Source organism: Thalassospira lohafexi, from assembly GCF_002844275.1.
GTDB classification, from domain to species: Bacteria; Pseudomonadota; Alphaproteobacteria; order Rhodospirillales; family Thalassospiraceae; genus Thalassospira; species Thalassospira lohafexi.
Genome location: NZ_NXGX01000007.1, coordinates 1 through 225,082, shown reverse-complemented (window position 1 = coordinate 225,082; position 225,082 = coordinate 1). Strand labels below are relative to the sequence as shown.

The 225,082-nt window shown below is 53.3% G+C and carries 204 protein-coding genes, 6 tRNA genes, 1 rRNA gene and 1 other RNA gene; 92 read left to right on the top strand and 120 right to left on the bottom strand.

Annotated elements, in window-relative coordinates:
• The 3 genes from COO92_RS17855 to COO92_RS17845 form a co-directional block, all read right to left on the bottom strand.
• Window positions 1–813, bottom strand: an 813-nt coding sequence (locus COO92_RS17855; protein WP_101304361.1) for an elongation factor Tu, incomplete at its 3' end; no start/stop codon positions are given.
• A 74-nt stretch (window positions 814–887) separates the two neighbouring features.
• Window positions 888–961: transfer RNA gene (locus tag COO92_RS17850), tRNA-Gly, on the bottom strand.
• Between the two features lie 37 nt (window positions 962–998).
• Window positions 999–1,083: transfer RNA gene (locus COO92_RS17845), tRNA-Tyr, on the bottom strand.
• Between the two features lie 193 nt (window positions 1,084–1,276).
• Here COO92_RS17845 and rlmB point away from each other — a divergent pair.
• The 4 genes from rlmB (at window position 1,277) to COO92_RS22430 (ending at window position 3,083) form a co-directional block, all read left to right on the top strand.
• Entirely contained in the window at window positions 1,277–2,149 is an 873-nt protein-coding gene (gene rlmB / locus COO92_RS17840; protein WP_101304360.1) for a 23S rRNA (guanosine(2251)-2'-O)-methyltransferase RlmB, read from the top strand.
• A 98-nt stretch (window positions 2,150–2,247) separates the two neighbouring features.
• Window positions 2,248–2,324: transfer RNA gene (locus tag COO92_RS17835), tRNA-Thr, on the top strand.
• A gap of 184 nt (window positions 2,325–2,508) precedes the next feature.
• Complete coding sequence (locus tag COO92_RS17830) at window positions 2,509–2,802, top strand: ribbon-helix-helix domain-containing protein (protein WP_101304358.1); 294 nt, start codon at window positions 2,509–2,511, stop codon at window positions 2,800–2,802.
• Window positions 2,778–3,083: a type II toxin-antitoxin system RelE/ParE family toxin gene (locus COO92_RS22430; protein WP_101304356.1), complete on the top strand. Its 306-nt coding sequence runs from the start codon at window positions 2,778–2,780 to the stop codon at window positions 3,081–3,083. Before COO92_RS17830 ends, COO92_RS22430 begins: the two co-directional genes overlap by 25 nt.
• Window positions 3,084–3,193: 110 nt before the next feature.
• Here the strand turns inward: COO92_RS22430 and COO92_RS17820 are convergent, their stop codons facing one another.
• From COO92_RS17820 to COO92_RS17790, 7 genes are all read right to left on the bottom strand, one after another.
• Window positions 3,194–4,078: an isocitrate lyase/PEP mutase family protein gene (locus tag COO92_RS17820; RefSeq protein WP_206186428.1), complete on the bottom strand. Its 885-nt coding sequence runs from the start codon at window positions 4,076–4,078 to the stop codon at window positions 3,194–3,196.
• A 5-nt stretch (window positions 4,079–4,083) separates the two neighbouring features.
• Window positions 4,084–5,352: a TRAP transporter large permease gene (locus COO92_RS17815; RefSeq protein WP_101304354.1), complete on the bottom strand. Its 1,269-nt coding sequence runs from the start codon at window positions 5,350–5,352 to the stop codon at window positions 4,084–4,086.
• Window positions 5,349–5,840, bottom strand: a complete 492-nt coding sequence (locus COO92_RS17810) for a TRAP transporter small permease (protein WP_022733146.1) — start codon at window positions 5,838–5,840, stop codon at window positions 5,349–5,351. Before COO92_RS17810 ends, COO92_RS17815 begins: the two co-directional genes overlap by 4 nt.
• 226 nt (window positions 5,841–6,066) lie before the next feature.
• On the bottom strand, window positions 6,067–7,056 hold the full coding sequence (locus COO92_RS17805) for a TRAP transporter substrate-binding protein (protein ID WP_101304352.1): 990 nt from the start codon (window positions 7,054–7,056) through the stop codon (window positions 6,067–6,069).
• A gap of 317 nt (window positions 7,057–7,373) precedes the next feature.
• Window positions 7,374–7,913, bottom strand: a complete 540-nt coding sequence (locus tag COO92_RS17800; protein ID WP_101304350.1) for a GNAT family N-acetyltransferase — start codon at window positions 7,911–7,913, stop codon at window positions 7,374–7,376.
• A 33-nt stretch (window positions 7,914–7,946) separates the two neighbouring features.
• Window positions 7,947–8,501, bottom strand: coding sequence for a helix-turn-helix domain-containing protein (locus COO92_RS17795; RefSeq protein ID WP_101304348.1), 555 nt, complete (start codon window positions 8,499–8,501; stop codon window positions 7,947–7,949).
• 147 nt (window positions 8,502–8,648) lie between these two features.
• Window positions 8,649–8,987: a rhodanese-like domain-containing protein gene (locus COO92_RS17790; protein ID WP_101304346.1), complete on the bottom strand. Its 339-nt coding sequence runs from the start codon at window positions 8,985–8,987 to the stop codon at window positions 8,649–8,651.
• Window positions 8,988–9,605: 618 nt separating this feature from the next.
• Between COO92_RS17790 and COO92_RS17785 the strand changes: the two genes are divergently transcribed.
• The 8 genes from COO92_RS17785 (at window position 9,606) to COO92_RS17750 (ending at window position 19,657) form a co-directional block, all read left to right on the top strand.
• The gene (locus COO92_RS17785) at window positions 9,606–11,552 is read left to right on the top strand and encodes a PrkA family serine protein kinase (RefSeq protein ID WP_101304344.1); all 1,947 of its coding nucleotides are present in this window, start codon (window positions 9,606–9,608) and stop codon (window positions 11,550–11,552) included.
• Window positions 11,553–11,721: 169 nt separating this feature from the next.
• Window positions 11,722–13,059 (top strand): YeaH/YhbH family protein, encoded by a 1,338-nt coding sequence (locus COO92_RS17780; protein WP_101304342.1) that lies wholly within the window; start codon window positions 11,722–11,724, stop codon window positions 13,057–13,059.
• The gene (locus COO92_RS17775) at window positions 13,056–14,660 is read left to right on the top strand and encodes a SpoVR family protein (RefSeq protein ID WP_101304340.1); all 1,605 of its coding nucleotides are present in this window, start codon (window positions 13,056–13,058) and stop codon (window positions 14,658–14,660) included. Before COO92_RS17780 ends, COO92_RS17775 begins: the two co-directional genes overlap by 4 nt.
• Before the next feature lie 384 nt (window positions 14,661–15,044).
• Complete coding sequence (locus COO92_RS17770) at window positions 15,045–15,983, top strand: ABC transporter permease (protein WP_101304338.1); 939 nt, start codon at window positions 15,045–15,047, stop codon at window positions 15,981–15,983.
• Window positions 15,983–16,834: an ABC transporter permease gene (locus COO92_RS17765; protein ID WP_101304336.1), complete on the top strand. Its 852-nt coding sequence runs from the start codon at window positions 15,983–15,985 to the stop codon at window positions 16,832–16,834. Before COO92_RS17770 ends, COO92_RS17765 begins: the two co-directional genes overlap by 1 nt.
• Before the next feature lie 14 nt (window positions 16,835–16,848).
• Window positions 16,849–18,384: an ABC transporter substrate-binding protein gene (locus COO92_RS17760; protein ID WP_101304334.1), complete on the top strand. Its 1,536-nt coding sequence runs from the start codon at window positions 16,849–16,851 to the stop codon at window positions 18,382–18,384.
• Between the two features lie 74 nt (window positions 18,385–18,458).
• Window positions 18,459–19,058, top strand: a complete 600-nt coding sequence (locus tag COO92_RS17755; protein WP_101304333.1) for a hypothetical protein — start codon at window positions 18,459–18,461, stop codon at window positions 19,056–19,058.
• Window positions 19,058–19,657 (top strand): hypothetical protein, encoded by a 600-nt coding sequence (locus COO92_RS17750; protein ID WP_165792396.1) that lies wholly within the window; start codon window positions 19,058–19,060, stop codon window positions 19,655–19,657. The genes COO92_RS17755 and COO92_RS17750 overlap by 1 nt, the downstream gene beginning before the upstream one ends.
• 114 nt (window positions 19,658–19,771) lie before the next feature.
• Here COO92_RS17750 and COO92_RS17745 read toward each other — a convergent pair whose 3' ends face one another.
• Entirely contained in the window at window positions 19,772–20,548 is a 777-nt protein-coding gene (locus tag COO92_RS17745) for a hypothetical protein (protein ID WP_133125083.1), read from the bottom strand.
• Window positions 20,549–20,814: 266 nt separating this feature from the next.
• On the opposite strand from COO92_RS17745, the gene COO92_RS17740 reads away from it, so the two are divergent.
• From COO92_RS17740 to COO92_RS17730, 3 genes are read left to right on the top strand one after another with little or no spacing between them, the layout of a single operon-like run.
• The gene (locus COO92_RS17740; protein ID WP_101304326.1) at window positions 20,815–21,921 is read left to right on the top strand and encodes a zinc ABC transporter substrate-binding protein; all 1,107 of its coding nucleotides are present in this window, start codon (window positions 20,815–20,817) and stop codon (window positions 21,919–21,921) included.
• A complete protein-coding gene (locus COO92_RS17735) occupies window positions 21,881–22,573 on the top strand; it encodes a DUF1007 family protein (RefSeq protein WP_101304324.1) in 693 nt (230 codons plus the stop codon). Before COO92_RS17740 ends, COO92_RS17735 begins: the two co-directional genes overlap by 41 nt.
• Window positions 22,515–23,591 carry a nickel/cobalt transporter gene (locus COO92_RS17730; RefSeq protein ID WP_101304322.1) on the top strand — a complete coding sequence of 359 codons (1,077 nt, stop codon included), beginning with the start codon at window positions 22,515–22,517 and terminating at the stop codon, window positions 23,589–23,591. Before COO92_RS17735 ends, COO92_RS17730 begins: the two co-directional genes overlap by 59 nt.
• 78 nt (window positions 23,592–23,669) lie before the next feature.
• Here the strand turns inward: COO92_RS17730 and COO92_RS17725 are convergent, their stop codons facing one another.
• From COO92_RS17725 to COO92_RS17710, 4 genes are all read right to left on the bottom strand, one after another.
• Window positions 23,670–24,104 (bottom strand): DUF7282 domain-containing protein, encoded by a 435-nt coding sequence (locus COO92_RS17725; protein WP_022733164.1) that lies wholly within the window; start codon window positions 24,102–24,104, stop codon window positions 23,670–23,672.
• 141 nt (window positions 24,105–24,245) lie between these two features.
• Window positions 24,246–24,974, bottom strand: coding sequence for an anti-sigma factor (locus COO92_RS17720; protein WP_101304320.1), 729 nt, complete (start codon window positions 24,972–24,974; stop codon window positions 24,246–24,248).
• Complete coding sequence (locus COO92_RS17715) at window positions 24,971–25,513, bottom strand: sigma-70 family RNA polymerase sigma factor (protein WP_101304318.1); 543 nt, start codon at window positions 25,511–25,513, stop codon at window positions 24,971–24,973. The genes COO92_RS17720 and COO92_RS17715 overlap by 4 nt, the downstream gene beginning before the upstream one ends.
• A gap of 178 nt (window positions 25,514–25,691) precedes the next feature.
• Window positions 25,692–26,561, bottom strand: a complete 870-nt coding sequence (locus COO92_RS17710; RefSeq protein ID WP_101304316.1) for a LysR family transcriptional regulator — start codon at window positions 26,559–26,561, stop codon at window positions 25,692–25,694.
• A gap of 126 nt (window positions 26,562–26,687) precedes the next feature.
• Here COO92_RS17710 and COO92_RS17705 point away from each other — a divergent pair, with 126 nt between their 5' ends.
• Window positions 26,688–26,978, top strand: a complete 291-nt coding sequence (locus COO92_RS17705; RefSeq protein WP_165792395.1) for a DUF1127 domain-containing protein — start codon at window positions 26,688–26,690, stop codon at window positions 26,976–26,978.
• A gap of 184 nt (window positions 26,979–27,162) precedes the next feature.
• Here the strand turns inward: COO92_RS17705 and COO92_RS17700 are convergent, their stop codons facing one another.
• Entirely contained in the window at window positions 27,163–28,032 is an 870-nt protein-coding gene (locus COO92_RS17700) for a LysR family transcriptional regulator (protein ID WP_101304312.1), read from the bottom strand.
• A 148-nt stretch (window positions 28,033–28,180) separates the two neighbouring features.
• Between COO92_RS17700 and COO92_RS17695 the strand changes: the two genes are divergently transcribed.
• Window positions 28,181–28,408, top strand: a complete 228-nt coding sequence (locus COO92_RS17695) for a hypothetical protein (RefSeq protein WP_101304309.1) — start codon at window positions 28,181–28,183, stop codon at window positions 28,406–28,408.
• 103 nt (window positions 28,409–28,511) lie between these two features.
• Here the strand turns inward: COO92_RS17695 and COO92_RS17690 are convergent, their stop codons facing one another.
• From COO92_RS17690 to zwf, 5 genes are all read right to left on the bottom strand, one after another.
• On the bottom strand, window positions 28,512–29,153 hold the full coding sequence (locus tag COO92_RS17690; protein WP_101304307.1) for a bifunctional 4-hydroxy-2-oxoglutarate aldolase/2-dehydro-3-deoxy-phosphogluconate aldolase: 642 nt from the start codon (window positions 29,151–29,153) through the stop codon (window positions 28,512–28,514).
• Between the two features lie 23 nt (window positions 29,154–29,176).
• Window positions 29,177–30,115 carry a glucokinase gene (glk, locus tag COO92_RS17685; RefSeq protein ID WP_101304305.1) on the bottom strand — a complete coding sequence of 313 codons (939 nt, stop codon included), beginning with the start codon at window positions 30,113–30,115 and terminating at the stop codon, window positions 29,177–29,179.
• Complete coding sequence (gene edd, locus COO92_RS17680; protein ID WP_101304303.1) at window positions 30,115–31,947, bottom strand: phosphogluconate dehydratase; 1,833 nt, start codon at window positions 31,945–31,947, stop codon at window positions 30,115–30,117. The genes glk and edd overlap by 1 nt, the downstream gene beginning before the upstream one ends.
• Before the next feature lie 5 nt (window positions 31,948–31,952).
• Window positions 31,953–32,672: a 6-phosphogluconolactonase gene (pgl, locus tag COO92_RS17675; protein ID WP_101304301.1), complete on the bottom strand. Its 720-nt coding sequence runs from the start codon at window positions 32,670–32,672 to the stop codon at window positions 31,953–31,955.
• Window positions 32,673–32,748: 76 nt separating this feature from the next.
• Complete coding sequence (zwf, locus tag COO92_RS17670) at window positions 32,749–34,236, bottom strand: glucose-6-phosphate dehydrogenase (protein ID WP_101304299.1); 1,488 nt, start codon at window positions 34,234–34,236, stop codon at window positions 32,749–32,751.
• A 963-nt stretch (window positions 34,237–35,199) separates the two neighbouring features.
• Here zwf and COO92_RS22360 point away from each other — a divergent pair.
• Both COO92_RS22360 and COO92_RS17665 read left to right on the top strand, forming a co-directional pair.
• Window positions 35,200–35,331 carry a hypothetical protein gene (locus COO92_RS22360; RefSeq protein ID WP_022733176.1) on the top strand — a complete coding sequence of 44 codons (132 nt, stop codon included), beginning with the start codon at window positions 35,200–35,202 and terminating at the stop codon, window positions 35,329–35,331.
• A 735-nt stretch (window positions 35,332–36,066) separates the two neighbouring features.
• Window positions 36,067–37,356 carry a polyhydroxyalkanoate depolymerase gene (locus COO92_RS17665; RefSeq protein ID WP_101304297.1) on the top strand — a complete coding sequence of 430 codons (1,290 nt, stop codon included), beginning with the start codon at window positions 36,067–36,069 and terminating at the stop codon, window positions 37,354–37,356.
• A gap of 82 nt (window positions 37,357–37,438) precedes the next feature.
• On the opposite strand, the gene COO92_RS17660 is transcribed toward COO92_RS17665, so the two are convergent.
• Complete coding sequence (locus COO92_RS17660) at window positions 37,439–37,825, bottom strand: hypothetical protein (protein WP_101304295.1); 387 nt, start codon at window positions 37,823–37,825, stop codon at window positions 37,439–37,441.
• Between the two features lie 176 nt (window positions 37,826–38,001).
• On the opposite strand from COO92_RS17660, the gene COO92_RS17655 reads away from it, so the two are divergent.
• From COO92_RS17655 to COO92_RS17645, 3 genes are all read left to right on the top strand, one after another.
• Window positions 38,002–38,616, top strand: coding sequence for an NAD(P)H-dependent oxidoreductase (locus COO92_RS17655; protein WP_101304293.1), 615 nt, complete (start codon window positions 38,002–38,004; stop codon window positions 38,614–38,616).
• Entirely contained in the window at window positions 38,616–40,484 is a 1,869-nt protein-coding gene (locus COO92_RS17650) for a monovalent cation:proton antiporter-2 (CPA2) family protein (RefSeq protein ID WP_101304291.1), read from the top strand. The genes COO92_RS17655 and COO92_RS17650 overlap by 1 nt, the downstream gene beginning before the upstream one ends.
• Before the next feature lie 72 nt (window positions 40,485–40,556).
• Window positions 40,557–41,279 carry an SDR family oxidoreductase gene (locus tag COO92_RS17645; protein WP_101304289.1) on the top strand — a complete coding sequence of 241 codons (723 nt, stop codon included), beginning with the start codon at window positions 40,557–40,559 and terminating at the stop codon, window positions 41,277–41,279.
• A 7-nt stretch (window positions 41,280–41,286) separates the two neighbouring features.
• On the opposite strand, the gene COO92_RS17640 is transcribed toward COO92_RS17645, so the two are convergent.
• The 5 genes from COO92_RS17640 to COO92_RS17625 all read right to left on the bottom strand — a co-directional run bounded on the left by COO92_RS17640 (window position 41,287) and on the right by COO92_RS17625 (window position 45,087).
• Window positions 41,287–41,901, bottom strand: coding sequence for an NUDIX domain-containing protein (locus COO92_RS17640; protein ID WP_101304287.1), 615 nt, complete (start codon window positions 41,899–41,901; stop codon window positions 41,287–41,289).
• Window positions 41,902–41,913: 12 nt separating this feature from the next.
• Entirely contained in the window at window positions 41,914–42,711 is a 798-nt protein-coding gene (locus COO92_RS17635) for an alpha/beta fold hydrolase (protein WP_101304285.1), read from the bottom strand.
• Between the two features lie 160 nt (window positions 42,712–42,871).
• Window positions 42,872–43,033, bottom strand: coding sequence for an RSP_7527 family protein (locus COO92_RS22120; protein WP_022733184.1), 162 nt, complete (start codon window positions 43,031–43,033; stop codon window positions 42,872–42,874).
• A gap of 113 nt (window positions 43,034–43,146) precedes the next feature.
• Window positions 43,147–43,554 (bottom strand): hypothetical protein, encoded by a 408-nt coding sequence (locus COO92_RS17630; protein ID WP_101304283.1) that lies wholly within the window; start codon window positions 43,552–43,554, stop codon window positions 43,147–43,149.
• Window positions 43,555–43,557: 3 nt separating this feature from the next.
• Entirely contained in the window at window positions 43,558–45,087 is a 1,530-nt protein-coding gene (locus tag COO92_RS17625) for an NAD-dependent succinate-semialdehyde dehydrogenase (RefSeq protein ID WP_101304281.1), read from the bottom strand.
• 197 nt (window positions 45,088–45,284) lie between these two features.
• On the opposite strand from COO92_RS17625, the gene COO92_RS17620 reads away from it, so the two are divergent.
• On the top strand, window positions 45,285–45,749 hold the full coding sequence (locus tag COO92_RS17620) for a c-type cytochrome (RefSeq protein ID WP_101304279.1): 465 nt from the start codon (window positions 45,285–45,287) through the stop codon (window positions 45,747–45,749).
• A gap of 144 nt (window positions 45,750–45,893) precedes the next feature.
• Here the strand turns inward: COO92_RS17620 and COO92_RS17615 are convergent, their stop codons facing one another.
• The 7 genes from COO92_RS17615 to COO92_RS17585 form a co-directional block, all read right to left on the bottom strand.
• Entirely contained in the window at window positions 45,894–46,817 is a 924-nt protein-coding gene (locus COO92_RS17615; protein WP_101304277.1) for an ArsR/SmtB family transcription factor, read from the bottom strand.
• A gap of 62 nt (window positions 46,818–46,879) precedes the next feature.
• Window positions 46,880–47,704: a carbohydrate ABC transporter permease gene (locus COO92_RS17610; RefSeq protein WP_101304275.1), complete on the bottom strand. Its 825-nt coding sequence runs from the start codon at window positions 47,702–47,704 to the stop codon at window positions 46,880–46,882.
• Window positions 47,704–48,600, bottom strand: coding sequence for a carbohydrate ABC transporter permease (locus COO92_RS17605; protein ID WP_240626497.1), 897 nt, complete (start codon window positions 48,598–48,600; stop codon window positions 47,704–47,706). The genes COO92_RS17610 and COO92_RS17605 overlap by 1 nt, the downstream gene beginning before the upstream one ends.
• An 89-nt stretch (window positions 48,601–48,689) precedes the next feature.
• A complete protein-coding gene (locus COO92_RS17600; protein ID WP_101304271.1) occupies window positions 48,690–49,961 on the bottom strand; it encodes an ABC transporter substrate-binding protein in 1,272 nt (423 codons plus the stop codon).
• A gap of 104 nt (window positions 49,962–50,065) precedes the next feature.
• Window positions 50,066–51,163: an ABC transporter ATP-binding protein gene (locus tag COO92_RS17595; RefSeq protein ID WP_101304269.1), complete on the bottom strand. Its 1,098-nt coding sequence runs from the start codon at window positions 51,161–51,163 to the stop codon at window positions 50,066–50,068.
• Window positions 51,164–51,238: 75 nt separating this feature from the next.
• The gene (gene arfA / locus COO92_RS17590) at window positions 51,239–52,759 is read right to left on the bottom strand and encodes an arabinosylfuranosidase ArfA (RefSeq protein WP_101304267.1); all 1,521 of its coding nucleotides are present in this window, start codon (window positions 52,757–52,759) and stop codon (window positions 51,239–51,241) included.
• Window positions 52,760–52,980: 221 nt separating this feature from the next.
• Entirely contained in the window at window positions 52,981–53,709 is a 729-nt protein-coding gene (locus tag COO92_RS17585; protein WP_101304265.1) for a cytochrome b/b6 domain-containing protein, read from the bottom strand.
• 302 nt (window positions 53,710–54,011) lie between these two features.
• Here COO92_RS17585 and COO92_RS17580 point away from each other — a divergent pair, with 302 nt between their 5' ends.
• The 4 genes from COO92_RS17580 (at window position 54,012) to COO92_RS17565 (ending at window position 59,227) form a co-directional block, all read left to right on the top strand.
• A complete protein-coding gene (locus COO92_RS17580; protein WP_101304263.1) occupies window positions 54,012–55,280 on the top strand; it encodes an imelysin family protein in 1,269 nt (422 codons plus the stop codon).
• Between the two features lie 100 nt (window positions 55,281–55,380).
• A complete protein-coding gene (locus COO92_RS17575; protein ID WP_101304261.1) occupies window positions 55,381–56,844 on the top strand; it encodes a di-heme oxidoreductase family protein in 1,464 nt (487 codons plus the stop codon).
• A gap of 56 nt (window positions 56,845–56,900) precedes the next feature.
• Window positions 56,901–58,031, top strand: coding sequence for an imelysin family protein (locus COO92_RS17570; protein ID WP_101304259.1), 1,131 nt, complete (start codon window positions 56,901–56,903; stop codon window positions 58,029–58,031).
• 59 nt (window positions 58,032–58,090) lie between these two features.
• Window positions 58,091–59,227 carry a DUF1513 domain-containing protein gene (locus COO92_RS17565; protein ID WP_101304257.1) on the top strand — a complete coding sequence of 379 codons (1,137 nt, stop codon included), beginning with the start codon at window positions 58,091–58,093 and terminating at the stop codon, window positions 59,225–59,227.
• Window positions 59,228–59,610: 383 nt separating this feature from the next.
• On the opposite strand, the gene COO92_RS17560 is transcribed toward COO92_RS17565, so the two are convergent.
• Together COO92_RS17560 and COO92_RS17555 are read right to left on the bottom strand one after the other, a co-directional pair.
• On the bottom strand, window positions 59,611–62,016 hold the full coding sequence (locus tag COO92_RS17560; protein WP_101304255.1) for a heavy metal translocating P-type ATPase: 2,406 nt from the start codon (window positions 62,014–62,016) through the stop codon (window positions 59,611–59,613).
• Between the two features lie 187 nt (window positions 62,017–62,203).
• Window positions 62,204–62,662, bottom strand: coding sequence for an ArsR/SmtB family transcription factor (locus COO92_RS17555; RefSeq protein WP_101304253.1), 459 nt, complete (start codon window positions 62,660–62,662; stop codon window positions 62,204–62,206).
• A 246-nt stretch (window positions 62,663–62,908) separates the two neighbouring features.
• Between COO92_RS17555 and COO92_RS17550 the strand changes: the two genes are divergently transcribed.
• The 6 genes from COO92_RS17550 to COO92_RS22115 all read left to right on the top strand — a co-directional run bounded on the left by COO92_RS17550 (window position 62,909) and on the right by COO92_RS22115 (window position 65,721).
• A complete protein-coding gene (locus COO92_RS17550; protein WP_101304251.1) occupies window positions 62,909–63,463 on the top strand; it encodes a DUF2975 domain-containing protein in 555 nt (184 codons plus the stop codon).
• Window positions 63,463–63,669, top strand: coding sequence for a helix-turn-helix domain-containing protein (locus tag COO92_RS17545; protein WP_101304249.1), 207 nt, complete (start codon window positions 63,463–63,465; stop codon window positions 63,667–63,669). Before COO92_RS17550 ends, COO92_RS17545 begins: the two co-directional genes overlap by 1 nt.
• A 134-nt stretch (window positions 63,670–63,803) precedes the next feature.
• On the top strand, window positions 63,804–64,079 hold the full coding sequence (locus COO92_RS17540; RefSeq protein WP_022733203.1) for a hypothetical protein: 276 nt from the start codon (window positions 63,804–63,806) through the stop codon (window positions 64,077–64,079).
• 140 nt (window positions 64,080–64,219) lie between these two features.
• Window positions 64,220–64,636, top strand: coding sequence for an MAPEG family protein (locus tag COO92_RS17535; protein ID WP_101304247.1), 417 nt, complete (start codon window positions 64,220–64,222; stop codon window positions 64,634–64,636).
• 172 nt (window positions 64,637–64,808) lie between these two features.
• A complete protein-coding gene (locus COO92_RS17530) occupies window positions 64,809–65,561 on the top strand; it encodes an SDR family NAD(P)-dependent oxidoreductase (protein WP_101304245.1) in 753 nt (250 codons plus the stop codon).
• A gap of 7 nt (window positions 65,562–65,568) precedes the next feature.
• Window positions 65,569–65,721 (top strand): hypothetical protein, encoded by a 153-nt coding sequence (locus COO92_RS22115; RefSeq protein WP_165792394.1) that lies wholly within the window; start codon window positions 65,569–65,571, stop codon window positions 65,719–65,721.
• Window positions 65,722–65,749: 28 nt separating this feature from the next.
• Here COO92_RS22115 and COO92_RS17525 read toward each other — a convergent pair whose 3' ends face one another.
• Window positions 65,750–66,640 (bottom strand): LysR family transcriptional regulator, encoded by an 891-nt coding sequence (locus tag COO92_RS17525; RefSeq protein WP_101304369.1) that lies wholly within the window; start codon window positions 66,638–66,640, stop codon window positions 65,750–65,752.
• Window positions 66,641–66,763: 123 nt separating this feature from the next.
• Between COO92_RS17525 and COO92_RS17520 the strand changes: the two genes are divergently transcribed.
• Entirely contained in the window at window positions 66,764–67,489 is a 726-nt protein-coding gene (locus COO92_RS17520; protein WP_101304243.1) for an NAD(P)H-dependent oxidoreductase, read from the top strand.
• A 102-nt stretch (window positions 67,490–67,591) separates the two neighbouring features.
• Here COO92_RS17520 and guaA read toward each other — a convergent pair whose 3' ends face one another.
• Window positions 67,592–69,145, bottom strand: coding sequence for a glutamine-hydrolyzing GMP synthase (guaA, locus tag COO92_RS17515; protein WP_101304241.1), 1,554 nt, complete (start codon window positions 69,143–69,145; stop codon window positions 67,592–67,594).
• A gap of 290 nt (window positions 69,146–69,435) precedes the next feature.
• Here guaA and COO92_RS17510 point away from each other — a divergent pair, with 290 nt between their 5' ends.
• On the top strand, window positions 69,436–69,792 hold the full coding sequence (locus COO92_RS17510; protein ID WP_101304239.1) for a hypothetical protein: 357 nt from the start codon (window positions 69,436–69,438) through the stop codon (window positions 69,790–69,792).
• Between the two features lie 233 nt (window positions 69,793–70,025).
• Here COO92_RS17510 and COO92_RS17505 read toward each other — a convergent pair whose 3' ends face one another.
• From COO92_RS17505 to COO92_RS17485, 5 genes are all read right to left on the bottom strand, one after another.
• Window positions 70,026–71,363, bottom strand: a complete 1,338-nt coding sequence (locus tag COO92_RS17505; protein WP_101304237.1) for an RsmB/NOP family class I SAM-dependent RNA methyltransferase — start codon at window positions 71,361–71,363, stop codon at window positions 70,026–70,028.
• A 201-nt stretch (window positions 71,364–71,564) separates the two neighbouring features.
• The gene (guaB, locus tag COO92_RS17500; protein ID WP_101304235.1) at window positions 71,565–73,031 is read right to left on the bottom strand and encodes an IMP dehydrogenase; all 1,467 of its coding nucleotides are present in this window, start codon (window positions 73,029–73,031) and stop codon (window positions 71,565–71,567) included.
• A 229-nt stretch (window positions 73,032–73,260) separates the two neighbouring features.
• Window positions 73,261–73,785, bottom strand: coding sequence for a PAS domain-containing protein (locus tag COO92_RS17495; protein WP_101304234.1), 525 nt, complete (start codon window positions 73,783–73,785; stop codon window positions 73,261–73,263).
• A gap of 207 nt (window positions 73,786–73,992) precedes the next feature.
• Window positions 73,993–74,799, bottom strand: a complete 807-nt coding sequence (locus tag COO92_RS17490; RefSeq protein WP_022733213.1) for an RlmE family RNA methyltransferase — start codon at window positions 74,797–74,799, stop codon at window positions 73,993–73,995.
• A gap of 72 nt (window positions 74,800–74,871) precedes the next feature.
• Window positions 74,872–76,062, bottom strand: coding sequence for a Ppx/GppA phosphatase family protein (locus tag COO92_RS17485; protein WP_240626496.1), 1,191 nt, complete (start codon window positions 76,060–76,062; stop codon window positions 74,872–74,874).
• Between the two features lie 247 nt (window positions 76,063–76,309).
• Here COO92_RS17485 and COO92_RS17480 point away from each other — a divergent pair.
• From COO92_RS17480 to COO92_RS17465, 4 genes are all read left to right on the top strand, one after another.
• Window positions 76,310–76,383, top strand: a tRNA-Gln gene (locus tag COO92_RS17480).
• Between the two features lie 118 nt (window positions 76,384–76,501).
• Window positions 76,502–76,741: a GIY-YIG nuclease family protein gene (locus COO92_RS17475; protein WP_101304232.1), complete on the top strand. Its 240-nt coding sequence runs from the start codon at window positions 76,502–76,504 to the stop codon at window positions 76,739–76,741.
• A 155-nt stretch (window positions 76,742–76,896) separates the two neighbouring features.
• A tRNA-Gln gene (locus COO92_RS17470) sits at window positions 76,897–76,970 on the top strand.
• 198 nt (window positions 76,971–77,168) lie between these two features.
• Window positions 77,169–77,561, top strand: coding sequence for a GFA family protein (locus COO92_RS17465; protein ID WP_101304230.1), 393 nt, complete (start codon window positions 77,169–77,171; stop codon window positions 77,559–77,561).
• A gap of 14 nt (window positions 77,562–77,575) precedes the next feature.
• Here COO92_RS17465 and COO92_RS17460 read toward each other — a convergent pair whose 3' ends face one another.
• The 4 genes from COO92_RS17460 to COO92_RS17445 form a co-directional block, all read right to left on the bottom strand.
• Complete coding sequence (locus tag COO92_RS17460) at window positions 77,576–78,247, bottom strand: 5-formyltetrahydrofolate cyclo-ligase (protein WP_101304228.1); 672 nt, start codon at window positions 78,245–78,247, stop codon at window positions 77,576–77,578.
• 127 nt (window positions 78,248–78,374) lie between these two features.
• A complete protein-coding gene (locus tag COO92_RS17455) occupies window positions 78,375–78,581 on the bottom strand; it encodes a cold-shock protein (protein ID WP_022733220.1) in 207 nt (68 codons plus the stop codon).
• A 201-nt stretch (window positions 78,582–78,782) separates the two neighbouring features.
• Window positions 78,783–79,301 (bottom strand): hypothetical protein, encoded by a 519-nt coding sequence (locus tag COO92_RS17450; protein WP_133125082.1) that lies wholly within the window; start codon window positions 79,299–79,301, stop codon window positions 78,783–78,785.
• A gap of 549 nt (window positions 79,302–79,850) precedes the next feature.
• Window positions 79,851–80,846 carry a hypothetical protein gene (locus COO92_RS17445; RefSeq protein ID WP_133125081.1) on the bottom strand — a complete coding sequence of 332 codons (996 nt, stop codon included), beginning with the start codon at window positions 80,844–80,846 and terminating at the stop codon, window positions 79,851–79,853.
• A 104-nt stretch (window positions 80,847–80,950) separates the two neighbouring features.
• Here COO92_RS17445 and COO92_RS17440 point away from each other — a divergent pair, with 104 nt between their 5' ends.
• Window positions 80,951–81,925: a GGDEF domain-containing protein gene (locus tag COO92_RS17440; protein ID WP_051146023.1), complete on the top strand. Its 975-nt coding sequence runs from the start codon at window positions 80,951–80,953 to the stop codon at window positions 81,923–81,925.
• Window positions 81,926–82,122: 197 nt separating this feature from the next.
• Window positions 82,123–83,157 carry a hypothetical protein gene (locus tag COO92_RS17435; RefSeq protein ID WP_101304223.1) on the top strand — a complete coding sequence of 345 codons (1,035 nt, stop codon included), beginning with the start codon at window positions 82,123–82,125 and terminating at the stop codon, window positions 83,155–83,157.
• A gap of 107 nt (window positions 83,158–83,264) precedes the next feature.
• Here the strand turns inward: COO92_RS17435 and COO92_RS17430 are convergent, their stop codons facing one another.
• Complete coding sequence (locus tag COO92_RS17430) at window positions 83,265–83,582, bottom strand: hypothetical protein (RefSeq protein ID WP_101304221.1); 318 nt, start codon at window positions 83,580–83,582, stop codon at window positions 83,265–83,267.
• Between the two features lie 131 nt (window positions 83,583–83,713).
• Window positions 83,714–84,337: a LysE family translocator gene (locus COO92_RS17425; RefSeq protein WP_101304219.1), complete on the bottom strand. Its 624-nt coding sequence runs from the start codon at window positions 84,335–84,337 to the stop codon at window positions 83,714–83,716.
• A 601-nt stretch (window positions 84,338–84,938) separates the two neighbouring features.
• On the opposite strand from COO92_RS17425, the gene COO92_RS17420 reads away from it, so the two are divergent.
• The 7 genes from COO92_RS17420 (at window position 84,939) to rodA (ending at window position 93,670) form a co-directional block, all read left to right on the top strand.
• A complete protein-coding gene (locus tag COO92_RS17420) occupies window positions 84,939–86,489 on the top strand; it encodes a 2-isopropylmalate synthase (RefSeq protein ID WP_101304217.1) in 1,551 nt (516 codons plus the stop codon).
• Between the two features lie 283 nt (window positions 86,490–86,772).
• Window positions 86,773–87,555: a dienelactone hydrolase family protein gene (locus COO92_RS17415; RefSeq protein WP_101304215.1), complete on the top strand. Its 783-nt coding sequence runs from the start codon at window positions 86,773–86,775 to the stop codon at window positions 87,553–87,555.
• A 182-nt stretch (window positions 87,556–87,737) separates the two neighbouring features.
• The gene (locus COO92_RS17410) at window positions 87,738–88,778 is read left to right on the top strand and encodes a rod shape-determining protein (protein WP_022733266.1); all 1,041 of its coding nucleotides are present in this window, start codon (window positions 87,738–87,740) and stop codon (window positions 88,776–88,778) included.
• 83 nt (window positions 88,779–88,861) lie between these two features.
• Complete coding sequence (gene mreC, locus COO92_RS17405; RefSeq protein ID WP_240626494.1) at window positions 88,862–89,905, top strand: rod shape-determining protein MreC; 1,044 nt, start codon at window positions 88,862–88,864, stop codon at window positions 89,903–89,905.
• Complete coding sequence (gene mreD, locus COO92_RS17400; protein WP_101304213.1) at window positions 89,902–90,417, top strand: rod shape-determining protein MreD; 516 nt, start codon at window positions 89,902–89,904, stop codon at window positions 90,415–90,417. The genes mreC and mreD overlap by 4 nt, the downstream gene beginning before the upstream one ends.
• Before the next feature lie 168 nt (window positions 90,418–90,585).
• Entirely contained in the window at window positions 90,586–92,502 is a 1,917-nt protein-coding gene (gene mrdA / locus COO92_RS17395; RefSeq protein ID WP_101304212.1) for a penicillin-binding protein 2, read from the top strand.
• 4 nt (window positions 92,503–92,506) lie between these two features.
• Window positions 92,507–93,670: a rod shape-determining protein RodA gene (rodA, locus tag COO92_RS17390; protein WP_022733270.1), complete on the top strand. Its 1,164-nt coding sequence runs from the start codon at window positions 92,507–92,509 to the stop codon at window positions 93,668–93,670.
• An 80-nt stretch (window positions 93,671–93,750) separates the two neighbouring features.
• Here rodA and COO92_RS17385 read toward each other — a convergent pair whose 3' ends face one another.
• The 4 genes from COO92_RS17385 to COO92_RS17370 form a co-directional block, all read right to left on the bottom strand.
• Window positions 93,751–95,208, bottom strand: coding sequence for a GGDEF domain-containing protein (locus COO92_RS17385; protein WP_101304210.1), 1,458 nt, complete (start codon window positions 95,206–95,208; stop codon window positions 93,751–93,753).
• Between the two features lie 45 nt (window positions 95,209–95,253).
• On the bottom strand, window positions 95,254–96,393 hold the full coding sequence (locus COO92_RS17380) for an ABC transporter substrate-binding protein (protein ID WP_240626493.1): 1,140 nt from the start codon (window positions 96,391–96,393) through the stop codon (window positions 95,254–95,256).
• Window positions 96,394–96,594: 201 nt separating this feature from the next.
• Complete coding sequence (locus COO92_RS17375; RefSeq protein ID WP_165792393.1) at window positions 96,595–97,320, bottom strand: glycerophosphodiester phosphodiesterase; 726 nt, start codon at window positions 97,318–97,320, stop codon at window positions 96,595–96,597.
• 127 nt (window positions 97,321–97,447) lie between these two features.
• Window positions 97,448–97,648 (bottom strand): hypothetical protein, encoded by a 201-nt coding sequence (locus COO92_RS17370; RefSeq protein WP_101304204.1) that lies wholly within the window; start codon window positions 97,646–97,648, stop codon window positions 97,448–97,450.
• Window positions 97,649–97,937: 289 nt separating this feature from the next.
• Between COO92_RS17370 and COO92_RS17365 the strand changes: the two genes are divergently transcribed.
• Window positions 97,938–99,089, top strand: a complete 1,152-nt coding sequence (locus COO92_RS17365; RefSeq protein ID WP_101304202.1) for a M24 family metallopeptidase — start codon at window positions 97,938–97,940, stop codon at window positions 99,087–99,089.
• A gap of 101 nt (window positions 99,090–99,190) precedes the next feature.
• On the opposite strand, the gene COO92_RS17360 is transcribed toward COO92_RS17365, so the two are convergent.
• Both COO92_RS17360 and COO92_RS17355 read right to left on the bottom strand, forming a co-directional pair.
• A complete protein-coding gene (locus tag COO92_RS17360; protein WP_101304200.1) occupies window positions 99,191–101,731 on the bottom strand; it encodes an ATP-binding protein in 2,541 nt (846 codons plus the stop codon).
• Between the two features lie 35 nt (window positions 101,732–101,766).
• Window positions 101,767–102,657: a phytanoyl-CoA dioxygenase family protein gene (locus COO92_RS17355; protein WP_101304198.1), complete on the bottom strand. Its 891-nt coding sequence runs from the start codon at window positions 102,655–102,657 to the stop codon at window positions 101,767–101,769.
• A 166-nt stretch (window positions 102,658–102,823) separates the two neighbouring features.
• Between COO92_RS17355 and cobD the strand changes: the two genes are divergently transcribed.
• The gene (gene cobD, locus COO92_RS17350) at window positions 102,824–103,921 is read left to right on the top strand and encodes a threonine-phosphate decarboxylase CobD (protein ID WP_101304196.1); all 1,098 of its coding nucleotides are present in this window, start codon (window positions 102,824–102,826) and stop codon (window positions 103,919–103,921) included.
• 11 nt (window positions 103,922–103,932) lie between these two features.
• On the opposite strand, the gene COO92_RS17345 is transcribed toward cobD, so the two are convergent.
• Window positions 103,933–105,540, bottom strand: coding sequence for a sigma-54-dependent transcriptional regulator (locus COO92_RS17345; RefSeq protein WP_101304194.1), 1,608 nt, complete (start codon window positions 105,538–105,540; stop codon window positions 103,933–103,935).
• Between the two features lie 169 nt (window positions 105,541–105,709).
• Between COO92_RS17345 and COO92_RS17340 the strand changes: the two genes are divergently transcribed.
• Together COO92_RS17340 and COO92_RS17335 are read left to right on the top strand one after the other, a co-directional pair.
• On the top strand, window positions 105,710–106,015 hold the full coding sequence (locus tag COO92_RS17340) for an STAS domain-containing protein (protein WP_022733280.1): 306 nt from the start codon (window positions 105,710–105,712) through the stop codon (window positions 106,013–106,015).
• Window positions 106,016–106,018: 3 nt separating this feature from the next.
• Complete coding sequence (locus COO92_RS17335) at window positions 106,019–108,088, top strand: SpoIIE family protein phosphatase (RefSeq protein WP_101304192.1); 2,070 nt, start codon at window positions 106,019–106,021, stop codon at window positions 108,086–108,088.
• 54 nt (window positions 108,089–108,142) lie between these two features.
• On the opposite strand, the gene COO92_RS17330 is transcribed toward COO92_RS17335, so the two are convergent.
• The 4 genes from COO92_RS17330 to COO92_RS17315 form a co-directional block, all read right to left on the bottom strand.
• Window positions 108,143–108,784, bottom strand: coding sequence for a tetratricopeptide repeat protein (locus COO92_RS17330; RefSeq protein WP_206186426.1), 642 nt, complete (start codon window positions 108,782–108,784; stop codon window positions 108,143–108,145).
• A 221-nt stretch (window positions 108,785–109,005) separates the two neighbouring features.
• Window positions 109,006–110,916, bottom strand: a complete 1,911-nt coding sequence (locus tag COO92_RS17325) for a putative bifunctional diguanylate cyclase/phosphodiesterase (RefSeq protein ID WP_240626492.1) — start codon at window positions 110,914–110,916, stop codon at window positions 109,006–109,008.
• Between the two features lie 230 nt (window positions 110,917–111,146).
• A complete protein-coding gene (locus COO92_RS17320; protein ID WP_101304188.1) occupies window positions 111,147–111,551 on the bottom strand; it encodes a TfoX/Sxy family protein in 405 nt (134 codons plus the stop codon).
• Window positions 111,535–112,239, bottom strand: a complete 705-nt coding sequence (locus tag COO92_RS17315; protein ID WP_101304187.1) for a helix-turn-helix transcriptional regulator — start codon at window positions 112,237–112,239, stop codon at window positions 111,535–111,537. Before COO92_RS17315 ends, COO92_RS17320 begins: the two co-directional genes overlap by 17 nt.
• 123 nt (window positions 112,240–112,362) lie before the next feature.
• Between COO92_RS17315 and COO92_RS17310 the strand changes: the two genes are divergently transcribed.
• The gene (locus tag COO92_RS17310; RefSeq protein ID WP_101304185.1) at window positions 112,363–112,800 is read left to right on the top strand and encodes a VOC family protein; all 438 of its coding nucleotides are present in this window, start codon (window positions 112,363–112,365) and stop codon (window positions 112,798–112,800) included.
• Between the two features lie 92 nt (window positions 112,801–112,892).
• Here the strand turns inward: COO92_RS17310 and COO92_RS17305 are convergent, their stop codons facing one another.
• Window positions 112,893–113,528, bottom strand: coding sequence for an alpha/beta family hydrolase (locus COO92_RS17305; RefSeq protein ID WP_101304183.1), 636 nt, complete (start codon window positions 113,526–113,528; stop codon window positions 112,893–112,895).
• Between the two features lie 320 nt (window positions 113,529–113,848).
• Between COO92_RS17305 and COO92_RS17300 the strand changes: the two genes are divergently transcribed.
• Window positions 113,849–114,994 (top strand): AbrB family transcriptional regulator, encoded by a 1,146-nt coding sequence (locus tag COO92_RS17300; RefSeq protein ID WP_240626491.1) that lies wholly within the window; start codon window positions 113,849–113,851, stop codon window positions 114,992–114,994.
• Between the two features lie 31 nt (window positions 114,995–115,025).
• Here COO92_RS17300 and COO92_RS17295 read toward each other — a convergent pair whose 3' ends face one another.
• The 5 genes from COO92_RS17295 to ssrA form a co-directional block, all read right to left on the bottom strand.
• Window positions 115,026–116,456: a methyl-accepting chemotaxis protein gene (locus COO92_RS17295; RefSeq protein ID WP_101304179.1), complete on the bottom strand. Its 1,431-nt coding sequence runs from the start codon at window positions 116,454–116,456 to the stop codon at window positions 115,026–115,028.
• A 243-nt stretch (window positions 116,457–116,699) separates the two neighbouring features.
• Complete coding sequence (locus tag COO92_RS17290; RefSeq protein WP_101304177.1) at window positions 116,700–117,620, bottom strand: DMT family transporter; 921 nt, start codon at window positions 117,618–117,620, stop codon at window positions 116,700–116,702.
• A gap of 157 nt (window positions 117,621–117,777) precedes the next feature.
• The gene (locus tag COO92_RS17285; RefSeq protein WP_101304175.1) at window positions 117,778–119,394 is read right to left on the bottom strand and encodes a fumarate hydratase; all 1,617 of its coding nucleotides are present in this window, start codon (window positions 119,392–119,394) and stop codon (window positions 117,778–117,780) included.
• A gap of 201 nt (window positions 119,395–119,595) precedes the next feature.
• On the bottom strand, window positions 119,596–120,135 hold the full coding sequence (locus COO92_RS17280; RefSeq protein ID WP_101304173.1) for an SspB family protein: 540 nt from the start codon (window positions 120,133–120,135) through the stop codon (window positions 119,596–119,598).
• Window positions 120,136–120,289: 154 nt separating this feature from the next.
• Window positions 120,290–120,665, bottom strand: a transfer-messenger RNA (tmRNA) gene (gene ssrA, locus COO92_RS17275).
• Window positions 120,666–120,794: 129 nt separating this feature from the next.
• Between ssrA and COO92_RS17270 the strand changes: the two genes are divergently transcribed.
• The 4 genes from COO92_RS17270 to COO92_RS17255 all read left to right on the top strand — a co-directional run bounded on the left by COO92_RS17270 (window position 120,795) and on the right by COO92_RS17255 (window position 123,632).
• A complete protein-coding gene (locus COO92_RS17270) occupies window positions 120,795–121,589 on the top strand; it encodes a thymidylate synthase (protein ID WP_101304171.1) in 795 nt (264 codons plus the stop codon).
• Entirely contained in the window at window positions 121,589–122,113 is a 525-nt protein-coding gene (locus COO92_RS17265) for a dihydrofolate reductase (protein WP_101304169.1), read from the top strand. The genes COO92_RS17270 and COO92_RS17265 overlap by 1 nt, the downstream gene beginning before the upstream one ends.
• Before the next feature lie 216 nt (window positions 122,114–122,329).
• On the top strand, window positions 122,330–122,911 hold the full coding sequence (locus COO92_RS17260) for a TetR/AcrR family transcriptional regulator (RefSeq protein WP_101304168.1): 582 nt from the start codon (window positions 122,330–122,332) through the stop codon (window positions 122,909–122,911).
• Between the two features lie 163 nt (window positions 122,912–123,074).
• Window positions 123,075–123,632: a peroxiredoxin-like family protein gene (locus tag COO92_RS17255; protein WP_101304166.1), complete on the top strand. Its 558-nt coding sequence runs from the start codon at window positions 123,075–123,077 to the stop codon at window positions 123,630–123,632.
• A 390-nt stretch (window positions 123,633–124,022) separates the two neighbouring features.
• On the opposite strand, the gene COO92_RS17250 is transcribed toward COO92_RS17255, so the two are convergent.
• The 5 genes from COO92_RS17250 to cyoA all read right to left on the bottom strand — a co-directional run bounded on the left by COO92_RS17250 (window position 124,023) and on the right by cyoA (window position 129,171).
• Entirely contained in the window at window positions 124,023–124,811 is a 789-nt protein-coding gene (locus COO92_RS17250; protein WP_101304164.1) for an SURF1 family protein, read from the bottom strand.
• 105 nt (window positions 124,812–124,916) lie between these two features.
• Window positions 124,917–125,300, bottom strand: a complete 384-nt coding sequence (cyoD, locus tag COO92_RS17245) for a cytochrome o ubiquinol oxidase subunit IV (protein ID WP_022733299.1) — start codon at window positions 125,298–125,300, stop codon at window positions 124,917–124,919.
• Complete coding sequence (cyoC, locus tag COO92_RS17240) at window positions 125,297–125,917, bottom strand: cytochrome o ubiquinol oxidase subunit III (RefSeq protein WP_022733300.1); 621 nt, start codon at window positions 125,915–125,917, stop codon at window positions 125,297–125,299. Before cyoC ends, cyoD begins: the two co-directional genes overlap by 4 nt.
• A 10-nt stretch (window positions 125,918–125,927) precedes the next feature.
• Complete coding sequence (gene cyoB, locus COO92_RS17235) at window positions 125,928–127,937, bottom strand: cytochrome o ubiquinol oxidase subunit I (protein WP_101304162.1); 2,010 nt, start codon at window positions 127,935–127,937, stop codon at window positions 125,928–125,930.
• 91 nt (window positions 127,938–128,028) lie between these two features.
• Window positions 128,029–129,171, bottom strand: a complete 1,143-nt coding sequence (gene cyoA, locus COO92_RS17230) for a ubiquinol oxidase subunit II (RefSeq protein WP_022733302.1) — start codon at window positions 129,169–129,171, stop codon at window positions 128,029–128,031.
• Window positions 129,172–129,611: 440 nt separating this feature from the next.
• On the opposite strand from cyoA, the gene COO92_RS17225 reads away from it, so the two are divergent.
• A complete protein-coding gene (locus COO92_RS17225; protein WP_101304160.1) occupies window positions 129,612–130,952 on the top strand; it encodes an MFS transporter in 1,341 nt (446 codons plus the stop codon).
• An 89-nt stretch (window positions 130,953–131,041) separates the two neighbouring features.
• Here the strand turns inward: COO92_RS17225 and COO92_RS17220 are convergent, their stop codons facing one another.
• Window positions 131,042–131,734, bottom strand: a complete 693-nt coding sequence (locus COO92_RS17220) for a glutathione S-transferase family protein (RefSeq protein ID WP_101304158.1) — start codon at window positions 131,732–131,734, stop codon at window positions 131,042–131,044.
• A gap of 154 nt (window positions 131,735–131,888) precedes the next feature.
• Here COO92_RS17220 and COO92_RS17215 point away from each other — a divergent pair, with 154 nt between their 5' ends.
• Both COO92_RS17215 and zigA read left to right on the top strand, forming a co-directional pair.
• On the top strand, window positions 131,889–132,581 hold the full coding sequence (locus tag COO92_RS17215) for a glutathione binding-like protein (protein ID WP_101304156.1): 693 nt from the start codon (window positions 131,889–131,891) through the stop codon (window positions 132,579–132,581).
• Window positions 132,582–132,720: 139 nt separating this feature from the next.
• Entirely contained in the window at window positions 132,721–133,941 is a 1,221-nt protein-coding gene (gene zigA / locus COO92_RS17210; protein WP_101304155.1) for a zinc metallochaperone GTPase ZigA, read from the top strand.
• A gap of 59 nt (window positions 133,942–134,000) precedes the next feature.
• On the opposite strand, the gene COO92_RS17205 is transcribed toward zigA, so the two are convergent.
• A complete protein-coding gene (locus COO92_RS17205) occupies window positions 134,001–135,674 on the bottom strand; it encodes a methyl-accepting chemotaxis protein (RefSeq protein ID WP_240626490.1) in 1,674 nt (557 codons plus the stop codon).
• Window positions 135,675–135,859: 185 nt separating this feature from the next.
• On the opposite strand from COO92_RS17205, the gene COO92_RS17200 reads away from it, so the two are divergent.
• Window positions 135,860–136,369, top strand: coding sequence for a TspO/MBR family protein (locus COO92_RS17200; RefSeq protein ID WP_101304151.1), 510 nt, complete (start codon window positions 135,860–135,862; stop codon window positions 136,367–136,369).
• 86 nt (window positions 136,370–136,455) lie between these two features.
• On the opposite strand, the gene COO92_RS17195 is transcribed toward COO92_RS17200, so the two are convergent.
• Complete coding sequence (locus COO92_RS17195; protein ID WP_101304367.1) at window positions 136,456–137,277, bottom strand: DUF3750 domain-containing protein; 822 nt, start codon at window positions 137,275–137,277, stop codon at window positions 136,456–136,458.
• 148 nt (window positions 137,278–137,425) lie between these two features.
• Complete coding sequence (locus COO92_RS17190) at window positions 137,426–138,403, bottom strand: helix-turn-helix domain-containing protein (RefSeq protein WP_101304149.1); 978 nt, start codon at window positions 138,401–138,403, stop codon at window positions 137,426–137,428.
• Between the two features lie 316 nt (window positions 138,404–138,719).
• Here COO92_RS17190 and COO92_RS17185 point away from each other — a divergent pair, with 316 nt between their 5' ends.
• Window positions 138,720–140,177, top strand: coding sequence for an aldehyde dehydrogenase (locus COO92_RS17185; protein WP_101304148.1), 1,458 nt, complete (start codon window positions 138,720–138,722; stop codon window positions 140,175–140,177).
• A gap of 169 nt (window positions 140,178–140,346) precedes the next feature.
• Here COO92_RS17185 and COO92_RS17180 read toward each other — a convergent pair whose 3' ends face one another.
• The 5 genes from COO92_RS17180 to COO92_RS17160 are packed head-to-tail and all read right to left on the bottom strand — an operon-like array spanning window position 140,347 to window position 143,711.
• Window positions 140,347–140,820, bottom strand: a complete 474-nt coding sequence (locus COO92_RS17180; RefSeq protein ID WP_101304146.1) for a YaiI/YqxD family protein — start codon at window positions 140,818–140,820, stop codon at window positions 140,347–140,349.
• 38 nt (window positions 140,821–140,858) lie between these two features.
• Window positions 140,859–141,587 carry an amino acid ABC transporter ATP-binding protein gene (locus tag COO92_RS17175; RefSeq protein WP_101304144.1) on the bottom strand — a complete coding sequence of 243 codons (729 nt, stop codon included), beginning with the start codon at window positions 141,585–141,587 and terminating at the stop codon, window positions 140,859–140,861.
• A complete protein-coding gene (locus tag COO92_RS17170; protein ID WP_101304142.1) occupies window positions 141,574–142,227 on the bottom strand; it encodes an amino acid ABC transporter permease in 654 nt (217 codons plus the stop codon). The genes COO92_RS17175 and COO92_RS17170 overlap by 14 nt, the downstream gene beginning before the upstream one ends.
• A complete protein-coding gene (locus COO92_RS17165) occupies window positions 142,220–142,891 on the bottom strand; it encodes an amino acid ABC transporter permease (RefSeq protein WP_101304140.1) in 672 nt (223 codons plus the stop codon). Before COO92_RS17165 ends, COO92_RS17170 begins: the two co-directional genes overlap by 8 nt.
• A 37-nt stretch (window positions 142,892–142,928) precedes the next feature.
• The gene (locus tag COO92_RS17160; RefSeq protein WP_101304138.1) at window positions 142,929–143,711 is read right to left on the bottom strand and encodes a transporter substrate-binding domain-containing protein; all 783 of its coding nucleotides are present in this window, start codon (window positions 143,709–143,711) and stop codon (window positions 142,929–142,931) included.
• Between the two features lie 200 nt (window positions 143,712–143,911).
• Between COO92_RS17160 and COO92_RS17155 the strand changes: the two genes are divergently transcribed.
• Window positions 143,912–144,589 carry a FadR/GntR family transcriptional regulator gene (locus COO92_RS17155; RefSeq protein ID WP_101304136.1) on the top strand — a complete coding sequence of 226 codons (678 nt, stop codon included), beginning with the start codon at window positions 143,912–143,914 and terminating at the stop codon, window positions 144,587–144,589.
• A gap of 86 nt (window positions 144,590–144,675) precedes the next feature.
• Here the strand turns inward: COO92_RS17155 and COO92_RS17150 are convergent, their stop codons facing one another.
• Window positions 144,676–144,885 (bottom strand): cold-shock protein, encoded by a 210-nt coding sequence (locus tag COO92_RS17150; protein ID WP_008892034.1) that lies wholly within the window; start codon window positions 144,883–144,885, stop codon window positions 144,676–144,678.
• Between the two features lie 80 nt (window positions 144,886–144,965).
• Complete coding sequence (locus tag COO92_RS17145) at window positions 144,966–146,783, bottom strand: DEAD/DEAH box helicase (protein ID WP_101304134.1); 1,818 nt, start codon at window positions 146,781–146,783, stop codon at window positions 144,966–144,968.
• 343 nt (window positions 146,784–147,126) lie between these two features.
• On the opposite strand from COO92_RS17145, the gene COO92_RS22110 reads away from it, so the two are divergent.
• Entirely contained in the window at window positions 147,127–147,513 is a 387-nt protein-coding gene (locus COO92_RS22110; protein ID WP_165792391.1) for a hypothetical protein, read from the top strand.
• A 150-nt stretch (window positions 147,514–147,663) separates the two neighbouring features.
• Here COO92_RS22110 and COO92_RS17135 read toward each other — a convergent pair whose 3' ends face one another.
• From COO92_RS17135 to COO92_RS17125, 3 genes are all read right to left on the bottom strand, one after another.
• Window positions 147,664–148,875, bottom strand: coding sequence for a YeeE/YedE family protein (locus COO92_RS17135; RefSeq protein ID WP_101304133.1), 1,212 nt, complete (start codon window positions 148,873–148,875; stop codon window positions 147,664–147,666).
• Window positions 148,876–148,983: 108 nt separating this feature from the next.
• Window positions 148,984–149,907 carry a sulfurtransferase gene (locus COO92_RS17130; RefSeq protein WP_101304131.1) on the bottom strand — a complete coding sequence of 308 codons (924 nt, stop codon included), beginning with the start codon at window positions 149,905–149,907 and terminating at the stop codon, window positions 148,984–148,986.
• A 155-nt stretch (window positions 149,908–150,062) separates the two neighbouring features.
• Complete coding sequence (locus COO92_RS17125) at window positions 150,063–150,785, bottom strand: TetR/AcrR family transcriptional regulator (RefSeq protein ID WP_022733327.1); 723 nt, start codon at window positions 150,783–150,785, stop codon at window positions 150,063–150,065.
• Between the two features lie 203 nt (window positions 150,786–150,988).
• Between COO92_RS17125 and COO92_RS17120 the strand changes: the two genes are divergently transcribed.
• Both COO92_RS17120 and argE read left to right on the top strand, forming a co-directional pair.
• Window positions 150,989–151,756 carry an NAD kinase gene (locus COO92_RS17120; RefSeq protein WP_101304129.1) on the top strand — a complete coding sequence of 256 codons (768 nt, stop codon included), beginning with the start codon at window positions 150,989–150,991 and terminating at the stop codon, window positions 151,754–151,756.
• Window positions 151,753–152,937: an acetylornithine deacetylase gene (gene argE, locus COO92_RS17115; RefSeq protein ID WP_101304128.1), complete on the top strand. Its 1,185-nt coding sequence runs from the start codon at window positions 151,753–151,755 to the stop codon at window positions 152,935–152,937. The genes COO92_RS17120 and argE overlap by 4 nt, the downstream gene beginning before the upstream one ends.
• Before the next feature lie 74 nt (window positions 152,938–153,011).
• Here the strand turns inward: argE and COO92_RS17110 are convergent, their stop codons facing one another.
• The gene (locus COO92_RS17110; protein WP_101304126.1) at window positions 153,012–153,704 is read right to left on the bottom strand and encodes a dienelactone hydrolase family protein; all 693 of its coding nucleotides are present in this window, start codon (window positions 153,702–153,704) and stop codon (window positions 153,012–153,014) included.
• 390 nt (window positions 153,705–154,094) lie between these two features.
• On the opposite strand from COO92_RS17110, the gene purU (COO92_RS17105) reads away from it, so the two are divergent.
• Window positions 154,095–154,979: a formyltetrahydrofolate deformylase gene (gene purU, locus COO92_RS17105; RefSeq protein ID WP_022733331.1), complete on the top strand. Its 885-nt coding sequence runs from the start codon at window positions 154,095–154,097 to the stop codon at window positions 154,977–154,979.
• A gap of 75 nt (window positions 154,980–155,054) precedes the next feature.
• On the opposite strand, the gene COO92_RS17100 is transcribed toward purU (COO92_RS17105), so the two are convergent.
• Entirely contained in the window at window positions 155,055–157,217 is a 2,163-nt protein-coding gene (locus COO92_RS17100; protein WP_101304123.1) for a dihydroxy-acid dehydratase domain-containing protein, read from the bottom strand.
• A 68-nt stretch (window positions 157,218–157,285) separates the two neighbouring features.
• A complete protein-coding gene (locus COO92_RS17095; RefSeq protein WP_101304121.1) occupies window positions 157,286–158,047 on the bottom strand; it encodes an SDR family NAD(P)-dependent oxidoreductase in 762 nt (253 codons plus the stop codon).
• Between the two features lie 241 nt (window positions 158,048–158,288).
• On the opposite strand from COO92_RS17095, the gene xylF reads away from it, so the two are divergent.
• From xylF to COO92_RS17070, 5 genes are all read left to right on the top strand, one after another.
• Entirely contained in the window at window positions 158,289–159,320 is a 1,032-nt protein-coding gene (gene xylF, locus COO92_RS17090) for a D-xylose ABC transporter substrate-binding protein (protein WP_101304119.1), read from the top strand.
• Between the two features lie 98 nt (window positions 159,321–159,418).
• Window positions 159,419–160,684 carry a sugar ABC transporter permease gene (locus tag COO92_RS17085; RefSeq protein ID WP_165792392.1) on the top strand — a complete coding sequence of 422 codons (1,266 nt, stop codon included), beginning with the start codon at window positions 159,419–159,421 and terminating at the stop codon, window positions 160,682–160,684.
• 11 nt (window positions 160,685–160,695) lie between these two features.
• Window positions 160,696–161,532: an ATP-binding cassette domain-containing protein gene (locus COO92_RS17080; RefSeq protein WP_420823348.1), complete on the top strand. Its 837-nt coding sequence runs from the start codon at window positions 160,696–160,698 to the stop codon at window positions 161,530–161,532.
• Complete coding sequence (locus COO92_RS17075; protein ID WP_022733337.1) at window positions 161,529–162,710, top strand: fumarylacetoacetate hydrolase family protein; 1,182 nt, start codon at window positions 161,529–161,531, stop codon at window positions 162,708–162,710. Before COO92_RS17080 ends, COO92_RS17075 begins: the two co-directional genes overlap by 4 nt.
• Window positions 162,711–162,852: 142 nt before the next feature.
• The gene (locus COO92_RS17070; RefSeq protein WP_101304117.1) at window positions 162,853–164,103 is read left to right on the top strand and encodes an ROK family transcriptional regulator; all 1,251 of its coding nucleotides are present in this window, start codon (window positions 162,853–162,855) and stop codon (window positions 164,101–164,103) included.
• A gap of 89 nt (window positions 164,104–164,192) precedes the next feature.
• Here the strand turns inward: COO92_RS17070 and COO92_RS17065 are convergent, their stop codons facing one another.
• From COO92_RS17065 to araD, 4 genes are all read right to left on the bottom strand, one after another.
• Window positions 164,193–164,918, bottom strand: a complete 726-nt coding sequence (locus COO92_RS17065; RefSeq protein WP_022733339.1) for a ribonuclease activity regulator RraA — start codon at window positions 164,916–164,918, stop codon at window positions 164,193–164,195.
• A gap of 63 nt (window positions 164,919–164,981) precedes the next feature.
• Entirely contained in the window at window positions 164,982–166,496 is a 1,515-nt protein-coding gene (locus COO92_RS17060; RefSeq protein WP_101304114.1) for an aldehyde dehydrogenase (NADP(+)), read from the bottom strand.
• 29 nt (window positions 166,497–166,525) lie between these two features.
• Window positions 166,526–167,437, bottom strand: a complete 912-nt coding sequence (locus tag COO92_RS17055; protein WP_101304112.1) for a dihydrodipicolinate synthase family protein — start codon at window positions 167,435–167,437, stop codon at window positions 166,526–166,528.
• 68 nt (window positions 167,438–167,505) lie between these two features.
• Window positions 167,506–169,251, bottom strand: coding sequence for an L-arabinonate dehydratase (gene araD, locus COO92_RS17050; protein ID WP_022733342.1), 1,746 nt, complete (start codon window positions 169,249–169,251; stop codon window positions 167,506–167,508).
• 351 nt (window positions 169,252–169,602) lie between these two features.
• Between araD and COO92_RS17045 the strand changes: the two genes are divergently transcribed.
• The 4 genes from COO92_RS17045 to COO92_RS17030 all read left to right on the top strand — a co-directional run bounded on the left by COO92_RS17045 (window position 169,603) and on the right by COO92_RS17030 (window position 174,017).
• Entirely contained in the window at window positions 169,603–170,649 is a 1,047-nt protein-coding gene (locus tag COO92_RS17045; RefSeq protein ID WP_101304110.1) for a type 2 periplasmic-binding domain-containing protein, read from the top strand.
• Window positions 170,650–170,814: 165 nt separating this feature from the next.
• A complete protein-coding gene (locus tag COO92_RS17040; protein WP_101304108.1) occupies window positions 170,815–171,240 on the top strand; it encodes a tripartite tricarboxylate transporter TctB family protein in 426 nt (141 codons plus the stop codon).
• A 38-nt stretch (window positions 171,241–171,278) separates the two neighbouring features.
• Window positions 171,279–172,772 (top strand): tripartite tricarboxylate transporter permease, encoded by a 1,494-nt coding sequence (locus COO92_RS17035; protein ID WP_101304106.1) that lies wholly within the window; start codon window positions 171,279–171,281, stop codon window positions 172,770–172,772.
• 204 nt (window positions 172,773–172,976) lie between these two features.
• Window positions 172,977–174,017: a LacI family DNA-binding transcriptional regulator gene (locus COO92_RS17030; RefSeq protein WP_240626488.1), complete on the top strand. Its 1,041-nt coding sequence runs from the start codon at window positions 172,977–172,979 to the stop codon at window positions 174,015–174,017.
• Window positions 174,018–174,019: 2 nt separating this feature from the next.
• Here the strand turns inward: COO92_RS17030 and fdhD are convergent, their stop codons facing one another.
• The 7 genes from fdhD to COO92_RS16995 form a co-directional block, all read right to left on the bottom strand.
• Window positions 174,020–174,829, bottom strand: coding sequence for a formate dehydrogenase accessory sulfurtransferase FdhD (gene fdhD, locus COO92_RS17025; protein WP_101304104.1), 810 nt, complete (start codon window positions 174,827–174,829; stop codon window positions 174,020–174,022).
• On the bottom strand, window positions 174,826–175,050 hold the full coding sequence (locus COO92_RS17020) for a formate dehydrogenase subunit delta (RefSeq protein WP_101304102.1): 225 nt from the start codon (window positions 175,048–175,050) through the stop codon (window positions 174,826–174,828). Before COO92_RS17020 ends, fdhD begins: the two co-directional genes overlap by 4 nt.
• A gap of 94 nt (window positions 175,051–175,144) precedes the next feature.
• Window positions 175,145–178,024, bottom strand: coding sequence for a formate dehydrogenase subunit alpha (fdhF, locus tag COO92_RS17015; RefSeq protein ID WP_101304100.1), 2,880 nt, complete (start codon window positions 178,022–178,024; stop codon window positions 175,145–175,147).
• Between the two features lie 5 nt (window positions 178,025–178,029).
• Window positions 178,030–179,586: a formate dehydrogenase beta subunit gene (locus tag COO92_RS17010; RefSeq protein WP_101304098.1), complete on the bottom strand. Its 1,557-nt coding sequence runs from the start codon at window positions 179,584–179,586 to the stop codon at window positions 178,030–178,032.
• Window positions 179,583–180,056, bottom strand: coding sequence for a formate dehydrogenase subunit gamma (locus tag COO92_RS17005; RefSeq protein ID WP_101304096.1), 474 nt, complete (start codon window positions 180,054–180,056; stop codon window positions 179,583–179,585). Before COO92_RS17005 ends, COO92_RS17010 begins: the two co-directional genes overlap by 4 nt.
• Before the next feature lie 123 nt (window positions 180,057–180,179).
• Window positions 180,180–181,073 (bottom strand): LysR family transcriptional regulator, encoded by an 894-nt coding sequence (locus COO92_RS17000; protein ID WP_101304094.1) that lies wholly within the window; start codon window positions 181,071–181,073, stop codon window positions 180,180–180,182.
• Window positions 181,074–181,322: 249 nt separating this feature from the next.
• On the bottom strand, window positions 181,323–183,050 hold the full coding sequence (locus COO92_RS16995; RefSeq protein ID WP_101304092.1) for an OFA family MFS transporter: 1,728 nt from the start codon (window positions 183,048–183,050) through the stop codon (window positions 181,323–181,325).
• A gap of 552 nt (window positions 183,051–183,602) precedes the next feature.
• Here COO92_RS16995 and COO92_RS16985 point away from each other — a divergent pair.
• Entirely contained in the window at window positions 183,603–184,025 is a 423-nt protein-coding gene (locus COO92_RS16985; protein WP_101304089.1) for a VOC family protein, read from the top strand.
• A 92-nt stretch (window positions 184,026–184,117) separates the two neighbouring features.
• On the opposite strand, the gene COO92_RS16980 is transcribed toward COO92_RS16985, so the two are convergent.
• The 17 genes from COO92_RS16980 to COO92_RS16900 form a co-directional block, all read right to left on the bottom strand.
• The gene (locus COO92_RS16980) at window positions 184,118–186,124 is read right to left on the bottom strand and encodes a sensor histidine kinase (RefSeq protein WP_101304087.1); all 2,007 of its coding nucleotides are present in this window, start codon (window positions 186,122–186,124) and stop codon (window positions 184,118–184,120) included.
• Window positions 186,124–187,554, bottom strand: a complete 1,431-nt coding sequence (locus COO92_RS16975) for a sigma-54-dependent transcriptional regulator (protein WP_101304085.1) — start codon at window positions 187,552–187,554, stop codon at window positions 186,124–186,126. The genes COO92_RS16980 and COO92_RS16975 overlap by 1 nt, the downstream gene beginning before the upstream one ends.
• 178 nt (window positions 187,555–187,732) lie before the next feature.
• Window positions 187,733–188,128 carry a RidA family protein gene (locus tag COO92_RS16970; RefSeq protein WP_101304083.1) on the bottom strand — a complete coding sequence of 132 codons (396 nt, stop codon included), beginning with the start codon at window positions 188,126–188,128 and terminating at the stop codon, window positions 187,733–187,735.
• The gene (locus COO92_RS16965) at window positions 188,121–188,552 is read right to left on the bottom strand and encodes an acyl-CoA thioesterase (protein WP_022733360.1); all 432 of its coding nucleotides are present in this window, start codon (window positions 188,550–188,552) and stop codon (window positions 188,121–188,123) included. Before COO92_RS16965 ends, COO92_RS16970 begins: the two co-directional genes overlap by 8 nt.
• Before the next feature lies 1 nt (window position 188,553).
• Entirely contained in the window at window positions 188,554–189,243 is a 690-nt protein-coding gene (locus COO92_RS16960) for an ABC transporter ATP-binding protein (RefSeq protein ID WP_101304081.1), read from the bottom strand.
• Window position 189,244: 1 nt separating this feature from the next.
• Window positions 189,245–189,994 carry an ABC transporter ATP-binding protein gene (locus COO92_RS16955; protein ID WP_101304079.1) on the bottom strand — a complete coding sequence of 250 codons (750 nt, stop codon included), beginning with the start codon at window positions 189,992–189,994 and terminating at the stop codon, window positions 189,245–189,247.
• Window positions 189,987–190,973, bottom strand: coding sequence for a branched-chain amino acid ABC transporter permease (locus tag COO92_RS16950; RefSeq protein WP_022733363.1), 987 nt, complete (start codon window positions 190,971–190,973; stop codon window positions 189,987–189,989). The genes COO92_RS16955 and COO92_RS16950 overlap by 8 nt, the downstream gene beginning before the upstream one ends.
• A gap of 1 nt (window position 190,974) precedes the next feature.
• The gene (locus COO92_RS16945; RefSeq protein ID WP_181951533.1) at window positions 190,975–191,892 is read right to left on the bottom strand and encodes a branched-chain amino acid ABC transporter permease; all 918 of its coding nucleotides are present in this window, start codon (window positions 191,890–191,892) and stop codon (window positions 190,975–190,977) included.
• Window positions 191,893–191,972: 80 nt separating this feature from the next.
• A complete protein-coding gene (locus COO92_RS16940; RefSeq protein WP_101304077.1) occupies window positions 191,973–193,112 on the bottom strand; it encodes an ABC transporter substrate-binding protein in 1,140 nt (379 codons plus the stop codon).
• A gap of 138 nt (window positions 193,113–193,250) precedes the next feature.
• Window positions 193,251–194,096 carry a tryptophan 2,3-dioxygenase gene (kynA, locus tag COO92_RS16935; protein WP_101304075.1) on the bottom strand — a complete coding sequence of 282 codons (846 nt, stop codon included), beginning with the start codon at window positions 194,094–194,096 and terminating at the stop codon, window positions 193,251–193,253.
• Window positions 194,097–194,098: 2 nt separating this feature from the next.
• The gene (gene kynU / locus COO92_RS16930; protein ID WP_101304073.1) at window positions 194,099–195,292 is read right to left on the bottom strand and encodes a kynureninase; all 1,194 of its coding nucleotides are present in this window, start codon (window positions 195,290–195,292) and stop codon (window positions 194,099–194,101) included.
• Window positions 195,289–196,914, bottom strand: coding sequence for an AMP-binding protein (locus COO92_RS16925; RefSeq protein WP_101304071.1), 1,626 nt, complete (start codon window positions 196,912–196,914; stop codon window positions 195,289–195,291). The genes kynU and COO92_RS16925 overlap by 4 nt, the downstream gene beginning before the upstream one ends.
• A 22-nt stretch (window positions 196,915–196,936) precedes the next feature.
• Entirely contained in the window at window positions 196,937–198,091 is a 1,155-nt protein-coding gene (locus COO92_RS16920; protein WP_101304069.1) for an acyl-CoA dehydrogenase family protein, read from the bottom strand.
• On the bottom strand, window positions 198,091–198,903 hold the full coding sequence (locus COO92_RS16915) for an enoyl-CoA hydratase family protein (RefSeq protein WP_101304067.1): 813 nt from the start codon (window positions 198,901–198,903) through the stop codon (window positions 198,091–198,093). Before COO92_RS16915 ends, COO92_RS16920 begins: the two co-directional genes overlap by 1 nt.
• Complete coding sequence (locus COO92_RS16910; protein ID WP_101304065.1) at window positions 198,896–199,393, bottom strand: MarR family winged helix-turn-helix transcriptional regulator; 498 nt, start codon at window positions 199,391–199,393, stop codon at window positions 198,896–198,898. The genes COO92_RS16915 and COO92_RS16910 overlap by 8 nt, the downstream gene beginning before the upstream one ends.
• Window positions 199,390–200,148, bottom strand: a complete 759-nt coding sequence (locus tag COO92_RS16905) for an SDR family NAD(P)-dependent oxidoreductase (RefSeq protein WP_101304362.1) — start codon at window positions 200,146–200,148, stop codon at window positions 199,390–199,392. Before COO92_RS16905 ends, COO92_RS16910 begins: the two co-directional genes overlap by 4 nt.
• A 6-nt stretch (window positions 200,149–200,154) precedes the next feature.
• Complete coding sequence (locus tag COO92_RS16900) at window positions 200,155–202,449, bottom strand: bifunctional salicylyl-CoA 5-hydroxylase/oxidoreductase (protein WP_101304063.1); 2,295 nt, start codon at window positions 202,447–202,449, stop codon at window positions 200,155–200,157.
• 213 nt (window positions 202,450–202,662) lie between these two features.
• On the opposite strand from COO92_RS16900, the gene COO92_RS16895 reads away from it, so the two are divergent.
• The 4 genes from COO92_RS16895 to COO92_RS16880 all read left to right on the top strand — a co-directional run bounded on the left by COO92_RS16895 (window position 202,663) and on the right by COO92_RS16880 (window position 208,529).
• On the top strand, window positions 202,663–203,499 hold the full coding sequence (locus COO92_RS16895; RefSeq protein ID WP_101304061.1) for an alpha/beta hydrolase: 837 nt from the start codon (window positions 202,663–202,665) through the stop codon (window positions 203,497–203,499).
• Between the two features lies 1 nt (window position 203,500).
• Complete coding sequence (locus tag COO92_RS16890) at window positions 203,501–205,456, top strand: 3-hydroxyacyl-CoA dehydrogenase NAD-binding domain-containing protein (RefSeq protein ID WP_101304059.1); 1,956 nt, start codon at window positions 203,501–203,503, stop codon at window positions 205,454–205,456.
• A 665-nt stretch (window positions 205,457–206,121) separates the two neighbouring features.
• Window positions 206,122–207,399: an aromatic ring-hydroxylating oxygenase subunit alpha gene (locus COO92_RS16885; RefSeq protein WP_101304057.1), complete on the top strand. Its 1,278-nt coding sequence runs from the start codon at window positions 206,122–206,124 to the stop codon at window positions 207,397–207,399.
• Window positions 207,396–208,529, top strand: a complete 1,134-nt coding sequence (locus COO92_RS16880; RefSeq protein ID WP_101304055.1) for an FAD-binding oxidoreductase — start codon at window positions 207,396–207,398, stop codon at window positions 208,527–208,529. The genes COO92_RS16885 and COO92_RS16880 overlap by 4 nt, the downstream gene beginning before the upstream one ends.
• Before the next feature lie 78 nt (window positions 208,530–208,607).
• Here COO92_RS16880 and COO92_RS16875 read toward each other — a convergent pair whose 3' ends face one another.
• Window positions 208,608–209,654: a GlxA family transcriptional regulator gene (locus tag COO92_RS16875; RefSeq protein ID WP_101304053.1), complete on the bottom strand. Its 1,047-nt coding sequence runs from the start codon at window positions 209,652–209,654 to the stop codon at window positions 208,608–208,610.
• Between the two features lie 408 nt (window positions 209,655–210,062).
• Between COO92_RS16875 and COO92_RS16870 the strand changes: the two genes are divergently transcribed.
• The 4 genes from COO92_RS16870 to COO92_RS16855 all read left to right on the top strand — a co-directional run bounded on the left by COO92_RS16870 (window position 210,063) and on the right by COO92_RS16855 (window position 215,317).
• Window positions 210,063–210,812, top strand: coding sequence for an electron transfer flavoprotein subunit beta/FixA family protein (locus COO92_RS16870; protein WP_101304051.1), 750 nt, complete (start codon window positions 210,063–210,065; stop codon window positions 210,810–210,812).
• A gap of 20 nt (window positions 210,813–210,832) precedes the next feature.
• Window positions 210,833–211,768 carry an electron transfer flavoprotein subunit alpha/FixB family protein gene (locus tag COO92_RS16865; RefSeq protein ID WP_101304049.1) on the top strand — a complete coding sequence of 312 codons (936 nt, stop codon included), beginning with the start codon at window positions 210,833–210,835 and terminating at the stop codon, window positions 211,766–211,768.
• Between the two features lie 36 nt (window positions 211,769–211,804).
• The gene (purU, locus tag COO92_RS16860) at window positions 211,805–212,662 is read left to right on the top strand and encodes a formyltetrahydrofolate deformylase (protein WP_101304047.1); all 858 of its coding nucleotides are present in this window, start codon (window positions 211,805–211,807) and stop codon (window positions 212,660–212,662) included.
• A gap of 93 nt (window positions 212,663–212,755) precedes the next feature.
• Window positions 212,756–215,317, top strand: a complete 2,562-nt coding sequence (locus COO92_RS16855; protein WP_101304046.1) for a GcvT family protein — start codon at window positions 212,756–212,758, stop codon at window positions 215,315–215,317.
• 126 nt (window positions 215,318–215,443) lie between these two features.
• On the opposite strand, the gene COO92_RS16850 is transcribed toward COO92_RS16855, so the two are convergent.
• Entirely contained in the window at window positions 215,444–216,436 is a 993-nt protein-coding gene (locus COO92_RS16850) for a GlxA family transcriptional regulator (RefSeq protein WP_101304044.1), read from the bottom strand.
• A gap of 121 nt (window positions 216,437–216,557) precedes the next feature.
• On the opposite strand from COO92_RS16850, the gene COO92_RS16845 reads away from it, so the two are divergent.
• Genes COO92_RS16845 through COO92_RS16820 form a run of 6 tightly spaced genes read left to right on the top strand, consistent with a single transcriptional unit; the run spans window position 216,558 to window position 224,468 of the window.
• Entirely contained in the window at window positions 216,558–217,811 is a 1,254-nt protein-coding gene (locus COO92_RS16845) for a sarcosine oxidase subunit beta family protein (protein WP_101304042.1), read from the top strand.
• An 11-nt stretch (window positions 217,812–217,822) separates the two neighbouring features.
• Entirely contained in the window at window positions 217,823–218,143 is a 321-nt protein-coding gene (locus COO92_RS16840) for a sarcosine oxidase subunit delta (RefSeq protein ID WP_022733386.1), read from the top strand.
• Window positions 218,140–221,133, top strand: a complete 2,994-nt coding sequence (locus COO92_RS16835) for a sarcosine oxidase subunit alpha (RefSeq protein ID WP_101304040.1) — start codon at window positions 218,140–218,142, stop codon at window positions 221,131–221,133. The genes COO92_RS16840 and COO92_RS16835 overlap by 4 nt, the downstream gene beginning before the upstream one ends.
• Before the next feature lie 43 nt (window positions 221,134–221,176).
• Window positions 221,177–221,728 carry a sarcosine oxidase subunit gamma gene (locus COO92_RS16830; RefSeq protein ID WP_101304038.1) on the top strand — a complete coding sequence of 184 codons (552 nt, stop codon included), beginning with the start codon at window positions 221,177–221,179 and terminating at the stop codon, window positions 221,726–221,728.
• A 53-nt stretch (window positions 221,729–221,781) separates the two neighbouring features.
• The gene (gene glyA, locus COO92_RS16825) at window positions 221,782–223,050 is read left to right on the top strand and encodes a serine hydroxymethyltransferase (protein WP_101304036.1); all 1,269 of its coding nucleotides are present in this window, start codon (window positions 221,782–221,784) and stop codon (window positions 223,048–223,050) included.
• A complete protein-coding gene (locus tag COO92_RS16820) occupies window positions 223,020–224,468 on the top strand; it encodes an L-serine ammonia-lyase (RefSeq protein ID WP_420823347.1) in 1,449 nt (482 codons plus the stop codon). The genes glyA and COO92_RS16820 overlap by 31 nt, the downstream gene beginning before the upstream one ends.
• A gap of 271 nt (window positions 224,469–224,739) precedes the next feature.
• On the opposite strand, the gene COO92_RS16815 is transcribed toward COO92_RS16820, so the two are convergent.
• Both COO92_RS16815 and rrf read right to left on the bottom strand, forming a co-directional pair.
• Window positions 224,740–224,816 (bottom strand) — tRNA-Met (locus COO92_RS16815).
• Window positions 224,817–224,921: 105 nt separating this feature from the next.
• Window positions 224,922–225,036: ribosomal RNA gene (gene rrf, locus COO92_RS16810) — 5S ribosomal RNA — on the bottom strand.
• Window positions 225,037–225,082: the final 46 nt, after the last annotated feature.

Genomic DNA, 225,082 nt, shown 5'->3' with positions numbered 1-225,082 from the left:
GCCCTGATCGAGCAGCTTGCGGAACATTTCAACGCCGGTAACGATGGTTTTAACGGTATCTTTAACGCCGACGATTTCAATCTCTTCGCCAACTTTAACGATACCGGTTTCAACACGACCGGTCACAACCGTACCACGACCCGAAATCGAGAACACGTCCTCGATCGGCATCAGGAACGGACGATCCTTCGGACGTTCCGGAGCAGGAATGTACTCATCAACAGCTGCCATCAGTTCGAGGATAGCATTCTTGCCGATTTCGTCATTCTTGCCTTCCAATGCAGCAAGAGCCGAGCCCTTGATGATCGGAATGTCGTCGCCCGGGAAGTCGTAGGACGACAGAAGCTCACGGATTTCCATTTCGACGAGCTCAAGGAGCTCTTCGTCATCGACCTGGTCAACTTTGTTCATGAAGACAACAAGTGCCGGGACACCAACCTGACGCGCAAGCAGGATGTGCTCACGGGTCTGCGGCATCGGGCCGTCTGCTGCCGAAACAACAAGAATACCACCGTCCATCTGTGCCGCACCGGTGATCATGTTTTTCACATAATCGGCGTGGCCCGGGCAATCGACGTGGGCATAGTGACGGTTTGCAGTTTCATATTCGACGTGCGCGGTCGAGATCGTGATACCACGAGCTTTCTCTTCCGGTGCTTTGTCGATCATGCTGTAATCCTGGAACGATGCGCCGCCGCTCTCTGCGAGAACTTTGGTGATCGCTGCGGTCAGCGTGGTTTTGCCGTGGTCAACGTGGCCGATGGTGCCGATGTTGACGTGCGGTTTTGTGCGCGCAAATTTTTCCTTGGCCATAGCCCTCAGATCCTATATCCGAACCAAAAAACAAGTAAAACCCACCGCACGAGCCGACGGGTACATTCTAAAATTGGAGCGGGTGAAGGGAATCGAACCCTCGTCGTAAGCTTGGAAGGCTTCTGCTCTACCATTGAGCTACACCCGCATATTTCTAGTGCGAGCCCTCGCGAGGGCGAGAGTTATGGTGGAGGGGGCAGGATTCGAACCTGCGTAGACTAAGTCGGCGGAGTTACAGTCCGCTGCATTTGACCGCTCTGCCACCCCTCCATCAGGGTCGTAACGCCATCCGGGTCACCCCGGCCTCGTTGCGGCGAGGGAGGGAATACGGCGGAGGCCCCTGTGTTGTCAACAGCAAAAAAAACACGAAATCGTATTTCCTTTCCTATATGTTCCCCAAGCTTTGCTCCTTGAGCGAAACAAAGTGCATTCAGTTCCTTACGGCCCGGAGGTTTCCGCCATTATGTCGCGACGCAACAAACCACGTTCAGGAAATCGTCATCAAGATGACGTCGGGCAGGATAACCTCCCGCAAAACGACGAAAACCGCGAAGGCAATTCGCGTCGCGGACGAAAACGCGGCCGCGATAGCGCCCCGTCAGGCGGAAATTCACGCCTGATTCTCTTTGGGCGTCATCCGGTTATGATGGCAATTGCCAATCCGCAGCGCACGATTCACAAAATCTGGGCCACCGAAACGGTCCGCGATGAAATTAATGCCGCTTTGGCCGATGCCGAACGCACCGACATCCCAGTAGATTCGGCCGGTCGCACCGATCTTGATGAAATGATGCCACCGGGCACCGTTCATCAGGGCATGGCCATGCATTGTGCCCCCCTGCCCCAGCTGTCGATCGAAGAATTCATCGCCGATCATCGGGATTCGGAACAATGCACCGTCATTGTGCTTGATCAGGTCACAGATCCCCACAACGTCGGTGCGATCCTGCGCAGTGCCGCGGCCTTTGGCGCATCTGCCGTCATTGTCCCCGACCGCCATGCTCCGCTTGAAACCGGTGTCTTGGCCAAATCGGCCAGTGGTGCGCTTGAAACCATTCCCTACATTCATGCGGGCAACCTCAATCAGACGATTGATAAGCTTAAAAATGCGCATTTCTGGCTGGCCGGGATGGATGGCTATGCCGAAAAGACACTTGCCGAGGCCGATCTCAAAGGTCGGGTGGGAATCGTCATGGGGTCCGAAGGCGAAGGCCTGCGTCGCCTGACCCGCGAGAATTGCGATTTTCTGGTCAAACTTCCGATGTCTGACCGCATCGAAAGCCTCAATGTGTCAAATGCGGCTGCGGTTGCGCTCTACGAGCTTTACCGCAAGTAGGAATGATGCGAATCTAAGGGGTGAGTCAAAGATGCAAAATTCTGCTAATCACCCTCTTGCATTCAGGAACGGTCCGGACTATGTTTCGCGCCGCCTGAGCCGGCATAGCTTTAATTGGTAGAGCAGCGGATTTGTAATTCGAAGGTTGGGAGTTCGAGTCTCTCTGCCGGCACCACTAAAAAGAAAACCCCGCACGCCTTTTGGCTGCGGGGTTTTCTTTTATAAACTTCAGCCTGCCCGACAACAAATGACACTGCGATGCCAAACTCAATGTGTTTAGCGGACTGCAATTTCCAATTTCAAAATGAAAATACCGAAAAGTATGATAAAGTCATACGATTGATGATTGGAGATACATCATGGGCACAAACAATACGATTGAACGCATGACCGTTACGGTGACGCAGGAAATGGCGCATACAATGCGCTCTGCAATGCGTGAAGGCGGCTACGCTTCGAGCAGCGAAATCATCCGTGAAGCCCTGCGCGATTGGCAGCATAAACGCAAACTCAAACAGAGCGAGCTTGATGCCCTGCGCGCAGATATCGCCGTTGCAGACCAAGACATCGCAGAAGATCGCGTAAGCAGCTTTAATGCTGAAACGATCCTCCAGAGAGGACAGGAAAAATTAAACGTCCGCTCCCGCTCTTAATTACCGAGACGGCTCAGAACGATCTTGCCGATATCTGGGCATTTATCGCCGAGGACAATCATGACGCGGCAACCCGCCTGATCCATGAGATTGGCGAACGGTTTGATCCCCTTTGTCAGAATCCGGAAATGGGCCCCAAACGCGACGAACTGTCGCCCGGCCTTCGCGTTTGCATCCATAGAAATTACGCCATCTACTACCGCATAATACCATCCGGGTTGGTCATTTTGCGTGTGCTGCATGGTGCGCGCGATACCACGGCACAGTTTGATCCGAAATAGGCGCGCCAATCTGTCCGTCAGCCAACGAAAATGGATTTATATCGGTATAAACATAACAGTCCCGCAAGATCGCGAAACCTTGCGGGACTGTTATCTGGAAAAGGCACTACTTAGCCGTCCCGGCGCGAAGACGCATAGCGCTCCGAGTCTTCGTAATAGGCATCAAACCCAATGCGTTTGCGTAAATCAGCCCAATCCATCAATTTGTCGTCGCGTGGAACGCCTGCTTTCATGGATTGGAGGGTTTCGACCATCGCCTTCATGGCTGCCGCCATCAGCGACAATGGATAGGCCGCAATCTGATAGCCGATCTCTTTAAGCTCATCAGGTGACAGATCGGGGGTCTCCCCGCCCTCGACGATGTTGGCCATCTTGGGCCCCGATAATTCGGCACAGACGGTGCGCATTTCCGCGACAGATTTGGGGGCTTCGACAAACAGGATATCGGCCCCAAGTTCCTTGAACTTGGCCGCCCGATCAATTGCCTCAGTCAGGCCGTGCTGATGGCGGGCGTCGGTGCGCGCCAGGATCAGGATATCGGCCCCCGCTTCGCGCGCATCCACCGCGGCCTTGATGCGGTCAAACGCCTCATCCCGACCGACAACTTCCTTGCCCTTGGTATGGCCACAGCGTTTGGGGGCTAGCTGATCTTCGATCATCACCGCCGCACAGCCCGCCTTGGCAAAGCCTGTCACAGTACGGCGAACATTCATCGCATTACCGTATCCGGTGTCGCCATCGCCAATCAGGGGTATGGAAATGGCATCGGTGATGTTGCGCGCCTGATCAAGCACTTCGCCATATGACATCAGCCCAAGATCAGGTTCCCCGATCCGGGCCGCTGACGTCGCAAAGCCTGACATAAACGTCAAACCAAAGCCTTCCTGTTCAATCAGCTTGGCCGAAAGCGCGTCAAAGCAGCACGGCATGGTAATCAGATCCCCCGTCGCCAGAAGATCACGGAGTTTGTCGGCAGGCGTCACAATTTTGGTCATACGCATCACAGTTTAAACGGAATATACAAGGCAAGATCATGCCAGACGTAAAGGATCGCGGCCGTTAAGAACATCAGCAGCAAGAACGGTAAAACCCCGCGTGCCACCTCGCCCAATCGGGTTTTGGCAACCGACTGAATGACATAAAGGTTCAACCCCACCGGCGGGGTAATCAGCGCACATTCAACCATGATCACCATGTAAACCCCAAACCACACCGGATCAAAACCAAGGGCCAAGGCCGCAGGCAACAAGACCGGCGTCATGATCAGGACCATGGACAGGGCTTCAAACACCAGCCCCATGATCAACAGCACCACCGTCACCACAAGGATAAAGCCAAGCTGGGTATCGATCCCCTGACTGATCATCACAGAGATGTCTTGGGGGATGCGATACAGCGTGATGGCTTTGCCAAATACCTTGGCCCCGGCAATGATCAGAATGATGGCGACCGTGGTGGCCATCGAGTCAAAGATTGCCAGTTTCAATTTTTCCCACGTCAGAACCCGCATCGCAGCCGTAATGGTCAGTGCGGCGGCAAACCCGATGGCCGCGGCCTCGGTCGGGGTAAAGGCCCCGGAATAAATTCCGCCAATAATCAAAACAGCAAGCAGAACAGACGGCAATGCCTTGAAGGTTGCGCGTTTGCGTTCAGCCCAATCACGTTTGGGTTCGCGTTCCTGTCCACCCAACCGGGCATAGACCATCGAAAAGATGATAAACAGCACCAAAAGCGCAATGCCCGGCCCAATCCCGGCCAAAAACAGTGCAATTACCGATTCTTCGGTGACAAAGCCGTAAATGATCATCGGGATCGATGGCGGGATCAAAATACCAAGCGTACCGCCTGCGGCCAGCAGGCCATAGACAAACCGCTTGTTGTAGCCGCGATTGATCATTTCGGGGATGGCAACCGTGCCAATGGTCGCAGCCGTTGCCACCGATGATCCCGAAATCGCGGCAAACACCCCGCAGGACAGGATGGTCGCCACCGCCAAGCCCCCGGGCCAATGGCCGACCCACGCACTCACCGCGGCAAAAAGGTCATTGCCGACCCCGGCACGCAACAGCGTATTGGACATCAGTAAAAACAGCGGCACCGCCAACAGGATAAACCCGTCCAGCGTTGATAAAATCGCCTGTGGCGCCATCAAGGGCGAAAACCCGCCAAGGATCAACATGCCAAGCCCAAGCCCCCCAAGGGCAAAGGCGACCGGCACACGAATAAGCAACAAGGCGAACATCGCCGCCAAGGTAAAGACGATGGTCATTCGTGCGCCCCTTTCGGAATTTCCTTGCCCCGCAAAAGGCCGACAATTTCAATCACGGCCTGAACGGCCAAAAGCGCAAATCCGATGGCCACCGGAAGTTCAGCAACCCACGACGGCAGATCAAGCATCGTGCCCGTCGTGCGCCCGCGTTCAAAGCTTTCAAAAAAGATGTCCCAGCCCTTGATCGTCACCATGACAGAAAACGCAAGGATCGCCGTCATCGCAATAACTTCAAGCCCGCGCTGAACCAACGGTGGACACAGCCGGGTGATCGCATCGACCGAAATATGGCGACGTGCGGCCAGGGCCCAGGGCATGCCCATCAAGGATCCCCAGATCAGGCAAAGTTGCGAAAGCTCGGCGGCCCAGATTGTGGGACGGATAAAGAAATACCGGGCAATGACTTCGTAGGTCAGCATGCAGCCCGCTGCAACAAACAGAAGGGCCGCAACCCACGCCAGCAAAAGCATCAATCGATCAAACATCATTTAAATAATGCCGTTCTGCGATGACAGCCTTCTGGGGCGTATCACAAGAACGGTTTGCTCCTGATCACGAAAAATACAAAAAATCACCACCGCGCGCGGTGCCGGGACAAAGCAGAACGGTGGCGTGGCCCCCGCAAGAGATGACATTAAGATTATAGAACCCCATCCGGTCAGAAAACCGACCGGATGGGGTTCTGAATGTATCGAGGCGTTCCGAAAACAGTTCCTAGAATTTTTCAGCAGCGTCAAAGACCTGCTTGCCAAGATCACCGGCATCTTCAAGGAACGCATCATATACCGGCTGGGAAACCGCGCGCCATTTGGCGAGTTCCGCGTCAGTCGGACGATAAACCGTCATGCCTGCTTCTTCGGCCGCACTGTAAGCAGCGGCTTCAATGTCGCTCATACGGTCGCGAACATCTGCCTCGGCATTCATCGCTGCGGCATTGATGATGTCGCGCTGTTCATCGCTAAGCCCATTCCAGAAATCGGTATTAACCACAACAATGAACTCGATATCGGCATGGTTGGTCACGGTGATATTGTCCATGACTTCCCAAAGCTGACGGGATTTGACGCCCGACACCCCGGTCATCCCAACGTCAACAGTGCCACGCTGATAGGCAATATACTGCTCGGAGCCCGAAACAAGCGTCGGCGCACCGCCCGCAGACGTTACAAAATCACCAAGCGTTTTGCCAAAGACACGGACTTTCTTGCCTTCAAGGTCTTCCGGACCATGCAGCGGTTCATCCTTGGACAGCATGATCGCCCCGCCGTACGCCTGCCACCACAAAACGGTCGCACCGGTATCGGCAATTGCCTCATCAAGCGGACCGCGCACCGGCGATCCTTTGGCAACGGCCTTACGGACCTTTTCCTCGGAATCAAACACAAATGGCTGATAGAAAATATCAACTGCAGGAACATCACCGACATAACGGGTCAGTGACGCAACGCCCATTTCAATCGCACCCGAGCCAACAGCAGCGGGAACTTCTTTGTCTTTATAAAGCTGGGCTGAATCGTAAATCTGAACTTCGATGTCACCGTTTGATTTTTCCTCGACCTCTTGTTTGAACATCAAAAGGTTCTGGCCAAGGTGGCTTTTCATCGGCAACTGCAAGGAGATGCGCAAGGTCAGGTCAGCGGCCTGAACCGCACCGGCAAAGCCAACAGACGCAATCAGCGCTGCGGCAAGGGCAAATTTCTTCATGATGGACGTCCTCCAAGTACTTTTATTTTAATTCTGTCGTCTCAAAGGAAAAGATGCGCCCATTTCGCGATAGGGTTCAACATGTTTTACCACGTTAAGGACATCCCCCAACAAACCCTTAGTGCGCCGCACAAGGCTTTGAACTCGCATGACAAAACGAAATTGTAGCCAAACCCGCCTCACATCGCGGCAGCGCAACACGACAATTGTCACTCACATGCCGGTCTGGATGGCAAATACTGGCATGCAAGAACGCCCGTTCTGAATACACTCTTCAGGAATCGCGTGATAAGCGTTGCGAAACCAAGGGGCTACATTCAAACCCGCTTAAACATAACCGTGGTTGCACTAAGGTGATCCGAAAAAGGATCACGGGCATAATCGGGGATCACCCCTGCGCACTGAAATCCAAGCGACAGATACAAAGTTTCCGCACTGTCACCCGTACGGGTATCAAGGGTCAGTAACGACCGCCCCATGTCCTGAGCACAATCTTCCGCCGCCATCATCAACAACCGGGCAATTCCGCGCCGACGGCAATCGGGTCGCACCATCAATTTACTGATGTCACCGCGATGGCGCTGATTTGGCATGGTATCAATATCAAGCTGCACCGTGCCCACCACACGCCCCTGATCCATTGCGGCAAACAATATCCGCTTCCCGCCACGAAGGGCCGGAACAATCCGTTCGCGCCAAAATGCAACCGCCTCCTCGACCGGGAACGGGTCGATAAAGCCGATGCTGGCCCCGTCATGGACACAGGCATGAAGCATCTCGCCAAATTGGTCGATCCGCGCGGTCAGGCCGTCGGCGTCAAGGTTGATTATCGTGGGGGCAGGTAAGGATGGGTTCATGATGGATTCTTTTCTGTGATCTAGGGTCAGGACCTAGTCGATAATGAACAGGTGATAGCGCGCACCCGCGTTTTTCGGGGTTTGAAACACGTTGCCACCGCGCAACTGATAGCGCAGGCAATCCCCCTGCCCCAGATGGTGGGTTGTGCCATCAATCTGCATGGACAGTTGCCCATCAAGCATCACCAGATGATGTTCCAGCCCGTCGCGCGGCGATCCGCCATATTCAATGCGTTGCCCCGGATCGATTTCGACTTCAATCACCTCACCCGAAAGCAATCGTGACGTCGGCGACACCAGTCGGCGACGATATCCAGTTTCCGGGTCGGTCCAGACTTCCTGCGATGCACGGGCAATCAGTGGGGTGAAATCATCCTCGACCATCTGCATCAGACGCGACAATGTCATGCCATATGCCACACACAGTTTGCCCAGCACACTGGCCGTCGGGCTGACATCGCCATTTTCAATCCGTGACAGGCTGGCACGGCTGACCGCACTGCGCTTTGCCAAGTCATCAAGCGACCACCCACGATCAGACCGCAACGCTGCCAACCGGTCGGCCAGTCTTGTTTCAATTTCGTCCATATCGCCCCTCGAGTCTCTTTAATGGGATATTTTTCCATTTTAGAGAAATCGTCAAGATAGAAAAACCGGCCATCACGCATGAGGCCGGTTTGAATAGCCAATTCGAATAGATCGTCCCTGACAAATGTCGATCAAACGCCCGTCGGGTTATTTGCCACCTTCAAGATCAAACCCACCGCGGGTCCAGCTTTGAATGCCGCCCTTAAGGTTGATCACCTTGCAATCAACATGCGGCAACACCGCATTGGCCGCGCCAAAGGATCGTTGCCCCACCGCACAGACAAACACAAGATCGGTGTCGTTTTCATCGGTCAGATCAATCAGGGCCGGGATATCAAAATTCGATGTTGGAATATTGATCGCCGTTTCGATGTGACCGGTGGCGAATTCGTCGGCTTCGCGGACATCAATCACCGTGACCGTTTCCTGCCCGATCAACTGATCAAGTTCATGGGGCTCTACAAATTCAACACTACCTTCGGTCATTCCGGCTTCCTTAATTCTTGCGCGTGCCCGGCGTTTAAAGCCGACTGCCTGTGATACCGTCTCAGGCCAACTTTGCGCAAATGCAAAATATTTTATCCCCGCACGACTTTTCCTGAGCCTAGGGCAACCGCCAAACCGGCTCACTCACACGTGATCGGATAGGCGGAAATTCCGTCGATAATACTTATGTCTTGCCTTGCGGATGGATACGCAACTTCCCACGTTTGAAGAGTAGGCTTTTGCACCGATGAAAATCGGGGGCGGAAATCAGGGTCGCACGACGGATGACCGCCAAGGCATTTTTAAAGTCGACTAATCGGTCGCTGCAACAGGGCCAAATATCGCAACCATTGGCTGCAAATACAGATACCCGCGATGGAAATACTGTAAAACTTCAATTCTTGTTAAGTCCCGGCGAATTCCGCCATTCATTAACCAGAACGTCAATATTTTCTTTTAATATATTTACGGTCCGACAAACTCATCAAGACGAGCTTTGCCGACGTACATAGACTAAGGCGGCCCAAAACGGGTCTGCCGCACCGCAAAAAAATTCAGGAACGACAGGAAACGCACATTTTGACACGCATGAGATAACGTTTGAAAGGAGACCGCGCCATGGCTGAAGGCAAGGATATCTTCGAGCTGTATGCGGAAGGCTATGACGGAAAACAAGAAACCGAACTAACCATTCGCGATTACCTCAATTTATGTCGTGAAGACCCAACAGCTTATGCGTCCGCCGCAGAACGCATGATTACCGCCATCGGTGACCCCGAACTGATCGATACATCGACAGATCCCCGACTGGCCCGCGTCTTCCTCAACCGCACCATCAAACGGTATCCGGCCTTTGTCGATTTTTACGGCATGGAAGAAACCATCGAACGTATCGTTGGCTTCTTTAAATATGCCGCACAGGGTCTGGAAGAACGCAAACAGGTTCTCTATCTGCTTGGTCCGGTAGGCGGGGGCAAAAGCTCCCTTGCTGAACGGCTCAAAGAACTGATGGAACAGGAACCGATTTATGTTCTCAAGGCGGGCGATGATATCAGCCCGGTTTTCGAAAGCCCGCTTGGCCTGTTTAATCCCGCCAAAATGGGTGACGCCATTCAGGACAAATACGGCATTCCCAAACGCCGCCTCACCGGCTTGATGTCGCCATGGGCGGTCAAACGCCTTGACGAGTTCGAAGGCGACCTTAGTAAATTCTCGGTCGTTAAACTGATCCCGTCTCGCTTGCGCCAGATCGGCATTGCCAAAACCGAACCCGGCGATGAAAACAATCAGGATATCTCGTCGCTTGTCGGTAAGGTCGATATCCGCAAACTTGAATATTACAGCCAGAACGACCCGGATGCCTACAGCTACTCCGGCGGGCTGAACCGGGCCAACCAGGGGCTTCTTGAATTTGTCGAAATGTTCAAGGCCCCGATCAAGATGCTCCATCCGTTGCTGACGGCAACGCAGGAAAGCAACTATATCGGCACCGAAAACTTGGGCGCCATCCCGTTTCAGGGCTTGATCCTTGCCCACTCGAACGAGTCAGAATGGCAAACATTTAAGGCCAACAAAAACAACGAAGCCTTCATCGATCGTATCAGCGTGATCAAGGTGCCCTATTGCCTGCGCGTCACCGAAGAAACCCAGATTTACGACAAGCTGCTTGAAGGATCGGAGCTTGAACAGGGCGCCTGTGCACCGGGCACGCTGAAAATGCTGGCGCAATTCTCGGTCCTGTCGCGCCTGCATGAACATGAAAACTCCAACCTGTATTCCAAAATGCGGGTCTATGACGGCGAAACGCTCAAAGACGTCGATCCCAAGGCCAAATCCATGCAGGAATACCGCGATACCGCTGGTGTTGACGAAGGCATGGACGGTATTTCAACCCGCTTTGCCTTTAAGGTGCTTTCGGAAACCTTCAACCATGACACCAACGAAGTTGCCGCCGATCCGGTGCATCTGATGTATGTGATGGAACAGGCAATCCGGCGCGAACAATACCCCGAAGAACGCGAAAAGGATTATATGGACTTCATCAAATCCGAACTGGCCCCGCGCTATGCCGAATTTATCGGGGCGGAAATCCAGAAGGCCTATCTCGAAAGCTATTCCGATTACGGGCAGAACCTGTTTGATCGTTATGTGTCGTATGCCGATGCATGGATCGAAGATCAGGACTTCAAGGACCCCGATACCGGGCAGTTGCTGGATCGCAAGATCATTGATCAGGAACTCTCAAAGATCGAGAAACCGGCTGGCATCGCCAATCCAAAGGACTTCCGTAACGAGGTCGTCAAATTTGCCCTGCGCACACGTGCCAATAACAAGGGCAAAAACCCGGCATGGACGTCCTATGAAAAACTGCGCGAAGTGATCGAAAAACGCATGTTTAGTCAGGTCGAAGACCTCTTGCCGGTGATTTCTTTTGGCTCGAAACAAGACAGCGAAACCGAAAAGAAACACAACGAGTTCGTCAAACGCATGATTGATCGATCCTATACCGAACGTCAGACCCGCCGTCTGGTCGAATGGTACATGCGTGTCAATAAGGCCGGTTAAGCCAAAACGTGGCTTACCGACCGCACCGGACGGTTTTCCCCTTGTCCGTCCGGTGCCCTTCTTCCGACCACCATGGATGCAGTCTGTTTGCTGTTTCCTGTGTGTGCCTTAAGCGGGCAAAAGCCCCCGCACACAACGCACATGACCCCGTGCAAGGATGTTACCGCCCATGCTTTACATCGTCGACCGCCGTAAAAATCCCACTGGCAAAAGCCTTGGCAACCGGCAACGCTTCATGCGCCGTGCAAAGGCCCAAATCAAAAAGGCCGTCGAAGAATCCATTCGCACCCGTGGCATTACCGACATCAACAACGGCGATCAGGTGATCATTCCGGGCAAGACGCTCAAAGAACCGGGATTTCATCATGCACGCCGAGGCGGCAACCGTGATTACGTTCTGCCGGGCAACAAGAAATTTGTTCAGGGCGACCGCGTCGCACGCCCCAACGAAGACGGTGGCGGCGCCGGTGGGTCAAAGGCAAGCCCGGACGGGGATGGCGAGGATGAATTTCAATTCACGCTCACCCGTGACGAGTTTCTCGATATCTTCTTTGAAGACCTCGAACTGCCTGATCTTTTGAAAAAAAGCCTCAAACAAACCACGGCATTTCGAAATGCGCGTGCCGGTTTTTCCGTGCAGGGCACCCCGGCCAATTTAAGTTTGGTGCGCACCATGCGCAATTCACTGGCCCGGCGCATTGGCTTGCGCCGCCCCAAAACCGATGAAATCCGCGACCTCGAAGACCAAATCACCGCCCTTCAGGAAAAGGCCGATAAACGCCCGTCGGGCAAATTGACCAAACCTGATGATGAAAAGCTCCATGCGCTTTTGGCTGATCTGGAAAACGCCAAACGCCGCATGAAGTCGATCCCGTTCATTGATCCGATCGACACCCGCTATAACCAGTTTCAACAAATTCCCGATCCGAATACTCAGGCCGTAATGTTCTGCCTTATGGATGTGTCGGGATCGATGTCCGAACAGATGAAAGAACTGGGCAAACGGTTCTTCATGCTGCTGCATTTGTTTTTGCATCGCCGCTACGAACATGTCGATGTGGTGTTTATCCGCCATACATCGCGCGCATCCGAGGTGGATGAGGAAACCTTTTTCTATTCGCGCGAAACCGGTGGCACAATTGTCTCCACCGCGCTTGAAGAAATGAAAAAGGTGCTCAAAGACCGCTATCCCACCGATCAGTGGAACATCTATGCCGCGCAAGCCTCCGATGGCGACAACTATTCAAATGACGGCGCAAAATGCACCGCCCTTCTGGCCGAAGACCTCCTGCCCAAATGCCAGTATTACGCCTATATCGAAATCACGGATGAGCGAGAGGCCGAAATCTTTGCCGCAGCCGAGGGGGAAACCGCCCTTTGGAAGTCCTATGCCCCACTTGCGGCCGTCAATCCCCGGTTTTCGCTTAAACGGGTGACCAAGGCTGCGGATATCTTTCCGGTATTTCGCGAACTCTTTGCCAAAAACCGCGCTGAGGCCAAGACATGAGCACATCATCGCACAGCAACACCACCACCGCCCCCGAAACGTCCGAACCGGCCAGCAAGCTTTTGTTCAACGGGGCGGATTGGGATTTTGATACGCTCAAAAACACCTATGACGCGATTGAAGACATCGCCCTGAATGAGCTGAAACTTGATGTCTATGCCAATCAGGTCGAGGTCATCACATCCGAACAGATGCTGGATGCCTATTCATCGATTGGCATGCCGCTCATGTATCACCACTGGTCGTTTGGCAAACGCTTCGTGCGCGATGATGTGATGTATCGCAAAGGCTATCAGGGGCTGGCCTATGAAATCGTGATCAACTCCAACCCGTGCATTTCCTACGTGATGGAGGAAAACACCATCGTCATGCAGGCACTGGTGATGGCCCATGCCGCCTTTGGTCATAATCACTTTTTCAAAAACAACTATCTGTTCAAACAATGGACCGATGCGGATGGCATTCTTGATTACCTGCAATTTGCCAAACGCTATATCGCCAAGTGCGAGGATCGCTATGGCTTTGATGCGGTTGAACGCGTCCTTGATGCCGCGCACGCCCTGATGGAACAGGGGGTTAACCGCTATTCCCACCCGGAAAAGCCCAATCTGGCGGTTGAGCTTGAACGCGAACGCGAACGCGCGAAATACGAAGACGAAACCTATAACGATCTGTGGCGCACTCTGCCCCAGACCGACACCGACGATCAGGACATTGACGAGATCCAACGCAAAATGCGGATCGAAGAACGCCGGGCGCAATTTGGCCTGCCCGAAGAAAACCTTCTGTACTTCCTGGAAAAAAACGCGCCTGCCATGCAGTTGTGGGAACGTGAAATCCTGCGCATCGTGCGCAATATCGGACAGTATTTCTATCCGCAAAAACAAACCAAAGTGATGAACGAAGGCTGTGCCTGTTACGTCCACTATTCCATCATGAACAGCCTCTATGACAAGGGACTGGTGTCCGAAGGGGCGATGATGGAATTCATCGATTCCCATTCACGGGTGGTTTTTCAGGCCGAATTTGATGACCAACGCTATTCGGGGTTCAACCCCTATGCACTGGGTTTTGCCATGATGCAGGACATCCACCGCATGTGCGTTGATCCCACCGACGAAGACCGCAAATGGTTCCCCGATATCGCGGGCAATAATGAACCGGTCGAAACACTCAAAGACGCCTGGGCCAATTACCGCGACGAAAGCTTCATCTTGCAGTTTCTGTCGCCCAAGGTCATGCGCGATATGCGTATGTTCATGATTGATGATCAAAGTGCATCGCCCCATCTTGAAGTCGCCGCCATCCATGATGATAACGGCTATCGCCGAGTGCGTCGGTCACTGGCACGCATGCATGATGTTTCGGTGCGTGAACCTGACATGCAGATCGTCGACGTTGATATTCGCGGCAACCGCCAACTGTATGTCCAGCACACCGAGCATGAAGGCATCCGCCTTGAAAAGGCCGAAGCCGAAATGACGCTGGGCTATATCGGGCAACTTTGGGGATATGGCGTCACGCTTCAGGCCATCGATTACAAAACCGGCGAAATCCTGCATGAAACAAACTACACACCCGATGACCTGAGTGCGGCCTGATCGCCCACCCTGTCCAAGGTGATCTGATTAAAGCCCATTGCATTTGAGGCAACCCAAATCGCGATAACCAACGCGGTCTTATATTTTCTTGCAAGACCGCGGCACGCCCGCACGACATTCTCACGTCCGGGACCGCAATATCCCCCATTGCGCAAATCACCATCTCAAGGTTTACATAAGTCAACTTATTCACTCATTGCGCGTTTCATTTGTGATCGTCGCGCGCTTAGTTAGCAGTGAGTTGCCAGTTTCAATCCAGATGAACCATTTTATCGAAATTAAGAATTAAAATCAGTTGCATCATATCTTTGAGAATGCTTATTAATTTCGAAGACCCATCGCCCCAAAATTTTGAACCCGCGTACCGGCTTGAAAGGTCGTTTGATGGCATCTCGCCTGATCGCCCGCATGACGCATGCCTTGATACTGCTGTTCGTCGTTTCTGTCGTCGGCTTTGCCTTGCTGCGTTTGATGCCCGGCGATTTTGCCGAAATCCTGCTGATGGCGCAGATGGATGGCACCCTGCCCGACGCATCGCAGGTCCAGCAGTTCGCCGCAAGCAACGGCCTTGATGATCCCCTGCCCCAGCAATATGCCCGATGGCTTTTTGCGTTACTGCAGGGCGATCTTGGCAAGTCCTTCATCACCGATGAACCGATCATAAATGATATCGCCCTGCGTCTGGGTCAGTCGTTGATACTCGCGGTCCTATCCCTCGTCACCGCCCTTGCGATTGCGATTCCGCTGGGTGTGCTCTGTGCGCGCTACCCCGGAAGCAAGATCGACCGGATCGCCGGCATGATCAGCGTTATCGGCATGTCGATCCCCAATTTCTGGTATGCGCTGTTACTCGCATTGCTGTTTTCGCTTGTCCTTGGCTGGTTGCCAACCGGCGGGCATGGCACGTGGGCGCATGCGGTTTTACCAACCCTTGTGATTGCGACCTCGGTTGCCGGTGTTTTGTCGCGTTATGTGCGGGGCAGCCTGCTTGAAGAACTGTCGAAACCCTATATCCGCACCGCCAAGGCCAAAGGTGCGAGCCGGTTACGCACTGTTTTACGCCACGCAATCCCGAACATTGCGCCGGGACTTCTGACGTTTTCAGGCATGCAGTTCGCGCGGATTTTTGATGGCATGATCATTGTCGAAACCCTGTTTGCCTGGCCGGGCATCGGGCGGTTTCTGGTGGAATCACTTTTGAACCGGGATTACCCCGCCATTCAGGCCTGTTTCCTGCTTGTCGCCGCATCCTACATTCTGGTCAATCTGGCGGTTGATATTGCCATTGCCCTATACGATCCGCGCACCCGGGAAATCGTGTAATGCAAAAAATGTCCTTTACCCGCGGCAAGCTATTGGGCACCTCCCATCATTGGCGGGGCTATGCCACCTTTATGATCGCTGTCATCCTTGCGGTTCTGATCCTGCCTTTTTTTGCCCCGCACGATCCCCACACGGTGCAATTCCTGTATCGGCTCAAGCCGCCCAGTTTTGACTATCCGCTTGGTACCGACGCCATGGGCCGCTGTGTTTTGTCGCGGTTACTTTATGGCGCGCGCCTGACCACCGCATCGGCGATGGCCGTTGTGGTCTGTGCATCCCTGATCGGCAGCCTGATCGGTGCGATTGCCGGTATGGTTGGCGGCGTTCTGGATCGCGCGATGATGCGGTTTTGCGAAGGCATGTCGGTTTTTCCGGCCCTTGCCATTTGTATGATTATTGCCGGGACGCTCGGATTGGGGCTTAAGGCCGTCATCATCGCCCTGATGTGTGTGCATTGGACCGATTACGCACGGGTTGTGCGCAACGCGGTGATCGTCGAACGATCCAAACCCTATGTCATGGCCGCCGTTGCTCTTGGCGCACGACGCCACCGCATCGCCGTCCGCCATATTCTTCCAAACATCATCGGGCCGCTTTTGACCTTAAGCGCCTATTCCATGTCATGGGCCATTCTGGCGTTCGCCGGGCTGAGCTTCCTTGGACTCGGGGTTGAGCCGGGCACACCGGAATGGGGTTTGATGATTGCCGAATCTCGCAATTACTTGCGTGACTATCCGCGTCTGGTGCTTGCACCGGGCCTGACCATCGCGGCCTTCGTCGTGGCGGTCAACCTGCTCGGAGACATGTTGGGAGACCGTTTCCGGGTGCGTCAGATCAACTACCTTCATTAAATAGAGACAGTAAGATGATCAAAAGAACACTTCTTGGGGTTGCCATCGCAGCACTTGCACTGGGCACTTTTGGCGCCACATCGCAAGATGCCAAGGCATCAGACGACAATACCCTTATCATTGGCACCATGTGGGAATCACAGCCCCTGGCGATGAAGCCGCGCCGCTCAAGGTTTTTCAATGAAAGCGAAATCCTCGATACGCTGGTAAAGCTTGATTACGACCTGAAACCAATCCCGGGGCTGGCAACGTCGTGGGAACGGGTTTCACCAACAGTCTGGCGTTTTAACCTGCGTGAAAATGTTGTTTTCCATGACGGCACCAAACTGGATGCCGAGGCGGTCAAATTCTCGCTCGAACGGGTGGTTGCATTGCTGCCCTATGCGGCCGATCTTTTGAACATCAAATCCATGACCGCCGTATCGCCGCTGGTTCTCGAAATTGAAAACACCGAACCCTATGCCGCCCTGCCCAATCAACTGACCGATGCGATCACCGTGGTTTACGCCAAATCGTCGTTTGATGAGGCCGGCGAATTCGTCAAACCAGTCGGCACCGGCCCGTGGAAATTCGAAGAGTACCGCAAACAGGACCGTACGATTGTCACCCGCTTTGACGGCTATTGGGGTGAAAAACCGGCCCTTGAAAAGATCGTCTATCGCTATATCCCCGATCATAATTCACGAACTCTGGCGCTTGAAGCAGGCGAAATTGATTTTGTCACCAACATGCTGCCATCCGATGTCAAACGTCTGTCGAAGGACGCGGATTTCAAGGTTTACGAACAACCAACATCCGGCCTGTATTACGGCGCATTCAATGCCGGTGACAAAAGCCCGCTTTCCGATGTGCGCATCCGCCGTGCGGTCAACGCGCTGGTGGACCGTAACCTGATTGTCGAAGGTGCCCTTGATGGCATAGGTGAACCGGCATGGGAATTCTTTGCGCCCGAATTTGACTGGGCCCCGCAGGCCGACAGCAAATACAGCCTCAACCCGGAACGGGCCGCCTCGCTTTTGACCGATGCCGGGTATGAAAAAACCGACGGCAAATGGACCAAGGATGGCGAGCAGCTGACCTTGCGGATTCTCAGCTATACCTCGCGCACCGAAATGCCAATGATCACCGAAGCAATGGCTGCCCTTTTAAACCAGCAAGGCATTGCCACCGATGTTCAGATGTATACGTGGGGCGGGATGCTTGATCTGGTCAAACGCGGCGAATATGACATTTCCGTCGTGTTCTGGACCCCGGAAATGACCGGCCACCCGGACCTGCACCTGAAATCACAATTCCATTCCAAAGCAGGCCTGAACTATCAATTCTGGGAAAACACCGAATTTGACGCCGCTGTGGATACGGGCCGCACCCTTGATGCGGGCACAGAGAAGGATGCGACCTATAAAAAGGCGATGAACATCCTGCATGACGATGCCCCGATTATTCCGCTGGTGCATAAGGTGTTTGTCGTGGCCGCGACCAAGGATGTTAAGGGCTATCGCATTCATCCGTCCGGCTTCTTCTTTGATTTCAAAAACGTTTCGAAGTAATCCGCACTGTTCCACCTCCGGCAACCGCCGGGGGTGGTTTTCGTCTTTCCCGCAACATCGCAATGAGCCAACCGATGGGAATTTGCCTTTTTATAAATCCGATCAAGGGGGCGGGTGATGATTTGCCCGATATCGGATCGCATGCCCCCAATACCGCCTTTGTCGATCAATATGATCTGGACAAGACCGATTTATCGCAATTTGCGGCCCTAATCTTGCCTGCGCATATAGATCAACGCTTTGTGGGCACCCGATCCGATCAGATCACAACATTTCTCGACCAGGGCGGAACGCTTGTTTTTAACGGACATGTTGCCTGGCCGATGCTGCCAGAACTAAAACCGTTCGTCCCCCTTGAACGTCAGTCGCTTGAAAATCTGATGATCTATCGCGTCAATCACCATCCGGTGTTTGACGGCGTTGATTGCAATGACCTCACCTTCAAACGCGGTGTCGCCGGATTTTATGCCCGTGGCAGCAACCCGCCCCCTGATGGCGCCATCCCTCTTCATGTTCTGGGCAAAGAACAACTGGTGTGTGACTGGCTATATGAACGCCCCAAGGGCGGGCGGATATTGATGCATTCGGGCAATGATCTTTGGATGTATATCGGTTCGCAAAACAGTACCTCGCGCATCGTCCCGCAACTCTGCGCTTGGGCAGGAGGGGAATGATGGGCAAAATAGCAATCATTGATACAGGGACCTATTACCATCACCGGGTTATCCACGAAGACCGCTTTGGTCATTTTTTTGATCAGGCAATCTATATCCGTGATCTGTGTAAGACGAATTTATCTGCCATCACCACCCTGATTGTGCCATGCCGGACCGACCCGGCCCATTTGGTCGCCCATCGCAAACTGTTTGCCGATTTCCTAAATGACGGCAAAACCGTTGTCGCGATGGGATCGACAGGACCAGACAAATGGCTTGATGATATCAATTGGCGTTTCACGCCGACCAATTTCTGGTGGTGGAAAGAAGGCGGGTCCCTGAACCTTGAGGTCGCCGAACCGGAGCATAGCCTGTTTGATTATGTCAAACTTGCCGATGCAACCTGGCATCACCACGGATTACTGACCCCACCCGCAGGAGCCACATCCCTGATCAATGCCAACAAGGCCGGATCGATTTTCTATGATGACCGGGTGACTTCGCCGGGGCGGAAAATCGTCACCACCCTTGATCCGATGTATCACCACGGCAACCATTTCATGCCCGCAACCAGCCGCTTTCTTGACGGGTTCCTGCCATGGCTTAAAAGCCAGTAACAGTCCCGAAAGCACTGTAAAACCTACAATCCGCACTCAGTAACTACGGGTGCGGATTTTTCGTTTCGCAGATGGAACATGCATATTACGGTCAAACAATAAGCCTTATTAAGGTCACTCAGTAAGCCAATATTGCTCTGCCGTTTGATCGTTTTTCGGACCAATACCCGGGTTATCAAGATCAATCACACGCCGGTCAGACTGGCGAATGTAATCCATTGCTGCGGCGATAGAAGGATCAGAACGGAAGTATTCGTTAAACGCCCCGCTGAAAAACGCGTTCTGAAAACCCTGTTCCAGCAAGGAATGCCGGATTTTATCATTCTTGCCGACATAGGTGAAAAAATCATACTGATATCGCAACAACAGTGTTTTCTCGACACGCAACCCGGCACGTTTGAGTTGCTGGATCCGGTCTCTTTTAAGCGCCTCATGCACCGCCAGATGCATCATGTCAAACCGGTCGTTTTCCAGCATTGAAACCAGGTTGTTTTGCGGTGCCTCTGTCACACACAGTCCGGCATCTTTCAGAATTGCCGTATCAACCCAGCCCTGCCCCGAACCGATGCAAAAAGCCTTAAGGTCCTCCAGCGATTTAACCCTCATCAGGGATGCCTGTGTGTCCGCCCGAATGACAAACAGGCGATACCCCTGCAAGCCACGGGTAATCGGAAAGTCGACCTGAAGGAACTCCTCGCTGAAATCAGGGTTATACCCGGCAAAGATGACATTGATCTCACCGCTGCCCAGCATCGTGAGTGCGCGCGTTTGGGTTAAACGCTCAACCGATAGAATTTCTAACTGATGATCCCCGGGGGCATTTGCGATGGCCAGCCGGATGGCACCGATCTGAAAGGCAAAGTTATCCTCAGAACCTCTTGGGACAGCCATGCGGAACGTCTCAGCAGATGCAAGGGGCACCATCGCAAAGCTAAGAAGAACCAATATAACAACGCCGCCGATGAGACGGTCGAAACCTTTTCGCATATTTTTCAAACACCAATACAGCCAAACAATCCTACGCAATAGGTTGTGCGGCGTTGGCAAAAGATAAGGCCCCCAGAACGGTAATGCTCATTTTTTTACTTGACCGTTTGTTATGATATAACATAACAAATAACCAACCTTATATGCTCCCCCATAACCGGACCGGATCAATGCAAAACTTTCCTTCCACTCTTCGCCGTCTCCTTCTCGCCTCTCCACTGCTTGTGGCACCCTTCGCGGCGCAGGCTGCCGATGCACCATCAGTTGTTGCCACCCTCAAACCGATCCACGGCATCACAAGCGCGTTGATGGATGGCGTTGGGGAACCCACTTTGCTGATCGATGGGGCAGCCTCCCCGCATGCCTATTCGCTGCGCCCCAGCGAAGCACGTGCTTTGCAAAATGCCGATCTGGTGATTTATGTGTCGCACAGCCTCGAAAGTTTTCTGGAAAAACCTTTGGCAACCTTGTCGGTTAACAGTCATCAGCTTGAACTGATTGATGCCCCCGGCCTGACCTTGCGCGACATGCGCGAAGGCGGCAGCTGGGAAGCCCATAGCCACGACCACGGCGCACATGAGGATCATGAGGAGCATGGTGAAAGTGACCATGACCATGATCATGAAGTCGATCACGAGCATGATCACGACGCGCACGACCATGAAGCCGATCACGAGCACGAACATGCCGACGGACACGATCACGATCATGACGCCGATGAACATCATCACGATGAACACGAACATGAACACGGCGGAATTAACCCGCACATCTGGCTTGACCCGGTCAATGGTGCGGCCATCGCCACCGCCATCGCCGATGAACTGATCGAAATTGATGCGGCCCACGCAGAAAATTATCGCGAAAACCTCAAAAAGCTGCTTGCCAGTCTCACCGTGCTTGGCAATGATCTGGGCGACAAGCTTGCGCCGGTCCGCAGCACGCCTTATGTGGTTTTCCATGATGCCTATCAGTATCTGGAAGCTGGCTTTGGCCTGAACGGGGTCGGCTCCGTGACCGTGTCGCCCGAACAGAAGCCCGGAGCCAAACGCCTCCATGAAATCGAAGAAAAAATCCGCGACACTGGTGCCGTCTGTGTCTTTGCCGAACCGCAATTCCGCCCCGCAATTGTTAAGGCGATTGTTGCCGATACCGGTGCACGCATTGGCACCCTTGATCCGCTGGGCGCAAACATCCCCAAAGGCCCGGACGCCTATCAGGCCATCCTTGCGCAAAATGTCGACGCCCTGGTCGACTGCCTTGGCAACGGTTCGTAATACGGGTTTTGCAATGCTGGTCGCGGGCTTTGTGCTTGCGACCAGCACGCCCGCCTCCGCCCATCCTCATATCTGGATTGATGCCAACGCCGAAATGGTGTTTGAAAGCGGCAAGCTGACCGCCATCAAAATGCACTGGGTGTTTGATGACCTGTTCAGCATGACGCTGATTGACGAGTTCGATAAAAATTTCGACACCCGGTTCTTTGGCGATGAAAACACCACATTGCGCGACAATGCCTTTGTCGCCCTTGGCGAAGTTTCATGGCTGGCACATTTACGTAAAAACGAAGTTCTTCTGCCCTTTACCCAAACGCGTGATTTTACCGCCGACATCACCGATGACAGGCGGGTGACTTATGATTTCACCCTCGTTCTAGACGAGCCGCTTGATCCGGTAAAAGATACCATCAGCCTTTCCGTCTATGACGCCGAGTATTATATCGACATCGCCTTCACACAGGTCGATCCGATCGTGTTTACCGGCAACACCGCAACCAGCTGTCACTTTGAAATGAGCGAAGATGAAAAAAACCGCATCTATTTTGATCTGGTGGCGCCAATACGTGCCGACCTTGTCTGCGCCGCACAACATGGCGATAGCGGGTCTTCTGGCGGTCTTGCTCCTGGCGATATGGTCCGGGTCGAGTAATCCGGCCGCGGCCAAGTCGGCCAATCTTCTGGGACGTGGTAACAGCGACGCGGCAACCACCGATACCGCCTCAGCCCCGCAAGATGGGGACAGCTTTATCACCCTGCCGGTCTGGTTATCCGATGTCGTCGGTCAGGTCATCATCATTCAAACAAAACTGAACCGCGAAATCACCGCAACACTTCGCGACGCCAAAAACGGCGACAGCTTCTGGCCCGGCCTGATGATCATTGGCCTGTCATTTCTCTATGGCGTTTTTCATGCCGCAGGCCCCGGTCACGGCAAGATGGTCACCACCACCTATTTCCTGTCGCGCGATGCGGGCTGGAAACAGGGGGTTGCCATGGGCACCCTGATTGCCGGGGTGCAGGCCATCACCGCCATTGTTCTGGTTGGGTCATTGACCCTGTTTTTAAACCTTGGCCCGGCGGCAATCACCCAAAACGGTCTGGTGCTGGAGGCGGTTTCATATGCACTGATCGTTGGTCTTGGTCTGGTGATGTGTCTGCGGATCATACAGGGCCGCGATGATTGCTGTGATCACGCCCATCATGAACATCATTCCCATGACCACACACATCATCACGATGATGGTCATGACCACCACCACAGCCACGCACATGATCATACCGACACGCATCGCCATAATGCCGCCCCCACCGCACAGTCCACGCCATCAACGGCGCGCAATCGCTGGCAAATGATTGCCAGTGGCATTGTGGTTGGGCTGCGCCCCTGCACCGGGTCTATTCTGGTGCTGCTGTTTACGCTGGCCAACGGGCTGTTTCTGATCGGGATTGCGGCCGCCTTTGCCATGGCAATCGGGGTTGCACTGACCATCAGCCTGATCGGGCTGGCCGCCATCGGCATTCGCACCGGAACCCAGCATCTGTTTAATGTCTCCGAAACCACATCGGGCATTTTACGTCGTACGATTGGCTTGACCGGGGCGGGATTGATTACCCTGTTTGGGGCAATGTTGTTACTGGCTTCTGCCCGTCAGTTGGGCTGGCTTTAACACCCACCACAAAAAACAGCCCGCAGGGCCAATGACCTTGCGGGCTGTTGAAATCTGGCGTCGAAAGGCTGTTTTGCCTTACTCGGCGTGAATGACTTTCATGACAAGTTTGCCATCCGGCTTGATCGGGCCGTCTTCTTTGGCACCAAGGGTGTATTCATACACACCGGTTTTCATGCCGCCTGCTTCGGAATGAACCATCAACATCAGCATCTCGCCCGATTTGACCGGTTCCTGAAGGATGGCGGCAACATCCATGTTTTCACCCTTTTTGATCGGCGCATAGCCAACCACCGGGCCCGGTTTCATGTCTTTGTCGGTGCGATGGACAACCAGCCAGCCGTTTTCACCGGCCATGATTTTTTCCGCCGTCACGGTCCCACCCGATACATCCTGATCCATGGCATCGACCATCGGGCCCATTGCCAACGCACCTGTGCTGCTGGCCAGAACGAAACCGGCACTCAGCATCATGGCACCAAGAAAGCCCGAAGTTTTATGTTTCAACGTCATGTGAAGTCTCCTTTGCTTTTGATCTGGAACACGCTTTTCGCGGTTCGCTCATGTCGCGCGTTTCATCGCATACACAGAAGCTACGCAGAGAATTCAAACGGGTTTCAGCAAAGAAGAAATTTTCTGCATTAGGCCCAGGACCTAATGTTCTACCGAAATCAACCGACCATGGATCGCCGGGCCGGTCGGCTGCCCGGTTGGTGAGCCGCCTTCTGGTTCAAGGCTAATACCAAAGGTCGCTGTGCGCAACATCGCCGGATCAAACTGGCCAAGGTTCTTGGTCGTCGAGACAGACGCATTCTGCAAAAGCCCCAAGGACTGTGGCACGGACCCGCTCTGGTCTGACTTGATCCAAAGTTGATAGGTTTTGCCTTCGGGCAACGATGCCTCAACCGGGCGAATGGTCACAGCACGGGTATCAAGATCAATCGTCATCACAAATGCGGGCTGGGTATCGTCGCGGTGAAAGACTGCCACAAGCGGACCATCCTGGACCGGCGCGGCAATATCGGTTGCCAGAACCGCAATGATCAGGCTTGCGGCAATCGCCCCGGCCCCAAGTGCCCCGGAACGCCACATCTTGACCTTGCGCTTCAGGCTGGCGACCTCTGACAAGCTGGCGATGTTAGCGCTAACATTTTGGCCAGCAGTTTCGATCCGGCTTCTGATACTGGCAAACAGATCACATGAGGGAGAAACGGCATCATATTGCGCATTAAGCGGTGACAGCCGCATTTCCCAATCGGTAATCGCCTTATCAATTTCCGGTTCCCGTTCCCGGCGGGCAACCACAGACTGACGCTGTGCGGGCTCAAGCGTGCCCAACACATATTCAGCGGCCAGCATATCAATGTCTTCCCGGTCGGTCATGATCCCAGGCATTCCTTTAACTGTCTTAAGCTGCGATGCAGCCACGTCTTGATCGTTCCAACCGGCTGGGCAAACCGTTCTGCCAACTCGGCCCGAGACCAGCCTTCAAGATATGCCAGTCGGACAATCTGTTGACGGTCGTCTTCCAAACCGTCCAGACAGTATTCCAGTTGGCGTACCTCGTCGGCAAGCACGACCTCATCGAAAACCGTGTCATGTGACACCAGAATTTCAATCTCGGCGTCTTCAATGTCGGATTCGGGCCGTTGGCGGCGCACGATATCAATTGCCCGGTTACGTGCAATCGTTGCCATCCAGGTAATAATCGATGCCCGTCCCGGTTCGAAATCACCGGCTTTCTGCCAGATGCGTACATAAATATCCTGTAACGCGTCCTCGCTTTGAGCACGGTTTTTCAAGATACGCAGCACAACGCCAAAAAGTTTCGCCGACGTAGCATGATACAGCCGCTCAAAGGCGTCCATGTCACCATTTATCGACTGACCAAGCAGCTTTTCCAAATCCCGGGTCGTTGTCATTTTCACCGCCAGCTTCGTGCAGAAAAGACCGAATTCCCTGCGCCGTAGAAGAACAAATACCGGATTGCAAACCCGAGCGACCTTATTCCTACGTTACAAACACCATACTTGATCAGTTCCAGCCCCAAGTCATATAGAGAATGCGTCCTGAGCCTAAGTATCTGAACAAAGAACACAATCAGGATTTAAACTCTGCCGGAATACTTTCGGTTGTTTTGATCAGCGCATCCATCACCATTCGCACACCGGGGGACCGGCGCATATCGGGGTGAACCACAAGCCAGACCGGCTTGCTGATCTCACCTGGCGCGTCGTCAAACACCCTTTCAAGCCGGTCATCAACGTCGGCCATATAGCGCGGTAAAAGCCCAAGCCCATGTCCGGCCGCAACAAATGCCCGAACCGTCTGGCTGTCATCGGCCCTGACCCGTACCGGCAATTGCCGGTTTAGCATCTTCCACACCCAGGCCTGTTGATAGTGGCCAAATGAGAAGCTGCCATCGGCACAGAATTCCCAATCGCCTTCAGGCACGCGCTCTGTATACCCCTTTGCCGCATACACGCCGTAGCGCAAATGCGTCAGTTTGCGCGCAATCAGCCCGCTTTGCGCCGGGGTTGCCATCCGCACCGCAACGTCTGCTTCGCGGCGCGCAAGATTGGCAACCACGCTTGATCCAATGATTTCATATTCAAGATGCCTTTGATCGCGGAGCAATTCGGCCAGCCGTGGCGCAAACAGCAATCGTCCGGCGGCGGGTGGCACGGAAATCCGCACCACGCCATGGGCGGTTTCATCGCCGCGTGCCTGTCGTTCGAACGCCAAAACGTCTTCTTCGATCCGGCCCGCCACCGGCACAAGGTTTTCGCCCGCATCGGTCAATTTCCACCCGGTTGCCAAACGGTCAAACAGATGCGCGCCCAGATGGGTTTCCAATGCTTCGATACGCCGCGCAACGGTTGTGTGGTCCTTGCTCAATCGCCGGGCGGCCCCGGAAAGCGTGCCTTCCTCGGCAACTGCGACAAAAAACCTAAGATCATTCCAGTTCATATCTGTACGTCCTACACTTGCGCAATTTTGCACAACTATAGCGCATTTTATCTAAGTTCCATTGTATTTCTGCGCATGTCAATCTTTGGTCATCGAAACGGCCCACCCCGATCAAGGAGCATGACAATGGCTGTATCACATCAGATCGACTGCAATACCCTCGTCGGGTGTGTGTCGACAAAAACATCGCACGGGAAGATGGCACAACGCCCAACCTCTCGCGCCACGCCCCCCGCTGTTACCAAGGGTGTTAGCGCTATCATCCCGGCGATCGTCAATGCCGCTTTACGGTCCTACAAACGCTATCAAAGCCGCATTGCCCTGAACCGGTTAAGTGATGACCAACTCTACGACATCGGTTTGGAACGTCACAACAACAGCTACGTGCCGCGCGACGAGTACCTCAACCGATTTTAACCAGATCAAAGCGACCTGCGGCCCTGAACCAATGGTAATCGACACGCTTTGATAAGAGCTATCTCCGCGATAGGGGTATTGCGGGGATGGCTAGGCTCAGGACCTAGAATGCCTTCCCTCAAGGCATGAAAAAGGCTCCCTTGAATTTTAAGGGAGCCTTTTTTCAGTCAATATCGGTCCATCGTCAGACCTGAAATTCTTCGGCAATGTTATCGGCAGCCTTGATCAAGGCATCCATCACCAACCGAACACCGGGGGATCGGCGCATGTCCGGGTGAACCACCATCCAGCCTGTTTCACGGCTTTGCCCTTCGACATCGGCATGGATCAGTTCAAGTTCGTCGTCCTTGTCCCCGAGATAGCGCGGCAAAACCCCGACCCCATGTCCCGCGGCAATGAACTGGCGGACGGTTTCGGTTTCATCGGCACGAAAACGGCATGGCAATTCCCGGCCCAGCACGTTGCGCACCCATTCCTTTTTTGATGCGCCGTAAGCGGTATCTTCATAGCCGCAAAATTCCCAGTCCATTTCCGGCACCCGGTCGCGGTAGCCAATCCCGCAATAAAGCCCAACACCCAGTTCGACCAGCTTACGCGTAATCAATCCCGGTTCACGCGGGGTGATCATGCGCACAGCAACATCGGCTTCGCGGCGTGCAAGATTGACCACATTGGCCGCCCCGATAATTTCAAACTCAAGCCCCTTGTGTGCCGTAAGCAATCTGGCCAGACGCGGCGCAAATAAAACACGCCCCGCCACTGGGGGGACAGAAATGCGCACAACCCCGTGGGCGGCTTCATCGCCCTTGGCCTGACGTTCAAAGGTAAGGGCTTCTTCCTCAACCCGTTCAGCCACCGGGACAAGATTATGTCCCGCCGTGGTCAGTTGCCAGCCGCGCGGCAGTCGGTCAAACAGCTTGGTGCCAACATCATCTTCAAGCGCCTCAATCCGGCGGGCGACTGTCGTATGTTCCTTGCGCAGGCGACGCGCGGCCCCCGAAAGGCTGCCTTCACCCGCCAGAACAAGGAAATATCGCAAATCGTTCCAGTTCATACCGACACTTCTATCCGTATTTTGTCGTGTTAATCCGATCATTCTTGCACATCAGATATGCAAAACAACCTTCTTCCTGTTTTATTTTGCATATGACATTGTCCGCCCATCAACGGATCAATTCAACCTGAGACTTCAGGAGGCCACCATGGCACATCAGATTTCTGGAAACGCACCTTTCGACGCTGCAAACGACCCCTTTACCAAACGCATGCCGTTTGGCGCGCTCATGAGCCGCATCGAAAAATATTTCGAAAACAAGCGCAAACGCAAGAACCACACCGATCTTATGAGCAACCTCAGCCATGCAGATCTCGCCGATCTTGGCCTGCAGCGCAAATTTAACGGCACGACCTGGTATCTCGACCGGATATAGGAAACGCTGCCGGTCCTTAAACCCCGGTAAGCCAGTTGCCTGCTCGCATTAAAAAAGGGACCCAAACGGGTCCCTTTTTATTTGTCATACAATTGCAGATATCTTAGCTGCGAATCTCACGAACCCGGTCGGTTGCTTCCTGCGCCAGCTTGGTGATGGTTGCCCAATCACCCGCCTTGACCGCATCCTTGGGTGCAACCCATGATCCGCCGACGGTGATAATATTCGATAATTTTAAATAATCAGCCAGATTATTCAATGAAACACCCCCAGTCGGACAGAAGCTGACATCGGGCAATGGCCCCGAAAGGGCTTTAAGCATCGACACCCCACCCTGCTGTTCAGCCGGGAAGAATTTCAAAATGTCATAGCCATGATCAATCAGGTTCATGATCTCCGACGGCGTTCCCGCACCGGGCAACAACGGCACACCGGTATCCTTGGCAGCCTTTAAAAGACCGTCGGTATGGCCCGGTGACACGGCAAAGGCACAGCCGATTTCAGCCATACGTTCCATTTGCTTGGCATTGATCACCGTCCCCGCACCGGTAATCGCACCGGGCACTTCGGCAATAATGCGTTTGATGCTTTCTTCGGCCGCCGCACTGCGCAACGTAATTTCCAGCACCGGCAAACCACCAGCGACCAGCGCCTTGGCCAGCGGCACGGCATCATTGGCATCTTCGATCACCAGAACCGGCACCACCGGGGCCTTTGACAGAATTTCACGCGATGAAAGGCTCATAAATTCTTCCTCCAGTTTGCCGGTCAGGCCGTTAAAATCTTGGCGCAACCGATCAGGGCCGGGTATTTCGCCGTCATCAGGCGCACCGGCACATCATTCATTAAATCATGGAAACGGCCCTTGGCGATCATCCGCTCTTTCAGGCCGCTTTGTTTCATATAATCGGCAATCCGCGGACCAATGCCGCCCCCGATAAACACACCGTCAAACGCACCAAGTGTCAGCACAAGGTCACCAGCAACCCCGCCCATAAACAGGCAGAACCGATCCAGCACCTTACGACACAGCGGGTCATTTTGCTGCAAGGCACCGTCAACCACCTCGGCGGCATTTTTCGGCGCCACATCAAGACCATCGATGGCGGCAAGTGCCCGGTACAGGTTTTCAATTCCCATGCCCGACAAAATACGTTCCGCCGATACGCGTCCCAATTCATGGGTCAGGAATTTGACGATTTCAAAGTCAAGCTCATCGACTGCCGGCAAGGACACATGCCCGCCTTCGCCCTGAATTGGCAACCAGTGCCCTTCGTGGGGCAACAAGCCCGAAACGCCAAGCCCGGTCCCCGCCCCGATCACCGCCAAGGGCAAGCCCGGACGTCCGGGACCATCAAACAGTGTAATCAGGTCTTCGCCGCCCAAATAAGGCACAGACATTGCCAAGCCGGTAAAATCATTGACCACCACAAGACGATCCAGATTGAACTCGGCCTTAAGCGCATCCTTGGAAAACACCCACGGATTGTTGGTGAATTTAATCTCATCGGCCATGGCGGGGCACGCCACCGCCACGGCAAATTCACGCAAATCCGAACAGTCGGTTTTGACCATGAAATCACGCATGGCATCGCCGATGGTCGCATATTCACGCACCGGCAATGTCATTGGCGTATGGGGATTGCCAGCATCATCAAGCCAAGCAAAGCGGGCATTGGTCCCGCCAATATCACCGACAAGCTGCATTACGCGACTTCAGCCTCCCCCGGGAGGACAGCACATGCGCCCATTTCAGCCAGGCCAACATGGTCGCGGAACACGCCAAACAACTCACGGCCAAAGCCATCCTGATGGGATGCCTTATCGTCAAAGGTGGCGAAGTCACGCTTGGCCAGTTCGGCGTCGGTCACATTGAGGATCAGGTCGCCGGTTTCCGCATCAAGACGGATGATGTCGCCATCCTGTACCTTGGCAATCGGGCCGTTCATCATGCCTTCTGGTGTGACGTGGATGGCAGCAGGCACCTTGCCCGACGCACCCGACATGCGGCCATCGGTGACAAGGGCAACCTTATACCCCAGATCCTGCAGCACACCCAACGGCGGGGTGAGTTTATGCAGTTCAGGCATGCCGTTGGCTTTGGGGCCCTGGAAGCGAACAACACAGATAACGTCACGATGGAGTTTACCTTCCTTGAAGGCCTCCATCATTTGTTCCTGCGATGTAAACACCGCAGCCGGGGCTTCGATGACGCGGTTTTCCGGCTTCACAGCAGACACCTTGATCACGCAACGGCCAAGGTTACCCGACAACATCCGCAAGCCACCATCGGCACTAAATGCCTTTTCCGCCGGACGCAGGATGTCTTCGTCCTGACTGTCGGCCGGGGCATCGCGCCATGCCAGTTTGCCCTCATCAAGATACGGTTCCGTGCCATAGGCCGCCATGCCACCAGTATGGATGGTTTCCAGATCAGGATGCAGAATACCGTTTTTCAAAAGGTCGGAAATAACAAAGCCCATACCGCCTGCGGCATGGAAGTGGTTCACATCGGCCTGCCCGTTCGGATAAACGCGGCACAGAAGCGGGACCAGACGCGACAATTCGTCAAAGTCATCCCAGCGCAGCTCAATCCCGGCGGCACGCGCCATCGCAGGCAAATGCAGCGTATGGTTGGTCGAGCCACCGGTCGCAAGCAACCCGACAATCCCGTTCACAAACGCCTTTTCATCAAGCACCTTACCAACCGGGCGATAATCATTGCCAAGTTTGGTAATCGCCAGTGCACGGCGGGCGGCTTCTTCGGTGAGCGCATCGCGCAGATCGGTGTTTGGGTTCACAAACGCCGCGCCGGGAAGATGCAAGCCCATGACTTCCATCAGCATCTGGTTGGAGTTTGCCGTGCCATAGAACGTGCAGGTGCCCGGGCTGTGGTAAGAGGCTGTTTCGGCCTCCAACAATTCCTTACGACCGACTTTGCCCTGCGCATACAGCTGACGAATGCGGGCCTTTTCATCATTGGGAAGGCCCGATGGCATTGGACCGGCAGGCACAAACACCGCCGGGATATGGCCATAGGACAAGGCCCCCATGACAAGACCCGGAACGATTTTGTCACACACACCAAGATAAAGGGCGGCGTCAAACACATCATGCGACAGTGACACAGCCGTCGACATGGCAATCACATCGCGTGAAAACAGCGAAAGCTCCATGCCCGGACGGCCTTGGGTCACGCCATCACACATGGCCGGAACGCCGCCGGCAACCTGTGCTGTGCCACCGGCTTCAAACACGGCCTTTTTGATACGGTCGGGATAAACGCCCAGTGGTTGGTGGGCCGACAGCATATCGTTATAGGACGTCACGATGCCAAGATTGGCACCCTCATCGCCATTGATGCGTTCCTTATCAGCCGCACTACAGCCCGCCGACGCATGGGCAAGGTTGCCGCATGACAGCGATGAGCGATGCGGGCGATCGGACGCGGCGGCCTCGATCTTGGCAAGATATGCTTCGCGGGTTGGTTTGGAACGCTCGATAATGCGTTTGGTAATCTGATCTATTTCACGTTTCATGGGGTTCAGCCTTTCGGGTTCTCGGCGCTCCACCACAGATCGACGGGGACGTCAGTCTGTTGCAAGATTGCGCGAACGGGCATCTCTTCGATTTCTGTGCCGTTTTTCGCGGTTTCAAAGGTCGACCATTTGGATTGTCCGGTAATATGAAGACCAATATACCGGGCGTTAAGGATGGCGGGCAACGTCATGCTGATGCGCGGGACCGAGGACACGGTCGGGCGCGCAGCGACAACAAGTTCGCCATGTTCGGGATAAAGCCCTTTGCGCAGGGCTTCGGGCGTTGAGGAAGGGAAAAGTGATGCGGTATGACCGTCATCGCCCATCCCCAGATACACAATATCAAGTGGCCAATGCAGTTCGGTCCGCAAACGCGCACTGACGGTATTGACCGCGTCTTCCGGACTGCCATCAGGTGTTTTAAGCGATACAAAGCGCGCGTGCTGGGCTTCGTTGATAAACAAATAATCGCGGACCAGTTTTTCATTCGACTGATCATCATCGAGCCCCACCCAGCGATCATCACCAAGAGTTACTGTGACTTTGGACCAGTCCAGACGGGCATGTGAAAGCGTTTCAAACAAGGGTTTGGGGAACCGCCCACCGGCAACTGCCATGCTGGCATGGCCGCGTGTCGCGATGGCAAATTCAAGCCGTTCGACGGTTTCCTTGATCATTGCCGCAAGCATTTCGTCGCCGCTTTGGAAAATGCGTTCGTTTGTCATGTCGTCATCCCGAAATTGGGGTGTCAGTGACAGCAAAGCAAGGCGCGTTGACGATCCAACGCGCCTTTGCCAATGCCTAGAACCCGGCTTCTTCGTTCCAGGTACGTCCATCGCGTTCAATCAACGCAATGGCGGCCGATGGCCCCCACGTACCCGACGTATAGCCCTTGGGCGTGATGTGATTGTTCTGCCACGCTTCCTGAATGGCATCGACCCATTGCCAGGCGATGTCCTGTTCATCACGGCGGACAAACAGGGTGTTATTGCCATCAATCGCATCGAGCAACAGACGCTCATAGGCATCCGGGCTACGCCCACCAAAGGCCTCGGCAAAGGACAGGTTCAAGGCGGTTGGACGCAGGCGCACAAGGCCCGGCCCCGGATTTTTGTTATTCAAAATAAGATGGATGCCGTCATCGGGTTGCAGACGCAAAACAAGGCGGTTGGCCTGATAATTGGTCATCGATTTTGCCAGCGGGAAAATCTGATGGGGCACATCGCGGAATTGTATGACAATTTCCGAATGGCGTTTTGGCAACCGTTTTCCGGTCCGCAAATAGAACGGAACCCCCGACCAGCGCCAGTTGTTGAGTTCCGCGCGGATCGCGACGAAGGTTTCTGTCGTACTGTCGACATTGGCCCCTTCTTCTTCCAGATAGCCCGGCACTTCTTTGCCGCCAACGGCCCCTTTACGGTACTGGCCGCGCACGGTGGATGTGTCGATGTTGCTGTCATTGATTGGCATCAGCGCCTTGAGCACTTTGACCTTTTCATCACGCACCGCGTCCTGATCAAGAACATAGGGTGGTTCCATCGCGACCAAGCACAGAAGCTGCAACATATGGTTTTGCACCATGTCGCGCATTGCACCGGCATCGTCATAATAGGACCAGCGGCCTTCGGCACCGACTTCTTCGCCGACCGTGATCTGCACGTGGTCAATATGCGCGCTGTTCCATAGTGGTTCAAACATCGCATTGGCAAAGCGCAGAATCATAAGGTTCTGCACCGTTTCCTTGCCAAGGTAATGGTCGATACGGAAAATCTGGTTTTCGTCGAAGACTTCACCAATCTGGCCGTTGATTTCACGGCAGCTATCCAGATCGTGGCCCAGCGGCTTTTCAAGCACAACGCGGGAATTTGGCGTTACCAGACCAACCTTTTTAAGGTTAAAGGCCATATCGGCAAACAGGGCCGGGCTGGTCGAGAAATAATAGACCCGGTCGCGGTCCGGCTGATCGGAAAGTTTTTCGTGAAGAACTTTAAAACCGGCTTCGTCGCCCGCTGAGACCTGAACATAGGAAATGCGCTTGGCGAATTTTTTCCAGGTTTTTGCCTCAAACTCGCCTTCGGGGACGAATTTTTTACCGGCTTCTTCAAGTTTGGCCCGGAAATCTTCGTCGCTATGTTCGCTGCGCGATGCGCCAAAGATACGGGTGTCATCATCAAAACGCCCGGTCCGTTCCATTTCGTAAAGTGCGGGGAAAAGTTTGCGTAGTGCCAGATCTCCGGTCCCACCGAATATCACGATATCAGCAATACGATGTTTAAGCCTTTGTCTCATTCTGCCCTTAGCCTTCCAACGTTTCCTCCCCGTCGTCTAGGTGGGATCCCGGACTTTTGACAATCCGGGCAGACGATCGGGACACGGTAGTTACCGTGAAAACAGCACCGGATTGCCGGTTCTGTGCGTGTATTTACCAACCTGACACCATAGGGAAATTTTCCACTGAATGGCGCATGGCCGGTTTTGTATGAGTAATCAAACACAGCAAACTTCTGACACTCTGGTTGGCAGTGTCAGGCGTCGCCAGAATGTTTGACCACCTTATTTAGGCCAACAGCCATGCTGCGTCCTGATCAGCAAGGGTGCGATGTTCCGGTCTTTGAGCCCACTGTTACACGATCTATGAGGGCAAGACCACTGCGTTCAAGCCCCCGAAAGACGGCTTTACCGAAATCCGGTTTAACCGTAACAGTTTGTTGCAAAACAATCCGAACATTCGCCGAAACACACCCCATTTTAGGCCAGTCTGAATATCCTGCAACAATTTGATTTTATACAAATTGAATCGGTTTAAATCAGCCCCTTTTTGATCCGTCAGGCGATCCTATAAAATCGACAACCGATTGATGATCCATCAGACGATATCGCAACTATGCGGGTATTTCATCCGTGTTAAATGTACGTTTTGATGACACCTTGCGATCTTCTCCGCGTGATCATGGATGGACATAGCAGGGCCGGAAATAGAGTGAGAACACCAGCAAGAACATCCTGCGTCTGATGTCTTTTATAAAGACTCGCGCAAACACGAGGTTTCCTGCGGGCCTTGTTCAACCCAACTCACTTGATCACCCTTGAATGTTCTCATTTCCCATTAAAAATGAGAACATTTGAGAACACTATTTTTTGATTATATTTCAAATACTTAAATAGATTAATCCGCATTTGTTCCAATTTTGTTCTTGCAGGAACAAAATCAGAACGCTATGGTCCTTGCAGACAGATTGAGGAGGACAAACCATGCTGAAACTGATCGAGAACCCGACCCGCTTGAACGAGCTTTGCAGCACTGTTGCTGTGGTTGGAAGTACAGGATTTTTTCTGTTCGTCATCGGGCTTGGCATGGCGCAAACCCTGCGCAGTCTGATCTGATAAAAAATCCCCATTGAAATTTACGAGGCCCGGACGATTGTCCACCAAGGGCACCTGACCGGCAGGCTACCCCGCACCCTGTCCCGCCTGCCGGTCAGACTTCCCCCATGCCCTTGCTCCCTTATGCATTCGTTCTTTTGGGCTTCGTTATCTCCGCACTTTAATCCGCACTGAACTATTATACTGGCGCTGCTGTTTTCCCTACGGCAGCGCCCTTTCTTTGTTTGGGCCCATGTCATCCCGAAATATGTGCAGCCTCATTGACTTAAGGCAGGGTGTCGGGCGTTTTGCACAGCCGGGCGACGATTCTAAGACGATTCTAAAACGTCTAACCTGCCCCGCCCCAAAAGCCATATCTCCCCATTTCCCTGCTAAAACTATTATTGCAACGCAACAGTTTACGCTGCATTGCAATATTTTACTCGACATCAGCGTGAATTTTCTGTTGAATCAGAACGTAAAAGCACTATTTGGAATATCATCATACTTTATGGCTATTGTGTAAAACCTGTACTGCCGTAGGCTACATCGCGATTTTAAGGTTTTCTGACGTCTGGGGATGAGCTGCTTTGGCGCTGCCCCGTTACCGCAAACGACAGATGCCATAGTACTTTGCCGCACGTGACTGCACGTCTTACAAAACGCCTGTGCGTGACAAAAAAACAGGACGAAAAGCCGTAACCAGGACGGTGACACCCGGGCCCTTGGGCCCCTGTCACCCGGGAGTGAGAATATATGCTGTACCACCTTTATGAATTGCAGCACGCCACGATAAGTCCGCTGCGTATGGCCGTCGATGCCAACAAAAAATGGCTGCGCAATCCGGCCAATCCGCTTTCCTATACCCAGCCGGGTCGGGCCGTAGCGGCAGCGTGCGACATGTTCACCCATATCACCCATCGTTACGGCAAACCGGAATTTGGTTTGGATACCACGACGATTGATGGTCAGACCGTGGCTGTCACCGAGGAAATCGTCCATAGCGAAGCTTTCTGTGATCTTTTGCATTTCAAACGCGAAACCGATCATTTGAAAACCCAGCCCGACGATCCGCGTTTGTTGATTGTCGCCCCGCTGTCAGGCCATTTTTCAACCTTGCTGCGTGGCACGGTTGAGGCATTGCTGCCTGATCATGATGTCTATATTACCGACTGGATTGATGCCCGCACGGTTGCGGTCCATCAGGGTCACTTTGATCTTGATACCTATATCGATTATCTTATGCGGTTCCTGCGCAAGCTTGGCCCGAACACACATATGATGGCAGTTTGTCAGCCATCAGTTCCGGTCATTGCCGCCGCCTCCTTGATGGCAGCAGGCAATGAAGAATGCCAACCCGCATCGATGACCTTGATGGGCGGCCCGGTTGATACGCGTGAAAACCCGACCGAGGTCAATAAATTTGCCAAGCAGCATGACCTTGAATGGTTTGAACGCCATGTGGTTTCCCACGTTCCCCTGCCAAACGCCGGGGTGATGCGCCGGGTGTATCCGGGCTTCATGCAGCTGGCAGGCTTCATGAGCATGAACTGGGACCGCCACGTTTCGGCCCACCACGACATGTTCATGCATCTGGTCGAAGGCGACGGCGAAAGTGCCGATGCCAAGCGGAATTTCTATCATGAATATCTTGCTGTCATGGATATGACAGCCGAGTTTTACCTCCAGACGCTTAAGGTTGTGTTCCATGAACATAACCTGCCCGAAGGTACCATGCGCTGGCAGGGCGTTCCGGTTGATCCATCCGCGATTACCAAGACCGCACTTTTGACGGTCGAGGGCGAACGCGATGACATTACCGGCATGGGCCAAACCCGTGCGGCGCATAAACTGTGCACCGGTCTGCCGGACAACATGCGCATGCATCACTTGCAGCAGGGTGTCGGCCATTACGGTGTGTTTAACGGTCGTCGCTGGCGCGAACAGATCAGCCCGCGGATCAAGGAATTCATCCGTCTTCACGATCATGAGGGCAAAGGTGCACGCAGTGCCCCCAACGTCACCCATATCAACGCCGCTGAATAAGTCCTTTAAGCGCGTTTAGAACCAATTGATAAAGCCGCCCGAACGCCTTACTGGCCGGGCGGCTTTTTCTGTTCCGGGGCCTTTAAGCAACATAGCGTGGCTGAATACGGCCATTGACGATTTCACCGCCAAACGTCCCGTCGCCATAGCCATATTGTTCGACCGGATGCAGCGTATCGACAAGGTGCTGATAAACAGCCGCAGCAGATGCTTCCCATGCACTGATCGCACCGATCACCACCGGGTATGCCCCACCGTCAAGCAATCCAATCGCGGTATCAATATCAGCATTGGTGACAGCATTTGTGTCATCGCGAAGCGTTAAGTGAACGCCGATCACCTGATCATCCTTGATCGCCATGATCCCGATACAGGATGTGAAGGCCGTAAACATGATCTCGTCGGCCTTGCCCCATTCACGTTCGGCAATGGCTTCGGTATCGGTGGCTTGGGTAAAGACATATGGCATTGGGATTTCCTTGATTTCAAATGAAACAAACACCCCGTTGAGACGCCATTTCACCTAGGATGTGAAAATTGCCGTTTTATTCTAAACGTGGTTCTAAACACTTCGTAAGCGGGCACTTTCACGTTAAAACCAAAAGATCGATCCACACAAAACACCACGGAACAACGGAGAAATCGATGGCGCGTGTGTTAACGCTGTTTGCCCATCCTCGGCAGGACCGCTCGGAAATCAATTGGCCCATGTTCGAAGCAGCCCAAACCGTTGAGGGGGTAACCTGCGTTGATCTCTATGCGCGCTATCCGAGCTTCGAGATTAACATCGCCCGCGAACAGTCCAGCCTTTTGGACCATGACGTCATCATCTTGCAGCATCCGCTTTATTGGTATTCCGCCCCGGCCATCATCAAGGAATGGATGGACCTTGTGCTCGAATATGATTTTGCCTATGGCGCCGAGGGGACCGCACTCAGCGGAAAAGTGATGTTCAATGCCGTTTCGTGCGGAACAGCGCGCAGTGCCTATACGGTCAAAGGTGGACATACTGCCGAACTTCGGACCTTGTTGATGCCGTTCGAGCGCACAGCAGATCTATGCAACATGCGGTATCTGGCCCCCTATGCCACCTTCAGTGCCGGGTCTTTGCGCGCAGAAAACCGTGTAAAGGAAACAGTGTCTCAGTGGCACAGTTTCCTGACCGCCTTGACACAGGATCGCATTGATCTTGATGCCGCGGCCAACGCATTAACCCTGACCGACCATCCCGACAGCTTTTTCATTGGGGAGAATGCGTGATGGAAATTCTTTCGCATGCTTTTGTCTATCTGGTCGCAGCCGTTGTTGCCGTGCCGCTTGCCCAGCGCCTTGGTCTGGGGTCGGTGCTTGGCTATTTGATTGCCGGGGTGGTGATTGGTCCGATCCTTGGCATTGTTGGTAATGAAACCGCCGACCTTCAGCATTTTGCCGAATTTGGCGTTGTCATGATGCTGTTTCTTGTCGGGCTGGAACTGCGCCCGGCGATGCTGTGGTCGATGCGCGGCCAGTTGATCGGGCTTGGTGGATTGCAGGTTACGCTGACCACCGCCGTTATTGCGGCGGGCTGCATGGCGTTTGGCCTTTCGTGGCAATCAGGCATTGCCATCGGCATGGTGCTTGCCCTGTCATCGACTGCCATTGTGCTGCAATCGCTTAATGAAAAGGGCTGGCTTGGCACGGTTGGCGGCAAAAGCGCCTTCTCGGTTCTGCTGACACAGGATGTCGCGGTGATCCCGATGCTGGCGTTGCTGCCGTTGCTCGCGGTTGAAACACTGAGCCCATCGGGCGATGATCCCACCGCGCATGGCGCGATGCTGCTTGACCTTGTGCCTGATTGGGCGCAACCGCTTGTGATTATTGCAGCAATTGCCACGATCATCATTGGCGGGCGGTATCTTATTCGCCCGATGTTTCGCTTTATCGCCCATTCGCGCCTGCGGGAGGTTTTTACTGCTGCGGCCCTTTTGCTGGTGATTGGCATTGCGCTGTTTATGACGGCCATCGGGCTGAGCCCGGCACTGGGGACGTTTCTGGCCGGTGTGGTTTTGTCCGACAGCGAATACCGCCACGAACTTGAAAACGATATCGAACCGTTCAAGGGCTTGCTACTCGGCCTGTTTTTCCTGACAGTCGGGGCCGGGATTGATTTTGGTTTGTTGTTTGATCAACCGATCATGCTGATCGGCTTGGCGTTTGGCGTCATGATCATCAAGGCCGGTATCCTGTTTGCCATTGCCAGCATCTTTGGCCTGCGCGGTGCGGACCGATTGTTGTTTGCCGTCGGGTTGGCACAGGCGGGTGAATTTGCCTTTGTGTTGTTTGGCATGGCATCGGGCATGGGCGTTTTGCCGGTTGATCTGATCGGGAAGATGACGCTGGTCGTGGCACTTACCATGATCCTGACCCCTGCGGCCTTTATCCTGTATGAGCGGGTTTTAGCCCCGCGCATGGTCAAAACCAACAGCCGGGAGGCCGATACCATTGAAACGCCGGGATCGGTTGTAATCGCGGGCCTTGGCCGGTTCGGGCAGATCGTCACCCGCCTTCTTGCCACCAATGGCCACGATGTGGTGGTGCTTGATCATGATCCTGAAGTGGTCGAAAACCTGAGCCGGGTCGGGTTTCGCGCCTATTACGGCGATGCCACCCGGCCTGATCTTTTGCACACCACCGGCATTGAAGATGCCCGATTGTTTGTTGCCGCGATTGATAACCGCGACAAACTGACCGCCTTGGTCGAACATGTTGCCAAACACTATCCCAAGGTCCGGATTTTGGCACGCGCACATGACCGACATCATGTCTATGAGCTTGAAAAGGCCGGGGCACATTGCGTGCAGCGCGAAACCTTTGACAGTGCGCTTAACCTTGGCCGTGATGCGTTGATTGAACTTGGCCTGCATCCGTTCCGGGCCGAACGTAAAAAACAGGCCTTCCGGGCACATGATTTTGAAACACTGGAAAAGCTGCGCGAACGTTGGAACGAACATGGGGTGGATAAGGGATATATCGACACCATGCGGTCCCAGAACGAAACCCTGTTTGAGCTTATGCGTGATGAACGCGATGAGAAAACCCACGGTGACCGGCATTGGACCCCGCCCCCCAGCGCCAGTCCCGATCCGTAAATCAGATTGGGCAAAACCAATAGTGCACCGCCTGCGTAAGATTCCAAGCACCATCACCGCAGGAGCCTGACCATGACTAACGTGCCAGAACTTGACAGCTTTGCCACCCCATCGATTGCCGTGGTAATTGGTGCCACCGGCGGGATCGGGCAGGCTTTTATGGCCCAGCTTACGCAAAGCGACCGATTTTCGCATGTTGTCGGTTTTTCGCGCACGACCGATCCGGCCCTTGATTTCACCAAGCCGGACGGCATTGCCGCGTGCGTTCAGCACCTTCGCGACCTTTCGGGGGATGTTCGGCTGATCATTGATGCCACGGGGTATCTGCATGATGACACCCATCAGCCGGAAAAATCACTGCGCCATATTGATGCGGACTATATGGCCAAGCAGTTTTTGATCAATGCGATTGGTCCGGCGTTGCTGATGAAGCATTTCTGCCCGCTTTTGCCCCGTGATGGCAAATCGGTGTTTGCCACCCTGTCGGCCAAGGTCGGCAGCATCAATGATAACCGCATGGGCGGCTGGTACGGCTATCGCGCAGCCAAGGCCGCCCTTAATCAACTGGTGAAATGCAGCGCGATTGAAATTGGTCGCAGCAAACATGATGCGGTCTGTGTTGCCCTGCATCCCGGCACGGTCGATACCGGGCTGTCCGGGCCGTTTGCCAAATCCGGACTGAAAGTACAGACACCGACTGAGGCGGCAACCAACATGTTGCGCGTGATTGACGGGCTGAGTGCCAAACAGTCAGGTGGCTTTTATGCCTATGACGGCGAAAACCTGCCGTGGTGATCAAGCGTTAGTCGAAGATTTTCGCCAATTGGGCATGCTGTAGCAGGATCACTGTTTTGGCGTCCCGAATGCGACCATCAGCCACCATGGCAAGGGCGTCTTCAAACGGGGTTTCGAGAACGTGGATATCCTCGCCCTCCTCATGAAGGCCGCCACCCTTGCTGGTTCGATGTTCCTTGGTGACTTCGGCCATAAACAGATGCAGGCGTTCGGTTACCGAGCCCGGGCTCATGAAAAGGTCAAACAGCTTTTGCGGCTTGCCGATTTTATAGCCGGTTTCTTCCTGCACTTCGGCAATCACCGCGGCCGCCGGATCGCGGTCATCAAGTAAACCTGCCGGGACTTCGATCAGCATGCCGTCTTGGGTGCCATTTACAAATGATGGCAGACGAAATTGCCGGGTCAGGATCACCGTGCGGTCCGCACGGTTATACAGCAAAATTCCCGCCCCATTGCCCCGGTCATAGGCTTCGCGTTGCTGTCGTTGCCATTCACCATTTTGGCGGCGCAGGTCAAACGTCACGCGATAAAGATGATACCAGTTATCCGACAGACATTCGATGTCCTCGACCCGGATCGCATCATGAGTGGGCAACTGCCATCCCTTGGGAACGTCAACCATCGCGACAGTCTCCTAGCGGTTTAAAAACGCCGATAACGTCAAAAGAACCGCATCGGGTTTTTCGGCATGGACCCAGTGGCCTGCGCCCTTGATGCTGGTAAAGGCTGCCTTGGGAAACAGCGATTTGATGTGATCCCGGTCCTTGGGATCGACATAATGCGAATTGACCCCGGAAATGAACAAGACATCCCCGTCATATTGATCAGAAAGATCGCTTTGCGGCCATCCGGTGATGTCGGATAAATGATCGGCCATCGCATCAATATTGACCTGCCACGCCATTTTGCCGGTTTCCTTGTCGGTCTTGACACTTTGGGCCAGGAACTGACGCACGCCTTTTTCGGAAATACCCGATGATAATGCGTCTTCGACCTCGGCCCGGCGTGACACGGTATTAAAATCAACGCCACGCATGGCAGTAATATAGTCGGTATAATCGTGGTCATAGACCACAGGGGCGATATCCACGACAACAAGGTCGGACACCAACCCGGCATCTTTGGCATTTTGCGATAACGCCAAAACCATGGAGGCCTTACCACCCATCGAATGGCCAACCAGATGCACCGGTTTGTCAGACACATCCTTGATCAGTGCGGCCAGATCGTCGGCCATGGCGGGGTATGTCATGTCCATATCCCAGCCCGACCGTCCGTGATTGCGCAAATCGGCCGTCACCACATGGTATTTTTCCGCCAGACGCCGGGCAATCGCCGTCCAGTTGCGCGCCTGACCGAACAGACCATGGACAATCACAATGGTTCCATTGTCGCGGTTTTCTTCGCCAAAGGCGTAATGGGCAAGCTGCATGGGCTGATGTCTCCGGGCTATGCGTGATCTGTCTCATTCATAACCGCAAGGTTCGCCAAGGTGAAGCCCACATACGAAAACACCCCCGCATGGGAGGAATGCGGGGGTGTTTTTCAAGGCACCGGATAAACCGGCACCGGAATTCTATGTCGCGCTTGAATTAAGCGCCGGCAGCAACGCCACCATGCGGTTTACGGTTTGCACCGAACAGCGCGCCGATCTTGCGTACAAGGGCAACAAACATCTGCTGCATCGCTTGTGCACGCAGACGTTCTGCTTCGCGTTCGATAGCAACCAGGTCATAATCACGATAGGCTTTCATGGCCGTATCCTTTCAAAAGCATCACGCGCTATTCGCGCTTGGGTTTCGCGTTTCATTTCGTTGAACCCGATGTACGCCTGTTTGTTGATCCCTACGAGAAGAGTTTTCTCAGCTCACCCATGCATTTGACGCATATCATGAAACATTATCGACACATTTTCATCATGCGCCTGACGCATGATTGTCTCATGACAAATAACATGCTCGATTTGCTGCATTTTTCCCATGCCATCCAGTAAAGGCTGGGGAACAAACTTGTTAAAGTTCCAAATTACCCCGGCCTTCAAAGGTCTCATGGCCTGTAAGCGCAGAAGAAAACGACAGGGATAGTGCTTTGCGGCATACGGTTTTTTGGCAACAGGTGCTAAAAACCACCCAGATATTCTACTGGAGTCCTTCTGCACAATTTTGCATGGCTTGGTTCGGGCATAAAAAACGGCAATAGCATCCTCTGCTATTGCCGTTTTGCGATCTTTAAAATCGATCCTGCTGGTCAACCCGACCGATATTGGGATATTCAATTCTCAACCGATGGCGTAGTTGAGATATTTGGGTTCCAGATATTCTTCGAGTCCCCAATGTCCACCCTCGCGGCCCTGTCCACTTTCCTTAACGCCGCCAAACGGCGCGCCTTCGTGGCTGGTGGTGCCGTCATTGATCCCGACGACGCCCGCTTCGAGACGATCAGCAATCCGTTGAATACGTCCGACGTCCCGGCTGTAGACATATGACGACAGTCCGGTACGCACCCGGTTCGCAAGGGTGATTGCCTCATCCTCGGTCTCAAACCGATAAATGGGCGCAACCGGCGCAAACAGTTCCTCGTCAAAGCAATCGGCATCAAGCGGCACGTCTGTCATCACCAAGGGCCGTGTGAAGTGACCATCCGCAGGAAGCTCTGCCCCGTAGTGCAGGGTCGCCCCGGCCTTTTGAGCATTTTGGACCAGTCGTTCGACCTTTGCCACCGCCTGACGGTTGATCAACGGGCCAAGCTCCATCCCCGGGATAAAGCCATTGCCGATGGTCTGGGTGTTGCTTGCGGCAATGAATTTTTCGACAAAGGCATCATAAACGCCATCCTGAACAAAGATGCGATTGGCACAGACACAGGTCTGGCCGCTGTTGCGGAATTTCGAAATCATTGCCCCGGCGACCGCGACATCAATGTCAGCATCATCCATCACGATGAACGGCGCATTGCCACCAAGTTCGAGCGACAGCTTTTTCATGGTGGGTGCACATTGCGCCATCAGGCGTTTGCCAACCTCGGTCGAGCCGGTAAAGGATAACATGCGCACCCGTTCATCGCCGGTCAGAGCCTCGCCAATCGGTTGGGGCAAGCCGGTCACAACGTTAAACACCCCGGGTGGGAATCCTGCCTGATGGGCAAGTTTGGCCGCGGCCAATGCTGAAAGCGGGGTATCTTCGGCCGGTTTGACAACGACGGTACATCCCGCGGCCAGTGCCGGGGCACATTTGCGCACCACCATGGTCAGCGGGAAATTCCACGGCGTGATGGCGGCAACGACCCCCACCGCATGTTTTTGAACCACAACCCGACGATCCCGCTGGGTGGCGGGCATGGTTTGGCCGTAGGCGCGCTTGGCTTCTTCGCTGTACCATTCGGCATAGGCGATGGCACCGACGACTTCGCGCATTGCCTGATCATAGGGTTTGCCTTGTTCAAGCGTAATCAGGGATGCCAGTTCTTCCTGATGGGTTTCGAGCAGGTCGCGCCAGCGGCGCAATATCGCCGCCCGGTCCTTTGCCAGCCGGGTTGACCATGCCGGAAACGCCTCAGACGCCGCATCAATTGCCCGGCGCGCCTCGGATGTGCGCATGAACGGAACACCGCCAATCACATCGCCCTTGGCCGGATCAATCACATCAAGCTTTTCACGGCTGTCTGCTTCGCGCCATTCCCCATTGATATAGGCGCGCGTCAAATCCCAATCACGAATGACAGCACGTGCGCGTGCGCGGCCTTCGCGAATGGCGGTTTCGTTGGCATTTGACGGGGTACCATCGGCAGATTTGGGGGCGACAGAAGACATTCGGGGCAGTTCCTTTGAACGCACGCGTTGAAAAAAGTCGTCGATTTCACGCGCTTGTGATTCCAGTTTTTGGGGCACAACTGGGACACTAAGCCGACCGGCAGTCCAGAAGCAACAAGATGCTTGCTTTATAGATAACAATAGAAGGCCTGTCTGGTGATCAGAGAGACATGCAAAACCAACGTAGAGAGAACCCCATGAAGCACCTTGTTACTGCAGGCCTGCTCGGCGCGATGATCGCGGCAGGGTCCGTTATGCCGATGGCAGCCAACGCTGACGAGATGATGGATAACGAAACCGTTGAAACCCGGCAAATGCTGATGGATGGCATTGGCGGTGCGATGGGCACACTTGGCTGCTATTTAAAGGGACAGTGCGACCTTCCCGATCCGGTCGTGCGCAACCTTGCAAATGGTATCGCCTTTGCCGCCACGGCAGCACCAAATGCGTTTGAGCCCAAAACCATGGATGCATCGGTCAAAACCACGGCAGATGAAAAAATCTGGTCTGACTGGGATGGCTTTGCCAACCGCTTCCCCGAGCTTAAGAAAGCTGCATTGGCAATGGCATCTGTTGCCGGTGACAAAGCGGCCATGGGGGCTGCTATGGGTGACCTTGGCAAAAACTGCAAAGGCTGCCACGACGAATATCGTACGAAGTAAGAAAAGTTAGGCTCCCCCTTCCTTGGGCGAGCACCCCGGTCAGTAATTTCATCTCCCTCTGCTGTCCCCCAACAGCATCAAGGAAATTCTGACCGGGGAATTTTTTCGATGGTGACCTTCGGACCAGCCAGATGCCTTGGATAATTAAAAATGCAAGGTCATGGTGATGTCCTGATCATGGTCGCCAAAACCGCGCCCAAAGATATTGACCCCACCGGGGTTCTCAGCATTTTCATCGACGCCAATCCTGAAGCGGACCGAGTGATGGTCCATAATTTCAAGTGTATTGATGGTCTGTGCGGAAATCTTTTTCCCATCGACCCAGGTGCCGTTTTCATCAATGACCCACGTTTTGAGCTGCCCGTACTGGGAGCCTTCAAGTTTCCACCAGCCAGGTGAATACAGGCCGCGTCGATCCCCAAAATCACCCGGTGATGTCCATGTGCCAACATTGAATCCGTTAATCCAGACGGAAATGTCCGATGGCCATTCGCTGTTGGTTTCAGGTGTTTCAGAACTCAGCTCGGCGGTAATTTCCAATCGTTTGGGTTGCCGTCCGGTCACCATCGCATTGTTGGGAAACTTGTATTCAACATGGCCGCGGGTAAACCAAAGAAGGGCTGCCTGCATGCGTTGGGGATCAAGGAAAACATTGGGCACATCAAGAACACCCACAACCCGTTCGACCGAACACATCCCGCAAGGTGCACCGACATCAAATTCGGTAAACAGACCAATCGGCATGCTGACAACAACCCGGTCATTATCCGAGGTGTTCTTGTCATCATCAAACCGAATATAGATTTCCCCATAGGCCGCCGAGCAAATTTTTTGATTGCCCTTTTTGGCCTTCATCGTCTGGGTTTCAACCAAGCCCGCCTTTTCAAGCGTCTTGATATTGGTTGCCACAGTAGATTGCGGCAAGCCCATCTTCTCGGCGATTTCATTAACGTTCTGCGGGCCGTTTTTGCGCAGCAGATACAGGATATCGATCCGTGTCTTGGACGCCAGCCCCTGAACGATATTTGCATCCTTGACCGGATCGACCGTCAGTAATTTTGTCTGCATGACTTTTTATTGTTCCCTGAAGGTTTCCCTAATCCCTGCCCTTAGAGCATCTTGACATAAACCTAGCCCTTGATACCAGATGACAACATGATTGCCTGTGTCACGCGGCGCTGAAAAACAAGATAGGCAATGGCAACCGGCATCGCCGCCATGACGGCGATTGCCATGTCACGCGCATATTTCACGCCAAAGGCATCACCGACCTGTGTGATACCAACCGTAATTGTCATCATTTCCTCGGACGTGATGACCAAAAACGGCCACAGGAAATTGTTCCAGGACATAATAAAGGTGATGATCGACAGAGCCGCGGTAATCCCCCAGTTCAAGGGTAGATAAAGCTTGAACAGGATCTGAAATTCGCTGCAACCGTCAAGCTTGGCTGCCTCGCGCAATTCACGCGGCACAGAGTCAAAGAACTGCTTATAGACAATCACCACCACGGGAATGATCACTTGGGGCAGGATAATCCCGGCCCAACTATCGACCATGCCGAACTTGTGCATCAGGATGAACTGTGACACGACAAGCGCTTGCGATGGCACCATGAAACTTGCCAGCACAATCAGGAACAAAGCCCGGCGTCCGGGAAACACAAGTTGTGACAAGGCATAGCCACACATCATGCTGATTACGATGACAATCAGGGTAATCAGAACAGACGTCCCGATCGAATTGATATACCAGCGGACGATATTTGTTTCGAGCAAGGCAAACACATATGCCGAAATATCAAGGGTTTCTGGCAAAAACGTCGTACCCGCCACAACTTCGGACTCAGGCTTGATTGATGTAACGATTGCCCAATAAAGTGGGAACGCCCACGCACATGCCGCAATCACAGTAAAGACAAGCAGCAAGACATTGCCGGTTTTGATCTGTCCCATCACGATTTCCCCCGCGCCTTAAGCAGTTGATACTGCAATATCGATACAGCAACGATCAGAACAAAAAGCGCCACCGCCACTGCGGACGCATAGCCCCCCTGATTACGGCCGAAGGCCTCGCGGTAGACAAGCTGCAGCAGCACATAAGTTGAATTGAACGGCCCGCCTTGCGTCATCAGATAAATCTGATCAAAGATCTTAAGTTGCATGATCAGCTGCAAGGTTAAAACAAGTGCCGTCACCGGCCACAGCAACGGCCAGGTAATCCGTCGAAATTGCTGCATGCGGGTGGCACCATCAAGGGATGCCGCCTCATAATAATCTGTCGGGATATTACGAAGGGCGGATATGAACAAAAGCACATTAAAGCCGTTGGTCCACCATATCGTAATCAGCGCAACCATTGGCATGGCCCAAAGCGGATCACGAAACACACTGATGCGTTTTCCCGTCACAGCTTCAATAAGCGGCTGTGCCACGCCAAATTGTTGATCAAGAACCCACTGCCAAATTTGGGTCACCACAGTCACCGGAAGGATATAGGGCATGAAAAACAAGATAAGGATACCGGCCTGAACCATGCCGTTCAGCCGCACAATCATCATCGCAATGCCAAGACCGATCAGGGTGTTGGGCACGACCGTCAACCCAACGAAATAAAGCGTGTTATACACCGACGTATAGAACAACTTGTGCTGGAACATCCGGACATAGTTTTCAAGTCCCACCCAATCGCCTTCTCCGATCAAAGGAGCATCGGTGAAACTCATCGCGAACATTTTATAGACCGGATAAGCAAACACCACGAGATAGCACACAATAAACGGTGCGATCAGCAGGATTGCCGTCAGTGTCTTGTTATTCTTGGACTTTGGCCGCATCGGTAGCCACCCCATCTCGAAACTTCTAGCATTACAGAAACTCATCGTTGAAAAACGATGGCCGGCAGTAGGGAGGCATGCCGACCATCGATCCTCACGCGTGATCAGTTCATATTCGCGTTTTTCAATTCATCGCGAACCATTTCAAGTGCCTCTTCTGGGTCAAGCTGCCCGTTCAATGCTGGTACAATGAAGTTCTGGGTCGCCTCATAGATCGGCCCTGCAACACCTGCGATGGGTGATTGCGGATCAAAGACCGCCGTATCAGCCAACGAGGAATAGGTCGCATTCGGCTCCATTTCCTTAAACTCCGTGCTTTGTGCGACGGGTTTGTATGCCGGAATGTGACCAGCTTCGGCCCATGCCAGACTATGGTCATTCAGCCATGCAATGATCTCAAGCACGGCTTTGACCTTTTCCGGGGAAACCGGGTTTTCTTCGCTGTTGGGAATGGCAAAGGCGTGTGAGTCAGCCCAGGTTGCCGGTTTGCCCATCAATACCGGGATTTGTACGGCACCCCATTCAAAGCCGAGATCACCGCTTGCGGCGAGATCCTTCATTGTCGGAACTTCCCATACACCATTGATGTGCATGGCAGCCCGCCCGGAGGTGAACAGCGCAATCGATGCTTCGTATGAAATCAGTTCCGGTGAATATCCCGACGAAACCCAGTTGGTCATGGCTTTGAGCGCCTTGAGGCCTTCGTCACCAGGCAGGATTTCATCGCCGTCCATGAACTTGCCGCCTTGCTGGGACAGCAGCGTGTAGAAGACGCGCCACATTGAACCGCCTTCATCGGTATGCAGCGACAGCGGAATTTCCGAACCGGATTCTTTGAGCTTTGCAAGGGCGGCGTTGAAGTTTTCAAGCCCTTCAAGTCCTTTGGGCTTGCCATCATCACCCAGCAACCCAGCCTTTGCCAGCGCATCCTTGTTGTAATAAAGGACGATGGAATGAATATCGAACGGGATGCCATAAAGCTTGTCATCGACTTTTGCCGCATCGAAACTTGATTCGAAATAATCATCTGCGGACAAACCGGCCTCGGACAGCTCAGCGTCGGTGATCGGGCGCAAGACACCTTGTGGCACCGCAAGCGGGAAGCGCGACAGGTGATAAGTCATGATATCGGGCTGTTGACCGACTGCTGTTGCGGTTTGAACTTTGGTATAGAACGGTGTGCCCCATTCCAGTGTCGTTGCATTGATCTGAATATCGGGGTGGGTTTCGTTGAATTCCTTGATCAGGGCCTTCATACGGACCCCGTCCCCGCCTGCAAGAAAGTCCCACCACGTAATATCGGTTTTGGCAGAGGCGCTAAAAGCACTGCCGAACAATACCGCAGCGGAAAGTGCTGCCTTGATAGCTGTTTTCACGACGTTTCCTCCTTGATAACCGGCATTTGGGCCGGTTGGTTTGAGCCCGTATCACGGTTGTATTTTTTTATGTTTCCGGACCGGGCAGACTCTTTCGGGGTGGCCTAACGCAGGCGTGCCCCATCGGCATCGAACAGGAAAAGATCACGCACAGGTAACGTGACCTGCAGGTCTTCCTGATCAATGCGGTTGCGTTCCGAACGACGTTCGATGGTGACGCGAACACCGTCCTTGGTCTGGGTATGGATGTAACTGACCCCACCCAGTTCTTCAGTAAATTCGGGTTTGAGCAATACGGTCGGTCCGACCGTCTCATCATGTTCAAGTCCGATGTTTTCGGGGCGAATGCCAACTGTGACCGCATCACCTGCGTTGAGTGTTGCCGATCCACTTGTGATATCGAATGTCGTGTTTGGGGCATCATCAAGCGTGATGGTGATCTTGCCATCTACGCGGGGTTCATTGACGATCCCCTTTAGGAAGTTCATTTTCGGCGAACCGATGAAGCCCGCGACGAACTGATTATCGGGATTGTCATAAAGATCGAGTGGCGAGCCGATCTGTTGCACTGAACCGGATTTAAGCACCACGATCTTATCGGCCAATGTCATGGCTTCGACCTGATCATGGGTCACATAGATCATCGTCGCCCCGATTTGATTGTGCAGACGTGCGATTTCCATACGCATCTGAACACGCAGTTCGGCATCCAGATTGGAAAGCGGTTCATCAAACAGGAAGACTTTTGGTTGCCGCACAATCGCCCGACCAATTGCAACACGCTGACGCTGCCCGCCCGAAAGCTGCGATGGTTTCCGGTCAAGATGGTCTTCAAGCTGAAGGATGCGTGCAGCCTCATCGACCTTTTGCTTTATTTCGTCTTTGGGGCGGCGCGCGATCTGCATGCTAAACGCCATGTTGTCAAAGACGCTCAGATGCGGATAAAGCGCATAAGACTGAAACACCATTGAAACGCCACGCTTGGCCGCTTCGAGATGGGTGACATCGACGCCTTCGATGTCGATTGTGCCCCCTGTGGTTTCCTCCAGCCCGGCAATCATTCGCAACAATGTGGATTTGCCACATCCCGACGGCCCGACAAAGACAACGAACTCACCCTGCTCGACCTTGATATTGACGTCATGAATGACATCGATCGGGCCATAGGCCTTTTTTATATTACTGAGCGAAACACCCGACATTTCCACTGTCCTCCCGGAAAACTGTTCCCAATGCAGTCTGGACCAGCCCGCATAAAGCGGGCCGGTCACAGCACATCAGGCCGATGCATCAACGGAAATGCGGATCAGGTGATAGGACAGTGGTTTGAGCGCTCCAACCAACTTGCCATCTTGAAGTGCAACTCCACTGCCTTTCTTGGGCGTCACGGTTGCGGGCGCATCAATCGTATTGCGGTCGTCAAGCTTAAAGCCCGACAGCTCGGAGTGTTCGATCACGGACGCTGCACCAAACCCTTCAAGGGCCATATCAAGCGTTAGGTCATCGTCCAAATGGCGGTTGATCAGGAAGATATTAAGCGATTTTCCGTCCTCTGCCAGCACAGCCGAGGTATCAAGATATGGCACATCCTGAGACACATCACAGTCATAGGTCGGTCCATCAACACTGACATTAAGTGCCGTTCCGCGACCGTATTTTGACGCAAATTGCAGTGGATAGTAGATCGTCTGTGCCCATGCCGGTCCGCCTTCGCGGGTCAGGATCGGGGCAATCACATTCACAAGTTGGGCCATGCAGGCAATCTTGACGCGATCGGCGCGACGGATAAAGACGTTGAGAAGGCTGGCAACCAAAAGAGCATCTTCAAAATTGTAGACTTCTTCCAGCAGTGCCGGGGCGACCGGCCAGTCCCATTCTTTGATGCGCTGATCATCTTCCTTGCGGTTGTGATACCAGACATTCCATTCATCAAAGCAGATTTTGACGTCCTTTTTCGACCGCTTCTTGGCCTTGATATAGTCAATCACGCCACCGATGGTCACGATGTAACGATCCAGCTCCATCGCGCGGCCGAAATAGTTCAACGTGTCCTGTTCCTCATTGCCAAAATACTTGTGCAACGAAATGTAATCGACACTGTCATAGCTTTCTTCAAGGACCGTTGCTTCCCATTCTGGATAGGTTTGCATCTTGTCGTTTGAGGACCCGCAAACGATGGTTTCAAGCGATTGGTCAAAATACTTAAACGCCTTGGAAACTTCGTTCGCCAAATGGCCGTAATCGCGCGCGGTCTTGTGACCAACCTGCCAAGGGCCATCCATTTCATTGCCCAGACACCAGATGCGTACATCATGTGGATCGGCATAGCCGTGCGACTTGCGCAAATCCGACCAATAGGTTCCGCCCGGATGGTTACAATATTCAAGGAAGTTGCGCGCATCTTCCAGCCCACGTGACCCAAGGTTCATCGCCAGCATCATCTCGGTATTGGCGAGCTTGGCCCAATCGGCGAATTCATTCACGCCCATCTGGTTGGTTTCACGGGTTCGCCATGCCAGATCAAGACGCGTAGGACGTTCGTCACGCGGACCAATGCCATCTTCCCAGTTATAGGCCGAAACAAAATTCCCGCCGGGATAACGTACAATCGGCACATCCAGACCGCGCACCAGTTCCAGCGTGTCCTGACGAAAGCCGTTTTTATCCGCCGTTTCATGACCGGGTTCGTAAACGCCCGTGTATACAGCACGCCCCATATGTTCGAGAAACGAGCCATATACCCGCTTATCGACCGTTGCGATTGTGAAGTCCTTATGGATTGTAGCGCGTGCCCGCATGGCTGTTTCCTCACCTGTGTTTTGTTCTTTGGTGAGGTCAGACTAGGAAAGTGATTTTTTCACATCAAGTATTTTGTTTTATATCACAATTATGGGCACAAAAAATCCGGTATATATCCGTTTTTTGGTTTTCTTTGGTTTGAAATATCCGTTCGGTAAGTCAGTAACTTACCGCATTGCAACACATTTTTCAGATTAGTATGATGATATGATAAAATATTTTACCCACTTCGGGCAAGGGTTACAATTCCCCAGACAATAACACCACAAATAGCAAGAATCGCGATTCCCAGAACTGGTGATTTAAACCGGATGGTCTGGAAAGACGTTGCCAGTTCTGCTGGAACTTTCCGCACGCCGGTCACCATGGCACCAATCAGATTTTCGCGTTTGACGACAAGATAGAACAGGGCGGCAAAAACATGCAGGCCAACGGCGACGTAAATCAGATTGATATTGGTGTGATGGATCCAGTTCATGATGCGTGCAACATCGGAACTGGCATAGGCCACAAGCGGCCCGTCAAAGAACAGGAAGGTATCCTCGCTGGCAAAAAGCCCGCTGACCGCCTGAATACCGACCAGCACCAACAAAACCACCACCATCCAGCCCCCGGCCGGATTGTGTCCGGCATAGGTTAATTCCGCGACAGAGCCCTTGGGCACCTTCGATGCATAACCCAGAACCCGTTTTGGTCCGGTCAAGAAAGATGAAAACCGTGCGTTCGAGCTGCCGACAAATCCCCAGATGATGCGAAACAGCACCAACGCAAGAATGGTGTATCCGGCAATCGCATGAAGATCGATCATCACCTGCTGATTGGTCCACCATGACGTTATGATGGCGGCGACAAGCGCCCAATGGAACAACCGTACCGGAAAGTCCCAAAGCTTGACCTTTTTCTCAGCTGGCGTTTCGCCAGACTTGTCATCGGTTATCGGCTCAGCCATACGACCCTCTTTCATATACCGGCATTGAATGCATCGCGCGTGGACACTGTAATCATAATGCCGCGTTCCACCTTGATGAACAGTTCAAATCGAGGATTTGCCTTCAAAAACATTAAAAAATTCGACCTAAAGTCATTCTTCAATTGAAAATCATTATCACAAGCAGTATCAATTGGATGGAAGCATAGGGATCGAAGCACATCTTTGGCCGTGTAATTTTTTTATTGTGCACGTCATATGTGTCTTTGCGGTCCCCGGGGCTTTGCCCTTGGCTCACCTTTCAGGGATAGATGGGAACTCCGATGAAAATCGCTAAAATTCTGGGGACGGCCGTACTGGTTTCGACCCTTGGTGCGCAGGCTTATGCCGCACCGGCCGCAAAAGACGTTTTGACCACTTATGCCGACATTGCACATGCCGGCTATGAAGACTCGGTCATCACCGCAAAGAAACTGCAAACCGCCGTTAACACATTGATTGCCGATCCGTCCGCAACCAGTTTTGATGCAGCAAAATCGGCCTGGTTGGCAGCACGCGCCCCTTACCAGCAGACCGAAGTGTATCGTTTTGGCAATGCCATCGTTGATGACTGGGAAGGTAAAGTAAACGCGTGGCCGCTTGACGAAGGTCTGATCGACTATGTCGAAACCGACCTTTACGGCGAAGAAAGCGAAGAAAACCCGGCCTATGCCGCCAATGTCATCGCCAATCCGAGCCTGTCGATTTCCGGCGAGACGATTGACGCATCGATCATTGATACCGGCCTGATCGAAAGCCTGCATGAGATTGACGACGTCGAAAGCAACGTTGCAACCGGCTATCACGCGATTGAATTCCTGCTTTGGGGTCAGGACCTTCATGGTACCGACGCCGGAAATGGCGACCGTGAATGGACCGATTATGCCAAGGGTGACGACTGCACCAATGGCAATTGCGATCGTCGTGGCGCGTACCTTAAAGCCGCAACCGACCTGATGGTGTCGGATCTTGAATGGATGACCGCACAGTGGGCCGATGGTGGCGAAGCACGCGCAACCGTTCTTGAAGGCGACGGCGTTCCGGGCCTGACCGCAATGGTCACCGGCATGGGGTCGCTGTCTTATGGCGAACTGGGCGGCGAGCGCACCAAACTTGGTCTGTTGCTCCACGACCCGGAAGAAGAGCATGATTGCTTTTCGGACAACACCCATAACAGCCACTATTACGACGCGCTGGGCATCCAGAACGTTTACCTTGGCCGTTACACCCGCGTTGACGGATCCGTTGTCGAAGGTGCATCGCTTTCCGATCTGGTCGCAGCCAATGACGCGGCACTTGATACCGAACTGCGCGGCAAACTCGCAAGCTCGGTTCTGGCGGGTAAAGCCATGGTCACCCGTGCAGAAGGCGGTGAAGCGTTTGATCAGCTGATCGCAATGGGCAATGATGATGGCAATGCTGTTGTTCAGACCTTTGTTGATGCATTGGTCGATCAGACCAAATCAATCGAACAGATCATTGCGGCAGTTGGCATTGATGGTATCGAATTCGAAGGCTCCGACAGCCTCGACAATCCGACGGCTGTCAACTAAGCCTGATGTCCTGATACCTGCCTTTTACGGCACCAAGCGGCGGGGGAATGGTTTCTCCCGCCGCTTTGCTTTGTATAAGAACAAGAATTAGAACAGATATATGAAACGTCCCGTTTTAAACCATGCCCTTGCAATACTTCTTGGTCTTGCCTGCGGTGCAGCCAGCACGATGCCCTGTGACGCATTGGCGCAGCAAACCGGCGAGGATACCTTTCCGGGTGGTGCGACCACATGGCTCAAACCCGATGGGCGCAATGCCTTTACCCATTACTCGGCCAATATGGCCTTTGAAAAGCGGCTTGATTTCAAGCTTGGCGAAGCCCTTTTTCAAAGGCTTTGGGTGACCGCACCGACCCGCACCAAGGCAGCAGACGGTCTTGGCCCACTGTTTAACTCGCGCGCCTGTAACGGATGCCATATCCGCAATGGCCGGGGCCATCCGGTTGATGAAAATGATCCCGGTTCGGGGGCGACATCGATGTTGCTGCGCCTCTCGATCCCGCCACAGACACCCGATCAGTTGCGTGACCATTTGAATGGCAAGGTCGCCACCATTCCCGACCCGGTTTACGGCGGACAGTTTCAGGACTTTTCCGTTCCCGGCATCCCGGCCGAGGGACGGGTTACGGTTACCTATGAACCTGTGCCGGTTGTCCTTGAGGGTGGAGAGACCGTCACGTTGCGAAAGCCAAGTTATGGCATGACCGATTTGGCCTATGGCCCACTGCACCCCGATATCATGGTCTCCGCGCGCCTTGCCCCGCCGATAATCGGGTTGGGGCTGCTTGAAGCCATTGCAGATGAATCCCTGCTTGCCAAGGCCGACCCGCAAGATGCCGACGGGGATGGCATTTCAGGTCGGGTCAATTACGTCTGGGACTTTGCCAAGGACGACCTGACGATTGGGCGGTTTGGCTGGAAGGCAGGCATGCCGACCCTTGATCAACAAAACCAGAATGCGTTTCAGTTTGATATCGGGCTTTCCACTCCGCTTTATCCCAACGGGGCGGGCGATTGCACCGAGGCACAAACACTTTGTCGCAATGCGCCAAACGGCAACAGCCCGGAATTTGAGAACCTTGAAGCGCACAGCCAGATCACCGATCTTGTGCTGTATTACGCGCGCAACATTGCCCCGCCTGTGCGGATAAATGCCGGTGATGCGGACGTAATTGCCGGAAAAGACATCTTTAACGCCATTGGGTGTGCCGCGTGCCACACGCCACGCTATGAATTGCCCGAACGCGCTGATTTACCGGAACAATCCGGGCAGGTGATCTGGCCGTATAGTGACCTATTGCTCCATGATATGGGGGATGGATTGGCTGACCATCGACCAGAATCACAAGCATCGGGCCGTGAATGGCGCACCCCACCGCTTTGGGGGATTGGTCGCGCAAAGGAAATTGATGATCGTGCGCAGTTCCTGCATGATGGACGGGCAACAACCATTCTTGAAGCGATCCTCTGGCACGGGGGTGAGGCCACTGCGGCCCGTGACACGGTCACAAAATTGCCACCATCTGACCGCAGCAAACTGCTGGCGTTTCTTAAGTCACTCTAGGCCTGTATAAGTTTGTATAAGCCATGGAAATCACGTGAATATTCGGAAAAAGACACATGTCCTTACAATTCTGTTGGCGCACCACATGTTTGCTGACGACAGCCGCCGCATTGTTCATCAGTATTGCGGCCCCAAAGGCGCATGCCGATATTCCCGATGAAAACTATCAACTGATCCTTGAACATTTGCTGACGACGGTGATGCCGCCCAAACTTGATGCCTTGCACGGGGCAACATCGGATTTGGCCGACACGCTTGAGGATTTCTGTTCTGATCCCGATGAAGATGGTCTTGCCGATGCCCGTGGTGATTTTCACACTGCCATGGACATCTGGCAGGAAATTCAGCCATGGCGCATGGGGCCACTGGTGGCCAATGGTCGGGACCAGCACATTGAATATTGGCCCGACAAACATGGAACAGCCACACGCCAGTTCCGCAAATTGATGTTTAACAAGCCCGCCGCCTTTACCGATCCGGTCAAACTTTCCGAAGCCAGTGCTGCGTTACAGGGGTTCCCGGCCCTTGAAGAAGTTCTGTTTGATGACGCGCATAGCAACGCATTGACCTCCGCCAGCGAAGACGGCATTTTCCTGTGCCAATACGGATCGGCGATTGCCACCAATCTTGTCACCATCACCGATGAGTTGCGCGACGAATGGCCGGGCTTTGCCGAGGCCATGCGTAATGCCGGGCCAGATAGCATGGACTACCCGACAGCAAAATTTGCTGCCACCGACCTTTATCGTGCCCTGCACGAAGGGCTTTTGATCATATCGACCCAGAAACTTGGCCGTCCGTTGGGAGACGGTGAAAAAGACGCCAAAGCCAGCCGGGGTGAGAGCGAAACATCCAAGCGGTCGCTTCGCAACATTCACCATAACCTGATCGGGCTTCTTGCGATTTATGACGGAAAGTGGGGAGATGCAGGCGAAGAAGGTAAAGGGTTGGCCGCCCTGATTGACAGCAGCCTGCTGGACCGGTCGTTTCGCCTGAACTGGCAAACCGTGCAAGACACGCTTGCCGACCTGCCGCCATCACTTGCAGAACTTCTTGATCAGCCAGATGGCTATCAGAAACTGGTCGACCTTCAGGGCCAGATCGATTTTCTGACAACCCTTGTTGAAAACGATGTTGGCGGCAACACCAATCTTGGCGGCGGATTTAACGCCCTTGATGGTGATTGACGCCCCGTTGGATTTAATACATCTGGCGAACAGGGCATTCTTGGATTGGAGACACTGACATGAGACATCAACGGCGCGAGTTCTTAAAGCTCATGGGGGTTGGCGGGGCCTTTACCCTGTTGCCGCTTGATCTGGCGCGTGCAGCGACACCCGCAGTACAAGACCGGGCGACGTATATTTCGGCCAGTGCCGGTGATCATGATGACTATTATGTCAGCGCGTTTAATGCTGCGGGCAAAATCCTGTTTGAACAGCCCCTCCCCGGCCGTGGTCATGACCTTGGCCTGCGCCCCAACCATGTTGATGTGGCCGCAGTTGAGCGCCGCCCGGGGCTTTATGCGCTGATCCTTGACCGTCATACCGGGGATGTGCGGGCCAAACTGCATTGCCCGGAAGACCGACGGTTTTATGGGCATTCAATCTATTCCAACGACGGCCGGTTTCTGTATGTCAGTGAAAACGATTTTGCGCATCAGCGGGGTGTGATTTCTGTCTGGGATGCCAATGACGGCTATCGCCGGGTTGCGGAATTTGACAGCTATGGCATGGGACCGCATGAACTGCATCTGATGCCCGGTGGTGATCAGATTGCGGTTGCCAATGGCGGGTTACACACCCATCCCGATCAAGATGGGCGCACGCCACTTAACATTGCCACCATGGAACCGAACCTGTCGGTGATTGATCGCAAAACCGGTGAGCTTGTCCATCAGGCGTCGCTAAAACAGGATTGGCACCAGCTTTCCATTCGTCACATTGATGTCGCAACGAACGGCACGATTGCAGTTGGCTTCCAGTATCATGGTGGGTTAACCGACGAGGTTCCACTTGTCGGCACCTATAATCCGGGTAAGGAAATCCGGGCGATGGAAGCCCCCGATACGGTTCAGGTCCGCATGCGCCAATATTGCGGGTCGGTCCGGTTTGATGCATCCGGTCAGGTGTTTGGCATTTCCTGCCCGCGCGGTGGGATTGTAACGTTCTGGGATGCAAAAACATCTGACTTCCTGACCCATATTGCCGCGCCAGATGGCTGTGGCCTGTCGGCGACCGACCGTGCGGGCGAGTTCGTCAACACCAGTGGCCTTGGCAATGGTTGGCGGATGGATGCGATTCGCCGCAAACGGGTTGAACTACCTGACGATTCGCATAAAAGCCTGCGCTGGGACAATCATTTGCAGCGTATCGCGATTTGATGTCGCCATATCTCGGCATAAGATAACATCATAAAAAGCCGCACAAAACATAAGGTTTTCCATCGTTTTTCAGGCTGCACGGCCCGGAAAACCTTATGTTTACCGACTGCTTTTGTCGGGATATTTACATCATCGAATACTCAACTAAAACTTTTATGCAATTGATAACGATTTTCACTTGCGTCATAATTTTTCCTGCCATATAACAGGTCTCGACACAGCCCGCGAATGCAACCCATTCGCATTTTGTCCCCAAAATGGCTTGTCTCTCACCTACGGGTCCTCTCTCCCCGTAGGCCTCTCAAGGTGGTAAGCGGTGGTTATCGATGCGGGAAACGATAACCGCCGCTTTCTCCTTTTAGGGACAGAACAAAACTTCCTGATTATTTAGACCCACGCAGCGCCATCAACAGCCGAAGGCTATTGATCGTCACCAGCACAGTCGCCCCCGTATCGGCCAGAACCGCCAGCCACAGGCCCGTCAGGCCGGTAATGGATGTCACCAAGAAGACTGCTTTAAGACCCAAGGCAATCGTGATGTTTTCACGAATGACACGCCGTGCGGCACGTGACAGTTTCACCAGATTAACCACATCGCCAAGACGATCACGCACCGCCACCGCATCGGCGGCTTCAAGCGCGATGTCCGCCCCGCCACCGATCGCAATCCCGACATCGGCCGATTTCAGGGCCGGGGCATCATTGATACCGTCGCCCACCATCGCCACCGGACCGGATCGTTTCGGGTCATCACGCAAGTCGGCCAGAACATTCAGCTTATCCTCTGGCAGCAACTCCGCACGGTAGTCGATGCCAAGATCTGCGGCCATGCGTTTGGCAACGCGGGTGGCATCCCCGGTTAACATCACCGGGGTAATGTTAAGACTGTTAAGTTCGGCCAAGGCGGATTTGGCGTCGCTGCGCGCCGTATCACGCAGCGCCAATGCGCCAATAATCTGATTTTCTTTTAGAACAATGACGGCGGTACTGCCGTCTTCTTCTTGATCCGACAGCCATTTGGCGGTTTCCCCATCCGGGGTGACATCCAAACGTTTGGCCGCACCAACCCGATACAGCACACCATCAATCCGGCCTTCGACCCCTGCACCCGCGATGGTGCGGGCGTCTTCAATCACCGGCAGATCAAGATTACGGCTTTTGGCGGCGGCAACCACAGCACGGGCCAGTGGGTGGGATGTGACCGTTTCAAGGGCGGCTGCAATTGTCAGAACGCCGTTTTCGCCGTATCCGTCGGCGGTCTTGATCGCGGCCAGTTTTGGTTTGCCTTCGGTCAAGGTGCCGGTTTTATCAAATGCCATGGTGCGCACGGCCCCAATCAGCTCAAGCGCAGCACCCCCCTTAACCAGCAAACCAATTTTGGTGGCACGCGCCAGTGCGGAAGTCACCGCAGCCGGGGTTGAAATCACCAGCGCACAGGGGCACCCGATCAAAAGCAACGCCAACCCGCGATAAATCCATTCTTCCCACGCTTGCCCAAACAGAACCGGCGGGATGATCACGGTCAATGCCGCCAGCGCCATAATGATCGGGGTATAAATGCGGGCGAATTTGGCAACGAAGCGTTCAACAGGTGCCTTGTGCTTTTCGCTTTGTTCGACCAGTTCAATCACCCGGTCCAGCATCGTCTGGCCCGCGGCACGGGTGACACGAATTTGCACCGGACGGTCAGTGACAATCGCCCCGGCAAAGACTTCCGCGCCAACTTCGCTATAGACCGGGACTGACTCGCCCGTCAGGTGGCTGTTATCAATCTCGGCCACACCGTTATCAACAACACCATCAGCCGGGACACGTTCGCCCGGACGGACTTCGACAATATCCTCAAGGGCAAGGTCGCCCGGTGTGATGTCTTCAAAGCCACCTTGAACCACACGGCGCGCCTGTTCGGGTGTCAGCTTCATCAGGGATTTCACGCCCTTGCGCGCCTGCCCGGCAGCAACACCTTCAAGCCGTTCACCAATGGCAAACAGCACGACCACCATTCCGGCCTCAAGACTTTCGCCAATGGCAACCGCACCAAGGACCGCGACTGACATCAAAAGCTCGATCGAGAAAACCGCACCGCTTTGCGCCAGACGGAAGGCCTTTTTCATCACCGGCACAGCCGCAAGCACAGAGGCCACCGATATGGCATAGGGTGCGGTTGCCGGGATCACGGCACCAATAAGCCCACCGATCACAAGACAAAGCACCGCAAAGGCAATTTCGTCATTTTCCGAGGACCAAGGTGCCAAACGGCGCAGCAGGCTTTGACCTGTTGCATCACCATACGCATCCACATTTGTCGGGGCATCCGTGTTTTCTTTCGCCGTGCAGCAGCTTTTGGCCGCCGAAGCCTTATCGCCCTTGGTCGATTTTTCCTGTGCCGGGTAGCCAAGCTTATTCAAGGTTTGGGTCACCGTGTTACGCGTTTCAGGCTCCCCGTCGTCAAGACCAAGTGTGACGGTTTCGCGCATCATCGAAACATCAACGCAGGTAACACCGGCGGTTTTACCCAAGGCAGTTTCGATCTTTGACACACAGGACCCGCAATCCATGCCCGATACCTGCCAGTGATAATGCGATACATGCTTGGTATGTGTGCTGAGAACATCGTTGGCAACGACCGACTCATCGGCATCAAGGGGATTCTGTGACTTTACGCCCTGCCCATCGCTTTCAAATTGTTGATTGGGCAAGGCCGTACGCAAGGCATCAACAAGTGCCGTTTGGCACTGTGCGCAATTTCCAATCGCCGGAACATCTTCCCATTTCGCGATGAAAGACATTTGTTACCTCACAAAGATCAAACTTTCATTCATATGTTATATTCAAAATATGATTCATATATTGATCTGTCAAGGACATTCAAACAGAAATTTGAATGTTCTGATCTGACACGCCAAACAGTGCCACCCACCGAAAGGGTGACAGGCAAAACAATCCTAAGATCAAACCAGAAGTCTGTGTCGCAGATCAGTCGTGGGTCACGTGCGCAAAAACATCGCGCACCACGCGCGAGATATGCTCATCATCGATCTGATAGAAAATATGCCGACCACGGCGCTCGGATGCGAGAACCCGTTGATCACGCAAATGGCGCAAATGATGGCTGCACAGCGATTGCGACATATTGGTTGCGTCGGCCAGTTCGCCAACGGTCTGGGGCTTTTCAATGCAGCGCAGAACAAGCTGCAAACGCCCGGCATCACCTAACAACGAAAAGATTTTCGCCGCCGCTTCAATATGCGGCAAGGATAAATCCGTTCCCATGGCCCGCGACGCATCGCGCGTGACAGCGGCCCCCTGCTCGGTACTCAGGCCAAGACGGGCAGCGGTATCGCATTCATCACAATTTACATCCGCGCCATCTTTTGTGGTCGCAGACGTAGGTGCAGCATCGGATTTACGGGGTGCGGCTTTGCTTTCTGACATACCCCTATTTTCCACGTCCATCCCCAGGTGGCAAGGGGAACGATACAGCAAGACAAAAAATTGCGGCCCAAGAATAGCCGATTTGAAATACCTGTTTTCCACGGCAGCACGCCATTCAACGAGTATTTCTTGGCATCTATAAATTGGTCTCCCAAGAATCCTGATTGACTCTTTTCGATAATTTATTCATGTTTTACATTAATTAAATCGTGATATTTCGAAATCATCCTATCAGGAGTCCCACATATGCCAACCCCGTCAACATCTAACACGTTTAAACGTGTCCGCATGGTCAGCACACTCCTGCACTGGACCTGTGCTGTAGCAATTCTTTTTCAGGTTTGCGTCGTTCCACTTATCTGGTACGCGCCGGGCTGGGCCGAGGTCAGCACCAGTCAGATGACGGTTAGCCTTGCCGAACTTCACGCCCTGTCGGGTTGGCAGAAATATGTCACGATGGTAGTGATGATGATCCCGTCGCTGGTGATGGCCTATGGGCTCTATCGCCTGCGCAAAATGTTTGTCGCCTTTGCCTGCGACGTCATCTTCAATCCTGAACCGATCCTGCACCTAAAGGCGTTTGGCATCGCGCTTTTGGCGCAAACCCTGATCAAACCCATGACCGGGGCACTAACATCGGTTCTTGCCACCTTCCACCGCCCGGAAGGCGAGCGCGTTTTATCCATCGGGCTTAGCAATGCCGAGGCCAGCACACTTTTCCTTGGCGGGCTGATCATCGTCATTGCCTGGGTCCTGGGCGAAGCGGTTCGCATTGATACTGAAAACCGGAGTTTTGTCTGATGACCATCATTGTCCGGCTGGATGTGATGCTGGCAACACGCAAAATGAAGTCCAAGGACCTTGCGGCAAAAATCGGCATTAGCGAACAGAACCTGTCGCTTTTGAAATCGGGGAAAGTGCGCGGTGTGCGGTTTGAAACGCTGGCCGCCATCTGCAAGGAACTTGACTGCCAGCCCGGTGATCTTCTTGAATTTGAGAAACCCTGATAAACGCCAAGCTCCTTCAAGCACTGAAGACGAGTGTGGCATCCCTCATGCCATGAAATTGCCTTTGATCCGACATTGGCTGTCATCATTGACTTCTATCTCATAGGTGACAGCCATTTTCAAAGGAGGCATCCATGACGCCGCGCCCGATCCCGGAGCACGCAAAACTGCAACAGACTTTCAAGGACTGGGAGTTTGGTCTGGCTGCACATTGCAAGAACTCGGAAACTGGTATTGAACCGCTGCCCAGCGAAGTGGTTCAGGCATGGGATGATATGGAAGTCGCGTGGAATGCAATAAAGGATCACGCCCCCAATCCGTCCGAGGCCGAAGTTACCCGGTTTCACGCGGCCAATCGTCGCCTGCAACAGGTTTGGGAAGACATGATCTCAAACAAACATCCGCGCTAACCAGTGTCTATATAACGCTTCTGATCCACTTATACCGGACGGAGCGTGCTCCAAGGCATGCGACTTAGATCCCCTAAAACTGATCCAGTTGCCGGGCATATTACGTAGGGCATTCATCACCCGTAAAATTTGGATTTCCAGTGACCTACGAACTTTCAATTCTTGTGCTCAATGCAATACTCTGCCTGACGTTTCCGTGGGTCTATAATTATGCCTATGCCAAGCAACCCGGTGTCGGCGGCAAACGCTTGATGGGCAATCGCGATAACCTGCCTGAACGCAGCGGTGTCGCCGCGCGCGGGTTGCGGGCACATCAAAACCATCTGGAAAACCTTTTACCCTTTGCGATCATTGTCCTGACCGCGCATGTCACAGGCACATCAAACACGGTAACGATTACCTGTGCAGTGGTTTTCCTGCTTTGCCGTCTGGCGCATGCCACTTTTTACATCGCAGGCATCAGCAGGCTTCCGGGCATCAACGGTGTGCGCTCGATTGTCTATTTCATCTGCGTGATTTCGATGCTGGTTTATGCGGCTCAGTTGTTCATTTACTAGAGCCCTCTTCGTTTAATAGCAGATTTACGCAACCACCCCCGATCTGATGCTTGCCGTGCCCTGTTTGATTTGACTAAATGGGGCAACAACAGGTGTGCACGAGATAACAGCACCGACACCGATGGCCAAATGCCGCGGTGATAAGGGAATGTTTCAGGAAAGGACGTTTGGAATGACGCAGAAAGTAGCCTTGGTCACGGGTTCCGCACGCGGGATCGGACTTGCAACTGCCAAACTGTTTATTGAACAGGGCTGGTGCGTGGCGATGATTGATCGTGACGGGGATGAGCTAAAATCTGCGTCTGCTGATATGTCCGGCGCCAAACCGTTCGTATGTGACGTTTCAGTCCCAAAGCAGGTTGACCAGATGGTTGATGCGGTGCTGTCCGCATTCGGGCGTATTGATGCGGTTGTTAACAACGCCGGGGTGGCCGACTTTCTGCCGATTGAGGAAACCGACTTTGCCGCATGGCGCCGGATTATGGACACCAACCTTGACGGGGTGTTTCTTGTCTCACAGGCGGCCATTCCGGCACTCAAGGAAACCAAGGGCGCGATTGTTAATATCGGCTCGATTTCCGGCCTTAGGGCATCAACCCTTCGTGTCGCCTATGGCACATCAAAGGCTGCGGTTATTCACATGACCAAGCAACAGGCGGCCGAGCTTGGTGAATATGGCATTCGTGCCAACTGCGTCTGCCCTGGCCCTGTGAAAACCAAACTGGCGATGGCGGTGCATTCACCGGAAATCATCTCGGCCTATCTCGATGCCATGCCGCTTAACCGCTATGGCAATGAAACCGAAATCGGCGAGGTGATTACGTTTCTGTGCTCGGACAAGGCAAGCTTTGTCACCGGACAGATCATTGCCGCAGATGGTGGATTCGAAAATGTTGGTGTCGGATTGCCTGCGCTGAGGAGCTAAGTTTTAAATGCGCCCGTTTCGCCTGATCATTCTGATCGTTGCAACAGTGTCGCTGTCATCGTGTCTGACCTTTAACTGGCAGCGCAGTGTGCAACAGGCGCTATCTAATGCGTGCAATTCGACGGATGATTGCGGGTCGGATGGGCCCCCGCCCAACTAAGGGCTTCGGCGGGCGAAACCATACCTGTCTATTGATCGGTTTCCACCGCCGTCCCGCCCAATTTCGGCGCCAAATGGCGCATCGCATCATGGATGAAATTCAGCACTGCACGGATACGCGCGGTTCGTTGTAAATCAGGATGGGTGAGAAGCCATAGGTCTGTGGCAAGCGGATCAATCGGATCACCAACACGAATTAGCTCTTGAGCCCCATCGCCAAGGTAACAGGGCAAAATGCCCTGCCCGGCTTTATTGCGAAGGGCTGCGAACATGCCCATGATCGTATCGCAGTGATAATCGCACTGTGCAAGAAACCCGTTTTGATCCATCCAGTTACGTAACGGTGGATACCCCATGGCGTCATCCGGGCCGACCCAGTTGGCATAATGATCAGGTGGTAAATCGCGATGGCGATAGATGGCCTGTGTGATCACGCCAACCTTTTTGCCGACAAGAATTTCTGGCGGGTTTGTCGCGGGACGAAGGGCGACATCGGCCTCGCGCCGCGACAAGTCAAAAAGATTATTCGATGCAATCACCTCAAGCGCGATATCGGGAAAAGTGCTTCGAAACCTTGACAGTATTGGGCTGAGGACACCCCAGAGCAACGTATCGGTTGTGGTCAGTCGAACTGTGCCCGATGGTTTCAGGTCCCGACCAATTACCCGGCGTTCGACTGCGGAAATTGCAGCGGCAATGTCGTGTGCGTTGTCGGCAACTTCCTGTCCGGCGGTCGTGACCTGATATCCGCGACGGTCACGAAGGAACAGCTCAACACCAAGATGGTCTTCAAGATCATTCAGGCGCCGAAACACCGTGGCATGGCTCACTCCCAACTGGCGTGCTGCCCCTGATAACGATCCCTTTTCGGCAATCGCCAGCACAATTTTCAGATCATCCCAGTTAAGGTCACTGTTCATTTTTGCAAACTCACTTGCCAAATTCATCGAATTTACCGACACAGATAAACAATCATAGGATGCCGCCAATTCGCCGTAAAGCCGGAAGAAAGCCAACAACGGCCTAACATCGAAAGGCGCATCATGAAAATCCTGATTGTTCATGCCCACCCGGAACCACACTCTTTTAACGCCAGCATGACGCACAAAGCCGGTGATGCCCTGCGCCGTGCCGGGCACCAGGTCACAGTGTCCGACCTTTATGCCGAGGGTTTCGATCCTGTCGAGGCTCCCCGCCATTACCAAGACCGTGAAAATCGGGATGTTTTCTCCCCGCTTGGTGAACAACGTCATGCCTATAAGGGCGGAACACTTGCCCCGGATGTAGCCCGAGAGATTGACCGTCTGGAGCAGGCCGATTTGCTTATTCTGCAATTCCCGCTTTGGTGGCATGGCATGCCCGCCATTTTGAAAGGATGGATGGACCGGGTGTTTGTCAGTGGTGGTCTTTACAGCAGCAAGATGCGCTATGACGCCGGTTATTTTCGGGGCAAGCGCGCCCTTGTTTCCATGACCAGTGGTGCACCGGCGCAGGCCTTTGGCCCCGGCGCACGGGGTGGCGATCCCGACACGTTGTTGTGGCCGGTGCATTATTCGCTGCATTATATGGGCTTTACGGTCCTGCCCCCCTTTACCGCTTACGGCGTGCAAGGCCATGGATACAGCTATCAATCGAACGATGCGCTTGGACGCCACCTTCAAGCTTTGCTTGATGGTTGGGTGGAACATGTGACGCAGATTGACAATGCAAAACCGCTAAGCTTTCCGGGGTGGCAGGACTGGGATGTTGATGGGCGAGCACTGCGTTAAGCCTTTCCGCCCCCATCGCCCACCGTGAGTGGGCTTAAAGTATCAAAACAAAACGGCGCGCCCCTTGGGACGCGCCGTTTGCAGTTTACGATTTCGGAAAACTTATTCCCACTCGATGGTTCCGGGTGGTTTGGAGGTAAAGTCGTAGGTGACACGGTTAATGCCGTTGACTTCATTGATGATCCGGTTGGCGATGCGGCCCAGAAGTTCTGGCGGGTACGGGAAGAAATCCGCCGTCATGCCATCGGTTGAGGTCACTGCGCGCAACGCGCAGGCATAGTCGTATGTCCGACCATCGCCCATCACGCCAACGGTACGGACCGGCAGCAGCACGGCAAAGGCCTGCCAAATCGCGTCATACAGGCCCGCGTTGCGGATTTCTTCGAGGTAAATCGCATCGGCCTTGCGAAGGATATCAAGCTTTTCACGCGTGATCGGCTGTCCGGGGATGCGGATCGCAAGCCCCGGTCCCGGGAACGGATGACGCCCGACGAAGCTATCGGGCAGGCCCAGTTCACGGCCAAGGTCACGGACTTCGTCCTTGAACAATTCACGGAGCGGCTCCACCAGTTGCATGTTCATGCGTTCTGGCAAACCACCGACATTGTGGTGTGATTTAATCGTGACGGACGGCCCGCCGGTGAATGACACGCTTTCGATCACGTCAGGATAGAGTGTGCCCTGTGCAAGGAAATCTGCACCGCCGATTTTCTTGGCTTCTTCTTCGAATGTTTCGATGAAGAGACGACCGATGGTTTTGCGTTTGGTTTCCGGATCAATTTCACCTTCGATGGCATCGATAAAGGTGTCAGTGGCATCCACATGGACCAACGGAATGTTGTAATGATCGCGGAACAGGGTAACGACCTGATCGGCCTCGCCCGAGCGCATGAAACCGTGATCGACAAACACACAGGTCAGTTGATCACCAATCGCTTCGTGGATCAGAACCGCGGTGACGGAGCTATCAACACCGCCCGACAGGCCACAAATGACTTTGCCATCACCGACCTGTTTGCGGATTTTTTCAATCGCATCGTCTTTATAGGCATTCATCGTCCAGTCGCCAGAACACCCGGCAACGCCGTGGGTGAAGTTTTTGAGCAACTGCGCACCATGCGGGGTATGGACCACTTCGGGGTGGAACTGCACGGCATAGAATTTCTTGTCATCATTGGCGATGGCGGCAAACGGGGCGCCATCGGATTTGCCAACAACCCGGAAGCCATCAGGCAGCGCATCAACGCGGTCGCCGTGGCTCATCCAGACCTGTTCGCGTGCACCTTCGGCCCAAGTGCCGGTAAACAGCGCGCAATCTTCGATCACATCAACAAAGGCGCGACCAAATTCACGGTGGTCAGATGTCGCGACCTTGCCGCCCAGCTGATTGACCATGGTTTGCTGACCATAGCAAATGCCCAGAACCGGCACACCAAGATCAAACACGCGGGCCGGGGCAGATGGTGCCTTGTCCCAATGGACAGACGCCGGACCACCCGAAAGGATGACCGCCTTGGGGGCATATTCATCCAGGAATTCATCCGAGATGTTATTAAAAGGGTGGATCTCGCTATAGACACCGCTTTCACGTACGCGACGTGCAATAAGCTGGGTGACCTGGGATCCGAAATCAATAATCAGCACGCGATCAGTCATCGGGCCGTATCTCCGTCGAAGATGGGGTTGCGCCGTACATACGCCAAACCATCGTTATGGGCAACCCGGCGCAAACCGTCACCCACCGATGCATTCAAAAAACTTTCACCCATAAACCGGGTGTTTGGGGATAATTGCGACCTTTTTGAGCACTTCGTCCCCTGAAAAATACACAATTGGTCCCTTTTTAAAGCGCAATGGGCAGGCACATTCACCTTTAACGGAACGCGGTCAAAAACGCGTCCACGCATGAGCACATCAACACTGATTAGAAATAGGGACACACAACCATGAGCAATTCCAAGGGTAGTAAAGTCGCACTTGCCGTCGCGGGTCTTATTCTTGTGGCCGGTGCCGCCACCGCCATTGCCATGACCCAGTCCAAAGGCGACAATCCGCTTGCGATTATCGGCGCCGAAGAAACCAGCAATGCGACCGGTGCGGTCAAAATCCCGAAAATCCCGGCACCGGATGCGGAAATCGGCGAAGCACAGCCCAAGTCCGATCCGATGGCAGACAGCAAGACTGAGGCCAGCCCAAAGACCGAAGAAGACGGTAGTGCGGTTCCGGGCATGAACAACTTGCTTAACAACGATGCCATGACCAAAGACGGCGCAACCAAAGAACCGGCCCAGAAGACAGAATAAGCTCTCTGTCTGATTTTCAGAGACGGGTTTGGTTTGGTGGCCCGAGCAGACTGTAGAAGATATCTTCAACGCAACTTTGCGTTCACGGTAAAATAAAACTGGCCCTGCAGCAGATGCGCGCAGGGCCTTTTTTATATGTGTCAGAGCCAAAGCCATAAGGCCGGGCAGAGCGGGCAGAGTAAGGGCGGTAGCGGGCAAGGATCGTTGGGGGTATGCCGCAACCACAAGCATCATTACTTTGCCTTGCCTTTTGCCGTGCGTTCAAACACCGCGACAAAGAAACCGTCAGTGCCGTGCACGTTGGGCGACAGGCGCAGCCATGGCTTGTCTTTACCGCCCGGTACCGGCACGGATTTTGGCGCATCGGGCCAGATGTCACTAATCGGAACCGGTTTGAAGTCCTTACGATCACGCATAAAGGTTTCGATCAGACGTTCGTTTTCCTCGGGCATGATCGAACAGGTCGCATAGATCAACCGACCACCACGTGTCACACGTGCGGCACCGGCTTTGAGGATTTTGCTTTGTTCGGCCATCATCGCACGGACATCGCGCTGGCCAATCCGCCAGCGCAGTGCCGGGTTACGGCGCAACGTGCCAAGGCCCGAACACGGAACGTCAAGCAAGACACGATCAAAGAACCCGGATTTGCTGCGCAACCATGTGTCGCGTTCATCAGAAATAATGCGTTGCTGGATGCAGTCGCCTGCCCCGGCACGGCGCGCACGCTTACGTGCATTATCAAGGCGCGCGGCATGGGTATCACAGGCAAGGATACGGCCCTTACCGCGCATATCAGCGGCAATACCAAGGGTTTTGCCGCCACCGCCTGCACACATATCAAGGATGGTCATGCCCGGCTTGGCATCAACAATATTGACGCAAATCTGGGATGCTTCGTCCTGAATTTCGATCAGGCCATCCTTATAGGCCGCCGTCACCAGCATGTTCAGTCCCAGCGGCAACCGAAGACCATTTGGCGCATACGGCGTTTTTTTGATGTTCTTGATGCCGTCCGCCTCAAGCGACTTGATGGCATCATCGACAGTCCCGCGTAAGCGGTTCACCCGCAGATCAAGCTTGGCAGGCTTATTATAAGCCGCCATTTCTTCGGGCAGGCTTTCATGATGGAGCTTGAGAAGTTCCGAATACAGCCATTTTGGCAGTTCGGTTTTCACAGCCCCGGGCTGCCCATCATGATCAAGCGTCTTGCCCGACAGTTTGTTGATCAGGTGCTTTTCATTGGGATGAAGCGGATCCGGGCAGAATTGTTCGCCGGTGAACCGGTCTTCGAGATCGGCGGGCTTCAAATTATCATGAAGCACCAGATCGGCAATCATGCGCGCCCGGCCGTCCTGGAATTCATAACCGCATTCTGCCAGCCACCAGCCCAGACGGGCCTGATGCCGGATCAGGTTATAAAAACGTTCGCTGATTTCACGGCGATCGCCACCGCCAATATAACGGCGTGATCCGAAATAGCCTGATACGACGCGATCTGCGTCGTCTCTGGTATGGGTCCAACCGTCATAAAGTTCAATGACGGCCGCGATACGAGCACCGGGTTTCAAAACGATTTTCCAACCTGTTTGCGAGGTGAGATCAACGATCCCTATATGGGACCGGAATGTTCACCTTACGATAAAAAAGCTGATGACGGCAGGAAAGCCTGCCGTCACCTAAAATTGTCTGCCGCTCATATCATGGCTTTAACCATTCGCCAACCACATCAAAATGCAGGGCAGACCAGCCAATCAAAAAGCAGCCCGCACTTAGCTGCCCGGACGGTAGTTCGGGGCTTCGCGGGTGATGGTCACATCGTGGGCATGGCTTTCGCGCAGGCCTGCATTGGTGATGCGAACAAACTCTGCACGTGCGCGGAAGTCGGCCAAGGTTGCCGAACCGGTATAACCCATTGATGCCTTAAGACCGCCCACCAGCTGATGGATGATCTGGCCTGCCGGGCCTTTGTACGGTACGCGACCTTCGATGCCTTCAGGCACCAGTTTCAGGTTGTCGCGAACGTCTTCCTGGAAATAGCGATCCGCTGAACCACGTGCCATCGCACCGACCGAGCCCATCCCGCGATAGGATTTATACGAACGGCCCTGATACAGGATAACTTCGCCCGGTGCCTCGTCGGTCCCAGCCAGAAGTGAGCCCACCATGCAGGTACTTGCACCTGCGGCCATCGCCTTGGCGATATCACCGGAAAACTTGATGCCACCATCGGCAATGATCGGGATATCAAGCTTGTGGGCCATCTCACCGCATTCCAAAACAGCGGTAAGCTGTGGAACGCCAACACCTGCAACAATACGGGTCGTACAAATCGACCCGGGGCCAATACCAACCTTCACCGCATCAGCACCGGCCTCAGACAGCGCCTTAACCGCATCGGCGGTGGCAACGTTACCGGCAATGATCTGGATATCGCCAAATTTTGCTTTGATCTGCTCAACAGCCTTGATCACACCAGAGGAATGACCGTGTGCGGTATCAATCACCAGAACATCAACGCCCGCTTCGATAAGGGCCGTTGCGCGCTCAAACCCGGCTTCGCCAACACCGGTTGCCGCTGCTGCGCGAAGACGACCACTTTCGTCCTTACAGGCGTTCGGGTGCAGTTTGGCTTTTTCGATGTCCTTGACCGTGATCAGGCCGGTACAGCGATAGGCATCATCAACCACCAGCAGCTTTTCAATGCGGTGTTGGTGCAAAAGCTTTTTGGCTTCTTCGGTATTTACGTTTTCGGTGACCGTGACCAGACCTTCAAAGGTCATCAGTTCGGAAACCGGCTGCGCGCGATTGGAGGCAAAACGCACATCGCGGTTGGTCAGGATGCCAACCAGCTTGTTTGTGCTGCGTTCGACAACCGGGATACCGGAAATGTGATTGATGTCCATAAGATCAAGCGCATCAGCCAGCGTCTGATCGGGATGAATGGTAATTGGGTTCACCACCATGCCCGATTCGAACTTCTTCACACGGCGAACTTCTTCGGCCTGCTGGACAATATCGAGGTTCTTGTGAATGACCCCCATGCCGCCATGCTGTGCCATCACAATCGCCATTGCACTTTCGGTTACGGTATCCATAGCCGAGGAAAGCAGCGGGATTTTCAGGTCAATCTTTTTGGTAATGCGGGTATTTGTCTGCACCTGAGCCGGCAACACTTCGGATGCGGCGGGCTTGATCAATACGTCGTCAAACGTCAGGGCTTCTGCTATGCGGGTCATCTGGCCACCTCGTTAATCTGAGTTGGCGCGGAACTTATACACGTTATGACCTATATGCCAAGTTTTCTGCGCCCATAACAGCCCTGCGAATTTATTGCTGCAATATTTTGTGCATTGCGTTAGAAACTGGTCGATGGGGCTGCCGTCAGGCAAGTCCCTTTTTTTGTTTTCCCAAACACTCGCAAACCGTCAAGCGTCTGGAAACCCCAAGCTGCTCGACACAAACGGCTTACAGGGTAAAAACAAACTGATCGTAATCAATTCCTGCATCCGCCAAAAGCGCCCCCAGCTTTGCCGTACTGCGCGCCATGCCTTCCTTACGGTTGCGTTCTTTTTCTTCTTCCTCGCACAGGGCTGCATACAGCGGGATGACCTGCTTTAGCGCATCACGACGCGGCACCCGGCGATTGGAATGATATCCGATGATCTTGCCATCCCGGCCGATAGTCGGCGTTACATTGGCCAGAACCCAGTAATGATCCCCGTTGGCACAGCGATTAATCACATAGGCAAAGATCTCGCGCCCCGCCGCAACCGTTTCCCACAGCAATGAAAAAACACATCGCGGCATATCGGGATGACGAATAATACTGTGGGGTTGGCCCAACAACTGCTTTTCGCTGTAGCCTGCGACACGCAGAAAAACATCGTTGGCGTAGGTGATACGCCCCTTGGTATCGGTTTTTGAGACGATGATTTCGGTATCATCGAAATAACGTTCGACACCCGTAAGAAACAACTGATCGTGCTTCATCCAATAGCCCCCGCGAATTCTGGTCAGATGGAACCAACCAAAACATCGTCAAAACGCTTGGACGTTCTGTGACCAAGCGTACCCACTTTGGAAGAAGTGTAACCCACAATCGACACGAAACTATTTGATATAGCGCAACGTCATTTGCGATTAATCACGATGTGCGTGACGAGGCCGCCACGCCGGAAACCGGTAAATTAGTCCGTGTTATTCAACCGGCGACCAATTGTCGTCTTCGGGGATTTCTGCGCTATTGATGTCGTTTTCGGCATTGTTCTGCCCACGGAAACCAGTCGCGATCAAATAGGCTTCCGGGCTTTCCGGGCGCGATGCCGGTGGTTTGGCGTGCTTGGAAACGCGGAAGTTCTTTTTCACCCGATTCAACAGATCGTTTTCCGTACCGCCCTTAAACACCTTGGCGATAAAAATACCGCCCGGTGCAAGAACTTCCTCGGCAAACAGCAATGCATGTTCGACCAGATCAATGATACGAATGTGATCAGTTTGACGGTGCCCGGTGGTTTCCGGAGACATATCGGAAATCACCGCATCAACCGGGCCCTGCAGGGCGTGTTTGATCATGTCGGGTGCTGCCGGATCAAGGAAATCGGCCTGAAGACAGGTCGCACCAGACAGACCTTCCCATTCAAGGATATCAAGGCCAACGACCTGACCTTTGCCTTGCTTTGAGCCGACCATATCGACCACAACCTGGGTCCAGCCACCCGGTGCAGCGCCCAAATCGACAATGCGCATTCCGGGGCGGAGCAAATCGAACTGGTTGTTGATTTCAATCAGCTTAAACGCCGCGCGCGACCGATAGCCAAGACGTTTTGCTTCTTGCACATAGGGGTCATTGAGCTGCCGGTCGAGCCAGCGGGTTGATGAAATCTTGCGCCCCTTGGCACTTTTGACACGTGTACGCAGGCCACGGCGTGCGCCGGTATCAATTGCGGCAATGGCCGAACCCTTGCGACGGCGTGAACCGCCTTTTCCGCTGCTATTGTCGCTCATGATATTTCCTGCACTGAATTCTGTGTTGACCAGCGTCCTGTCGGTTTCATCGAACCAATCGACGATGTCCGGTCAGGAGTTGGCTTTAATATGCGACACTGTATGACGGCGTGCATCGCACGGGTCAATAGCATGGCCGTCTGCACGCATCAAATCGACGAGAATTCCTTCTCGCAGGCCCCGATCGGCAACTTTAAGCGTCGCCAGCGGCCAGATATCCCGAATCGCAGCAAAGATCGCCGCCCCGGCATCCATCAGCTCGGCACGTTGATTGCCGATACAGGGATGGCCTTTGCGCTTGTCTGATTCCATGCGCAGCAACAATTCGGTCACGCGTTCAGCGTCATCAAATCGCAAATCTGATCCGTCAACCTTGTGACGTTCATAGCGTTCCAGACCAAGTGCAATGCCGCAGAAGGTCGTCACCGTGCCCGATGTGCCGACCATTTGTACCTTGTCGTCATCAAGCATATCCGAACAGCAATTGCGGCTGGCGAATTCTTCGAGCCGCTCGCGAATTTCGGTGCGCATTGCCTCAAACCGCTGGCGGCGTTCCTCGACCGAGGCATAACGTTCGGTCAGACACAACACTCCGCACGGCATCGACAATGTTTCAATACACTGGGTCTTGCCAGTGTTATCCACCTTGATCCAGCAAATCTCGGTACTGCCGCCGCCGATATCGAAGACCACGGCATAGGGACGTTCATCGAGAAGTGCCGAACAGGCCTGAAGCGCCAAACGGCTTTCTTCATCCGGATTGATGATATCAAGCGAAATGCCGGTTTCATCACGTACCCGTTGAATAAAATCGTCGCGATTGTTTGCCGAACGGCAGGCTTCTGTGGCAACGGCGCGCAAACTTGCGCCGGGGTGCTTGCGCAATTTTTTGGCGCACACGCGCAATGCATCAATCGCCCGATCCATTGCCGCCTCACAAAGATAGCCTTTTTCGCGCACCCCTTCGCCAAGGCGCACAACCCGCGAAAATGCATCAATGACCTTAAAACCATCATTGCACGGACGCGCAACCAAAAGCCGGCAGTTTGAACTGCCCAGATCAATGGCGGCATACAGCGGGGCGGTGATGCAATCGATCATGCGCGACGATGTTCCCACCGGTGTTCCGGTGTGAACCGTGGTGCCAGGTTTTGGCAACACAGGTTTTTCGCGCACTTCAAGCACGGCATGCTCGCCCATCGCAGCGCCGCCATCGGAGCTTACGGCCCCTTGCGAATTGCTATGAGGATGAACCTGCTTCACCTTTCCAAAACCTGCTTTCTATGACCAACGATCTATCTATGTCGCGCATCAACGCGTCAATTATATGACACGTTTGCGAATCAGCTATATGAGTGTAACGACAATCGCTGACAAGGCAAATGCCCTATGCAAGAAACACATGAATGAGCCTCTTCTGACAAAAAAGGGGTTGCCAAAGCCCACCCGGTTTTATAAATACCGCCCCACACCGAGGCGCATCACGCGTTGCAGTGCGGAAGACTTCTGCTGGGGAATAGGTTAACGGTAGACCTACGGACTCTGACTCCGTCAGTCCTGGTTCGAATCCAGGTTCCCCAGCCATCCGTCTTCGCTAATTTTGCCTGCGGCAAAATTTAGCTTCGACGAGATTTATTGAGGCGACGCGTGCGAAACGGAATGCCTCGCCATAGTTGAGTGAAGTGCAACGAAGGCGGGCTTTGTGTACTGCGTTTATATTTTACAAAGCATCAATCATCCTGAACATTTTTACGTCGGCTTAACGACGGACCTGAACAGACGTCTGGCGCAGCACAATAACGGTGCGTCCATACATACGAACAAGTTCAAGCCGTGGAAAGTCAGAACAACTGTAAACTTTGACGATCCCGCAAAAGCAGAAGATTTTGAAAAATATCTCAAATCCGGCTCAGGCCGCGCTTTTTGCAAAAAGCACTTCTGATTTAAGTGCCAAAACAGGCATACGAACGCGATAATTTATCAAAATCGGCATTTCCTGCTTACCCTGCCCACTCATTGCCTTGACAACCCATACCTGATCCATTAATTCACACGCCACCAACGGCCAAGGTCGTGTCGAACGTTTTGTTCGTCTGCTGGGGAATAGGTTAACGGTAGACCTACGGACTCTGACTCCGTCAGTCCTGGTTCGAATCCAGGTTCCCCAGCCAACTTTCTTGCCCCACCAACTCCCCTCATTATCAGTTTAAAGCAGCACTTTCCTTTGTTGCGTTGACGACTGCTTGTCTTAAAGCAATGATCGACAGACAACGACCAGATTGGAAATAGACCAAGGTTAGCGAAAAGCCATCTTGGCGGTTTTGTTGATCAAAATGGTACCGCTCGCTTGATCCAATAGGAGAACCCGCATGGACCGTTTCACCGGTGGTTGCCTGTGTGGCAAGGTGCAAATTGTGGCTATAGGTGCCCCATATCGGGTCGGGCTCTGTCACTGTATGGATTGTCGCAAGCATCATGGTGCGCTTTTCCATGCATCAGCGGTGTTTTCAGAGGATGCGGTGACGGTCGAAGGTGAAACACGCGATTACGAGGAGCGGCATTTCTGTCCAGCCTGCGGATCGTCCGTTTTTTCGCGCAGTGACGATGAGATCGAGGTCAACCTTGGATCGCTTGATGACCCGGACCTTTTAAAACCAACCTATGAACTCTGGACCATCCGCCGTGAGGCTTGGTTGCCAGCCTTTCCAATCCATCGGCACTATGACCGTGATCGCGACAACACAGACCGTTCAGAAGAGTAGAATCTGCCTGAGCGTCAGGTACTCAGATGACACGGTGGCGATGACTGATCAGCCTTGTCCTCGACCGGCAGTGCCTGATCGCTGACGGTCTGAACACCGCGGTCTGTAATTAAAACATCAACCGGCACGTCATATTGATGGGGCATGATATTGCCAAGTCTGGTGGCCTCAAACCCGATCCCGACCAACAAGGGACGGCGTTTCAGATCCGCAAGCGTGCGGTCAAAAAATCCACCGCCATAGCCCAACCGATACCCTGCCCCGTCAAAGCCCACCAAGGGTGCAAGCAAAACATGTACAGCAACCGCCTCAGTACCTTGCGGTTCGGGAATTCGGGCGAAACCGGGCGCCATTTTTGTTTTAGGAGTCCAATAGTGAAAGACCATGGGCTGGTCCCTGCCCGGCACAACTGGCAAGGCAGCCTTGCCGCCCGCCTCAAGATGACGCGCTATCACGGGACGCAGATCAATTTCGTTCTGGATCGGCCAGTAAAACCCGACAGTAGCCCCGGCCCGACTTTTCAGAAATTCGGAAAAATGCGCCTGAACCTGATGTGATAAATGCTGGTGTGTGGCCGCATCAAGCGCGGAGCGCCATCCCAGCAAAGCACGCCTGACGGCATGGCGCCATTCGGCCTGGCTATTGGCATCTTTTGCGACCGGTGCACTGGGAAGATCAAGGCTCATGAGAATGGGTACTTGCCGTGTGTTGTGTCTTTGGTCAGACACCCTACAACAAAACCCTTTAAACGCATAACGCGCCGGAAGCCCGGCGCGTTAACGGTTGTCAGCAAAAGCTGCAATCCAAAATCAATTACCCGATGGAGAGTTCTTCTGCCGACATGCGGCCGTTACGACCTTCAATCAGCTCGAATTCAACCTTTTGACCCTCATCAAGTCCCTGCAGACCAGCACGCTGAACAGCGGTGATATGCACGAATGCATCTTTGCCGCCTTCGTCAGGGGTGATGAAGCCATAACCCTTGGTCGCATTAAACCACTTAACCGTTCCGGTAGCCATATCCGTCGTCGTCCTTAGTTTAGTAAGCGCATTTCCCTTTTGAGGAAGTGCTAGAAAACAGTCCCTGCACCACACCCGGAAAGAGCATAACTTCCCCCAACCAGAAGGCAACCATGCCCCGACAAGATGTACTGCACTGTTTCAATAATTACCGAATTTTGGCCTTAGTGCAATGGATTCATGTATGAAGTTCTTTTTTCGCTACCAGGCATTCAAAACCGTATAACGGTTTTCATCTGACTGTGAATGCCGAAAACCTGACACACCCATAGATGAATCAAATTCGCCAACGAATTCACGCAAGGGTTCTGTATCTCGACAAATAAGAGCCAACTTTATGGTTATCACAGGGGGAAGGTCGGCCTGAACAATACTGATATTGTCATACATTCGAATATGGGCAATATCACCTACGATTGCATCAAGACGCCCCGCCGAGAGCAAATCCACAGATTGCTCAAGACTGCTCAGATCATGCCAAATAATCTCGGCCGTCAAAGGCACATCTGGCCGTGGCAAATTCGCTAAGATGCCAATTTCGACATTTGGCATAGATGTCAGATCAACACCAGCAAGATTAAACAGCCGCAATTCGAAGCGAACCCTACTGACAGCGGCGATGGTGCTGCCAAACGCCGCTGGCTGTGAACTCAACACACAGTCAATTTGTTCGTTGTCCATAAGCTGACGAAATCGATTGTAGGGGATGACCTCAAACACAACCGGGCGGCTTTGAGTGCCAAGTCGGGTCAGGAACTTTCGCTGCTCAAAAGGGGCAAGATCGACCCATTTCGCCGCGATCTCGATGTTACTGGCAATCCGAACAGGTTCTTGACCATATGCAGAAACCGATATGCAGAACAGGCAAAACAGCCCCCCAAAGAGATAAATCCCGCGCCGCCCAAACTGCATTTATTTCTGCCTTAAAAATTTCCATTACGATGAATGAAAACGGCCAACATGGCCCAAGCTTCTATCGTCAAACTGCCAAGTATTTAGTCCCACTTTGATGACCGGGATCCCATCAACCCATTCTACATTCGGGTCATAAATCAATGATCAGTAAAACGTGACGAAAACTTTGCGCAAACTATTATGTGGCGACGGCTTCAGGGCACTTCAATAATACAATCGTCCGACACCGGCTGAACGCGCTGAAGCGGGCAACAAAACACACTGGTCATGATGTCGAAGGTAGGCTTGTTTGTTTTACGGATAGATCCCTATATGCAGTTATTGAGCATAAGAAGACGAAACGAAGAACGAACGTTAAGAGACACCTACCCGGTTTGTCGGGATTGCGGTTCCTGTATTTCCAGAACCGTCGTGCACTGACCTCAGTCGGGCATCAAATGCCGCAATAAAGTCGCGATTTTTCAGGGTATCGTGGCATACCAAAGCCAGTTCAATGACGTGCACAGGTGGGAACGGTAGTCTCACAATAGATGGATCGTTATCAAACAGACTTGCATGCGCAATCAACACATCAATTCGCCCGGCACCGATCAGGTCGATCCCTTGCTTGATTGTCCGCAGACCATACCATTCAACGTCTTGCGCCAAGGGAAGTTTCATGCGTGGCAATGTCGCAAGATAGCCGACCGTCACGCTATCATTCCGCACCAAATTCTCACCCGTCCGGGCGAACATCACCATTTCAAACCTTACCTTGTGAACGGATGCAATCGTCTCAGCAGGCTCGACTGGAGCCTCGGCAACGATGCAATCAACTTGCCGACTTGCAAACAAACCATACAATCGGTCAAACGGAAGACCATCGGCCCATTGCCGTCCCGACATTGCCCGCAACGTTTTGTAGAAATTCTGTTGCCCCGATGTAAGTGATAAAAGCCACTGATCGGTGACCGTGACGACACTGCCAACCCGAACACTTTCCTCGCTGTCATCTTGCGCATGCGCCTCACTGAGCCAAACAACGCCCACCACAGCTATCAAGAAAAGCACACACCAATTTCCGACAGTCACCGCCCGTAACGTCATGTCGTCACCCTGATAGAAAAAAGTACTATTGTCAGGCATGTGGCGCTGCGACTTTAAGGGTTCAAGAAGCCGTTGTTTGCTGACCATCATATCGAAGGCAACCACAATGACTGAATTTGTCATGATTTGGTTGATAGTTTCTCGTGACTTTTGACTAGTATTCGAACGATGATGACCAAATATGTAAAACGCGCACAGCTTAAACGATGCGAAAAAACGAGCAAGGTCAGACGATACTGTCGCAGCGTGACCATGGTGGGACACAGGTAAAACAACGTGGGAATTTGGTTATCTGATCGGAAAAGCAGACCGTGACAGCAACAGCGACAACCAAGATCGCAAATCCTCGTGACATTGCGCAAAACGTGATGACGCTGATTAATGAACTGAACCTGCAGCCAACCCCGCAGGTCTATCATGTATTTTACAGCTATCTGACCGACGAAGTTCCCGAACTCAGCCAATTGATCAAGGTGCTGATCCGCAACACTCAGGAACTTGATGAAGAAACCGTCTTTCGGATTTATCACAAGTATCTTGGAAGCAACGCGCTTCAGCAGAAAATCGATCAGGGCGTCGAGGGATTGCAGGCAGCGGTAGAACGCGTTGAAGAGGCGGTTCATTCCGTTATCCGCGACACCGAAATATTCTGTGATGAAATTGACACCGCATCAAACCGGCTGACCGAAGACGGAATTTCGCCTGAAGATGTGCATTGCGTGACACAAAACCTGTCAAAGGCCACCCACACGGCGCGAAATCGTTATGGTGATTTCAACAGTAACCTTGGTGAGTACCATCAGGAAGTCCGTCGCGTGCGCAGCGAACTGGAACTGGTGCGTCGTGATGCCCTGACAGACACCCTAACCGGGATCGCCAACCGCAAGAACTTTGACACGTCGCTGCGCGATGCTGTTACCTCGACCATGGAAACTGGTGTCGAGCTGTCATTGCTAATGATCGACATTGATCACTTTAAGGCCTTCAACGATAATTTCGGTCACCGCACGGGCGATGGCGTCTTAAAAGCAGTGGCGCGGGTTCTGGTAAATTCGACCAAGGGTGCGGATACTGTTGCGCGTTATGGCGGCGAGGAATTTGCCATTATCTTGCCCGACACGTCGCTGGAAAATGCTAAAAAGCTGGCAGATAAACTTCGCAACAATGTTTCCATGCAACAGATTATCAATAAAAAAACAGGAAAGAGTTTCGGTAAGTTAACTGTTTCAATCGGCTTGACGTCCTATCGACTTGGCGAGAATATACTGGAATTTGTTGATCGTGCAGACAATGCCCTATACGAGGCAAAACAAGGTGGGCGAAATACCTGTATGTCTCAATAAAAAAACACATACCGGGTCTACCGGAAAATAAGACCATCTTTGGACCTATCTATGCCATAAGTGGTGTGATGCGAATTTGACTTCGAGCAAACCCGATTGTGTCTCGCCAAGCCAAAATGAACAGGCCGAACCTCTTATATTCGGTCTTGTGCCATACAACATAAGAATCCAATGGCTTTGCGGGGCGGAGCGACCATATGACGCGCAAGAAATCCGAACGTAAAATTGAACTTGAACACAAGATTTTCAAAACGTTCGAAGAATGCCACTTTCAAAAGTCTGATATTTCAGACGAAGCTCTGTTTGTGCTGCAAATGGCCGAGGGGTCGGTTGTTTCGCTGCCGTTGCGTGCTATCTGCCGTGAATTCGATATTGATGTGAATTCCAAGGATGGTGAGCTGATCAGTCTGATCGACAAAGCCCTTAATTTCATTAACATCTTGCGGCCGGGCGATGACCTTCCGCTTGAGGTTCTGACCGGTGAAGCATCGTGGGATGTCGACGAAGCACATCAGGCGATTGCCTATAACCGTATCACCATGCAGTTGGTGACTTGGATGTCGGGCAACGAAGAACTTATTACCGATCCTGACGAATTGATGCAGATTGCAGAAGATCCCGGCACCAAAAAGAAGATCAATCAGGCTTTTGACGAAGTCGCTGAGAAGCTTGGATTGGGAAAGGAAAACCGCGAAGAAGTCGTCAATCTGGTTCATCAGGTTGCAGACGAACTTTCCTATGTCGAGACCTTGCGCGAGAAATATCGAAGCATCAAGATGGTTGACCGCAAGATGCAGGAGCTTCGCCGCATTTACGCGCATGAAAAAGGCGTTCTGGAAACTGTTACCCAAGCCATTCGCCTGCTTGATGATGCCAAGAAGAAGTTCGAAACGACGTTTGAAGAGATTGACGCCAATACCGGCGAAATCATGTCCGTCCTGAAAAACTTTTCGTCCCAACGGCAATATATCCGCACCAAACGCGATGACCTGCATCGGCGCCTGCGCGCGTGGGAACCGCTTATTGTTCAGTGGGAAGATCTTGAGGTTGAGCGTGGCCCGGTGGCCGTTCGACTTGTGCGAGACACTTACCAGTTCCTTGCACCGCGCTTCATGAAGGTAAAACAGTGGCTTTTGATGACCAAGATGCAAGATGGCATTGCATCAGGGCAAACCTTCAAAAACGAAGACGAACGCATGGGTGCGCTTAAGGGCAAGATGATGCAGTGGTAATAAAGGCTTGCACAGAACAATTGCAGCTAAATCACAAACAAAAAAATCGCGGTTTACTCCGCGATTTTTTTGTTTCTAGGCCTCTATTCTGACCCGTTCAGAATACATCAGCTCAGCATAACTTTAAGGGCTATATGACCATCAATCGTCGTGATGGATTTGTTCGAGGATGCAGGCACAGGTACTCTTGTATCAATGCAATACGCGATCATTGCCGCAGCAAGTTCTGCCCCCGAGCTTGGCACGACGACCGTTTCGCCGGCATCCGATGTGATTGACATCCGCACGATGACTTCCGGCTTTTTTTCGATCTCAAGACCGCTGATCTGCCCAGACGGAAGAGGTTTGCCCGAACGACGGCGATACGCCATCAGCGCCTTGACCAGTTCACCATCTTCAAAAACGATACAGCGCATCTCGCGCATGACTGCTCACCCTGCAATTTTTCCTTAATTGCATATGGTAATGCCAAGTAACAAAACAAACATTAACGCACGAAAGAATAACGACTTAGGGCTTTTTCAAACGGGGTCGCATCCCGGTTCCGGCCACACACTCAGCTTGATGCCAACCAAATGCCAACAGCCACCATCAAGGTTCCTGCGATCCGGTTGAGTATCCGGACATTGCCACTTTTTTCAAGGAACCGACGCAACGAACGGCCACCTGTCGCATACAGCGTCATGCAAATCAGTTCGGTCATCAGGATGATTGCAACCAGCACCGAAAGCTGTGGCGCCATCGCATGTTCCAGACTGATAAAGGGGGGCAGCAATGAAATCATGAAAGCCCAGCCTTTTGGATTGGCAATGGCCGTCACGAACCCCTGGGTTATCAAGCCATAGGGGGTTGCCGTCTTGGCACCCTCGACTTCGGATGAAATTGCCATGCGTCCGCGCGATAGCCACAACTGAATGCCCAACCACGCAAGATATGCACCGCCAATATATTTAAAGACGGCGAATATCGCCGGGTACTGCAACATTACCGCCGCCACCCCCAGCGCCGACGCAACAACAACAATTCCCACACCGACCAGTTCGCCCATCATCATCCATAATGTCCGACGAAGCCCAATGGTCATGCCAAGTGTCAACGCAAGCGTCATGCACATGCCCGGCGTAATCGAGACAAAAAAGGCCGTCGGGATAAAGGCCCCGATCAAGGACAAACTGACCATAGAATATTCCTGTAACGGTGGGTGGCACGCAACTGTGATACGCAAATCTCGCAATTCGCAAAATCAGGGCAAAACCACTACCTGATAACGTGAAACCCAGCCAGCATCTTTTTCCAACTATGGCATGCCTGAACATTAAAATGCCCCGTCAAAGCCAAAGAATGAGCCTGCCGATTAGAGTGGCTCGCTAAATTCCACTCAAAAAAGCCGACAAAAGATACAAAAATTACTTGACCTTCGTGGACGCTCAAACGAAATTGGGGACGTCGCCAGCACCGTCTGGCCTAGCAAACCATTTGATGAAGACCGATGACCGCAGACAATTGCAACATTGATGCATTTGCCGATCGCGCCGAAGCCACCGCTTCGGGCGCCTTTGTGCTGTCTGCTCTCAACCTACTTTTCGGTCTACTTGGTCTCGCTGCCCTAGGCGCGCTACGACTTACACGCCCCTGAGCGAAAGACGACGGACCAGATCACGCAGACGATGTTGATCACGGTGCCGCAGCTCAGGGGAAAAAGCCGCGCCAGATGGCCCGCACTCCTTCCAGACAGAATTTATATATACCGGGCAAGGCCCGTTTGATCAGGAAACAAGACAATGGCTAGTGCAAACGACAATCGCGTCATCATTTTTGACACCACCCTGCGTGATGGGGAACAATCCCCGGGTGCGTCGATGACGCTCGATGAGAAACTGCGTGTGGCACATGCTCTGGCGGAACTGAAAGTTGACGTCATCGAAGCAGGCTTTGCCATCGCATCGAATGGCGACTTCAGATCCGTCAATGAAATCGCCAAGCAAATCAAGGGCCCGACCATCTGTTCGCTGTCCCGTGCGGCCAAGGGTGATATTGAACGCGCTGCCGAGGCGCTGGAACCTGCGGAAAACAAACGTATTCACACCTTTATCTCAACAAGCCCGCTGCACATGAAATACAAATTGCAGATGGAACCAGAACGCGTTCTGGAAAAGGTCATCGAAAGTGTGACGCTGGCGCGTAAATTCACCGATGATGTTGAATGGTCAGCAGAAGACGGCTCACGGACCGAGCACGACTTCCTGTGCCGCTGCGTTGAAGCGGCAATTGACGCCGGCGCAACCACAATCAACATCCCCGATACGGTTGGCTATACTACCCCGACCGAATATGCCGATCTGATGACCATGCTGTTTAACCGCGTGCCAAACATCGACAAGGCAATCCTGTCGGTTCATTGCCACAATGATCTGGGCATGGCGGTATCGAATTCGCTGGCAGCTGTTCATGCCGGTGCGCGTCAAATCGAATGCACCATCAATGGTTTGGGCGAACGTGCCGGGAATGCCGCACTCGAAGAAATCATTATGGCGCTGAAAACCCGCAATGATGCCTTTCCGTATGAAACCGGCATTGATTCAACCAAAATCATGAACGCATCGCGTTTGGTTTCGGCCGTTTCGGGCTTTGTTGTCCAGCCAAATAAGGCCATTGTTGGCGCGAACGCATTTGCCCATGAAAGCGGCATCCATCAGGACGGCTTCCTGAAAAATGCTGAAACCTATGAAATCATGAAGCCCGAAAGCATCGGCCTGAATAAATCCAGCCTGGTGATGGGCAAGCATTCCGGTCGCCACGCCTTTAAGGAAAAGCTCAAGGAACTGGGCTTTACCGAACTGGGCGACAATGCCATCGAAGATGCCTTTGCACGCTTCAAGGAACTGGCCGACAAGAAAAAAGAAGTTTACGACGACGATATTGTCGCTCTGGTCGATGACGGCATGCGTGACAACGAGCACATCAAGTTCGTTGGCCTGACCGTGACCTGTGGCTCACGCGGACCGCAGACGGCGGAACTCGAACTGACTGTGGATGGCGAAAGCCGCACGGCGAAAACCACCGGTGATGGCCCGATTGACGCGACGTTTAATGCGATCAAGGAAATCTATCCCCATGACTGGCGCCTGAAACTCTATCAGGTTCACGCCGTGACCGAGGGTACCGACGCACAAGGTACTGTGACAGTTAAACTCGACGGTGAAGACCGTACTGTGGTTGGTAATGCATCAGATACCGACACGGTTGTCGCGTCCTGTGTTGCCTATGTCACCGCCGTTAACAAGCTGATTGAAAAAAGCAAAAGAACTGCACCGGATGCCATGGCGTCCTGATCGGTACTTTTCACAAGTTTTGAAAAAGGTGGCGGTTTCGCCACCTTTTTTTGCGCGCTCTCTATCTCACGTCACCCGCTCTGTCTGATGTAAATATCGTGCGGTCGCACTTTGTGATATCATCTCGTGAAACCATGATCGGGGTGATGACATGCTTGGATTACATAGTTCCGGACACTGTCGCCTGGGATTTCTGCTGGCTGGTTGCCTGTTTTGCGTGAGCACCTTGTGTTTGATTGTAGCGGCCTCCCTAACCGCGAAGGCGGCCCCTGCGCAGTCGATTATGGTCCCCGCCCAGCCTTATCCGGTCAGCGGCCTGCGCCAACGTTTGATCGCCGAAGGGAAAACAATTCCCGGCGTTGACAACAGCAAGCAATCAGATATCCCTGCCCGTTATTTCCCACCAAAGAACTTTGACCCGACCCAAGGCCGCAAACATGCCGCAGTTGTCGCCCTGCCCGATTGCAATGACCAGTTTCCCGAAAACTGGATTGCCATTCTCCAAGATATCGGCCTTGGCGTTTTGCTGATTTCCCCTTATCAGGCCCATCCGTCGCAGGCCTATTGCACAGAAGGTTCACTAGATAAACCCAAACACGGCGTCACCTATTGGTCGTTTGATGCCCTAAGCGCACTTTCCTACCTTGCACAGCAACCAGACATCGACGCGAAACGAATTGCCGTGTTTGGCTATGGGTATGGTGCCGCCGCGGCCCAGTTCACCATTTACCGTCATGGACTTGCCAAACGCATTCCCGAACGGTTCCGTGCCCTGGTCGGGCTTCGTCCACAATGCATGTCAGAAATGGACAATTTTGTTCCAAGCTTATTGGTCGGGATCAGGAATGATCCATTCAATCCCCCTGCGTGGTGCCAATGGCGTATGGACCGCGACCTTGGACCCAACCGGAAACCGGTGCAGTTCGAACTGGTGAACAGTGGCGAAACAATTGAAAAACAAGCGACTCGGGAATGGCTTCCTGTTGAAAACAGTCCAGCAGTCGTATCCCTCATCACGAACTTCCTGTCTGATAACGAGATTGAAGACAAAAGCGATCAAAATTGAATTAAACCGCCAAGACCATATTCCTGATCATGTTTTTGTTGCTTTAATTCAAGAATTTGACGCGCCTTAATTATTCCTCAATCCCCTGAGCAGATTATTCGTGCATCGGCTTAATCCTTGCGCTATCAAAGCCGGTACATTCGTATTCAAGATTTTACTATTAACCGGGGCATAGGGCAGGAATGTTTTCCAAGCTTCTTGGGGTTTTATCCTCCGACATGGCGGTGGATTTGGGCACCGCTAACACACTGGTTTACGTCAAAGGGCGAGGCATTGTCCTTAACGAACCATCCGTGGTGGCCATTACCGACGAAAAAGGCAAGAAACAAGTTCTTGCGGTTGGTGAAGAAGCCAAACAAATGCTCGGTCGTACTCCGGGGTATATTCAGGCGATCCGTCCGCTACGTGACGGTGTCATCGCCGAGTTCCATATCGCTGAAGAAATGATCAAACACTTTATCCGCAAAGTGCATGGTCGTCGTAACTTCGCGAGCCCGGAAGTCATCATCTGCGTTCCATCCGGTTCGACCGCTGTTGAACGCCGTGCAATTCAGGAAAGTGCTGAAAGTGCTGGCGCGCGCAAGGTCTGGCTGATTGACGAACCGATGGCTGCTGCGATTGGTGCCGGTCTTCCGGTTACCGAACCGACTGGCTCAATGGTTGTTGATATCGGTGGTGGTACGACCGAAGTCGCCGTTCTGTCGCTTGGTGGCATTGTTTACGCCCGCTCAGTACGTGTTGGTGGTGACAAAATGGATGAGGCAATCATCGCCTATATCCGTCGCACCCATAACTTGCTGGTTGGCGAAAGCACGGCTGAGCGCATTAAAAAGGAAATCGGTTCTGCATGCGCACCCGATGACGGTGATGGTGCAACGGTTGAAATCCGTGGCCGTGACCTGATGAATGGTGTGCCAAAAGAACTGATGATTTCCGAACGTCAGATCGCTGAAAGCCTGGCCGAGCCGGTTTCTGCAATTATCGAGGCCGTCAAGGTCGCGCTTGAACAGACACCGCCGGAACTGGCTGCTGATATCGTTGACAAGGGCATCGTGCTTACCGGTGGTGGCGCAATGCTTGGCAATCTTGATTATGTCTTGCGTCATGCAACCGGACTTCCGGTTTCGATCGCGGATGATCCTCTTTCCTGTGTTGCGCTCGGTACCGGTCGCGCACTCGAAGAGAAAAAGATGCTGCGCAACGTTCTGCACACAGCGTACTAATCCGGATCTGATCGAAAAACTTTTCACCGGGTCGTATCCACACTGGACGCGACTCGGTGATTTCGTTAAGGTTGGATATCCTGATGGGATATTCGATAACCTTTCTCGAAATGCGGGGAATACTCTTGGCACAGCATGGCGGTCCGCAGCAGCGTATCTTTTCGCCGTTACGTACGGCGCTTCACCGCTTCGCTTTCATTCTGTTGATCTTTTCGGCCTTTGGACTAATGCTTTTGGGCAAGGCCGATACAGTCCTGATTGAACGCATTCGGGCCGCATCGGCCGACCTTGTGTCGCCGGTGATGAATATCGTGTCCCGTCCCGCATCCAGCATCAACGAACTCACCGAAAAAGCCTACAACCTCGCACATCTGTATGAGGAAAATGAACGCCTGCGCCGCGAAAACCAGCAATTGCTGGCATGGCAGCAAGCCGCACGTAATTTATCGCACGAAAATACCCGCCTGCGTGATCTGGCGCATTACACAACCCCACCCTCCCTGCATCTTGTGACCTCCCGTGTGATTGCGGATATGGGGGGTGCTTATGCACACAGCCTGATGATTTCGGCAGGATCGCGTGACGGGGTGATTAAGGGACAGGCGGTTATCGCCGACGAAGGTCTTGTCGGGCGCATTGCCGAAGCCGGGTATCAGGCTTCGCGTGTGCTTTTGATTACCGACATCAATTCGCGCGTTCCGGTCATTGTTGAGAATTCGCGCGATCGCGCATTTGTATCAGGCGACAACACCACCCGCCCGCTTCTGACATTCCTGACGGCGGATGCAACGGTCGCACCGGGTGACCGCATTCTGACGTCCGGCCATGGTGGTGCATTCCCGCCGGGTATTCCGGTTGGCGTTGTATCGTCGGTTTCGGAAAATGCGGTGCGTATTGCCCCGCTGTTCCGCCGCCATCAGCTTGAATACCTGCGTGTTGCCAATTATGGCCTGCATGGCATCCTGAGTGAGCAACGCATCCGCCAAAGTCAGGCGCCATCAAACACCGATGCCACCAACCTTGCACCCGACATACCCGCCGGTGTTGGTGTAGTGCCCAAGGAATCCGAGATTGATGCCCACAAACCGATGTTCAAACCGCCGGCCCCTGAAGGGGACCGTCCGTGAAACCTGGCGTCTGGCATAGACTGGACGTTATTGCACGCGGCCTTCTCCCGGCATTTAGTGTTTTCGTTCTGCTTCTGATCAATCTGCTGCCCGTCAGCCTGCCCCTACTCTCGACAGCATCACCTTCTTTGGCTTTGATGGCGGTATTTTACTGGTCTGTGAACCGCCCTGATCTGCTAACAGCCCTGACCGCATTTTTTTTAGGGTTGCTACAGGACCTTTTGATGGGTTTGCCATTGGGTGTGAGTTCACTTGTTCTGTTGCTTGTACAAACCGGCTCAGCCAGTCAGGGACGCTTCTTCCACAACAAGTCGTTCATCGTGATGTGGTGGGGTTTTGCACTGGTGGCGATTCCCGCATTGTTGGTGCAATGGCTGTTAAGTTCGGCACTTATCGGGGCTCTTTTGCCGATCAAGGCGACATTGATCAGTTATGTGCTGACAGCCTTACTTTTCCCCCTTGTTGCGTGGGTACTGGCCCGCACCCAGAATAGCTTGCTGCGCTATATGTGATCATCGGCATCACGCATAGAAAAATCTGGCAAAGTTGATGTTTTGGCAACGGTGATCCGTTATGATGTAACAAGATGGTTTCCAAGCAAAGACAAGCCAGATAGAACGGGCTCAAGCGACCGGGTTTCACCGCCCATATTATCGAGCATAGACAGGTAATCTTCGCCCATGTGGCACCGCGATTCAGACAGATACAAACTATTCACCCGACGCGCCCTGATGCTGGGTGCGGGCAAGGGATTATTGCTGACCGGTCTGGCTGCACGCATGTACTACCTTCAGGTGCTTGAAAGTGACCGATACCGGACACTGGCCGATGAAAACCGTATTTCTCATCGCTTGCTGCCACCACCGCGCGGCCTGATTACCGACCGGTTCGGCGCCCAGCTGGCCGTGAACCGTCAAAATTATCACATCATGATTGTGCGCGAACAAACACCTGACGTGCGCCGCACTCTTGAAATCCTTAATCAGATTATTGATCTTGGCCCGGGTATCATCGAACGGGTTGAACGCGATGTTGCAAAGCGGCGGTCCTTTGTTCCGGTAACCGTTCGAGACAATCTGACATGGGATGAAGTCGCACGGGTTGGTGTTAACGCACCCGACCTGCCCGGCCTTATAATCGATGCCGGTCGATCACGTGATTACCCGGAAGGACCGCACCTTGCCCACACACTGGGGTATGTTGCCGCTGTTTCCGAAAAGGAACTGAACGGCGATCCGCTTTTGGAATTGCCGGGCTTTACCATCGGTAAAAGCGGCATTGAAAAGGTTTATGATCTAGCACTGCGGGGGAAAGCAGGAACAAGTCAGGTCGAAGTCAATGCCCTGGGCCGCGTGATCCGCGAACTTGAACGCGAAGAAGGCGAAAGCGGTAACACCGTCGTCATGACGCTTGATCTTGAATTGCAACGTTATGCCAATCAACGGCTTTCAAGACAGGAAAGCGCATCTGCGGTCGTTATGGACATCCATAATGGCGAGGTGCTCGCCATGGCGTCCCACCCGGCCTATGACCCCAACGCTTTTACCACTGGCATTTCGCACAGACTTTGGAATTCTCTGGTCAACAATCCCTATTCACCGCTGTCAAACAAGGCTGTGAACGGCACCTATGCTCCCGGTTCGACATTTAAGATGTGCGTTGCCTTGGCGGGACTTGAATCTGGCATCATTTCAGCGGACCAGAGGTTCTTCTGTAACGGGTATCTCGATTTGGGCAATGCCCGTTTCCACTGCTGGAAGCGCGGCGGGCATGGTTGGGTCAACATGCATAACTCGCTCAAGCATTCCTGCGATGTCTATTACTATGAAATTTCCCAGAAAATTGGCATTGATCGGATTGCAGCGATGGCCAATAAGCTTGGCCTGGGTACAGAAACCGGCATTGACCTTCCCAATGAACGCAGTGGCCTGATCCCGACCAAAGACTGGAAAGAGATCCAGCTCGGCAAACGCTGGCAAGGCGGCGAAACTCTGATTGCATCCATTGGTCAGGGGTATGTTTTAACCACCCCGCTTCAGCTTTGCACCATGACGGCGCGTATTGCATCGGGTAAAGCCGTTAAACCCCATCTGACGCGTGATCATGTGGCACCGGATGGCATTTCAAGCCGCCAGAACGAAGAATTCCCTGATATCCAGATCAGCCGTGCCAGCCTTGCGCGTGTACGCGACGGCATGAACGGGGTCAGTAACGAACTCCATGGCACAGGGTATCGAGCACGCATTGATATCAAAGGCATGGAACTGGCGGGTAAAAGCGGCACCAGCCAGGTCCGCCGGATCACCATGCGCGAACGCCAGACCACCGGTGTTCTGGACAATGATGACTTACCATGGAAATATCGCGATCACGCTCTGTTTGTTGCCTTTGCCCCGATTGAAAATCCACGCTATGCATGTGCAGTTGTGGTCGATCATGGCGGCGGTGGGTCGTCAGTCGCAGCCCCGATTGTCCGTGACCTTTTAATCAAGGCGCAGGAACTACAATCTGCCAGACCGGGGATATCAGCAGCCGATCTGCCAGCCAGCGCTCAGCTTCGTCCAAAGCCGCCACAGTCCGAAGAAGGCGAGGGTTAGTCACATGCCGTTTAGCAAATATCGCATTGGTGAAGACCCAGACTACGTTCCAATCGGACGCCGTCTCTTACTCCTGAACTGGACACTGGTTGCCTTGATCACGGCGCTTTCGGGGATCGGGTTTGCCATGCTGTATTCGGCAGCAAACGGATCGCTTGAGCCATGGGCAGAACGTCAGATGATGCGTTTTGGCATTGGTGCGGCCTTGATGATCATCATCGCGATAACCGATATCCGCATCTGGCTCAAGCTGGCCTATCTGTCCTACTTTGTCGCCCTTGTGCTGCTTGTCGGGGTCGAAATCAAAGGCGATATCGGCATGGGTGCACAGCGCTGGATCAACCTTGGCTTTTTCCAGCTGCAACCATCCGAACTGATGAAAATCTCGTTGGTTCTGGCCTTGGCACGTTATTTCCATGGCCTCACAGTTGAGGAAACCGGGCGCATTACATTGCTGCTTCCCCCTCTTTTGATGGTGCTGGCCCCGGCAGCCCTTGTGCTGCGCCAGCCTGACCTTGGAACCGCGTTGCTGCTGGTTGCTGGCGGCGGCGTGATCTTCTGGCTTGCCGGGGTTCGGATGTGGAAATTTGGCCTCATTCTGGGCAGTGCGCTTGCCGCCATTCCGATCGGCTGGCAATTCCTGCGTGACTATCAGAAGAACCGTGTCCTGACGTTTATGAATCCGGAAAATGATCCCTTGGGTGCGGGGTATCACATTACCCAATCAAAGATTGCTTTGGGGTCAGGCGGCCTGTTTGGCAAGGGGTTCATGCTTGGGTCACAAAGCCACCTTAACTTCCTGCCTGAAAAGCAGACCGACTTTATCTTTACCATGCTTGGCGAAGAATTCGGTCTTGTTGGTGGCCTTGCCTTACTAATGCTTTATGCCCTGGTCATTACCTATGGCTATGTGATTGCGCTTCGTTGTCGTAATCAATTTGGCCGTATGGTTGCCATTGGGGTGACATCGACATTCTTTTTGTATGTCTTCATCAACATCGCGATGGTCATGGGGCTGATCCCGGTTGTTGGCGTGCCTTTACCGTTGGTGTCTTATGGTGGCACCGTAATGATGACCATTCTGGTCAGCTTTGGCCTTTTGATGAGTGTGTCCATCCACCGCGATATTCGCATCTCGCGACAGGGTAATGACGACGGACGTCAGTAACCCGGAGGCATCAGCTCCCCAAGTACCACGCCGAGCATTTCAGAAATTATGATTTCAACGGTGCTTAGGTATAAGACAGATCATGCGTTGATCTGTTCGAAAAGCATCTCGAAATCGGTCAGGACACAGCGATTGCGACCGGTTTCCTTGGCATTATACAGCGCACGGTCCGCCAGCGAATAAATCAGAGCTGAGATATCGCTGTTCTCGCGGGATTTGAGCGCGTCCAGATTGCGAACAACCTTGGCATCAAGTGCTGCCGCACTGGCACTCGATGGAAGCCCCGCCACACCAAAACTCGCGGTATATGAAAGTTTGTTCCCACCATAACTGACGTATGATTTCTCAAACTCCGCACGCAAGCGTTCGGCAAGTTTCATAGCACCGTCCATTTCTTCGCCCGGCAAAAGAACAGCAAATTCCTCGCCGCCCATGCGGGCAGGCAAATCAATATCGCGCAATGTCGCCTTCATTGATGTTGCCAAGGCAACAAGTACAGCATCGCCAGCCTGATGGCCGTGGGTGTCATTGAAGTTCTTGAACCGGTCGATATCAAGCAGGATAACCGACATCGGTGTATCACGACGGCGCCAGACAGAGATGGCTTCTTCAAGACGCACAAGATAAGCCCGCCGGTTTGGAAGCCCCGTCAGCGGATCAGTCGATGCCAGAACTTCAAGTTTTTGCATCGCATCTTTTAGTTCCTCTGTGCGTTGCTGTACTCTGGCTTCAAGATTGACGTTGGCGTCCTGCAATTCGTCGCGTGCACGGCGCAACTGGCCAACTTGCCCACGGATCATCCCAAACAAGCCAACCGTAACCGACCCCAACAATTGAATTTCATCGTCGTGGCGATGATGCGGGGGCATTTCCATCGGACGGTCGTAATCGGTTGGGTCCGCCTTGATGATATAATCACCAAGATGCACAAGCGGCCGGGAAAACACGTAATAGCTCATCGCAGCAAAGGCCATGGCCATGGCCATCATGACAGCAAGGATCATATTGCTTAGGAATGACCAGGCGACACGCGACATAAAGCTTGAAACATAGACCTGCGGATTCAGCTCAATGATCATTTCACCGCTGACTGTTGCAGATTGCGAATCTGGATCGCGCACGGGAATGACAACAGTCTGAAGCCCACCAAACAGCTTTTCTGCCCACCGCGATGCCGGTATCTGTCCCAATGGGCGCTTTTTCTCAAAGAAAATACCGTGCTCTGCGTCCGTAAGCGTAATCCGCGCAATCGATCTTTGGTTGAGCATTCCGCGCGCCATCACATCGGCAAGTTCACGATCACTTTTATTAAGAACTTCCGTTGCAACAGGCACGTTGCTGGCGATTGTGCGCTGATTGGCCTGCGTATATACGCCGTACAGCCACCCATAGTCATTGTAGGCCTGAAACGCCGTGATCAGGAGGCCAAGGATCGCGGCAAGAAATAAGGAATACTTCAACTGACGCGCCGCAATGGTACTGCCCAGCTTCAATCCGGCCAGCGCATCATCATGCTTGTCATCGGGTTGAAGCACCACTCCAGTATCCTTTTCTTTCCTGCCATGTATCTTGGGATAGGTTATTTAGTCTTTAGAAAGAGCGTGAGCCAAACCTTCTACACCAAAGTAATAGTCACGTCCCGAGGTCTGATGTTCAAGGCTGAACTGGGAAAAATCGATATTTTTCCAATCTCGCGTACCAAAGATGCGTTCGAAATGCGCAAGGTTTCCTTGATTAATCGCCTCCATCCTAAACGATATCTCTGGATGATCGTGGAGCATTTCAACGCCTGCGATATAATCATTTAGCAAAACCATCACCCACGCGCCGGCAAGAAAGTGCCCTCCATGGGTCATGGTCATTTTCCCAATGGCAACATTTTGCATGCCTTTTTCCGACCAATTCAGGCCACCAACAAACACATCTTTGCCCGCGGTCATACCAGCCTTTTCAATCGCGGCAATCGCGCCAAGTGCAATATCGTCATTTGCCGCCCAGACAGCGTCAAGGCATTGGTCACCAGCAATCCAGGCCGCAGTTTGACGATACGCCTCATCAAAAGACCAATTGGCAACCAAACGACGTTTTTCATTCAAAACAGGAAATTGTTTGAGGGCAAGATCAAGGCCTTCAAGCCGTTGAAGGGACGCAGGCGTGTGCCGATCCCCGGCAATCGACAGCAGGCAAATTGTTCGTGGCAGGCCACCGGTATGCGATAAGCGCACCCCATCGATCAAAGACTGTGCAATTTCAAACCCTGCCCGCTCATTGTCAGGCGTCAGGGTGAAAATCAGTCCCGACACATCCCCGGTTACCTGAGCGATGTTTTCTTTCTGCGGCTTGGTCAGACCATTGAGCAGCATGATGACTGGAATGCTGCGTTTCTCGGCTTCCAGAACAATGCGTGAGCCTTGCTGATGTTCGTTGACGGCAATGATGTAATCGGCGGGTGGGTTCATATCGAAAGCGCTCTGAGCACTATCGATCATCTTTTTTTGGTCACGGTTACTGTCAAAGACGAACAGATCAAATCCAAACTGATCTGCGGCAACCTGCATTGTATCGCGGACATCCTTCCAGAAGCCACGATCACCATAGCCTGGATTGATAAAGGCAACACGCACCCGATCAGACGTTTGAACAGTATCATTGGCCTGAGCAAAAGCTGGCATACCCCATGACAACACAACCCCACACATCAGGCACAGCAAAGAAAACCGCACGTCTCACCCCCAGAACAAACAGATCAACAGCACGCACAAGACCACGCCATCCGATTGGGCATCCAATAGACAATTCCCGCCAGCAGGTCAAACCCGCCAGCGTGTTAACTGTCGATTGTAACGCGTGATACTGTGCATTTCACAGTTTGGGATTGGGAAACCATTCCATGGTATCGGAAAACAGCAGTTCAAACTGCTGATTTATTGCATTTCCAGCAGAACTTCTTGCTGTACAGCCCGAAAAAGCGCGGCATGATCAAGATTAACATAGTCAACCTGCCATCGCACCAGTTCAGCAAACAGTTCGGTATTTGGGGTATCGATGAAAATCATCGTTTCAAGGCCACGTTTTTTGGCCTCTAGAACATCGTCACGCGTGATGTTGCTTTCAAGAAACTCGAATATATGGCCCTGTTCATGATGGATGGCTTTTTCAAGTGATCCTGCGACATGCAACTGGATGTTGCGGCGGATTTCTGGTGCAATGGTTCGGTATTCTTGGCGAATTTCGGCAGAAAATGATCCCAGGAAGGAATCATCTGGCGACCCGAAGTTCCGCAGCATTTTGATCACCGCGGGAACATCGGCTTCTTTAATCTCGCAATAGATTTTGCAAAGCCCTTTGATGCGACCGAGAAAGTCGTCCAGACGCGGCACCTTCTCGCCAGCGAAATCCGGTGAAAACCAACTCCCCGCATCAAGGCCATCAATCTGCTCACTGGTCATTTCGGCAATAAGGCCGGTGCCATTGGTGGTTCTGTCAACTGTGTCATCGTGCATGACATACAAAACGCCATCGGCAGATTGGCGCACGTCAAACTCGATATAATCGGCCCCGGCCGCCACCGCCTTTTGTGCGCTGGCAAGTGTATTCTCCGGCGCACTTAAATTGTCACCCCGATGCGATACGACCAATACCGGTTTCACAGCTGTCACCTTTCAAAAACCAAGACTACTGAAAGGTAAGTCACGCCATACAACCCCGACAAGGTCGACCGGACAATTTCATCAAAGCGTTATAAAAGCCCCGACTGAAACCAGATGCTCACAGGCTTTAGGACAAACTGTTTTGTACGCTGCTTAATGCGCGTACGAGTTCTTCATTGCTCATGTCCGCACGGTTTTCGATGCCACGCTTCTGCGCCAGATGATACAAATCGTCGCGTCGCCAGTTCTCATAGGCGGGGGCATTCCTGCGTCGATAGGCTGGCGTATGCACGTCACTCTCGCCTGAGAATTTTTTCAAGCTCGCCACTTTAACCTCCTTTATGGGATGGTCCTGAGCGTAGGCGGCACGAGCTTTTTCCCACGATAGAAAACGTGCCGTTATCTTTCATGTAGGCAACCGTGCAGGAATGTCTATTGCCCACATCTTAGTTTTTGGTGCCAAGCAGCTTAAGCATCAGATGAAAAACAACAAAAAAAGTTACTTCCCATCAACAGAAACGATTTGTCATTATTTTATCGTTGAAACGTTTATTTTTCTATTTGACGTGCGAATTCTCTGTTAGCTTTTGGCAAAGACATCATCAGGGGCTCAGTCTATGGCATTGCATTTTGAACGTCAGGAACTCGCAACCCGTCGCGCGCGTACCATTGAAAAACTTGAAAAATCGGGGCTCGATGGGATCCTGATGTTTCGTCAGGAAAGCATGTTCTATCTGACCGGATATGACACCTTCGGCTATGTTTTCTTTCAATGTCTGTATCTGGGTGCGGATGGAAAGGTTGCCCTGATCACCCGTGCACCAGACCTTCGTCAGGCACAACACACATCTGACATCGAAGACATTCGTATCTGGGTTGATGGACCGGATGTAAACCCGGCTGTGCAATTGCGCGACATGCTTGCCGAGTTTGGCTGTTCTGGCAAAAAACTTGGTGTTGAGTATGAGGCGTACGGCCTGACTGCGGCCAATGGCAAGAAACTGGAATCCGCACTTGATGGCTTCTGCCAGCTTGAAGATGCATCGCGGCTTGTTTCGGGATTGCGCGTTGTCAAAAGCCCGGCAGAACTTGACTATATTCGCACCGCAGCCAGCCTTGCCGATGACGCATGGGATGCCGCCCTTTCGACCGTTCATGCCGGTGCATTCGAAGGCGATATTCTTGCTGCCATGCAAGGTGCGATATTTGCCGGTGGCGGAGATTATCCGGGCAATGAATTTATCATTGGTGCGGGTCGCGACGCACTTTTGTGCCGCTATTTCACGGGCCGCAAACATATTGCCAACACCGATCAAATCACGCTCGAATGGGCTGGGGCCTATCGCCATTATCACGCGGCAATGATGCGCACCATTCCGGTCGGCGATGCCCTGCCTCGTCATATCGAAATGCATAAGGTCGCAACCGATGCCTTGGCCGCCTGCCGCGAGGCCCTGCGCCCGGGCGAGCCGATCGGCAAGGTTTTTGATGCCTATGCGCGTGTTTGCGATGCTGGCGGCATGAAGGATCACCGCCTGAATGCCTGCGGCTATTCAATGGGGACGACATTTGCCCCGAACTGGATGGATTGGCCTATGTTTTATCACGGCAACCCGGTCATTGCCGAACCGGGCATGGTTTTCTTCCTGCACATGATCCTGATGGACAGCGACAGCGGGATTGCGATGTGCCCCGGTCATTCGGTCATCGTGACGGAAACCGGCAATGAAAGCGTCTCACGCCACGGCCATGACCTGATCACCCGTTAGGTCCGACACTAAAAAGGAGGGTGGCAATGATCCACCCTCCTAAATCCTGCAACAGCATTCATATCCGTATTTCTGGTACAGCGCGTCAAACGCCGTCTTGATCAAACACGCAATGCTGCATGCATTTCAGCAATCGTGTCTTCCGCCAGTTTATCAAGCTCGGCAATACGGGCATGAATTGCATCATCAAATGCACCGTCATATTTTTCAAGTTCACGCGCATCGTCTGCCAGCTTCTGTGCTGCAAGGTTTCCCGCCATGCCCTTAATGGTGTGTGCGGCCCGGCGCAGAGCTTCGCGATCGCCGCTATTGATCGCCTCAACGATCTTGACGCGTTCTTCCTGATAGGATGCAGGCAAAAGATTAATCAGCATCGAAAATTGATCTTTTCCGAGCGCTGAACACATTTCATCGAACCGGCTGTTATCAATCAAATTCATTATTGTCTCTTTGTCCGCACTGCGTTGGTCATCATCAATATTATCAGCAGTTTCGCCATCCGAGTTCGGTATATGGTCCTTTATTGATGACATGTCACCCAAAGCTGCATCATCGGATGCATCCGGTGTTTTGGTATCAGTTGCTCGTTCAGTCGGCGCCTTGGGCTGCAATGCGAGTTCCAAGGGAACCACATCAACCTGATCGCTTTCCAAGCGGGGAGAAATACGTGGACGGTTGCGCAGGAACCTCAAAAGTGTGCTGTAAAGTTTACGTTCTTCCACCGGCTTGGTCAGGACATCATCCATCCCCGCCGCCAGAAAATCGCGATGCCGGTCGTTAAAGGCATCTGCCGTCACACAAATAATCGGAATGCGCAAACCTCCTGAAAACCGTTCAAGTTCACGGATATGGCGGGTCGCACCCTCGCCATCAAGAACCGGCATATGTGCATCCATCAGGATGATGTCATAGTCATTATTACGAAATGCCTGAACAGCTTCGCGACCGTTGGGTACGACTTCAACGATCAAATCATGCCGCTTGATCATTGCCGCAATGACCTTGGCATTGATTTCGTTGTCTTCGACGACAAGAACCCGCGCACCGGCCAAGACAGTACCGCCGTCATCGACAACTTTCTCGTAATGTGGATGGTTTTCAGTGCTTTCGATTTCGGTCTTGAATGGAAGCCAAAGGTCAAACCGCGTTCCTTGCCGTTCAACACTGCTAACCGTCATTTTACCGCCCATAAGCTCCGTCAGGCTAAAGGCAATCGAAAGCCCAAGCCCGGTTCCACCATATTGACGCATTGTCGAATTATCGGCCTGAGAGAAAGGTGCAAAAATCTGAGTCAGCCGTTCCTGCGCTATTCCGATACCGGTGTCGATCACCGCGAAATGATACAGCATCTCGCCGTCCCGAAGGCTACGCACACCTTCTTCAGGCTTTTGATTCGGATCTATTTTATTGATTTCAAGGCGAACCGAGCCTTTGCGGGTAAATTTCACCGCATTGGACAACAGGTTCCATAAGATCTGACGCAGGCGGACTTCATCTCCCCAAAAGACAAGGTTCTGAAGGACCTCATCTTTGCAAATCACCGACAGACTCTTTTCCGTCGCGATGGTTCCGACAAAGTTTTTTAAATCGAACGTCACGTCGGACGGATAAAATGACCGGTTCTCGAGTTCGACACGACCAGACTCGATCTTGCTCATATCGAGAATATCATTGAGCAAAGCCATCAACGCCCTGCCCGATGACAAAATACCATCAACCCGTTCGCGCTGATCGTTATCAAGACGTGTGTCATGGAGCAATTGCGCAAGCCCGAGGACACCATTGAGCGGTGTGCGAATTTCGTGGCTCATGGTTGCCAGAAATTCACTTTTGGCCGAACTGGCAAGATATGACTGGCGATAATGGTTGCGCAAGGACAGCAGAACAAAACCCAAGGCAAAGCTATAGCTTATGATCCGTGACGGGATAATGAACCGGGCAATCAGCTCCACACTATCAGCTTCGAAGACAAACAAGGCCAAATGATTGAATGTGCCGATTAACATGCTCGTACAGAGCATCGCCTCAGCCAGCGAAAAGCGCACAGAACAACGCACCATATAACCGGCGGCACCGATCGCCATCAACATTGCCGTCGGCGCCAGTATCAGGGTCCCGACATCATACAGCACATGCTGCATACCGAAGTTGATGTCAGGATGCAGCGAAATGGGAACCATCATGGCCAAGCCGCCGACAACCAGAATAACAATCGTTGCAACGACGACGCGATCCTGAACAAAAATCTGATCGCTTTTATTCGCGGCATGCCAGCTCATCACCATCATAAATGCCGCGGCAAACCGCATGACCAAAACCAAAAGTCCAACGAATGTTCCAATGGCCTGTTCACGGCCAAGAACAAATTGGTCCCCTAGCAAATGCGGTATGCCCAGAATGTCGCCGATCAGTAAGAACAGCATGATTAAAACGACGAAAACATACTGTTTGCGTTTGGTCAGTTCGTAAACCATCCAGCTGATTGCAAGCGTCAGCAATGCAATGGTTTCCACCATGGCAAGCATCGAAAAAGTGAACGTGCCAACGGTCGCGTCAGACAGCGATGAGTAAAAAAGAAAAATCGGCGTGATGGCCAAAAAGACTGCCAGAGTGATACCGGCACAGGTCAGTATCCGAAGCATTTAGGCACCCTTTTTCCCCATTGCGTCACTGGGGCTCAAACACCCCGGACAATCGCGCATTGCTCAAGAACAGCCTTTGCCCATTTAACGGTTTCCGGGGCAATCGATTGCATGTGTTTGTATTTTTCAAACTGTGAGGCAATCAATTCCAGACGTTGCAGGAATTCCGGAGGCCGATCCAGTTCCAAAAGCTGTTCTGCAAGTGGGTCAAAGGCGGCATTCTGAAATTCCAGCGAAAGACTTATTCTGGGTTCTGTCGCATGTCTGGATGCGCGCCCGCCCCAGTGATACAAATCCTGTCGCCACCCCATCACCGCACCAGGACTGGCTGGCAATGCCCGAACGTCCTGCAAATTCACATCTTTTGGTTTAGTAACTTTACGAGCATAACACCTCTCAAAAGAACGCGGCAATACATACATGCAACCATTCTGTGGTGTTGCAACGCTAAGCGGCACCCAAAGTGATAAACTGATTACCATGTCATCGCCAAGTGCGCTTTCGCCCTGATAATCGCGATGTGGTGGCCACCCACACCCATCCTCACGCGGGTCAACGTGCCACGCCCAGAAATGCGGTAAAAGTGCCAACCGGTCGCCAAGAAAATGACTAAGCAATGGACGAAGACGCATAAAGATCTGCCACGCCTCGTCATAAAGATAAATCATGGCAGGCGGTAAATCATGGCGCACAAGAGTTTCGATCCCCTCGCGCAATGTCGCCAGCGCATCGGTTGGCAGGATGTCCTCTATCAGGAAGTATCCCTCGTCCCAAAATCGCTCAGACAATTCCGATGCATCGAAACCATCACGCAATGCCCCAACCGTCGCGATACCGCCACATCCGTTTTGCGAATTGGTGATCGAAAGCTGCGGGTTGATCTTTTGCCATTCATCTGGCTGTGTGGCGTTTTTCGGTGTGATCATCGGTCAATGTCCGGTATTGAGAGTGGCCGGACGATACGCAGTCAACACAACCAAGGCAAGTGCGTCTTGCTTGCCTTCTGGTTATGGTGACCCAAGATCGATCCAAGGTTGATCGGAAAATGACATCATCACGAAACCGGGGTCATCGATGACGATGACAGAGTAGATGACAGACAAGACAATGCATAAAACCCAAACGACCTTGATAGATACAACGCCCATCAATCACGGTGGGTCGATTGATCGTGCCGCGCAAAAATACGGCATCGCGGTTGAAAACTGGCTTGATCTGTCAACCGGCATCAATCCGCTTGGATATCCTGTTCCCCAAATTGCCCCTCATCATTGGCAGCGCCTGCCACTTGGCAACGAATTGGCGGCGCTCAAAAACGCTGCTAGCCAATACTATCAACTGCCGTCGCCCGATCACCTTGTCTGCACAGCAGGCACCCAGTCGCTTATTCAAACCATTCCGTTTTGGCTGCGCGATCACAGCCACATCAGTTCCGTGCATATTCTTGGCCCAACCTATGCCGAGCATGGTCGGTGCTGGCAACGTGCAGGTCATGCCTGTAAACACCATAACATCCTTGCGATGGAACGATTGGACATGGCCCGATCTCTGTTTGAAACAGGGACTTCTGGCACGGTTGTCATTCTGGTTAATCCGAACAACCCCGACGGCGCCCTGATCCCTGCATCCGATATCGCCGATCTGTCCAATTTGGCCGATCAATCGAACAATTGGCTGATTGTTGATGAAGCATTTATCGATTGCGAACCGGACCAATCGGTTTGTCCGAACATTAATAAAATGCCCAAGACACTTGTATTGCGATCTTTTGGCAAGTTCTTTGGCCTAGCCGGGATCAGAATTGGCTGTGTGGTCCTTTCACCCGCACTGGCGCGTGACCTTGAAGAACGCATTGGACCGTGGGCCATTCCCGGCCCCTCAATGGAAGTCGCAACCCTTGCCTTTGCCGATCACGATTGGCAGCAGGCAACACGTGATCGTCTTAGCAAAGATCGCGACCGACTTGAAGCTCTGGTGACAGATCACAGCCCGTTAAAATGCGTTGGGGCAACGCCGCTGTTTTTGCTGTTTGATGGACAAAAGGCTCACAACATTGCCAACCATTTGGCCCGCAAGGGCATTTTGGTTCGGCTGTTTGACCATGATGAAACGAAGGTGCGTTTTGGCCTTCCCGGCACGAAGGCTGAGTGGGATCGGCTGGAAGTAGCATTTCAGGCATTGGCAATATAGATCGACGGGCTTTAGTGAATGCTGCCGTCTTCCCACGCCTGCTTTTTACGGTATATCGTTGATGGGCTGACGCCAAGTGCGTCTGCGGCGCGCGGGATTGATCCACCACACCGCTCTATCGCTTCTTCGATGGCCTGTTTTTCAACAAGCCAAAGGGGCCGGATTTCCGAATATCCCAATCCACCTGAGGTTTGCGGTATTGACGGAATTGCCATCGGATCGTTTGCATTGGCCCCCACCGACATTCCGACAAGATTATCCGCATTTTGCGACTGGCGATTTTCGACAACTTTGCGCATTTGACGTGCACCTGCCAGAAACGCCAGTGCTTCGGGGTCACCTTCCCACAAACGCGCGGAGTTTCCCGCATCATTGGAGACGCCCGGATGGGGTGGCGGTGCTTCGATTGTTGCCGACGTAAACTGATCACCATCGGTATTGCTGTTGACCGGACGCGGCACCATCGCAAGGGTTACTTCCGTACCGTTATTCAGAACCACAATGTTACGGATGATGTTTTGCAACTGCCGAATGTTGCCCGGCCACGAATAGCTGGCAAACAATGCCGATACTTCCGGCGTGAACCGTTCGAAATCACGGCCTTCTTCGCGGTTGTAGCGCTGCAGATAGAAATTCGCGATTTGCAGAATGTCTTTGTCACGATCACGCAACGGCGGCATATGCAACGGAATGACATGCAGGCGGTAATATAAATCTTCGCGGAACCGACCGGTGCGCACTTCTTCAAGTGGGTCCCGGTTCGTCGCACAGACAAACCGGACATCAACTGTTTCAAGCGAACTACCACCCACTTTCTGGAACGTCCCGGTTTGAATAAACCGAAGTAACTTTGTCTGAAGGTCGAGATCCATCTCGCAGATTTCGTCGAGAAACAGCGTACCATCCGCCGCGCGGTGTGCCGCCCCTTCACGATCAGCAACAGCGCCGGTAAAGGCGCCTTTGACATGACCAAAAATCTCGCTTTCCATCAAATCTTTGGGGATCGCACCGCAGTTTAACGGTATGAATGGATCGCTTGAACGTTCGGACCGACTGTGGATGGCCTCGGCGGCAAGTTCCTTACCGGTTCCTGATTCCCCGGTGATAAAGACGGTTGCGCGACTTGGGGCTGCATTTTCAATAATGCGATAGATGTCGCGCATATTTTCCGATCCGCCGATGATATCAAAATACATCTGGTCGGTATCGTGATCCCCGAATTCTTCAACGTTCTTAAGCGGGAGGACCGATGGCCCCGCCAGCGCCTTTTTGACCGTTTCGCGCAATTTGTCCGCGGCAAAGGGTTTAAGCAGAAAATCCCAAGCCCCTTCGCGCATGGCTTCAACCGCAATATTGACCGATCCATGGGCGGTAATCACGACGATTTTACATTCGGGACAAATATGTGAGGCACTTCGCAAAACTTCGCGACCATCCATATCGGGCAGCACAAGATCAAGAACCAGAACGTCTGGCGGATCCTGACGCAGGCGTTCAATGGCGTCAGCACCATTGAGCACATGCTCGACCAGATGACCATCTGCACGCAGGTAGTCCTGATACACCCGCGCAAGCGACAGGGTATCTTCCACAATTACTATGCGTGCCTGCTCTGGCATTTTTTGGTTCGCGTCCCGATATAGCCACTATGGTCAAGCATACCGATTGTGACATCACTGCCACAACTGCAAACATTGTTGCAGTGTCGGTTCAAACCATACAAAATCAGAGTAAGATTAAGAAAAGCATAGTTTTAACGAGATTATCGGCGTTCAGGAGTATCACGGGTTGAACTACAACACCGAACAAACCGACAAGACAACGACCGTCGAACTGACGGGTAGATTCACATTTGGGGATCATTCCAATTTTCGCAAACTGATCGAAGAAATGCGTGCCCATCAGTCCGAGACGCACGTGCTTGATGTCACGGGCATTGAGTTCATCGATTCTGCCGGTTTGGGTATGCTATTGCTGGCGCGTGACGAAGGCGAAAAGGCGCGTGCGACCGTCATTCTTCGCGGAGCACAGGGACAGGTCAAACGGATGCTTGAAGTGGCCCGCTTTGACACGCTTTTCAAACTGGAAGACTAATTCATGGAGTCGGATATCGACGACCACTCCCCCCTTACTGTCGCCGTTCCGCAGTCGCTTTCATCTGATGATGTTGAAAGCCTGCTGACGGGGGTAAATATTTGGGACAGGTCCGATCCGATACCCTTTGAACATGTTATCGGCAACAGCCCAGAAGACCTTTCAAACTCTGCACGGTTTTCCTGCTGCCTGCTGCCAAGTGATCCCGGTCGCGAATGGCTTGGAAGCCTGACCCGGTTAAATTCCGACAACTTTATTGAATGCTTTGACGGAATGGATCTTGGCGATCTATGCCCGATCATTGGAAGCGACCCTAAATCCAAACATCATCTGCTTGTTTGTCTTTCAACGCGCAGTGCCTATCACCTGCCGGTTGCGCGAAAATTCGTTACCGCGTTGCGCCACCGCGGCCTGATAAAAGAGGCAACTGCGCCGGCTGTTGAAATGGCTGTTCAGGAAGCATTTGCCAATTCCCTGATCCACGGGAACCTTGCGCTTACAACCAGTGGCCGCCTGTCGATGGACCGCTTTAACGAGCTTGGCGATGAAACCAAAAAGCGACTTGCATCGACGACATATGGTGACCGCGCCATCGTATTGACGGCGAAAAAACGCAAGAACGGCCACATCGTAATATCGATCAACGATCAGGGTGCTGGCTTTACCCCGCGCAAGGAAACGGACGAGACCACAATGCCGGGTCAGGAATCCACTTTTGGCCGTGGCCTTCCTCTGATTAAAAGCCTGTGCCACTCGGTGACATTTGCACGCGGTGGCCGAACCATCAAACTGACCTTTGATCAGATCGAATCTGACGTCCTTTCGGCCGATCCAGCATTTATCCGCGAATTTGACGCACAGGGTAGTATCGATGCCGCGCTGCGCACCCCGCAAAATGCAACCATCCTGATTGCCGACGACACGATGCTATCACGTGAAATCATCGCGTCTTACCTGCGGTCGGACGGCTTTACGAACCTTGTGTTTGCCAAGGACGGTGAAGATGCCCTGGCCCAGGCCAAAGCCCATAACCCGGATCTTATAATTCTCGACATCATCATGCCGAAACTTGATGGTTATGAGGTTTGCAAAGCCCTGCGCGCCGATCCCCAATTTGCCGAAACGCCAATCATTGCCCAGACTGCACTCGAAGAAAATGAAGGTCGCACAAGGATTTTCGATGACGGGGCGACGGATCTTATCCTTAAGCCGCTCAATAAGGCTGAGCTGATCGCGCGGACCAAAATCCATCTGGAAAACCGGCTTCTCGTCAAACAGCTTCGCGCCTATCGTGAACGGACACAATCTGAACTCGACCTTGCGCGTGACATGCAAGAAAACCTTAACCCTGCCCCCGAACAATATCGCGGGACCGGGTTTGATTATGGCATGCGGATCAGTGCGACCTTCCAGATGTCATCGGAGCTTGGCGGGGACATGTGGGGTCTTGTGCCAATTGATGCGCAGCGGCTTGGGGTCTATATCGTTGATTTTGCGGGGCATGGATTGGGGGCAGCGTTAAATACGTTTCGACTGCACTCCCTGATATGGTCAGACCAGATACGCGATCCTGATCCCGGTGCGTATCTCAGCAATCTTAACCGGCATCTCAAGGGGCTTCTGCCAATCAGGCAATATGCCACGATGCTCTACGGGATTATTGATCGAAGTCAGAAAACATTTTCCTACGCCAGTGCAGCCTGTACATCCCCGGTACTGGGAGACAGTACAACCGGTGCGGCACGCTATCTTGATGGGTCTGGTGTTCCTTTGGGCGTTATTCGTGACGCGCGCTACGAAACCCGTGAAGTGCCGTTTGACCAAAACAGCTTCCTGCTGCTTTACAGCGACGCCTTGATCGAAACAACGTTGGATGATGGTCAGTTCCTCAGCGAAGAAAAGCTGCTTTCAATGGTGAATGAAACCGTTATGGAAAGCAGCAGTGATGTTGATTTGGCCGCCCAAATTGCCGACCAGTTCATGGACCGGGCCCCTGTGCAGCTTTCCGATGATTTTACGGTCGTCTCACTGCAATCAGCAAATGGCTTTACTGCCCGCGACGAGACCCAATAAAACCCGAAAATATGAAGTCTGGAAAAATCCGCGATAAACCTTATCGCGCAAGGGTTACGAAACGTATCGCGCACGCCCCAAAGACGACTGCACAACATCACCAAACGGTTCAGCGGCATTGTACCAGTAATACGGTGCAGTGGTCGTGGTCGGTGTCGCGGTCTCGGTTTCAACACTGACTTCTGCCACAGCCGCCACACCTTGTTCCTTGACCGACTGAAGGCGTCCCGCGATGACCTTACGCACCAGATTGGCCAATCCTTTTCGCGCACCGACGTGATCTGGCTCATTGCCAAGAACGGCCCCTAATTGGTCAAGCGCGCGCATTTTATTGCGGCATCCCAAAAGGTCGGCTGCCAGAACGCGTAATTCCCGAGAATCCGGACGCAGGCTGATGGCGATTTCAAGATGTTCGAGCGCGGTTTCACGTCGCCCGATTTGCATATAGGTCCGGGTCAGCCCCATGTGGGTTGCCGCATCAAGGTCGTCCAGAATCAAGGCGCGGCCAAATGCATTTAGCCCCAATTCACAAAGACCAAGATCAAGCAGAACATGCCCCAACACCCGAAGACGGGCAGGTTCATCGGGTAAACTATCAATCAACTGACGCAGGCGCAGACGAATTTCTGGGGCAAGATCAATCTTGCCGGTCATGACCGAACTAAATTCTTGCGAAATATGTGTCTGCGATGACATCAAAAATGCCCTGTTTGCGCCAAAATCAGTGATCGCTTGGCATAAAAAGGCTTTATGACTGCGATCTCGCAAGACGCAGCTTATCGTCATCTGGTTGCGGGAATGTTAACCGAGGCATCAATACTGATCGTGCAGTACCGTTTTCATCCGGCAAAAGTGGGCCAAGCGCCCGGACGCCAGCAATAACGCACCCAATCGACGTATGGGCAAAGGACGCACCGTTACTGTTTTTTGAGCATTGCGGGCAAACGTTTTAAAACTGGTTGCTTGGCTGGTTTGGCAAAGAAATAACCCTGCACCAAACGCCCCCCGAGCTCGATCACGATGTCACGCTGGCTTTGGGTTTCGATGCCTTCGATCACGCAATCAATTTCAAGGTTGGTGCACATATCAATGATCGTTTTGACAATCCGCCGGCTGCGTTCGGTACTTGCCAGTGGCGCGATAAAGCTGCGATCGACCTTAAGGCAATCAAATTCCAGCTCATGCACATATCGTAAACTGGAATAGCCGATCCCAAAATCATCCATCGCCACCCGCGCACCATGATTGCGTAAATAACGAATGCTGGTTCGGGCGGCTGCAAAATCACGCAGAAACGCAGTTTCGGTCACTTCGAACGTTAAACGGTCCGGGGCAATACCATTGGCTTTGATCTGTTCAATCAGCCATTCCGTCGTGTCGGATAAAACAATGTCACGGGCCGACAGGTTGAACGACACCGATATATGTTCGGGCCATTCGCGCATTTCACGCAGCAGTTTTTCAAACAGGATTTTAGTCAGCATGCCCACCTGTCCGGTTTTTTCCGCCACCGGGAAAAATGTCCCCGGCGACACCCGCCCCATGAGCGCACTGTCCCAGCGTGCAAGTGCCTCGATGGAATTGACAGCCCCGGTTTCCACATCAAAAACCGGCTGATAATGAAGCGAAAGTTCCTGCGACAAATCGGCCTTACGCAGAGCTTGCTCTATCTGCGAATCATGACGGATCAGAGTTTCGTGGTGGGCGGCAAACAATACCGCTTCGCCCGGCATGTTCTTTTTTGCGTGATACAGCGCAAAATCAGCACGCTCAAACAATCCGTTTGATGTGCGTGCCACCGCAGGATATGTCGCAAACCCCAAAGATGCTGAAAGCTGCACGCTTACATTGCTGAGCATATAGGGGCGATTAAGTTCCTGACAAATCTGTTTACCAAGGGCAATCAGCTCGGTCGCGTCGCTATATTCGCCAAGGACAATCCCAAATTCATCCCCGCCCAGCCTTGCCAGCAAGGCATCGCCGCTCAGGATGTGGCGCAGGCGTTCGCCCGCGTGCATTAACAACTCATCGCCTATGGGATGACCGTGCACATCATTGACGGGCTTAAACCCATCAAGATCAATCATCGCAACGGCAAATCGATCATGCTGCCCTGCCGACGTATCCGCCTTGGCAGCAGCAGTTGCAACCGCGTCTTCAAGATAGGCAAAGAACGCACGACGGTTTGACAGGCCCGTCAACGGATCAAGGAAGGCAAGGGCTTCGTTCTGCTCAGAGAGTTCAAGCGTTGTTTTATGCTGACGTTCAAGATCAATGCGCGACGTGACCAAACCCGAAAACGCGGCATAATAACTGGTTATGATCTGAATAATCATGGCCGAGACCAAGGCCATGTTTACAGCAATCGCGACATAAACCTCATTCCCGCTAAAACCGAAATAAAGCACGAAGGTCCCAAGTACGATCACCACAACCAGCAAGGCTGCAGGCGGGAAATTCACCAGACAGAAGATACAGCCAACCACCGTGATCGAGATGAAATAGGCAACGTGCCCCTGTTGATAGGGATCACCATAGCCAAACATTGTAATTGCCCAGGCGGTAAACAGCACCGAAATCACCACCGCCATCACCCGGATACGGCGCAAATGTCCGATGCAAACATTGATATCACTGACGTCAACCCCGGCCTTCAGCCATGCATAGCCACGCACAATACAGCATGCACCAAGCACAAGAACCGCATAGATCGTCAACCAATCGGGGGCTGTTCCGTAATGGGTATAGGCAAGGGCAACCGCGTTGGCCAACAACAAGCCATAAAGAACCGGGATCTGCCGTGATAACGCCTTGACCTGAGCGCGCATGAGCTCAGGTTTGTCCGTATGAATTCTGATTATTTCGGCAACTTTGTGCCAAACAGAACCGGTTGCCACGTTTCGGGATACCCAATTTTTGTTTTTGTCGTGAAAAGCTTACACGCAAAAGCTGTTTAATTGCATCCCTTGATCACACAATCATCAGACTAAATCAGAAACTCGACATATATGCTGGGCAATAACACAGACAATTTCCAACCAATGTGCCGCCGGTCAAATTAAGCGCGGTTTCTTTTGTCATGCATTTGGCTGGCTTTGCCCGGTTTGCGCTTTTTCTTTTTGGTGTCCTTGATCGCTTGGGCCCGGTTGGCCGCGCCCAATGCCATATGGGCAATTTCAATCAGCGGCTCGGGATTTTCAATCCATTCGCCGGGCACTTCAAAATATGACAACGTCGTTGCCCGCCCCGAAGGCACAGTAAACTGTGCCATCCCGATGTCGTCATATGTCGCACGTGTTTGCGCATCACCTTTCAGATACAAAACATCATCGGCGATGATCGCAAAGAACACCCCATCACAATAAAGGCCAAAGCAGCCAAACATTCGGTTGGCTCGGATATGGCCCCGCGGTGCCAAAAGTTCTGCGATTGTCAGAACAAATTCGTTATCGACCGATGCCATTGAGGATTTCACCTTCGATGCCTTCGGAAATCAGATAGTCGCGCAATGTCTGACCTGGGACCGGACGAAAGCGTTCAGTCGAGATATCCATGTTTCGAATGCGATCAGCGCGAAACACGCGGAATGCGACACGTAACTCACACCAGCACGCCAACAGCCACGTACTGCCAAAAAACAGCATACCAAGTGGCCTGACGCGGCGTTTGGTTTCATCGCCCTTGGCATCGGTATAGTCAATTTCAATGAAGCTGCGGTCGCGGATGGCACGGCGAAGATTGGGCATGGAAATCGCAATCGGTTCCTGTGCAATTTCGGCCACCGCAATTGGCACCCCGCCGATCAACCCACGCAGTTTCTCAGGTAAGACTGCCTCGATCTTGGTCAGGGCATCGCCTGCGGCACGCGCCATTTGTGGATCGGTCCAGCTTTGCACCATGCGCGCTGCGACCACCAATGCTTCGATCTCATCGGCATCAAACATCAACGGCGGCAGGTCATAGCCATCGCGCAGAATGTATCCAACACCGGCTTCGCCCTCCACCGGGACACCTGATGCGGCCAGATCGCGAATATCGCGGTAAATCGTGCGTTCGGAAACTTCCAGTTCCTCGGCCAAATCACGTGCGCGGCACAATTTGCGGCGGCGCAGGATTTGGACAAGGCGAAACAGTCGGTCGGCCCTTCTCATGATCGCTCCTTTGTCATCCTGCCTCAAAAATTATCATAACGCTCCTGACAGGCTCCTGTCAGGAGGTATGTGCAACATTGCGAAATCGGGACAGGATTTCACCCCAACGTCAGGAGCATGACGATGAAAGTCACCAACTCATATCCGATCATTATCACCGAGAAATTCACTCAAAGCCGCGCCTTCTATAAAAAACTCGGCTTTACGCCCGTGTTTGATGGCGAATGGTACTGCCAATTGGTCTGGGCAGACTTCCCATCGGTTCAACTGGGCCTGATGAAACCCGGCCATGACACCCAACCCGAACTGTTTCATGCGGCAACCCTCGGCGAAGGCAGCGTGATCTGCCTTGAAGTCGAAGACGCAGGTGTTGCTGCGGATGAAGTGCGCGACGCAGGATTTGAATTCGCCCTTGAAGTCCGCAATGAGCCATGGGGGCAGAAACATTTCGCACTGCTTGATCCCAATGGTGTGAGGATTGATATCGCAAGCCAGAACGGCGTGGTTGCCCCGGAATATGCCCAGCATTTTCTTGATGCCACCGAAGCCGCACTGGCCTGATTACGCGGCACCACAGTGGGACACATCAACCATTATGTGACCTAATTGAGGATACTATACCCAGTATAACAGCCCGCCGGTTTGGCGGGCTGTTATGTCACAAGGCCTCGGGCAAAATCGTTGATGGCGGTGGCAGCCTCTTTGATGTTTTGTGATTGCGTTCGGCCAGAGCTTTTGCGTGGCTTGAAATCATGGTCACCATCCGCAACCCAATGCAGGGCAATGGTGTCGGCCAAATCATACGCGGCAATTTCATCGGTCGTGCCAAACGGATCACGTGTGCCATGACAAATAAGGGTCGCTGTTTTTAAACCGGTCAGATGTTCGGCCCGCAGATTTTCGGGCTTTCCGGGTGGATGAAACGGATAGCCAAGGCACACCAACCCGGCCACACCAAGATCATCTGCCACCATGCTGGCCATGCGTCCCCCCATGGATTTCCCACCAATCACCAACTTGTCCGGGTCGCCCAATTGATCAACAACATCGCCAAAGAACTCCAATAAAACTGGTGCACGGTCAGGTCCCCGCTTTTTGCCATCCAGCCGACGTTTAGCCATATAGGGAAACTCAAACCGCGCAATGCGACAGCCAAGCCCGGCCAACTCACCCGCCATCTGATCCATAAACGGACTGTCCATCGGGGCACCCGCCCCATGGGCTAAAACAATGGTCAGCGGGGCATTCTCATCACCATCAAAAATGACCTGAATGTTTTCATGGCTCATGGGAGATATCCTGTAAGACTGGTAATTTCGTTTTGGCTGGAACAGACAATTTCTGTCACCGCCCAATAGTGGCACATAACAGGACCACCGTGGTATCGCCAATCAACGGCAGGCAAAAACTTCTTTGATCTATCCTGCCACACTCATGGCGGCCAAGCCTCCAACTGCGATATGATTGCTAACCCCTCGATTATTCGACTTTTTTCGAGTTATACTGCGCAGATGCAGCTTATGCCGTTCCCCCACGAACGCCATAACCTATGCCATCCGCGCCACCACGCGAACGACCTGCCTTTTGCCACCATATGAGGCGACTGCCCGTGTCATCTGATTCTGATCTGTCCGATCTTGCTCAAACGCCCCAACCTGCCCCGAACGAACGCATCGGTCGCCTGCCCAAAAGCCTGCAATGGCTGTTGATGGTAACGGTCTCACTGGGGTTCTCGGTTCTTCTACATGAATTCCATGTGCCTGCGGCCTTGCTGCTTGGCCCGATGATCATTGGCATCATTATGGGAACCAATGGTGCGACTATTGCTACGCCAAAACCAATTTATCTTGGTGCCCAATCGGTCCTGGGCGTCATGATTGGTGGATCAATGTCCATCGGTATCCTGACATCCTTTACCCATGACTGGGCGCTAATCCTTGGGGTCACCGCACTAACCATGATCGCAAGCAGTCTGCTTGGCTGGATACTCTGTGTGCGTCAGGTTCTTCCGGGAACCGCCGGCATTTGGGGATCCTCCCCCGGTGCGGCTTCCGCAATGGTGATCATGGCTGAGGCGTTTGGTGCCGATGCCCGGCTTGTTGCCTTCATGCAATATGTTCGGGTGGTGATTGTGGTTGCAGTTGCGTCATCGATTGCCAACCTTTGGGTCGATCCGGAACTCGCCGCCGCAGCAGGCACCTATGACTGGTTCCCGGCCATTGATTACGGCCAGTTTGCCATTACCCTTGCACTGGTTGTTGGCCTGTGTGTGGCTGGCATCTATTCACGGCTGCCATCGGGTCCGCTTTTGCTTCCGATCATTATAACGACCATCCTTCACATCAACGGATGGGTCGATATCGTTCTACCCGAGTGGTTTCTTGGATTGGCCTATGCCGCCATTGGCTGGGCTGTCGGATTGAAATTCACGCCTGCAGTGATCCGACATGCGGCATATGCCCTGCCCAAAATCCTGCTGTCGATCACTGTCCTGATTGCGTTCTGTGCAAGTATTTCAGTCTTGCTGGTGGTGTTTATGGATGTCGATCCGCTTACGGCGTATCTGGCAACCAGTCCCGGCGGACTTGATTCGGTGGCGATTATCGCCGCCAGCACCAATGTCGATCTGTCATTTATTCTGGTCCTGCAAGCCACACGTTTCTTTATGGTGCTTGCACTTGGCCCACCGCTTGCGCGGTTGATTGCACGGCGCACCGCCAAATTCAACCCCGGCCCAGATGTACCGCTGTCCTAAACAACACCCAGCACAAACAGCGGATGAAGTGTCACATCACAAGGATCTTGCCAACAAACCCTTCGACCCGCGCACTAAGTTCGGCCCCTTGCCCTTCGAGATTGATCGCAGCCTCACCAAGCTCGGTCGAAACCGTGGTCGCGTGATGGATGGCTTGGTTAATTTCCACAACACTGTCGTCGACCTTGCGTGCTTCTGCCACGGCAGCATCGGCATCACGTGCAACCGACATGCAGATTTCTGCCTGCTTGTCGGTCTGAACAGCGGTGGCTTCGGCGCGTTGCTGTAAGCCGTCCATGGCAATGGCGATATGTTCAATATCGCCCCCGGCTTTGGAAATGGCCTCCGTCATACCATTCATCCAGTGGGCAATTTCCTCTGTTGCAGTGGCCGATTGCCCGGCTAGCGCCTTGACCTCTTTGGCGACAATGGCAAATCCCTTGCCTGCTTCGCCTACACGGGCCGCCTCGATGGAAGCATTCAGTCCAAGCATTTTGATCTGGGCGGCAATGGCCGCAATGCTCGACAGCATTTTTTCTGCATCAGCTGCGCGGTCCTGCAGGGCGGCAAAACCATCACGCATATCGCGTGCTTGCTGACCAATGACATGGGTGGTTTTCACCGTTTCCCCGGCGTCGCGACCAACCTCGGCCAATTCACCCTGCAAGGTTTCCATGTGATCGGCGACATTTTCGATATTGGACAACGCACTGCTTGCGGATTGATCTATTGCCGTTCCGCAGAATTCGGTTCTTTTGTTACTATTGCCAAGAACATCAAGCGCACTGCGCATCTGACTGACGGCAGCCCCTAGCATCCCAACTGTGCCCTGCACCTGACTTTCAAAGTCCGATGCCAGTTTTTCGCGCGATTTCAAAACATCATCGCGCTCTATCACCCGCGCAACCTGCCCACCGACGAAACCCAAAAGTTCTAGAAGTTCGGCATCAAGTTTGGCAATCTCTGGGCTGAAAAACTCGATCACGGCAACGGTCTGACCACCCAGTTTCACCGGCAAGGCAAAACAGCCGCGCAATCCGTTTCGGGCCGCACTTGCAGCGCGCAGAAAGCCGTCCTTTTGCGTGACATCTTCAATGCAAACAGGTTCACCGCGCACGGCAACCGTTCCAATAAGTCCTTGGCCCAGTGCAAATACCGTTTCTTCTGACTGCGTGCGAAATTCAGCAAGATCAGCCGTCGAAATGTTCCCATCAATCGACCAGATACCAGCAGATGACAAATGATCGCCATCACGTACATAGGCATGCCCAATCGGCCATGCGCAGTAATCACATACCGCTGTAAGGATTGCCAAGATCGCACCATCACGGTCGGATGCCTCGTCTGCGACAGCCCCAACTTTGCGTAGAAGTCGCAAAACATCAGCAAGTCCCGCATCTTTGTGCGGCGAAAGACCTTGGTCATTTTCTGGGGATATGGAACGGATGAAACCGGCAAACATGACAAAACTCCGAGGCAAAACAAGCTGGCCTTTCAAACGAAAGAACCAGAAGGTTGCGCAAGCCTCGTTGCCTGCCGATCAAGATGGGAAAGATACGGCGCCGTTGCCGTCATCCACTGTTACATTAGCGTAATACTGCATACGCGAAAAGGACAATTCGCGCATGCAGCAAAATTTATTCAATCTTCAATTGCAGCCAAGTATCACCACAGCACAACTGTTTGGCTGTCCGGACAATACGGATTACCGCAACACCCGGCGAAACACGCCAGATGCCACCATCACGCCAAAGATCACCAATGCGACGGCCGCCACCAAGGCAAGGTTGCTTTCTTCACCCAGAAGAAACACGCCGCCAAGGGCGGTGAGTGCCGGGGTCATGGCCCCAAATGCGGATGCACCGGTCGATCCGATGTGACGTACAGCAAGGCCATAGGTAATAACGGCAACACAGCCGGCCAGAAGCCCCTGTGTAACAAGCAACATCATCACATCGCCTATCGGAGCATCGGGAATATGTGTGCCGGTGAAAAGGGCGATCACCGCAATAATGACGAAGGACCAAAAGCCGACAAAACTTGCCGCTTCAAGTGCGCCAAGACCACTTTGGCGCATCGCATGGGTATAGGATGCCCACATCAACGCCCCGGCAGACACAAGGCCATAGCCATACAGCATATCAGTACTGGCATCGCCGCCCGGCTTAAGCGCCACAAGCAACATAACCCCGACAATCACCGCACCATATCCGGCAAGTCGGACACGGCCGGGCCGTTCGCCAAACAGGACAATCGCGATTAAAACCGCCCAGATCGCCATCACACCGGGCAACAAAATCCCGACATGACTTGCCGGAACGAACTTCAATGCACTGGCAACCATCAGGGTGTAAAATGCACCAGACCCGATCAACATCAACAGCCCATTGATCAAGGACAATCCCTTTGGCCAGATGCCCTTTCTGATCCAGATCGGGCAAAGCAGGACAAAAGGCACGACAAAGCGTAAAAGCCCAATATCAACGGCAGTAAAGTTTGACGTCATTGCATAACGTGTCGCAATCAGCCAACCGGCCCAGATAAACACCGTCGCCAACGCAGACGTCACACCGACCATACGGCTTTCTGTCGCGCCGGAAGCAGAAAGCGCAGAAATTTCAGACATATCACTATTCCCGATAGGGGTTTGATTTTGACCAAATCAGACCACGCACCTCCGATATCCGCAAGTCCCTTTGACCACGGGTCAGCTATGCACACAAAAAAGGCGGCACAAGGTTTCCCCTGCACCGCCCTTTGAATTTGGGAAGAGTCCTGAAAAATCAGATACCAAACTCGGCAAAGAAATCATTGCCCTTATCGTCAATCACGATGAAGGCCGGGAAATCTTCGACTTCGATTTTCCACACGGCTTCCATACCCAGTTCAGGATACTCGTGAACCTCGACCTTTTTAATGCAGTCTTGTGCCAACCGGGCCGCCGGACCACCGATGGAGCCAAGATAGAAACCGCCATATTTGTTGCAGGCATCTTTAACCTGCTTGGAACGGTTCCCCTTTGCCAGCATAACGAACGAACCACCCGCAGCCTGGAACTGTTCGACATAGGCATCCATGCGCCCCGCCGTGGTCGGACCGAACGATCCGGATGGCATGCCTTCGGGCGTTTTGGCCGGACCGGCATAATAAACCGGATGGTTTTTGAGGTATTCTGGCATTTCCTCACCGGCATCAAGGCGTTCCTTGATTTTGGCATGGGCAATGTCGCGTGCAACAATCACGGTACCGCTGAGCGACAGACGGGTTTTAACCGAATAGCCCGAAAGCTGTTTACGGATTTCATCCATCGGACGGTTCAGGTCAACCTTGACCACTTCGTCTTCAAGATGTTCGTCCGTCACATGCGGAAGATATTTCGCCGGATCATGTTCGAGATCCTCGATAAAGATACCGTCCTTGGTGATTTTACCCAAAATCTGACGGTCGGCAGAGCACGAAACCCCAAGCCCGACCGGGCAGCTTGCACCGTGGCGCGGCAGACGGATCACGCGCACATCATGGCAGAAATACTTGCCGCCAAACTGTGCGCCGATGCCCATCTCGCGGGTCATCTCAAGAACCTTCTGTTCCCATTCAAGATCGCGATAGGCCTGACCATGGTCGCCGCCCTCGGTCGGAAGGCTATCGTAATAGCGTGCCGATCCCATTTTCACGGTCTTAAGGCAGGCCTCAGCCGACGTTCCGCCAATCACAATCGACAGGTGATACGGCGGACAGGCTGACGTGCCCAAGGTGCGGATTTTCTCGTCCAAGAACTTCCGCAGGCCTTCCGGATTCAAAAGTGCCTTTGTCTGCTGAAACAGGAAGGTCTTGTTGGCTGAACCGCCGCCCTTGGCCATGAACATGAATTTATATTCATCGCCTGTGGTCGCATAAAGGTCGATCTGTGCCGGAAGGTTCGACCCGGTGTTCTTTTCTTCGAACATATTCAGCGGGGACACCTGCGAGAAACGCAGATTGTGTTTCTGATAGGCCTGCCAGATGCCTTTTGACAGGGCTTCCTCATCAGAACCGTCCGTGATGACCTTACCACCGCGTTTGCCCATGACAATCGCGGTACCGGTGTCCTGACACATCGGCAAAACACCACCGGATGCGATAGACGCGTTTTTCAAAAGATCCATCGCCACGAATTTATCATTCGGGGTGGCTTCATCGTCATCAAGGATTTTGCGCAGCTGCGCGAGGTGGCCCGGACGCAAAAGGTGCGAGCAATCAAAAAACGCCTGAAGCGTGAGCTTTTCAATCGCTTCGGGTTCGACTTTCAAATAGGTCTCGCCATTAACATCAACGGTCGAAACACCCTCATCCCCGATCTTGCGGTACGGGGTGGTGTCCTTACCCAGATCGAACATGGGTTTATAGACAAAATCATTCATGGGAAGGTTCTCGTCTCTCTCAATAACACGGTAGGTCTATTTTTATTTGGCCATTTCATAGCGCCAATCGTGAAAAATTTCCACGATACATTCGCCTAACAGCTGCAGATCCCGGTTAAGGGAAATCAAACCGGAAAATATGTCCCGAACGGCGCCAAAGAAAAAAGGAGCAGAAATGAACCTGCCCCTTTTTTGGAATTCTTATTTTTTACGAAACGCATCCAATGCGATGACTTCGCCCGTTTCACTTGCGTCGGGTTTCGGTTTTTTGCGCGATTTGGACGGTTCGGCGACCAATGTTGGTGCGCCACCATCGTCTTCGATCAGGTCCGCATCAAGGTCATCGTCTTCGTCATAATCGAAATCCGCATCGTCCATTTCTTCTTCGACGCTAAAGGTCAGCATGAAGTTGGCGGACGGGTCGACAAAGGCCAGCATCGCATCAAACGGAACAACCAAAGTCGTTGGCATGCCATCAAAGCTCATGCCGACCGAAAAATGATCGTCTTCAGACTTCAGATCCCAGAAACGATGCTGCAAGACAACCGTGATGTTATCAGGGTGTGCCTTGCGCTGACCTTCAGGAAGGGCAACGCCGGGATGATTGGTCTGGAAGGTGATGTAATAGTGATGCTCGCCGAAAAGGCCTTCTTCGGCCACGCGCGCAAGGATTTCTTTCACCACGCCGCGCAGCGCCTGATCGACCATAAGATCGTAACGAAATTCTTCCGGTTTCTGCATCAGTAATCCTGTATCTGGCGGGCGCACCGCCGAAGTGCGGTCCATCCCGTCATTATAATATAGCATTAGATCACGCTGTATACATATCACAACGTGTTCGATCAGGGTTTGATCCCTAAACTCTATTCATAACGAAGCGGGAAAGAAATACAAGAGTGGGGCGTTCTGTTGCTAGGTGCCCCGTCCCCCACCAAATTACCGCTCCCGGCAACCGGAATTTCGCTTTGGTGCTAGTGCCGCTTACGCAGCAACAGCTACCGGAGCATTGTTGTCGTTTGCATTTACAAACATTAGCCCGATAACGGTGGTACCATGCCGAGCGCCAACAGAGGCTTTTACTACACACGTCGATCCTATTTCGGCCCCAACATCTTCGCCTGAGTCGGACGAAGTCAAAGTTTGAAAGTTGGTGGAGCCGCCGGGTACCGCCCCCGGGTCCGTAATGTCTATTCTGCCAAGTCGTGTAACGCCATAGTCAGGTTGCCCCGACAGCCCCTATATAGGTCATTCACCCCTTGCCACACAAGGGGAATTGGCAATTTTTTTTAAGCAAACAACGCGAAATCGGTCGCCCGATCCACGTGTGTCTGCACGGCTTGCCGAGCTGCCTGTACCTGACTATGCTGCCCCAAACACGATTCCGAAGAACAGGACACAGCATGCAGCAATATCTCGATCTGATGCGGATGGTGCGCGACACTGGCACGCACAAGGAAGACCGTACCGGAACTGGCACGATATCGGTTTTCGGTCACCAGATGCGGTTTGACCTTTCCAAAGGTTTCCCGATGGTCACCACCAAGAAGCTGCATCTCAAATCCATTGTTCACGAATTACTGTGGTTCCTTGACGGCGATACCAATGTCAAATACCTGCAAGACAATGGGGTGCGCATCTGGAACGAATGGGCCGATGAAAACGGCGATCTTGGCCCGGTTTATGGGGGGCAGTGGCGGTCATGGCAGGGCGCAAACGGCCAAACCATTGACCAGATCACCGGCCTGATTGACCAGATCAAAAACAATCCCGATTCCCGACGCCTGATTGTCTCCGCATGGAATGTTGCCGATGTGCCAAACATGGCGCTGCCGCCGTGCCATTGCCTGTTCCAGTTCTATGTCGCGGACGGCAAGCTTTCATGCCAGCTCTATCAGCGCAGTGCGGATATCTTCCTTGGCGTGCCGTTCAACATCGCGTCCTATGCGCTTTTGACCATGATGATTGCACAAGTATGCGATCTTGAAGTTGGCGATTTTGTCCATACGCTGGGGGACGCGCATCTTTACACCAACCATCTTGAACAGGTTGAATTGCAGCTGTCGCGCGAAACGCGCCCGCTTCCGACCATGAAGATCAATCCCGATGTTAAATCGATCTTTGATTTCAAGTTTGATGATTTTGAACTGGTCGGTTATGACCCGCACCCGCATATTGCCGGCAAGGTAGCGGTGTGATGACGGATCAAAAGATCGAACGCGTTGCCGTGGTGGCCACCGCCGCCAATGGTGCGATTGGCAAAGATGGCTGGATGCCGTGGGAATTGCCCGAAGACCTGAAACGGTTTAAGGCGCTGACCCTTGGCAAGCCGATGATCATGGGACGTGTGACATTTGAAGCCATTGGGCGTCCCCTTCCTAAGCGTGTCACCATCGTTGTTACGCGTGACACCGACTGGTCATTTGATCATGAGAACGTGCGCGTTTGTCACGATGTCGAAAGTGCCATCAAGCTGGGCGACGAAATCGCCAGGGCCGATGGTGTAAACGAAGTTATCATTGCCGGGGGTGCGCAGATTTATCATCTTGCCCTGCCCTATACGACGCGCTTTGAGCTGACCGAGGTCCATGCCGATATTGACGGCGACACCTTCCTTGATCCGCTGCCTGCCGATCAATGGCAAGAATCGACCCGCCAGAAAGTCAATAATCCGGATGGCCCGGACTACAGCTTTGTCACCCTTGATCGCACGACAAATTGATGACGGCACGCCATCTCCCTGAGATATGGAATTGTTCAATTATTACATATTGCTAACTTGATGAGCTGCATATTTCCTTTTGCTGGCTCTGAGCTTAACCTACGCCAACAAAGTTGATACCATCAGCGCAGAGTTGATTTTCAGCACCACAAGTTACATCTTTCTCTGTATTACAGAACACTCGTTCCAGAGACAGCTCGCAACCAAGGAACTGCCATGCCTCGCCCACGCGCGTTTGACGAAGAAAGCGTTCTTGATAACGCCATGAACATTTTCTGGAGCAAGGGATTTGAATCAACCTCGGTTCAGGACCTTGTCGAAGAGACTGGTCTTAACCGTGCGAGCATGTATTCAAGCTTTGGCGACAAGAAGGCGCTTTTCCTGCGTGTGCTTGATCATTACAGCCTGAAAATCAGTTCCAAGCGGTTTGCCAAGCTGCGTGAAACCGAGGATGGTCGGGCGGCAATTGTCACCACCTTCAAAGACACCACCAGACACAGTTGTGAAGATGGCCATCTCAAAGGCTGTCTGATGGTTAATTCTGGCATGGAGCTGGCCCCGCATGATCCCGAAACGGCGGCAATCGCCCAGCAGGCTTTTCGCCGGGTCGAAGACATGTTCGCCAATGCACTGAAGCGCGGCATAAATACCGGCACCATTTCAGCCGATAAAAACGTCCGCGCACTGGCACGCTTTTTTGCAGGCTCGATACAAGGCGTGCATTTGATGGCCCGCCGGGGTGCCGACCGTGAAACAATCGAAGATTACACCGATACCATTCTGGCCGCACTCGACTGATCTGCTGTGCCCAAGTTGCGAACGCCAGAAAAACAAAACCCCGAGTGATTTCACATCAAACTGATCACGGTTGAGTGATGGCAAGAAATTCTGGTTGCCGTTATTAAACGATCATTCCAGAATGTACCCCATCAATCAAACATATCCGTTATGAGGACCGAAAATGTCTGTAATCACACCGCTTGTTCCGCGCCAAAAAGTCCCGTCCCTTTCCGTGCCACTGGTTGGTGGTGGCACCTGGTCCCTTGCGGATCAGAGCCCGGAAAACTTCACCATGGTTGTCTTCTACCGTGGTCTACATTGCCCGATCTGCGGCAAATATCTTAAAGACCTTGATAACAAGCTCGAAGATTTTGCCAAACGGGGCGTGAATGTTGTGGTGCTGTCATCTGACAGCGAAGACCGCGCAATTACGGCCAAAGAAAAATGGGGTCTTGAGAATATTGATCTTGGCTACGGACTTGCACTTGAGAAAGCCCGTGAGTGGGGTCTTTATATCTCGACCTCAAACGGTGTGACATCTTCGGGTTTTGAAGAACCCGCACTGTTTTCCGAGCCGGGCCTTTTCCTTGTCCGTCCGGATGGAACGCTTTATTTCGGCACCGTTCAGACCATGCCGTTCGCCCGTCCGGCCTTTGCCGAAATTCTTGGCGCACTTGATTTCGTCATTGCGAAAAGCTATCCGGCACGCGGCGAAGTTATTGATCATACTAATCCCTGATCGCGCAGCCCTCAGGGGCAGAACTATTGAATTTTCTTTACGATTAAGCCCGTATCTTCATGATACCGGGCTTTTTCATTTCTCAGTGGCGTACTTCGTACAATAAGCGGGAATAACTCCGCCACCTTTTGTCACGTAATATGTTTTACCGCCGATTTCAGTTTTTGATATTCCTTCACACTCTTCTGGAACGCCAGTTCCGGTACACCCCGACAAACCAGCAACTAAGACAACTGTCAAAATAAGTGTTCGCATCTTCACCTCTGTCTCACTTCACGCTAAAACGCAGCGTAACACTCCCATGAGAAAACATTACAATCAAGAGCTGATGAAACTCAGACAAACAACACCATAGAGCACGCCCACAGGCATAACTATAACTTAATAGAATCAATCATTGCCTACTTCATCGGAGCTCCGACCGCAGGGTTGCAAAACGATCCACGCTGCAACAAGAGTCAAGACGGCCATGCCAAACCATGTCAGGGCATACATCAGATGATTGTTCGGGAAACTGATTTTGGTTAAGCCCCCAACCGGCAATTTTCCCGGATTGTTCTTGCCATCGGCGTCGATGAAATAAGGTGCCACACGGGCCGGATCAAGGCCGCGCTTGATCGCCATTGCCCGCACATCGCGCGAATACCACCGATCTTCCTGCGGCACGTTATCGCGGATAAAGGTCCCCACGGGCTCGTCCAGACGCAAAAGTCCCGTGACGCGGGTTTGACCTTCAATCATGCCTTCAGGTCGCGTGGCGCGATCACGGTGATCCGTGGGGACAAAGCCACGGTTGATCATAATGATCGTCCCGTCCACACGCGCCATCGGCGTGATCACCCAATATCCGGCCCCATAATCGGTTGCGGCATAGACATGGCTTTCAAGGTCATTGCGATAGGTTCCAAGCAACATGACCTTGCGATATTCATCGCGATCACGCGTGACATTTTCCCAGTCGTTCTGATCCGGGGCAGTCACCGGATCACCCTGCACACGGGCATCAACCCGCTCAATCAGATCAAGCTTCCACGCCCGGCGTTCAACCTGCCAGTAGCCAAGGCCAAAGAAACCTGAAAACAGGACCACCGCAAGCAATACCACCACAGCACGTGTGACCACCGACGGACCCTTTGTGGATCGGTCATGCCGGTTCTCAGAAACGTGGCTTTGCGTCATGGCGCTGTCTTTCAAAACGGTGGTGTAAACTGGCATCCAGTGGGAACAAAAAAGGGCGCGACACCGGTTAAAGTATCGCGCCCCCTATTGATATCAAGCTTCGATCTAGCCGAAGCTTTTGATCATGTCATGATCCATCTGCGGCATCATGTTGGTGTTAAGGTGATACATCACCCACATGGAACCGGCGATGGCAATCGCAACGATCACAAGGGTAAAGATCAGCGCCAACATGTTCCAGCCACCTTCGGATTTGGTGTTCATGTGCAGGAAATAGACCATGTGAACAATGATCTGAACCACACCAAGACCCATGATCCAAAGTGCGGTTGCGATCTTGCTGTCAAGAACACCATCCATCACCAGCCAGAACGGAATGGCCGTCAGAATAACCGACAGGATAAACCCGATCATATAGCTGTTGAAGGTACCGTGGCCGGCACCGCCATCGCCGTGATGGTCATCATGTGCGTGTGAATGTGCACTCATCCCAGAACTCCCAGCAGATAAACAACGGAGAAAACACCGATCCAGATGACGTCAAGGAAGTGCCAGAACATCGACAGGCACATCAGACGACGTTTATTGGCCGGGATCAGACCATGTTTGGCTACCTGAATCATCAGGGTCACCAGCCAGATGATCCCGAACGTCACGTGAAGACCGTGGGTCGCAACCAGCGTATAGAATGCCGACAGGAACCCGCTTCGCATCGGCGTCGCACCAAGGCTCCAAAGTTCATGGAACTCATATAGCTCCAGCCCGACAAACGCGGCACCGAACAAACCGGTAATCGCCAGCCAAAGCTGTGTGCCCGCAATACTGCCTTTTTCCATTTGCAGCATGGCGAAGCCATAGGTAATCGATGAAAACAGCAGCATCGATGTATTGATCGCCACCAATTCCAGATCGAACAAATCAGTCGGTGCCGGACCTGCGGCATAATTCTGGCCAATAACGGCATAGGTTGCAAACAGAATCCCAAAGATGAGGCTATCGCTCATCAGATAGATCCAGAAGCCAAGCATCGTCCCGGTTTCCGGGTGATGCTCTTCCTTCAGATAGAAGACCGGCATTTCGGTCTGTGCGGCAGTGTTATTCGCCATTGTCATTCCCTTACGCCTGCTGTTTTGCCAGAAGGGCAGTACGTTCGTCTTCGGTTTCCACGACTTCAGATGCCGGGATGTGATAATCGCGGTCATAGTTGAAGGTGTGGGCAATTGCACCGACAACCAGGGCAATGAAGCTTGCAATCACCAGCCACCAGATATGCCAGACCAGCGCGAAACCAAGAACAAGCGACAGAGCGGCAAGGATAAAGCCAGCGCCGGTATTTTTCGGCATATGGATATCCAGGAAGCCTTCCGTCGGACGGACATAACCACGTTTCTTCATGTCGGCCCATGCATCAAGATCATGGACAACCGGGGTAAAGGCAAAGTTGTAGGCTGGGGGCGGCGACGAAGTCGACCATTCCAGCGTACGACCATCCCCCCATGGGTCACCGGTTTCATCACGAAGCTTGTCACGTTTGATCACCGCAACAACGATCGACAGAATGAACGAACCGATCCCCCCGGCAATCAGAAGCGCACCAAAGGCGGCAATCACGAACCAGATCTGAAGCGACGGATCGTCAAATTGGCTCATGCGGCGGGTAATCCCCATCAGACCAAGAACATAAAGCGGCATGAAGGCGAAATAGAACCCGACAAGCCAGAGCCAGAAGGACATTTTGCCCCAGAACGGATCAAGCTTGAAGCCAAATGCCTTGGGGAACCAGTAAACGATACCGGCAAACATCCCGAACACCACACCACCGATAATCACGTTATGGAAGTGCGCAATCAGGAACAGGCTGTTATGCAACACAAAGTCAGCCGGCGGAACCGCAAGCATAACACCCGTCATGCCCCCGATCACAAAGGTCAGCATAAAGCCGATGGTCCACAGCATCGGAACATCAAAACTGATGCGGCCCTTATACATCGTGAACATCCAGTTGAAGATCTTCGCACCGGTCGGGATCGAGATGATCATGGTCGCGATACCAAAGAAGGCGTTCACGCTGGCACCCGAGCCCATGGTGAAGAAGTGATGCAACCAGACGATATAGGACAGGATGGTGATAACCACGGTGGCATACACCATCGAGCTATACCCAAACAGACGCTTGCGCGAGAATGTCGACACAACTTCGGAAAACACACCAAACGCCGGCAGGATCAGGATGTAAACTTCCGGGTGCCCCCAAATCCAGATCAGGTTGATATACATCATGGCGTTACCGCCAAGATCGTTGGTGAAGAAGTTGGTGTCTGCATAACGGTCAAGCCCAAGCAGAACCAGAACAGCGGTCAGAACCGGGAACGCAGCCACGATCAGAACGTTGGTGCAAAGTGCCGTCCAGGTAAAGACCGGCATTTTCATCATGGACATGCCCGGTGCGCGCATTTTGACGATGGTCACAACCAGATTGACCCCCGAAAGCAACGTCCCGACACCGGCAATCTGAAGGGCCCAGATGTAATAATCGACCCCGACCCCCGGACTGTAAACAATGTCAGACAGCGGCGGATATGCCAGCCAGCCGGTTTTCGCGAACTCACCGACAAACAGCGACACCATGATCAGCACGGCACCGCTGGTGGTCATCCAGAAGCTGAAATTATTCAGGAACGGGAACGCAACGTCACGCGCGCCGATTTGTAGCGGCACGACAAAGTTCATAAGCCCCGTCACCAGCGGCATGGCCACGAAGAAGATCATGATTACGCCGTGGGCGGTGAATATCTGATCGTAATGATCAGGGGGAAGGAAACCTTCCGAGCCGCCAAAAGCCATCGCTTGCTGGGCACGCATCATAAGCGCATCGGAGAAACCACGCAAAAGCATGACAAGCGCCAATATGATGTACATAATGCCGATTTTTTTATGGTCAATCGACGTGATCCACTCGTTCCAGAGATATCCCCAGAGGCGGAAATAAGTAATACCGCCCAGAACGGCGATACCACCCAGAACCACGGCCGCGAACGTCACCACAAGGATCGGTTCATGGAACGGGAGTGAATCAAGCGACAGCCGGCCAAATATAAAATGCAAAAGGTCCGGATTGGAGAACATCGAATTACTCTTCTTTCAAATGCAGCAATACACCGGCTGTCCGGTGCTAAAACCGCGAAGGGCCGGTTGGGATCCCCCAACCGGCACTGCTTCAGAACCCTGTCGAAACGCCTGACGGCGCAAAGCTCATGGCACGATCAGATGCCTGCACGCGATCAAACAGCGGCAAAGCATTCAAATCACCGGCAAAACCGCCTTCCGGGGTCGTGCACAAGGTCGCCACATAGGATTTGCTCTCGGGCAATGGCTGGCTTCCGCGCATGCGCGGCACGTCATAGGTCAAGGACATGACGTTATAAATACCGGCCAGACCACCACCACCGTTCTCGTCAATGGCCATCATCTCGTTCATGCACATTTTCGACTGATCGACGCACATGTTGAGGATCGCACCATAAAGTTCCGGATCAACCGAACTGAAATAGTGGATCGGCTCATCGATACTCGGCTTTTCAAGCTCAAGATACTCGGAACGACCAAGGAAGTTCTCGTCGGATTTCACTTTCGAAACCCAATCTTCAAACCCTTCTTCGCTCAGACCGTGGAATTTAAAGCGCATGTGGGAGAAACCCTCACCGCTGTAATTCCCAGAGAAGCCGTCATAAACGCCTTCTTCGTTGATCACGGCATGAAGTTTGGTTTCCATGCCGGCCATCGAATAAATCTGACCTGCGAGTGCAGGAATGAAGAAGGAGTTCATGATCCCCGAAGAGGTAATCTTGAACTGGATCGGTGTGTCGATTGGCGCCGCGAGCTCGTTAATGGTCGCAATGCCCTGTTCCGGATAGAAGAACAGCCATTTCCAATCAAGGGAAACAACTTCAACCACCATTGGTTTGTGGTCTTTGGCAAGCGGCCGTTCGGCATCAATACGGTCCAGCGGACGATACGGGTCAAGCGTATGCGTCGTAACCCAGGTAATTGCACCAAGGGCGATAATGATCACCAGCGGGGCCGACCAGATGACAACTTCCAGCTTCGTGGAATGGTGCCATTCAGGATCGTATTCCGCGTCCTTGTTGCCCTGACGGTATTTCCAGGCAAAGAAAACCGTCAATGCCATCACCGGAACGATGATCAACAGCATCAGGATCGTGGACACGATAATAAGATCGGACTGCTGGGACGCAATATCACCCGACGGGTCGATCACAACCAGGTTGCAACCGGCCAGAAGCGAAAACATCGAGGTTACAGTGACGCCGCGTACAAGTTTTGAAAGCATGCGCTTCATACTTTGTCAGTTTCTGGAAGATGTTCTCACAGGTAACCATATACCTGCAAGCCGCACAACGACCCATCGAAGATCGCCACACGTCGTACCCTACCGCAACGGCATATAGGAAGTGTCATCCTAAACATCCACGAAAAGGGCACAAAAACAGCAAATTTTTTTCAAAAACCTGCCAAGGTGGAAAGTCGCGGCAATTGCTATAGCTGCATCGCAGCAATGTCAAGGTACGCGCCATGCATAGCAGGGTCTTAATGACAATTATCATCCCAATGTAAACCGTGCGTTGTGCGTTGCAGAACAATAATTGACACTGACGTTTGCAATTCACATGTCTATACTTAGACTCGATCCAAAGTCGTATCGCCTTTCGAGCCGGATTTGTGATCCAATCAAAAGCAGTTAGGGCCCCAAAGGCCCGACCAGTGAATAGGGAGAACGGCGTGAACCAAACAACCGAAAACTACGCGACCGCCACCTCGTCAGGTTTGGAACGCGACGCACGCCAGCAATATGCCGGCGATGCACATGATCCTGGTCAGATTGCGCTTGGCGTAATCATTGGCCGTACATCGGAATTTTTCGACTTCTTTGTTTACTGCATCGCATCGGTGCTGGTGTTCCCGCAATTGCTGTTTCCCGGTGAAACGGCACTGATGGGCACCATGTATTCCTTTGCCATCTTCTCTCTGGCCTTTATTGCCCGCCCGATCGGCTCACTTGCCTTCATGACGGTTGACCGGCATCACGGGCGCGGTGTCAAACTGACGATTGCCATGTTCATGCTTGGCGGGTCAACCGCGGCAATGGCTTTCCTGCCCAGCTTTGATTCCGTGGGCGTCTTTGCCATTTACCTGCTTTGTGCCTTTCGCTTCCTGCAAGGCGTTGCATGGGGCGGCGCATGGGACGGGCTTGCTTCCCTTCTCGCACTCAATGCCCCTGACAACCGCAAAGGTTGGTATGCAATGATCCCGCAGCTGGGCGCACCGCTTGGCTTCATGCTGGCATCCTCGCTGTTTGCCTATCTGATCCTGACCCTGCATCCTGACGACTTCCTGGCCTTTGGCTGGCGCTATGCCTTCTTCGTGGCTTTTGCCATTAACGTGGTTGCGTTGTTTGCCCGCCTGCGTCTGGTGGCAACGTCGGAATTCGGTCACCTTCTTGAACAGAACGAATTGCATGCCGCCCGCGTCATGGATACGCTCAAACATAACGGTCGTACCGTTCTGCTGGGCGCGCTGGTGCCGATGGTAAGCTACGCGCTGTTCCATCTGGTCACTGTCTTTGCGCTTACCTGGGTGTATCTTTATGCCGACGGCAATGCAGGCCAGTTCCTGCTGACCCAAGGTGTGGGTGCGGTACTTTGTGCCTTTGGCATCATTGCATCAGGTTTCATCGCCGATCAGCTCGGTCGCCGTCGCCTGCTAGGTTACAGTGCCGGGATCATCCTTGCTGGTGCGATCCTCACACCGCTTCTTTACACCTATAACATCATCAATGAAGGCATGATTGTTCTGGGTGGGTTTGCGGTTCTTGGCCTGTGCTTTGGTCAGGCGGCCGGAACACTGGCATCAAACTTCAAGCGCGAATACCGCTATACCGGTTCGGCCCTGACGTCCGATCTGGCATGGTTGCTCGGTGCGGGCTTTGCCCCACTGATCGCGCTTTATCTGTGTGACAAGTTTGGCCTGCCGGGTGTCGGTGCGTATCTGATGTCCGGTGCAGTTGTGACCCTGCTGGTTCTGCAGTTCAACAAACAGTTTGGTGCCAAGACCACCGACTGATTGCGAAAAAATATCTGCCAAACAAAACACCCCCGACCATTGGCTCGGGGGTGTTTTTTAAGAGTTTCTTGCCCAGCGGCGTGCTGAAATCAGCTGTAGTTCGACGGGAACATCGCGCGCTTGGCGTCTTCGTCCATTTCAGTTTTAAAGCTGTGGCCTTTGCCAACGTCGCGCGCGCTAATCGCTGCAGGCAGTGTATTCATCTTTTCGAACCAGCGCTTGATGTTCGGATATTTGTCCATCACATCCGGGTTCTTGTGAACGAACGGTGCCTTATCGATCCAGCCCCAAGCTGAGATATCAACAATCGTCATCTCATCACCATCGATGAAGTCACGGCCTTTCAGGTGGTCTTCTAAAACTTGATAATGGCGCGCAATTTCGTTGCGATAGCGGTTCACACCATAATCGCTGCCTTCTGGGGCGACATGTTGAAAATGAACCGCTTGCCCGGAAAACGGGCCGATACCGGTGGCAATGAACATCAGCCACGACAGGAACTCGCCGCGATCTTCGGCTTTGCCAAGGAGCTTGCCAGATTTTTCGGCGAGGTACAGCAAGATAGCGTTCGAGTCAAAAACCCGGACTTCCTTGCCACCCGGACCGTCGGTATCAACAATGGCGGGAACTTTGCCATTTGGGTTGATCGCGCGAAACGCCGGATCATGTTGCTGGCCTTTGCGGGTATCGACCGGCAGCACCTCGTATGCAAGGCCGGAAGCCTCGAGCATCATCGAGATTTTCTGGGGGTTCGGCGTCGGGTGAAAATAAAAGCGGATCATCAAAGTCTCCTGACAGGCCAGCTTGTTTACACAAAGCTGTGACCTGATTTTGCATTATGGAATGATCGTTTTAAATTGACCGAAAGGTTCGTAATTGGCAAGCTCTGATTATCGAAATTGCCACCAAACAAAGAATTGAAGGAGCCACCTTCCCATGATTGATCTTTATTACTGGCCGACCCCAAACGGCCATAAAATCACGCTGTTTCTTGAGGAAGCCGGGCTGGACTATAAAATCCACCCGATCAATATCGGTGCGGGTGACCAGTTCAAACCCGAATTCCTCGCCTTCTCGCCCAACAACCGTATGCCCGCCATTATTGACAATGATCCAGCCGATGGCGGTGACGCGATTACGGTATTTGAATCCGGCGCAATCTTGCAATATCTGGCGGAAAAAACCGGCAAGTTCCTGCCGACGGATGTGCGCGGGCGGAAAACAGTGATGGAATGGCTGTTCTGGCAGATGGGTGGCCTTGGCCCGATGGCCGGACAGAACCATCATTTTGGCAGCTACGCGCCAGAAAAAATCCCCTATGCGATCACACGGTATGTCAATGAGACCAACCGCCTTTATGGTGTGTTGAACAAGCGCCTTGAAGGCCGTGATTTCATTGCTGGCGACGATTACACCATTGCCGATATGGCATCTTATCCTTGGATCGTCAGCCACGAAAAACAGCAACAGGACCTCAATGATTTCCCGAACCTGAAACGCTGGTTTGAAAACATCGGGTCGCGCCCCGCGACCATTGCCGCCTATAAAGCAGGCGAAGGGTTACGATCCGGCGAAATGAGTGAAGCAGACAAAAAAGTCCTGTTTGGTCAAACTTCAAAAACAACTTAACCAACGCATCCGAAAAACCGTTCTAATGTTAACCCCGCCCCACCGGTGGGGTTTTCTTTTGTGCAAAACTGATTGCATCAGAAACACGAACCAAATATATGTTACGTTATAACATAACATATATTGAGGAGATCGCAGCATGACGCATAACCGCCTTCCGGTCACGGTGCTGTCTGGTTTTTTGGGCGCAGGCAAAACCACATTACTAAATCATGTTCTAAACAATCGTGACGGACTTAAGGTCGCGGTGATCGTTAATGACATGAGCGAGGTCAATATTGATGCTGACCTCATCCGCGAGGGTGGTGCGGAACTTTCGGCGATGGATGAAAAACTTGTCGAAATGACCAATGGCTGTATCTGTTGCACATTGCGAGATGACTTATTGGCGGAAGTACGCCGTCTTGCCGAAACAGGGCGGTTTGATTACCTGCTGATTGAATCAACAGGCATATCAGAGCCGCTTCCCGTCGCTGCCACCTTCAATTTTCGTGATGAAAACGGCAAATCATTGGGCGATATTTCAAAACTTGATACCATGGTCACGGTTGTTGATGGCGCACGCATGGTCGCCGACTACAGTTCGACCGATTTTCTCAATGATCGTGGCGAAAGTCTGGGCGAAGAAGATGACCGCAGCATCGTCGACCTTCTGGTCGATCAAATCGAATTTGCCGATGTCATTGTTTTGAACAAAACGGATCTGATTGATCCATCGGAACGCAAAACTGTTCTTGGCATTATTCGCGCGCTAAATGCAGATGCGCGTATCCTCGAAACAGAACATGGCAAGGTTGATCCGAAAGATATCCTGAACACTGGTTTGTTTGATTTCGAACGTGCCCAGGACCATCTCCTGTGGGCCAAGGAACTTTATGGTTTTGCCGATCATGTTCCCGAAACCGAAGAATACGGCATCACAAGTTTCACGTTTCGCACGCCGTTTCCGTTTCACCCCCAACGCTTTCATGACTTTATAAACAGTGAATGGCCAGGCGTTGTTCGCGCCAAAGGTCATTTCTGGATCGCAACTCGCCCAAGCTGGGTTGGTGAAATCAGCCAAGCTGGTGCCGCGGTAAAGAACGAGGCATTGGGCACCTGGTGGAGTGCGGTGCCGCGTGAAAGATGGCCTGACAACAATGAATGGCGCGACCGGGTTTTATCAAACTGGGATCCGGTCTTTGGCGACCGAAGACAGGAAATTGTCTTTATCGGCCTTTCTGACCACATGAATGAAGCGGCCCTGCGCGCGCGACTTGCCTCCTGCCTGATTGATGAAGACGAAACAGTGATCGGCGGAAAGTTTATACCCAACCGCTATCAGGACCTGCCCGATCCATTCCCTTACTGGGGCACATAATAAAAGAGCCGCCAGCCGATACAATCAGCTGGCGGCTCTTTGCGTTGCATCATTCGTACTTAGGCGCTGCGAACTTCTTTTAGGAACGCCTCAACAGCCTCGTTCAGCTCATTGGCCTGCTGTCCCAAGCCCTTTGCAAGTCCCAGCACTTCGCCAGAAAGCTTTTCAGACTCATCGGCCGCACTCGACACGCCGGTAATGTTTTCCGAAACATCCCGTGTACCATGGGATGCCTGTTCAACATTTCGGGCAATTTCCTGAGTGGCGGCACCCTGTTCTTCAACCGCGGCTGAAATGGTCGTGCTTGATCCATCCAATTGACGAATGGTCTCGGCAATTTCGGCAATCGCATCAACCGCATTGGATGTTGCAACCTGAATACCCTCAACCTGTGTTCGGATATCATCGGTTGCCTTCGCCGTTTGATTGGCAAGGTTTTTAACTTCGTTGGCAACAACAGCAAACCCCTTGCCTGCGTCACCTGCACGCGCGGCCTCGATCGTCGCGTTCAAGGCCAGAAGATTGGTTTGCTCCGCGATGTTGGTAATCAGGGACACCACTTCGCCGATCTGGTTTGCGGCTTCTGCCAGCAGTTCGATTTTCTGATGCGTATCTTCGGACGTCCGCACAGCACCATTTGCAATCTCGGCTGAATGGGCGACCTGATTGCTAATTTCGGCAATAGATGCGCTCAGTTCTTCGGCGGCAGCAGACACCGTTTCCACATTGCTCGACATTTCTTGTGATGCGGCCGACACCACCGATGAACGCTGACCAACCTGCTTTGCTGTTTCTGACATCGCACCGGCAGAGGATTGCATGTTTGCCGATGCATCAATCACTTTGGCAACAACCTGACCGACACTGGCTTCAAAATTGTCTGCCATTTTACGCAAGGCTTCGCGTTTCTCGATCTCGGACCGGCGTTCCTGTTCTTCACGCTGAACGCGCATTTCTTCCATCTCGATGGTCTTGTCACGGAAGATTTCCATCGACCTTGCCAGATCACCGATTTCACTTTTCTGATCGGTATAAAGAACGTCGATCTTATGATCCCCGCCAGACAGACGGATCATGTTGTCGGAAATGGCAAACAGCGGGACCGTAATCCCGCGACTGATCATCAGCGAAATTCCAACAACTGCAATTAAAACAGCCGCGGCAACACCGGCCATCACCATCAGGCTTTTCATAAAGACCGCGTTGACGTCATCGATATAAATGCCGGTTGCAACAATCCATCCCCAAGGCTTAAACGCCTTTACGAACGAAAGCTTCGGACGGGTGGCGTCCCCATTGGGAACCTTGTAGGTATAATCGACAAAGCCCTGACCATCTTCCTTGGCAACGCGTGCAAACTCGCGGTAATGGAACTTGCCTGCACCATCTTTGGCGTCGATAAGGTTTTTGCCAACCAAATCGGGTTTAATGTCATGAATGAGTACTACTGGTGTATAATCGAATACGAAGAAATAGTTGGTTTCATCGTAGCGCAATGCCGCAACGGCACCTTTGGCCGCATCCTGCGCCTGCTCTTTTGTTAAAGCGCCTGATTTCTCAAGCTCATGAAAGTGATTGATAAGAGAAATTGTCGAATCAACAAGGTTTTGCGTTTTCGCCTTGCGATCTTCGAGCATGTTATAGCGCAGTTCGGTTAAACCGAACGCCCCAACCAGCAAAGCAGCAAGAATAGCACCCGCCACGATTATCATCAGGCGTGTGCCGATTTTCATGGAACTTAATCTAAGCATTCTGTTCCCAACCCTAAATAGTTGCTATTATTGAAGTGCATATGTTTGATCGAAAACTGCCCTTACAAGTGGGGTAAAAAGTTATTTTTATCCCACTCCCTAGAAAAACGTGTTTCCAAACAACATCATAGACAGCAACATCACCCAAAACACAACCAGGAATACAAATGACCCAATCGGACCCATCGGGCTTCGCGCCCGATCAACGCAGTAAAATCTTTGCCCTGATTGCATTTATGGTGCTGTGCCTGATCATTTCTGCTGCGGGTGGTGCGGTAACAGCGACCAGTGTGCAAGGCTGGTATACGACACTTGAAAAGCCGTTTTTCAACCCGCCCAATTGGTTGTTTGCTCCGGTCTGGACTATGATTTATTTCATGATTGCCTTTAGTGGCTGGCGGGCATGGCTTAAAGGCGGGATTGCAAATGCCAAGGTCGCCTTTGGGATTTATGGCGCTCAGCTTTTGCTGAACCTTGCCTGGTCATTCCTGTTCTTTGGGGCTCAATCCCCGTTTCTTGGCCTGATTGACATCATTCCACTTTTGATCCTGATCATTATTAACGCTGTGATGTTTTGGAAAATAGACCGGCTGGCCGGAATACTCATGGTGCCCTACGCACTCTGGGTGAGCTTTGCCATGCTTTTGAACGGATCGATTTACTTTCTAAATACCTGACATTCCAATCCACTTAACAGCGCACACAGAAAAGCCCGTAGCACCTTTCGGCCTACAGGCTTTTTTCTGTCCACGCATGATCGCAATTACTGCACGACCTTCGTCCCGTCAGCCTCAGCTGTCTCCGCGCCAGCATCGGTTTCAGGTTGGGCAACATTGTCCATGCCAAGACGGCCAATAGAGGGTAGGCGCAAGGCTGGCCGGTTAAAATCAATCCCGACATTCAATCCAAGAAGATTAAGTTCGATCCCTTCTTCCAACCCGACAGAAAACCCAAACACACCCAGAAGATTTGCCTGAAAACCCTGACCGCTTGATGACATCCCCACCGGGTTTGTGATCCGTCGGTAGTCCTTGCCAATTGCATTGGCTGGCATATCAAGGTCCAGATCGGGCACTTCACGACCAATATGGGCAACAAAGGTGTTGCTGTTGGGGCCCGGATAACTGCGATAGGTGCTTGGGAACGGATAGCTTTGAATGGCGGCTTCGATCTGTGGGATCAATTGCGCGGCCGCCTCGCCGCGTTGATCAACCAGCACTTGCGGCTTGGAACCAAACCAAAGCCCATCAGGCAGCGCATAATTCTTGCGCACCACATTGCCGCCGCCCCAGCCCACCACATCATAGCGGCTATAACTGGTTTCACCGGCACGTTTGAAAATCACCCACGGATGAACGGCAAAATACCCGCGCCACCCGAATGTATTGGCCGCCATAACCATGATGACGGCCTGATTTTTAAGGGCTACCGGATCTGGTGCCACGCCTGATGAGTGGCGCGGTGCCGTGCGCCATGTGTATTTTTCTTTGGTTTTCTCGCCCGGCGGGTCTTCGGCCAAACTGATCCCGAACGGCAACACAAGTACTGCCAGAAGGCCAAGAAGTAGGGTTCTGCCTTTTTTCACCAAATAATCCTGTCTGAATTCAACTGCGATGACGTTTTGTCTATACTGGTACGATGACAGACGAGAAATAAGATCAAAAAATGGCATAGCAAGTCAGCAGGTCGTTCAAAACCCTGTGAGACGTCGATACATTTTCACGACAAACACCTTATGGCCAAGCAGCAAAGGTATTATCAGGAACCCGTTCTTCGGCCCGGCGCAAGCGGCGATATGCCCCCGGTGCCTCCCCGATATAGCGTTTGAAAAACCGACTGAAATAGGCCGGATCACGAAATCCCAAACCATATGCAATCTGCGCCACGCCCAGCGGGGACTGTTCCAGCCGCATGCAGGCATCCCGAATGACCCGCTCATGCACGATCATAAGTGGCGGCTTGCCCGTCGCACGCAGAACCGCCGATCCAAGTCGTCTTTCACTGATGCCAAGCGCGCGAGCATAATCGGCAACATTCCAGTGTTCGCGAAAATGCAATTCCAGAACCTGCAAAAACCGCTGAAAGGTGATGGAGCCCGGACCATGCTGATGACGTTGTTGTTCCATCACCCCCTGCGCAAGACGTACCACCATCGTCAGAATAACCTGAAGCTGTGCTCCGACCACCACGCTGGCCCCCAGCGCATTATGCATCAGTTCGGATCTGATCGCATCAAAGCTACTGCTTAAAAGCGCGTGATCACGGTCGCCGTCAGTCAGGGAAACCACATGGACGGTATCGGCAGCAAAACGCAGCGGCAACCCGCCGCCCGCTGCCCCTGCGATGCCCCCACCCGGGTTCCCGCAAGAGCGTGCGACAAGATCATCTGCCACTGATAGCACATACCCATCGGCCCCCGCTGTGACCGAAACCGCCTGTGTCTCGCCAAGTGGCAACCAGATCAATGCGGGTGCTTTTGCCTCAATTGTACCCTGGCGCAATTGGATTTGCGCACGCCCGGACAGGAGTAATACGCCATAGCATCGATCCCGACGCCCCGGATCATTCATCACCCATTGCTGGGCGGACAGGCTGCGATCAAACCTGTCGATCATGGCCTGACTTGTTACCGGCATCGGATTGGCAAAAAGTGAGTCGCCCGACTCTACAGCACTGGAAACAGGTACAAATTGGGTAGATCTGTTATCCATGCCATTTTCACCCGGTGTTATTCCAAATAGTTATATGCATAAATGTACAATTTTTCGTCTTAAAATGTCAATTTAGGTATCTTTACATTGGATGCGTTCCATCGCCTACTAAGGGCACGCTTGAAATAACGACAAAAACAAAAACACACAAAAATTTGCGCTCCCATTATTGTGCATTTGCGAACTAATGGGCGGGAGGGTACGCATCTATTTACTTTGATCCCCAAAGTAGAAACTGATCTATCTTTGCCTACCCCTCTGAAATCAAGGCGCAATCAGGAAAACCATCTCTTTCACGAGATTCGGAGGAAACGCCATGAATGATGTCAAATTGTTGATTAATAACGAAGACGTCACCGCTGCGAACAACCGTACGTTCGAACGTAAAAATCCCGTCACCGGCAAAACCGCAACAGTTGCCGCCGCCGCCAATGCTGCTGATGCCCGCAAGGCCGCCGATGCAGCCGCTGCGGCCTTCCCTGAATGGTCAAAAATGGGCCCGGGTGCGCGCCGCAAGATATTGCTTAAAGCCGCCGACATTATGGAAGCCAAGGGCGATGAATTTGGCCAGCTGGTTCTTGATGAAACCGGCAGCACACGCATGTGGGGTGGCTTTAACGCCCATCTGGCGGCAAACATGCTCCGCGAAGCCGGTGGCATGACCACCCAGATTCAGGGTGATTTGATTCCGTCCGACACGCCGGGCCTGATGGCCATGGGCATCCGTCAGCCGGTTGGTGTTGTTCTGGGGATTGCCCCGTGGAATGCTCCGGTTATTCTGGGCACACGCGCGATTGCCATGCCGTTGGCATGCGGCAATACCGTGATCCTTAAGGCGTCTGAACTTTGCCCTGCCCTGCACCACCTGATTGGGCAATGCCTTGTCGAAGCGGGTGCACCGGCCGGTGTTGTCAACGTCGTGACCAACGCCCCCGAAGATGCTCCGGAAATCGTCGAAGCCCTGATTGCCCATCCGGCAGTCCGTCGCATCAACTTTACCGGTTCAACCCGTGTTGGGCGCATCATCGCCAAGCTCGGCGCTGAACACCTTAAGCCGGTTCTGCTTGAGCTTGGTGGCAAGGCACCGTTCCTTGTCCTTGACGATGCCGACCTTGACGAGGCGGTCAATGGTGCAGCCTTTGGCGCCTATATGAACCAGGGCCAGATTTGCATGTCGACCGAACGTCTGATTGTCGACAATGCGGTTGCCGATGACTTTGTCGCCAAACTGGCCGCCAAAGCCAAAACCCTTACGGCGGGCGATCCGGCCAAGGCTGAAAACATCCTTGGGGGTGTGGTCAGTGTCGAGGCGGTCAAACGCATCGAAGAACTGGTTGAAGACGCCGTATCGAAAGGTGCCAAACTGGTTGCGGGTTCAGGCAAGGCCAAAGACGGTGTGCTGATGGATGCCACCCTTCTGGATCATGTGACGCCAGCAATGAAGATATATTCCGAAGAAAGCTTTGGCCCGATCTGTGTCGTCATTCGTGCGGGGAACGAAGACGAAGCAGTTCGCATTGCCAATGACAGCGAATATGGCCTGTCGTCTGCGGTCTTTTCAACCAACATTCCGCGTGCGATGGACGTTGCCAAACGTATTGAAAGCGGCATTTGCCACATCAACAGCCCAACCGTTCAGGACGAAGCCCAGATGCCATTTGGCGGGGTTAAATCTTCGGGGTATGGCCGTTTCGGATCAAGAGCATCGATTGATGAATTCACCGAAATGCGCTGGATCACCATCCAAAGCGGCAAACGCCACTACCCGTTCTAAACCGGTAAAACCAAACACGTTGGGCGGAACCTTCGCCCGGCAGCCTCGTTGAATATTCAGTTACGCAGGGGGGAAGCCTGATTTGTACTAAGTTCCCTTACAAATCAGGACCTGTGTGCGGGCCGCCCAATGCCAAGTGCTTGGGCGGCCCGCAGCTTTTAAGGGGGAGTTAACCGCGCAAAACGGCTTGCATCATGACTTCAAGTGCACTGGAAAACTTTGATCTGTCTTTCTGGGTAAAGGCCGCATTGCGCCCCTGCTCACCCGTGACTTCGCGCATATGGGCGGCAATTTCGCGCCCGGCAAGTGCATTGCCAATATTGGCTTCGGTGAATTCCTGCCCGTTGGCTTTAAGAACCCGCGCGCCAATTTCAAGCCCGCGCGATGCCAGCGGAATATCACTGGTGACAATCACATCACCCACATGGGCGTTCTCGGCGATCCAGTCATCGGCCGCATCGGGTTCGGGCGGCACAATCACATTTCGGATCAATGGATTGCGTGATGGACGGATGCCACCGTTCGATACCACGATCATCTCGATCCGGTGGCGTTCAGCCACACGTTCGCATTCGGCCTTTACCGGACAGGCATCGGCATCAACAAACAAACGCGGGCGGGTCTTTTCATTACTGTCGGTCATGGCGCGATCATCCGCAGACCGCGACCAAAGTCAAGCAATCAGGCCAACCCACCGACAAAACTTGAAAGTTCCGGTGTTTTCGGATTGGCAAAGACTTCTTCCGGGTCGCCGGTTTCGTGAATGCGGCCCTGATGCATAAAGACAAGCTTGTCACACACTTCACGCGCAAAGCGCATTTCATGGGTTACCATGACAAGAGTCATGCCCTCTTCTGCCAGTTGCCGCACGACCGCCAGCACCTCGTTAACCAGTTCGGGATCAAGTGCGGATGTGACCTCGTCACACAAAAGAACCTTGGGCTTCATGGCAAGTGCCCGCGCGATGGCTACGCGTTGCTGTTGCCCACCCGAAAGCTGGTCCGGATAATGCATCATCTTGTCGGCCAAACCGACCTTGATCAGCATTTCTTCTGCGACTTTCCTGGCATCGGCCTTCGATTGCTTTTTGACCACCTGTGGCGACAGCATCACATTTTCAAGCGCGGTATAATGCGGGAAAAGGTTGAACTGCTGAAACACCATGCCGACCTGCAGACGCAATCCCAGAAGATCCGCATCGCGATCACTGATTTTCTTGCCATCAACTATGATGGCACCATCATCAATGACTTCAAGCCCATTGATCGTCCGCAAAAGCGTGCTTTTGCCAGATCCGCTTTTGCCAATCAGCGCGATCACCTGCCCCTCATCAATTGAAAGGTCGATCCCCTTAAGGACTTGTAGCTCGCCAAAACTTTTATGGATGGCATGTAATTCAACGAGCGACATGACGAAACTTCCCTTCGAGGTGGCGGGCAAAAAGTGACAGCGGATAACAAATCAAAAAATACATTACAGCGACAAAGCCATAAACGGTGAAGGGTGCGTAAGTCGCATTGGTAATCATCGTGCCCGCCTTAGTCAGTTCGACAAAGCCAATGATTGATGCAACCGCCGTTCCCTTAACCACCTGTACTGAGAACCCGACCGTCGGGGGAACCGCAATGCGCATGGCCTGCGGCAAAATGATGTAGCGCATTTGCTGAGTAAACTTCATGCCAAGGCTGGTCGATGCTTCCCACTGCCCCTTACCAATAGCTTCGACACACCCACGCCAGATTTCGGTCAGGAATGCGCTTGTGAACAATGTTAACCCCAACATCGCCGCCATCCAGGGGGATATATCCAGCCCAATAAGCGGCAACCCGAAGAAAACAATGAACAGCTGCATCAAAAGCGGCGTGCCCTGAAACAGTTCGACATAACAGCGAACAAGCCCCTTTGCCCATGCGCCTCCTGCTGTGCGGGCCATTAAAAGTAACAGGCCAACCAAACCACCCAGAACAAAAGCAGTCAGGGATAGCAACACTGTCCAGCGCGCAGCCATCAAAAGATTATAAATGATATCCCAATTTGAAAATTCAGACATGACGCCGCCGTTCAAACAGATAGTTGCCAAGAACCTTCAGCACCATCCGAAGCAGGATCGACATCACCAGATAAATACCGGTCACGATGAAATAAACTTCGAACGCACGAAAATTAAGAGCCTGAATATAGTTCGCCCCAAAGGTCAGCTCTTCGGCGGCAATCTGCGAACAAACAGAAGATCCCAACATCACAATCACGATCTGACTGGAAAGTGCCGGCCAGATTTTCTGAAGCGCAGGCAGGATGATCACATAGCGAAAAATCTGTAGCCTGTTCATCGCAAGACTTTGCGCGGCTTCTAGTTGCCCGTGTGGCACCGCCTGAATGCCCGCGCGGACAATCTCGGTCGAATAGGCACCGAGATTGACAATCATGGCCAAAACAGCGGCCTGAAATTCGGTCAGCTTCAGGCCCAACGCCGGAAGTCCAAAGAAGATAAAGAACAATTGAACCAGAAACGGGGTGTTGCGAATCAACTCAACATATACACCGACAATCTGGCTGACCACCGGGGTGCGTGATGCACGTGCCCACGCCCCCATGATGCCCAACCCAACACCAACCACTGCACCGACAACTGTCAGCTCAGTGGTCAGAATGGCACCGTCCAACAGTAATTCCCAATGCGGCACGATGGCGCCAAAGTCGAATGCATATGCCATTGATCTGCAACGATCCCCTTCCGTCAGGTCAAAATGCCTAGAGTTCTTTCGGCAACGGAATACCAAGCCATTTCACGGCAATCTCATTGAGGCTGCCATCCGCAATTGAAGTAGCAATGATCTCATTGATCTTTTCCTTGAAGGCGGCTTCATCTTTGTTCAAACCGACATAGCAAGGAGAGTTTTTGATCAGGAATTTCGGCTCTGGCTTACGCGGCGGATCACGTTCAATGATTGCTGCCGCCGTCACATTTCCGGTGGCAATCAGGTCAACCTGGCCCGACAGGAATGCCGAAATCGTGCCGTTGTTATCTTCGTAGCGTTTGATATCGACATCCGACGGCGCAATTTTCGAAAGTTCAAGATCCTCAATCGCCCCACGGGTTACACCGACCGACATGCCCGAAAGATCCTCAGCCTTCTCGACTGAAAAATCCGCCGGACCAAAAACACCATTATAGAACGGTGCATATGGGTCACTAAAATCAATGACCTTTTCGCGGTCCGGGTTTTTGCCAAGACTGGAAATCACCAGATCCACCTTGCCGGTGGTCAGATACGGAATACGGTTGCTTGACGCGACCGGGACAAGCTCCAACTCCACACCAAGATTCTCGGCAATCAGTGCCGCCATATCAATGTCATAGCCTTTTGGTTGCATGTCTGTGCCAACCGTACCAAAAGGCGGAAAGTCTTGCGGAACCGCAACTTTCAAGACACCCGCCTCAGCAATGGTATCAAGCGCGCCTGCCCAAGCAGCCCCCAAGGGAGCTGTCAATATCGTCGCCGCGGCGACGGCCACTTTCAAGAACTGTTTCATTTGCCTCTACCCGTTTTGCCAAGAGAATTTTGCATATTTTTTAACCGAAATATAAAACTGCATATTTATTCATCTAATGTCTATGAATATTTTGTTCTTCAGCATAAATTCAGTTCCTATAAACAGTTATTCATCGGAAAACCGGGAATTTTAGGATAGAAAAAGACACTCAACTGGTCTGACCAGATGCAAGGATGCAAATGAAACGCAGTGAAACAGCGCCAGAACGGGCCGCACGAGACATTCGAAACCTGATCAAACGTCGGGAGTTAAAGGCAGGTGAGGCCCTGCCCGCCCAGCGCAGCCTTGCCGCCGAGCTTGGCATTAGCCGCACCAGCCTGCGCGAGGCACTTGCCACACTCGAAGCTCTGGGCATGGTTCACACCCATGCAGGCAAAGGCGTCTTCGTTGCCGACCGTAAAACCCACATCCCGCTTGATCAGCACCGCAACCAGCAGGCAGCACAGGTCTATCAGTTCAGGTTAGCTATCGAACCCTATGTCGCAGGCCTTGCCGCCCAAATGCGCACCAACGAACATCTGGCAGCGCTACAAGACAGCATCAGCGATATGCGCGATGCGCTTGATGGCGATGACCTGATTGCGGCGGCCACCGCCGATACGGAATTTCACGAAATTCTTCTGGCCGCATCGGGCAACCCGATGTTTGCCGACGCCATGCATCCAGCCGCACACATCATTCACGAAAACCAGATGCTGCCTTTCGCCAACGCGACCGCCATAGCAGCCCCTTTATCGGAACACGAACAGGTTTTGCGGTTTGTCCGTGAACACAATCCTTCCGGCGCGCGCGATGCCATGCATTTTCATGTATTAAGTGCTGCGACCAGAGCACAGATCGCTTTTTTACGCCCCTAAAGCAAAACCCCCACCCGGTTTCCCGGATGGGGGCTTCACTTAACTTCGTTTAACTCGGTGCCATTCACTCGGAATGGCAAGCCAAATTAAGCAGCCGTCAGGTCGTCAGCCGAAACGCGGCCCGAACGTGAGTCGGTACGCAGTTCGTAATTGATTTTGTCGCCTTCCTGCGGGTGACCCATACCAGCGCGTTCAACGGCGCTGATGTGCAGGAATACGTCATTTCCGCCTTCGTCCGGCTGAATGAAACCAAAACCTTTAGTTGCGTTGAACCATTTAACGGTACCTGTTGCCATCTTTAAATCTCCTTATCGAGTATTGATTGGCGTTTTGACACACCCCGCTTGGGTGCGCCTATCTTTGTTCGATAATCAAATCAGGCGCGGTCGCGACTTCTCTGATTATCGGAAGGTTTGTTGCGGCTCGCACCACCTGGCTGCCCGCCAGATTGTGGGCCACGATGATTGCGATTGCGGTTTGCACCGCCGCGCTTGCCTTGCGGATTGGCATTTCCGCGGCCATTGGCCCCGTTGCCATTCGCGCGGCGTTCTTCCGTACTGCCCATAAAGGACAGGCCAGAAGAAATTGCATTGCCGTTCTGCGCGCCATCACGGACGTTCCCGTTGGAATCGACCTTTTTGGCTGGGCGCTTACGACTATCAGCTTGACCAGCACCGTTTCCAGTGCCGTTACCACGGCCGTTCGCCGGCTTGGAACTGATCCCGCCTTTGTAACGACTTTTCGATTTTTCCAGAGCCGGGTTTGCAGCGACTTTGTCATTTGTGCCTGTGTTGGCGTTGGTGCGGCCTTCGGCATCACGACGCGGCGCTGCCGGACGGGCATCATCACGTTCGCGACGCGGACCAGCGGCACGCTGCTCGGACCGGTCATTACGACCAGAAGCAGCCTGACGATTTCCGCCACCATTGCCACGGCCGTTTCCACGACCATTTGCACCAGCACCACGACCACCGTTACCGCGTGACTGACCACCACCGCTTGAACGACGACCGCGATTGGCATCACGTGCATCTTCAGGATCGGCTGCCTGTTCGGCTGCGGCCTTGGCATCACGACGGTCAATCACGGGGATCGTCTGGCGTGTATTTCGTTCGATATCGCGCAGCAGACCGCGTTCTTCTGCATCACAAAATGCAATCGCGGAACCACTGGCACCACCACGGGCCGTACGGCCGATACGGTGGACATAACTTTCAGGCACATTCGGCAGTTCAAAGTTCACAACGTGGGTCACGCCGTCAACATCGATACCACGTGCAGCAATATCGGTTGCCACCAGCACACCAATCTGACCGTCCTTAAAGGCGTTCAGGGCGCGTTCACGCTGGTTCTGACTTTTATTACCGTGAATGGCTGCTGCACTGATCTTGTTTGCCTCAAGATGACGGGCGACACGATCGGCACCACGTTTGGTCCGGGTAAAGACCAATGTGCGTTTGAATGCAGGATTATCAAGAAGCTCGGCCAGAAGCTGACGCTTGCGGGTCCGCTCAATCAGGTAAACCGATTGTTCGACACGTTCTTGCGTGGTGGAAACCGGGGTTACCGACACCTTCACCGGATCTGACAGCATATCGCCTGCCAACTGGCCAATCTGGCCGGGCATGGTTGCCGAGAAGAACAGGTTCTGACGCTTTTTGGGGAGCATTTTGACAATGCGTTTGATCGGCGGCAAGAAACCGAGATCAAGCATATGGTCAGCTTCATCAAGCACAACCACATCCACGTGGGACAGGCTGAGTTTTCCGCTATCAACGTGATCAAGCAAACGACCCGGCGTGGCGACAAGCACCTCAACACCCGGTACAATAGCCTTGATCTGCGGACCAGGCGCAACACCACCAACGACCACGGCAACGCGGACGTTCAAGAAGCGACCATAGGCACGGAAGCTGTCACCGATCTGCGCGGCTAGTTCGCGCGTCGGGGCCAGAACCAGCACACGGCAGGAACCTTTGGGAGTACGGCCTTCGGATTTCGAAAGGCGATCAAGAATCGGCAACGCGAAAGCTGCCGTCTTGCCGGTACCGGTCTGAGCGATACCAAGCAGGTCCTTGCCTTGTAGCAGGGACGGAATGGACTGCGCCTGAATTGGGGTGGGCACATCATAGCCTTCATGCGCTAGTGCACGAAGAACCGGCTCGGCCAGGCCGAGTTCGGAAAACTGGGTCAAATAAGGGTAACTCGTAATTGTTGGGCTGCAGACAGCTGGGAAAAATCCCGGTAAAATATAGTAATCAGGTCTGCGCCTTGTAGTTCAGGAAGCATCCGCGTAGCTGGATACTTCAATACGTTCTTCCGACAATCACTCAACAGTGTGGAACTTTCGTTCCCTCTACGCTTCTGGAGCGATCAAATATCGAAGACACCATGCACAGAGTTTTCACCGCTTGTCAAACGTCATATTCATGCAAGATCAGAGTTTTATCCGCTCCGACCCGGCGCAACAGTGCCACCGGGCGCATAAACCATAGCATTCAACCGCTAATTCACCGAACACGGATTTGCCGCGCCGCATGGATTATATGCGCCACAAGGGCTGGCAGAAGCACATGGATTGGCCGTTGACGGCGCACAAGGGTTATAAGCAGCACATGGATTCCCTGCCCCGCACGGGCTTGCTGCGCATGGATTCGCACCGCAAGGATTTACCCCACCAGCAGCGCACGGGTTCGCCCCACATGGATTATAAGCGGCACATGGGTTTGCCACAGAACAAGGGTTACCCGCCGAACATGGGTTGTATGCAGCACAGGGATTCGCCCCACACGGCGCAGCTGCACAAGGATTATATCCCGCACCACAAGGATTGGCACCACGCGGGTTTGCCGCACAGGGCGCCGCGCCACATGGATTTGCAGAACACGGGTTGGCTGCACATGGATTCGCGCCACAAGGATTAGCAGCACACGGATTACTCCCCGCGGCCGGAAGTTTGGCCGGGGCCGGGTTGGCGATCGCCGGAATATTTGCCGTATGGCTGTAATGGTCGAGTGCAACCGCACCCGTAGCAGCAAGGAAGACCGCCCCAAACAGAAGTGTGTTTTTCTCGCTCATTTTCGAAAACCATCCATTCCAAACACAGGACGCAATGCAATACCGACCCAACTGCCGGCAAACGCCAGCACAAACCACAACCAGCCATGCAGGCTGCCCGATGCGATTCCGCTAAAGAACGCGCCAATATTGCAGCCAAATGCCAAACGCGCACCATACCCCATCAGCAACCCGCCAATGACCGCAGCCAGAAGTGACGCCAGCGGCACACTGACTTTCGGCGCAAACTTACCCGCAAGGGCGGCAGCAAAGGCTGCGCCGATAACGATGCCAAAGTTCATCACCGATGTAGTGTCGGCCAGAACCGAGTTGCCCAATGCCTTGGCCGGGCCTGCCCAATTCCAGAACTCCCATGTTTCCACCGGAACCCCGGCGAACTGGGCAATCTTAGCCCCCCAAAGGCCAAAACCAAACGTGATCGACCACGGATGACCGGCAATCAAAAGGGTTGCAACATTAAGCCCCGCCAACAGCAAACCGGTCCAAACCATCGACCACGGCCCATGGAAAAGACGGGTAAGATTACTGTGCTGCGCGGCTGGCGTTGCTTCAAGTGCCCCATGCGCACGTTTTTCAATAATCACGGTCAAAAGTGCGATCAGCACCAAACCGGCAAACGTCACCGCAAGACCACCGCCGATGCCAAATTCACGACCCAGGCTAATCGGTGGCAAGGATGGCAGTTCAAGCCACATCGGCAAATGGGCGGTGCCAACCACTGCGCCGACGATAAAGAACACAAGGGTCAGTAACATGCGCGCACTTCCACCGCCCACGGTGAACAATGTGCCCGACCCGCAACCACCCCCAAGCTGCATGCCAAGACCGAACATAAACGCCCCGATCAAGACCGAGGTGCCAACAGGGGCAACCGCGCCAACAATCGGATTTCCAAGCGGGCTTCCAAGGGCAAGCATCGGGATAAAGGCCGCCGCCGCAACACCGACCATCAAAAGCTGTGCGCGCATCGCACGTCCGCGCTTCTCGACCGAAAAACGGCGCCAACCGCCCGTAAAGCCAAAGGATGCATGGTATAGCGAAACGCCCAGTAGCCCGCCAAGACCGTAAAGCACGGCCTGATGCAGATCGACCGCTTGGGCAATCGCAACGCCTGCAAGGATAAACAGGATGGCCGTGACCAAGGCCGGGCCCCTCTCAAAATCAAAACCCGGTTTGGCCGGGCGCGCAGAAAGTGTCGTTTCAGACATGGTGACGCTCAATAACGTTAAATGAATTCCACAAATGCGAACGGAACCGGGGCCTGCCCGGTTCCGTCCGACATGATCTGGCCAATAGCAGTGCCTGAAAAATCCCGATTATTCCGGGATCACCATTTCACGGCTTGGATCGGCAGCCCATTCGGTCAGGGAACCATCATACATGGCTGTGTTCTTATTGCCCATCACTTCGGAAAGACCGAACCATGCAACCGATGCCCAATGCCCGGTATTGCAATAGGTGATTTCCTTGGCATCGGACGAAACACCGGCATCACCGACCAGTTGCGCAATCGTATCAGATGCGACAAAGGCACCGTCCTGATCGCTGTAAAACTTCGACTGGGAAATGTTTTTTGCCCCCGGAATGGCACCATTACGGGCAACAACACCGCTTTTTGCATCCCCTTTAAACTGTGACTCTGGTCGCGCATCAATCAGGGCGACACCATTGGCTTGCGCCTTGGCAACGTCATCAGCGGATGCCAGAAGTTCCGGACGGAAGTTGGCGTTAAAGGCGACTTTGGTCGGTGCCACAGCGTCTTTGGACACAGCCTTCCCCGCAGCAAGCCAGGCGCGCTGGCCGCCATCAAGAATGGTCACGGCATCATGGCCAAGCACCTTAAAAGTCCAATACACGCGTGTCGCAGCACCAAAGTCGGAGCTGTTCTGCCCCGCCGGGACGACAACAACCTGTTTGTCGTTATCGATGCCAAGTGCGCCAATACGACCTGAAATCACGTCGACGGGCGGCAGCATGCCAACAACATTGTCGACCTTCGCACGCCAGCCAAATTTACCATAGGGCGCATAAACCGAACCGGGAATGTGACCGGCATCATAGGGGCTGCCCTCTTTGGTCATTGAACGGATATCAACAACAACCAGCGACGGGTTATCAAGGTTTGCTTCAACCCAGTTGGAATCCACCAGTGGCTTTTCGGTCAGACGCGCAGCCTGAGCAGCGCTACCGGCAAAAACAAATGCGGCTGCGGCAACCGCAGAAAGAATGAGAGAACGCATGGGGCCTGTCTCCATATTTCAAGAATGTCATAAATCTGTAGAAGAGATGTAATCACGCAGATAAAAATGTCAATAAAACTAATTATACATTTTATTTTTGTTTAATTTAGATATCGACGAAACCCTGCCATCCCTACTGCATTCAAATCAGGGAATCATCCCGCCGGGCGCAGGTTATTCAGATAACGGGCAAATTCGCGCGCAAAGGCATCCTGGGTTTCAAGATTGCGCAAGGCCGGAGGCCGGGTCAGGAAACCATGCAGGGTAGCAATCAGGAATTCTGCCACAGACGACGGCTCAACATCCGTTCGCACGGTTTTGTTAAACTGTGCCTTGCCGATATGGGATGCCAGCCCGCGTCGCCAATAACGGTAAACACCATCAATACGTTTGCGTAAACTTTCATCAAGCTCCCCCGCACCCGACGCCAGCCGTGCGAGCGGGCAGCCGCCTTCAAGAAGCTCCGGGGCATTATCACCGCTAAGCCGGTCAACCTGCTCCATCAGGATGGGTAAAATATCTTCGGCGTTTTCAAGCTCATTCAGCCAGACCGTATCAACATATCCCGGAAGGCATTCCTCGATCACGGCATTCACCAGCTTGGCCTTGCCGGAAAAGTGATGGTACAGCGCACCTTTGGTCACACCACTATGATCGAGAATATTATTGATTGATGCCCCACCAAACCCGGCGCGACGGATTTCACCAAACGCCGCGTCCAAAAGCTTTTGCCGGGTTTCATCGGGATTACGCACCCGTTTTGGCACAAGAGCCGTCTCAGGCGTCAGATCAAGTGCCGTGCCCGCGTCATCCTGACTGTTGTCGGGGCGGGAAATCCGCGAAAGAGCAGATGAAATGCTAAAGGGCGATTTGGTCATACGACATACTAACTTGGCAAATGAACAAGAATCTCAGGTTCCTCTGTTTTCCCGCCAAGATCAACCAGCTTGTTCATAAGGTGAACCACCACACGTCACATGCCTCGTTGCACCACGCAGACCCTTGCAATTCAAAGCAAAGCGTACTCTATTGTTGGCGATAGCCCCTTGGGGTTTTGCGTGAATTACCCGTCGGGAAGCAGATGCAAACGGATTCCATCGCCTTTGTCGCAGCCGAAACCAAAATCGCCCAAGATGCGATGTATCGGCTGAAACACCGTTACGGCCATATCCCGCCTGACAAGGCAGACGTCATCGTTGCCCTTGGCGGCGACGGTTTCATGCTCGAAAGCCTGCACCGTTATATGGGTCGCAAGGTGCCGATCTATGGCATGAACCGCGGAACTGTCGGCTTTTTGATGAACGAATTTCGGGAAATTGATCTGCCCGAACGCATCGCAGAAGCCCAGACGGTCGAGCTCCACCCCTTGCAAATGGAAGCCCATACCGTCAGTGGTGAAAGCATGTGTGCGCTTGCAATTAACGAGGTCTCGCTTCTGCGTGAAACCCGTCAGGCGGCAAAATTGCGCATTAAGGTCGACGGGGTTGAACGATTGCCCGAACTGGTATGTGATGGTGCCTTGGTGTGCACCCCCGCAGGCAGTACTGCCTATAACCTGTCGGCGCATGGTCCGATCCTGCCGATGGGAAGCGGCCTTTTGGCCCTGACCCCGATCAGTCCGTTTCGTCCGCGTCGCTGGCGTGGTGCACTTTTACCCCATGGTGCTGAAGTTGTTTTTGAAGTTCAAAACCCGGAAAAGCGCCCGGTTTCAGCTGTGGCCGACTATACCGAGGTCCGCGATGTTTCACGCGTTAAGATCGTCGAAGACCGCAGCATGAAAATCAGACTGATGTTTGATCCGGAACATAACCTTGAAGAACGCATCCTAAAGGAACAATTCGTCGAATGACCACCGCCCCCAACACCCTTGCCCCGTCAGAAGCCACCCTTAACTGGTGCCGCAAACTGATTGCCCACCCATCGGTCAGCATGACCCCCAACATGGCTCTGATTGAAGAGGTCAAAGCACATCTTGAACCGCTTGGTTATGACTGCCTTGTCGTGCGCGATGATAGCAACACCAAGGCCAATCTCTATGCGACGATCGGGCCAAAGGTTGATGGCGGCGTGATCCTATCTGGGCATAGCGACGTGGTTCCGACCGAAGGCCAGAATTGGGCATCTGATCCCTATACCATCGACATCCGCGATGATCGGCTTTATGGCCGTGGATCATGTGACATGAAGGGTTTTCTGGCCTGTCTTTTGGCCAAGGCCGAAACCTTTAAAAATGCCAATCTTCGCGTCCCCATCCATCTGGCCTTCACTTACGATGAAGAAGTCGGCTGCCTTGGCGTGCCCAGCTTGGTGGAGGCAATCAATAATCTGCCGCACAAACCTGCCATGTGCATTGTCGGTGAACCGACCGAAATGAAGGTCATTACCCAGCATAAGGGCAAATATTCGGCGCGTGCGCATTTCACCGGGCGGTCCGGGCATTCGTCGCTTCCGGGCGAAGGCGTTAATGCTGTCGAGTTTGCGTCCCAATTCGTGGTTTTCCTGCGCCAGCTTGGCCGGACATGCCGCGATGAAGGCCCGCATGATGATGATTTCGTGCCCAATCACACCACGTTTCATTCCGGCGTGATCAACGGTGGCACGCAGCTCAACATTATCCCGCAAAACTGCTTTGTTGATTTCGAATTTCGTAATCTGCCCAACCATGACCGCATGGAACTTAAAGGACAGATTTTCGATTATCTCGACAACACCCTGATCCCGGAAATGTGCGAAACCTACGACGATGTTGGCGTTGAAATCGAAGTCGTATCCGACATGCCCGGCCTTGCCACAGGCGATGACGAAGAAGTCACCAAACTGGTCATGGCGCTAACCGGTGCGAACACAACCGGCAAGGTCAGCTTTGGCACAGAAGCCGGCGTCTTTTCTGCCATGGGCGAAATTCCCACGGTGGTTTGCGGCCCGGGCAACATTGAACAGGCCCACAAACCCGACGAATTTATCGAACTTGATCAGCTTGGCCGATGCGAAGTGTTCCTTGATAAACTGATCGGTGCACTTGTGAAATAAGCCGCTTCCATGGGCATCAGACATAAAGAAGGGCTGCGAAAATCGCAGCCCTTCTTGCGTTGCATGTAACGTGTTTAAGCCAGATTGGCTTCAAAGAATTCTGCTGTCCGGGCATTGGCGGTATCGGCATCGGTTTTGTCGTAATGCGCGCCACCCTTACGGGCAAAGGCATGATCACGGCCCGGATAAAAATGAAGCTCGGTCAGGTCATGATCCCCAAGGGCTTCCTTGATAACGTCCTGTGCCTCGGTCGGGATAAATTCATCATTACCGGCCAGATGAACAATCAGCGGATTTTTAATGTTGTCCGCTTCATTCATGTAATTGTTCATGCCGCCACCGTAATATGCCGCAAACGCATCGCCATCGGTGCGTGTTGCCGACAGAAACGTCAACAACCCACCAAGACAGAAGCCAACCACACCAACCTTGCCATTCGCACCCTCAAGGCTGCGGGCGGCCTTCATGGTTGCGGCAATGTCTTCGACACCCTTATCGACATTGAACGACTGATAATAGCCAAATGCCTGCTTCCATTCGGCCTCAGTTTTGTCGGTAATGTCGATGCCCGGCTCAATCCGCCAGAACAGATCGGGACAGATGGCAATATAGCCCTGTTTGGCATAATCGTCGGCAATGTCACGCATCACCGCATTGACGCCAAATATTTCCTGAAGAACAACGACAACAGGTGCCGGCAATATTGCGGGCATGGCAACATAGGCATCAAATGAACCGTCCGGGGTGGTGACATTCAGCTTGGTCATCGTGATAAGGCTCCTTGATTTGATCTTAAATCCCACAGGCCTTAAGCCGCCCGCAGATCATTGGTCAATGAAGTATGCCAAGATCACGGAACCACAAGGTTTGGTCACCAAAAAACACATTTCAACAATCAATTGCGCAAACTAAGATTGATATCTCGTATTATCTAATTGAATTAGATTGCCATTTGTTGGACGTTGCGGCGAACTTCGGAGCATCATGTTTCAAAAGCGTACCTCAAGCAGAAAGAGTGGAATTCTTATGTTTCGCATTTCTCGCTCTGGGAACGTGAAAATACACTTGATATTTAATGCTTCTGCCCGCCCCTGAGACATTTCCCGATGGACCGGGTCGGGCAATTTTAATAACTGTTTAATTGAAGGCCGAACGAGATGAAAAGCTACGTTCTGACAGTCACCTGTGACTCCCAGCGCGGGATCGTTGCCGCTATTTCCGCCTATTTGGCTGAACATGGCTGTAACATCACCGACAGTTCCCAGTTCGACGATATGGAAACCGGTCTGTTCTTTATGCGGGTCGCCTTCGTCAGCGAAGAAGGTGTTGATCAGGAAACTCTGTCACGTGGCTTTGATGGTGCGGCGACCAAACTTGGCATGAACTATCAATTCCACGACAGCGACCATAAGATGCGCGTTCTTCTGATGGTGTCGCGTTTTGGTCATTGCCTGAACGATCTTTTGTATCGCTGGAAAATCGGTGCCTTGCCAATTGATATTGTCGGCGTGGTGTCGAACCATTTCGATTATCAAAAGGTCATTGTTAACCACGACATTCCGTTCCACCACATCCCGGTGACCAAGGACAACAAACCCGAAGCCGAAAAGAAGCTTCTTGATCTGGTTGCCGATAGCGACGTCGAACTGATCGTTCTTGCCCGCTACATGCAGGTTCTTTCCGATAATCTTTGCAAGAAAATGAGTGGCCGGATCATCAATATCCACCATTCATTCCTGCCAAGCTTTAAGGGTGCGAACCCATATCGTCAGGCTTATGAACGTGGTGTGAAACTAATCGGGGCCACCGCCCATTACGTGACCGCGGACCTCGACGAAGGCCCGATCATTGAACAGGACCTTGCCCGCATCACCCATGCGCAAAACTCTGCCGACTACGTATCCATCGGACGTGATGTTGAAAGTCAAGTGCTGGCGCGCGCGGTTCATGCCCACATCCATCATCGATCCTTCATCAACGGCAATCGCACCATCGTCTTCCCGCCAAGCCCGGGAAGCTACGCATCCGAGCGGATGGGATAACTCAAAAAAAGCCCCGGCCTTTTAAAGACCGGGGCTTTTTCATGTTTGGATTCCGAGCCTGATGTTGTTAGCCGATCAACGCCAGCCTTTAACAGCCCGCCGGTCGACAGCAGGTGGAACAATCCCGCGCGCGGCATTCCCAATACCATCAAGCACATTACTCGCAGCAATATCGCACTGACGGGATTCCATACGTTTAAACCGCGCGTCAAACATTTGAGCCCGATCAGCCTGAAGTTTAGGATCGGCTGGCAATTCACGCCCTTCAATAAAGGCCTTTGGATCAAGCCAATCAAGGGTCAGCGACGTCAGATTAAGACGCAAAACATCCCCGTCACACAAATAACCAATACCACCGCCCGCGAAGGCTTCGGGGACCATATGCCCAATGCAGGCCCCCTTGGTCACACCGGAATAGCGCCCATCGGTAATCAGCATCGAGGATGCTTCAAGAATGCGGTGATGGCGCAAGTTCTGTGACGGTGAAAACATTTCCGGCATGCCATAAGCTTCTGGCCCCTGCCCGCCAATAACAAAGGCAAAGGAAAGGTGCCCTTGTTCAAACATGTCCTTGGGGGCATCCATATCAACACGATTTCCCCCGTTACGGCGGACAACAGCGGCAATCAGTTCTTCGCTGACACCATCGGTTTCCATCAGGCGGGTGACCAGATCGGGTGATGCAAAATCACCATTACAAACATGTTCATTTTCGTAATAGCGCACGATGAAAACATGATCATCGAAATGCGATAACAGCCGGTCACTCATACCCGATGTTTTGACCGCGCAGTTTTCAAAGAAACTGCCGGTGATGACATCAACGCCGGATCGCTGCCGGACCGGCGTTGCACGGATCACCGACGCATCACCAAGGGTAACATCGACCGGATTATCCAGTCCGGCAATGCGCTGCCCCCATGTCTTGCCAAGAACTGTCGGCGCATCAAGGTCCATCGCCACCCCAAGATCACTGAGTATGCGATAAATGCTTTCCATGCCGCGATTTTTGCCTTCGGCCATTTGCTGGGCCAAAACGAACGTGTCGCGATTTTCGGTTAAGCTATGAGCGAAGATTTCCGGGACCGGGGTTTTGGTTCGGACATCCTGATAGTCGTCAATCGAGACATTAAATCCGGCATAGCGCATCATGAACGGCAAATGCAGCAGCATATTACTGCTGGACCCGGTGGCATTATGAACACGCACGAAATTGGCAAAATTTGCCTTAAGCAAATTGCCTATCGCATATTCCGGTTTATTAAAGACGCCAAACAGTGCATCCACTCCGGCCGCGACCGCCGCAAAAGGCGGAACATCGGTGAGCAGTTCCAGTTCCGGCGGCGTCAGACCAAAGGCCGCCAGCATGGTGCGCGATGAATTCCCCGTGCCGTTAAAGGCACAAATACCGCCCTTGGAGTCACAAGTCGCCGTTGCCAGCTCATCCAAGACGCGCCGTTCCATCGCCCCGTCAATCAATCCAAGCAAACGTGCCCGTTCGAGCAATCCAGCAAAGGCCTCATCGGACGTGCATTGCAGGATATACCGCATGTTTTCGCGGATATCCCCGCCCAAGTCATCATGCCCGGCATGATCCGCATCGGATGCAATTTTATCAAGCAACCGGCGCGTCCCATCGGGGATTTCGCCGCCCTTTAAAACGTGTGATGGTGCAAACACCGCCCAGACCGGGGCCTGATCGCCACGATAGGCGCGCGCATGATCTGCTGATGCCAGCCCCGCCACCACAGCAGCCGGCGATTTATCGCAACCGGCAATGACGTAGGCCGCGTGATAACTATGGCCTTCAAAGGTGATGTTGACTGCGGCAGCCGTATGATTGCGTGATGCCAGCGAATAGCTTTGCCCGATATTGTTTTGCGCTGTGCCATCACAAATCACCGGCACATGAAACAGAAACGGCACCCCGCCCATTTCCCAGATCCGGATGGCCGCCATCAACGCCTGTGGCCGATCCAGAAGATGGGCAGGATGATCCGGCGCACCGGCAATGATCGCAATACGCGGACGGTTTTCCACCAGACGACCAACTACATCCTTTATTTCAGGAACGGAAAAATCCCGGTCGCGCGCAACCGTCGGGTTTTCATTTACCGCACTCCGCAAAAGACTGATCACCGTGATCGGTTGATTTGCCAATCCTTGGATACAATCACGGTAGGGGTTGGCTTTTTCGTCAATAATGACGGGCTGGGCAGGCAGATTGGTCGGTGACATGGTGGGTCTATCTCAATCGGGGCAAGAATGCGGAACGTTGGCGTGTATAGCTGTCAGATTATCGCGGATCAGACAAGACCGCCATCGACAATAAAGCTTTGCGAAGAACAGGCCGAAGAAACGTCAGACGCCAAAAACAAAACCATCTGCGCAACATCATCACCGACAAGACGACGTTTCACACACTGTTGTTCCTGAATGCGTTCTTCGTCGGCGGGCGTTATCCAGAGATCAAGTTGCCGTTGGGTTATGATGCAGCCCGGAATCACCGTATTGACCCGAATGCCATCCGCCCCCCAGTCGCGGGCCAATGCCCGGGTCATGCCAATAATGCCAGCCTTTGCCGTTTCATAGGTCACCAGATCGGGTAATCCCATTAAATAACTTACAGAACTGAAATTAATAATGCTGCCGCCACCCTTTTCGCGCATGCCTTGCGCCACAGCACGGGCACAGAAAAACTGATGGTTCAAGTTAACATCAAGCCCGTCACGCCATTGCTCTGGCCCAATGTCTTCGGGGCGATGGCGATCATCGCGTGCGGCATTATTAACCAGAACATCAACAGGCCCGATGGCAGCGGAAAGTTCGCGCACAGCGCCGGGAATTGCCGCCTGATCACGCAAATCGAGTGATTTATAGACAGGCGCAACACCGTGATCTTCGCGGATCGAGTCAATCAGTTTTTGCGCAGCGTCATCGTCAATGTCGATAAACCCGACATGTGCACCCTGGGCACAGAAAGCCCGCACGATTGATGCACCAATCCCCGATGCCCCGCCGGTCACAAGAACCGACTTGCCATCAATGTCGTGATATTTCGCTGTCATAACGTTCCCTGCCATTTTTTCATTTTATTTTAGGCTTCCAAATTAAATGCTGCGCTGCAACCTACCAAAATCCCCGATTTATACTAAAGATGCAGAAATTCAGGGCATATATTTCGGCATTAGCATGTTTTTTAATTTGATCACTAAAAAAAATTTGACAGGGCGACCTCTTCACGTCAACATTTTTTCGACAACAAAAATAAATGTCACCTAAAGACACACTCATTCAGGGAAGAAACAGATGAAAAAACTCCTTTCGACGGCCATGTTGGCCGGAACAGTATTGATGTCGGCAAATGCCTTTGCCGCCGACCTCACCGTTGGCGTTAGCTGGTCAAACTTCCAGGAAGAACGTTGGAAAACCGATGAAGCCGCCATCAAAAGCGCGCTTGAAGCAGCTGGCGCTGAATATATCAGTGCCGATGCGCAAAGCTCTCCGTCCAAGCAGCTTTCAGATATCGAAAGCCTGATCGCACGCGGTGCAAATGCACTGATCGTTCTGGCACAAGACTCGTCGTCAATCGGCCCGGCAGTGACGAAGGCAACGAACGAAGGCATTCCGGTCGTTGGCTATGACCGACTGATCGAAGACGCGAGCGCTTATTACATTACATTCAACAACAAGGAAGTCGGTCGCCTTCAGGCCGAAGCCGTCTTTGCCGAGCAACCAAAAGGCAACTACGTCTTTATCAAGGGCGCACCAACCGACCCGAATGCCAATCTTCTCCATGAAGGACAGCTTGAAGTTCTTCAGGCTGCGATTGATTCAGGTGATATCAAGGTTGTTGGCGAAGCCTATACCGATAGCTGGCAGCCAACAATTGCACAGCGCAATATGGAACAGTTCCTAACCGCTGCCGACAACAAGGTTGATGCGGTTGTTGCTTCTAACGATGGCACTGCCGGTGGCGTTGTCGCAGCGCTTTCTGCACAGGGCATGCAGGGCATCCCGGTTTCCGGTCAGGATGGCGATCATGCCGCACTGAACCGCGTTGCTCTTGGCACCCAGACGGTTTCGGTTTGGAAAGATGCCCGCCTTCTTGGCAAGCGCGCGGCTGAAATCGCTGTTGAACTGGCAGGTGGCACCAAACTTGGTGATGTTGACGGCACAGCCGACTGGGAAAGCCCGAACGGTGTTACCATGAAATCCTATTTCCTGGATCCGGTTGCGATTACCCAGAACAAACTTGATCTCGTGATTGATGCTGGCTGGGTTTCAAAAGACGTCGTTTGCCAAGGCGTTTCGAGCGGCAAGGTAGCTGCCTGCAACTAAGGCAGCCAGTTTCCTCCGACCTTGCTTAACCCGGGGCCGACAGCTGTATCCATGCGCAGAATACAGCACGTCGGCCCCGCTGCTTTACGAGCTTTTTCATGTCACGACTGCTTTCGAAAATGGAAGTCGACCGCCGACTGATCGGTCTGGCTTTCGTCCTGCTGATCATATGGGTCGGTTTTGATATCGCATCGGGCGGGCGCTTTATCACCCCGCGTAATATCTTTAACCTGTCAGTTCAGACGGCCTCTGTGGCTGTTATGGCCTGCGGCATGGTTCTGATTATCGTCACTCGCCATATCGACCTTTCCGTTGGGGCGATCCTTGGCGTTCTGGCGATGATCATGGGTGTTGTTCAAACCGATTTTCTTCCGCAATTCCTTGATTACAATCACCCGATGACGTGGGCGCTTACCCTTTTGATCGGCATTGCGGTTGGCGCTGCCATCGGCGGGATACAGGGACTTGCCGTTGGCTACCTCGGCGTGCCTGCCTTTATTGTTACCCTTGGCGGACTTCTGGTCTGGCGTGGGTCAGCATGGTGGGTTACGCAAGGGCGTACCGTTGCCCCGCTTGATCAGAATTTCATTTTACTGGGCGGCGGGATCGAAGGCACGATTGGCGCAACATGGAGCTGGATCGTTGCTGCGGTTGCCATTGTGGCCATCATATATGTCGCCATCATGGACCGTCGTCGCCGCCTAGCTTTTGATTTTCCGGTCAAGCCGATTTGGGCAGAATACACCAATACCATCGTCAAGGCCGGACTGGTTTTAGCCGTTATCACAACCTTAAACGCCTATCACCTGCCGACCCGTGCTGCCGAGCGCATCCTTGAGAACAAGGGCATCCCGGTGACCCCGGAGAATATCGAAATCTCGCACGGCATTGCTATTCCGCTTCTGATCGTCGCCCTGGTTGCGATTGTCCTGACAGTTGTTGTCAAGCGCACCCGTTTTGGCCGGTATATCTTCGCGATTGGCGGCAATCCGCAGGCAGCCGAACTGGCGGGCATCAATGTCAAACGCATGACCGTTGCCGTGTTTGCCCTGATGGGGGTTTTGTGCGCCATCAGTGCGGCGATTTCATCGGCCCGCCTGCAATCAGCTGGCAATGACCTTGGCACGCTTGATGAGCTGCGTGTGATTGCTGCCGTTGTCATCGGCGGCACGTCGCTTGCCGGAGGTGTCGGTACGATTTACGGGGCCCTCATCGGCGCACTTGTAATGCAAAGCCTGCAAAGCGGTATGGCGCTTTTGGGTGTTGATACGTCGCTACAAAGTATCGTGATCGGGCTGGTCCTTGTTCTGGCTGTCTTTAGCGACAAGTATTTCCACCGTCGTTATAGCGACCCTACCGCGTAAGGAGACCGGATATGCCAGACATGAATGATACCAATACCGATAAAAATCCGCTGGTCGAAATGCGCGACATCCATGTCAGCTTTGGCGGGGTCAAGGCGGTGGATGGCGTTTCCATCGACCTTTATCCCGGCGAGGTCGTCGGGGTACTTGGCCATAATGGGGCAGGCAAGTCGACCCTGATCAAAATCCTGTCAGGGGCCTATCAGGCCGATACCGGGCAAATCGTCGTCGACGGCAAGGAAGCCAAAATTGAAAATGCGCGTGATGCACGTGACAATAACATCGAGACGATCTATCAGAATCTTGCCCTTGCCGATAACCTTGATGCTACGCAGAACCTGTTTTTGGGGCGCGAATTTGTCGACAAGTTTGGTTTCCTTGATGATGCCGCCATGGAACATAAGGCGCGTGAAGTCCTGCACCGGCTGAACCCGAACTTCAAAAAATTCACATCCCCGGTGTCCGCCCTGTCGGGTGGTCAGCGCCAGTCGGTGGCCATTGCACGCGCGCTTTTGTTTGAAGCACGTGTCCTGATCATGGATGAGCCCTGTGCCGCACTTGGGGTGCATGAAACCAAAATGGTCTGCGAACTGATTAACAAGCTCAAACATGACGGGCTTGGTATTCTATTGATAAGTCACGACCTTCATGATGTATTTGATCTCTCTGATCGCCTTCATGTGATGAAAAACGGCAAACTGGTCGGCAGTGTCAGAACAGAAGATGTCACCCATGATGATGTTCTTGGCATGATCATTTTGGGCAAGATGCCCGAACATCTTTTGCATTTGGCCGGACCGGGCGCCACCAACGCGACCAACACCCAGACAAGCGAGACACCCTTATGACCAACGGCTTCCCAACCAACCTCAATGACATCCTGCCAGATGATGCCAACCATGCCATTTTGATTGGACGCATATGGGATCCGCGCGTTTCCGGGCCAACACCCGTACTGGTTGATGGTGACAAATTGCGCGACATCAGCAGCATCGCCCCAACCGTCAGCCAGCTTCTTGAAATCGGCGATCTTGTTGGCAAACTGGCGCGTCCGGCAAACTTCCCCATCGTTGGTGCCCTTGAAGATGTTCTCGCACAGTCAAAACCGGGTGCTGACAAAAACACAGCCCATCTCCTCAGCCCCAATGATTTGCAGGCGATCAAGGCGAGTGGTGTCACATTCGTTGCCAGCCTGCTGGAACGCGTGATCGAAGAACAGGCCCGTGGGGATGCCAGTAAGTCCGATCAAATTCGCACCGAAATCACCGGTATCATCGGCGATGACCTGTCACAGATCGAACCGGGATCGGAAAAAGCCGCCGATATCAAAAAGGTCCTGATCGAGAAAGGCGCATGGTCACAGTATCTCGAAGTTGGCATTGGCCCGGATGCGGAAATCTTCACCAAGTCGCCTGCTATGTCCGCCGTTGGTCATGGCGCGCATGTTGGCCTGCATCCGATTTCAACATGGAACAACCCGGAACCCGAAGTCGTTCTGGCAGTCACATCACAGGGAAAAATCGTCGGTGCCAGCCTTGGCAATGACGTCAACCTGCGCGATGTCGAAGGCCGATCTGCCCTTTTGCTGGGCAAGGCAAAAGACAACAACGGGTCGTGCTCAATCGGGCCGTTCATCCGCCTGTTTAATGATAGCTTCACCCTTGAAACGGTTAAGGGTGCTGATCTTGCGATGGCTGTCGATGGACCGGATGGCTATCACCTTGATGCGGTAAGCTCGATGAGCCAGATCAGCCGATCCCCCGAAAGCCTTGTTTCACAGGCGATTGGCAAGCATCACCAGTACCCGGACGGCTTTATGCTGTTTTTGGGCACCATGTTTGCCCCTACCGATGACCGGGGCGGTGCGGGCAAGGGCTTTACCCACGAAATGGGCGACCTTGTGACCATTGCCACGCCAAGCCTTGGCAAACTGATCAATCAGGTGGATCGCTCGGACGTGATCAATCCTTGGCAGTTCGGGATCACCGCCCTTATGACCAACCTTGCCGCACGTGGTTTGCTTTAAGGACGGGCAATTTGCTGCGGCACTTTCCGATTTTCTATCCCCTTGCCAAAACGGGATGAAAAATGCCCATATCAGCAAGACGGAGTGCGGACAGTTTTATCCGCCCCGTCTTGCCACTGACACCTGAAAGCAGACCCACCGCATGAGCCGTCGCACCGAAAGCGATACCCCGCGCCAACCATCCCAGATTGCCATCTTGCGCTATCTGCGTGTTCATGGACCGGCGGCACGCATCGATATCGGCACGGCCACGGGCTTAAGCCCCGCAACCGTCACGTCGCTTACCGCCGATCTGATGACACAGGGGCTGGTGCAGGAAAGTCAGGCTACGGTAGCAAGCGGTACGCCCAACGCCAACGGCACACATGGCACAACACGTGGTCGCCCAAAGGTACTGCTTGATCTGGTCCCCGGTGCGGCGTGCGTCATTGGCGTCAAGCTGACAATCAATCTGATCGAGATCGCACTGGGCAATTTCAAAGGCGAAATCGAACGCAACACCGAACACAGCATCAAAACCCGTGATTTAACCGACCGGCAACTGATTGACACCCTGATCACGCTGATTGACAGCTTCATCAAAGATAACAGCGACATCATCACACATCCGCCAGTCGGCATCAGCGTCGCAGTACAAGGCGTAACCGACAGCAACAGTGGTGAAATCATCTGGTCACCCGCCCTGCGTCATCGTCAAATTGCCATTACCCGACCGTTAAGCGAACGCTATGGCGGAGTTGTGCAAATGTCCAATGACGCCAACTGTATTGCCACAGCCATCACCCAGAACACCACATTGCATGGCGGTGGTGATTTTGCCGTGATCATGCTGGGATATGGCATTGGCATGGGGCTGGTGTTAAATGGCAATGTCTATAACGGCCATTTTGGCACCGCCGCCGAATTCGGTCATATGAAGTATCAACCCGATGGTCCGCTGTGTAATTGCGGGCGCCGCGGATGTCTTGAGGCATATATAGGTGATTACGCCATTTTACGCGATGCGCTTGGCCTGATTGACCTTGCCGATGCCAACAGCCTGCACCCCAGCGAAGAACAAATGATGGATCTGGTCGCACGCGCACGGGCTGGCAATGAAGACCTTGCCGATCTGTTTCGGCATGCCGGCAAGGTTCTTGGATATGGCATTGCCAATCTGATTGCCTTGATTGGTCCCAAACGGATTTTCATCACCGGGTCAGGCGCACGGGCCTATGACCTGATGGCGCCGGAATTGCAACGCGGACTGCATCTCGCGCAAGTCCCCGAATTGCACCGCGGCCCGGAAATCGTCCATCTGGCATGGGACAAGGATCTGGCCCTTCAAGGGGCAATTGGTCAAAGCCTGCTGCGTCATGACGAAAACATGTTCAAGGCTGGTACCAACACCTAACACTCAACGCGATGTCGAGCCCAAACCACAAAAAAAGCCGCCCCGCTTCGGAGCGGCTTTTGTATTTTTTCCGGCAGTGCGATCAAGCCTTAGCGACCGTTCTTTTTGCGCCATGCTTCAAAGTTCACCTTGGTTTCATCCTTGGTTGCCGGATAAAGACCAATGATCGGCTTGCCTGACATAACTTCTTCAAGAACAAAGTCCTCAAAGCTTTCCATACCGGCACATTCTTCGGCCAACTCATCAGCAAGATGCGCTGGAAGAACAACAACACCGTCTTTATCACCAACCAAAACATCACCGGGAAACACAGGTGCATCGCCACACCCGATCGGCACATTAAGGTCATAGGCCTCATGCAGCGTCAGGTTGGTCGGCGCAGACGGGCGCGAGTGATATGCATGAATGGCAAGTTTTCCGATGCCATCGGCATCCCGGAAACCACCATCAGTCACGATCCCCTCGACGCCACGCTTCATCAAACGGGTTACAAGGATCGATCCCGCCGATGCCGCGCGCGCGTCCTTGCGGCTGTCCATCACCAAAACATGTCCCTCCGGGCATTGCTCAACGGCAACGCGCTGCGGGTGGTTTGGATCCCGGAACACCTCAATCGGGTTGCGATCCTCACGTGCGGGGATATAGCGCAGCGTATAGGCCTGCCCAACCATATTTTCACTCTTAGGGGCAACCTGCTGGACATTCTGGATGAACTGATTGCGAATGCCGCGCTTAAAAAGGGCCGTACATAACGACGCGGTGCTTACCCGTTTAAGCTTGTTACGGATTGCATCACTCAGGACATAATCACTCATACTTCTTTACTCCGTAGAGTGCCCGGCCGCGCACAGCCGGGCAATATCATTGGGAAAACACAATCAGACAAGATCAGCAGGCAAAACATCCGCCGGGATGTTCTGATAGCAAACCGGACGCAGGAACCGACGAATGGCCATGGTACCAACCGACGTCGCACCAAAGTTGGTCGATGCCGGGTACGGCCCGCCGTGCACCATGGTGTCGGAAACTTCCACACCGGTCGGGAATCCATTGGCCAGAACACGGCCAGCTTTACGTTCCAAAATCGGCATCAACGACCGGGCATCCCCTGCATCACCACCATCAAGATGCAGCGTGCAAGTCAACTGACCGTCAAGCGCCTTGGCAATGGTACGCATTTCTTCCATGTCCTTGACCCGGACAACAAGACCAAGCGGGCCAAAGACTTCTTCGCCCAATTCATGATTTGAAAGCCAGTTTTCACCGGTGGTTTCAAACAAATACGGCGTTGCATTGCGCAGATCACACGACGTGGTCAAAACGTCTTTGACACCACTGGTCGAAGCAATCCGTTTTGCGCCGGCACGATAAGCATCCGCCATGCCATCGGTCAGCATGGTCTGAGCCGAAACCTCGGCAAGGCCAGCCTTGGCCGCATTCACAAAAGCATCGGCATCCGGCCCGTCAATCACAACTGCGATCCCCGGATTGGTACAGAACTGCCCTGCCCCCATGGTCAGTGATCCTGCCCAGCCTTTGCCAAGCACCTCGCCGCGTTCTTTCATCGCGACCGGCATCATAAACATCGGATTGACCGATCCAAGCTCACCAAAGAACGGAATCGGCTCAGGACGGCTTGCACACAGATCAAACAACGCACGTCCACCGCCAAGCGATCCGGTAAAGCCAACCGCCTTGATCAGAGGATGCTGCACAAGGCTTTGGCCAACATCGCGTTTACCGCCTTGAATAAGGCTAAACACACCTGGATGAACACCACATGCCTTGATCGCGGCATCAATCGCCTGAGCGACAATTTCACCAGTGCCCGGATGGGCCGAATGCCCCTTGACCACAACCGGACAGCCAGCCGCCAGGGCCGACGCGGTATCGCCACCAGCAACAGAGAATGCCAGCGGGAAGTTCGATGCACCAAACACAGCCACTGGACCAATCGGACGCTGCATCAAACGCAGATCCGGGCGCGGCAAGGGCGCACGATCCGGCAATGCTTCGTCATGACGACGATCAAGATACGCACCATCAAGAATATGGCTGGCAAACAGACGAAGCTGTCCAACCGTGCGGCCCCGCTCCCCATTCAGGCGGGCTTCGGGTAGCCCGGACTCCTGCGTGCCAATTTCGGTAATTTCATCACCGCGTGCGTCGATCTCATCAGCAATCTTATTCAGCAATGCTGCGCGGTCTTCGCGGGTGGAATAGGCAAAGGACCAAAACGCGTCTTCGGCGGCCTTGGCGGCCTGATCGACCAATGCCGGAGTGCCAACCGGGAATGTATTGGCCGGGCCATGGGCCGGTTCGGACTGGAACGTCGCATCGCCTGCGACCCAGTCACCCGCGATCAGATGTTTGCCTGTCAGTTTATAGGACATAGATGCCTCCTTGGTGCGGCAGGGCCGCCTTATTTTACAAGATTGTTTTGACGCATAAACGTGGTCAGTTTTTTGTGCTGTTCATCGGTCAGCGGCCATGCAGATGGCGGACGCGTCGCGCCACAATCATCACCCAGCAGTTTAAGCGCTGCTTTGACACCCGTCACGTTCGTACCGTTCATTTCTTCGGCACGGACGTCTTCGAATGCCTTCATTTCACCGATTAACTGACGTGCCTTGGCATAGTCACCACCCTCAAGGGCGGCGTGGATCGCCATGGAACGTTCTGGCCAGACATTGATCAGACCAGATGTAAAGCCACGCGCCCCCACCGCATAAAACGCTGGTGCCCAAGTTTCGGCCAAACCACCAACCCAGACAATGTCAGGATCACATGCATTGATCGCATCAGCCAGTTTCATGGCGTTGGGCGTCGCCCATTTCACACCCGCAACACCTTCGACAGCACACAGGTCAGCAATCGCCTTGGTGCCAATCGTATCGTTGCGCAGATACAGCATCATCGGCAACCCGCCGGACGCATCAGCAATACGTTTGATGTAATCAACAACACCGCGTGGTGCGACGAACGGATCAGGCGGCTGATGGATCATCAAGGCTTCTGCACCGGCATCTGCCGATGCCTTGGCCAAGGCGCAGGCATCGCGCACACCGCGCCCGATACCAGCGAGCATCGGCGCACGGCCATCGAGCATCTCGGCAACGGATTTTGCCATGGTGATGGCTTCATCTGTGGTCAGCGCATAAAACTCGCCGGTATTTCCATTGACCACCGGAAAATGAACCCCGGCAGCAAGTGCACGGTCAATAATCGGTTTGAGCTTGGTTGGCGCGATGTCGCCATTGTCATCATACGGCGTAACAAGAATGCCCGAAATCCCGGACAGCACGCCACGCAGATCGGCTTTTGAAAGTGCCATTGAACTGTATCCCTGAGTGATGCGGTTCGCGGGGGCCATAGCTAGCCCCCGCTTTGCGTCTTTTGCGTTTAGAAGATGTCCGGCTCGCCGGCGGTTTCGCCAAACTTCGGCGATAGGAAATCGAAATCACAGCCTTCATTGGACTGTGTCACGTGCTTGCCAAACATATAGCCATAGCCACGCTGGAAACGCGGCTCGGGTTTTTGCCACGCAGCACGACGGCGTTCGATTTCTTCTTCATCGACCAGCATATCCAAACGACGGCTATCAAGATCAAGCCGCACGATGTCACCGGTTTTCAGCAACGCCAGCGGACCGCCAATATAGGATTCGGGTGCCACATGCAGCACACATGCCCCATAAGACGTTCCTGACATCCGGGCATCAGAAATACGCAGCATGTCACGATGACCCTGTTTGATCAGGGCTTTTGGAATGGGTAGCATGCCCCATTCGGGGAAACCGGGCCCGCCAAGCGGACCCGCATTGCGCAGAACCATGACGTGATCGGGCGTGACATCAAGGTTTTCGTCATCAACCGCCTTTTTCATTTCCGGATAGCTATCAAACACCAGTGCCGGGCCCTCGTGATTGCGGAAACGCTCATCACAGGCTGCAGGCTTGATCACCGCCCCGTCGGGGCACAGATTGCCGCGCAAAACCGCAAGCGATCCCTGATGATAGACCGGATTGGACAGCGGCCGAATGACATCATCATTATAAACAACCGCCCCCTCAAGCGTTTCGCCAAGGGTTTTACCTGTCACGGTCGTCACCGACGTATCAAGCTTATCGCCAAGCTGCGCCATCAGTGCACGCAAGCCGCCAGCATAATAAAAATCTTCCATCAGGTAGTCATCTTTGCCCGATGGTCGAATGTTGGCAATCAAGGGCGTAGTACGCCCCAGCGCATCAAGATCATCGAGTGTCAGATCAATCGATGCACGCCGCGCCATGGCCAGCATATGCACAACCGCGTTGGTCGAACAGCCGGTAGCCATCGCGACAACGGCGGAATTTTTAACCGATGCCGGGGTAACAATTTTTTCCGGTGTCAAATCTTCCCAGACCATATCAACAATACGACGACCACATTGGGTCGACATACGGATATGACCGGCATCCGGTGCCGGAATGGATGACGCCCCCGGCAGGCAAAGCCCCATCGCCTCGGCAATGGCTGTCATAGTCGATGCGGTTCCCATGGTCATGCAGTGACCATATGAACGCGCAATGCCGCCTTCGACCCCAACCCATTCTTCGTCACTAATGTTACCGGCACGCCGTTCGTCCCAATATTTCCAGGCATCCGAGCCCGAACCAAGGATTTTACCGGCATAATTGCCACGCAACATCGGCCCCGCAGGCAGGTAAATCATCGGAACACCGGCCGACAGCGCGCCCATCACCAAACCCGGTGTGGTTTTATCGCAGCCGCCCATCAACACCACGCCATCAAGCGGGTGGGACCGGATTTGTTCCTCGGTCTCCATGGCAAGCAGATTGCGATAAAGCATCGAGGTTGGTTTGGTGAACGACTCATCAACCGAAATAGATGGCAGTTCAACCGGGAAACCACCGGCCTGATGAACGCCCTTTTTCACATCACCGGCACGTTCACGGAAATGCGCATGGCACGGATTAAGCTCCGACCATGTATTAAGGATCCCGATGACCGGACGCCCGGTCCAATCCTCAGGATCAAGCCCCATCTGCATCAGACGCGAACGATGGCCAAACGAACGAAGATCATCGGGCGCAAACCAGCGCGCACTTCTAAGATCTTCTGCAGCTTTTTTATGTTTCTCGGACATGGCGTCCCTCCCGTAGTTCGGCTTTTTCCCTGTTTTCCACATGTTACACGAAAAACAGGAGCCTGCACTTTTCATTGATGACCTATGTATGCGCATACAAGGACAAGATGTCAAGTAAACTTACATGTACAAGCATACTCTATATAATACAGAAAATATCCGAGAAACTCAGCAATTGACACCAATTGAAACAAGATGTATCAAGTTATGTATGCGCATACATATGGCTTTTAAATTTACAAGCCAAAACAACAATAAGAACAAGCAACACCCTCCACTTGGGAACCACACCAAGCGGGCATTACGGGGACATCCCCATCGTCAGGAACGCGTCATTCGGGAGGAAATCTTATGACCGGACTCTTTAAATCCATCGCCGCTGCTGCTGGCTTCGCCGCCATGGTTGCATCACCTGTTCTGGCTTCGGCTGCTGATCTACCAAGCAACATTCGCCTTGTCATCGGCTCGAAATCAACCGGTGGCGACACCTACCAGAACAGCGCGATCGTTGCCGAGGCACTCGCCAAGAAACTCGACATCAACGTAAAAGTCGATGCCGTTGGCTCCAGCGAAGCTTTCAAGGCATTGCAACGCGATTCGCGTGGCACCACCATCATGATCTTCCACGATCAATCCTATCTTGGAAATCTGTACGGTGTGCGCGGTTATGACGACATCTTTGATAATTACGTTGTCGGCCCGACAGTCGCGATCAATCCGGGCAATGCGTATCTCGTAGCGAAAAATTCGCCGATGCAGTCGATGGAAGACGTGATTGCCGCTGCGGCCGCTGGTCAACGCGTTCGCGTTGCCATTCAGGCCGGTGGTGTTTCGGAAATCGGGTTCTCGGCTCTGAAAAACGCTGTCAAAGTGACCCATCCGGGTGCCGAAGAAAACATCGTTCCGGTCAACACCGGTTCGCAGGCAGATAAAAATCAGTTGATGTTTGATGGTCAGGCCGATGTCATCAACGGGTCGGTTCAAGCCAACGAACAGTTCACCCAGCTTGATGCAGATGATCAAAAAGCAATGCGCTTTATCTGGCTGACCGCACGCGAAGAGACCATCGAACAGGCAAACCCCGAAGGCATGGGCGACACCACCCGTGACGAACTTCTGGCATTCACCACCCCGAATGTCAGCGTCACCCTTGACGGTTCAAAAGACTTCACCTTCGACAAGGAATTCTTCTTCCTGTTCAACAAGGACATGGATGCCGAACAGATCGCGGCCATCGACACCGCACTGAAAGAAATCTATGCCGCTGGTGATATCCAGAAAACGCAAAAAGCATCGTTCTTCATCCCGAACTACAAGCCGCAGGCCGAAGCTGCGACTTACCTGAAGGCGAAACGTGACGAATATCGTCACGTCATCGACGCGATTTCAACCAAGTAAAATACTGGATGGCCCGGCATTGATGTGCCGGGCCGCTCCTGCCTGTTTCGATTAATGTGCGGGAGAACCCGCCAACATTGCCGGTAAAAAAAGCCCTGCCCGATTTCCCAATTGCATGGAAACGCGTAACATAGGGCCAAAACAGGCACATCCCGGAGGCGTCCCATGTCATTTGACTCCCCTTTTCATGTGACAGTCGATTTCGATACGTCGCATATGATTTTCCCAACAATCATCGCCATAATTCTGGGCATTCTTTTTACCGCCATCCTGATTACCCGTGGGCGTACGATCCTTGCCGCCATTACCAGCGGCCCATGGTGGCCGGCTGGCATTGATCATATCCGTTTTTTTGGAACATTGGTTCTCACGGTCATCTATTTTACGGCGATGCCGACAGTGGGCGACATATTTCCCAATACCGGGCTTGGGTTCTATCTGTGTTCGATCCCGTACCTGTTTGCGCTAAGCACCCTTTTCCTGCACGAGCGCACCCGACGGACATTGCTGATAGCAGGCGCAAACGCCCTGATCGCGCCAACCATCGTCTGGTACATCCTGTCCGAACTTTTCAACATTTCGCTGCCATAAGGGCCTGCCCCGGCACGGATTGAGCCAAGAGATTTATCATGGAACTCCTATCCATTCTGACGCCGATGTTCTTCACATTGGTTACCGCGGGCACTGTGATCGGCATCATTTTCGGCGCTATTCCGGGCATGACCGCCACCATGGCCGTTGCCGTGTGTTTGCCACTGACCTATTCGCTTGGCCTTGAAAACGGCCTCGCGCTGTTGCTTGGGCTGTATGTTGGCGGGATTTCCGGCGGGCTGGTTCCTGCCATTTTGCTCAACATTCCGGGCACTCCGTCATCGATCACCACAACGCTTGATGGTTATCCGATGACCCAGAACGGCGAAGGCGAACGCGCGCTTAAAATCGGGATTACATCATCTCTGATCGGCGGATTGTTCAGCCTTGCCGCCCTTTATCTGTTTGCCCCGGCCTTGGCCGATTTTGCCATCAAGTTTTCCTATATCGAAAAATTTCTGATCATCTTCTTTGCCCTGACCGTCATGGCCGCTCTGTCAAGCAGCCTTTTGGTCGGTATTTTCAGCGGGTTTCTGGGTATTTTCATCAGCCTGATTGGCGCCTATGACATTTCGCGCGGCGGCAATGGTGAATTGCGCCTCGTGCCTGAGTTCCTTGAATACTATCTCGAAAGCGGCTTTTCGTTACTGCCGGTTCTGATCGGTCTGTTTGGCCTTGCCACCATCCTGATCGAAGCCGAACAAGGCATGAAAGAAGGGCAAAGCTTGTCGGGGGTAAAGATTGGTGGAAAGCCGTTCAAACTTTCTATCTTCAAAGGTCAGTTCGTCAATCTGTTCCGTTCATCGGCCATCGGCACCTTTGTCGGCATTCTGCCCGGTGTTGGCGGCAGTGCCGCATCCATTCTGGCCTATAGTCAGGAAAAGAACTTTTCCAAAACCCCTGAAAAATTCGGCAAGGGTGAGCCAGCCGGTGTGATTGCATCAGAAAGTGCCAATAATGGCCTGACGGGCGGCGCATTGGTACCGCTATTGTCGCTTGGCATCCCCGGTGATTCAACCACCGCCATCCTGATCGGCGCCTTTACCCTGCAAGGCATTCAGGTCGGCCCCCTGTTTATCGGCAACAACCCGGTGACATGGGATGCCATGATCATTGCCATGCTGGTTGCCAACATTGTGATGTTTCTGGTTATGGTCTTTGCCATCCGGCACCTGGCCAAGGTCGTGACGGTACCCAAAAACATCCTGTTCCCGATCATTCTGATGATGTGTGTTGTCGGGGCCTATACGATTAATTACGGTGTGATGTTCGATGTCTGGACGCTTTTGATCTTTGGTCTGTTTGGCTATCTGGCACACAAGATCCGGCTTGAAATTGCGCCGTTTATCATCGGCTTTATTCTGGGCCCATCGGCGGAAATCTATTTCGTAAAAAGTCTGGAATCCTTTGGCACGTTTTCGATCTTCTTTACCAAAAGCTGGATCGCCGGACTGCTGTGGGTTCTGATTGCGATATCGATTGCGTTTTCGATTTCCGTTGCACGGAAAAAGAATAAGACAGAAAACGAGTGAATCCGGGCAAGAAGCAACAAACAACCTCCACAGCCTCCTCCCTGGCTGTGGAGTGGCTTTTACCCGAGCCACGCTTCTTGCCCACCCTACTGGGCTGATGTAGTGTTCAGAGCAATCGAAAGACCGGCTCTGAACATTTCGCTTTCGCACTTTTGCCCTTACGTTGTTTTGGCGTAAGGGCCTCAGATCAAGAGACAAAATAACTTGTCACGCATAGCAGAACACAGCGATCCGGTTATCACCGCCGACCTTAAAAGTGGCTCCGTCACGATGGAGACGGTTGGACGTATTGCTGGTGTATCGCAAGTAACGGTATCGCGTGCGCTCAATGATCCTAAAAAAGTATCGGCGGCGACGCTTAAACGCATTCAGGATGCGATTGAGCTGACCGGCTATGTGCCCAACATGGTTGCCGGGGCGCTCGCATCACGGCGCAGCCAATTGATTGCCGCGCTCGTGCCATCGATCACCAATGTGATCTATTCCGATCTGATGCAAAACTTCATCGATGTCATTCGCGGGTCGGGTTATCACGTTCTGATGGCGGAAACCGGCTTTTCACAGGACGAGGAACAGGCAGTCCTGTCGACCATGCTGTCGCGCCGCCCCGATGGCATTCTTTTGACCGGCATCCATCATTCGCCGGGATGCAAACGGATGTTACTGGGGGCTGGCATTCCTGTGGTTGAAGTCTGGGACATGACGGAAAACCCACTGGATGTCTGTATTGGCTTTTCCCACATCAAGGCCGGCGAGGAAGTGGCGAAATATGCCGTTTCCTGCGGCTATGAGCATGCCTTGATTATTTCGGCCGGGGATGAACGCGCATTACGCCGTAAAAACAGCTTTGCCGCCCAATTTGATCAGCTCACCGGCAATGCCCCGACCGAAGTCCTGTACGAAACCGGTGCAACGATTGAGCGGGGGCGCAATGGTTTGACCACGGGAATTGAACTGGGCTTTAAAAACGGGATTGTCATGTGCAGTTCTGATCTTTTGGCCCATGGTGTTTTGATCGAGGCCCAATCACGCGGCCTTCGCGTCCCCGAAGACATCGCCGCTATAGGCTTTGGCAATCAGAACTTCGCCCCCTTTACCCTGCCCGCCCTGAGTACGGTTGAAGTCAACCGCACCCATTTGGGAAAACAGGCCGCAGAAGCCCTGGTTGCCCGGATCAACAATCAGCCCCTGTCAAAAAATTCGATTGATATCGGATTTGAAATCATTGCGCGTGCGTCAACCTGATATCAGGCGAACCGGCGAAACAACCCACGCCGTTCGCGGCAAATCATGGTAAGCCCCGCCTGCCGCGCCAAATTAACTGCCGTCAATGTTGGCCCCGACAGGGTCACAAGCCCGCCGACACCGCATTGCACGGTCTTGGTCACAATTTCGTATGAACAACGGCTGGTCATCAGGATAAAGCCACCAGTGGTATCGATCCCCTGACGGGCAACAGCGCCCAATACTTTATCAAGCGCGTTATGACGTCCGATATCTTCGCGGACCAGTTGGATGTTACCGCTAACATCGACAAAGGCGCTGGCATGCAACAGCCCCCCGCCTTCGCGGTTGCGGGTCTGATGATCAGGCAGCGCATCAATCGCACGCAGCACAATATTCTGCGCCATATTGCCCGGCGTCACGGTACCGATTTTATCCATCGAAACCGCATCAAGCGATTGTACACCGCACAATCCACAGCCCGACCGACCCTCAAGGGTGCGTTGGCGGTCTTCAAGACGGTCAAACACGTCTTCGTGGAGATCGGCCTCAATCACATAGCCCTGAAGGGTTTTCCGCACGTCGCGCAAGGTAATTTGGGAAACATTATCGGCAATGCCTTCGGAAAGCGCAAAGCCGACCATGAAATCTTCAAGATCATGGGGGGACACCATCATCACCGCATGCGATTGTCCGTTGAAGGTCAATGCAGCCGGGATTTCCGGCTGCAAGATCATGGGCGCATCATCATTGCCGTCATCACGCGACACCGCGCGGGCCATATCAAGGTCTCGACCATCAACAATATAATTGTCTGATGATTTGGGTTTCATGCGGTTTCTTTGACCTTGCGGATCGCCGGAGCGGCTTCGAGAACCAGTGGTTCGAAGCCATCATGCCCATCCGAAATCATGTCAAATAGCTGCTTACGCATGCGTGGATCCCAAAAATCGCTGATATGCCCGGCTACCCCTGCAACACCTTCGTCGTGGGGCTTGGATTTGAAAAATGTCGCGATCTGATTGGCCATATAGACAAGCTTATCAGGTGCCATTGGTGCGTACTCTTTGCTTGTAAACTTTTCTTTACACGGAACTTCCGCGCACTGTGCGGCTCTTAACATCCTAACACAGTACGCGGAGTTAATCTTATTCCGCCGCATCCACACGTGGCTTAATACGACGCGATTGTTCTGCCTGACGGTCATATTCGACCTGCCAGTCACTCGGTCCATTGCTTGAAGAGACCTGCACCGCAGTTACCTTATATTCCGGGCAGTTGGTCGCCCAGTCGGTAAAATCGGTGGTGATCACGTTGGCCTGAGTGCCCGGATGGTGGAAGGTTGTATAAACCACCCCCGGCGAGACACGGTCGGTAATGGTCGCCCGAAGCGACGTTTCACCAGACCGCGATGCCAGACGGATCCAATCACCATCGCGCACCCCACGCTGCTCCGCATCATGCGGGTGAATTTCAAGCAAATCTTCTTCATGCCAGGTCGTGTTTGCCGTACGGCGTGTCTGTGCCCCGACGTTATACTGACTAAGGATACGCCCGGTGGTCAGAAGAAGCGGGAATCGTGGCCCGGTTCGTTCGTCGGTGGCGACATATTCCGTCACCACAAACTTGCCCTTGCCCCGAACAAAGCCATCAATATGCATGACCGGTGTGCCTTTCGGCGCCTTGTCATTACATGGCCACTGAACCGACCCTTCACGTTCAAGAAGGTCATAACTCACGTTGGCAAAGCTTGGCGTCGTGGCGGCAATTTCATCCATCACCTGTGACGGATGGGTGTAATTCCACTCAAGGCCCATGGCACGCGCCAGATTTTGCGTAACTTCCCAATCGGCAAAACCATTAAGCGGCGTCATCACTTTACGCACGCGGTTAATACGGCGTTCGGCGTTGGTAAAGGTGCCGTCCTTTTCAAGGAAGGTCGAACCGGGCAGGAACACATGCGCATGGTTGGCTGTTTCATTCAAAAACAGGTCATGAACCACAACGCATTCCATCGCTGCCAAACCAGCCGCAACATGCTTGGTATCGGGATCAGATTGCAGGATGTCTTCACCCTGAATGTAAATCCCCTTGAATGTGCCTTCGACAGCCGCATCAAGCATATTAGGAATACGCAAGCCCGGCTCGTCGTCCAGTTTAACGCCCCAGATATCTTCAAATATATCGCGGGTTGCACTGTCCTGAATATGGCGATAGCCCGGCAGCTCGTGCGGGAAAGACCCCATATCGCAAGCACCCTGCACATTATTCTGACCGCGCAGCGGGTTCACACCAACCCCCGGACGCCCAAGATTACCGGTCGCCATGGCAAGGTTGGCAATCGCCATCACGGTTGTCGAACCCTGACTATGTTCAGTCACGCCCAGCCCGTAATAGATCGCACCATTTCCACCGGTGGCAAAAGCCCGTGCGGCTGTGCGCATGGTTTCACCATCCACACCAGTCGTTTCGGCAATGGCTTCGGGGCTATGTTTTGGATCGGACACAAATGCTGCCCAATCCTGGAACTCATCCCAGTCACAGCGTTCACGAACAAACGCCTCGTCAAACAGGCCCTCGGTCACGATCACGTGCGCCAAGGATGTCAGAACCGCAACGTTGGTGCCTGGACGCAACGCGACATGGGCAACGGCCTCAACATGCGGGGTCCGCACAAGATCAATGCGACGCGGATCAATGACGATCAGCTTCGCCCCTTCGCGCAGGCGCTTTTTCAAACGTGACGCAAACACCGGATGACCATCGGTCGGGTTAGCCCCGATCAGGATGACAACATCGGTATGTTCAACACTGTCGAAATCCTGCGTTCCGGCAGATGTGCCAAAGGTCGTTTTCAAGCCATAGCCGGTCGGCGAATGGCAAACGCGCGCACAGGTATCGACGTTATTATTACCAAACCCGGCCCGGATCAGTTTTTGAACAAGGAAGGTTTCCTCGTTCGTGCAGCGCGATGACGTGATGCCCCCAATCGCACCCTTACCATATTGGGCCTGAATGGACCGGAATTTATCAGCGGTAAAACGAAGGGCCTCTTCCCAGCTAACTTCCTGCCAAGGGTCCGAGGTATTTTCACGGATCATCGGGTTAAGGATACGGTCCTTGTGACTGGCATAGCCATAGGCAAAGCGCCCTTTAACGCAGGAATGCCCCCGGTTGGCTTTGCCATCCTTAAACGGCACCATACGGACAAGTTCTTCGCCACGCATTTCCGCCTTGAACGAACAGCCAACCCCACAATACGCACAAGTGGTGACAACAGAATGTTCCGGCTGACCAATTTCAATGACAGATTTTTCCTGCAAGGTCGCGGTTGGGCAGGCCTGAACACAGGCACCACATGACACGCATTCAGAATCAAGGAAATCTTCGTGCATCCCCGGTGAAACGCGGCTTTCAAACCCACGGCCTTCGATGGTCAGCGCAAAGGTGCCCTGCACTTCTTCGCAGGCACGTACACAGCGCGAACAGACAATGCATTTCGACGAGTCATAGGTGAAATACGGGTTGGTTTCATCCTTTGCCATATAGCGCGGATTTTCTTCGCCATTGTCGCGGACCTTCACATGGTTGCCACCGTCATAGCCGTAGCGCACATCGCGCAGGCCAACGGCACCGGCCATGTCCTGAAGTTCGCAATCACCATTGGCCGCACAGGTCAGGCAATCAAGCGGATGGTCGGAGATATAAAGCTCCATCACGCCTTTGCGGATTTTCTTCAAACGGTCTGTTTGGGTGCGCACCACCATGCCGTCTGTCGCCGGTGTGGTGCAGGATGATGGCGTGCCGTTACGGCCTTCGACCTCAACCAGACACAGGCGGCAGGACCCAAACGCATCGACCATATCGGTCGCGCAAAGCTTGGGGACCTGAATGCCTGCCTCCATCGAGGCGCGCATGACAGATGTGCCCTCGGGCACGGTCACATTGTTACCATCAATGGTCAGCGTGACGGTCTTTTCCGAGTGGGAAGCTGGGGTTCCGTAGTCGACTTCTTTGATCAAGGACATCGTTTTCACTCCGCAGCTATGTCAAGCGCATGAGGCTTGAAATCATCAGGGAAATGGGTCAGTGCGCTCATCACCGGATAAGGGGTAAACCCACCCAAGGCGCACAACGAACCGAACTTCATGGTGTTACAAAGATCGGTCAGCAATTCGATCTGCAATTCGGGGTCTTCGCCGCGTGTCAGCTTATCGACAACTTCGGTGCCCCGGATTGATCCGATGCGGCATGGCGTGCATTTACCACACGATTCAATTGCACAGAATTCCATGGCAAAACGGGCCTGCTTCATCAGATCAACCGTATCATCAAAAACAACAACACCAGCATGCCCGATCAGGCCGTCCCGTTTGGCGAATTCTTCATAATCAAACGGCGTATCAAAGAGCTCCTTGGGGAAATAGGCCCCCAAAGGACCACCAACCTGAACGGCCTTAATCGGGCGTCCGGTGGCTGTTCCACCGCCGATCTGTTCGACAATCTCACCAAGGGTCAGGCCAAAGCCGACCTCATAAAGCCCGCCATGTTTGACGTTCCCGGCAATCTGTATCGGAATGGTACCACGCGACCGACCCATGCCGAAATCACGATAATAATCTGCACCCTTTTCCAGAATAACTGGAACCGAACAGAGCGAGATAACATTGTTAACAACCGTTGGACGGCCCATGAACCCTTCAAGTGCTGGCAGTGGTGGCTTGGCACGGACAACACCGCGCTTGCCTTCCATACTGTTAAGAAGCGATGTTTCCTCGCCGCAAACATAGGCACCCGCACCCATGCGGACTTCCATATCGAACGTCTTGCCCGAACCAAGGATATTGTCGCCCAAAACGCCGTTGGCACGTGCAACTTCGATGGCTTCGTTCATGATGCGAATGGCAGCAGGATATTCCGACCGGGTATAGACATATCCCTTGGTGGCACCGGTCGCCAAACCAGCAATGATCATGCCTTCGATCAGGACAAATGGCTCGCCTTCCATGATCATGCGATCAGCAAAGGTGCCGCTGTCGCCTTCGTCGGCGTTACAGACAATGTATTTCTGATCGGCAGGTGCATCGCGCACCGTTTTCCATTTAATGCCAGTCGGGAAACCAGCACCGCCGCGCCCGCGAAGGCCGCTATCGGTCACGGACTGGACAATTTGCTCATCCGTCATTTCAAGTGCGTTTTTAAGACCGGTAAGTCCGTCGTAGGCCCGGTAATCTTCAAGCGACACCGGATCGATAAAGCCGCAACGCTGGAATGTCAGGCGGGTCTGACTTTTGAGGAACGGGATATTTTCGGTCCGACCAAGGTAAAGCTTGTGCTCCCCACCGGTCAGGAAGTCGGCTGCAAACAGCGCATCTACGTCTTCCGGTGTTACCGGGCCATAGGCCACACGACCGTGCGATGTTTCGACCTCAACCATCGGTTCAAGCCAGTACATGCCAAACGATCCGTTGCGCACGACTTTAACATCTGCCCCGGCTGTTGTGGCCTTTTGGGCGATTGCGGTTGCGACATCGTCTGCACCAAGGGCAACAGAGCCAGAGTCCAGCGGGACATAAACCTTGATACTCATGCCCCCACCTCATCGAGAATGCGGCTCATGCGATCTTTACTGACCCGGCCAACCACCTTGCCATCGACCATAGCCGCCGGTGCACAGGCACACAGACCAAGACAGAAAACAGGTTCAAGCGTGACTTTGTGATCGCTGGTTGTCTGCGACCAATCGACTTTAAGGCGGCTTTTGGCATGATCGCCAAGATCATCTGCCCCCATCGCCTGACAGGCTTCCGCCCGGCAGATTTTAATCACATGCTTGCCCGCCTTTTCTTCGCGGAAGTCATGATAGAAACTGGCAACCCCATGGACTTCCGCCCGGCTGAGATTGAGTTTCTTGGAAATGGTTTGAAGTGCGCCTTCGGGAATATGGCCGAATTCTTCCTGCACTTCATGCAGGATCGGCAATAATGGGCCTTCAAGTGCAGCCATGCGGTCACAAATTGCCGCAACGCGGACGCTGTGTTCCTCGGTCTTAGTCGACATGCAAGCCTCTCTCACTTAGCAGTCTATTGAATTCTTTGTTATTCTTGCCAGTGTCGGTGATCGACACCGGTTGTTCAATAAAGCCATCCCGTTACGCGATAGCGTAAACCTATCAAGCGGTTTTCACGCCGGTGCAAGTTCCGATAACAGCTTGGCTTCCTTCAAAAGTGCCGAAACAACCGGAGTTGCCGGTTCGCGTTTTGCTGTGATCAAGCCCACAGTGTGTGTGGCATCGGGTTCAATGATCGGCATCGATTTAACCCGATCGCGCATACCAAAACTTTCAACCATCTTTTCAGGCATAATGCTGGCCCAATTTCCGGTCTGAACATGGGTAAAAAGCGCAATCATTGAATCACTTTCCAACGTAGCACTAACCTTGGCCCCGGCAGCATCAAGATGCTGATCAATAATCCGGCGGTTTTGCATATCAGGGGTCAACAAACACAATGGCAGTTGGGCCGCCTCGCGCCAGGTGATGCTGTCGCGGTTGGCAAAATCTTCCAGATTGGACGTCACCAGATGATAGCGTTCCAAATACAGCGGAATGGATGTCACCCGCCCAAGCGGCTCATTATCAATATAGGTAATCCCGGCATCGATTTGCAGATTATCAAGCAATGCCTGAATTTCTGTTGAGGTTCGCGACAGCACGGCAAAACTTACGTCGGGATGCTTTTCGCGAAACGGCGTGGTCAGTTCGTGAACCATCGAAAGAGCGGTTGGAATGACGGCAATCTGTACCTGCCCGGTCAGGCCAAACCGCATGGCGCGCATTTCATCGCGCATCGAACGTGTGCTGCCGACAATATGGCGCGCCCACTCCAGAACACGTTCGCCCTCGGGGGTTAGGCCCTGATACCGTGATCCACGTTTGACCAGCACAACGCCAAGATGGTCTTCAAGCTGACGCAGCGCGCTGGAAAGAGTTGGCTGTGTCACGCCGCAGTGTTCGGCGGCATGGCCAAAATGCTGCTCACGGGCGAGCACCATAAACATTTCGAGTTTATCGATCATTTTGTATCCGGCATCGAAAGATGCGATGCGCTTTGTGACATTGGGTGCTGCCTTAACTTTGCTGTCTAGGCACTATCGAACAGCCAATCAAACAGCCTTCATACATGGAAAGTGCCCTTGCTGCAGGATAACCGATAGCCCCTACAGACCAAAAGGTTATTCCTGCAACAGGACGCGGGTTGGCAGAGAGACAGAACGCCAACCCGACGGAACCGACCACGGGTACGGTGGTCGGTTCCTGGGGCCTGATTACGCTTCGGACGCTGCTTTTGCGCCTGAACCGCTTTCCTGTGTTTCCATGTAATGCTTGTCATCAATCGGACGGATCATTTTGTTGGCGATCAAGGCAATCCCCAACAGAGCCGCCATGGCATACATGGTGGTATTATACAGACTTGAGGTCGGATCGACCGTTCCAGCCGGTGCGATTTCCATCAGACGACCAATCGTAACGGTTTTCGCCGCAACCAATTGGTCAAGCTGATCAAGACCTGCGCCGAATTTGGCCTGGAAGGCCGCCGGATCAATCTTGGCCGCCAGATCCTTGATCGAATTGGTGACCGAGGTTTGACGCAACTGGGTAATGGCCAGCGGACCAAGCACACCAGCAGTACTCCAGGCGGTCAGAAGACGACCATGGATACCACCAACGTATTTGGTACCAAAGATATCGGCAAGATACGCCGGGATAGTTGCAAAGCCACCGCCATACATCGTGAAGATGATCATGGTCGCGGCATAGAACATCACGAGATATGTGACAGCCGGATTGACGCTGACCTGCTGTGCAGAATACGGGATCGACAGATACAGAATGATCCCAAGAATGACAAAGCAGTAATAGGTGTTCTTACGCCCGATATAATCCGAGATAGACGCCCAGAAGAATCGGCCACACATGTTAAAGACCGAAATCATAAACACATATGTTGCGGCAAAAGCCGAATTGACAATCAGAGGCAAAGTCGAGCCAAAGATTTCAAACATCATGGTTTTGGCAACGCCAATCACCCCGATGCCTGCGGTCACGTTAAAGCACAGCACAATCCAGATCAGATAGAATTGCGGGGTTTTAAGCGCCTGATCAATGTGAACGTTTTTCTGCGTGATCATGCGTTTGGACGCAGCATCGGCAGTCGGTGGCGTCCAACCGGCTGGCAACCAGCCTTCACGTGGCACGCGGTAAGAGAACGACGCGATCAACATGACGATGAAGTAGGCAATACCAAGGGTAAAGAACGTTCCTGCAGCACCAGTGTTACCCGTGCCAGCGACATAAACGCCCTCTTCGATCGGAACCGGGGCGGCTGCGACCTGCGCGGCACCAGCGACAACGACTTCGACCATCTGGCCGCCGACTTCTGCCATGCGCTTGCCACCTTCGGTAACAAGGTTAACAGCACTTTCAGCACCAAGATATTGCGGCACCTGATAAAAAGCAGCCAGCAGACTTTCCTTGATCGGGGTTGCGATCATCGCACCACCGCCAAAACCCATGATCGCCATGCCGGTCGCCATACCACGCCGATCAGGGAACCAGCGGATCAGGGTTGAAACCGGCGAAACATAACCAAGCCCAAGTCCGGCCCCACCAATCACACCATATCCAAGATAAACCAACCACAATTGGTGGGAGGCAATCCCAAGTCCGCCAACGATGAACCCCCCGCCCCAACAGAATGCGGCGACAACACCAACCATGCGCGGACCAACTTCTTCAAGCCACTTGCCCCCAAATGCAGCAGCAAGACCAAGACTTACGATCGCAACAGAGAAAATCCATACGACGGATTGCAGGCCCCAGTCACCGGAGCTTGCCGCGACCACACCAAATTCCTTGATCAGGGCCGGGTTAAAGATACTCCAGGCATAGACAGAGCCGATGCACAGATGGATGGCGATAGATGCCGGTGGCACCTTCCAGCGATTGAAATCGTCACCAGCGACGATGTGTTCTTTTTTCAGCCGATCAAACATGAAGTTGTTTCCTCCCGGTAGTATGACTTTTTCTTGCCCGGACCATGCAGTTTCACCTGATGGTGCAGGGCAAACGCGGTTAGACCCCGAATTCTCAACGTGGCAATCGCCATGCCATTGCGCGTTTTGATTGATTTTCTGTCAGTTTCCGACACCAACCCGTCATATTGCAGCGCACGCATATGGACAAAATGTCCAAACATTCCAACTTGGAAAAACTCTAAACGGACAAAATGTCCACTCGCATTTGCAGCATTTCCGCCCAAAGCATGCGCTACGAGCTAGTGCTCAAAAATGAGCTCTTCGCACGATAAATCAGGGACATAAGAGAAGAACAAACCGGCCTTTCGACGGGACTAATCCCCCAAAAGTTTTGAGGTCAGGAGTTTTGCCTTCTTGGATCTGCTCTGATATAGATGTGATTGTCTGAAACAGGTTAGGTTCGGTGCGGTTAGCCCGGCCCCCGCGACAGCGGGTCCTTCCGTTGCGAATTAACGGCCCAAGACTTTCAAGGTGTACGCAAGGTGCGTATGCCAACAGAAAGGATTGGACATGCAACAACAGATTTCCGTCATAACCCTTGGCATAGCAGACCTCACACGTTCACGTCGTTTCTATATCGACGGATTTGGCTGGTCGCCTGTTTTTGAGAACAAAGAAATCATATTCTACCAAATGAATGGGTTTGTTCTGGGCACCTGGCTTGAAAAAGCCCTGATGAAGGACATGAACCGTCCTTCGGATGGATTGGCTTCGGCCCATGCATTGGCACACAATGTAGCCCGCAAGGAAGATGTTGAGCCCCTGATGCAACGATTGATCAATGCCGGTGGCAAGATGCTGCGACCGGCAGATCCGCCCGTGCATGGTGGCTTTAGGGGATATATCGCGGATCCAGACGGTCACGCATGGGAAATCGCATGGAATGCGGCGTGGACTATTGATGAACACGGCCATGTGACGTTTGGCCTTTAAACAGAGCCGCAATCCGACAACAGGTCCGGAATATCGCCGTGCATTTTTCGCGGATACTTTCCGGGTCTGTTGTCAGGTATCCGCCGGTGACCTTAGTCCGCCTCGGGCAGCCACACGGTAAATGTGGTGCCTGTACCAGGTGCACTTTCAACGCGCATGTGACCGCCTTGGCGATCAATCAGCGTCTTGCTAATGGACAACCCAAGTCCGGTCCCTTCGCGACGTTTTGTCGTATAGAACGGATCGAAAATCCGGTTCAATACCTCTGCATCCATGCCGGTTCCGGTATCGCGCACCGTGATCTGGATACCGGGCTTTCCGTTATGATCGACATCTTCGTCGATAAGAGTAAGCACCCCCTGCTCAGGCATGGCATGCAGGGCATTGACCATTAGATTGACCAGAACCTGTTGCAACTCGGTTCGGTTCATCAACACCAGACGGGCAGCCGTGCTTTGGCGGGCCACATCAATATCGGCCTTGCTCAGCAGATGTTGAACAAGGGGCAGGCAATCATCAATCACCTCTCCGACGATATGTCGTTCGACATAGCCTGCATATTCCTCAGGCTTGGCGAACTGCAGAAGCTTGGTGACAATCAGGTTGATGCGGTTGACCTGCTCGTCAATCAATCGCAGTTCGGTATCGGCAATACGCGCGTGCTCACCCAAAAGGTCGCGCAATACATCCAGATTACCTTGAAGAACCGCGACCGGATTGTTGATTTCATGCGCGACACCAGCGGTAATTTCGCCAATGGCAGCCAGTTTTTCGGACATAATGAGCTGTTTGGTCGTACTTTCCAGTTGCCGATTGGCTTCGCGAAGTTCACTGGTGCGCGCATCGACCCGTGCGTTGAGCTGATCATTCCAGGCCCGCAAACGTTTGTCACGTTCCTGCACCTGATCCAGTAAATCGTCAAGATGCTCGGCTACCAGTGAAATTTCATCCTGCACCTGATTAAGACCGGTACGGGCAGAAAAATCACCACTTTCAACCCGGTTAATGGTGTTGGTCATCCGTTCAAGTGGCTTGAAAATACCGCGTGCCCAGCGCAGGAAAATCGGAACAGACAGGGCCGCAACAAACAAAAACGCCCCGATGATGATCAGAAGGCTTTCATATTTGGTCTGGGCAAAGGGGGCTTCAAGAAAACCGACATAAAGCATCCCGACCCGCTTGCCGAAACTATCTTTGATCGGCTCGTAGGCCGAAATATACCAGTCATTGACGACAAAGGCCCGATCCAGCCAGACTTTGCCATCTTCAAGTACAGTTTTGCGCACGATACTCGATACCCGTGTCCCCAACGCACGGCGCTCGGCAAACAGGCGAACATTTGTGCTGACCCGGACATCATCAAGGAAAAGGGTGGCCGTGCCTTGGCTGCCTTCGGGCAGGCTGCTTTGGCGATAGACAAGGTCGTTGATCGTATCGATAAAGCCCAAATTCTGATTAAGCAAAATACCACCGACCAGTGCCCCGTCCCTGCCGCTTGGCAAGCTGACGTGACTTGCCGAGTGAACCACCATGCCCCGCGTTTCGGCATTACGGGTGGTCGGCACGGCATTTGGCGTCTCAACCAGATCAAGCTTTGCACGTGCGGCCAAATCCGGCGAAATCGCGGCAAGGTCGGCATTGCTGAAAATATCGATACTGGTCGACGCCCTGCCGGCAAAGGCCGATGCAATCACCGGCCAATGAACGTCGGTGTCAGTATCAGGCCCTGTGTTCTCGCCATCAATCAGATAGAGGAAATCAAGCCCAAGGTCCTCCTGATGGCTGACGAGCAAATCATGGACCGCATCCGGGTTACCCGACATCAAAACCGTGCGAAAGGCAACCGATTGCCCCAGCGACTGTATCTGTTCGCCGGTATTGTCGAGAATATGGGAGAAATACTGATGGGCAATTGTCAGATCACCACTGACCTTGGAGGTCAAAAGCGCATCAAACTTTGCATTCCAGCGTACCATCATCACGCCAAGCAACAGTGGCAAGATGACCAGTGTTGGCAAAAGTGCGATCGCCAAAAGCTTAAAGCGAACCGATCTTGTGCGTTTTTGTCGCGGCGAGATCGACCGGCCAAACAGCTTCATCACAGATCCCAGCTGGCACATTTACGATCAATGGTCTTCCGCGACACACCAAGACGTCGCGACGCTTCGTTGCGATTGCCACCGGTTTTATACAGCATCGCAAGAATGTGACGACGTTCCATTTCATCAAGCGTTTCGTCGCTTTCAGCTGTCGCCCCCTGATCTGCGTGTTCGTCGCGGAACTCATCGGGGAACCGGCCAAGGATCAGGGTCCGTTCAATCAGGTTGCGCAATTCACGCACATTCCCCGGCCAGCCATAGCGCGTCAGCCCGGCGCGCACCGCCCCATCCATCGGCACTTGGCGCACTGCAAGCTGCTTGGACAATTTGTCCATAAACAGATTGGCAAGTTCCAACACATCGTCGCCGCGTTCATGAAGCGGGGGCATTTCGATATGCATGACATTGATGCGGTAAAATAGGTCCGCACGGAAACGCCCGGCTTCGACTTCCTCCTCAAGATCGGCATTGGTAGCAAAGATAAACCGCAAATCGACCGGTGCTTCGCGCTCCGACCCAACAGGGCGAACACGGCGGCTTTCAATCGCGCGCAAAAGTTTACTTTGGGTGGCAAGCGACAGTTCCCCGACCTCATCCAAAAACAGGGTCCCGCCCTGCGCATGCATGAAAAGGCCGTCCCGTGTGGAATGCGCGCCGGTAAAGGCACCTTTTACATGGCCAAACAGTTCGGCCTCGATCATCTCGGACGGAATGGCAGCACAGTTAATTGGCACAAACGGCTTTTCCGCCCGGTCGGATAATGCATGCAAGGAGCGCGCGGTGACTTCCTTGCCGGTACCACTTTGCCCGGAAATCAGGATTGACGTTGGCAAGGGCGCAACACGGGCGATGGTTTCGCGGATTTCCTGAATTTGCGGGGAATAGCCGATCAGCTTATCACGCAGCAACACATGATCGGACGTTGCACGCAATTCATGACGCAGAACGTGGTTTTCACGGCGCAACCGCATGCGATCAAGACACCGCGCCACCGCGTTTAAAATCTGGTTGGAGCGAAACGGTTTAAGGACAAAATCAACAGCCCCCGCCCGCAGCGCCTTAATCGCGGTATCAAGATCAGCATAGGCCGTCATCAGGATGGCATCAGAAAAAAAGCCAATTTCGCGCTGCTCGGTCAGCCACTCGACACCGCTTTTGCCCGGCATGATGTTATCAAGGATCACCACATCAAAATGATGCTGATCAAGCTTTTTGGTTGCTTCTTCGCAATCGGCAGCCTCTTCGACCCGTTTGGCGCGTGGGCCAAGGGTGCGCACCAGAAAATTGCGCATGCCCGGTTCGTCATCAACAACCAGTATTGATGCCTTTTCCAGCCACGGGCCAAATTCCGGACCCGGGCCGCCAAAACTATCATCATTCCCAACAGGCGGTTTTACGCCATTGGCCTCATCCAATGCGGTCGATCTCATCATGGTCCTCCGCTGATACTTATTTGTTTTTTAAAAGCTTAGATCAGCAGCGATGGAAAAGCAAAACCGTTGATGGCAAGGATTGAGGTCCGACCAAAACATCCGGGGTCCGCAGAACGTCAAAAGGGCAGCATGATGCTGCCCTTCGCGATCTCTCGTATGGCGTTCGACGTGCGGTTTACTTCGGGATCACTGCCGTTGCTTCGATCTCGATCATGGCTTCGTCTTCGACCAATGCGCTGACCACAACCATGGTCATCGCCGGGAAATTCTTGCCAAGGACGCGGCGATAGGCCTGACCGACTTCGCGCTGTTTGGCGAGATATTCCTGTTTGTCGGTGACATACCATGTCAAACGCGTCAGATGTTCCGGACGCCCACCGCCAGCTTGCAGCACGTCACTAATATTGATCAGTGCCTGCTCCATCTGACCAACGAAATCCTTGGCAACGAAAACCTGATCAGCGTTCCAGCCAATCTGTCCTCCGATATACAACGTGGCACCTTCTGCCAACACACCGTTTGCATATCCCTTGGGCTCTCTCCATCCATCTGGCTGAACGATTTTATGCATTTTTTTCTACCACTTGATTGATTTCTTTTTCGATTTTGGCACGCAAATCATCGGGCCATGCCACTGACTTTCCGGCGCCTCTTTTCGTAAACACCAGTGTGAGCGTTGTTTTCAGGCGTTGCTCGTCGCCCGAATGCGCGGTTATTTCCAGCTCCAAACTAGACCGTCCGATCCGAAGCGGTGTCAGACGAAACTCAAGCTGATCGCCAAGCATGCTTGGTGCGGTAAAGGCAATGCTGAGCCCCGCGGTTGGAACAGCCACCTGCATCGGCCCGTGCATGGTTGGAAAACCACAGCCAATCACGACATCGAACCATTCTTCGACCGTGGCGTTCACCATCTCGAAATAGCGGGGATAAAAGACAATCCCGGCTGGATCACAATGCTGAAACAGGACCTTTTGCCGATAGGTAAATACCGCCATATCAGACCCCCAAATACCGGTCAGCAAGCGCATCGGTCAGTTCATTGACCGCACCGCTCCAGGCGGTAACGCCCTTTTCGACAATCACATAGCGATCTGCGACACCTGAAAGTTCTTTAAGCGACTTATCCACCACCAAAATGGTCAGACCTGATTGCTTAAGCTGATTGATCGCCGCCCAGATTTCCTGACGGACCACCGGCGCCAACCCCTCGGTTGCTTCGTCCAAAATCAGTAAACGCGGGTTGGTCATCAGCGCACGGCCAATGGCCAACATCTGCTGTTCACCGCCCGAAAGCGTCATCGCCTTTTGCTCCCGCCGTTCGGCAAGACGTGGAAACAACCCCGCCACCCGGTCGAAATCCCACTCACCCGGACGGGCCGCGGCAATCAGGTTTTCCATGACGGTTAAACGGGCAAAGCATCGGCGGCCTTCCGGCACCAGACCAAGCCCCAAGCGGGCCGCTTTGTGCGATGGCATTTTTGCCAAGTCCTGTCCGGCAAAGCGGATTGACCCATCGCGATGTTCCATCATGCGACAGATGGTCTTGATCGTGGTCGTTTTGCCCATACCATTACGCCCCATAAGGGCGACGGCTTCGCCTTCATTAAGCGACAGATCAATACCAAACAAGGCCTGCGATGCGCCGTAAAACGCGGTCACACCACTAAGTTCGAGAAGTGCAGACATATCAGGCTTCCTCCCCGAGATAGGCACGTTTAACATCATCATTCCCGCGAATGTCATCAACAGTGCCGGTCGCAATGACACGGCCATAAACCAGAACCGAAATCCGGTCGGCCAAGGCAAAAACCGCATCCATGTCATGTTCGACCAGAAGGATCGGGGCCTGTGCGCGCAAACCATCAAGGAAACCAGTCAGACGTTTGGAACCCTCTGGTCCCATGCCCGCCATCGGCTCATCCAATAAAAACGCCCGTGGTTCAAGGGCAAGCGCCACCGCCATTTCCAACTGACGACGTTCACCATGTGAAATATCGGCCGCGCGCATTTCCGCACGATCCGCAAGTCCAACCCGTTCAAGCTGCGCCATTGCCGGTTCTACAAGCGACTTGTCACTCAGCACCGGGCGGAAAAACCGAAAGACCTTCCCGCTGACTGACTGACGGGCCAGCATCACGTTCTGCAGAACCGAGAATTCTGGCATCAGGGACGACACCTGAAACGTTCTGGCAAGGCCCATACGCGACCGTTGGACCGCGTCCAAGGCATTGATGTGCTGACCGTTAAAATGAATGTCACCGCTATCAGATTTGATCTCGCCCGCGATCTGTTTGATCAGGGTGGATTTCCCCGCCCCGTTCGGCCCGATCAGTGCGTGGATTTCCCCCGCACGCAGATCAAGCGTGACGCTGTCACTGGCGAGAAGAGACCCGAATTGCTTGGTGATGTTTGACAGTGAAAGAATGGCATCAGACATGTTTGCGTTCCCCCGCCAAAACACCAACAAGTCCACCGCGCGCGAACAAAACCACGATCAGCAGCAACACGCCCAGCGGCAATTGCCAGAATTCCCAAACCCCGCCAAGCAGATGTTCAAGAATGATGTAAAGCCCCGCCCCGGCCAGCGGGCCGAACAAGCGCCCAACCCCACCGAGAATGACAAACACCATGATTTCACCTGACATATGCCAAGACATCATCGACGGGCTAACAAAACGGTTGAGATCGGCATAAAGTGCGCCGGCCAACGCCGTGATCATCGCTGAAATCACAAACGCCACCAGACGGATGCGAAACGGTGCAATCCCTACGGCCGTCATACGCTGGCTGTTCTGGCGAGCGCCCTGAAGGGCAAGACCAAACCGCGAGCGGATCAAAACGGCCGAAAATGCGATCGCAAGCCCCAGCATCACGGCACAGAGTGCAAAATAACTGATCGGATCAAGCGTATTGAGCCCCGGGAACCCGTTGCGCACATAGATCGACAGGCCGTCTTCCCCGCCATATGCAGGCCAGGAAATCGCGAAGTAATAGATCATCTGCGCAAACGCCAGCGTGATCATGATGAAATAAACGCCGCTGGTCCGCAGCGTAATCGCCCCAATAGCCAAGGCAATAATCGCCGATGCCAGCAGCGCAACAATCCAGATAATGATCATCTGGGTCGTGCCTTCGATCTCGAACGGCCATGTCATGATCGGTTCGTAATTAAGCGCATGGCTGGCAAGGATGCCCGCCGCATAGCCGCCAATTCCGAAGAACGCCGCATGACCAAAGGACACAAGCCCGCCATAGCCAAGCACAAGGTTAAGGCCTACCCCCGCCATGGCAAAAATGGCCACCTTGGTCGCCAGGGTAATGATGAACGGCTCATCCATGCCCAGCGCAATCAATGGGACAATCACCAGTGCCAGACCAAGGATACAGTTGATAAAGGTTTCGCGGTTCATGGTCATATCAGGCTTCCGTCCCGAACAAACCGCTTGGCCGCAGGAACAAAACCAGCGCCATAACGATATAAATCAACATTGATGCAAGGGCGGACCCAATGGCCGTCGCACTTGCCGGATCAAGAAAGGTTGCAAACGCATGGGGCAACAAAAACCGCCCCATCGTATCGGTAAAGCCAACAAGAAGGGATCCGACCAGCGCGCCCTTGATCGAGCCAATCCCACCAATCACAATCACAACAAATGCCAGAATAAGCACCGGCTCGCCCATACCGACCTGAACCGACTGGGTCGTGCCGACAAAGGCACCGGCAAGCCCGGCCAAAGCCGCGCCAAGGGCAAACACAATTGTATAAAGGCGATCAATATCCACCCCCAAGGCGGCGATCATGCCGCGATCAGCTTCACCCGCACGAATGCGAATGCCAAGACGGGTTTTACCAATCAGCAGGAACAAGCCCGCCGCCACAGCAAAACCGGCAATAATGATGGCAAGACGGAACAGCGGATATTGGAAATCACCGGGCATCACAACAGTGCCCGTCAGGAATTCAGGTACGCTTAGAAACAATGGGAAGGATCCGAAAATCCAGCGTGTGCCTTCGGAAAAAATCAAAATAAGGGCAAAAGTCGCCAGAACCTGATCAAGGTGATCACGGTTATAAAGACGGCGAATAATCAGTATCTCAACCAGCGCACCGGCAATGGCCGCAGCCATCAGGCTGGCAACAAGACCAAGCCAGAACGAACCGGTCCATGCCGCAACCGCCGCACAGGCAAAAGCGCCAACCATATAGAGCGAGCCATGGGCCAGATTAATCAGACCCATCACACCGAAAACAAGCGTCAGCCCAGATGCCATCAAAAACAGCATCACACCGGACTGAAGGCCGTTTAGCAGCTGCTCCAGGAAAAGAGTGAACATTATTGGAAACTCCGTCACAAGGTGGTCGGGGGCCGTAAACCACTATGGGCAACGGCCCCCACCGACTTGTCAGCCCGTGATTACATCGAGCATTCCGATGCATAGGCATCGGCATGATCTTTAAGGGCAACGCCAACGATCTTGTTGGTCAGAACGTCGCCTTCTTTAACGACTTCACGAACATAGATGTCCTGAATCGGATGCTGGTTCGGACCAAAGACAAACTTGCCACGGACCGAATTGAAATCAGCCGCCCGCAACGCATCGCGGAATGCTTCCTTGTCATTGACATTTGCTTTGCCCATCGCCGACAGCAGCAGGTTTGCAGTGTCAAAACCATAAGATGCATAGAGCGACGGCAGACGGTCATATTCAGCAACGAAGCTTTCAACGAATGCCTTGTTGGTCGCGTTGTCGATGTCTTTTGACCAGTTCGAGGTGTTTTTCACACCCAGAGCCGCATCACCAACTGCACCAAGAATGCCCTGATCCATCGAAAATGCCGGACCGATCAGCGGAATATCCACACCCGACTGAGCATACTGTTTCATGAACGCAATGCCCATGCCGCCCGGCAGGAAGAAGAAGACGCTGTCAGCACCCGACGCACGGATTTCAGCAATTTCGGCGGCGTAATCTGTCTGACCAAGCTTGGTGTAAACTTCGCCTGCGATGTCGCCAAAGAAGAAGCGTTTGAACCCAGCCAGGGAATCTTTCCCCGCCGGATAGTTCGGTGCGAGGATAAAGGCGTTTTCATACCCGGCACTCGACGCATAGCCACCGGCTGCTTCATGCAGGTTGTCATTCTGATAGGAAACGCTGAAATAGTTCGCGTTACAGCCTTTGCCTGCCAACTGCGACGGTGCCGCATTGACGGAAAGATAGAATTTGTCCTGTGCAACCGCGGACGGCACCACAGCCATAGCAAGGTTCGACCAGATAATACCGGTCAGAACATCAACCTTTTCCTGCTGGATCATTTTATCAGCAAGCTGGACAGCGACGTCCGGTTTGCGCTGATCATCTTCGATCACGACTTCCAGATCGGGATTGTTTGCCTGTTTAACCGCCAGCATAAAGCCGTCACGTGCATCAATACCCAAGCTGGCACCACCGCCCGAAAGTGTGGTGATCATGCCAACCTTTACCGGATCGGCCTGCGCCGCGCCGGCAACAAGCAATGCAGCCACTGCTGCAATGGTTGTCTTAATACCCTTCATTTAAGCCTCCGTGTTTATACATTTTATTCGTTTAGCAACACGTTGATCCCACGACATTTATGTCTTTGTGCGTCGTGGTTTTAACGAACTTGATGCCTGCCCCTGATCTTGCAGTATTTGCATCATGCCCGTCCATCCTCAAAGCGTGGTTCGCACCCGCCAGAGTTCCGGAAACAGTTCTACTTCCAGCATTTTCTTAAGGTAACTGACGCCACCCGTGCCACCGGTCCCGCGTTTAAAACCAATAACGCGTTCGACCGTTGTCACATGGTTAAAGCGCCAGCGACGGAAGTAGTCTTCAAAATCCACCAGCTTTTCAGCCAGTTCATACAGCGACCAGTATTTGGTTGGATCGCTGTAAACCTTGTGCCATGCCGCAATCACAGCGTCATCTGGCGTATAGGGCTGTGTGACATCCCGGCCAAGAACATGATCGGGAAGATCAATGCCTTCGCGTGCCAACAGGCGCAACGCCTCGTCATACAGACTGGGCGTTGTAAGCTCCGTCGTCAGCAACTCAAGAATATCTTCGCGATGGGCATGCGGGCGTAACATCGCGTGATTGCGGTTGCCCAGCATGAATTCGATCTGACGATACTGATGGGACTGAAACCCCGATGAAGGACCAAGCGCATCGCGAAACGTCGTATAGTCGCTTGGCGTCATGGTGCGCAACACGTCCCATGCGTTATTAAGCTGTTCGAAAATTCGCGACACACGCGCCAGCATCTTAAATGCCGGGCGGAAATCACCCTCGCCCATGACGGCGCGGGCCGCACTGATTTCACGGATCGCAAGTTTCATCCAAAGCTCGGACGTTTGATGCTGAATGATAAACAGCATTTCGTCATGGGCATCAGATTTGGGATGCTGGGCGGTCAGGATCGCATCAAGCGACAGGTAATCGCCATAGGACATCTGATCGGAAAAATCCGTGCGTGCGCCTTCGGTGCTGGGATCATATGGTTTGGTTGGTTTGGCCATGATCAGGTCACCGCGTTGCGTTTATGGAATTTCGGCTGATCCCATGATTTGGTTTCCATGATCTCGGCCAGAATTTTAACCGCACCGTCCACATCACCATTATCGATATAAAGCGGGGTAAACCCGAAACGAATGATATCAGGTGCGCGGAAATCACCAATCACGCCGCGCGCGATCAAGGCCTGCATCACGGCATATCCGTGATCAAATTTGAACGATACCTGTGAACCACGGTGTTGTGGATCACGCGGGCTTGCCAGTTCCAGCATCGAACAGGATGCCTCGACACCAGCGATAAACTGCTCGCACAGCTCGATACTGCGTGTGCGGATATCGGCCATGTCAACGCCGTCCCATGCCTTCATGGCTTCTTCAAGCACCGTCATCTGAATAACCGGTGGTGTGCCAACCCGCATGCGTGAAACATCCGGGGCAGGCGTATAATCACGGTCAAAGGCAAATGGGGCAGCATGGCCCAACCATCCAGACAACGCCGGTCGGATGGTTTTGGCGTGATCGGGCCGGACATAAATAAATGCCGGGGCACCGGGGCCGCCATTAAGATATTTATAGGTGCAGCCAACAGCGAAATCCGCGTTACATCCGGTCAGGTCAACCGGAACCGCCCCCGCCGAATGCGCCAGATCCCAGATCACAATCGCACCCGCCTTATGGGCAAGATCGGTAATGCGTTTCATGTCATGCATGCGCCCGGTGCGGTAATCGACCTGGGTGAGCATCAAGACAGCAAGGTCTTCGTTGATCAGGCTTTCGACATCTTCGGGGTTTGGTGTTTTAAGCACATGCCCCTTATCGAGACTTTTGATCAGGCCATCGGCCATATAAAGGTCAGTCGGGAAATTCCCGTTGTCCGATACAATCACCTTACGATCCGGGCGCAGTTCCAGCGCACTTGCCAGTGCCTGATACACCTTGATCGACAAAGTATCGCCCATAACCACAGTACCGGGAGCCGCCCCAATCAAGCGCGCGACAAGATTGCCGACACGTTCGGGTTGCGCCATCCATTTGGCATCATTCCAGCCCCGGATCAGCATTTCCCCCCATTCATCCTCAATCATCGACTTCGCACGGTTTGCGGCCGACTTTGGCATCATGCCAAGCGAGTTCCCATCAAGGTAAATGACACCTTTGGGAATATGGAACAGGGATTTGGTGGCGGCGAAATCGATCATGCAGGCAGGTCCTGTTTCAGTCTGAAGCGCTGAATTTTTCCAGTCGCGGTTTTTGGCAGTGTCTCGATAAAGACGACGGAGCGCGGATATTTAAACGGCGCGATCGTCGCTTTTACATGATCTTGCAACTGTTTGGCCATCTCGGGTGTCGGATGAAAACCGTCTGCCAGAACGATATGGGCCTGAACAATGGTGCCGCGTTCTTCATTCGGTGCACCTATGACCGCACATTCGGCAACAGCTACGTGGGACAACAAGGCGGCCTCGACTTCCGGACCGGCGATGTTGTAACCCGACGAGACGATCATATCGTCATTGCGTGCAGCAAAGTGATAGTAGCCATCCTCATCAACAAAGAACGCATCCCCTGTCAGGTTCCAGCCATCACGCACATACGTGCACTGACGCACATCATCAAGATAACGACATCCCGTCGGTCCGCGCACCGCAAGCCTGCCAACCGTTCCGACCGGAACTTCATTCATATCGTGATCAACGATTTTGGCTTCATACCCACCAACCGGGCGCCCCGTACAGGCCGGGTGACTGTCACCAAATCGGTTGGAGATAAAAATATGGAGCATCTCGGTCGCGCCAATACCATCGAGCATCGGTTTGCCGGTTTTTTCCATCCAGGCATCATAAACCGGCGCAGGCAGAGTTTCGCCCGCCGAAACAGCCGCACGCAGGGATGACAAATCAGCCCCTTCTTCCATCGCCGATAACATCACGCGATAGGCGGTCGGTGCGGTAAAGCACACCGTCGCCTTATAGGTTTCGATGATTTCGATCATGTTGGGTGGGGACGCTTTTTCAAGCAAGGTCGCAGTCGCCCCAAAGCGCAGCGGGAAAATGGCAAGCCCGCCCAGACCAAAGGTAAAGGCAAGGGGGGGCGATCCGACAAACACATCATCAGGCGTTACATTCAGCACTTCCTTGGCATAACCATCGGCAATGATCAAAAGATCACGATGGAAATGCATGGTCGCCTTTGGGCTGCCGGTCGTGCCCGAGGTAAACCCAAGCAAGGCCACATCATCGCGCCCGGTTTTAACCGCCTCGAATTTGACCGATTTGGTCAGGGCAATGCGATCAAGCTCGGCGTCATGATTGGCCGTCCCGTCAAAGCCAATGACCTTTTTAAGGAATGTGCTGTCCTTGGCACAGGCGACCATCTCATCCATCAGGCGCGTGTCACACAGGGCAAATTCGATCTCGGCCTTATCGACAATCTGGGCCAGTTCGCCAGACCGCAGCATCGGCATGGTATTGACCACAACCGCGCCTGCCTTGGTCGCCGCCAGCCAGCAGGCCACCATCGCCGGATTATTAGCCGACCGGATAAGAATACGGTTGCCCGGCTTAACGCCGTAATCCTCGACCAGCGCGTGGGCAATGCGGTTGGTCCAGTCTGCCAGTTCCTTATAGGTCCGCTGACGACCATTGCCGATCAGGGCGGTGTTATCACCAAAACCCTGATCAACCATTTTGTCGGTCAGCTCGACCCCGGCATTCAGATATTCGGGATAATCAAACTTGTCCAAATTAAACTCTGGCCAGTCTGCCACCGGTGGCAAATTGTCCCGCGTGAATTGGTCAGTATGTGCAGTTGGTCCGAGCATTGTGAAGTCCCTGATACAGCCATTATTGCGCCAGCGTTTGCCGTGCGATGATTATTTTCTGGACGTCTGATGCGCCTTCATAAATGCGAAGAGCACGAATTTCCCGGTACAGCAGTTCAATGATGTGCCCACTGCGCACGCCATCACCGCCATGAATTTGCACCGCCTTATCAATGACGGTTTGTGCATGATCGGTTGCATAAAGTTTTGCCATCGCCGCTTCGCGGCTTACGCGCGGGGCACCGCTGTCTTTCAGCCATGCGGCGCGATAGACCAAAAGGGCCGACGCATCGATATCAAGCGCCATGTCCGCGACATGCCCCTGAACCATTTGAAGATCAAAAAGCGGCGCGCCAAACAGTTCGCGTTCCTGAACCCGCTTGATGGTTTCATCCAACGCACGGCGCGCAAAACCAAGGGCGGCGGCGGCAACGGTTGATCGAAATACATCAAGAACCGACATCGCAATTTTAAACCCGTCACCACCATTGCCAATCAACGCACGTGCCGGGATGCGGCAATCGGTGAATTTCAGGCGTGCGAGTGGATGGGGTGCGATGGTATGCAGACGCTCGGCAATTTCAAACCCGGGCGTGTTTGCCGGAACGACAAAGGCCGAAAGCCCCTTGGCCCCCGGTGCTTCGCCGGTGCGCGCAAAGACGCAGTAAAAGTCCGCGATCCCGCCATTGGAAATCCAGGTCTTTTCACCGTTCAGAATAAAGTCATCGCCATCACGTTTGGCATCAAGGGCGATGTTGGCAACATCTGACCCAGATTGTGGTTCGGTCAGCGCGAAGGCAGCGATCCCAGTGCCAGAACGTACTTTTGGAAGCCATTCCCCCCGGTGGGCTTCCGTTCCAAACAAAGAGATCGCGCCACTCCCCAACCCCTGCATCGCAAAGGCGAAATCAGCCAACCCGTCATAACGCGCCAATGTTTCGCGGATCAGGCAAAGTGACCGCACATCCAGTTTCGATCCGGTATATTGCGGATCAATTGCCGCATGGCGCAACCAACCGCCATCGGCCAGTCGGCGAACCAGATCCCGGCAGGCATCATCGACATCACCGTGATCAATGCCATCAAGATTGGTCGCCGCCCAGGCATCAAGCTTGACCGCCAGTTCACGGTGCCTGTCTTCGAAAAACGGCCACTCAAGGAAGGATGTATCTGCCATCAGTTGCCCTCAAACACCGGTTTTTCCTTGGCGACAAAGGCCGTATAGGCACGATTGAAATCTTCGGTCTGCATGCAGATTGCCTGCGCCTGTGCTTCAGATTCAATCGCCTGTTCGATCGACATGTTCCATTCTTGCGCCAGCATGGTTTTTGTCATCATGTGACCGAAATTCGGGCCTTGGGAAATACGGGTGGCAAGGGTGATGGCCTCTGCCTCAAGAACATCTGCCTCGACAAGACGGTTATAGAACCCCCAACGTTCGCCTTCCTCGGCCGACATTGAACGTCCGGTATACAGAAGTTCGGCCGCACGTCCCTGTCCGATGATGCGTGGCAGGATCGCACAGGCCCCCATGTCACAGCCCGCCAACCCGACACGGGTAAACAGGAATGCGGTTTTGGAGGTGGCAGTCGCCAGACGAAGGTCGGATGCCATGGCAATGATTGCCCCCGCACCCACACAAACCCCGTCTACCGCCGCAATCACCGGCTTGCCACAGCCGATGATCGACTTGACCAGATCACCGGTCATGCGGGTGAATTCCAAAAGACCTTTCATGTCCTTTTTGATCAGCGGACCAATGATGTCATGCACATCCCCGCCAGAACAAAAGTTGCCACCGTTTGATCCAAACACCACCGCCTTGACATCATCAGCGTAAACCAGATCGCGGAAGGTATCGCGAAGCTCGGCATAGCTATCGAACGTCAACGGGTTTTTGCGGTCGGGACGATCCAGTGAAATGACCGCAACGTCGCCTTCCATGCGCCAGTTGAAATGGGTGGGTTTGATGTTCGCCATTTTAGTCATGGGGCGCCTCGTTATGATGGGAAATGGTGCGCAGAATACGGATCAGGCCATCGGCATCACTGGCCGAAAGATCGGAAAACAGCTCGGAAACCCATCCTTCATGCACAAGGGCCCGTTCGGCGAAATCCTTTTCGCCCGCTTCGGTCAGGCGCACAATCGATGCGCGGCGGTCATTTTCGACCGGCACACGTACGAGCATTCCCTCCCCGACAAGGCGATCAACAATGCCGGTCACATTGCCGTTTGACACCATCAGGGATTTTGAAAGTTCGCTCATGCGCATGCCATCGCGTTCACGGTAAAGTGCGGCCAAAACATCAAAACGCGGCAGGGTTGAGCCAAATTCGATGCGCATTTTTTCGCGCAGCTCGCCTTCGATTTTGCGCGAGACTTTCAGAATCTGAAGCCACGCCCGCAAACGCGCCTTGGACAGATCAGATGTTTCATTATTCATCAGATCGCGCAGGTCATCGGAATGGTTCATATTCATACTTCTCCTCCCGATACCGAAATCGCCTGTCCGGTAATGGATGCCGCATGAGGACTGCAAAGCCACATGACGGTGTTTGCCACTTCATCAGGCTGGATAAAGCGGTTCTGCGGATTGATTTTCGCAAGACTTGCACGCGCGGCGTCGGTGCTCATGCCGGTTTTGGCAACGATGTTTTCAACCGATTTTTCCAACATCGGCGTTTCCATAAAACCGGGGCACACCGCATTTACGGTAACCGAACTGCTGGCAAGTTCGGCGGCCATGCCCTCAACAAGACCGACCACACCGTGTTTTGCCGCGCAATAGGCCGTAACATAGGCATACCCCTTAAGCCCCGCGGTCGAGGCAATCGAAATCAGTCGACCTGGCTTGGTCTTATCCATCACAGCCAATCCTTCGCGGAAGGTCAGGAACGTACCGGTCAGATTGACATCCATCGTGCGTTTCCAAAGATCGACCGATGTTTTGCCAATCGGGGCACTTTCGGCCATACCGGCATTGGCAATCACCAAATCCGGTGCGCCGATTTCGGCCACCATGGTCGCATACATGTCGCGCACCGAAGTCTCGTCAGTCACATCGGCGACGATTGCTGTGATATTTTCATGTTGGGCAACCTCGGCCAAAACGTCGCTGCGCCGTCCAGCGATGGCAACCTTCACCCCGGCATCGGCCAACATGCGGGCCATAACGACCCCGACACCGGAACCGCCCCCGGTGATCAATGCGCGATGAATGGCAAGATCGGCCATGGTCACTTAAACCTTTCCGGTCATGACGTCGGCCCGTTCGGCCAGACGCATCATCTGATCGCGTCCCGCATAATAGGGTGCGGGCCAGTTTTCAGTCTGATTGCCAAGGGCGGCTGCCTGATGCAGCGTCCAATACGGGTTCGCCAGATGCGGCCGCGCCAGACAGACAAGGTCCGCACGCCCGGCCATCAGGATCGAATTAACGTGATCGGGTTCGTAAATATTACCCACCGCCATCGTCGCGATATTGGCTTCGTTGCGAATACGATCAGAAAACGGCGTCTGGAACATCCGACCATAAACCGGGCGGGCATCCTTGGTCGTTTGACCGGCCGACACGTCGCAGATATCAACATCATTGGCTTTAAGCATACGGGCGATTTCAACCGCTTCTTCGGGCGTGACACCATCATCCCCGACCCAATCATTGGCCGAAATACGCACCGAAAGTGGCTTATTCGCAGGCCATGCTGCACGCACAGCATTGATCACTTCAAGTGGATAGCGCATCCGGTTTTCAAGCGACCCACCATATTCATCATCGCGCACATTGCTCACAGGACTGATGAAGGACGATAAAAGATAACCGTGTGCGGCATGCACTTCGATCATGTCAAACCCGGCACGGTCGGCCATCTTGGCCCCGGCGACAAATTGATCACGGACCATGTCCATGTCATCGCGCGTCATCGCCTTTGGCGTTTGATTGCGATCCGACCATGCAATGGCCGAGGCCGACAAAAGCGGCCAGTTACCATCCGACAGCGGCGCATCCATTTCTTCCCAGCCAAGTTGAGTCGATCCTTTGCGCCCGGAATGACCGACCTGCATGCACAGTTTGGCATCGGTTTCACCATGGACAAAATCGACAATCCGTTTCCAGGCCTGCTCATGCGCATCGTCATAAAGCCCCGGACATCCCGGTGTAATCCGGCCATCCGCCGACACACAGGTCATCTCGGTATAAACCATTGCCGCACCGCCCTTGGCGCGTTCGGCGTAATGCACCAAATGCCAATCGGTCGGGCAGCCATCAACCGCCTTATACTGGGCCATCGGGGACACAACGATTCGGTTTTTAAGCTCCATCTCGCGTAGCTTGAACGGTACAAACATAGGATGACGCACCCCGTCATTGGCCGGAACACCGGCCTGACGCTGGAACCAGCCTTCTGCCTCGCCGAGCCATTTGGCATCCCGCAGGCGCAGGTTTTCATGGCTAATGCGCTGTGATCTGGTCAAAAGAGAATAGGTGAACTGCACCGGATCAAAATCGAAGTAGCGTTCAATTTCTTCGAACCATTCCATCGAGTTGCGCGCCGCGGACTGCAGGCGCAAAACTTCAAGACGGCGTTCGTCTTCATACTTGCCAAAGGCCGATTTCAGATCGGTTTCGGAATGCAGATAATTTGCCAGTGCAATCGCACTTTCAAGTGCCAGCTTGGTCCCCGACCCGATGGAGAAATGCGCAGTTGCCGCCGCATCGCCCATCAAAACAATATTATCGTGTGACCAACTGTTGCATAGAACGCGCGGGAAGCTCAGCCATGCTGATCCACGGACATGGTGCGCATTGCTGATCAGGGCATGACCATCCAGATGATCCTTGAATATTTCCTCGCAGGTGGCGATGGAGTCTTCCTTGGTCATCTCGCCAAAGCCATAGGCGTCCCACGTCTCTTGCGAACATTCGACAATGAAGGTCGCCGTTTCATCATCAAACTGATAGGCGTGCGCCCAGACCCAGCCCTTGTCGGTTTCTTCAAAGATAAAGGTAAAGGCATCATCAAATTTCTGATGGGTGCCCAGCCAGACAAACTTGCATTTGCGCGTATCAATATCGGGCTGGAAATGCTCGGCATAGTCGGTGCGGGTTTTGGAATTCAACCCATCGCAGGCAACCACAAGGTCGTAATCCTTGTTATAGTCCGCCGCACTCTGGGCCTCTGTTTCAAAGCGCAGGTCCACGCCAAGTTCACGCGCGCGTTGCTGCAACAAGATCAAAAGCTGTTTTCGACCGATGCCACAAAAGCCATGCCCGGTTGAGACGGTCTTAGCCCCCCGGTATTTGACCGCAACATCATCCCAATAGGAAAAATGCGCCCGAATGGCTTCGGCACTTTTGGGGTCATTATCAGCAAGGTTCGTAAGAGTCTCGTCAGACAGCACAACGCCCCAGCCGAACGTATCGTCGGCTTTGTTGCGTTCAATCACCACGACCTCGTTGGCCGGATCACGCAATTTCATTGATATTGCAAAATAAAGCCCCGCAGGACCGCCACCCAGACAAGCTACTCTCACCAGCTTTTCCCTTCCTGATTTGTTTGGTTGTTTCGGGAAACTGACAAAACGGTACGCCTCGATTTAATTTATTTCAAGCATAAATATTTTGAGTTTGAAATATCTGTGAAATTGCCTAGAATTTGCCAAACAAACGAAGGCGCGCCCACAATAGCCCCACGAAAATCACGGCTGGTGCACCTAACATATCGACGGTCAGGGAAGACAGATCACATGATTACCGACTGGGACGACGCATATGCCAATGGCGACCATATCGCCGATGCCAGCTCATATCCGGGCATGTGGACAGAGCAATCTGCACAGTTCCGTGACACCCTGCTCGCGACCCAACGCGCAGAGCTTGATATCGCCTATGGCACCGGAGACCGCGAAAAATACGACCTGTTTCTTCCTGACCGTACGCCAAAGGGACTGGTTGTTTTTATGCACGGCGGGTATTGGAAGGCCTTTGATAAATCCAGTTGGTCACATCTGGCGAACGGTGCTGTTGCCAAGGGTTGGGCGGTATGCATGCCAAGCTATACGCTGGCCCCCGATGCCCGCCTGTCGCAAATCACCGGTCAAATCGCGGCAGCGATAAATCATGCAGCAGCACACATCGATGGCCCCATTCATTTGGCAGGCCATTCTGCCGGTGGACACCTCGTCAGTCGCATGGTCAGTGAAACCAGCCCACTGCTGCCGGACACCCTGTCACGTGTTAAAAATACAGTCTCAATTTCTGGACTGCATGACCTGCGCCCACTTTTAAATACATCAATGAATGATGTTCTGGGGCTGGATGGTCAGGAAGCCGTGATGGAAAGTGCAGCACTTCTGCGCCCCACCCTGCCCTGTTCAATCACCTGCTGGGTTGGCGCGGATGAACGTCCTGAATTTGTCCGCCAGAATGATCTTTTGGCCAACATCTGGACCGGACTTGGGGCATCGACCCGTGCGGTGCACGCCCCGGACAAGCATCATTTCAATGTTATTTCCGATCTGGCCGAACCGGATTCTGATCTGACAGCCTGTCTGCTGACCCCGATCAATCCAGAGGACATTTGACATGTCGACCGTCAACCTCACAACTGAAAACGACATCGCCTTTATCACCATTAACAATCCGCCGATCAACGCCACCAGCCACAGCGTGCGTCAAGGCATCGTCGACGCTCTTGATGAGATCGAAGGCGATAGCAGTATCAAGGTCGTCATTCTAATCTGTGCGGGCAAAACGTTCATTGCCGGTGCCGATGTCAGTGAATTTGGCCAACCGCCCAAAGATCCGATTCTGCCCGATGTGATCAAACGGTTGGAGTCCACCACCAAACCAGTCATTGCCGCCATTCATGGCCATGCGTTGGGTGGTGGGCTGGAAATCGCCCTTGGCTGTCATTACCGGATTGCGGAAAGTGGTGCGAAGCTTGGCCTGCCAGAAGTTAATCTGGGGCTTATTCCCGGCGCTGGTGGCACAGTGCGCTTGCCACGCCTTGTTCCTGTCCGCGACGCTATTGCCATGATTACGGGCGGCAAACCGGTTTCGGCTGATAAGGCCAATGCAATCGGCCTGATTGATGCCATCGCGCATGGCCCGCTTCGCGACGCTGCACTGGATTTTGCCCGCACCATCATCAACCGCCCGCGTCCCTTGGAACTGCGTCGCTGCCCGCCAGTTGATGCGCCTGATGATCATCAGTGGGATGAAATCATTGCGGGTGTCGGTAAAAAAGCCCGCGGACAGATTGCCCCCGTCATCGCCGCCCAGGCCATTCGCATCGGCATCGAACAGGACACCGCGGTGGGCCTTGTTCATGAACGCGAAAAGTTTGTCGAACTGCGCGATAGTGATCAGTCCAAGGCACTCCGTCATATTTTCTTTGCCGAACGATCCGTTGCCAAATTTCCTGAACTTGATGGTGCTGCACCAAACCCCATCAATGAAGTCGGTGTGATCGGTGGCGGCATCATGGGGGCAGGCATTGCAACCGCATCCCTTTTGGCGGGTTTCAAGGCAACGATTATTGAACGCAACGAAGATGCCTGTACCCATGGTCGCGCAACCGTTGAAAAGCATCTGAGTGGCAGCCTCAAGCGTGGCCTGATCACGCAAGATCGTTTTGACAATCTGCTGGCATCGCTTTCTACCAGCACCGACTACGCGGACCTTGGCACTGCCGATCTGGTGGTCGAAGCCGTGTTTGAAGATATGGCAGTCAAACACGATGTGTTTGGCAAGCTTTCGAAACACTGCAAGCCGGACGCTGTGCTGGCCTCAAATACGTCTTACCTCGACATCAACGAAATCGCGGCCAAATGTACTAATCCTCAGCGGGTGATCGGGCTTCATTTCTTCTCTCCGGCGCATATCATGAAGCTGCTTGAGGTGGTCCGCACCGATCGAGCCAACGCCGCAAGCCTTGCCACCGCGTTTGCCTTTGCCCGCAAGCTTGGCAAGATCGCGGTCCCCTGTGGTGTCTGCGATGGCTTTATTGGCAATCGCATTATGTCGGCCTATCGCAAGCATTGTGAATATATGCTCGAAGATGGCGCACTCCCCCATCAGATCGATGATGCCATGGTTGAATTCGGCTTCCCAATGGGCTTGTTTGCCATGCAGGACATGGCCGGACTTGAGATTTCATGGGCAACGCGTAAACGTCTCGCTCCGTTCCGTGATCCGGCTGAACGTTATGTCGCACTTGGCGATTATCTGTGCGAGATGGACCGGCTTGGCAAAAAGAACGGTCTTGGCTGGTATCGTTATGATGAAAACGGCAAAGCCCACCCGGACCCGGACGTCGATGCACTGGTGATTGCGGAATCGGATAAAAAAGGCATCACACGTCGCAATTTCGACACCAAAGAAATCATGTCCATCATCCTTGATGCCATGCGTAGCGAAGGCGACAAAATCCTTGCCGAAGGAATCGCCATGAGTCCAGATGCAATTGATGTGGTCATGGTCAATGGATATGGCTTCCCACGCCATGAGGGTGGCCCGATGTTCATGACCCAAAAGTAGCCAGAGCCAAGGACTGCAATCATTCCATCCACATAGGGGCAGACGGTGTTTACCGCCTGCCCCTATGTGATTTCTGGTGCATTTGGCACTTGCCTAATGGTACTTTAATGACAAGATAAAATGTCTGTTCAAGACCCTGAAAAGACCTCAAAGCTGATGTAAACGTATCTTTGGATCACACAATACGGTGTTGCGTCGCAAACCTACTGCCTTTTTGACTTAAGCTTTCTGCCATATCGGGATCAATCCGAAATAGATTTTCAAGTCGTCAAAATTTCAAACGACGGCGACCAAAGAGCAGGTAACCTGCCGACGAAGATTAGGGAGAATTTGGGTGCAACTGACAGCCCGTGACGCAGCCCATGCATGGCATGTGACTGATCTTAAGTGTTCAGGATCCCGCCTGAACACCACATATCCCCGCATCTTCGATCGCGAGGGGCATGATCAATCAGAGCCTGTATTAAGGTCAGCGATCACGTTATCTGTTTGCAAATCACCTCGGCCAAACAGGCGATCACGCGTCCATGCCCTTCTGATCAAAGATCAGGACGGACAAAAGATACGACGATGCCTTGTGACGTGAGACGCTAATTCCCTGCTGCAGACATGCGCCCTGCACAGGTTTTCTATCCGGGCACCACACAGAAGCCGAGGTTTCGATCATGCATTCATTATCTGATATTCAAAAACTTGTGTCCCGTCGCCAAAAAGGCAAAAGCCTCGAAGCGCCTTTCTATAGTTCGCCTGAAATTCTTGATCTCGATATCAAAGAGATTTTCAGCAAGCACTGGATTTTTGTCGCTGTCGAGCCGGAGCTCCCCGAGCCAGGCGATTGCGTGACGGTTGAGGTCGATAAGACATCGGTTTTGCTGCTGCGCGGCGACGATATGGAAATACGCGCCTTTCACAATGTGTGTCGCCACCGCGGGGCCAAGCTGATTGACGAACGTGCCACAACAATTGGTAACATTGTCTGTCGCTATCACGGTTGGACGTACAACGAAGATGGCGATTTGATCCTTGCCGAACATATGGGGGCTGGCTTTGACAAAAGCTGCCACGGTCTCAAGACTGTGCATGTGCGCTCAATCGCGGGTTTGATCTTTATCTGCCTTGCGAAAGATGCCCCTGCCGATATTGAGGAAATGGCCCGCGTAATGGAGCCCTACCTCGCACCGCATGATATTGCCAACTGTAAGGTCGCCCATACATCGGAGCTGATCGAAGAAGGCAACTGGAAACTGACGATGGAGAACAATCGGGAATGCTATCACTGTGATGGCAATCACCCGCAGCTCACCGTTCCGTTGTCAGCATTTGGCTTTGGTTTCTCGCCCGATGAAATGGATCAGCGTCGTTCTGAGGAAGTGAACAAGTACCTTTCTGCAGTTCATACAGATCATACGCGCTGGGAAGCATGTGGCCTGCCATCAGCAGAATCAGATCATCTGTCAAACATTACCGGTTTCCGCACGATGCGCCTGCCTCTGATGCGCGCCGGGGAATCTCATACGCTTGACACCAAAGTTGCATCGAAAAAGCTGCTTGGGCAGTTCACGGACGCCAAACTTGGCGGACTGAGTTTCTGGACACATCCGAACTCGTGGCACCATTTCATGAGCGACCACATTGTCACATTCTCCGTCTTGCCACTCGGCCCTGATAAGACGCTGGTGCGGACCACATGGCTTGTGCACAAGAATGCCCATGAGAACGAAGATTACAATCTTGATAACCTCACGCATGTCTGGAATATGACCAACGTGCAGGATGCCGAACTTGTGCGTCTTGCCCAGATTGGCAGTCAACAGCCGGCCTACGAACCGGGTCCTTATTCCACATTCACAGAACCACATGTAGAAGCGTTCTGTGACTGGTATATCAAGCGTCTGGATGACCACTTTGCTACCACCCAAAAAGCCGGGATTGCCGCAGAATGAGTGCGAACAAAACGACCACGACGGGACAAGGTGGCGATAAGCCCAGCGAAGAAATGCTGACCGAAGCAACCCGCGTTCCGCTTTGGGATCCTGAGCATGACGACGTTCTTGTCTGTCGACAGGTGCGCCAGGAAACCCATGACGTCAAAACGTTCGTCTTTTCCGGACGCGAACCGCGCGACTTTCGGTATTCACCGGGACAATTCATGACGTTCGAACTTCCGGTCGAAGGCATGGTAACGCGCTGCTATACGATCTCTGCATCGGCGGCACGGCCATACCGGCTCGAAATCACGGTCAAACGTGTTCCCGGTGGCCCCGGCTCAAACTGGCTTCATGATTACATGGTGCCGGGCAAGGAAGTAAATGTCTCGGGCCCGGGGGGCGAATTTACCACCGACGCGACATCTGACGAAAAACTGCTGTTCATTTCCGCAGGAAGCGGCATCACGCCAATGATGTCGATGACTAGAACGGCATGTGATTTGTCCGAACCGACAGATTTGCATTTCGTCCATGCAGCACGTACGCCATCCGACCTGATTTTCCGCGACGAACTTTCACTCCTGGCGTCGCAGAACCCGGGACTAAAAGTATCACTAACCTGCGACAGCACATCGGCCAGCCATAGCTGGACGGGCTTTAGCGGGCGCCTGAGCTTGCAGATGCTGTCATTGATGTCACCTGACTTCAAGGACCGGAAGATTTTCTGCTGTGGACCGGGCCGCTTCATGGATGGTGTGCGCGACATGTTGCGCGAAGCCGGGTTCGACATGGAAAAGTACTATGAGGAAAGCTTTGACTTCGGGGCTGAAACGGCAGGTACGTTCGAAGAGCACAGCTCTGTCGCACCGGAAATCAGTGGCCAGACCTTCCGTGTAAGTTTCAGCAAAACCGGTCATGTCGTCGAATGCAGTCCGGGCATGACAATCCTTTCGGCCGCACGTGAAGCGGGACTGTTGCCATTGTCATCGTGTCAGCGTGGCATTTGCGGAACGTGTAAATCAAAGCTGAACTCTGGCGAGGTCGATATGCAGCATGGTGGCGGCATTCGTCAGCGCGAAATCGATCAGGGAAAAATCCTGATCTGTTGCTCCACACCGCTTTCCGATGTTGAGGTCGAGCTGTAAAATCCAGTCCCGGCGCCCATACGCCGTTCATCACGGTTCAGGACAAAGAAGCCGCCATCAGTGCGGCCAATTTTGCAATTATCCGTCAAACGTAGCATCTGACCGCAGGTTGCTGACTGCCAATTCCGGCTCCAAAGTCGAGGGCCGTCGCAATGCTTGCGGCGTGCAGCCATAGCGGCGGCGGAACATCCGGCTTAGGTGTGACGAGTCGCAAAAACCGCAATCCACGGCAATCTGGGCGACAGACTTCTGGCTCTTCTCGATCAGGTGGTGGGCCAGATCAAGGCGGATGTTAAGAAAGGCAACCTGCGGGGATGTGTCGAGGCTGATGCGAAAATGTCGCTCGACCTGACGCTTGCTGTTGCCCATCCTGCGCGCAATCTCCTGCACGGAAATTGGCATGTCGATGTTCTGCTGCATGATGAGCAGCGCACGCTGCACAATCGTGTCTTGTGTCTTCAGATCAAGCGGAATGCCCGGCTGCGGTTTTTCAGCCTGAAGCGCATCATCAATGATCATGATGTGAAGGCTTTTGTTGGCCTGTGCACGCCCGACATGCTTATCAACAAGATAAGCCGCCAGATGGGCAGAACTCACGCCACCCGAACAGGTAAGGCGATCCCGATCGACAACAAAAATCTGCTCTGTAACCGGGTCAAGTCCTTCAAATTGATCAACAACTTCGGAGTGATGGAACCAGCTTATGCAACAGCGATACCCATCAAGCAGCCCTGCTTCATGCAGCAGAAACGCGCCGGTACAAACACCAACAAGCGGCACACCAGCGGCGGCGGCTTCATGCAAAAACTTCTGATAGGCCGGACTAAGATTTGGCTCTTCCGCCATGAGGCCGCCGACGACAACGATGTAATTAAACCGTCGGGGATCGCCAAGGCGTTCTTTGGGTTGTACCGTGATACCGCTGCTGGACGTTATCGGGTCCATCCGTTCAGAAAGAACCGTCCAGTTGCACAGGATCGGTCGACTTCGATCCCCCTCGTCTGCAGCCAGTCGCAGTACATCAACAAAGTTGGCAAAAGCGCAAAGCGTGAACCTGTTCGCCAGAATAAATCCGACAGTCAGGCGCGGTGTGTTTTGGTTACCAAATTTCGTATTCGTGAGCACCGGTTCCTCCGATACAGACAAGGTTTCTGCTTTTGTCGTAGCGATAATCTCACTTTGACGCAAACATTCTATTTTGTGGCGCAAAAAGTCGCCAGATTATCAACTGCGATCTAGACGACCAGATTGGGGAACCAAGAGAAACTCTAAGGACTCGGCATATCAACCTAAAGGACCATGTTCTTTTTCGCGCAAACTTGCACACAGAACATTCGCGCCCCTGATATTCGATCTCCAACGTATTGATCTGACCCTATTTCCGGGAAAACACATCCAAAACCGATGTTACCTTCGGAAGTCTTACATCACGTAATGCTTCCAATCTTTGATACGCACAACAGACCGCGGCTGATGCGCTGGTCGTCCTAAGACAGGTCATTCTGTCGGGGGACTTCGATAGAGAGGAAAATGATGAAGGTACTCGTACCAGTAAAGCGCGTCGTCGATTACAACGTGAAAATCCGCGTCAAGGCGGATGGTTCCGGCGTTGATCTTGCCAATGTCAAAATGTCGATGAACCCGTTTGACGAGATTGCCGTCGAAGAGGCAGTTCGTTTGAAGGAAAATGGTCAGGCAGACGAAGTTGTTGCCGTTTCCATCGGCCCGGCACAAGCGCAGGAAACGCTGCGGACCGCCCTTGCCATGGGCGCAGACCGCGCCATCCTGATTACCGTCGATGGGCCGGTTGAGCCGCTTAGCGTCGCAAAAATTCTTGCTGGCGTCGTAAAAGACGAGCAACCCGAACTTGTCATCCTTGGCAAACAGGCCATTGATGATGATGCCAATCAAACCGGTCAAATGCTTTCGGCACTGCTGGACTGGTCGCAGGCAACCTTTGCTTCCAAGCTTGAACTTGGCAGCGACAGTGCAAAAGTCACCCGAGAGGTCGATGGCGGTCTTCAGGCCATTAACATCAGTCTCCCGGCGATTGTAACCGCGGACTTGCGTCTGAACGAGCCGCGCTACGCGTCACTTCCCAACATCATGAAGGCCAAGAAAAAGCCGCTTGATACGAAGACACCCGATGACTTCGGTGTTTCTGTCGCATCGCGTCTGCGCGTCATCCGGGTTGAAGAACCCGCTGTCCGTCAGGCTGGCGTTAAGGTCGCCAACGTTGCGGAATTGACCGCAAAACTTAAAAACGAAGCTGGCGTCATCTGAACCAAGCGGAGATTGAAATTATGGCTATTCTTCTTTTTGCCGAGCATGACAACATCGCACTCTCCGAGCAAACCGCAAAGGCGCTGAGTGCTGCGGCAAAGATCGGTGGTGACATCGATATTCTGGTTGCAGGCAAAGATGTCAGCACAGTCGCCGAAGCAAGTGCCAAGCTTTCAGGCGTGCGTACTGTACTGGTTGCCCAAAGTGATGCACTGGAAAACCAACTGGCAGAAAACGCAGCAAGCCTCATTGTCTCGCTAAGCGGGGACTATGACACCATCGTTGCTGCGGCAACCGCAAACGGCAAAAACATTCTGCCGCGCGTCGCAGCCCTACTTGATGTGATGCAGATTTCCGAGGTTATGGACGTTGTCGATCCTGATACGTTCAAACGTCCGATCTATGCGGGAAATGCTGTTGAAGTCGTTCAAACGACCGATGCGACAAAGGTTATGACCATCCGAACATCCAGCTTTGGCGCCACCGAAGACGGCAGCACTACAGCCCCGATCAAAAGCATTGATGTCGGTGCGGCAGATGCCGGAAAATCATCCTTCATCGAAAACATCCTGTCGCAAAATGATCGTCCGGAATTGGGATCTGCCAAGATCATTGTTTCAGGTGGACGTGCTCTTGGCTCCGAGGAAAAGTTCAAGGCCGTCATTACCCCATTGGCTGATAAACTTGGTGCGGCGGTTGGTGCATCACGCGCGGCTGTTGATGCCGGGTATGCTCCAAACGACTTGCAGGTCGGTCAGACCGGCAAGGTTGTGGCCCCCGATCTTTATATCGCGTGTGGTATTTCCGGTGCGATCCAGCATCTGGCAGGCATGAAAGACTCAAAAATCATCGTCGCCATCAACACTGACGAAGATGCGCCGATTTTTCAGGTCGCAGATTACGGTATTGTCGGAGATCTGTTCGATGTCCTGCCCGAGCTGGAAGGTCAGCTCTGAGACGCACCTTAACCCAATTGAAACGGAACTGATCCAGTGAGCGAAAATTCTTACATCCTGCGCATCGCCTGTGACGACCAGCCGGGCATCGTTGCAACGGTAACGTCTGCATTGGCGTCGCGCGGTGCAAATATCATCGAATCAAATCAGTTCTGGGATCGACACACGAACCAGTTCTTCCTTCGCGTGGGGATCAGTGTACCGGCAGAAATCGACAAGGATTCAATTGTTCTAACACTTAATCCGTCGGTTGACCGCTTCAACATGAAGCTGAAAGTCGATGTCGTTTCGCGGCGTCCGAAAATTATCATCATGGTATCGAAATTCGACCATGCCATGCTGCACCTGCTCTATCAAATCAAGGTGGGATGGCTTGATGCGGAAGTTGCTGCAATTGTCTCCAACCACGAAGACGCCCGCAAAGTTGCCGAACAGGAAGGTATTCCGTTCCATTACATGCCGGTGAACAAGGACAACAAGATTGAACAGGAAGCCAAACTGGCCGATCTGATCAAGCAAACCAATTCCGAGCTGGTCGTCCTTGCCCGCTATATGCAGGTTCTGACCAACGAGCTTTCAAGCCAGTTTTATGGCATGATCATCAATATTCATCACTCGTTCCTGCCGTCGTTCAAGGGCGCAAAGCCCTATCATCAGGCCTATGACCGTGGGGTTAAACTGATTGGCGCCACGGCACACTATGTCACCCCTGATCTCGATGAAGGTCCGATCATTGAACAGGAAACAGAACGGGTAAACCACGCGATGTCTGCTGATGATTTTGTCGCCACGGGTCGTGACATTGAAGCCCGCGTTCTCGCCCGTGCTGTAAAATATCACCTTGAAGGTCGCGTGATGCTGAACAATCATCGCACTGTGGTCTTCACCTTATAGGCCAAATGAGTGTCGCGACCGGGTCAAATCGGTCCCGACATATTGTCCAATGCCGACCAATGATAATCGTCTCGAAAACAAGGAATGAAAAAAATGGCCGCATTTCCACAAAAGGCTAACGTCGTCATCGTCGGCCTCGGCGGTATCGTGGGGGCTTCGGTTACCCATCACCTGATCGAGAACGGGTGGGACGATATTGTTGGTATCGATAAGTCCGGCATACCAACTGACGTTGGCTCCACGGCGCATGCATCTGACTTCTGCTTTGCGACGAGCCACGATCTGTTGACGTGTTGGACTACCATGTATTCCATGGATTTCTACGAAAAGATGGGCCACTACGCGCGCATCGGCGGCATCGAAGTTGCGCGTGTTGGCGATGACGAACGCATGGCAGAACTCAAACGCCGCGTTGATTCCAGCAAGGCTTTTGGCACCAATGTCAAAATCATCAGTGCTGCCGAGGCCAAGGAAAAATTCCCGCTGCTTGAAGAAGATCAAATTCAGGGGGCTTTGTGGGACCCCGATGCTGGTCTTGTGACACCACGCTCACAAACTGTTGCCGGCAAACTGATAGATCAGGCTGCTGCCACCGGCAAACTTCAAATGTTTGCCAACACATCGGCCCTTGATCTGATCACCGAAAATGGCCGCATCATCGGTGTTAAGACCGAACGTGGCACGATCCATGCCAATCATGTTGTTGTCTGTGCCGGTCTTTGGGGCCGTTTGATTGCGGAAATGGCTGGCGAAGATTTACCGGTGATGCCGGTCGATCATCCGTTGACGTTCTTTGGTCCGTACAATGCCTTTGAAAACACCGGCGTTGAAATCGGCATGCCGCTTCTGCGTGATCAGGGCAACTCGGCCTATATGCGCGATACGGGCGACCCCAAAAGCACTGAAGGCGGTCAGATCGAGTGGGGATATTACTACGAAGAAAACCCGCGTCTTGTGCATCCGCGCGACATTCTTGAAAAGGACCAGGCACGCCTGTCACCGTCACAGCGCGATCTCGAACTCGAAGACGTGATCGAACCACTTGAACGCGCCATGGAGCTTACCCCAATCCTGACCGAGCTTGGCTTTAACGAAAGCCATTCGTTTAACGGCCTGCTTCAATCATCGGCCGACGGTGGCCCCGCCATGGGCGAAAGTCAGAAACTGCGCGGATTGTGGTATGCTGTTGGGATCTGGATCAAAGACGGACCGGGCATGGGCAAACTCATTGCCGACTGGATGACCCATGGCCGCACCCATGTCGATCATCATGCAATTGATTTCGCCCGCTACAACGAATTCCAGCTCGACGAAAAATACATCTACGACCGTTGCTATGAGACGGCGAAAAAGATCTATAACCCGCCGGTTCACCCGCGTGAGCCATTTGCCAATGCACGTGGCATTCGTCGCTCCCCGTTCTATGAGCGCGAAGTCGAACTGGGTGGATACTTCATGGAGCTTGGCGGTTGGGAACGTGCGCATGGTTATGCGTCGAACGAACATCTGCTTGAAAAATATGCCGACCGTGTTCCGGTGCGCGAAAACGAGTGGGATACCCGCCACTTCTGGCGCGTTTCCAATGCCGAACAGCTCGCCATGAGCGACGATTGCGGCATCATTAACCTGTCGCATTTCCATATGACCGAAATCGAAGGCCCCGACCATGTTGAACTCATGGAATGGCTCTGCGCGGCCAAAGTTGGCGGCGATGCCAATATCGGCAAGGGTATCTATACCCATATGCTTGATGAAGACGGCAACGTGCGTGCGGACTTTACCATGTTTCGTATGGAAGACCGCTGCCGTCTGGTGAACGGTGCGGATGCCGGTCCACGTGACCTGATCCACATGCGCCGCGTTGCGATGGATAAGGGGCTTGATGTCACCATTACCGATGTCACCGAGAAATTCACAACCATTGGCATCTGGGGACCGAACGCACGCGAGAACCTGCAGAAAGTCGTTAAAAACCCCGATGAATTAAACATCGACGCCTTCCCGTTCGCCGCAATCCGTCAAATCCAGATTGCCGGCAAAACCGTCACGGCCTTCCGTATTTCCTATGTTGGGGAGCAAGGGTGGGAACTGCATATGCGCTATGAAGACGGCCTTGCCGTCTGGGATGCGTTGCGCGAGATCGGTGTGATGGCCGTTGGTGTTGAAACCTATGCCAACTCGCGCCGCTTGGAAAAGTCACTCCGTCTGCAAAACGCCGATCTGCACACCCAGTACAATCTTCTCGAAGCAGCCCTTGCCCGCCCGAAGGTCAAGGAAGCCGATTTCTGCGGCAAGGCAAAGCACGTCGAATATCGTGAACGCGAACATCAACCAGCAATGCTGTGTACCCTTGTCATGACCGACAATGTCGACGCACAAGGTGTCGCACGTTATCCGGTGGGTAACCTTCCGGTCATGGAACCCGAAACCGGCGAAACCCTGATCGATGAACTTGGTCGTCGTTCCTATACGACCTCCATCGCCTTTGGCCCCAGCATCGGCAAAAACATCGCCCTTGCCTATTTGCCATGGGACTATTGTCAGGAAGGTCGCAAACTGAACGTCTCCTACTTCGACGAGATCTATCCGGTCGAGGTCGTAGGAATTGGCTACACGCCGCTCTACGATCCGGAAAACCTCAAACCGCGCAGCTAGCGGTAAGACCTATCCCCAAAAAAGGCGCAGTCGTTTTCAAGGCTGCGCCTTTTTTTATGGCATTTCTGTCTGCTGATGAGTTTGGCTTATGATGGTCTGGCTTAACGGGATCCTCAGGAACGAAAATCAAACGTCGGCTGGGCCCAACCTGCTCGCCTGCCGATAGGCCGCCGGTGCCATCCCTTCTTGCTTTGAAAATACGCGACTGAAATGCGATGCGTCACAAAACCCGGTCGAATTGGCGATATCGACAATTGTTCTGTCTGTCCGTTCAATCATCATTTTTGCCTGTGCTATGCGAATGCGCATGGCGGCGATGGACGGCGTAATATTAAGGGCCTTTTGAAAATGGCGTTCGAGTTTGCGTTTACTGACACCGAGTGCCTTCGCAAGATTTTCGGCGGGTTCTGGTGCATCAAGGCGTTGTTGAATGCGCAATAACGCCCGACTGACCAACGGGTCACGGGTCGATAGTTCAAGCGGCAAACCCGGCTGTGGTTTTTCGGCAACCTGAAGTTCATCAATGATCATGATGTGCAGGCTTTTTTGGGCCGCAGCACGCCCGACATGGCGTTCAACCAAAAATGCCGCAAGATGGGCTGAACTGGTCCCCCCCGAACAGGTCAGTCGATCCCGATCAACGACAAATATCTGGTCGGAAATCGGTACCATGCCTTCAAACGTTTCAAGAAAATCGTCATGATGGAACCAGCTGACACAGCATTTATAGCCATCAAGCAGCCCGGCCTCATGCATCAGGAAAACAGCCGTGCACAGCGCGACAAGCGGCACGCCCCGATTGGCTGCATCTCTAAGAAAGCGGATATATTCCGGACCGATTCTGACCTGTTCTTTCAGCAACCCGCCGACAACAACGATGTAGTCATAATCCTGCGGACGGGCCAAAGGTGCATCAGGGCGCACTTCAACCGCAGAACTTGATCGTACCGGTTGGCCGTTATGCGATAGAATATGCCATTCGCAATTAATTTGACGCGACTGATCTCCGTCGTCAGCCGCCAGACGCAAGACATCCAGAAAACTGGCAAAGGCCGAAATGGTGAAATGGGGGGCCAAGATAAATCCGACCCTGAGTTTCGGCGCTTTCGGCTGCGTCATTTGTTTTCTCCGCGAAAGATGGCAAATACTTACAACGGATATGACGCAAATATCCAATCACGATTTCGAAAAATAGCTTCTAATTGGTAAAATTGATGACACCCAGTGGAGCCGCCTCACCATGACGCATTTTTCTGCTTTGTCGCTGCTAAAGAATGCCCTGACAGGACAAAAGAACTGGCAGGCGCAATGGCCCGACAGTCAACCCAAGTCAGAATATGACGTCGTCATCGTTGGTGCGGGCGGCCATGGACTTGGTGCCGCGCACTATCTGGCCAAAGAACATGGTATCACCAATGTTGCGGTGATCGACAAGGGTTGGCTTGGGGGCGGCAACACAGGGCGCAACACCACGATCATCCGGTCGAACTATCTCTACGATGAAAGTGCAAAGCTTTATGACCACGCAGTTGATCTGTGGGAAGGGCTTAGTCAGGACTTGAACTATAACGTCATGTTCTCGCGCCGTGGTGTTTTGATGCTGGCGCACAATGTCCATGATGTGCAATCGTTCCAGCGTCACATTCATTCGAACCGCCTTAACGGTGTTGATAACCGCTGGCTGACACCACACGAAGCCAAAGAATTCTGTCCTCCGCTGAACATTTCGCCGAATGCACGCTACCCCGTCATGGGCGGTGCGCTTCAGATGCGGGCCGGAACCGCACGTCATGATGCGGTTGCCTGGGGCTATGCCCGAAGTGCATCCCAACGTGGTGTTGATATCATTCAAAACTGCCCGGTCACCGCGATCCGCCGTGGCACCGACGGTTCGGTTGAGGGCGTTGAAACCGCCAAGGGCTTTATCCGCGCGAAAAAAGTCGCGGTATCAGCAGCCGGTCACACCAGCGTTGTGATGGATTCTGCCGGTGTTCGTATGCCGCTTGAAAGCTATCCGCTTCAGGCACTGGTGTCCGAGCCGATCAAACCGATTTTCCCATGTGTTGTCATGTCCAACACCGTGCATGCCTATATCAGCCAGTCTGACAAGGGCGAGCTTGTGATTGGGTCTGGCACAGACCAATACACCAGTTATTCGCAACGTGGTGGCCTGCCGTTGATTGAGCATACGGTTGCGGCAATCTGCGAGATTTTCCCGATCTTTAATCGTATGCGGATGCTGCGCAAATGGGGCGGCATTGTTGATGTAACGCCTGATCGTTCCCCGATCCTTGGCACAACGCCAGTGCCCGGATTGTATGTCAACTGCGGCTGGGGCACGGGTGGCTTTAAGGCCACACCGGGTGCGGCCCATACTCTTGCATGGACGATTGCCAAAGGCACCCCGCACGACATCAATGCCCCCTTCACGCTGGACCGGTTCCGGACTGGCCGTCTGATTGACGAGGCGGCTGCTGCCGCCGTCGCACACTGAGGAGAACGAACATGCTTCTCGTACATTGCCCTTATTGCGATGAAACACTGCCGGAACTGGAATTTACCTATGGCGGTGAGGCCCATATCGCCCGCCCGGAAAACCCGGCGGATAAAACCGATGATGAATGGCGCGATTTTCTGTTCATTCGCACCAACGTCAAGGGCCCGCATTTTGAACGCTGGCGTCATGCCCATGGCTGTGGCCGGTTCTTTAACGCTGTGCGCGATACCGTCTCGGATCGTTTTCTGACGACCTACAAAGCCGACGCCCCACGACCGGACCTTGCCGTCCTGCTTGCAGATGCGTCAATGAAGGAGCCTTCGAAATGACCACCTTCCGCGTTCCGGGCCGTGGCCGGGTCCTTCACAACCGACCGGTTTCTTTTACTTTTGATGGCATGACCTATCAGGGCCTCGAAGGCGATACCGTCGCCTCCGCCCTGATTGCCAATGGCGTTCAGCTGATGGGGCGTTCGTTTAAATATCACCGTCCACGTGGCCCGATGGCAGCAGGTTCAGAAGAACCAAATGCCCTGATCGGCACCCGCCGTGGCAAGGGTCGGTTCGAGCCGAACACGCGTGCTACCGTGCAGGAAATCTGGAACGGGCTTGAAACCAACAGCCAGAACAAATACCCAAGCCTGAAGTTCGATGTCGGTGCGATCAATGACCGTGCCTATATGCTGTTTTCAGCCGGGTTCTATTACAAAACCTTTATGTGGCCGCGTTCCTTCTGGGACAAATATTACGAACCTTTCATTCGTGCGGCAGCTGGTCTTGGCGTGTCGCCCAGCGAACCCGACCCGGACAATTATGCATCACGCTATCTGCATACCGATGTCCTGATCATTGGGGCAGGTCCGGCGGGTCTTGCATCTGCACGTGCGGCAGCAACGGCTGGATTGCGCGTCACACTTGTTGATGAAAACTCCGAACCGGGTGGCACGCTTCTAAGCGAACCGCAGGCACAAATTGATGGAAAACCCGCATGGGATTGGCTCAGCGCGGAACTTGATGCGCTGACCGACCTTGGCGTTCGGATCATGACCCGCACGACCGCAATTGGCTATTACCATCAAAACATGATCGCCCTGTGTCAAAAGCTGGCCGATCATCAAGAAAAACCTGCCGAGGGTGCGCCGCGTGAACGCATGTGGCGTGTGCGGGCCAAGCAGGTCATTCTGGCCCAAGGTGCGCTTGAAAAACCGCTGGTGTTTGATGGGAATGACCGGCCGGGCGTCATGCTGGCCGGATCCGCACAGACCTATCTGAACCGGTATGGCGTGCGCGTTGGCAATAAGGCCGTGATTGTCACCAGTCACGACAGTGCATGGTATGCGGCCTTTGATCTTGCATCGGCAGGCACACAGATCGAAGCCATCGTTGATACCCGCCCGACACCGAACGCAGACCTGATCAAAGAAGCCGCCGCACGCGGTATCACGGTCCTTCCCGGACATACTGCGACCGGAACATCTGGACGACTGCGGATCAAGTCGGTCCGTGTGAACAAGGTTGAAAATGGCAAGGTTCTTACTGCTCGGAACATCAGTTGCGACAGCCTGCTGATCTGCGGTGGCTGGACGCCGACACTCCATCTGTTTTCCCACACCAAGGGGTCCCTGAAATGGGATGACGAAAGTCAGACCTTCCTGCCGGACCGCATCACCGAGGAATGCCAGATTGCAGGTGCCGGTCGCGGCCTTTGGGGCATTGCGTCCGCGCTTAATGATGGTGCTGTCATGGGCGCCGCTGCGGCCACGGCGCTTGGAAAATCGGCAACGGCCCAAACAGTGACCGTCACAGATGACCGTCCCGGCACAGGCGAAAGCCACACCGAATTGCCAACCGATCTTGATCCGGGCAAGGCACGTGCTTTTGTCGATTATCAAAACGATGTGACCGCCAAGGATCTGCGCCTTGCAGTCCGCGAAGGCATGCGTTCAATTGAACATGTCAAACGCTACACCACCAACGGCATGGCTACCGATCAGGGCAAGATGTCAAACATCAACGGCCTGAACATTGCCGCCGATGCCCTTGGCAAAAAGCAGCCCGAAGTCGGTCTGACCACCTTCCGGCCACCTTACACCCCAACCAGTTTTGGCGCCTTTGCCGGCTATCACAAGGGTGAGCATTTCGAAGTAACCCGCAAAACTCCAATTGATAGCTGGGCCGAAGAAAACGGTGCGGTGTTTGAACCCGTCAGCCTGTGGCGTCGTGCGTGGTACTTCCCCAAAGACGGCGAAGACATGGACGCCGCTGTACGTCGTGAATGCCGCGAAACGCGCAAATCCCTTGGTATGTTTGACGCATCCACCCTTGGCAAGATCGAGGTTGTTGGCCCCGATGCGGTTGAATTCATGAACCGCATGTACACCAATCCATGGACCAAACTGGCACCGGGTCGGACCCGCTATGGTCTGTTGCTGGGCGATGATGGCTTTATCCGCGATGACGGTGTGATTGGACGGCTCAGCGATGACCGTTTCCACATCACCACGACCACCGGTGGTGCGGCGCGTGTTCTCAATATGATGGAGGATTACCTCCAGACAGAATGGCCAGACCTTAAAGTCTGGCTGACCTCGACCACCGAACAATGGTCGACCATTGCACTTAATGGCCCGAATGCGCGCAACCTGATTGAACCCTTTGTCGAAGGACTTGATATCTCTGACGCCGCATTCCCGCACATGTCGATTGCCGAATGCACCTTTGCCGGTTTCCCGGCCCGCCTGTTCCGCGTCAGCTTTACCGGCGAACTTGGCTTTGAAATCAACGTCCCGGCCCGTCATGGCCGTGCACTGTGGGAAAAGCTGTTTGATGCGGGCCAGAAATATGACATCTGCACCTATGGCACAGAAACCATGCATGTTCTGCGTGCGGAAAAGGGCTTCATCATTGTCGGTCAGGATACCGACGGCACGGTAACGCCCTATGATGCGGGTGCCGGCTGGGCGATTGGCAAAAACAAACCTGATTTTGTCGGTATGCGTGCGCTCAACCGTCCGGACCTGACCGCCGAAGGACGCAAACAACTGGTTGGCCTTCTGACCGAGGACGGCACATCCAAACTCGAAGAAGGGGCGCAGATCGTACTTGATCCGAACCAGCCCATCCCGATGAAAATGGTGGGTCACGTGACATCGTCCTATCACAGCGATGCAGCGGGCCGTCCAATCGCACTTGCCCTGGTTGAAGGCGGCCACGGGAAAACCGGCGATACGGTCTATATCCCGATGCCGGACCGAACGATCAAGGCAACGATCACGGGTACGACATTTTATGACCCCGAAGGTGCCCGTCTGAAGCTGTAACCTTGTCACATTGAATACCGTCATATGAACGGAGAAGACTGCAATGACTGCACATGTCGATCTAAATATGGCCCGGACACTGGCCAAAAGTTCCGCTGTCAGCGTTGAACTTCTGCCACTCGTCGCACGCTTTTCATTGCGTGCGGGTACCAGCGAACAGGCCGCTCTTTCAAAGGCGCTGGGCCTTGCCCTTCCGACTAAAATCGGCCAGTGCGCACGTAAAAACAAACTCGAAGTGCTGTGCCTTGGTCCTGACGAATGGAGCATTCTGGCGCCTGAAGATCAGGCGGTAAAAATCACCGATGCCTGTGAAGCAATCTACGCCAAAGCACCACACAGCCTGACAGAAGTTTCAGACCGTGAAATCGCCGTTCAGATCACCGGGGTAAAAGCCACCGATCTGATGACAATCGGCTGCCCGCGCGATCTTGACCTTCTGCCGGTCGGGGAAGCACGCCGTACGATTTTTGATGGCGTCTCAGCCGTACTTTGGCGCGATGGTGCCGACGAATATCGCCTTGACCTTTGGCGATCATTTGCACCGCATGTCATTTCGCTTCTTGAAACGGGCTGCACCGAACTCGCCGCAGAATAAGCGCCGTTGCGGGCATCGTCCTTCATCGCCGAACCTTGAAATGGGACAGATCCATGACTGATCAAAACGTTCTTTCGACCATTGCCGATACCGTCATTGCCGACGCCATCAATCATGAACTCTCGCGTCAGCAAAATCAGATCGAATTGATTGCATCGGAGAATATCGTCTCCAAAGACGTTCTTGCCGCCCAAGGATCGGTTCTGACCAACAAATATGCCGAAGGCTACCCGGGCCGCCGTTACTATGGCGGATGTGAGCATGTCGATGAGGTTGAACGTATCGCCATTGATCGGATCAAACAGCTGTTCGGTGCCGAATTTGCCAATGTGCAGCCCCATTCCGGCGCGCAGGCTAATCAGGCTGTTTTCCTTGCCTTGCTGGAACCCGGCGATCGGATCATGGGCATGTCACTCGCACATGGTGGCCACCTTACCCATGGCTCGCACGTCACGATGTCTGGCAAGTGGTTTGATGTTGTTTCTTATGAAGTGCGCGAAGACACCCATCTGATCGATATGGAAGATGTGCGTCGGGTGGCACTTGAAACCAAACCAAAACTCATCATCGCAGGGGCATCGGCCTATCCGCGCGAAATCGATTTCAAAGCTTTCCGCGAAATTGCCGATGAGGTTGGCGCCTATCTTATGGTCGATATGGCCCATTATGCTGGTCTGATCTGTGCCGGGCATTATCCCAATCCCGTGCCCCATGCACATGTTACGACCTCAACCACCCATAAAACCCTTCGTGGCCCGCGCGGTGGCATTATTCTCACCAATGACGAAGCCCTTGCAAAGAAGTTCAACTCAGCTGTCTTCCCGGGTAACCAGGGTGGTCCGCTCATGCATGTGATTGCCGCCAAGGCGGTTGCATTCGGCGAAGCCCTGCAGCCAGTCTTCAAAGACTATGCCGCACAGGTGATTGCAAACGCTCGTGCTCTGTCTAATGTTCTGATTGAAGGCGGCCTTGGCATTGTCTCGGGCGGAACGGACTGCCACATGGTGTTGGTCGATCTGCGCCCCAAAGGGGTGACCGGCAAAGTGGCCGAAGCCGCTCTCGAACGTGCGGGCCTGACTTGTAACAAGAACGCCATCCCGTTTGATCCGGAAAAACCGTTTGTAACATCGGGCATTCGCCTTGGCACGTCGGCCGGTACCACGCGTGGCTTTGGCGAAGCCGAATTCCGCAAAGTTGGCGAACTGGTCCTCAAAGTGATCGAAGCCCTTTCAGACAATCCCGAAGGTGACGCCACCGTCGAAGCCGCGGTTTTGGCTGAAGTCCACGAATTGTGTGCTGCCCATCCGATTTACGGTCAGTAATTCAGGTGTTTTTGTCAGTTTTTGACATTTTCAAGATCGGCATCGGCCCGTCATCGTCTCATACGATGGGGCCGATGACGGCAGCTTCCCGGTTTCTTGACGATCTAAGAGACCCTGCATTATGTGGCTCCGGAACGAACCGGCTGGCATCTGTATCTGTCTCCCTGCACGGATCATTGGCCTTTACCGGCAAAGGTCACGCAACGGATCGTGCTGTCGTACTTGGGCTGATTGGCCTTTTGCCCGATACACTCGATCCCGATCAGGCTGCAAAGCTCGAAGCCGAGGTCCATGAGACAAAAACCATCTCACCCTCAGGCATTGGGCTCCTCAGGTTTGACCCAACCAAAGACCTCATTTTTGACTATGGCCCGCCGCTTGAACTACATGCCAATGCGTTGACCTTCAGCGCGTTTGACGACGACGACCAGCTTTGCCATCGCGAAACCTATTATTCAGTCGGGGGCGGATTTGTCATGAGTGAGGCGGAGCTTCTGGCCGAACGCGAAGGGGCTGCGCAGTCGCTAAATGCGAAAAAACAGTCGCATGATTTCCCCTACCCGTTTGGTTCGGCCAAAGAGATGCTGGCCATGGGACAAGCCTCAAGAAAAACCATTGCCGAAATGAAACGTGCCAATGAGCGCGTTATTCATGGCAATGCCCTTGATGAAAAACTCAACACCATCTGGCAGGCGATGAATGATTGTATCAATCGTGGTCTGCATCTTGATGGTGTTCTGCCCGGCGGACTCAAGGTCAACCGGCGTGCGAAAGCAATCCATGCAGCGCTGTGTGATGAACGCGGGAACAATATGGCGCAACCACACGTGTCCAATGACTGGCTCAGTGTCTATGCCATGGCGGTAAACGAGGAAAATGCAGCTGGCGGTCGGGTGGTTACATCGCCCACCAATGGCGCTGCTGGTGTTGTCCCTGCCGTTCTTCGTTACTATCGCGACCATTGCTATGGTGCCCATGAAGAAGGCGCACGCGATATGCTTCTGGTTGCCGCTGCCATTGGCGGTATTATCAAGCACAATGCATCTATTTCCGGCGCCGAAGTGGGCTGTCAGGGCGAAGTCGGCTCTGCCTCGGCCATGGCTGCTGCCGGACTTTGCGCGGCATTGGGCGGCAGCAACGAACAAGTGGAAAATGCCGCCGAAATCGCACTTGAACACCATCTTGGCCTGACCTGCGATCCTGCGGGCGGACTGGTACAAGTACCCTGTATCGAACGAAATGCACTGGGGGCGATCAAGGCCGTATCCGCCGCCAGCTTGGCACTGCGCGGTGATGGCACACATTTCATGCCGCTCGATAACTGCGTAAAGGTCATGTTGGAAACCGGACGGGACATGAACCTGAAATACAAAGAAACATCGACAGGCGGTATTGCGGTTAACATACCCGAATGCTGAGTTAGGATTGCTCAGGCGGATAAGTTGAAAGATGTAGAACGCCGCAGTCTGCGCGCGGCTCCGCCGTGCTCGACCTTCGGCTTAAAAACGCTCCACTGGAGCGTTTTCTTGACGTCCTTTCTCAGGACTTACGCGCACCCACTGGGTGCACGGTTCCTTCGAAACCATCAAGTTATGAGCACAAGCCCATAACGCAGGAACATCAGAGGTTCAAAGGCGCTTCACGTGATCAAATAAAAAAGGCCCGCCACGAGGGCGAGCCTTTCTTATTTGGTTGCGGGGAGAGGATTTGAACCTCTGACCTTCAGGTTATGAGCCTGACGAGCTACCGGGCTGCTCCACCCCGCGTCAGTGGGTGTTTTCTGTTGTTTAAACAGACAACGCCGCGTCAATGAAGAGGCGGCGTTTGATGTTTGGGTGTGATGTAGGGAATATATATGCTGTGTTTAGAAGGCCCGGCAGTGACCTACTCTCCCGTGCCTTAAGACAAAGTACCATCGGCGCAGGCTGGTTTCACTTCTGAGTTCGGGATGGGATCAGGTGGTTCCCGGCCGCTAATGCCACCGAGCCATCTAAACACAGCTTTTGAAGAGAATGGATATCGTGATTGTGTT

Bases quoted from the DNA above. Each gene is read 5' to 3' on its own strand.
- COO92_RS17310 (WP_101304185.1), top strand. From the start codon at position 112,363: ATGAAAGTCACCAACTCATATCCGATCATTATCACCGAGAAATTCACT.
- COO92_RS17605 (WP_240626497.1), bottom strand. From the start codon at position 48,600: ATGGGGTGGCTACCGATGCGGCCAAAGTCCAAGAATAACAAGACACTG.
- COO92_RS17700 (WP_101304312.1), bottom strand. From the start codon at position 28,032: ATGAACTGGAACGATTTGCGATATTTCCTTGTTCTGGCGGGTGAAGGC.
- zigA (WP_101304155.1), top strand. From the start codon at position 132,721: ATGACGCATAACCGCCTTCCGGTCACGGTGCTGTCTGGTTTTTTGGGC.
- COO92_RS16850 (WP_101304044.1), bottom strand. From the start codon at position 216,436: ATGACGCAGCCGAAAGCGCCGAAACTCAGGGTCGGATTTATCTTGGCC.
- COO92_RS17265 (WP_101304169.1), top strand. From the start codon at position 121,589: ATGACGGATCAAAAGATCGAACGCGTTGCCGTGGTGGCCACCGCCGCC.
- COO92_RS17125 (WP_022733327.1), bottom strand. From the start codon at position 150,785: ATGACCAAATCGCCCTTTAGCATTTCATCTGCTCTTTCGCGGATTTCC.
- COO92_RS16965 (WP_022733360.1), bottom strand. From the start codon at position 188,552: ATGGCGGTATTTACCTATCGGCAAAAGGTCCTGTTTCAGCATTGTGAT.
- COO92_RS16865 (WP_101304049.1), top strand. From the start codon at position 210,833: ATGGCTATTCTTCTTTTTGCCGAGCATGACAACATCGCACTCTCCGAG.
- COO92_RS17765 (WP_101304336.1), top strand. From the start codon at position 15,983: ATGCAAAAAATGTCCTTTACCCGCGGCAAGCTATTGGGCACCTCCCAT.
- COO92_RS17320 (WP_101304188.1), bottom strand. From the start codon at position 111,551: ATGGCATCGGTCGATAACGAATTTGTTCTGACAATCGCAGAACTTTTG.
- COO92_RS17560 (WP_101304255.1), bottom strand. From the start codon at position 62,016: ATGTCTTTCATCGCGAAATGGGAAGATGTTCCGGCGATTGGAAATTGC.
- cyoD (WP_022733299.1), bottom strand. From the start codon at position 125,300: ATGAGTGCACATTCACACGCACATGATGACCATCACGGCGATGGCGGT.
- COO92_RS17750 (WP_165792396.1), top strand. From the start codon at position 19,058: ATGGGCAAAATAGCAATCATTGATACAGGGACCTATTACCATCACCGG.
- COO92_RS17745 (WP_133125083.1), bottom strand. From the start codon at position 20,548: ATGGCTGTCCCAAGAGGTTCTGAGGATAACTTTGCCTTTCAGATCGGT.
- COO92_RS16975 (WP_101304085.1), bottom strand. From the start codon at position 187,554: ATGAGATCGACCGCATTGGATGAGGCCAATGGCGTAAAACCGCCTGTT.
- COO92_RS22115 (WP_165792394.1), top strand. From the start codon at position 65,569: ATGCGCCCGTTTCGCCTGATCATTCTGATCGTTGCAACAGTGTCGCTG.
- COO92_RS17520 (WP_101304243.1), top strand. From the start codon at position 66,764: ATGAAAATCCTGATTGTTCATGCCCACCCGGAACCACACTCTTTTAAC.
- COO92_RS17355 (WP_101304198.1), bottom strand. From the start codon at position 102,657: ATGATCACACCGAAAAACGCCACACAGCCAGATGAATGGCAAAAGATC.
- COO92_RS17185 (WP_101304148.1), top strand. From the start codon at position 138,720: ATGAATGATGTCAAATTGTTGATTAATAACGAAGACGTCACCGCTGCG.
- COO92_RS17725 (WP_022733164.1), bottom strand. From the start codon at position 24,104: ATGACGTTGAAACATAAAACTTCGGGCTTTCTTGGTGCCATGATGCTG.
- COO92_RS17095 (WP_101304121.1), bottom strand. From the start codon at position 158,047: ATGACAGCGAAATATCACGACATTGATGGCAAGTCGGTTCTTGTGACC.
- araD (WP_022733342.1), bottom strand. From the start codon at position 169,251: ATGTCCGAGAAACATAAAAAAGCTGCAGAAGATCTTAGAAGTGCGCGC.
- COO92_RS17800 (WP_101304350.1), bottom strand. From the start codon at position 7,913: ATGAACCCATCCTTACCTGCCCCCACGATAATCAACCTTGACGCCGAC.
- COO92_RS17775 (WP_101304340.1), top strand. From the start codon at position 13,056: ATGAGCACATCATCGCACAGCAACACCACCACCGCCCCCGAAACGTCC.
- COO92_RS17610 (WP_101304275.1), bottom strand. From the start codon at position 47,704: ATGGGACAGATCAAAACCGGCAATGTCTTGCTGCTTGTCTTTACTGTG.
- COO92_RS17055 (WP_101304112.1), bottom strand. From the start codon at position 167,437: ATGGCACTTTCAAAAGCCGATCTGCGTGGCGTGCTGTCCGGGATTTCG.
- COO92_RS16845 (WP_101304042.1), top strand. From the start codon at position 216,558: ATGACGCATTTTTCTGCTTTGTCGCTGCTAAAGAATGCCCTGACAGGA.
- COO92_RS17415 (WP_101304215.1), top strand. From the start codon at position 86,773: ATGGTCCCCGCCCAGCCTTATCCGGTCAGCGGCCTGCGCCAACGTTTG.
- COO92_RS16880 (WP_101304055.1), top strand. From the start codon at position 207,396: ATGAGTGCGAACAAAACGACCACGACGGGACAAGGTGGCGATAAGCCC.
- COO92_RS17620 (WP_101304279.1), top strand. From the start codon at position 45,285: ATGAAGCACCTTGTTACTGCAGGCCTGCTCGGCGCGATGATCGCGGCA.
- COO92_RS17625 (WP_101304281.1), bottom strand. From the start codon at position 45,087: ATGTCTTCTGTCGCCCCCAAATCTGCCGATGGTACCCCGTCAAATGCC.
- COO92_RS17460 (WP_101304228.1), bottom strand. From the start codon at position 78,247: ATGAGCCTTGATCTTCCCAGTGCACCGGTCGCAAAAGATGCCAATAGC.
- COO92_RS16945 (WP_181951533.1), bottom strand. From the start codon at position 191,892: ATGTTCACTCTTTTCCTGGAGCAGCTGCTAAACGGCCTTCAGTCCGGT.
- COO92_RS17365 (WP_101304202.1), top strand. From the start codon at position 97,938: ATGGCATTGCATTTTGAACGTCAGGAACTCGCAACCCGTCGCGCGCGT.
- COO92_RS17165 (WP_101304140.1), bottom strand. From the start codon at position 142,891: ATGGCATATGCATTCGACTTTGGCGCCATCGTGCCGCATTGGGAATTA.
- COO92_RS17130 (WP_101304131.1), bottom strand. From the start codon at position 149,907: ATGCGTTCTCTCATTCTTTCTGCGGTTGCCGCAGCCGCATTTGTTTTT.
- COO92_RS16870 (WP_101304051.1), top strand. From the start codon at position 210,063: ATGAAGGTACTCGTACCAGTAAAGCGCGTCGTCGATTACAACGTGAAA.
- COO92_RS17085 (WP_165792392.1), top strand. From the start codon at position 159,419: ATGTCACGACTGCTTTCGAAAATGGAAGTCGACCGCCGACTGATCGGT.
- COO92_RS16885 (WP_101304057.1), top strand. From the start codon at position 206,122: ATGCATTCATTATCTGATATTCAAAAACTTGTGTCCCGTCGCCAAAAA.
- COO92_RS17465 (WP_101304230.1), top strand. From the start codon at position 77,169: ATGGACCGTTTCACCGGTGGTTGCCTGTGTGGCAAGGTGCAAATTGTG.
- COO92_RS17665 (WP_101304297.1), top strand. From the start codon at position 36,067: ATGCTGTACCACCTTTATGAATTGCAGCACGCCACGATAAGTCCGCTG.
- COO92_RS17155 (WP_101304136.1), top strand. From the start codon at position 143,912: ATGAAACGCAGTGAAACAGCGCCAGAACGGGCCGCACGAGACATTCGA.
- glk (WP_101304305.1), bottom strand. From the start codon at position 30,115: ATGCAGCTTGTCGGTGATATTGGCGGGACCAATGCCCGCTTTGCTTGG.
- COO92_RS16915 (WP_101304067.1), bottom strand. From the start codon at position 198,903: ATGACTAAAATGGCGAACATCAAACCCACCCATTTCAACTGGCGCATG.
- COO92_RS17795 (WP_101304348.1), bottom strand. From the start codon at position 8,501: ATGGACGAAATTGAAACAAGACTGGCCGACCGGTTGGCAGCGTTGCGG.
- COO92_RS16895 (WP_101304061.1), top strand. From the start codon at position 202,663: ATGATTACCGACTGGGACGACGCATATGCCAATGGCGACCATATCGCC.
- guaA (WP_101304241.1), bottom strand. From the start codon at position 69,145: ATGACTGATCGCGTGCTGATTATTGATTTCGGATCCCAGGTCACCCAG.
- COO92_RS17760 (WP_101304334.1), top strand. From the start codon at position 16,849: ATGATCAAAAGAACACTTCTTGGGGTTGCCATCGCAGCACTTGCACTG.
- fdhD (WP_101304104.1), bottom strand. From the start codon at position 174,829: ATGAAACCCAAATCATCAGACAATTATATTGTTGATGGTCGAGACCTT.
- COO92_RS22120 (WP_022733184.1), bottom strand. From the start codon at position 43,033: ATGAAAGCCTATCGTGATTATGACCTGGTTGCTATCGAACGCGAAGCA.
- COO92_RS16980 (WP_101304087.1), bottom strand. From the start codon at position 186,124: ATGAAGCTGTTTGGCCGGTCGATCTCGCCGCGACAAAAACGCACAAGA.
- COO92_RS17160 (WP_101304138.1), bottom strand. From the start codon at position 143,711: ATGAAACAGTTCTTGAAAGTGGCCGTCGCCGCGGCGACGATATTGACA.
- pgl (WP_101304301.1), bottom strand. From the start codon at position 32,672: ATGACAAACGAACGCATTTTCCAAAGCGGCGACGAAATGCTTGCGGCA.
- COO92_RS17790 (WP_101304346.1), bottom strand. From the start codon at position 8,987: ATGACCGAAGGTAGTGTTGAATTTGTAGAGCCCCATGAACTTGATCAG.
- COO92_RS17120 (WP_101304129.1), top strand. From the start codon at position 150,989: ATGCAAACGGATTCCATCGCCTTTGTCGCAGCCGAAACCAAAATCGCC.
- COO92_RS17420 (WP_101304217.1), top strand. From the start codon at position 84,939: ATGGCTAGTGCAAACGACAATCGCGTCATCATTTTTGACACCACCCTG.
- COO92_RS17270 (WP_101304171.1), top strand. From the start codon at position 120,795: ATGCAGCAATATCTCGATCTGATGCGGATGGTGCGCGACACTGGCACG.
- COO92_RS17780 (WP_101304342.1), top strand. From the start codon at position 11,722: ATGCTTTACATCGTCGACCGCCGTAAAAATCCCACTGGCAAAAGCCTT.
- COO92_RS17455 (WP_022733220.1), bottom strand. From the start codon at position 78,581: ATGGCTACCGGAACGGTTAAGTGGTTTAATGCGACCAAGGGTTATGGC.
- COO92_RS16925 (WP_101304071.1), bottom strand. From the start codon at position 196,914: ATGCTCGGACCAACTGCACATACTGACCAATTCACGCGGGACAATTTG.
- kynA (WP_101304075.1), bottom strand. From the start codon at position 194,096: ATGGCCAAACCAACCAAACCATATGATCCCAGCACCGAAGGCGCACGC.
- COO92_RS17690 (WP_101304307.1), bottom strand. From the start codon at position 29,153: ATGAGCCTTTCATCGCGTGAAATTCTGTCAAAGGCCCCGGTGGTGCCG.
- cyoB (WP_101304162.1), bottom strand. From the start codon at position 127,937: ATGTTCTCCAATCCGGACCTTTTGCATTTTATATTTGGCCGGCTGTCG.
- COO92_RS16890 (WP_101304059.1), top strand. From the start codon at position 203,501: ATGTCGACCGTCAACCTCACAACTGAAAACGACATCGCCTTTATCACC.
- COO92_RS17315 (WP_101304187.1), bottom strand. From the start codon at position 112,239: ATGAGAAGGGCCGACCGACTGTTTCGCCTTGTCCAAATCCTGCGCCGC.
- COO92_RS17655 (WP_101304293.1), top strand. From the start codon at position 38,002: ATGGCGCGTGTGTTAACGCTGTTTGCCCATCCTCGGCAGGACCGCTCG.
- cyoA (WP_022733302.1), bottom strand. From the start codon at position 129,171: ATGAAGCGCATGCTTTCAAAACTTGTACGCGGCGTCACTGTAACCTCG.
- COO92_RS17080 (WP_420823348.1), top strand. From the start codon at position 160,696: ATGCCAGACATGAATGATACCAATACCGATAAAAATCCGCTGGTCGAA.
- zwf (WP_101304299.1), bottom strand. From the start codon at position 34,236: ATGAGACAAAGGCTTAAACATCGTATTGCTGATATCGTGATATTCGGT.
- COO92_RS17305 (WP_101304183.1), bottom strand. From the start codon at position 113,528: ATGAGCCATGAAAACATTCAGGTCATTTTTGATGGTGATGAGAATGCC.
- COO92_RS17065 (WP_022733339.1), bottom strand. From the start codon at position 164,918: ATGAGTGATTATGTCCTGAGTGATGCAATCCGTAACAAGCTTAAACGG.
- COO92_RS17540 (WP_022733203.1), top strand. From the start codon at position 63,804: ATGACGCCGCGCCCGATCCCGGAGCACGCAAAACTGCAACAGACTTTC.
- COO92_RS17650 (WP_101304291.1), top strand. From the start codon at position 38,616: ATGGAAATTCTTTCGCATGCTTTTGTCTATCTGGTCGCAGCCGTTGTT.
- COO92_RS17075 (WP_022733337.1), top strand. From the start codon at position 161,529: ATGACCAACGGCTTCCCAACCAACCTCAATGACATCCTGCCAGATGAT.
- COO92_RS16920 (WP_101304069.1), bottom strand. From the start codon at position 198,091: ATGGCAGATACATCCTTCCTTGAGTGGCCGTTTTTCGAAGACAGGCAC.
- COO92_RS17830 (WP_101304358.1), top strand. From the start codon at position 2,509: ATGGGCACAAACAATACGATTGAACGCATGACCGTTACGGTGACGCAG.
- COO92_RS17695 (WP_101304309.1), top strand. From the start codon at position 28,181: ATGGCACATCAGATTTCTGGAAACGCACCTTTCGACGCTGCAAACGAC.
- guaB (WP_101304235.1), bottom strand. From the start codon at position 73,031: ATGACCCGCATAGCAGAAGCCCTGACGTTTGACGACGTATTGATCAAG.
- COO92_RS17495 (WP_101304234.1), bottom strand. From the start codon at position 73,785: ATGAAGCACGATCAGTTGTTTCTTACGGGTGTCGAACGTTATTTCGAT.
- COO92_RS17615 (WP_101304277.1), bottom strand. From the start codon at position 46,817: ATGCAGACAAAATTACTGACGGTCGATCCGGTCAAGGATGCAAATATC.
- COO92_RS17045 (WP_101304110.1), top strand. From the start codon at position 169,603: ATGACCGGACTCTTTAAATCCATCGCCGCTGCTGCTGGCTTCGCCGCC.
- COO92_RS17510 (WP_101304239.1), top strand. From the start codon at position 69,436: ATGAGCAATTCCAAGGGTAGTAAAGTCGCACTTGCCGTCGCGGGTCTT.
- COO92_RS17070 (WP_101304117.1), top strand. From the start codon at position 162,853: ATGAGCCGTCGCACCGAAAGCGATACCCCGCGCCAACCATCCCAGATT.
- COO92_RS17200 (WP_101304151.1), top strand. From the start codon at position 135,860: ATGACCCAATCGGACCCATCGGGCTTCGCGCCCGATCAACGCAGTAAA.
- COO92_RS17175 (WP_101304144.1), bottom strand. From the start codon at position 141,587: ATGTCGCTCGTTGAATTACATGCCATCCATAAAAGTTTTGGCGAGCTA.
- COO92_RS17290 (WP_101304177.1), bottom strand. From the start codon at position 117,620: ATGTCTGAAATTTCTGCGCTTTCTGCTTCCGGCGCGACAGAAAGCCGT.
- COO92_RS17410 (WP_022733266.1), top strand. From the start codon at position 87,738: ATGTTTTCCAAGCTTCTTGGGGTTTTATCCTCCGACATGGCGGTGGAT.
- COO92_RS17820 (WP_206186428.1), bottom strand. From the start codon at position 4,078: ATGACCAAAATTGTGACGCCTGCCGACAAACTCCGTGATCTTCTGGCG.
- COO92_RS17215 (WP_101304156.1), top strand. From the start codon at position 131,889: ATGATTGATCTTTATTACTGGCCGACCCCAAACGGCCATAAAATCACG.
- COO92_RS17785 (WP_101304344.1), top strand. From the start codon at position 9,606: ATGGCTGAAGGCAAGGATATCTTCGAGCTGTATGCGGAAGGCTATGAC.
- COO92_RS17010 (WP_101304098.1), bottom strand. From the start codon at position 179,586: ATGAGTATCAAGGTTTATGTCCCGCTGGACTCTGGCTCTGTTGCCCTT.
- COO92_RS17585 (WP_101304265.1), bottom strand. From the start codon at position 53,709: ATGGCTGAGCCGATAACCGATGACAAGTCTGGCGAAACGCCAGCTGAG.
- COO92_RS17150 (WP_008892034.1), bottom strand. From the start codon at position 144,885: ATGGCAACAGGTACCGTTAAATGGTTCAACGCAACTAAAGGTTTTGGT.
- argE (WP_101304128.1), top strand. From the start codon at position 151,753: ATGACCACCGCCCCCAACACCCTTGCCCCGTCAGAAGCCACCCTTAAC.
- COO92_RS17035 (WP_101304106.1), top strand. From the start codon at position 171,279: ATGGAACTCCTATCCATTCTGACGCCGATGTTCTTCACATTGGTTACC.
- COO92_RS17525 (WP_101304369.1), bottom strand. From the start codon at position 66,640: ATGAACAGTGACCTTAACTGGGATGATCTGAAAATTGTGCTGGCGATT.
- cobD (WP_101304196.1), top strand. From the start codon at position 102,824: ATGACAGACAAGACAATGCATAAAACCCAAACGACCTTGATAGATACA.
- COO92_RS16905 (WP_101304362.1), bottom strand. From the start codon at position 200,148: ATGGCCGATCTTGCCATTCATCGCGCATTGATCACCGGGGGCGGTTCC.
- COO92_RS17565 (WP_101304257.1), top strand. From the start codon at position 58,091: ATGAGACATCAACGGCGCGAGTTCTTAAAGCTCATGGGGGTTGGCGGG.
- COO92_RS17425 (WP_101304219.1), bottom strand. From the start codon at position 84,337: ATGGTCAGTTTGTCCTTGATCGGGGCCTTTATCCCGACGGCCTTTTTT.
- COO92_RS17435 (WP_101304223.1), top strand. From the start codon at position 82,123: ATGACGCGCAAGAAATCCGAACGTAAAATTGAACTTGAACACAAGATT.
- COO92_RS17060 (WP_101304114.1), bottom strand. From the start codon at position 166,496: ATGTCCTATAAACTGACAGGCAAACATCTGATCGCGGGTGACTGGGTC.
- COO92_RS17325 (WP_240626492.1), bottom strand. From the start codon at position 110,916: ATGCGCGCTCAGGTCAAGGCGTTATCACGGCAGATCCCGGTTCTTTAT.
- purU (WP_022733331.1), top strand. From the start codon at position 154,095: ATGAAAAGCTACGTTCTGACAGTCACCTGTGACTCCCAGCGCGGGATC.
- COO92_RS17335 (WP_101304192.1), top strand. From the start codon at position 106,019: ATGGAGTCGGATATCGACGACCACTCCCCCCTTACTGTCGCCGTTCCG.
- COO92_RS17000 (WP_101304094.1), bottom strand. From the start codon at position 181,073: ATGATCGATAAACTCGAAATGTTTATGGTGCTCGCCCGTGAGCAGCAT.
- COO92_RS17260 (WP_101304168.1), top strand. From the start codon at position 122,330: ATGCCTCGCCCACGCGCGTTTGACGAAGAAAGCGTTCTTGATAACGCC.
- COO92_RS16970 (WP_101304083.1), bottom strand. From the start codon at position 188,128: ATGCATAAAATCGTTCAGCCAGATGGATGGAGAGAGCCCAAGGGATAT.
- cyoC (WP_022733300.1), bottom strand. From the start codon at position 125,917: ATGGCGAATAACACTGCCGCACAGACCGAAATGCCGGTCTTCTATCTG.
- COO92_RS17170 (WP_101304142.1), bottom strand. From the start codon at position 142,227: ATGTCTGAATTTTCAAATTGGGATATCATTTATAATCTTTTGATGGCT.
- COO92_RS17110 (WP_101304126.1), bottom strand. From the start codon at position 153,704: ATGACCAAGCTGAATGTCACCACCCCGGACGGTTCATTTGATGCCTAT.
- fdhF (WP_101304100.1), bottom strand. From the start codon at position 178,024: ATGTCCTTGATCAAAGAAGTCGACTACGGAACCCCAGCTTCCCACTCG.
- COO92_RS17040 (WP_101304108.1), top strand. From the start codon at position 170,815: ATGTCATTTGACTCCCCTTTTCATGTGACAGTCGATTTCGATACGTCG.
- COO92_RS17220 (WP_101304158.1), bottom strand. From the start codon at position 131,734: ATGATCCGCTTTTATTTTCACCCGACGCCGAACCCCCAGAAAATCTCG.
- COO92_RS17020 (WP_101304102.1), bottom strand. From the start codon at position 175,050: ATGGCACCTGATAAGCTTGTCTATATGGCCAATCAGATCGCGACATTT.
- COO92_RS17205 (WP_240626490.1), bottom strand. From the start codon at position 135,674: ATGAAAATCGGCACACGCCTGATGATAATCGTGGCGGGTGCTATTCTT.
- COO92_RS17575 (WP_101304261.1), top strand. From the start codon at position 55,381: ATGAAACGTCCCGTTTTAAACCATGCCCTTGCAATACTTCTTGGTCTT.
- COO92_RS17815 (WP_101304354.1), bottom strand. From the start codon at position 5,352: ATGACCATCGTCTTTACCTTGGCGGCGATGTTCGCCTTGTTGCTTATT.
- kynU (WP_101304073.1), bottom strand. From the start codon at position 195,292: ATGATCGATTTCGCCGCCACCAAATCCCTGTTCCATATTCCCAAAGGT.
- COO92_RS17705 (WP_165792395.1), top strand. From the start codon at position 26,688: ATGGCTGTATCACATCAGATCGACTGCAATACCCTCGTCGGGTGTGTG.
- COO92_RS17180 (WP_101304146.1), bottom strand. From the start codon at position 140,820: ATGACCGACAGTAATGAAAAGACCCGCCCGCGTTTGTTTGTTGATGCC.
- COO92_RS17330 (WP_206186426.1), bottom strand. From the start codon at position 108,784: ATGTCATCGCAGACACATATTTCGCAAGAATTTAGTTCGGTCATGACC.
- COO92_RS17430 (WP_101304221.1), bottom strand. From the start codon at position 83,582: ATGCGCGAGATGCGCTGTATCGTTTTTGAAGATGGTGAACTGGTCAAG.
- COO92_RS22110 (WP_165792391.1), top strand. From the start codon at position 147,127: ATGGATTATATGCGCCACAAGGGCTGGCAGAAGCACATGGATTGGCCG.
- COO92_RS17345 (WP_101304194.1), bottom strand. From the start codon at position 105,540: ATGCCAGAGCAGGCACGCATAGTAATTGTGGAAGATACCCTGTCGCTT.
- glyA (WP_101304036.1), top strand. From the start codon at position 221,782: ATGACTGATCAAAACGTTCTTTCGACCATTGCCGATACCGTCATTGCC.
- COO92_RS17135 (WP_101304133.1), bottom strand. From the start codon at position 148,875: ATGTCTGAAACGACACTTTCTGCGCGCCCGGCCAAACCGGGTTTTGAT.
- xylF (WP_101304119.1), top strand. From the start codon at position 158,289: ATGAAAAAACTCCTTTCGACGGCCATGTTGGCCGGAACAGTATTGATG.
- COO92_RS16835 (WP_101304040.1), top strand. From the start codon at position 218,140: ATGACCACCTTCCGCGTTCCGGGCCGTGGCCGGGTCCTTCACAACCGA.
- COO92_RS16985 (WP_101304089.1), top strand. From the start codon at position 183,603: ATGCAACAACAGATTTCCGTCATAACCCTTGGCATAGCAGACCTCACA.
- COO92_RS17530 (WP_101304245.1), top strand. From the start codon at position 64,809: ATGACGCAGAAAGTAGCCTTGGTCACGGGTTCCGCACGCGGGATCGGA.
- COO92_RS17360 (WP_101304200.1), bottom strand. From the start codon at position 101,731: ATGCTTCGGATACTGACCTGTGCCGGTATCACTCTGGCAGTCTTTTTG.
- COO92_RS17100 (WP_101304123.1), bottom strand. From the start codon at position 157,217: ATGTCACCGACCAATCTGCCTGCCCAGCCCGTCATTATTGACGAAAAA.
- COO92_RS17810 (WP_022733146.1), bottom strand. From the start codon at position 5,840: ATGATGTTTGATCGATTGATGCTTTTGCTGGCGTGGGTTGCGGCCCTT.
- COO92_RS17280 (WP_101304173.1), bottom strand. From the start codon at position 120,135: ATGCAGAAACCGGAAGAATTTCGTTACGATCTTATGGTCGATCAGGCG.
- COO92_RS17635 (WP_101304285.1), bottom strand. From the start codon at position 42,711: ATGCAGCTTGCCCATTACGCCTTTGGCGAAGAAAACCGCGACAATGGA.
- COO92_RS16830 (WP_101304038.1), top strand. From the start codon at position 221,177: ATGACTGCACATGTCGATCTAAATATGGCCCGGACACTGGCCAAAAGT.
- COO92_RS17645 (WP_101304289.1), top strand. From the start codon at position 40,557: ATGACTAACGTGCCAGAACTTGACAGCTTTGCCACCCCATCGATTGCC.
- COO92_RS17730 (WP_101304322.1), top strand. From the start codon at position 22,515: ATGGCGATAGCGGGTCTTCTGGCGGTCTTGCTCCTGGCGATATGGTCC.
- COO92_RS16960 (WP_101304081.1), bottom strand. From the start codon at position 189,243: ATGTCTGCACTTCTCGAACTTAGTGGTGTGACCGCGTTTTACGGCGCA.
- COO92_RS17580 (WP_101304263.1), top strand. From the start codon at position 54,012: ATGAAAATCGCTAAAATTCTGGGGACGGCCGTACTGGTTTCGACCCTT.
- COO92_RS17710 (WP_101304316.1), bottom strand. From the start codon at position 26,561: ATGAACTGGAATGATCTTAGGTTTTTTGTCGCAGTTGCCGAGGAAGGC.
- COO92_RS17570 (WP_101304259.1), top strand. From the start codon at position 56,901: ATGTCCTTACAATTCTGTTGGCGCACCACATGTTTGCTGACGACAGCC.
- COO92_RS17190 (WP_101304149.1), bottom strand. From the start codon at position 138,403: ATGGATAACAGATCTACCCAATTTGTACCTGTTTCCAGTGCTGTAGAG.
- rodA (WP_022733270.1), top strand. From the start codon at position 92,507: ATGCCGTTTAGCAAATATCGCATTGGTGAAGACCCAGACTACGTTCCA.
- COO92_RS17740 (WP_101304326.1), top strand. From the start codon at position 20,815: ATGCAAAACTTTCCTTCCACTCTTCGCCGTCTCCTTCTCGCCTCTCCA.
- COO92_RS17660 (WP_101304295.1), bottom strand. From the start codon at position 37,825: ATGCCATATGTCTTTACCCAAGCCACCGATACCGAAGCCATTGCCGAA.
- COO92_RS17440 (WP_051146023.1), top strand. From the start codon at position 80,951: ATGACGCTGATTAATGAACTGAACCTGCAGCCAACCCCGCAGGTCTAT.
- COO92_RS17005 (WP_101304096.1), bottom strand. From the start codon at position 180,056: ATGTCGACTAAGACCGAGGAACACAGCGTCCGCGTTGCGGCAATTTGT.
- COO92_RS17720 (WP_101304320.1), bottom strand. From the start codon at position 24,974: ATGACCGACCGGGAAGACATTGATATGCTGGCCGCTGAATATGTGTTG.
- COO92_RS17805 (WP_101304352.1), bottom strand. From the start codon at position 7,056: ATGAAGAAATTTGCCCTTGCCGCAGCGCTGATTGCGTCTGTTGGCTTT.
- COO92_RS16995 (WP_101304092.1), bottom strand. From the start codon at position 183,050: ATGTTTGATCGGCTGAAAAAAGAACACATCGTCGCTGGTGACGATTTC.
- rlmB (WP_101304360.1), top strand. From the start codon at position 1,277: ATGTCGCGACGCAACAAACCACGTTCAGGAAATCGTCATCAAGATGAC.
- COO92_RS17735 (WP_101304324.1), top strand. From the start codon at position 21,881: ATGTCGACGCCCTGGTCGACTGCCTTGGCAACGGTTCGTAATACGGGT.
- COO92_RS17295 (WP_101304179.1), bottom strand. From the start codon at position 116,456: ATGTTTGCCGGTTTCATCCGTTCCATATCCCCAGAAAATGACCAAGGT.
- arfA (WP_101304267.1), bottom strand. From the start codon at position 52,759: ATGCGGGCACGCGCTACAATCCATAAGGACTTCACAATCGCAACGGTC.
- COO92_RS17555 (WP_101304253.1), bottom strand. From the start codon at position 62,662: ATGTCAGAAAGCAAAGCCGCACCCCGTAAATCCGATGCTGCACCTACG.
- COO92_RS16955 (WP_101304079.1), bottom strand. From the start codon at position 189,994: ATGTCTGATGCCATTCTTTCACTGTCAAACATCACCAAGCAATTCGGG.
- COO92_RS17595 (WP_101304269.1), bottom strand. From the start codon at position 51,163: ATGTCGGGTGTTTCGCTCAGTAATATAAAAAAGGCCTATGGCCCGATC.
- COO92_RS16840 (WP_022733386.1), top strand. From the start codon at position 217,823: ATGCTTCTCGTACATTGCCCTTATTGCGATGAAACACTGCCGGAACTG.
- COO92_RS17285 (WP_101304175.1), bottom strand. From the start codon at position 119,394: ATGAATGATTTTGTCTATAAACCCATGTTCGATCTGGGTAAGGACACC.
- COO92_RS17755 (WP_101304333.1), top strand. From the start codon at position 18,459: ATGGGAATTTGCCTTTTTATAAATCCGATCAAGGGGGCGGGTGATGAT.
- COO92_RS17250 (WP_101304164.1), bottom strand. From the start codon at position 124,811: ATGACGCAAAGCCACGTTTCTGAGAACCGGCATGACCGATCCACAAAG.
- COO92_RS17770 (WP_101304338.1), top strand. From the start codon at position 15,045: ATGGCATCTCGCCTGATCGCCCGCATGACGCATGCCTTGATACTGCTG.
- COO92_RS17255 (WP_101304166.1), top strand. From the start codon at position 123,075: ATGTCTGTAATCACACCGCTTGTTCCGCGCCAAAAAGTCCCGTCCCTT.
- mrdA (WP_101304212.1), top strand. From the start codon at position 90,586: ATGTGGCACCGCGATTCAGACAGATACAAACTATTCACCCGACGCGCC.
- COO92_RS16940 (WP_101304077.1), bottom strand. From the start codon at position 193,112: ATGAAGGGTATTAAGACAACCATTGCAGCAGTGGCTGCATTGCTTGTT.
- COO92_RS17715 (WP_101304318.1), bottom strand. From the start codon at position 25,513: ATGACAACGACCCGGGATTTGGAAAAGCTGCTTGGTCAGTCGATAAAT.
- COO92_RS16910 (WP_101304065.1), bottom strand. From the start codon at position 199,393: ATGAATATGAACCATTCCGATGACCTGCGCGATCTGATGAATAATGAA.
- COO92_RS17550 (WP_101304251.1), top strand. From the start codon at position 62,909: ATGCCAACCCCGTCAACATCTAACACGTTTAAACGTGTCCGCATGGTC.
- COO92_RS17490 (WP_022733213.1), bottom strand. From the start codon at position 74,799: ATGAGCGACAATAGCAGCGGAAAAGGCGGTTCACGCCGTCGCAAGGGT.
- COO92_RS16950 (WP_022733363.1), bottom strand. From the start codon at position 190,973: ATGACCATGAACCGCGAAACCTTTATCAACTGTATCCTTGGTCTGGCA.
- COO92_RS17640 (WP_101304287.1), bottom strand. From the start codon at position 41,901: ATGGTTGACGTTCCCAAGGGATGGCAGTTGCCCACTCATGATGCGATC.
- COO92_RS17545 (WP_101304249.1), top strand. From the start codon at position 63,463: ATGACCATCATTGTCCGGCTGGATGTGATGCTGGCAACACGCAAAATG.
- mreC (WP_240626494.1), top strand. From the start codon at position 88,862: ATGGGATATTCGATAACCTTTCTCGAAATGCGGGGAATACTCTTGGCA.
- COO92_RS16855 (WP_101304046.1), top strand. From the start codon at position 212,756: ATGGCCGCATTTCCACAAAAGGCTAACGTCGTCATCGTCGGCCTCGGC.
- edd (WP_101304303.1), bottom strand. From the start codon at position 31,947: ATGAAACGTGAAATAGATCAGATTACCAAACGCATTATCGAGCGTTCC.
- COO92_RS22360 (WP_022733176.1), top strand. From the start codon at position 35,200: ATGCTGAAACTGATCGAGAACCCGACCCGCTTGAACGAGCTTTGCAGC.